This is a genomic window from Paenibacillus sp. FSL M7-0802, assembly GCF_038004945.1.
GTDB classification, from domain to species: Bacteria; Bacillota; Bacilli; order Paenibacillales; family Paenibacillaceae; genus Paenibacillus; species Paenibacillus polymyxa_B.
In genome coordinates this window covers 1,903,157-2,133,842 of sequence record NZ_JBBOSD010000001.1, presented here as the reverse complement: position 1 = coordinate 2,133,842, position 230,686 = coordinate 1,903,157, and the positions used below count along the sequence as shown (strand labels likewise).

Genomic DNA, 230,686 nt, shown 5'->3' with positions numbered 1-230,686 from the left:
AAATAACACTGCAGTTTGTAAGAGAGCGTCCAGCCGCTCTGGGTCTATGTTCTGCAGCGACGCCCCAATCTCATGCATGTGGCGCCTTGCTTCCTCCAGCTTGGCGACAAGCTGCTTCTTGCTCTCTGGCTGAGGAGGCGTATATTGTAGGTCGGGGTAGTACCAGCGAAGCTGTCACAGCCCGTAAAGTAAACCAGTGAAAAGTCCGGTTTTTGTTGGTATCGTAACCATAGTTCTGCTGTGCACTCGTTATTCTGGTTCAACGTGGTTTCCAAGGCGCAAATTGAATTACTTTCATCATATGAGAGGGCTCAAGAAAAAAGATTATTCGAAGTTTATATCTTTAATGCTTTATTTTCCAGTGAATCAGGATTATTAACAATTTTAGTGCGAGGTAATGACCCGTCTGTACTTCTGAAAAAACTGTTAGCGAGGGTGCACCTTCAGTGATTCCGACCTGGATCAGTTCTGGTTACCTGACTTGCGGAAACAGAATCTTTTTCAACACAACATAGGTATGCTCGTTTTGCTTAATGTTGTGTTATGGCGACTTTTGTTGTTATCAAAAAATCCCTTTGGCCACAAGCAAATGAATTTCATCACTTTGTAGTTCAAGGGGGACAGCGTATGGTTCGTCTAGTTTATCTATTCATTCGATTGGCAACCCTCTATATCTCCAAAGCGTAGGCAAGCGCTTGAGCTTGGGTCATCTCTTTCCCTTTGTTCCACCATCTATACCATTCCTGTTCCTGCAAACCCTGCTGAATGGCGCTTACACTCTTACGATGTTCGTCAGGAAAATTGGGTATGCTACCCTCATCATAGGCTTGACGACCTTTCTCGGCTGCTCCAAGAAGGATCGCTGCATCGGTCAGCGCTCCCTGAGCGCATAAGGTAATCCCTAACCCCTCAATTCCTCGGGAGAGAACCCAGGACCCTCGATATATTTGGCTTGCGGCAATGCATTTCTTGAAATATTCGATTGATTGATCCAGCTTCCCGAGTTTCAAAGCGGTATACCCAAGACATTCATAGGGACCGGACACTTCCCACTGATCCTGTACCGTTTCAAAGAGATGTACACTTTCTCTCAGCAATACGGAAGCATCATTGTATCGGTGCTGTTCCAGCCGTATTTTGCCGTATGCATGCAGAGAAGAGGCAAGATTCCATGAGTCATGAGCGCTTCTCGCCAAGTCTGCACTCTGCTGTACAACCGTTTCCGCTTCCTCGATACAATTCTGCTTAATGTGGAGAAAAGCGAGCAAACGCAGGGATGAGGCTAACAGGGAAATCTCTTGTTGTTCACGGGCAATTTCCACACTTCGTGTCGCTGCTTCCATAGCTGTTTTTGTATGGCCCTGTATAAATTGAATAATACTCAATCCATGCCACGCTTTGGCTGAATCCGTACGAAAGGCATGGCTTTCTTCTTCCGTGTACAGAAATCTCTCCAACCAAAACAACCCATCTTTCAACCTGCCTTCGTGAAGCCAGAACCAATACAGATGCGCCGCCATATGAAGACCACTAGGACGGACCTGAACACTTGAATAAGACCATTGAAGTGCAGAACGCAGATTGGCATATTCCCGTCTTACCGCCTCGATGCAGGACTCACGTTCAATGCTCCGAAATTGGGATTCAGCCTGTAGAAGGTACTTCATGTAATACCTCACATGACGCTCATAGAGAGCATCTCGCTTGCGATCATCGGATTCTTCACGGAACTTGTCACTCGCATATTCCTTGATGGCCTCCAGCAGAAAATAGCGAATGGAGCCATAGTGCGAGCTGATTTGTGTGGAGACTAGAGACTTGTTAACTAGGCTCGACAAGAGATCAACCACGTCTACCACAGTTATGCGGTCTTCCCGATCGGGTATGTCTGGTTCACAGATGCAGATTCCTTCCACCGCCTCCAGTGTGAAACCTCCTTCGAATACACTAAGCCGTCTTAATAAAAGACGTTCCCTGCCCGTAAGTAGATTATAGCTCCAGTCAATTGTTGAACGTAACGTTTGGTGCCGGGGCGTGGCTGTTCGTTTGCCTACGGTCAGCAGGGTCAGCTGATTCGTCAGACGTTCTTCAATCTGTTCCAGGGTCAGCATATTCATTCGTGCCACAGCAAGCTCAATCGCTAACGGGATGCCCCCAATTTTCTTGCATATCGAAGCAATCCGTTTCAGATGGGGAAGGGAGACCGCAAAATGGGGAGCCTGAATGCTGGCTCGTTCCAGGAACAGTTGTACGGATTCATAGTTTATCAATTCCGTTTCGGAAAGTTCATCCAGTGTGACTTCATCCACGGGAAAAGAAAGCGGAGGGATTCGGTAAACATACTCTTCTGCAATGTTAAGTGGCTCTCGACTGGTCGCCAAAATGGATAACTCTGGTGCCTCTGCCAGAAGAGACTCGGCCACCGTGGCGATGACATCAATGAGATGCTCACAATTATCGAAAATAAATAGCATATTACGGTTGATTGCCGTTTCCAGTACAACTTGTACATCGGGCTGGCTCCCTTGGTTTGACAGCCCCAGCGTGGATAAAAGAAACGGACCCACGTCATGCGCTTCACTGATTGCACCAAATTCAAACATCCAGATGCCTTGCGGAAAACGTTCCGTAAGCGTCGAAGCCAGTTCGACAGCAAGGGACGTTTTGCCGATTCCACCAGATCCAATGATGGAAACTAGCGCGTGGTGAGTTAACTGCTCCGCCAAGGCATCTCTGGATTGATGTCGTCCAACAAAGGTGGATGGCATCTTCCGTAATCGGGCTGGTGCCGTGACCGCGGTACCTCGCTTTTCTTTGCCTGTATCCGGCTGTATAGCTTTGGTTGTCATCAGCGTATCAAACCAGGCCTTATCAAAATCCTCAAACTCGCGTCTCGTGGCTGAACGCGCTTCCGATAAACGCTTTACAGCCATCCAAAGCTGTTCAGCTTCCTGGCGAGGATCTCCCTTCAGAAACAACCCTTCTTCCCAAAAAACCTGAATAATCTGCTTGAGGTTTCCGATGCTGGGTAGACGATCTCCACTTTCCCATTGCTGTACCGTCCTTGGATCAACACCAACCCGCTTCGCCAGATCCACTTGCCGCATCTTTTTTGACGTCTCTTGTCTGGAAGGTCTCGTACGAATTTTTTTGATCCATTCATGGGGCCAATCTTTTGCGTATTTACTGTCATCCATTCAATCACCTGAATTTCATAGTTTGAGCAACTTGAACACACGAACAAACACGAACTTATGTACATTCGTGCTCTGGATTGTAGCAGATAAAATAATCCATATCAACATAAACAAAACAAGGAGGTAACACTGATGCCTTTAACTCGCATTGTTACACTGAAGGGTCGTCCGAGTAAAGAGAAAACGCAGATCGGGGAAGTTGTCTTGCAAACTGTCGTGGATAAACTGCATGTACCTGCAAACGATCGGTTTTTGATTATTGAAGAACTGGATCGCGAAAATTTGAGTTTTGATCCAACGTGTCTCGACATTGAAAGAAGTGATGGATTTCTTATCATTCAAATCACTTTGAACATCGGTCGTTCTGATGAAGTGAAAAAAGATTTTTACGCGGCACTTGCCGAGCAGTTGCATCAGAAGATTGGTATTCGTAAAGAGGATGTATTCATCAATCTTATTGAGGTTACGAAAGAAAACTGGTCGTATGGCAATGGTCTTGGTCCATTCCTCGCCTAACTCATTACCCATCATAAATTTCGTTTATATAAGAAAGGAAGTCATAACCATGTCAACATTATTATATATTACTGCTCACCCTGGTAACCCGGAAGCATCCTACAGCCTTGCTGCCGGCGAACAATTTGTACAAGCTTATCGCGAAAGCCACCCACAGGATGAGGTTATTCATGTGGATCTGTATCGACGCAACATTCCGTACATTGATGCTGACGTATTGGAAGCGTGGGGCAAGCTGCAAACGGGCGGTACGTTCAATCAACTGACAGTGGAACAGCAGCAAAAAGTAACTCAGTTAAATGAACTTCTGGAGGAGTTCGTGACCGCAGACAAATATGTGTTCGTGACACCGATGTGGAATTTCTCATATCCTCCGGTGATGAAAGCATACATTGATTCCTTCTGTGTCAGAGCTAAAACATTCAAATACACCGAAAACGGCCCGGTCGGCCTGCTCAAAAACAAAAAAGCGTTCCACATCCAAGCTAGTGGCGGCGTGTACTCCGCAGGTCCTGTCGCTGATCGGGAGAACGGCAGCCGTCACCTGAAAACCGTACTGAATTTTGTGGGAATTACTGACGTGGATCATCTATACATCGAGGGTATATCTTCAGCAGGAGAGCGTGCGCCTCAGATCAAAGCCGAAGCCATTGGACAAGCACGTACAGCAGCGCAAAACTTCTAAGCAATGATGAAGCATGTATCGTAAAACATGTTTGCATACATCTCCGGCTCACGTTTGTCATTCAAAATCTGTTCGGTACGTCTCCGCAGCTATTCAGCATACTGTTTGCCCTGAACGGACTGGGACTAATCATTCCAGGTCAGATTACAGGGCGACTGTCAGTGAGCATTAGCGGGCAAACTCTGTTTATAAGCGGAATTACGCTGGCAACTGTGAGCGGTTTAATCTTATTCATTGTGCTGATCAGTGGTGGGGGATTGTATGCCGTTTGCATACCTCTATTTTTCACCGTTTCCAGCGTCGGTATCGTAACCACAACCGGTTCCTCCCTTGCGATGCAAAACTATGGACAAGCGGCCGGCAGCGCATCAGCACTGCTGGTCTGATCTCATTCGTACTGGGCGGACTGGCGGCACCTTTGACCGGCCTCGGTGGGGGTAAATTGGCCATACCCATGGGCCTAATTATTGTGTTATCTAACATGGTTGCAGTTGCGTTTTATATGATCTTCACCCGCAGAAAACCCGGCAACAATCAATGAATTCAAGGAGGAAGCATAATGAAGGTGACCTATCATGGACATTCTGTTGTAAAAATTGAGACCCTCGGGAAAATCATTCTGATCGATCCGTTTATTACAGGGAACGCCAATACGGACCTGGATGCATCCACGGTAAAGACGGATGTGATTCTGTTAACCCATGGGCACGGCGATCATGTGGGAGATACCGTAGAGATTGCCAAACGTAACAACGCGCTGGTTATTGCTTCGGCAGAACTAGCGGACCTGCTCGGATGGGAAGGCGTACGTACACATGCAATGAGCATCGGCGGAGCGTATACATTTGACTTTGGGAAAGTGAAATTGACACAAGCTTTTCATAGTTCAAGTCATGTATACAAAGAAACAAAAACAATTATCTATACGGGGATGCCCACGGGAATACTGTTTTCCGCCGAAGGCAAAACGCTGTTTCATGCCGGGGACACAGGCCTGTTTTACGATATGAAGGTGATTGGAGAACGCAATGCAATTGACCTGGCTTTTCTACCCATCGGGGACAATCACACTATGGGTCCAGAAGACGCCGCAGTGGCTACAGAATGGCTTCAGGCCAAACAGGTTGTACCGATCCATTTCGACACGTTTCCGTTCATTAAGCAAGACCCCCATTTCTTTGTTTCGTTACTGCCGACCGGGGTAGGGGTAGTTCTTGAAGCTGGTGAGGGAATTGAACTTTAACGCTGATCATTTTGACTTTATCACGAAATAATCGGCCGAAAACAAGAAAACAAAGAAGTCCATCTTATACGATTATCAAGAGATATTTTTGAATAGCCCAGTAAGGTAGGGGGGGGATTTCAATTATCCGCTCTTTCGAACAGATTGAAGACGCGTTGCGTCATAGCACACAGCAGGATGAATATATATTGGATGGTACGCTGGTGATTGAGGAGTATATAGACGACGGGGAAGAATACAGCGTTGAGGTGCTGACGACTAATGGAAGGCACGAAGTGCTTGCAATCACAACCAAAGAGGTGGTAATGCCTTATTTCATAGAGGCTGGTCACCTGTTACCCGCACCTTTGAAAATGGAAGATCGAGAGGCTATTCAAGAAACGGTATGCAGTTTACTCACTTCCATTGGACATCTTGAAGGCCCCTCACATACAGAAATCAAGCTACGGCGAGGCATACCGTACATTATCGAGTCTCACACACGATACGGTGGCAATCAAATTTGGGATATGGTTCGGCTAACCACAGGCGTCAACATGCAGCGTGCTACCGTGTGTCATTTGCTCGACATTCCTTATGTGAAAGAGAAGGTGAAATATCCGTTCTGCTGCATAAAATTGTTGCTGCCACAAGTGGAAGGAAAGGTCGTCATTATGAGCGTCAATGGAGTAAACGAGGCGGAGCATATGGATGGAATCCATCGAATCAGTTTAGATGTAGGAGAACACTCGGAGCTCGTCCCGGCGACTAGCAACAAAAACTATATAGGATATTTTTTGGGAGGGGGGAGTACCCCCGAAGAAGCAGCGGCATCGGTAGAGCATGCGCTTTCATTAATCCGAATTGAAACAGCCTCCATCCAGCAGGTTCAATCTATCTGAGCACAACTTGCACGAGACTGTTCATTTGTATCGGGTCTGCCCAAGGGCAGACTCTTTTTTTGTACAAGAAAAAAAGTCCATCTTATAATCGTCAGCTTGGTTTTTTTTGTGAAAATATGGTCCAAAGGTCCTTTGTTCTGAACCAATTAATAAAAATATATAAAAAAGATAGAGAATTCCTTATCAAAGATATTGGATTTTGGTACTCAATTTTATTGTTTATCGCACAAATTTTAGTTGACTCGCTAGTACACAACTTTATTGTCTGAAGAGAGGTGTCATATTTAATGAAAAAATTTTCAGATTATACGAGAAAAATCATCATAATTGACAAAGAAGAAGTTATACAAATTATTGATTGTATAAATACTCATTTTTAGAGTTGTGGATATTCTCATGAAATATGAAAATTAGGGCAGATCTAATAACTTCGAGTCAATGAGTTCTCATTAATTATGAAAATGATCCTCAAATAATGCATGTATTCTGCTGTTGTTTTCTCATTAATTATGACACCACACATGTGAGTAACTATTAGAAGAGGAATTACTGAATAAAAATTATCTGCAATTATAATTAAGATTAATTGTAGTATGCACCGAGTCTAAACGGGAGAAATAGTTTGTTTAATAATTACTAGTTTGTAAGATGTCATACTTGTTGGAAACATGTGATTATATTTTCCTTGAATTTATTGGATCGCTAAAGCAGCCTCCTTTTGTTTCCGAATATTTCATAGCTCTCTATGCTGTAATCAAAACCATGCGCAGTCATTTGCGCGTGGTTTTTTACGTAAAAACATTTACAATATACATTTGATTGTTTTCCCCTGAATGATTAATATAATGGACAATGTCATAAACCTGCCGTATTAAAAATAGAGATGAGGATTGCTATGAATAAAGCAAAGATTCTTATTATTGAAGATGATGCCCCGATTGCCGACTTGCTTTCGTATGGGCTTTCTATGGAGGGGTTCCAGACACGCACAGCGGCCAGCGGAGCAGCGGGAATGCATGAGTTGCAGTCGTTTCAGCCCGATTTGCTGCTGCTGGATTGGATGCTGCCTGACCAGAGCGGTCTAGATATTTGCAAAAAGGTGACTATGGACTATAACATACCGATTTGCATGATTACGGCCAAATCGGATATTACCGATAAGATTCTCGGCCTTGAATTCGGTGCCGATGATTATATTACCAAGCCTTTTGATCTGCGCGAAGTTGTTGCACGCATTCGAACCATTTTGCGCAGAGTGGAGCAGGCGAGCAGCCCGGACAGGGAAGAAGCCGCGAAAGCCGTCATTAGGTTTGAAAATATTGAAGTGATCGAAGAAGAACGGCTTGTCCAAAAAGAGGGCCGTCCCGTTGAATTGACCCCCAAGGAATTTGACCTGCTTATGATGCTGGTTAAACATCCGGGCAGAAACTTTACACGTTCCGAACTGCTTGATCTGGTATGGGGTTATCATTTTGCCGGAGATACCCGTACGGTTGATACGCATATCCAAAGACTCCGCAAAAAGCTGGATGCCACTGGATACATTACTACCGTCTTCGGAATCGGGTACAAATTTAAAAAAATGGGTGGATAAGCATGATACGTAAAATCAGCATCAAATTTCTGATCGGTTTTTTTCTGATTTTTTCGTTTTCTTTTGTCGTGCTTAATCAGACAGTCAAGGAATTTATCCGGACAAGCAATCAGAATTTGGTTACCTCCGAACTGGTCGGACTGAAAAACAATAGCAATGTGTATGTGCGCCAGGCTTTCCTGATTAACCATTTCAGCAGCAATGAGCTGTATTTTGGAGAGATTGCCAGGGAGATAGCAACTGATCTGAACCATACCACGGACAGCAGTGTTGGCGTATATACGGTGAAAGGCAAATTGCTTTATGCCCCGGACAGCTCCTTATTTCAGCAGCAAATGCAAAGCGATCTACAGCAGGCGATTGATGGCAATACAGCGTACAGCATTACTTATGATCGTAATAAGACGACTGTCCTTTTCTCCTATCCGGTTGTTATAGACGGTTCAAAGGTGGGCATACTGCGTTTTTACAAAGATTTCAGCTCACTCTACGAACAAACCGGACAGATTCGGCAGATTACTCTCTATATTGCCTTGGCGATTTTTGCGGCAGCCTTTCTGTTTTCCTATATTCTTTCCAGGCATATTACCATCCCGCTGACCAGACTGACGCAAGCATCCACCGAGGTGAAAAACGGGAATCTGGATATCCGCCTTCATTTTAAACGCAGAGATGAAATTGGCCGACTGGCTGAAAATTTTAACGATATGATTGATCAAATTAGTAGACAGATTCATATTATTGAGAAGGACCGGGACCATTTAAAGCAACTTCACCAGCAGGAAAAGCGCTTTTTTGACAATATCACTCATGAACTGAAAACGCCGTTAACCTCCATTCTGGGATATGCAGAGCTGATCAGGCTGAACGGTGAGAAAGATCGTGTTTTTTTTGATAAAGGAATGAATCATATTATCGAGGAGAGCAGGCGCCTGCATGCGATGGTGCTAAAACTGCTGGAAGTTTCACGCAAAAATATCATGATCAATGAGCTTGATCGGGTGGATATCGGGCTGATCCTGCGGGATGTGTGTGAATCGATGACGATCCGGGCACAGCGCTATAAAAAGACCATCGAATATGAGATTAGTGAGGAATTGATCATGTTGGCCGATGGGGACAGAATCAGACAGCTGTTCATCAATTTGATAGATAATGCGATAAAATACAGTTTGCCGTTTTCGGCAGTATCGGTAAAAGCGGTGCGGTCAGAAGAAAAGATCCGGTTGATCTTCAGCAATCCAAGCGATCCGATTGAGGCAGAACATCTGTCACGCTTGTTACAACCATTTTATCCGGCTTATTCCGACAGCGCGGAAGAAGGCAGTGTAGGCTTGGGTCTCAGTATTGTGAAATCCATCGTTGAAGAATCTGCAGGTTCCATCATGATTACAAACGAGCATAATGAAACAATCGTAACGGTGGAATTTAAAGCTCTGGAAACCGCGGGGAACGGAGAATGAATAATGGGCAATAAATATAAATATTTTGTAATGCTGCTGGTCGTATCTCTTGTGGTATTGCTGCTGTCAGGATGCAGTTCAGAACCAAAAACAGAGACCGTCGTCATCACCGACAGCAATGAAGTTTCCAGTGCTGATCAAAGCTCTCGGCCGTTTCAGGTCCAAAAAATATATCGGCTTCCGGATCGTTTTGCGAATACGGGTCAGCTGCTGGGCTGGTCGTCTGCAGATGCTGTCATCGCTTCGTTCGGAGCCATGACCATACTGAAGCGAGGCACGCTGGAACGTTTAACTTATCCGTATGAGCAGAGCAAGGCCATACCCGGAATCGGCAATGTAACTTCCAATACTATACTTTCTCCCGATGGTAAATATATTTGCGAATTTTCTCGTTCTTCCTCGGAGACAACCTTAAAGCTTATTTCCTTGCAGGATGGCAAGGAAAAGGAAATAGACAGGATCAGCACCAGAAACGATTCTTATGTACAATATGTTTCCTGGTCTGCCAACAGTTCGTATATCGGCTACCTGGTAGAAAACCCGGTTGATAATGGAGCTGATAGCCTGTACATCTACGATATAGGGGCTCAAACTTCCGGCAAATATCAGTTAAAAGGTATCCTAAAGGGGGACACGCTTTTGAGTGTTAACCTTGCAAATGATGGTCGCAGCGTACTGCTGCAGTTATTTCGTGCAAAACAAGGTCAGAAAAAGGTGCTAACCATGGGGAAGGTTTCCGGGAAGAATATTGAGTTTCAATACGAGCGTCAGTTTGGTGGAGATTCAGTAGCCTGGATGAATAACGACCAGTTTGTGTTTCTCGGAACGGATAGTTCATTGTACGAATATGATCAGCGAAACGGCGAGCTCTCCGTCATTCTGGAAAAAGTGCTTGATTTTGAATTCTCGCCTGACAGGAAAAATATCGCATACACCGTGTATGATCAAAATATCACTTACGTAGGCAAGGTGCAAGGAAGAAATATACTGTACAACGAACCGGTGTATCGCGGAATTTTGCCGACGCATATGTACTGGAATCCGAACAATAAAAGTGTACTGCTTCAAGGACAAAAGCAATTGGATTCCTCGCAGACTGCGCCAACGGATTCTCCTAGCAAGGAGTCATTGATCATTGAATTGAAATAGTGGTTAGGATCGCCATATTTGTATATGTCAAAAACCTTATTTCGGTTGTTCAGCCGGAATAAGGTTTTTCTTTTTGCAACCGTTGTGACAATTTGTTTACATGTTGATCAAACTTTAGCGACATCTTTTTTCTATAGTAAGTAAATGAAGCAAGACTATTAGCCTATAAGGACAAGGAATGGACCATAGTGAATGGAAACCGGAATCTGCACCTGAATCAACCCATAAAACGTTATATGACCGGTCTGGATGGGCTAAGGGCCATCTCCGTGCTTGCTGTTATTGCTTATCATCTTCATTTCAGATGGGCAGAGGGTGGGCTGCTGGGAGTGGAGATTTTCTTCGTCCTGTCAGGATATCTAATTACGGATCAGATCCTTTTTGAATGGAGGACGCGCAGCGGTTTTTCTATTGTGCAATTCTGGATAAGACGAATGCGCAGACTACTGCCAGCAATGATCTTTATGATGACTGCAGTGGCATTGTGTTTTTTAATTACCGATTTCTCCAGACTGCAGGAATTAAGAGGGAATTTTGTATCCTCGCTTTTTTACGTAAACAACTGGTATCTCATTTTTCATCATGTTTCCTATTTTGAGAGCTTTGGCCCGCCTTCTCCAATCGGGCACCTCTGGTCGCTTTCCATTGAGGAACAGTTTTACGTAATCTGGCCGCTTGTTCTACTGATCGGTCTGTGCCTTGCACCGCGACGAGGCAGACTGATGTTATACATTCTGGGTTGCGCCGCCGTATCTGCCATAGCAATGGCCGTTATATACGAACCCGGAACAGATCCAAGTAGGGTGTATTACGGGACGGACACGCGGGCGTTTGCCATTTTAATCGGAGCGGCTCTGGCGGTAATCTGGCCCAGCTGGAGACTGAGCGACAATGTATCTTCTTCGTCCCGGACCATGCTGGATATGACTGGCGTGCTGGGCATTGTAATGCTGTTTATCCTGATCGGTCAGACCAACCAGTTTGATGATTCGCTGTATCGCGGCGGTTTTCTTTATTTATCACTCATTACTGCAGTTGTTATTGCTGTACTTGTTCATCCGGCCAATCGACTGGAACGATTGCTCGGCTGCCGGCCTCTAAGCTGGATCGGTAAGCGATCTTACAGTCTGTATATATGGCATTATCCGGTCATTATTTTATCAAGTCCCGCGGTAAGTACCGAAGATGCCAGCTATATGCGCATTGCTCTGCAGGTAATGGTCAGTTTCATAATGGCGGGTCTTTCCTACAGATACATCGAAGAGCCCATCCGCCGCGGGACCTTTGGGACCAGCCTAAAATCACTCCGCAGATCAGGCGCTGGCAGCCAACTAGGTCTTGTCGTAATTGTTATCGCCATCATTCTGGTCCTGACATCATGGAAGACGGATTCACCAGATCCTGTACCCGATGCGCCAGCAACTGTAAGCCGGGAATCCGTCCAGACAGAAAAGCTGCAATCCGGCTGTTCCGCTGAAAATACAGGCCATTCCGCAGAAGGAGAGGGGGTCACGGCGATTGGAGATTCTGTCATTCTGGATGCCGCCCCGTTTCTGGAAAAACAGCTTCCCGGTATCATCATAGATGGCAAGGTGGGACGGCAAATGTCACAGGCCGAGGATGTGCTTGATGGCCTGCGGGCACAGGGCAAACTTGGCCATAAAATTATTATTGAACTCGGCACCAACGGCGTTTTTAACCAGAGTCAACTGAAGTCCTTGCTGGCTTCACTGCAGGATTCCCGGCACATTTATCTGATAACGACCAGAGTACCGAGAGGGTGGCAGAATACCGTAAATGACAATCTACGTGAAATTGCTGGTGAATTTCAAAATGTCCGGCTTATCGACTGGTATTCGGCCAGCGAAAACCGCAACGATCTGTTTTATGACGATGGTGTTCATCTGAAACCAGAAGGCGCTCAGTATTATGCCTCGTTTTTGATTGATGCTATCAAACAAGATAAAACCTACTAGCATGTTAAAGGGAAGGATGAACTAGGTATGAACAAAAAAAATGGATGGATGGTAAAAACATTAGGGGGTTTTATGGTTATCCTTATCGCTTTAGGAGCCATCGGCCTCCATATGCACGCAAAGCAAAATTCGGATGATAACGAATCACGCAGCAAGGATTCTTCTCTATACAATCTTGATGCGATGCAGCCCGCTGCACAAAAGCGTGCGGCTTCCAGCACCAGCGGAGAACAAGCTCAACCATCCGCTTCCTTAAACGGCGAGGGCGTCACGATGATTGGAGATTCGGTTACGGTCGGAATTGAGCCTTATTTAAAAGAGCAGCTTCCGAATATGACGGTTGACGGCAAGGTTGGCCGGCAGATGTCTCAAGCTATAAAAGTCATTAATGAATTGTCCGCCCAAGGCAAACTGGGAGACCAGGTCATTATCGAACTCGGCACCAACGGTCCGTTTAGCAAAGACCAACTGCGCGACGTACTGCAATCCCTTTCTGGAGCCAGACAGGTAATCTTGGTTACCACCCGGGTGCCGAAAGGCTGGCAAGACACGGCGAATGACACGATTGCACAGGTCGCTGGTGAATACAGTAACGTCAGCGTGGTGGACTGGTATTCGGCTAGTGTAGGCAAAGATGAATATTTTTATAGAGATGGCGTCCATTTAAAACCAGATGGTAGCCGATACTACACTTCACTTCTCGTAGCAGCCTTGCAAAAATCTTAAATACAGAAAGGGGCAGGGGCGTTCATCATCCAGAAAGGAAGAATGACATGACACAGAGGAAAAAGAGGATATTGACTGTAACATTGTTACTTGTGGTCGCTGCTGTAATCTTTGTCTTTTACTATTTCTTGTCCATTTACAAAGGATTAGAAGGACTTAACAAAACACCGGCAAACTCCTCGTTCATTAAAGTAAGCACCGATAATGCCGAAGCTCTGGAAGCTCCGGAGTGGGAGGGAACCGAGCCTGTCAACATTCTGCTGATGGGTGTGGATGCCCGTGGAAGTGACAAGGGCGAGGTACCCAGATCCGACAGCATGTTGGTCGTTTCATTGAATCCTGCCAATAAGCATATTCATGTATTTTCGATTCTTCGAGACACTTATACGGATATTCCCGGGTACGGCAAAAATCGAATTAATACCGCTGTTACGCATGGGCCAGATACGGCGATGAAAGCAGTCAGCGAATTGCTGGGGGTGCCTGTTCATTTTTATGTATATACGGATTTCCAGGGGTTTATTAAACTCGTGGATGCTGTAGGCGGACTCGATTTTTATGTCGAAAAGGATATGTACTATGAGAGCAAAGCCGATCAGCATGAGTATGATATTAATTTAAAGCAGGGACAGCAGCATTTCGACGGCAAAACGGCGCTTCAATATGTCCGTTTTCGTCATGATGCCATGTCCGATTATTCCAGAACAAAAAGACAGCGGCAATTGATTACGGCATTAGCCGAGAAGGTAAAAACAACGACTTCCATTATGAAGTTTCCTTCCATTCTAGAGGAAATCAGTCCGTATATCGATACCAATTTGTCAGTCTCTGATATGTGGAATTTGGCTTCGGTAGGGTATCAAAGTACATTACAGGGAAATGAACAAATACCGCCAATGAAGCTGTTAAAAGAAACCTATGTTGGCAGAGCGGCTGTTCTGGACGTAAAAAGTCGAACGGATTTGAAGCAATTTGTGCAAAGTATCATAAACTCCGACGCTTCTAACTCGATTACAGACAATCCTTCCGAACAAAAGTAGAAAACAGATTTTGAATAGGATTGGACAATATATAAAATCATCATTTGCCGGACAATAGTCTGTTAAATGCTCTTTGTGAATAAAGAAGAGTACAACATGGTCTTTCGGTTATAAATAGGGGGAAAAAGAATGGGTACAAAACCGATAGTAAAGTTCTGCTTGGCGTTAACCATATCCGCCGCCATGCTTCTGCAGATCACTGCTCCGCACATGGCTATGGCTGATGCTGCACAGCGTGCAAAAAGCACGTTATTGAACGATAAACAGAGTCAACCAACAAAAACAATTTCAACGCAAGGTGAAAATACCCGGACACTGAAATTGGATAACAATGTAGCATCCATGACGAAGAAAAGAACAATTAAAGCTAGATTTAAACTTCCGAAGGGGACCAATATAAAGAAAATACGCTGGACATATGGTGGAAAGCCATTATCGGAATGGAAATCGTACAAGAATGGCGATTATAATGGCGCCCCCTTTATCACAGTTACTCAGATAAAAGCAGAAAACGGAGAAGTCACTGCAAATATCAATTTCGGTCTTGCTTACGGTACGGAGAATCTTGCCGAACCGAGTCTGCAGCGTCCGCTATACGCTTCCCTGATGGGGACCTATGAACTGGCTGCAGTAGTCAACGGAAAAACTGTTGCCCGTGCTCCCATGAAACTGGTCCCGTACGACAGCTTCCGCACGTATGACGAACTGAAGCCGGAGATTGATGCGATTACGGCACAGGCAGCTCAAAAAAACAACAGATACATTAAAACGATGTCGATCGGCAAATCCGTGGAAGGCCGCGATATTTATATGACTGTGCTTGCCAAAGATAAAGCAACGATTGACAAATATCAGAATGTAACTCATCCTGACATGCTGAATCATCCTGCAAAGCTGGAGAACGATATTAAATCCGGTGCATTCGGAGATTATCAAGTGCCCATCTGGATCAACAATATTCATCCAAATGAAGCGCCGGGCTTTGATGCGATTATCAATTATTTTAAGACAATGGCCCTCGATAAAAATGTTACGTACAAGACCACCCCGTCCAATGGAAAATCGAGTACGGTAACTCTGAATTTGGATGATGCGCTTGATCATGTATTTTTCCTGTTCCTGTATACGGAGAATCCGGATGGAAGGGTTCATACCGAACGTTCTAATGCTGAATATTTTGACTTGAATCGGGATAATTCATATCAAACTCAGCCTGAAACACGCAGTATAACAGAGCAAATCGCCAGATGGTCGCCGATTTCTTTCCTAGATCTGCATGGGTTTGATAAGAATTTTCTGATTGAGCCTACCACACCGCCTCACAATCCGAATATTGAATACGATTTGCTTATGGATAACATGGTAGAACAGGCAAAAGTGATGGGTGAAGCAGGTATTGCAAACACGAAGTATGATTACTACCATATTCCTTATGAAGAACATCGTAAAACGGCCGAAAATCCTAAATATGTTTCCAAAGGAACTGCTTCGGGATGGGACGATGCGTCTCCAGCCTATACAGCTGTCTTCGCCATGCACCATGGTGCAATGGGACATACGCTGGAAACACCTGAATCGAATGAGGAGTCGACCAAAGCATTGTACTATAGTGTCGCTGCAGCAACCGATTATGTTATGGAAAAGAAAGAAAAGTTATTTTTGAACCAGCTGAAAATATATGAACGTGGAATTAATAATATGGATGATCATGCCGTAGATCGGTATCTAGTCAATGCAAAAAATCAAGTCATTGGCCGCCCGCGTCACGGTAATAAGAATTTTTTCCCTGAATATTACGTTTTGCCGACTGATAAAAGTCTTCAAAAAAATCCGCTGGAAGCCTACCGGATGATTGAATATTTTATCCGCAATGGAGTAAAGGTTGAACGCTCGACAAAAGCTGTAAGTGCTGCTGGCAAGACCTACCCTGCAGGTTCATTTATCATAAATATGCATCAGGCCACACACGGCATTGCAAACATGGTTTTATATGATGGTATTGATGTCTCAGATTATGCTTCCGTAGCTGGCGAGATTGTACAGGACTTTCCAGTCCTACGAGGATTTGAATGTGATGCGATTAGAGAAGCCGGAGTGTTTGCGGGCAAAACTTCTCCGGTGACTTCCGTATCGATTCCGGCAACACAAATGCCGAATCATTCTGCCTATGTTTTAATCCGAAACACCAATAACGATGTCATCAAAACGGTTAATGAATTGCTTAAATCCGGCAAAGTGGTTACAATGCTATCCAAAAGCGGAACAGGATATGAAGCGGGCGACTTTGCAGTGGCTTATGATGATCTGCACCCGCTGGCCTCGAAGTATTATCTTGATGTAACGGCATTCGGCAATAATAGACCTGTTGGCAAAGTTCTTAAACCTTCTACGGTAGCCGCTCTCGGTGAACCAGCTTATGTGCTCAAAAATCTCGGTTTTAAAGTGACCGATGATCAGCAACATGCCGATGTGCTGGTGAATACATTCGATTCCGATAAACTTGTCGAGAAAGGAAAGCCTTACATTGCTTATGGAAATATGGGAATGGATAACGTGAAAAACTCAATTCCTCAATTTGCATTTGCTGGACCGACATGGGAAAGATACGAAGGGGTGTTCCTAGCGAATGTCAAACAGGATAATGTAATTACAGCCCCTTACGCTAACGAAGAATACTTCTATACCGTTACAGGTTCTTACATTACAAAACTACCTAAAGCAGCAAAAGTTCTTGCGACCATAAGTAATAAAGAAAACTTCTTCAAAGCGGGCTGGTGGCCAGGTCACGATGCTGCAAGAGGAAAGATCATGGCCTTCACCTATAAGGAAAACAAAAAGAATCTTACTGTTTTCTCCAATGATCTAACCAATGGCGCTCATTCACAGCAGCAATTCCGACTACTGGCCAATTCAATTTTTAATGCCGTCGCCGGAAAATACTGAGTGACTTTTAATGATATTGCAAACAACCTTATTCCAGTGATCAATTGCGAATAAGGTTGTTTTTGCGATAAAACGGTTTCGCCTACTGTGACATTTTGTTTACAACTTGATCAAACTTTAGCGACATCTGCAGGATATATTGGACTATAGCGTGACATCAATCCTCTGCATAACCAGGTTGATAAAAATGTGAATTCAGTATTTTCAGGGAGGAATGCAAGTTGCTAAGTAGTATAAAACTGATGAGCAGATTCGTCAGAGAGTATGAGGGAGAGGAAAATATTAAAAAACGAGCTTCTTCCGTAAACAGCCAGTTGAATGAAAATCAAGTAGATGAAAAGACGGTTGCTAATAAATTGGATGAAAAAGCAGTAGATACAGCAGGTATATCCAATACATCCTACGACGGTACACAAAGCGATATTCCTTCTCGAAGCTCTGTAGAAGAGTCGAGGAGAAGGCGGGGCACCGGGCGTCTTGTAGCACTTGATGCAGTACGAGGACTGGCGGTGCTGGGAATGTACTTGCAGCACTTCGGATCGAACCCAAACGTTTCTGCGATTGTTTCTGGAAACACGACACTATTATTCGTATTGTGCGGGGGTATATCTTATTCCATTATGGCACAGCGCATGATGGATCGGGGAGCGGATACGGCCGCTTTCCGTGCGCGAATGCTGGCACGCGCCGTATTTGTTGATATTATCGGATATTTGCTTATTATGCTGAACACTCCATATGGTGTCATTTTGCCTGCCTATGCAGCTATGTTTGTGTTGGCACTAATGTTATTTCGCCGTTCGACCCGCACAATTGTTACAACAGCAGCAGTTTTGCTCGTGACGGCCCCGCCACTAATGATTCTTGGATCAAGCATTTTCTCGAAAGCTTATCTTCTTAGTGATATCGCGGGAGGTCCGATGTCAGCTCTCGCCTTGACTCCTGCATTTGTTGCCGGCATGGCCATTGGCCGCTTTGACCTCACCAGGATACGCACAGCTCTCATACTCGCAGGCAGCGGTATTGTTATGCTTGTGATAGGCAAAACGCTGGCCACTTTTGTGCTTCCAGGTTGGAGCCTTCGTTTTGAACAATGGCTGATCAGCGCACAGGGAATTGCTCCTATGCAGCCGGATGAATACGCAATTTGGCCGCTTAACACGGAACCACCGATGTGGCATATGCTTTTGCAGTCGGCTCCGCACACCGCTTCGTCATTCCAGACGATTATAGGCCTGGGAATCTCGTTTCTGGTATTGGGACTAGCATGCTTCGTGGCGAAGAAATTTTCCGCTGTATTAATGCCTTTTGCGGCAGTCGGGCGCGTGGCGCTGACCATGTATGCCATTCAGTTTGTGGTGGTCTGGATTCTTGATCTGATAGGAATCGGGCATAGTCTCGAAGGCGTTCCGTTCGGCGACCTGATTATCGGAGTGGCGGCACTACTGCTGGGCTGGCTGATTGCGCGGCTTCCTGTCGGCCCGCTTGAAGGACTGATGCGCCGTTTTGACCGAGTATTCAGTCCTACCCAACCAGTCTCACAAACAGTAAAGTAGATAGCCTTCTTGATACTCTATATTTATAGTCATAGAAAGTGCCGGGTTATAATTAAAACGGACTGATCAAACAGGATACCAGATAAAGAGAATACAGTCCGATTTTCGGTATTCATCGGCTCTGATCATGGTGCCTAAATAAACTGAGCTATAAGATGATCAATGAACAGAATTGAAAAAGAGAAACTAATCATGAAAATAATAGAAAATATTAATATTTAATTTCTCGGAAGGGGTGGGTTCAATTGTGAACCCACCCCTTTTTCATTGAGTACAGTTATGGTTCTTTCTGTAAACAAAATCACTAATTTGTCCGATACATACATAAGGATGATTTACTGTTAAATATACCCTTGAAAATTATGATTTCACATATCATTAAAATTAGACTTCGGTTTAAGATAACCAACTACTTGAGGCGTGCAGCCTATGTAAATGTGACGACTAGAAAGGAGATTGAGCGTGAATCGTGAAGAGGTTTTTCGACATTTTAAAAATGAAATCTATGAACCCCTAAAACATCGAATGTTATTCGCGTTGGAAGCCTCTTTTCAAAATCGTAAGCATGCTTTAGCCAAGACATTTTGCAATTCACTGGAGCAGATATTTGAGAAAGTCAAGTTGATGCAGCAAGAAGGTGATAAACACGCCTTGGGATATATATCTTATTCCATGCTTCGTACCGAATTAGCAAACGGAAGGACGACCTATTTAGTGGAGGCGATGGATAAAAGATGGTTTATGGATCTCCATACTTGTCGAGATACCTATAATGCAGATTGGGCATTTCGCTATTTGAACGAGTGGGAGATGGAATTAAGTAAGCACGCTAAGAAATATGGTGGAAGAATCGGACCAGATGATATTCAGAGGATGAAATTACAAGGGGCAGTATATATTCATCAATATATCATTGCCTTGGCGCGTTTTAGTATCACAGAAGAATGGTTCGATGATATTCAGTTTGCTCATGAAATAGAGTTGGAAGATGTATTCGAACTGAGAGTCGGAGAATATTTAGATCGAAGTGAAGTCATTTATAAACGAGATGTGCGTGTCAAAGATTCCATTGTGATTAAAGACTGGCTAGAGGAAAAAAAGCCCTACGACTACATACATGAAGTTTTCCGCAAGATCGATGGGTCTCAAGGAAATTATGAGAGAATACGTCTGCAATATGCCGATTTGAGTGAAAGTTCTTTTATCAATAGTGTTTTTACAGGAGGAAATTTGATTGGCTCCTGTTGGAATAAAGCATGTTTAATAGAAGCTGACTTTAGCGATTGTTTGATTCAAGAAGCACGTTTTGAAAAAGCCAACTTAAGAGGAACGTCTTTTCGAGATGCAGTAGCTGTACCTGGAATATACCAGTCTGAACGATGGGAAAGACCTGGTTTTCAACCCGTAAGTTTTGCAGGAGCAGATCTTACAGGAGCCAAATTTCAGGGGGCCAACTTCATTGGTGCAGCAGTTGAGGGAGCCTGTTTCAAAGGAGCGGTGCTGGATGGAACCCGATTTAGTTTAGGCATGCATCTTTAACCATAATAACAACCTATTTTGTGCTTTGTTAGGCTTGATAAAACATGTAGATTCTTCTTTAGTGTAAGAATATTATAAATAACTCAATTTTGGAGGAGTCTGTATGCCATATTGTAAAGTCAAGAATGCCAATATATATTACGAGGAAATTGGTAAAGGCAAACCAATTGTAATGATCCATGGTTTTACACCAGACCATCGGTTAATGAGTGGGTGCATGGAACCGATATTTGAAGATAATCCCGATTGGCGTCGTATCTATCTTGACCTGCCTGGAATGGGACAAACAAAGGACTACAATCAAATATGTAATTCAGATGATATGCTAGAAGCAGTTATAAATTTTATTGAAACTCTTGTCCCAAACCAAGATTATCTCATAGCAGGCGAATCGTACGGTGGATATATTACAAGGGGAATAATTAATAGACATAAAGATCGTATTGGTGGAGCTGCTCTGATTTGTCCATTAATTATTCCTGAACACAAAAGAAGAATACTGCCCGAGCATTTTGTTGTTCATTGTGATCGCGAGTTTATGGGCACCTTAAGTGAAGAGCAAATAAGTGATTTTAGCGCAAATCAAGTCGTTCTCAATGAATATAATTGGAAAAGGTATTCTGAAGAGATAGTGGCAGGTTGTAAGATCGCTGACTACGATTTTCTTAGCAAGATTCAAAGAAACTATGGATTTTCTACCAATATAGATAAATTAGTTTTCGATAAACCAACAGTTTTTACTCTTGGGCGACAAGATGCAGTCGTTGGTTACATAGATGCTTTTAGAATTTTAGACAATTATCCTAGAGCAACCTTTGCTGTTCTAGATCGAGCAGGCCATAATCTTCAGATTGAACAGGCTCTATTATTTGAGTCACTTATGCGTGAGTGGCTTGAAAGAGTAACAGAGTTTGGATTTTAGTTGTATATTAATCCATTGAACTAATGCTTGGCTCGTCTGCAAAGCTTATGTCCAAAGGTTGGGATAGCTGCTAGTAGTGTGTCATTCGCATCTGTCTGCATATAAATGAAATAAGAGAACAGATGTTTTATTCGGGACGATCATTGACATTTATCCAAATAAACCTTTGCGTTTTTTTCATTGTTTCCCCTTTTCACACTACCTATAATAATGCCGTAAATGATAATCATTTTCAATTAATAGAGAGAAGGAAAGGGGTAACAAGTGTGAAGAAACAACGTGGAAAGCAAATTATACTCTGGGTAGGGAGTTTCCTCCTGTTGTTGATAATATCGGCATGCAGTACTTCTAATGCTAATAGCAGCGTGTCTGATGAACAGAAAGAGGAAAGTGAGAAAACTGTTCAATATACAACGATAACAGGTAAACAGGTTGAAATACCTGCAGATCCAAAACGAGTTGTTTATATTGGCCAGACAATTGGTGATTTCTTGGCGATGGGTATTCCAGTTGTTGGTAATAACCTTCCCCAAGATACTCCTAGTTACTATGAAGGTAGATTTGAAGGAATCGTTGATGTTGGAAATCCTGGTGACTTAGAGACGATTCTGAGTTTAAAACCCGATCTGATTATTAATGGTTATTACAAGGCAGAAGTAGATCATAATGAGGCATTGTCGAAAATTGCTACTACTATCCCCTTTAACCCAGCTCTTCCTTATACAGAACGTGTAAAGGAGATGGGAAATATCTTTGGCAAACAGGAAGAGGCAGCTCAATTGATTGCTAAGTTTAAAGCACAGTCGAAAGAAATGTTTGATAAGTTTCAATTAGCAGAAGGGGAGACAGCGACAATTTTCTACCAGTTGGGTAAAACACTTTATGTTATGGGCGATCGTAGCCTGGGTGCTATTATTTATGGGGAGAACGGTTTCGCCGTCCCATCAGCTGTACAGAAGAATATTCTTGATCAAGAAGGCGTGTCTTTCGTTAATATTTCAGAAGAAGTGCTTTCAGAATTTGCTGGTGATCATTTGTTTGTAATTGTACAAGATGATGATGAAAGTAAAACAGTAGCTGACCGACTGCTACAAAGACCGATATGGGCAACTTTGCCTGCAGTCCAAAAAGGAAATGTTTATGTTGTTCCCAGTGAATGGAATACAGATAATTTGTTAGCTTTGGAGCAATTGTTTGAACAGATGCCACAATGGATGGACCAACAGTAAGAACTTATTTTTGCACATTCAGTTCTTTATATCGCTAGTTTTCTAAAATAGCACATACTCCAACTATTAAAAGCTGAACTATAGTTGAAAGCAGGTCATTATATGTTACAATAACGATAATGATTCTCATTTTCAATTGTTGGAGAGTTGCTTATGAATCTAGCACCCCTGTATATTAGGCTGCAACACTATGATAGGTTTCAAGTTGACCAGATAATTCCAGCGAATGGCCACAATGAGGGAATGAATGACAATGAAACAAATTTATGCACATTATTGATAGCACTCAGTCACGGCATACGGCTGTATGTAGACAATATTGCAATCGATCTACGACAAGGAAGCTGCATTCTGGTTTTGCCTGTACAACGCTACACTATGGAATCAAGTAACAAAGAGGCACAGCTTGCACGCTTTACCTTTGAAACCTTTAAAGTAGAAGGAATGACTTTGAATCCGGTTGCTCATCCACCTTTGCTTTGTGGTTACCCCTATAATCTGTTGATTTCTCAAATCAATCGAGTATTAGGGAATGAAGCATGGATAAGTAACCAATGTTGTTCCTCTCTATCCACATCAGAAATGGCTATGATGCAAGGTAGACTTCAGCTCATTCTGGGGTTGATGGCTCAGTTCGATGAGCAAGTTTCCCAGTTGCAGAACAATGAAAAGATAAACTTGGTTCAACAAACCGTACAGTATATGGAACAGCATTATGATGAAGACTTAACAGTTGAAAAACTTGCTAACATGGCTGGAATGGTCAGATGGCAATATAGTCAAAAGTTTAAAATAATGACCGGCAAAAAGCCAAATGATTATTTGGTCCAATTACGTATAAACCACGCAAAAGAACTTCTGTGTAATTCCACCGAGACATTGGGCAAAATATCTCGACAAATTGGGTTTAAGGATGAATACTATTTCAGCCGGTGCTTTCATAAATTAACTGGACACACCCCGCGTGAGTATGAGAATATTCATCTTCGTACTGGGCAAAGAACAGTTATCGATTCATTTGGCAAAAAGATTCATGTTCCCAAAGATACAACACGTATCGTGACTGATGGCAAATTTACGCTTGGAGAATTGCTCGTTTTAGCCATGCCCCCTATAGGAGCGGCCATCTCTATAATGAAAGATAACGTGATTTATCACAATAAGTTGCGAAATATTCATAATATCGGGCATTGGGCAGATCCAGATAAAATTGCACAACTGCAGCCGGAGTTATTATTGCTTAGCTATGTTCATCCCGAACAAGATTTGCAGAAACTAGATGCGATCGCTCCTACTGTTATATTGAACAGTAAGTTTAGACTATTTGAGCGGTTACGGTATATTGCTAAACTAGTTGAACGTAGTAAAGCGGCGGAGAAGTGGATTACTAGATATGAGAACAAAGTAAGATTGGTACGTAGGCAATTAGCAGATGCTTATGTTGCTGGAGAGACAGCTGCTGTTTATCTCAAGTTTGGTACAAAACTTTATATTATGGGCCAGAGCGGATTGGCTGCCACCTTGTATGAATCTCTTGGCTTTCGTCCTTCTGCCAATGTGATGCACCTAATCGAGCAAGGGCAAGCATGGATAGAAATTCAGCAGCATCAAATGAATCACTATGCGGGAGATCGTAATTTCGTCTTGGCTTCTCGCCAGGAATTGCAAACTGTTGCTCACTGTCCACATATTGCGGCTTTAGCCGATCTAAGTAACAGTAAGACTCATTTTGTGGATAATATATGGAATTATGATGATCCCATTACACGCGGACAGTTGCTAGAGGTGCTACCGTATATTTTTAATAAGAAAATTAAGTGATCAGGGGAGGCTAAACCCTAATCACTTTTTTTGAGCGTGGACAGCGCTTAACCAGCATAACTCGATTAACGAGGAATGTACTCTCCATCTATGGCCAGATTTTCATTCCGCTCGGACAGTGGAACAAGGATTTAGGCCTCTCGCATCTGAATCTACAGCATACTGGGAGAACAAAACATTAATATTTGATGATGAAAAAAAGGGCACGGCCGTGACTATAGCGCCAAGAATTCCTGGTTTCAAGCGAGTGCCCCTCAACTTGATCGGGAAGGTAATGCATGGACTTGGATAAATACGAGAACTTTGATTCTAATCCAGCTTGTGAAACATATGGAAAATTATCTGAGAATATAGAAAAATATCATCATTTTACAATTTTAGAGGGAGAAACAACTATTGGTGCTCTGGATATAGGAGGAAATGATGATCGTATGCACATTGATAACGTGTGTGTTTCTCCTTTAAATCAGAATAAAGGAGCAGGTACTGGGCGACGGACTTTTGCTTCGCTGACCCGACCCTGACTGGCCAAGCACCGCTCGATTTTTCGAGTGATGTCGGAGTAAAGAAATATTTATTTGGTGCATTGAGGTGATTTTCATAAGCTTTTGTCGACATATGGAATGCACCTCCTAAATTAAAGTTTTTAGCATTGCTTTTGCCTTATTATAAGATGGAGCTTCACATAAAACAAAGTAAATAAATATGAATAGTAAAAGAATTCGCATTTGGATAAAGCGGAAATCACTTTTGGACATTCAATTTCCGAATCATGGCTGTTATAGTTTTAAAAAAGTTCAATCAACGCATATAAGGGGGTGCAACCCTATGCCGTCAGTTCGGCACGGATTGGTAACAACGGATAGACAGCAGGAATGGCTTGCTCGATTAACGTAATCTTGATGCAAAACGCAGCAGAGACCGAGAAGGCGGATACGGAAAACGACTTGAATTATATGTTGATAACCGATTTGAGGAAAATCGGTTACCTTAAATTGGCGGTTCCATCAGACCTTGGGGGCGGGGAATTTCCTTGACTGACTTTCTCGTGTTCCAGGAGCACATCGCGCAAGTCGATGCGGCTAGCGCTCTGGCGATCGGTTGGCATATGAGCACTGTGCTTCATTTGGGAACCGTTCGCCCATGGATGACAACGGAATTTGAATTTTTGTGCAAGGAGATCCTCGGCCGGAACACATTGATAAATCGGGCCGTAAAGCAATGCCGTTCATTCAATAGGTTGATTATGGTCAGATACCACCATAATTGACCTATCTTCGCTTTCTCGCATTTTTAAGATTAATTGCAGCAATGTACATGCATAGGACGATAGTTAAGGTGGATTACTGTCAATAAGTGGACGCTCTGAAACGAGAATCATTATGCTGCATTTGCATACTGGTTCGGTGACGACGGATTGTAATATTTAAAATATTGTATGGATTTTGACCATTCCATTTAAGCTTGATACAATAGGATAAACTAAGTGGAGATACTTTAACATAGAATGGTGTGGTCTAAACTTGCAACATGAAAACGAACTCTTGGATGTATGGTTGTCTTTGTCTCACATCCATTCCACTTTAAATGATAAGTTAGAACAAGCTCTACTACAAAATTATGATTTATCCTTGAAGGAGTTTTATGTTTTGGGTTTTATATCCAATTCCGAGGAAAAAAAATTACGACTGCAGCAACTTCAAGAATTGGTGGGATTAAGTCAAAGTGCGACATCGAGACTCGTAGTGAGAATGGAAGCCAAAAACTGCGGGGCTTTACAAAGATATACATGCGAGGATGATCGACGAGGTGTGTATACTCGGATTACGGAATTAGGTGAAAATAAATTCCAGCGTGCACTTCAAACCTTTAATCAGGTGTTACAATCAGAACTTCAGAAAGATGGAGTGAAGTCACAATTTCAAAATCTTACGCAAAAGCTATTTTAGACTTTGCAACCTGTGTATATCGTTCTTAGTTTCCTTAGGGTAATATGTGGCTTGAACGTTGTGCCACGAAAGGCTCTTTACAGGGGCTTAGTTTATTACCCTAGACGATTCAATAGAAATGTTATGATTGGAAAGTGAACATTTACATGATTGTGCATGCATGTTTTAATTAAGCTCCCAACCATGTGCGCATAGAAACGCCCTTCCGAAACTCCTCCTCATAAGGAGGAGTTTTATCGTCTGGAACCGCCGCCAGCCTCCCTTTGCTTAAGAAACTGAGGCCGTATTGCGCTTTTCCTTGGCGTTGCCGCGGTCGCGACGACTTAGCAGAAATCCGACCAGAGATGCCGTGGATTGCTGGAAAATCATCCCGAGTACAACAGGCAGTGCTACCGGGGCCGGGAAATAGGTGATGGCCAGCACAGCTCCCGCGCTAATATTACGCATGCCGCCGTTAAAGACAAGCGCCGTACGGTCTGCATTATTCCACCGCATCAGCCCTGATATCAGATAACCGATCGCATATCCAGTGGAAGCAAGGACGACTATTGATAGGCATACTCCAACAAGCTTGAGATTAAAATCGACCAGATAAGGCGCGATGACAGATCCGTTAATCATGACGACAAGAGCCATAGCCAGCTTGGAGAACGGGCCTAGCCGAGGTCCCCATACCTGCTTGATCTTCCCTTTAGTCCATTCGTTCAATACCATGCCGATTAGCGAAGGAACGACAATCATCCAGAACAGACTCTGCATCATCGCCCAGGTATCGAGATGCACATCCGCTCCGATCAGCAGGGACATGATGCCCGGCACGGCGAATGGGGCCAAAATCGTATCAATTAGAATGATCGCCAATGTCAGCGCCGTGTTGCCTTTATAGATGTTGACCCACACGAAGCTGGAAATACCTGTAGGGATAGCTGCACCAAGAATAAGTCCAGTGATCGTATAAGGATCATTACTGAAAGCCAGATGCCCCAGCATCATGGCGAGAAGCGGCATGGCCAGGTGAAGAATAAACAGACAGGCGATCAGCGGACCAGGATGCTTTATCACATGGACAAAATCCTTAAACCCCATACTGATACTGCCCGCGAAGGTCATGAATGCAAACAGCCAGGGAGAGAGTTCGGTATATTGTGACAACGGCGTACCGATCAGGACGCCAATTAGAATACTGATTGGTGTAATTAGCGGCATAGCTGCATTTAGTCTTCGATTCAACGTGAGGAGCATACAAAACTTCCTTTTTTAACCTTAAGTATAGACCTTGCACCCCTGATTCGTAAATGATCTGTGACCTTGCGGTAGCCCGATAGAAGCAAATTTGAACGCTCCTGATGAACATAGATCAACCCTTCAAATTATTTCGATACTCCAAAGGAGAGCAACCCATTATTTTTTTGAATAGCCTGGAGAAGTAGTAAGGGTCCCTAAAACCGAGTTGTATGCTAATTTCTTTAATAGAAGCATTCGTCAAATCCAAAAGCTGACTGGCCCTCTGTATCTTCATTCTTAAATAGTAATCGACAGGAGAGTAGCCGGTGGATTGTTTGAATATCAAGTTCAGATGCTGCTTGGATACCTGAACATGCCGACTAAGCTCCTCAAGCGAAAGGGTGGATTCCAATTGTTCACTCATATAGCGTGTTGCCTTATCCACATGACTCTGGTACGTACTGTCTTCCTTGCGAAATGCAACGGAAACAACAAAACTCAGCAGATAACGGACAGTTTGCGATACTTGAACTAAATGTATGATGGAGTATGATTTGTTCAGTAAAAGGTCGTAACACTGATGAAATAGCTCCAGTAGTTTGACTTCATCACTGGCGGCCATCGAAATATACGTTTTAAAAGGCTCGAATAATGCCATAAAATCATCAGCTTGGTCCCCTTTAAGATGAAACCAGTAAATCGTCCAAGGATCTCCATCGTCAGCCCCATAAGCATGTGGCATGTCCCTGGGAATGTACGCAAAGCTTCGCTCCGTCATGTCAATCGTTAGGCCATCCTTTGTTCGTATCCAACCTTTTCCGCTGGCACAGTAGATGAATATATGAGAGTCACATCCGTGCATTCTTTCACGAAAATGATGGCGGGCATGGCTGAAGCAGCCTATATCCGTAATATATAGATTTTTTGTAAGCAGATTCATATTTAATTTATCCAGCATATAGGGTGGAAGGACATATAACTTTTCACCCTCAAATCCATCAGCTTTCTTATTCATAATCTATCCATCTCCTAGCCTTAGGCGGCTCTAATGATGAAATACGTATATAGTCCATCATAAACAGTGGATTGTCAATTGTCTGTACTGTCGCTTACTTGTAAGCTCTGAATATAAGAGCGACTATGAGGGAGTGATGGAATTGAGCATCTTCGACGCTAAGGCACGCGTGTGGGAGGAAACCGTGCAGATCCCCACGTATGGAATTGGCAAACCCGACAAAAATCCAATGTTTCTGGAGAAACGTGTCTACCAGGGAAGTTCCGGTCGAGTGTACCCGCATCCGGTAATTGATAAAATTGAGGATGAGAAGAAACTTGAAAATTACCAAATGGTTTTTCTGGAAAATAAATACTTGCGCATTGAGATCATGCCAGAGCTGGGAGGCCGCATTTATCGTGCGGTCGACAAGACCAACGGTTACGATTTTGTTTATTATAACAGGGTCATCAAACCAGCGCTTGTGGGCTTATTGGGGCCGTGGATATCTGGAGGCATTGAGTTCAACTGGCCTCAGCATCACCGTCCCAACACTTACGGACCCGTTGAATACAAGTTGGAAGAACATGAGGACGGAAGCGCAACGGTATGGGTGAGAGAAATTGATCGTATGTTCGGCACGAAAGTAACAGCTGGATTTACACTCCAACCGGATAAAGCATACCTTAAAGTTGGGGCCCAGCTATACAACCGGACTGCCGAGCCTCAAACGTTTCTATGGTGGGCCAATCCAGCCGTAGCGGTACATGAGCACACACAATCTGTTTTTCCTCCAGACGTATCAGCCGTGTTCGACCATGGAAAGCGAGATGTATCCCGTTTCCCGATCGCTACAGGCACTTATTATAAAATGGATTATTCTGAAGGCGTAGATATCTCCCGATACAAAAATATTCCTGTCCCCACTTCATATATGGCCTATAAATCGGATTACAATTTCATAGGTGGTTACGACCATATGAAACAAGCCGGGCTTTTGCATGTGGCTAACCATCACATCTCTCCCGGAAAAAAGCAATGGACATGGGGAAATGGCGAATTCGGCCAAGCATGGGACCGGAATCTAACAGACGAAGACGGCCCCTACATCGAGTTGATGACGGGGGTATATACCGATAACCAACCAGATTTCACTTGGCTTCAGCCGTATGAAGAAAAATCGTTCTCGCAGTATTTTATGCCTTACAAACATATTGGTATTGTCAAAAACGCTTCAATTGACGCAGCCGTTAATTTGGAATTAAATCGCAGCGAAGGGACAGCACAGATTGGAGTCTATGTAACTTCGTCATTTCGTGACGCTGTTGTGGAATTAAGTAGTCAGCGGAAAGTTTATATCCAAGAAACCTTAGATCTGACACCTAATAAGGCCTTTATGCAGAAGACAGTTATTTTGGCTGAGGATGAGGATTATGAACTATGCTTAACCGTCAAAGACGCGACCGGAAGGGAGTTGATTAGCTATCAGCCGAAGAAAAAGGAAGTTGAACAGATGCCGGCTGCTGCCGCCCCCCTGCCAGAACCGGAGGAATTAAGAACGAACGAAGAATTATATTTAGCAGGACAACACTTGGAGCAATACCGTCATGCTACCTTTGAACCCGAGGCGTATTATCTTGAGGGCCTGAAAAGAGATAAAAATGACAGCCGCATAAATGTGGCATATGGTACGTTGCTTCTTCGTAGAGGGTTGTATTCAGAAAGTGAAGAGTGCTTTCGTAAAGCTATCTCGCGGGTAACCTGGCGTAACTCTAATCCCTATGACGGTGAGGCCTACTACCAGCTTGGCTTGTCGCTAAAATACCAAGAGCGGATGGATGAGGCGTTCGCTGCATTTTATAAATCAGTATGGAGTGCAGCATGGCAAGACAGCGGGTATTTCTCACTGGCACAGATTGCGACAGAAAAAGGGAACTATGAAGAAGCGTTGGAGCTGGTGGAGCGTTCGATAATCCGAAATGCTCGCAACTACAAAGCACGCAACCTGAAGTCGGCTATTCTTCGTAAGCTTGGCAGCTACGAAGCGGCAATAGCCTATTCCAAGGAAACAATTAAGCTCGATATCGCCGATTTTGGAGCTTACCGTGAGCAAGCATTATCATTAGAGGCTCTCGGGTTACGAGATGATGCTAAAACGGTCTTCGAAGAGCTGGAAAAATGGATGCGTGGAGATGTGCATAATTATATAGCAGTAGCATCGGACTATGCAGCGGCGGGACTCTATGAGGATGCAGTATGTGTGTTGGAAGAAGCTCCAGAGCAGGCGAAAACATACCCTATGCTGTATTACGTTCAGGCCTTCTGCTATGCTAAAATCGGCAAGTATGAGCAGGCGAATAATGCTCTCGCGCAGGCCGCAGTTGCAGTTCCCGACTACTGCTTTCCTAACAGTCTGTTGGAGTTGGATGTGTTACAATTTGCAATTCGAACGAGACCGGGGGATGGAAAGGCGCATTATTACTTAGGTAATTTACTCTATGACAAGAAACGGCATTGGGATGCCATTTCCAGCTGGGAAACGTCTCGTTCCATTGACGATACTTACCCCGTTGTTCACCGTAATCTTGCTCTTGGATATTTTAACAAACAAGGCCAAGTAAAGAAGGCTCGCCATTCGTTAGAGCAGGCCTTTGCGTGCAATACTTCAGACGCGCGTGTTCTTTATGAGCTTGACCAGCTGTATAAGAAGCTGAACATCAAGCCCAACGACAGATTGAACCTAATGGAGAGTTATCCGGGAATCATAAAGCTTCGCGATGATCTGTTTTTGGAATATGTAACCGTTCACAATACGATGAAGCAGCATAAAATAGCGTTGTCCTTGCTGACAGGGAGAATATTTCATCCATGGGAAGGCGGAGAGGGGAAGGTAACTGGACAGTATAGGCTTGCCAAGGTAGAGCTTGCGAAGTCCGACCTGAGGTCTGGGCAGATTGAGCAGGCTGTAAAAGGGCTGCGGGAGGCTTTAGTGTATCCAGAGAATCTTGGCGAAGGTAAGCTAGAGGGTTCCCGAGATAACGATATCTACTATTATTTGGGCTGCGCGTATGAGCTATTGAAATTAACAGATGAGGCAAGGCAGGCTTTTTCCACGGCCTCTCAAGGACAGGGGGAACCCATTAACGCCATGTATTATAACGATCAACAGCCGGATATGATATTTTACCAAGGATTGGCCTGGCAGAAACTTGGTTATGCGAAGGAAGGCAATCGTCGATTCAACAAGCTCATTGATTACGCCGAAAGGCACTTGTTTGAACCCGTGAAAATGGATTATTTTGCGGTTTCGTTACCCGACTTTCTCATCTTTGAAGATGACCTGAATAATCGTAATCAGGTTCATTGTACTTATATGAAAGCACTTGGTTTGCTTGGATTAGGACGACAGGACGAAGCTATCTTGCATTTTGAATCGGTGCTTAAGCTGGAAGCTAACCATCAAGGAGCATTGAACCATATGGACTGGAGCTGGGAGGGGAAATCAAATGAGTAATCTCATGAGAAATGTACCGCGCAAATTGACGATCACCATGTGGGACTTTTCTTGGTATACAATGACGCAAGAAGGTGAGCCCTACAGCGATCTTGAAGCCCGTTTTAAAGAAGCGGTCGAAAGAGGGTACAATACGATCCGAATATGTGCTATGCCATTCATGTTGTTTACAGCGGATGGCAAACGTCCTGGACCCTTGGAGTTTGCTAACCTTGGGGAAGTAGGTCAGCGTACGCGTTGGTATAACTGTCGTGGCGGCGCAGTGCTGGACGGGCATGCTCATTTACTTGAACTGTTTAAACAAGCAAAGGCTCATAACTGTTACATTATGTTATCCTCTTGGGAATATCAGCAGAGTCCCAGCTTTCTGGCTCATGCTGAGCTTAGAGATGAATTAGCTGCAATACCTCCTAAGGAGAGATTCATGGCCATTGCAAAATCAATGGATCAGTTGATCCGTTTCGTCACAGCAGAAGGCTATAGGAACCAGATCATCTATACAGAGTTGCATAACGAAGTGGAATTTGGGCAGTTAAACGCTGTTGGGACGTCTGAAGGCATAGCCGAAACGAATGTACCAGCGCTTATTGAAGCCATGCAGCCCTATGTAGAAGAAGCGATTGAATATCTTCGCCAATGTCATCCCGATATTATGATGACGGCAAGCTATACGTTAAATGAAGCCTACCCTAAAGCTTACGTCGCGCGCAATATGCAGGTTGCCCATTTTCATCTTTATATTAAAGGGGTGCTCAATGAGCTTATGGAAGCGGCAGGGCTTTATGATGAGTTGGCGCCGTTCCCCAATCCATTCGTACAATCCCTATTAAGAGAAGATGCTCCTCCATTTGCAAAGTGGACCCTGCCTCCGGAGCAGAATTGGCGGATGGAAGGCAATCCAGTCGGCATGAGGCTTATTTATTTACACGACTGGGTAGATCCCGACCAATGGGATTTATTTTTGTACGATCGGTATGGAGACCATAAAATTGCCATGTTGCAGAAGGCCGACACCCGTTTAGAAGAAATTCATGAATGGACTCGTCATTCCGGTATTCCAATAGTCATAGGAGAAGGTTATGTAGGCTACACGCCGCTGTATGCCCAATTTGAAGAAGGCCCAGTCGGCAAATTTATCGCTGAATATGTGTTGCGAAAAGGAATGGCACTTGGGTTCTGGGGAATGACCCTCTGCTCTAACTGTGCTCCCCATCATCCATTCTGGAATGATATCGCTTGGCAGCGCAAATGGAATCAATTTATCTTGAATTCAGATTAACGAGTGAGGGGAGTGAACTCCATGAGAAACTATCGGGTTACAGTCAAAGACGATCAAAAGCATATTGTTAAAGGACATATCAAACTTGGCGGCACCAATCCCAAAGGAGAGGAAATCGGATTCACCAACTATTTTATGGAGAAGGACGGAGAGCCCTTTTTCGGTATTTGTGGTGAATTCCATTATGCCCGTTATGATGAACGCTATTGGGAAGACGAAATTATTAAAATAAAAATGGGCGGCGTAAACATCATTGCCACTTATATTTTTTGGAACCTACATGAAGAAGTTGAAGGTATTTTTGATTGGAGTGGGAACAAAAATCTTCGTCGTTTCATCGAGTTGTGCGGCAAGCATCAGGTATACTCCATGATTCGGATCGGCCCCTTTGATCATGGGGAAATTCGAAACGGCGGTATGCCAGATTGGTTATTTGGTCGACCATTTGAGGTTCGTTCTAATGATGAGGGGTATCTGTTCTATACAAGAAGAATGTATAACGAAATCGGTACCCAGGTTAAAGGGTTGTTATATAAGGAGGGGGGGCCAATTATCGGCACCCAAATCGAAAACGAGCATAATCATTCATCTGCCCAGTGGGCCTTGACTGTAGGAATTAATGATATGTGGTTAAACAGTGGAAGTGACGGTAACTCGCATATGTTAAAACTTAAAGAAATAGCTCTGGAAGCAGGGATTGATACTCCGATCTATACGTGCACAGGATGGGGAGGAGCGACAACTCCTGTACCTGATATGCTGCCATTATGGGGCGGGTATGCCTATTGGCCATGGATCTACTACGAAGAGGGACGGTTGGAGGGGATGAACGAGCATCCTGCGACACCGGAATACATTTTCCGAGACAAGCATAATAACAAGATTCCAAAGAGCTACAATTTTGAGCCTCAATACGCGCCTGAGGACTATCCGTACGCTTGCTGTGAAATGGGTGGCGGCATGGTTCAGTTTTATAAATACCGGTTCGCATTTCCCTACCGCAGTGTTCCAGCGATGACTGTCATGAAGGTTGCAGAAGGCTGTAACCTGATCGGATACTACATGTATCATGGGGGTTCCAATCCTCGAGGTAAGGTTAACCCGTTCACAAATGATCTAGCCACTCCTAAAATATCCTATGATTTCAACGCTATGATCGGCGAATTCGGCCAAGTAAGGGAATCATACCAAAGAACAAAGCTGCAGCATTACTTTTTTTCAACGTTCCAAAAGCAATTCTCACTAACAAAGACAATTCTGCCAGGGGATACGTCCCAGATGGACCCTTATGATGTGGATACGTTACGATATGCAGTGCGATCTAGTGCCGGATCGGGTTACCTGTTTCTAAATAATTTTCAAGACCATGTCGAAAATTACGACCTGTGCGATTTTAATGTGAGTATTGAGCTACCCGAGGAAACAATTGTAATCCCTAGCCAAGGTGAACTGACGTTAGGACGTGATAGTTTTGCCATATTGCCATTTAACTTCAATTTAGATGGAATGAAACTCAAATATGCTACGGCACAGCTGATAACAAGGATAGAAGAGGATGGAGAAGCATATTATTTTTTCTTTGTACCAGAGGGTATGAAAGGAACGTATGTAATGGAGTCAAAAGATATAATTAGTGCCACAATCGACAAAGGTTCGATAGAGCAATTGGATGGGAACACGATCATTAAGGTTGCTGAAGAGGAGGATAGTCTCATCCATCTGGTATCTGAAAGTGGTCAAAAAGTTGCCATCTATACGATGACTGATGAGCAAAGTCTTACATTTTGGAAGGTAAACATGCAAGGCCGGGACAGAGTCATTTTGACAAATGCCAATGTACTTGTATCTGAGGGCGATCTAAGGCTGGAATCAACGGACCAAGAAATGGTAACCCTGAGTGTATTCCCGGATTTTGACGCCTCATTCACATCGATTTCCGGTGGAGAACTGCTTGAAATAACAGAAAACAATGTATTCAAAACATATCGTTTAAAGGCTCCTAAGAAAGAAATTCATTTCAATTTGAAAAGGATAAATAACGATAAATGTACCCTTGATTTCGAATTAGATGCCTTTCACGGAATCAAGGAAGCTCTGCTGCGTATCCATTATACTGGAGATATCGGTTATGCTTTTATTGATGGCGAACTGATCAACGATAATTTCTGCAACCATACGACCTGGGAAATAGGTTTGAAAGCATTTGAGCATCGGCTCATCGAGCAAGGGTTGTACGTATATGTTTCTTCCATTCGAAAAGGTAAGGTTCTCAATAGCAATACGACCATGGCTGGCTGGAAAGAGACGACAAAGGAAAGTATTGTAGATATCGGTTCGGTTAGCCTTGTGCCTGTATATGAAATCAAAATCACCATATAACCCAGAAGGTTACATGGTGATTCCTTTCCAGACTAATTTCACATAAAGTAAGGGGCCAGTGAATACATGAGTATTTTTTATTTTCTTAATGTGTTTTTAGTAGATACCGGCTTTTTTCGATGTTTGTTTGATCCCGTTGCTTCCGTTAACTACAGTTTTTCCCCAATCCGTCAGATTGCCATTAGGTCCTGTTACAAGATCAAGATAGGAAAGGTTGGAACTATTACCATACCAGGACCAAGCTAACCATCCTATCCCTTTGGATTGGCCATATCTCATGATTTCTGTCTCGTCGACGTCTGCTCCCTGGTGGTAACCGCCAAATTCACCAATAATCAGAGGAAGTCCTTGATTCAGAACGTTATCAATATTGGTTCGAACAGTTTGAACATCTTTACCCGCGAACTCATACATATGGATGGAGAATACCGTATTCTTCAAAGAATCAGCTGCAAATACAGATTTACCAAAGTCATTGATAGACTGAGGATATTGTCCCCATCCGGCACAATCGACGATGAGCGTATTTTTGATACCTGCGTTTCTCAACTTGGGAATCGCTTGCTTGTATCCATCAGCCCAACCACTTCCATTCCAAGAACCATACCATTCGTTCGCAATGTTTACGATAACCCGGTCTTCCTTGCCGATCAGAGCATCCTTTATGCTAATCCAGTAGTTCACAGCTGCATCCAAAGACGCATAGTCGTCTTTGCCTGTAGCGTCATGAACTTCAAGCACAGCAATCATTTTGTAACTCGTGACTAGAGAGATAATATTTTTCACGGAATTAATGTCATCCTTGGTGTACTGGTTTCCGTTAGAAAGGACAATTCGGACGGTATTAGCACCTGTCTGGGCAATTGCCGGGATAGCTGTATAAAGATCATTTTTGTACCATGTGTGAGCATGATTGACGCCTCTCATAACAAATGGCTTGCCTGTAGAATCATACAATTTGGTACCGCTTACATAAAATCCTGAAGCAGCTTCTACCTTTGAGAAAACTCCTCCTAAACCAATCATGATGAGCAAGCCGACCAGTCCAGACAATAATGCTTTTCTTAACAATACCTTCATTTTTATTCCTCCCTAAATATATTATTCAACTTCCTGCTATACAGAGATGAGGTAGGTATGTAAGTGTGTAAATAGCAGTAAGCTAAACACAAATTAATCGTTTTCAATTTGGAGAAAAGTTATTTTTGTTATTCTATCATTTGAATTTTTGTTATTCAATTAATTTTTTTAGTTATTTTTTGTGTTTTCTAATCATAAACACATAGATTTATTATTTAAGCGAGATTTTCTATGGTATCATTGTATTTATTGCTTATATTTGTTTGAAATTTAGTTTGTTTCAATAAAACTAACCTAACTTTTTTGCTTTAATATATCTGATTTATGTAGATAAACCTAACGTTATACTTGGCTAATTATCTTGAACAAAGGCGAGATCTAATCGGACAGCAATACCTAAGCTTCACCGCGATATTAAATTATAGTATGATATTCTTGTGAAAAATTTTACCAGAGTGAATAGGGGCAAGCTGATGAGAAAACCAATCATTGCAGTCGATATGGACGATACCATCTGTCATCTCGTCAAACGAGCCATATACCATAACAATAGTGAATTTCCCACTCATACGCTTCGGTATGAAGAAATGTTAGATTGGAACACCGATCATCTACGTCATCCCAAGAGCACGCATGATGTATTTTATGGGCGACCGGGTTTGTTTGAGGAACTTGAACTGTATGACGAGTATGTTGTAGAAGAGATGGAGAAGCTTTGCAATGATTTTGATGTCATTATTGTGACAGCGGCAGAACCCAAGACCGTCGTAGAGAAATGGAACTGGCTTCAAAGACATATGCCATTCATTCCGATTGAGAACTTTTTCCCATGTAAACGAAAGAACCTGATTAACTATGATCTCCTGATTGATGATGGTCCTCATAATTTAGTGCCTGCGCTAGAGGAGGGGAAAAAGGTGCTTTGCATTCCTCATCCATGGAATCTGAGAGTAAGAGAGCAATATGAGTTCCCCGTCATGACATCCTGGCAAGGAGCAAAAGAACGAATCGACTCCATTTTAGGAGTTCTGTATAAATAATAGAACCATTCGTAAAACAGCTGGCTCCTTTGGAACTGGCTATTTTGCTAGAAAGAATAGCACTTATGATTGAAATAAAATGGTACAATTGATATGCATTATCCATGAGGAGGGAACGTGTATGACCATGACTATGGGTCAGATTGTGAATCATCTGACCAAGGGAATAAGCATACCCAACACCACCGTAGATCTACTGGACCCAGGATATATAGATACTGAGGTGCAAGGAATTGTAACCGCTTTCTCCGCTTCGCAGTATGTGATAGAACAAGCTATTTCTCTAGGTGCAAATTTTATCATTACGCATGAAGGCATCTTTTATAGTCATCAGAGAATGCATGAATGTTTACTACATGATCCTGTTTTTTTGCAAAAATCTCGCCTCATTGCCGATGCAGGTATAGGCATTTATCGGTTTCATGACGCCATACATCGTTATCAACCGGATGGAGTGATGGTTGGGCTTCTTCAGGCGCTTGGCTGGCACAACTACATTGTGAAACAACAGCCGACGGCCGCCATTTTGACTATTCCGGCTATGGAGGTTAAGGAGATCGCTGAATATATCAAAGCCAAACTACATATTCGTTATGTACGGGTGGCTGGTGAGGTTTCCATGCCATGTGAACGAGTGGGAATCTCAGTAGGATACAGGGGAGGTGGTGAACTAGCCATTCCATTATTTCTAAATGAAAATGTGGATTTAGTCATTGCCGGTGAGGGCCCAGAATGGGAAACACCAGAATATGTTAAAGATGCTGTCTATCAAGGGCAAAGTAAAGCACTTATCATGCTGGGACATGCTGAAAGTGAAGCACCTGGGATGAAGTATCTCGCAGATGTACTTTCCGCCCAATTTCCAATGCTCCCCGTACACTTTATAGAAGATCGCCCGGTGTTTCAAATATTGTAATGAGAACACGTCTTTTGTGATGGTCATCCCGCACTGTTGTTATATCCGTTCATCCACTTTATGAAATGGAGGCAAGATGATGGGAAGCAGAGTGATTATGCCATTCAAAATAGATTGGAAATTTATAGAAGGTAATTATGCAGGTGCTGAGAAAATGGACTACAACGATGAGCATTGGCGACTCCTTCAAGTCCCTCATGATTGGAGCATTGAAAAGTCCTTTGATCCGCATATGCTGTATGGTGGCAATCAAGCTTATTTGCCGAGATGGTCTGTCGGGTGGTACAGAAAGCATTTTAATGTGAAGCCCTCCTCTCCAAAACAGCGCGTATACATACAATTTGATGGCATTCACAGTAACAGTGAGGTTTGGATCAATGGGCATTTTGTGGGCAAGCGACCCTATGGATATGTTAGCTTTCAATATGATTTGACTCCATATATTCGGTGGGATGAGGAGAATGTGATTGCCGTCAAAGTGGACAATACGATTCTTTCACCTGATAGATGGTATTCGGGGGCCGGTATTTATCGTAATGTTTGGCTGATTTGTACGGATTATATTCATATAACCGAATGGGGGACTTACATTACCACACCTGAAATTTCGCCAGATGAAGCCAAGGTGACTGCCAGAATCCAGGTCACTAATCATCACGCGCATGCCGTAGAGTGTACGATTATGACTGAAATGCTGGACCCACAGGGACAGATCAAAGGAAAAGTGGAAAACCGAGTAACTCTTTCGGGCTGTGAAACGGGGGAAATAGAGCAAAAAGCGCGAGTTTTAGAGCCAGAACTATGGTCACCGGACAACCCACTGCTCTACGAAGCTCAGACGACGATCTATTGCGACAATACAGAGGTGGATCGTTATTGCACCCCTTTTGGTATAAGAGAAATGAAGCTGGATACACAAAAAGGTTTATTGCTGAACGGAAGCAACTTAAAGCTAAAGGGAGTGTGCATTCACCATGATTTAGGCTGTCTGGGGGCTGCTTACCATGATACAGCCATGAAGAGAAGGCTGCAGAGGCTGAAAGAAATGGGCTGTAACTCAATTCGTTTTGCTCATAACCCGATGGCGCCCGAATTATTAGATTTATGTGATCAGATGGGGTTCTTGGTGGTTGATGAAGCTTTTGACAAATGGAAGTCTCTTTTCTATGAGCATTTGTATGATGAGTGGTGGGAAAAAGATCTGGAAGCAATGTTGCTCAGGGACAGGAACCATCCCAGTGTTTTCATGTGGAGCGTTGGGAATGAAGTGGAAAACCAAGGTCAGCCATCCATGCTCAAAATGTTGGAGCAGCTCGTGGGTTTCTGCCATGAAAAAGACCCAACCCGACCGGTTACATGTGCGCTTGAGCCGCATAATACACCGATCAGCTTGCGTGAGGGTTCGATTGAGGCCAAAGTGGAGCATACCAAACAGCTGGCACAACGAGTGGATGTTCTGGGGGTAAACTATCAGGAGCAGTGGTATGAGCACTATAGAGCGGCCATGCCGGATACGCTTATCTTTGGAACAGAAACATTCCCATACTATCGGGGTAAGGATAACCGGGTTAAAGGTTATTTGCCTATGAATCCCTGGTTTGATGTCGCTAATCATGATTATGTGATCGGTCAATTTGTTTGGAGTGGAATTGACTATTTGGGAGAAACGAGCTATCCCTCCAAAGGGTGGTCTTCGGGTCTGATTGATACTTGCGGATTCCGCAAACCAGTATCTTATCTCCAACAAAGTTTATGGTCTGATCAGCCTATTGTGCACATAGCCGCATTTAACGAACATATGAAATCGGAATTTAATCCGACATGGACGATGCACTGGAAATCTCCGGCTATGGAAGATCACTGGACATTTCCTGAATACGGTGGAAAATTGATACGGTTGGTTACTTTCACTAATTGTGAGAGTGTGGAATTGATCGTGAATGATGAATCATACGGTGAGAGGAAGCTAGTGGATTACCCTAATCATCTAATCCTATGGGAGCTTCCCTATACACCGGGCAAAATCCGGGCTGTGGGTCGTAATGGAAACGAGAAGGTTTGTGAGCATGAACTGACCACTGCCGGGGCTCCTTATGCTCTAAAGTTGGAGGCCGATCGGACGGTTCTACCTGCTGATGGGCATGAGATATCTCATGTGGAAGTAACCGTCATAGACCCAAACGGGACCATTGTACCTAACCAGGATTTTGATGTAACCTTTAAACTGCATGGTGATGGTCGTATCCTTGGAATAGACAATGGTGATCTCACCAGCGATGAATCCTTCAAGGGGAATGAGAGACGAACACACAGGGGAAGGTGTCTCGTTGTTATACAATCCGGTTATGTGGCTGGTGAGTTGTTGCTTCAGGCGTCAGCAGATGGAGGGTTGCTGGGAGAAACCAGACTGAAAATAGAAGAAGAATCCAAAAGACAATTCAAGGCTGATTCAGTATAGAGCTTGTATGGTTTAACTAATAAGGTCTGAACAGGTGGTGAATGCTTATGCCCTACCTGCTCAGGCCCTTTTTAATATGTTTACAACTGACAGTCAATAGCCATCTATGACTATAATTCTCTTTTTGACAAATAGTTTGGATACGAATAGAATGACTAATTATAATATAACTTATTAAAAGATTAATAAAAAGTGGTGATAAGGAGATAAGTAAATGCCAGTAGAACCCTCCATGAATCCCAGGGTAATTCGTAACATTTTATTTTTGTTATTCGCTTTACCGGGTGTAGCTTTTGCTTCCTGGGTGTCTCGAACGCCTATTATCCGGGATATTTTACATGTCTCGACTGCCGAAATGGGAATTATAATTTTTGGCTTAGCCGCAGGTTCTTTAGTGGGACTACTTAGTGCAGGCAATATGATTTCTCGTATAGGTGGACGGGCGGTCATTTTGGTAAGTGCGATTTTGATTGTGATCGGTTTTGTCATTGTAGGGTTGGGAACTGCATTTTCGCTCACGAGCATCGTGTTTGCTGGTTTAGTCATCTTTGGAGGTGGCTATGGGACAGCAGAAGTAGCTCTTAATGTCGAAGGTTCTGCGGTAGAAAATCAATTGCAAAAAACGCTTTTGCCCGCTTTTCACGGTTCATTTAGTATGGGTACACTTGTAGGTGCGATCATTGGCTCTGGAGCAGCGGCGCTACATATACCTGTTGTGGTCCATTTTGGAGCTATGGCTATCATGATTGCAGCGGTAACCTTCTATTTTTATCGTTTTCTGCCCCACGATACAGGTATAGAGAAAGAAGTTTCTACTCAAAAGGTCGGATCTAATCTCAAGGCGCAGCTTGCTGTATGGAAAGAAAGACGGATTTTATTAATCGGTATCATCGTGTTAGGTATGGCGTTTGCAGAAGGGTCTGCGAATGACTGGTTGCCACTAGCGATGGTAGATGGTTATGGCGTGGATTCTTTAACAGGCTCTTATATGTATGGACTATTTGTGGCAGCGATGACCATTGGACGTTTTACTGGCGGATTCATACTGGATAAATACGGCCGTGTCCCTGTGTTGAAAGGGAGTGCTGTCCTGGCTGCTATCGGTATCATTCTAGTGATCTGGGGACAGCATTACCTCATGGCCGGACTGGGCGTCGTATTATGGGGGTTTGGAGCCTCACTTGGTTTTCCTGTGGGCTTATCTGCTGCCGGAGACGATCCTCGTGGTGCAGCTATCCGGGTTGGAGCCGTAGCCACGATCGGTTACATTGCCTTTTTAGTAGGCCCTCCAAGCTTAGGGTTTTTAGGTAAACATGTTGGACTTCTACATGCCTTGATTGTAGTGCTTGTTGGCGTTATTGTTGCTGGCTTGATATCGGGCGCAGCCCAACCTATTGGGATGAAAGAAAAAAATCAGATTAAAATATAAAGGGGATTGTCCCATGACTATGAAAACGGAAAAACAAAAGATGATGAATGGAGAACTTTATGTAGCTGCTGATCCTCAATTAACAAATGAAAGAGAGTATGCGAGAAGCTGTGTACGTCTCTTTAATCAGACGGCAGAGACGGATCGTAAGTACCGTGAAAAGTTACTTAAGGAGCTTTTCGGATCAACTGGTGAAAATATAGGTATGGAACCCAACATACGCTGTGACTACGGATACAATATCCATGTTGGGGAAAATTTCTACGCCAACTTTGACTGTACCATTTTGGATGTTTGCGAAGTGCGCATTGGAGATAATTGTTTCATGGCTCCAGGAGTCCATATTTACACAGCGACTCATCCCATAGATCCGTTTGAACGAATCGCTGGCCCAGAGTATGGAAAACCTGTAACGATTGGCAACAATGTATGGATCGGCGGTAGAGCAGTTATTAATCCCGGTGTTACGATAGGTAATAATGTCGTAGTGGCATCAGGAGCAGTAGTAACCAAGGATGTTCCAGATCATGTGGTTGTAGCTGGAAATCCAGCACGAGTGATAAAGCAAATTAAAATCTCCTAAACAGCATACAGGCAAATCATTTAATATTTGTACCGATGATCCTATTAAAAGCGCTCCTTATTTTAATAGGATCATTTAATTTAAAGACTTGTATACTTATGGTCTTCAAGATTGAACTATACAGAGTAATAAATAATCATATTCACCCGAACCAGGGTTTCTCCTAGATTATAGTAAATGTGTGGGCGGTCTGCTTTAAAGCGGATCGAATCTCCAGCTTTAACCGTGTATATTTCCTCACTGACTTTTACCACCATCTCACCCACAAATACCGTAATAAATTCTTCTGTACCTTCACGATGCGGCGCTGAACTCAGTTCTCCGCCTGCTTCAATCTCTACGGTGTAAACCTCAAAATTTCTACTGCCTTCATAGGGGAAAAATGGATACAACCGATATTGATTATTTTCTTCAAGCACTTGTACTTTGCTTTTAGGAACGACTACTGCATCTGAAGGTGGTTCATTAATCAGAGCAGTGAAAGAGATTTTCAAGCCGTTCGCAATTTTCCATACGGTTGTAATCGAGGGATTAGATTCTCCGCGCTCAATCTGACCGAGCATCGTTTTACTGATCCCCGTCAGATCAGCTAATTTATCTAAACTTAATTTTCTTTCATTTCTTAGATGTTTCAAATTTTTACTTAAAATCAGATTAATATTCTCCATAATTCTTCGCTCCTATTGTGCTTTATAAAGAACATATTGTACAATCATAAAGTACAAATGTACGTCTCAACGTACATTTCATTCAATTATAACATACGGGAGTTGATTGTTGCATGCCGTTTATTCCGTTCCTTTCTTATGCACTTGTTAGCAGCTTTACGCCAGGTCCCAACAATATTATGTCTTTAGACAGTGCCAGGCGGTTGGGTTTGAAAAAAGCATTCCCATTCTTGCTGGGAGTAACAGCAGGTTGTTTCGCCATTATGCTGTTAGCCTGCTATTTTAATCTTGCTTTGTATCATTTTTTGCCACGGGTTAAGATCTGGATGAATGTTCTCGGCAGTCTGTATATGCTTTATCTGGCGGTGAAAATTGCAAAGAGCAAATCCTCTACGGAGGATAATGATCACAATGAGGGATATTCCTTCAAATCAGGACTGTTGCTACAATTTATCAATTTAAAAATCATTTTGTATGGTATTACGGTCATTTCAACGTTTGTAATGCCTTATGATGTATCGTATATAGAGCTTATTACGATTTCATTACTCCTGACCTGTATTGGTTTTGTAGCTGTAGTGAGCTGGGCGATTTTTGGCGCAGTGTTTCAACGTTTCTTGAATAAGCATGAGCGTTCCTTCAATATCATAATGTCCTTATTGCTCCTTTATAGTGCACTATCGATATGGATGTAAATGAGTACCTTATTCATCATAGAAAAGAAAGGTTCCTGACTATAGGCAGGAGCCTTTTTTCGTGTGAATTGAGCTTATTCTACGAGTCATAACATACAATCGGACAGAATGGATGAGTCTCCTGATCATTTAGCTGTAAAACGGGTATTACCTTAATAGATAAAGCTGTTGACAACTTGTATATACATGACTTAATCTTGTATATACAAGATGTTGAAAGCGTTATATTATTTTTTACGCTACTTCATTTCGCAAGAAAGGAATGAGCATGAATGGAAGCAATGAACAAGACTTTAATTCCTCAAGATAAGGACTGGTGGCGCAAATCAGTGGTCTATCAGGTTTATCCCAAAAGTTTTAACGATACAACGGGCAAAGGAACCGGTGATATAAGAGGACTGACGCAAAAGCTGGATTATTTGAAAAAACTGGGTGTCGATATTGTCTGGTTGCAGCCTGTATATGTCTCACCACAACGTGATAACGGGTATGATGTAGCCGATTATTGCCAGATTAATCCCGATTATGGAACAATGCAGGATTTTGAAGAATTAAGCGAGGGAATCCGGGCACGTGGGATGTACTTAATGATCGACATCGTGGTTAACCATTCTTCCACAGAACATACCTGGTTTCAGGAGGCACGGCTTTCTAAGGATAGTGAGTATAGGGACTATTATATCTGGCGTGATCCAGCACCCGATGGTGGACCTCCAAACAATTGGGTTTCCAAATTTGGTGGACCAGCTTGGCAATATGACGAGGCAACAGGCCAATATTTCCTGACACTATTTGATAAGACTCAGGCGGATCTAAACTGGGAAAATCCCAAAGTCCGTCAAGAAGTTGTCAATCTGCTGGAATTTTGGGCTGAGAAGGGAGTTAGTGGTTTCCGACTGGATGTCATTAATTTGATTTCCAAGGATCAGCAATTCTCGGACGATGATAGAAGCACGGCTCCTGGCGACGGACGTAAGTATTATACGGACGGTCCACATGTGCATGAATACATCCATGAGTTACATGAGAAAGTATTTGCCAAACAGAATAGCGTCACTGTGGGTGAGATGTCCTCCACCTCACTGGATCACTGTATCCGTTATTCCAATCCAGAGAGAAAAGAATTGTCCATGACCTTTAATTTTCATCATTTGAAGGTGGATTATCCAAATGGACAAAAGTGGGAATTGATGCCATATGATTTTGAAATGCTGAAAAAGCTATTCTCGGATTGGCAAACGGGCATGCAACAGGGTGGTGGCTGGAGTGCATTGTTTTTTAATAATCATGATCAGCCAAGGGCAATCTCTCGCTTTTTGGATGATGGCGAATACCAAGCGGAAAGCGCTAAGCTGCTGGCAACCACGCTACATGGTCTTCAAGGAACGCCTTATATATTTCAGGGTGAAGAGATTGGGATGGCCAACCCGCAGTGGGCAGACATTGAAGAGTTTCGGGATGTCGAATCTCTGAATATGTATCGTATCTTACAGGAGCAAGGCAAAAGTGCAGAAGAAGCATTGAATATCATTCGAGAGCGGTCTCGTGATAATTCGAGAACACCGATGCAGTGGGATGGCACTCGCAATGCGGGCTTCACTTCAGGTACTCCCTGGATTAAGGTAGATGAACGATATCCACAGATTAATGTTCAGGCTCAGTTAGAGGACCCGAACTCTATCTATCACCATTACCGTAAGCTAATTCATCTGCGTAAGACGGTGCAAGTCATTACCGATGGGAATTATCTACGCCTGGACGAAGCTCATCCTCAGGTCTATGCCTATCAACGCAGCAATGAAGAGGAGACTTTGATCGTCATCTCCAATTTTAGCGGACAGAATACGCAATTCCGTATACCGGATTCATTTTATTCATCATTAGAAAATCAAGCGTTGGCTGGGGCTGAGCTTTTAATAGGTAATACCCAGCACGCCCCGGAGCTAAAAGAAGTAATCTCTTTGACCCCATATGCTTCCTATATGTGGATTGTTCGTAGCCTTAGTGAATAGTATGGAGACATCAGGTAGCACCCCGGGTACGCTACTTTTTACAACCGGGGTTGCTGCTTTAAAATGAGCGAACGTTAAGGGAGTGGGCTAAATGGCGATTGAAAGATCACAGGTAGAAGACATTATAAAAGCCGTTGGTGGCAAAGACAACATAGAGGCCTCTACGCATTGCGTAACTCGTCTGCGATTTGCCCTTTATGATGATAAGCTGGTTGATAAAGATGCACTTGAACAAAATGATCTGGTCAAAGGCCAATTCTCTTCACAAGGACAGTATCAGGTCGTGATTGGCCCAGGTCTGGTGGATAAGGTATATGACGAAATGATCTCCATTACAGGAGGTAGTCGGGCTTCTAAAGACGATGTCAAAAATGCGGCAAGCAAAAAACAAAATCCAATTCAGCGTGCCATCAAGACGCTGGCAGATATTTTTATCCCCATCTTGCCCGCAATCGTGACTGCAGGCTTATTGCTTGGAATAAATAATATTTTGACAGGTAAGGGAATCTTCTTCGAAGGAATGGCTCTGGTTCAGGTCTATCCTCAATGGACCGACTTTGCTGCTATCATTAACACCATTGCCAGCACCGCATTTACATTTCTACCTGCCTTAATTGGATGGTCGGCCGTTGTCCGGTTTGGCGGCAGTCCTTTACTCGGGATCGTACTGGGTCTGATTCTGGTTCATCCGGATCTGCTAAGTGCATACGGTTATGCGGATGCGGTTACAAAGGGCACCGTTCCGGTTTGGAATTTGTTTGGGTGGGAAGTGAACAAGATTGGTTATCAAGGACAGGTTTTACCCGTTTTAGTATCCGCTTACGTGCTCGCGCACATTGAGAAATTCCTAAATAAAAAGATAGCGGATTCATTTAAGCTGTTACTCGTAGCACCGATTACATTATTAATAACGGGATTTCTGGCTTTTACAGTGATCGGTCCGGTTACTTTTATGATTGGTAATGCCATTACGTCTGGTCTTGTATACGTTTTCGATTTGGCTCCTGCGCTGGGAGGCTTGATTTATGGAGGCTTGTACTCCTTGCTCGTGATTACGGGAATGCACCATACTTTCCTGGCGGTGGACGTGCAATTAATTGGTACGCAGGGTGGGACATTCCTCTGGCCGATGCTGGCGCTGTCCAATATCGCTCAGGGTGCCGGAGCACTGGCAATGATGCTAGTATTGAAGGAGCAAAAGGGAAAAGGATTGGCTCTTACCTCTTCAGTGTCTGCATTTCTGGGTGTAACCGAGCCTGCCATATTCGGAGTGAATATCCGATATAAATATCCGTTTGTATTCGCAATGATCGGTTCCGGTATTGCAGGTATATTGCTCACCGTAAATCATGTGATGGCTTCTTCCATTGGTGTGGGCGGGATTCCAGGCTTCTTGTCTATTTTCCCAAACAACTGGGGTGTATTCTTCATCGGGATGGCGATCGTGTTAATTGTGCCGTTTGCTTTAACTTTAATGTATGGCAAATTGTTAACTAAGCGCCGTCAGGCTGCACCAGCCGATGATTCCGTACGGAAAGATTCGCTTCCGCGAAATACCGCACTAGATGTGCTTGAAGTGAGGACTCCCGTACGGGGACGTGTTGTACCGTTGGAACAAGTTCCTGACCCGGCTTTTGCCGAACGGCAGATGGGGCAAGGAATTGCAGTGGAACCGAAGGATGGCAAGATTCTTGCCCCTTTCAGCGGAAAAGTTATTCATATCATGATGAAAAGCAAGCATGCCTTGATTTTAGAGCATTCGACAGGTGTACAGATTCTGGTACATGTGGGGATCAATACGGTGTCACTGAAGGGTGAGGGATTCACCATGCATGTGGAGACCAATCAAACCGTGGAGCAAGGGCAACTATTGATGGAATTTGACCGTGATCTGATTCAGAAATCCGGATATCCCGTCATTACACCAGTCATTGTCCCGGATGGTCAGAGTATGATTGAATCGGTTGAGGAACTGCCGGGTGAGGCAGACGATTTGCAGTATACCTTAATGAGAATTCATTTGAATTCTTCATCAGACAATACCAATTAAGTCAGATTCATCGTACAGCCTATTTTAGTGAATAGGAAGTGAAAGGATGCTACAATGAACGTGGTGATGAAAATTGACAAAGAATATATTTTTGCAAATTTATCAGGAGTACTCGGGACGAATCCAGACAGGCGAATTGGCTCCAGGCACGAAAATGCCATCTGAAAATGAACTGGCCCGAGAGTATAACACTTCTCGCGAAACCGTACGTAAGGCACTTCACATGCTTGCACAAAATGGGTATATCCATAAAATAAAAGCTAAAGGATCTTTTGTTCTGGATATGGGACGGATGGATTTCCCTATAGGGGGATTGGTCAGTTTCAAGGAAATGTCTGAACGGATTGGGCGTACATCACGAACAATTGTACATGAAAATCATTTAATTCCAGTTCCAGATGACATAGCCAATCATCTTGAGATTAACAAAGACAAGTATTTGGTCTGGAAAGTTATTCGTGCGCGTGAGATTGAGGGTGAATGCGTCATACTGGATAAAGATTACTTTCGATCAGACATTGTACCTGTGCTTACCGAGGAAATTAGTCGTGGGTCCATCTACGAATATTTGGAGGGAGAGCTCCATCTTCAAATCAGTTATGCCAAAAAAGTGGTTTCCGTAGAAAATGCAGATGAAGAAGATCATAGGCTGATGGACCTTCAGAACTACACTCATGTGGTCGTAGTACGTAACTATGTTTATCTGGAGGACACCACCTTGTTCCAGTATACCGAGTCAAGGCATCGGTTGGACAAATTCCAATTTGTCGACTTTGCCAGACGTTCCCACGGTGAAGAGAAAAGAACTGATTTTTTTAAATAACGATCAATAAAACAGTTAAGAAACCCCGTCTTTTGAAGACGAGGGTTTCTTTTTTACCTTGGATGCAGCTGCTGAGCAGCTTGTATACTGGCATTTGAGGGATTTGAATTTGCGTTTTATCCAAAAGCTGTTTATAGAATATTAAAAGGTTATATACTGTTTAGAATACAATTCCATGATCAGTGCAATGGGAATGAGGTGTATGTTATTTATGTATAGAGTGGCTATCTGCGATGATGAGCACAAGCACAGAGAACTTGTTAAAAATATGCTGATTACTTTGTCGTTAAAGACCAATATAGAATTTAAAGTTGAATTATTCGACTCAGGAGAACAGCTGGTATCTCATTATCAAAACCATGAATCTCCATTCCATATCTTAATATTGGATGTTGAAATGAATGGCATAAACGGAATTCAAACCGCCCAAAAAATAAGGAATTTAAATCACCTGGATGAACAGATTGTTTTTTTAACGAGCTACCCTGAATATATGGTGGAAAGTTTTGACGTAGTTACATTTCAATATTTAATAAAACCGATTGCTCCCCATATCTTTGAAGAAAAAATGATAAAGCTGTGTAAATACTTTCAATCTCTCGATAAAAAATTCGTTATTATCAAGTCAGATTATGAGGAAGTGCTTTTAAAATATGATGATATCATTAGTATTGAAGTGGTCAAAAGCTTAACCATAAAAAACAAACTGCATTTTGTAACCTCTACTCAAACCTATGATAGCAAAGGGATTCTTTCGGACTATGCTTCAGCATTAAAAGAACATAATTTTCTACAAATTCATCGTTCGATTATTATAAACTTAATTCATGTGAAAAAATTTGCTGGCGGTGATGTTTTGATGTCAAATGATGTGAAGTTACCTATTGGGCGTTCTAAAATAAAAGAAGTTAAAGATCTATATACCAAATTTATGATCATGAAGATGCATTAATATGATGGAATATAGCTACCTGCTTCTTAACCTATGTGTTGTACTGGTGATGTGCTTTCAAGTGAATTTTTACTTTAACTCCGTTTTTGATAAGTCCAATCGAAAGCCAAATAGATTCATATATTTCATTATTTTCGGGTTGCTGAACATCTTATATTTAAGTGTTTATCTGTCTCCTACGCTATCCTCGATTTTGGCATTACTTGTCATATTTAGTTTAGCGCACTCGTATACAGTGGAAATAAAGACAAAGATCATTTTTTCTATCCTTTATGCTGTATTGATAACCATCGTTAATTTTATATCTCTTTATATTTTATATGCTGTAGGCTCTGTTAAAATTAGCAACTTTAGCCATTTGGGTGGGCAAGATCACTTGATATCCTCTAAGGTTATGTTACTCAGCTGCATTATCATGTTTGCTGTCATTCAGATTATACGGCTATTTGCCAAACGCAGAACCTTCCCTTTGCAGCATCGTTACTATATTTTATTTTTAATCGTTCCCATCATAAGTTTATACCAGGTCAATGTTTTATCTGTTTATAGTGAAAAGAATATGTATTATTTTGGTTCTATTATTAGCTTTATTTTTTTAAATGTTTTTATCATATATATTTTCGATAATATCATTGAAAAATTTCAATTAATGCATGAAAATGCTCAATTACAACATCAGATGGACTACCAAGATGCTAACTACGAAAAAACGGTTTACAGCTTCAAAAATATGAAAAGAATCATTCATGATACACACCAACAGTTTTTGTATATTGAAGAATGTATCAAGAGAAATGAATTGGCTGAGGCGAGTGAACATATTAAGGTTACATTAAATAAAATCGAAGGAGCCTATCAAAGGGTTAATACCGGTAATCTGGTTATAGATGCTCTTGTCACAAATAGTCTTAATATTGCTCAGGCCAATGGCATCAAGGTGGATACTCAGCTTAACTTGTATTCACAAAAAGTAAATATTGAACGTTATGACTTGTGTGTCGCTCTGGGCAATATGCTGGATAATGCCATAGAAGCATCTAAAAAGATCAAGATTGCGGATGATAGGTACATTCTTATTAAAATACATTCCAATGAGTCCGCGCTTTTCATTCACATCCTTAATCATGTGGAGAATGAAGTGGCTCATTTGCATAGTCAAAAATCAAACCCGGATGTACATGGCATTGGCTTGACCAATATATCCAGAATATGTGACAAATACGGTGGGAATATGACCATTGAAACAAAAAATAAAGTATTCGATAATATGGTTTTATTGCCATTTTATAAGGACAATTCTTAGACATCTTGCTGTTTAGGGATTGTTTTTTTCGTTTCAGGGTGACTTTTCTATATAGAATCCTCGTTCATAGTATGATCAGTCCAGTAATAATCTGGGAACCCATAAGAGGAGGAAATATGGAATGAAGAAAATAATAGCTGTGTTCATTTCGGCTATGCTTTTTGTACTGCCGATGACGAATGCTTTTGCTCAAGACAACCCTGAACCCATTAAGGAAAAGGCTCGCAATCTGGCCTCGGAGCTGGTATCCAAATACGGTGCTAGCGGTGTGCAGTATGCCATTAGGGACCATGGAAACATCGTATTATCGGATAGCGTGGGTGTAAAGAATAAAGCAACCAACGAGCCAATCACCAAGGATACGATGTTCGGTATAGGCTCTACAAGCAAAATGTATGTATCTGCTGCAACGATGATGCTGGTGGATGCCCATAAGGTAGATATTGATCAGCCGCTAACAACATACATTAAGGACTTTACAATGGCTGATGAAAGGTACAAACAAATTACACCACGTATGCTGTTAAATCATTCGTCGGGTCTTTACGGTGCCCACTATAAAAATAGTATGTTATTTAATGACAATGATACAGAAAATCATGATGAGCTATTGCTGAGATTACGATCAGAAACTTTAAAATCCAACCCCGGCGAATATTCTGTATATAGTAATGATAGTTTTCAATTGCTTGAAATATTGGTTGAACGGGTGAGTGGTCTAAGTTATACCGAATTTCTGGCAAAGCATATTAGTGCCCCTTTGGGTTTGAACTCTACGAAAACACCACTCGATCAGTTTGACAGACAAAAGCTGTCCAAAACTTATTTTCCTGCGATTGAGGGGGCCTTACCCGTTGAAAATGCCAATGTCATCGGGACAGGGGGCTTATACTCTACCGCAGAAGAGGTGGCTATGTTTTCAGAAGTATTAATGGGGAACAGACCCGATATTTTATCTGCACAATCGGCGAAGTCCATGCAAAGTCATGAATATCGAAAAGGAATATGGGTACCTGAAGAGACAAACAGCTTTAATTATGGGCTTGGCTGGGATGCGGTTCAGTTGGCACCGTTTAGTGATTACGGAATAACTGCGCTATCCAAGGGTGGGGATACTGTTTTGTATCACTCTACTTTGATCACCATACCAGAGCATCAAATTTCTATGGCTGTGCTTTCATCTGGAGGGTCTTCCATCTTAGATAGTATTTTTGCTTCTAACGTTTTATTGGAAGTTTTAAAAGATAAGGGCATCATTAAAGACATCATACCGGATAAAACATTTGAGGCTCCTGTAAAAGTGGAAATGCCATCTGATTTACTTTCTTATTCGGGATTATACGGTTCTGTGGGTACAACCATCAATGTAGAGATTAAAAACGGTGAGTTTGATTTACCTGCTTTTTTGGATGGATTCGTCCCGGCGCAAAAATATGTGTATACAGGTGATGGACAATTCAAAAGCAGTGATGGCAGTGTAGCCGTAAGCTTTGACAAACAAAAAAACGGGAAAACGTATATTAAGGCTAACATTTATTTAAACTTTCCGGGATTAGGCCAAATGGTTATGGTGATTTATGAATATCAAAAGCTTGATGCCAATCCTCTAAATACTACAGTTAAAAAGGCATGGGAAAATAGAAACGGGAAAAATTATTATGCTTTGGATGAAAAGATATCTTCCATATTTTATCTGGCGCCCTCATTTATAACAAAAAAAATATCCGTTGATCATGATGGATACGCAAGTGGTACTAAAATTGTGGATGAGAATAAAGCAGTAAATGCCGTTGAGATTCCTGTTATGAGTGGAAGAGATGCATTTGATCTGAATTTTTATATCAAGGATGGTTCGGAGTATTTAACCATAGATGGACAATCCTATATCAGTGAAGATGCTGTTAAACCTATCTTGGGAGGAAAATCTGTGTACACCATACCATCTAATGGCCAAGCCACATGGTATAAAATAGATCAAAACTCAGCCAATAAAACGATGACCGTTGATTTTCCAAAAAGCGGAGGCTTCGCTGTCTATGATGAAAACGGAGCGGTTGTACAATTTTCAACTGCTAGCAATAACAATTCGGTTGTACTGCCCAAAGGTGGCTTGATCGTTTTAGGTGGCCATGCAGGGGATGTATTTAAAATCAATTTGAATTAAGCGTGTAGCCGCTTCTGGAAATTCAGGAGCGACCGTTGCAGTGTTGGATGGTTATGAAGACAACCGCGAATCTTAAGTCGAATTGGCTTTTATATAAGGCCAATTCGACTCTTTCATTCGGCAGATGAGCCTAAATCCGTAATAGATAATTTTATATCGAAGGTTACGGGTATTTTGCTGAATTTGTAATCCCAATCATCCTTTACTTTTTTCCACACTTGAGGCTGCTCAATATTTAAACGTTCACCAAAACTGGCGACATCGACTTTATATTCTGATTGTAATTTGTGCATAAGAGACTTAATCCTTCTAGTCACTTCTTTTTCAAATTCTTTCTCAGCCTCTTTCATGTTTCGTGTCTCTGTCGGGTTCACTTTCTCATCCCAGTTTTCGATTAAACGTCCTTTGGATTCAATTTTTACGTGAAACGAGATATCGTTACCCTCGGTCACCTTCGCTGTTATTTTGCTTTTTACCGATTTGATCTCATAAGTTATAGCTTCATTCCGCTTGTCATACGTTTTGACAGCTCCGCCCTCAACATCACCTTTAATCCATGCAATGCTCTCTACGTCTTGTTGTCCCAAACTACCGATCCAGTGACCGGTGTCTCCTTTAATAACACCAGCACCCGAAAATTCTAATTCCCCATCGGATTCAGAAATGTTTTGCAATATATAGCTTTTTTTGGAGTGCATCAACCCATCCAATTCAGACAAATTGACTCCCCTCATCACCTTGCTGGTTCTGAAATGATTACGAAGCATATACAGAATATGAATGGATGGGACCTCGTCCTTATATTTGGTAACTAAGGTATCAGCTGCACGTTCCTTACTTAAGAAAACAAAACAACTCGGACGAATATCATTATCACGAAGCACAAAATCCATCAATTGCTGCATCGTCTGTTGTTCTGCCAATTTGGTGGAAACCACCATGACCTTTAGATGGTGACCAATAATCGGGCGATCCAGACGGAGGGATAATTGCCGGAAGATTTCAAGTAAAGAATCCCCGGTGGCAGCTATATTAATATAGTTTGGCCCTTGTCCACCACCTTGTTTTGCCGTGTTTCCAAAAGTCTTTTTGGGGACGATTTGCACAGTGGCAGTAATTTTATTTTTCTTGAAGTAACGGCTGCCTTCCTTTTCCAGGTCCTTTTCCACTGTGCTGGGCTCACCCTTATCCAGAGCCAGTCCTGTATACATGCTTAGTTCTTCTATTTCTCTGCTGCTCCAGCAACCGGCTTGAGTTACCAGGAGAATGAAGGCAAGCAGCAAAGATAGGATTTGTTGCCTATACATTTTGCTTCATTCCCTTCTTCCTGATCATGAAAACGATGGAGAGAAGTACCGGGACCAGAAAAAATAAAATGATTCCCATGTATCCGATCGCATCGCCTAGGCTAAACACTTCCATCATACGAACAGGAGTCATTGTGGAGATAAAGATAATTGGGATTAAGCCGAAAATCGCATAACGATATTTAAGGCCAAATACCTGTGAGACACCTAAGGATGCATTGAAGAAAAAACTGCAGAAATTACAAAACATTTGCATCATCCAGATTACCAGCAACGGAAACTCAAGACGTTCAAAAAGAAATCCGGAGATTTCAAAGCTGCGCATTAAATTAATGGTGGGCCAGGTACTTGTCATAGTAGAGTCCACCGATAACCCGCCGACTACCATAACTACTGTCAAAAAGTATAATACCCAAGGGATGCTGATTCCCACTACCATGGCCTTTATGGCTTTTTCAGGGTACTGTAAGAAAGCGACCAGTGTCATGATGACTTCACATCCAGTGAAAACAAGGACAGTCGACTTTAGCCCCTTAACTACTGGAAGAATACCGCTACTCAATACAGGACGAAGATGGTCAATTTCAAAGATCCTTAGGCTAAGGACAAAACAGATGAGTAAAAAGAAGAGACTGATCGGGAGTACAATCTGGTATAACCGCGCAATGGGATTAATACCTCCAAAAACCAGATAACTTCCCACCCAGATGAATGGAATCACAATCGCCCATATGGGTGTCCCTTCAAGCAAAAAATAAATCGTCACTTCAGCTAAAACACGAATCTCAAAGCCAGCGATGATGATAAAGTATATGATTAATAATAGACTTAAAAATCCTCCTGGAATGATACCGACGATTCTCCTGGAGTATTGATACACAGTGTTACCGGGAAATTGTTGGCTTAATTTTACCATGAGCAACACCACTAATATGACAATACATCCGCCAAGCAGGACAGAGAGCCATGCATCCGGAGTCTTTACCGTTTCAGTTACACCTCTCGGCAGTGTCAAAATCCCTGCGCCTAATACCGTATTGGTCAGGAATACTGCCGCCTGTTTGGATGTAATCTTATCATCAGAACGTCTAAACACAATCCTTCCTCCTTCCTCCGGGTGCTATGATTTGCGCTTGCTTTGCTGAGTTTTCATCATAACGGGTCTTCGTTTCATCAGAGATATAGGGGCTCGAATGTACACATCCTTCCAGTCGCTTGGACGCATAGGGGAGAAGGGAGTCACATACGGTACGCCAAAGCTTTTTAATTTCGTCAGATGGATACAAATTAACAGAAAGAACAATACGGTTCCAAACATGCCCAGGATTGCTGCAAATAGCATGCCAACGAAACGCAAAAGACGCAAGGTAATGCCCGCACTATATGTCGGTATCGAAAACGAAGAGATGGCAGTAACCGAAACCACAATCACCAGGAACGGGCTAACAATGCCCGCATTGACAGCAGCATCGCCGATGACTAAGCCTCCCACAATGCCCATGGCAGGACCGATAGGTTTGGGCAATCGTATGCCGGCTTCCCGCAGGATTTCGATAGAGATTTCCAGAATCATAACTTCTATGACAGATGGAAAAGGAACGCCTTGACGGGTCTCGATGATGCTAATAATCAGCTTGGTTGGAATCAAACCGGGATGAAACGATATGAAAGAGATATATAAAGCAGGACCCATAAGCGCTATAAAAGCTCCGCAAAATCGTAACACGCGTAAAAGTGTCCCTGGAATCCAGCGCTCATAATAGTCCTCGGGAGATTGGAGTAGCATACTGAAGGTCACCGGAACAATAAGTGCAAAGGGAGTACCATCCAGCAGAATCGCTACTCTTCCTTCCAACAAAGCACTTATGACACGGTCGGGGCGCTCAGTGTTGTGAGCCTGCTGGAACGGACTTAAATAATTGTCTTCAATAAGTTGCTCCACATAACCGGATTCAGCTAAAAAGTCCATGTCTATTTTTGAAATTCTGCTGTTTACTTCTTCGAGGAGATCCGGATTCACAATATCCTTGATGTACGCGACAACCAGATCTTTTTTGATTCGGCTTCCCACTTGGAATTTCTTCATTTCCAGACTTTTGTTTATGCCTTGGCGTCGAAGCATCGAAGTATTTTCACTTAATACCTCCGTAAAACCGATCCTGGGACCCCGAAGTAATGCTTCAGAGGTTGGTTCATTGACGGAGCGAATGGCGCCATTAGGCGAGCCTACCAGCAGTGCTCCCTTCATTCCTTCAATTAATAAGGCAGTATGCCCTAAAAGTATAGACTCTTGCAGGTCCTCCATATCAGCAACTTCACTAATTTGCGTAAGCGGCATCAAGCTTTCTTTTATAAAAGAGCTATTTATACTTTCCTGCTGTTCCTGTGGGGCCTGCTGGCCGTCAAACATCAAGACCTCCAATACCTGCTTGCTCATTAGCTTTTCATCCTGCATACCATCTATGAAGACTAAAACGGACCGTGCATGATATTTCTTTACTACAAACTCACGAAAATGCACATCACTATTTTCGCCTATAGCTTCTTGGATCGACTTTAAGTCGGAATCATAATTCCCTGTAATTTTGGAGCTTGGTTCATGCTGCTGATCAGCGTGGCCTTCGTTATGTTCGTCGGAAAGCGGATGATCAGAAGAATGCTTGGATTTCGCTCCCTTACTGCCAACAAACGAATAAATCGAGGTGTTTATATAATAAATCCCTAAAGGAATAATCAACGCGAGGCCTGCTTGAAAGAGTGTACTCCAGCTTGGAATATAAGAAATTATTTTAGACCACATGATGATCACCTCCATACGATTAATTCATTTTTCCTTAAGATACAAGTTGTTCCTAAAGTATTCCTTATAAAGGTTGTATTTACTCATTAAATGGTATGTTGACTTGTGGTCTCTTCGTATTTTGGCGGAAAACTCTTTCTATGCTAGTGTGTCAGTTGACACCCATATTAGGATTATGTTAATCTCCAATCAGGAAAACGTTTACTCAATATAATTATTTGAGGGAAATAATATGAAAAAAAATCAAGTGTCCATAAAGGATATTGCCAGGTTAAGTGGAGTTTCTGTAGCTACGGTTTCCCGTGTGATTAACGAGAATGGTCGCTTCTCTGAGGAAACACGGCAGAAGGTTGTTGAAGTAATCCAAAAGTACCAATATGAGACTAACAGCATCGCCAAAAGCCTGCGGATGAGTAAATCACAGACGATTGGCGTTTTGGTGCCGGATATTAATAATGAATTTTTTTCAGTCATTGTACAAAAAGTGGAAAGCTTCTTTTTTAAACAAGGATATTCTACCATTATATGTAATACTGCTAAAGATGCGGAGAAGGAACGAGAATATTTGAAAACCTTGGATGGAAAAATGGTAGATGGTCTGATCTGCATTTCGGGTCAGGAGGAGCTTTCTGCGGAATTGCTTAAACGTCCCATTCCAATTGTATGTATTGACCGACGACCAAAGATTAATACGAACGTAGCTTTTATTGAGTCCAATCATTATGAGGGTGGATTTTTGGCGACAGAGGAGCTGATTAACAAAGGCTGCAAGGAAATTTTGCTGTTGACCAAGCAAAACAATCTATCCTCTGTTAATGAGCGTCTGTACGGGTATAAAGATGCTCTGCAAAAGCATGGACTGCATCCATCCGAGGACCACTTGGTTGCAGTTCGCAATGATGGGCCTACTCTGGAGACCGCACAGGCTGCTATTAAACATGTCTTGGAAAAAGGACTGCGGTTTGACGGTATTTTTGCAACTAATGACTGGTTGGCTTTGGGCGGATTACTGGCGTTACAGAAATTCGGAGTACAGGTCCCCGGTGAAGTCAAGATAGTGGGTTTTGATAATGACACAATTTCCCAATATTGTAATCCACCATTGACCACAATTGAACAGGATAAAGAAACACTTGCAGATAAAGCTTCCAGTATGCTGCTTCGTATGCTGAGTGGAGACAAGATGGAACAAGAGCAGCATTATTCCATCCCAGTACGATTGATACAACGCAGTACCACCTAGTTTCGTGGTCAGATATCATCTTGCATTAGCCAAGGGAGAGGTGAGCATAGGTACTGTTTTACCTCTCCAGAGTAAGATGGTCGAGCTGTGCTCTATTATGCTGTAAACTTTCCCGTTTAATATCCAACAAAAAAATGGTTTGACAACAATATCAGAAAATGATAACTTTAATTATGTTAAATGTAATCGTTTACCCAAGAGAGTCAGAATCCATATGATGTGTGAGAAACCAACAAGTGATGGAGTTCGAGCCATGAACTGTTGTTATTTTTTTCAATGGGTAAACGTTTTCTCTACTGATTTATTCAATACCAAAGGGCATAAAGATCAACTGCTGCTTTTTGGAAAATGTTAAACAGATTATGTCGTTTGAGTAATCGTTTACTCTATTTTAGAAGAAGGGTGATTATGAATGAGTATGTTATTATGTCCTTCCATGATGTGCGCTAATTTCAGCTCCTTGGAACATGAAGTAAACGCGCTGGAAGAAGCCAATGTGGATATTTATCATATTGATATTATGGATGGTAGATTTGTCCCTAATTTCGGAATGGGGCTTCAGGATTTGGAGTTTATCCGTAAACAAACCCAAAAAACAATGGATGTACATCTGATGATAGACAACCCTTCCGCCTATATTGATTTATTTGCCGATAAGGGTGCAGACATCATTTATTTTCACCCGGAGGCCGATATGCACCCGACGCGCACCATTGACCGAATTGTTGGAAGCGGGGTAAAAGCGGGAATCGCTCTTAATCCGGGGACAGCCATTGCTGCAGTAGAACCTTTACTTGGCATGGTTGACTATGTGTTGGTCATGACCGTAAATCCGGGTTTTGCAGGGCAAAAATATTTACCCTTCGTGAACGACAAGATTAAAGCGCTGCAAGCTTTTAAACGCGAAAAGGGATTGAATTATACAATCGTGGTTGATGGGGCTATCTCCGAAGAGAAGATCAACGAATTGGCACACTACGGGGTTGAAGGATTCGTACTGGGGACATCCACTTTGTTTGGTAAAGAAGAATCTTACAAAACCATCATTAACAGATTAAAAAATATCTAATTCGGGGAGGAATAAAGCCATGAAAATTGCCATCGGTAGCGACCATGTGGCTGTAGAGCTTAAAACGACGATTTCAACTTATCTTAATGAACTGGGTCATGAGGTCATGGACTATGGACCGCAAACTTCAGAAAGAACCGACTATCCGAAGTATGGAAAGCTCGTTGCAGAGGCTGTGGTCGGAAAGCAGGCTGACGCAGGCATTCTGATTTGCGGCACAGGCGTGGGAATATCCATCTCGGCCAACAAAGTCAAGGGAATTCGGGCTGTAGTATGCAGCGAGCCTTATTCTGCACAGTTGTCCAAGCAGCACAACAATACAAATGTTCTTGCATTCGGTGCACGTGTCGTCGGAAGCGAATTGGCGAAAATGATAGTGAAATCATGGCTGGAGGCTGAGTTTGAAGGAGGACGCCATGGCGACCGCATCAAGATGATATCCGACATCGAGGAACAGCATTTGTGCTGACGAACGACCACTTAAAACATAAATGACTTGGAGGAGATTACATTGGCAAAAAGATTAATCGCAAGCACGAAAACGGATATTTTGAAATTTAGCGCAGCAGATCTAAAAGAATCCATTCTGGCTTCTGAAGGGCGCGTCATTATGGGACAGCATCATGTGATGCTGAATTCCGGCCTGGTCGATGGCGTTACCAATGCGGAGATCCAAGCAGCTTACGGCGCAGATATGGTTATGCTGAATGGCTTTGATATGATCAAGGAAGAATCCAATATCGGATTGCGTGAAATGAAGCATGGCAAGCTGGCTGATAAGCCGTATAGCCTGAAGCAAATCAAGGAATGGGCCGGTGTTCCGCTCGGTATTTATTTTGAGTGTCCAAGCCCGGATGCTCAGGTTGCGGGAGAACAATATGTGGAGGCCAAAGAAGGAAGAATCGCTTCCAGAGAGAACTTCCTGCGTGCCTTAGAGATTGGAGCTGACTTTATCGTATTGGGAGGAAATCCTTCCGCAGGTACAACCTTTGAACGGATCATTGAGGCTACCAAGCTGGCAAAAGAAACACTGGGAGACAAAATCCTGATCTGCGCCGGAAAATGGGAAGACGGAACCATTGAGAAAGTATTGGGTGATCCACTGAGCGAGAGACCTTCCAATGAAATTATTAAGGACTTGATCGATTCTGGTGCTGACGTTATTACGTTGCCTGCACCTGGCTCCAGACATGGTATTACAGTGGAGCACGTCAGACAATGTGTAGAATTTGTCCATTCATATAAACCCGGAACGCTTGCTCTTTCTTTCCTGAACAGCTCAGTTGAAGGGGCAGATGTTCAAACGATTGCCTGGATCGCACTCATGATGAAACAGACGGGCGCGGATATTCATGCCATTGGAGATGGTGGTTATGCAGGAACACCTCTTCCTGAGAACGTATACCAGCTTGCGCTGTCCATTAAAGGACGCAGACATACAATCAAGAGAATGGTAGGAAGAAGCCGGTAACGATTGACCCCGTGTAATTCAGAGACTCTATATTCTTTTCGTACTCCTTGGAGTGCGCGTAGAGTCTTTGAATTACCACCATCAATGTAAACGTTTACTTTCATAGATGCCAAATGAGGATTAAAGGAGCGAGCAGTATGTCCGATGAAAAACTGGCAAAAGACATTTTAGCGTCCGTTGGCGGAGAAGGAAATGTCTCTAGCTTGGTGCATTGTGCCACTCGGTTAAGATTTAAATTAAATAGCAGGGATCAGGCCGACAAGAACCAAACACAAAATATTCCCGGGGTTATTACAGTTGTTGAAAACGGTGGACAATATCAAGTGGTCATTGGAAATACGGTAGGGGACGTATATAAAGACATTTTAAAGATCAGTAGCCTTGGAGATGACGACAAATCGAATGCATCCGCTGCTTCTGATGGCAACTGGTTTAACAAAACGGTGGATATTATTTCCGGTATTTTCACACCATTTTTGGGGGCGCTGGCAGCTTCGGGGATTTTGAAAGGGCTTTTATTAATGCTCGTCTCGTTAGGATGGCTCACCAAAACAGGTGGTGTCTATTCGATCTGGTTCGCTGCCGCAGACAGTATCTTTTATTTCCTGCCGATCGCGATTGCTGTGACCTCTTCGAAGAAATTTGGAGCCAATACCTTTGTTGCGCTTGCGGTAGCAGGGGCTCTGGTGTATCCGAATATTATTACTTTGTATAACGATAAAACGGATATTTCGTTCTTCAATATTCCTGTTGTTCTTATGAGTTATACTTCTTCGGTTATTCCAGTGATTATCGCGGTTTGGTTGCTATCCATTCTGGAGAAATTCCTGAATAGAGTAATTCATGATAGCGTGAAAAATTTTATAACGCCACTTATCTGTCTGATGGTCATTGTTCCCTTGACTCTGATTGCGGTTGGACCAATTGGAATATATGCGAGCTTGGGGCTGGCTAAGGGTTACACTTTCTTATACAATTTGAGTCCGATTGTAGCGGGAGTCATTGTAGGTGCCGGGTGGCAGATGTTAGTTGTTATGGGGCTCCACTGGGCGTTTATTCCTATCATGTACAATAACATTGCGGTATACGGTCATGATACTTTGAAACCATTATTTGCGCCTTCTAACTTTGCACAAGCAGGTGCGGCACTGGGTGTATTCCTTAAAACCAGAAATCCAAAAGTGAGAGCGATTGCCGGGCCTGCAGCGATAACAGGTTTGTTTGGCATCACGGAACCGATCATCTACGGGATTAGTATCCGCTACAAAAAACCGTTCGTATGGGCTATTATCGGGGGCGCTATCGCCGGGGCAATCACAGGTGCGGCGGGTTCCGTGGCAATTGCTCCAGGTATACCGGGCTTGGCATCCCTGCCGATATTCTTCGGCACAGGATTTGCCGGATTCGTAATTGCCATTATCGTAGCTTATATATTCACAGCCATTACCACGTATTTCTTTGGATTTAATGATTCCATGGAAACAGAAATGATTGCAGTCCATGAAGAGAAGAAAGAAGCTGCAACCCCAGCTCCTGCGCTAACGAACGAGAATATTTCCAGCCCGCTGACGGGTACTGTCAAACCGTTATCCGAGATATCTGATGAAGTGTTCTCTACTGGAGCCATGGGTAAAGGCGTTGCTATTGTGCCTGAGGATGGCAAACTGCTCTCTCCATTCAACGGAACTATAGCTAATGCCTTCCGTACAGGCCATGCGATTGGTATTGTATCGGATGGAGGAACGGAGATCTTGGTTCACATCGGTATGGACACCGTCAAGTTGAAAGGACAGCATTTTAAAACGCATATCTCAGAAGGGGATCGGGTTACCAAAGGTCAACTGCTGGTCGAGTTTGATATTGGAGCAATTAAAGCTCTGGGCTATGACATGACTACACCGATTATTGTGACGAATACAGCCGAATACTCTGACGTTAAGGTGCTGGGAAATAACCGAGTGTACACAGGAGATTCATTGCTGGAGGTCAAGCTATGAAGACTACGGAAAGACTAAATCAAATCAATGCACCTTTGGTTATTTATGAGGTAATGAGCGAAGCATTCCGCCCGTATGGAAGGCTGCTGCCTCATTTTAATACCACAGAGCTTATCAAGTATGCAAAAGAAACGACCAGCGTACCCGATCAGGGAAACCATTATGTACCTTCGGTCGCAGAACTCGAAGACTTCGGTGTAATTCACCGGATTCAAGATGAGGTGTACGGCCAACTTCCAATTCAGGCTGGTTTTTGCGCAGGTCAGAATACGGGTCTGACCGGGCTGGAATATCATCAGGGCAGCGAGGTGGTGATTGCCGCTACAGACTGTATTCATCTTGTCGGCAGAGTACAGGACATTGAGGACAATTCCTATGACAGTGCAAATGTTCAGGTGTTTTTTCAGCCTAAAAACACGGTTGTCGAGATATATTCAACGACACTTCATTATGCTCCCTGTAAAGTTGACAGTGAAGGATATTTGACGATTGTGATCCTTCCGGCAGGAACGAATATGCCACTTGAAGCGGGAGAAGGTAGCCGGGGGAACCTACTGCTGACTAAGAAAAATAAATTTCTTATGGTTCATAGTACACAGATGGAAAAAATCGCGGCTGGCGTCCATCCCGGGCTGCACGGGAAGTTGCTGAATATTTCACCCATTTGAGTCAAAGTCCATCATTCATAAATTAAACTAAGGGACCAGCTAGCTGGTCCTTTTTTTTAACTCAATTTCAGCTGCTTACCTTTATCCCTTGAAGCAGAATAGGGAAATCCCTAAATATTTTTAATTTGAACTACATTGTGATTCTAATCACATATAGCTCTATCTGCTGCATTAAAATAGAAGCATAAGCAATATTCATAGGAACGTAGGAGATGTCGTCGGATAGGAAGCATCGTCGAATGAATGGAGGAACCGGTATATGATAAACAGTAAACAAAAACTTGTGGTTATAGGGAACGGGATGGCTGGTATCAATACGGTCGAACAAATTTTGAAATTAACGGATAAGTATGAAATTACGGTCCTGGGAAATGAGCCGCATCCGAACTATAACAGGATCATGCTCTCTTATGTGTTGGAAGGTAGTAAAACGATTGATGATATCATACTGAACGATTTGCAATGGTACGCGGATCAAGGGATTACTTTATATACAGGAAAAATGGTGAAAAGCATTGACGGTGAGAACAAGAAGATTCGCACCGAAGACGGACTGGAAATTGATTATGATGTAGCTTTGGTAGCTACTGGTTCACAATCATTTATTCTGCCTATTCCGGGTAAAGAATTACCGGGTGTCATCGGTTTCCGAGATATCGCCGATTGCTCGGCAATGCTTGAGGCAGCAAAGACCTTTAAAAAGGCAGCTGTCATTGGTGGAGGCCTATTGGGGCTGGAAGCAGCTAAAGGCTTGGTCAACCTGGGTATGGATGTTACGGTCGTTCATTTAATGGAGGATTTGATGGAACGCCAGCTGGACCGGGAAGCCTCTGCGATGCTGAAAACAGAACTAGAACGCCAGGGAATCAAGTTTGCTATGCAAATGCAAACTGCGGAGGTGTACGGTCAAGATCGGGTACAAGGACTGCGGTTTTCAGACGGAAGCGAGCTGGAAGCGGATTTGGTCGTTATGGCCGTCGGGATCAAACCTAATATTCAGGTGGCTGTGCAAAGTGGTATGGAAACGAACCGTGGTATTGTAGTCGATGATTTGATGAGAACCTCCGTGCCGGATGTATATGCTGTAGGGGAATGTGTTGAACACCGCGGAACCTGTTACGGCTTGGTAGCTCCGCTATTTGAACAGGGGAGTGTAATTGCCAAACATTTGGCAGGTGCGGATACTGAAGGTTATATGGGATCGGTGGTTTCCACCAAGCTCAAAATTTCAGGGGTGGATGTTTTCTCAGCTGGCGAATTCATAACCCAGCCTGAACATACGGTGATTGTGGCAAAGGATGAGTGGAAGCGCACATACAAAAAAGTGCTGCTTCGTGAAAATAAGATTGTTGGAACTGTACTGTTTGGCGATGTGAGCGAATCTGCTAGCCTTCAAAAATATGTGCGTCAGCAAACATTGATGACAGATGAGATATATGGACAGATCATGGGTACTGGATGCAGCAAGGACGGGGCGAAATCATTATCCGCTGAAACGATGGCTGATGACGAAATTGTCTGTGGCTGTAACGGTGTAACCAAAAAGACGATTGTGGATGCGATTAATGATAATGGACTGACCACAGTCGATGAAATTAAGGCATGTACCGGAGCAACGCGTTCCTGTGGAGGGTGTAAGCCGGTTGTAGAGCAAATTCTGCAGTACGTTCTTGGAGACAGCTTCAAGACGTCAGCCAAGCAAGGAATATGTGGCTGCACAACTTTGAGTCGGGACGAGATTGTGGAAGCGATCAAAACCAAAGGACTGACAACAACGCGTGAAGTTATGAATGTACTGGGTTGGCATAATGATGAAGGATGCTCCAAATGTCGGCCAGCGCTGAATTACTATCTGGGAATGATTAACCCGGATACCTATGAAAATGAGGGAGATTCCCGTTTTGTAAATGAGCGATTGCACGCGAACATTCAAAAGGATGGAACGTTTACAGTTGTTCCTAGAATGTACGGTGGTGTAACGACCCCAGAAGATTTGAAGAAGATAGCAGATGTTTCTCTTAAATACAACGTTAAGGTCGTTAAAGTAACAGGAGGACAGCGGCTGGATTTGATCGGTGTCCGTAAAGAGGATCTGCCTAAAGTATGGGAAGAACTCGATATGCCGTCGGGATATGCCTACGCGAAGTCACTTCGTACAGTTAAAACCTGTGTTGGATCACAATTTTGCCGGTTTGGCACACAGGACTCGATGGGAATGGGAGAAGTGTTGGAACGGAAATTCGAACGACTGGATTTCCCGGCAAAATTCAAATTAGCGGTTAATGGATGTCCACGCAACTGTGCGGAATCATGTACCAAAGATATCGGAATCGTAGGTAATGATGGGGGCTGGGAGATCTTTATCGGTGGTAATGGCGGTATTAAAGCGCGGTTGGCTGATTCACTCTGTAAAGTAAAAACCGACGCCGAGTTGATTGATATTGTAGGAAGCGTAATGCAACTCTACCGGGAAACAGGACAATACCTGGAACGTACTTCGGAGTGGGTGGAACGGATCGGTCTGGAGGAGATTCAGAAGGCTGTCGTTCATGATACAGATCATCGACAAGCTTTAGTAGAACGCATCGAATTTGCATTACAACAGGTCGAAGACCCTTGGAAAAAGATCATCAATGATGAGGATTCACGCAAAAATTTATTCGAGGTTGTCACCCCGTCTATTGTGTAATTGTATCTAAAATGCCTGAGGAAGGGAGCGATCAAGCAAATGATCAAAAATGCCGAATGGCTTGTCGTCGGTCATAGTAAGGATTTTCCGATCAGAATAGGGCGTACCATCCATATCAAAGGTACTGAAATTGCTGTTTTCCGCACTTCGGAGAATGAGCTTTATGCCGTTGAAAATAGCAGTCCTCATCCCAAAGGAGGTCCTCTTACAGAGGCTATAGTATCTGGTCATTATATCTATGATCCTTTATATGACTGGAAAATTGATCTGCAGACGGGCATCGTTCAAGAGCCTGATCACGGACAAATTAAAACGTTCGCCGTTTGTGAAGAGGGAGAAGAAGTAAAAATATCGTTCGAAACGGTTTAGTTCGTCTGTTGGAATACAAATAAAAAGGGCTCGACAGGAACAATCCTGTGGGGCCCTTTTTTCGTCTTGGATCAGGTAATGGTAACGCCTGCGCTTGCATAACCTACGATAGTGTTTACGAGGGAAAGTCCCGTAGCTGTTGCAGAGAAGACAAGGAGCAGACGAGTCTGTGCGGTTACGGGGATAGCCAAACCAGTAGTAATGCCGCTAGAGGTCGTTCCCAAAGCAACAATGCCATTCAGTGGAGGGGCCAATGTAACGATAGCTCCCGGAACTGCTGTGAAAGTGTTATTAGGTGTTGGGGAACTAAACAGCTGGGCAGTAATTGTCGCAGTTGAACCCACGAGAGTTAATGCAGCTGTTGTACTGAAGTAACCAGTAATAGATGTAATTACGCCATCCCGTGGTACGGAAAAAGCAAAGTTAATCAGAGGTCCTACAAGTGTACCTGTCAGGTCTATGACCCCGCCTACGAGGCTAATACCTGTTGCTGAGCTCCCAAAGCCGATCAAACTTGTGGTTCCTACCACTCCGCCAAGAACAGTTGTCAGTATAGCAGGTCCTCCTGAAGCAAACGGGATGATGGCTCCCGAGCCGGTGGCTCCGGTAATCCCTGTAACGCCCGTAACACCCGTGGCTCCAGCAGGCCCTATGGCCCCGGCTGGCCCGACCAATCCATCCGCGCCCGTAGCGCCCGTGGCGCCTGTCACACCCCCGGCAGGGCCCGCAGAACCTGTAGCGCCGACAGGTCCGGCCGGGCCTTCCGGTCCAGCGGCCCCGATAGGCCCGGCGGCGCCAACAGGTCCAGCCGCTCCAATGGGCCCCGCAGGCCCCACGGGCCCGGCAGGGCCAACAGGTCCGGGTGCTCCGATAGGTCCAGCGGCGCCGATAGGTCCGGGAGGCCCTTGTGGCCCTGGTCCACCTGCGGGTCCAGGCGCACCGCCGGGTCCCACAGGTCCAGGAGGTCCTTGTGCACCGGACTCCCCTGACAAGTATGTTTCACCTAATACGTTGCTAACCGTCGTTCCAGCGATTCTGATCGCGCTGATTAAGCTGTCTTTAAGAGCAGGATCAAGGGATTCTTGTAAAACGATGGACAATAGGGCATCCAGCAATTGTTGCAGTGCAGTACCTACGCCGATCGGAGAGAAAGGTGTAGCTTCTAACGCAACAATAGCAAGCTCCAGCGCTGCCAGCAAGTCTGCCTTAACCCCGCCTCTAAGTCTTAAGCTTTTCGCCAGAGACAACAAACGTCTTAAAATCTGTTGCAAGGAAGATACATTAGCCGCAGAGGGGTTTGCGAATACGACGGGGATGATCGCGGTCAATTCATTAATCAGTCTGAGAAGAGCTTCGATACTTTTATTTACTCTTGTTGGTTTACAGTCTTCGTCTTTTTTTGAAGCACCACTGAACCTGAACGGTTTTTTATGTTTCATGCTCAAATATCTCCTCCTTATCATTCTTCCTACTGTAGAGGTGATAGGTGGTTCATCGCCCCGCTTCGCAGATATTCATAATATATTTACTGAAGCGAAAAGGGTGAATAAACAAGCAAAAATGATTGTTGGAGGCTTGTACATAAAATATACATAAAAAAATACGGCCCCCGAAAAGCTTGGAGGCCGCGTTGTATTTGCTTATACTCATCTGATGTATGAAGCTTGAAAAGTCTTATTTAAGAATACGTACCAGCAGTTCAGCCATCTCACCTCTGCTGATGGCTGCTTTTGGCTTGAGTGTTCCATCTGGATAACCGCTGATCCAACCGGAGGATACTGCATTTTGAAATGCTGCGGAGGCCCATGCTGAAATCTGCTGCTCATCCTTGTAGGATTGTAGTGCAGTAGTGCTGGAAATGGATATCTGATTCTGCATCGCGTGTGACAGGATCACCATCGCCTGCTCACGGGTAAGACTCTCATCAGGTCCGAAAGTTTGAGCGGCTAGCCCTTGAATCCATCCCTGACGATGAGCAGAATCCACGGCTGATCCAGCCCAGTGTCCCTGCATATCTGTAAATGAGGTAGAAGGGCTCTCTCCAGCAGTTCCCAATGCTCTGGTCAGTATGGCTACAAATTCTGCACGGCTTACAGCGCGCTCAGGGCGTATGTTGCCGTCTTTATAGCCTTGTATCCAGCCTTTGTCTGCAAGAGATTGCAGGGACTTCGCTGCCCAATGGCCTTGTACATCCGGCCATACCTGAGCTAGCTCTTGCGAATCTGACGAATTGATTTGGTCATTTTGCACACTGGCATTATTGGTTTGAGACTTTGCGTCTGTGGCGACGACAAAGGTACCTAACCCGGTCGTATTGACACTCACACCCGACAAAATCCCTTTTGAATCCATTACAGCAGTCCCTTTTAGAATCTCACGCTCGCCATTCTCATGAATAACAAGAATGGAGAACTGGGGCTCTGCATTGTGTAACTCACCTAAGGATTCGTTATCCAGCGGTAGAATGATCGACGAGGTTCCTGTCACATTGGCTTTGATGTCTGTAACCGGACCCATCAGCGTCAGGCTGGATTGTTGCTCAGCCCAATCACGGATCTGCTGTGCACGTTGTACATCCACCTGCTGGAATGACAATGTAACGTCTTGCTGGCCTGAGGCCATGCGGGTTAAGGTGTCACCGGATATCATCAGTGTACCATATCGGGATATTACCGATGCACCAATCTTATCCCATTTATTCAGTAAAGAATGAGAAAGGATAACACGACTCAGTTGCTTCTCCTGCTCCAAACGAATGTCTGCGTATGCTTTGCCTTCGCGAAGTGCTTGCTGTATCTGCTCATCCAGGAATGCCGGCGAAGGAACAAAGAGGGAGAACTCTTTCCCTTGTTCGGAAATTCCGATCTGTGGTACGAAAGCAGATAGATCCTCATTCTTATCTTTGTTAGATTTGCCTGTGTTTGCAATTACCTTGGCAGGGACGGTGACTTCTATGGCTTGCGTCAACGCACGAGAACCATCGCTTACCCTCATAACATCCAGCATGATAGTTACAACGGAAGGAGTATCTGCTTGAACAATAGTTCCGTCTGTACGCACGATGTCTGGCTGGCTACTGCTGCTGATGGTCACACGGAAACCATCAGGTACAACAGGCAACCTGAGCAGTGTGTCACTTGTTGTAGGAGCTGGTATGCTTGTGATGGAATCCGCAACGCGCTGCGCGGTTAACCCTTGCGGATATACTAGCCCTGACGGGGCACTCTTCATACCATTTACGTTCTGTAGCACATAGTAGCTGGCTCCTTCAGGCACAGGTGTAAATGTATATTTTCCCTCTCCCGAACCGATTCCTTCCGCTATAAGCTCCTGCTGGGCATTGTACAGTTCAAGCCGTGCGCCTGGTAAGGCACCTGTAACGACCACAGAGGCTATATCCCCATTGCCTGCTGCGGCTCTAACAGCACGGGGCAGCACGTTTATATGGCGCTCTGCTGGCTCCGCTGTCCAACCTCCATTGTCGCTATAAGCATAGTTCAATACATATACACCGGGTACATTTATATCGACATTCCCGTTACCTGAAAGCTCAGGGATCAGGATATTGCCGTATACGCTGTCCAGTACACTGGCTCCCGGATCAGTGAAGCTGTCACCGGCTTCCAGAACAATTGGATTACTGCCGTTCAATCGTACGTAAGGTGTATTCGGTAATGCCTTCAGCACTGTGATTGTGAATGTTCTTTGTACAGAAGCGGTACCTTTAGAAATAATGGCAATTAACTGTACATTCATATCACCGTCTGTATATTTAGGCCGATTCACCTGACCGCTATTGCTGAGAATATCTGGTTGATCCGAAGACCAGTCGATCTGGGTGTCAAATGCTCCTGTACGAGGCAGAGCGATGGAATCCTTAATCCCTTGCGGATAATCCAAATTCAGTGTATTAGCTGCCAAATTTACGGCTTCATCAGCGCTTACGGGCAATGCTGGCACGAGCAGGCTGAATGTTTTTCGTAGCTCAACCCCGCCTCGTGACACAACTGCTTCCAGCGTGATGGTCTGATCGCCCTGCACATAGCTTGGGAATGTTACATGCCCAGTATGATCCAAGAACTGGGGCTGAGTCGATGACCATGACACCTGAACACCATGCAGAGCGTCTTTTGGCAAATATACGTCTCCGGTTACTGTAGTCATTGGCAGCTCAAGCGCCCTGTATGCTGCGTCAACGGCTTCTGTATCGCTCATGGGCAGACTGAGTACATGCGCAGTAAAGTTCTTTGTTTTCGTTAAGCCTGCAAGTTGCAGGGTAGCCGTTAGGGTAACATCCGTATCTCCACTGTTATAAGAGGGTCTGGTGAGTGTTCCATCTGCTGCAATGACAAGAGGTTTGGACGAGGACCATTCGATCTGCGCTCCACCATAACCGGATAAAGGGAGAGAAATACTCTCTGTTACCGCAGACAAATTGCCAAGCGAGAGGGTGTCTGCTGCTTGATCCAATGTATCTTGTGCAGTTATCTTCGGTACGGTAACTTCGAAAGTTTGAGTATCCGAGGCGCTTCCCTTCGCAATCGTAGCTGTCAGTTTTACTTTTCGGTCACCCAGATCGTACCGCGGGCGTGTGACAGCCCCCTCGTTCGTAATGACGTCAGGAGTATCCGAACTCCAGCTCACCGTCGTATCATTCAATCCAGCGAGTGGCAGTGTCAGCTTTTGGGATACGGAATCAACTGTATCTCCAGATGCGAAGCCTAATGCAAGAGCAGCTTTGGCCTGTGCAACTCTCTCGGCATCGGTAAGTATGTTCACTTTAACTTCTGAGGGAGTGCTCTCCCCCTTAGCATTCACGGCCTGAACCGTGTAAAGGGCTTCACCTGGCGGCAATGCTGAAGTGTCTATGAATTGGGTTAAGTTACCTGAATAGAGCGTTACACTATCTCGTATGACTTTGTATGAAGTTGCATAAGGAACAGCATCCCAGCTTAACTCCACTGTATTTCCATTTTTGGTTCCTGTAAAATGCCCCGGAGCCTGTGGAACGGGCAATCGCTCCCCATAAGCTGCGAATTCCATGATGGAAGCCCACTGATTGTTTCTTGTATTTCCTTGATCAATATATAATCGCAAGTATCGTGTAGTTACAGGGGCAATGTTCTTTTCAACATTAGAGCTCTCATTATTCTGGACGGTATCAACAGTCACCCAATTACTTCCGTTGCTGCTTGTTTGCAATCGGAAACTGTATGGATCACGTTGATCCTGCCACCCGTTATGGATTCCCATACCTGTAACAACGTATCGATCTACGATATACCAGTCTCTCAGATCTACCTGAATCCATTTTTCACCGTTGCTGGCTTGATACCAGCGGCTTGTTGGTTCGATTGACCCATCCACAGCTCTGGAGGGATCATAGGGCTGGCTGTAGCCACTGGATGTGGCTGGCTTGTTAAGCACCACATTTTCCCAACCGGCAGCGTGAACCTCATTCGTCCCTATGAGCAGGAACGTACCGCCGATAAATGGCAGCAATGGAACCAGCAAGCGATAGGGTTTCAATTTGTTGCGTGTGAAGTTATTGCCTTCGAGCACGCCATCACCTCTTCTTCATTAATTAGCCCACCGATGAACACATTCATTAAGGGCGGGATGGGTAAACCCCTTCGGTTGCGATATAGTAGTTTACATTCGGCAACGGGGAAGCCCCGCGCAAGTCGGGTAATGCAAATGTGCTCATTCCATCGCCGCCAAAATTAGTGCCCAGCAGACTGAACAGTGCTGTATTTTGCGAAATAGATAAGAGCTGACCCTCGCATTTTAGCCAACCTTTAGGAGCGAACATGTACGGGTACACCGTAATTTCCCCAATATAAGGCTCATAACCTGCATGTGCCTGTTTGGGACTGATCGCCGTTCCCCCTAACAAAATGACCGCTAACAAACTCAACACAGCGGCTTTCTTCCAAAAATGATTCTTCATACCTACAACTCCTTTTTAGTTTCGAATAATGGCCCACGAATTCAACAAATTTGTGACATTAGTCATAGAATGAATAGATATTATCATGTAATTCCACTTTTGGCACTACAGTTCATCTATCAAATTCACCTTTTTATTCCTTTTGTGAGTAAAGAAATTTATTCCATTGCCCATGCATCTTTTTTCTAATCCAGGTAAATCTATATACAAATCCTATGGAAGTGAAGGAGGAAAGAGTGTGTGGCAGGTCATCGGAACTCATATGCCTAAATGGAACGTATGGATGGAAGCTTTCTTTTTGTTCCTCATCCCTTTGATTATTTTTCTGACGGTACGACAAATTAGAGCGATGGATGGTCGAGAGAGCAGACGTATGGAACGATTAAAGCTTTTAGAAGAAGAAGACCGTTCGCAGCATGCAGATCGTAATCCGTCTGTAAGTGAGGCTGAGAAGGTAAAAGGGACCTTTACCGAAGATTATGAAGCCAATGTAGCAAAAATCAGACAAGCAGTTACGGATATGTCAGACGTGAACGAACGATCTGTTTTTCTGGAAAAATTGAACGCTGTAGGCACACTTTTTTTTGTGGATGGATTAACGGACAAGGTTGGCATGGATCAGAATATTTTAAAGCCGTTGATGGATTGGGGCAGCTCCGGGCAAGAGGGGGAAGATCTCCCGAGAGGAGAAGAGCTTCGGGATATGTTTATTCGTCAGGTTATGCTGGTATCGGAGACAGAGCATACATTAGAGGTGCAGTTCTCCTTGCAAAAGGTGCTGTTCGGTTCAGTCATACTCTTGATTCAGGGCATACCGGGTGCTTTCGTGCTGGGTACACCCAAAGGGAATACACGAGGGGTGGAAGACCCCATATCGGAATCGGTGCTGCGGGGACCGCGAGTCGGTTTTACAGAGATACTCAGCGATAATACAGCGATGCTGCGCAGGCATGGAGAAAGTACGGAACTAGCCATGTCGTCCTTTAAAGTCGGCAAAAGAGTGGAAAAGCAGCTGATGGTGGTGTATTTCAGAGACATTGCCGACCCGGAGCTTGTAGATGAGGTAAAACGGCGGGTCAAAACCATTGATATGGATGAGGTGCTGGAGTCGGGCTATGTGGAGCAACTTATTGAGGATAATTTTCTTAGCCCCTTTCTGCAAATTCAAAATACGGAGAGACCGGATCGGGTCATGGCTGCATTGCTGGAGGGACGTGTGGCGATTCTGCTGGACGGTACACCTTTTGCGCTCCTTATGCCTGTGACGTACGGGATGATGCTCCAGTCTCCCGAAGATTACTATGAACGATGGATACCGGGGTCGCTTATTCGATTTCTTCGTTTTATGGCAACTACGATATCTCTGTTCGCCCCGGCGCTCTATATTTCCTTTATCTCGTTTCATCCCGGACTGATTCCAACCAAGTTGGTCATTTCCATTATCAGTGCGAGACAGGGAGTTCCGTTTTCGACGCTGATTGAGGCCCTGATTATGGAAATTTCCATCGAAATTTTACGCGAGGCAGGACTTCGGCTCCCCAAACCCATCGGTCCAGCGATGGGCATCGTCGGCGGTTTGATTATTGGACAGGCCGCTGTTGACGCCGGGATTGTGAGTCCGATTCTCGTTATTGTGGTAGCGGTCACGGCGATTTCTTCCTTTGCCTCACCTGTATACAGCGCCGGGATCTCTATGCGTGTTCTTCGTTTTGGGGCCATGTTCACGGCTGCTATCTTCGGTTTGTATGGAGTGATCATGTTTTTCCTGATGCTGAGCATTCATATGGCTAAATTACACAGCTTCGGCGTGCCATATCTTAGCTTAACGGCCCCCCGTTCATTGAAGGACTGGAAAGATTACTTTTTGCGAGCACCGTTACAATTTATGAAAAATAGACCCATTCTATTGAAGCATAAAGATCCTAAGCGACAAGGATGAGTTCAACAACACAGGAGGGAGCAAGATGGCCCGTGGGAAAAAAACGGATAAAATTACAACGTTACAGACGACGGAAATCGTGCTTTGCTTTATGCTGGCTGCCGGGTTGCTTACTCTTCCCAGAGTAGCCGTTGAAACTGCAAAAACACCGGATGTGTGGATGTCCGTCATTTTAGCAGGGGCTGCCACTTTCCTGTTCGGATGGATTATAGTCAAACTAAGTTCACGGTTTCCAGAAAGCACCTTTTACCAGTATGTTCAGCGGATAACTGGCAAAGCCATCGGCAAAGTGTTGGGCATCTTGTTCGTCATCTATTTTATTTGTATAGCTGCATACGAAATCCGAGCTGTGGAGGAAGTAACGTCGTTCTTTTTGCTTGAAGGAACTCCAGTGTGGGCTATTTCAGCCCCCTTTATGTGGATCTCTCTGTATCTCTGCTTGGGGGGGATAGGTACATTGGGTAAAATATGTCAAGTTATATTCCCGATTACGGCAGCTATCTTTTTATTGATATGTTTGCTGAGTTTGAATATTTTCGAATTGAATAATTTGCGTCCTGTTTTGTCCGAGGGTGTGATGCCAGTGATTAAAGCGCTCAAGACTACAACCCTGACCCTAACGGGGACAGAGTGCCTGCTGTTTATTCTTTGTCGGATGGAAAAACCGGAGAAAGCAACTAAGGCGGTCGGACTGGCAATCGGGATCTCGACCATTTTTTATACAGCTACGCTGATCTTATGCATTGGCGCCTTTTCGGTGGAAGGAGTTATGACCAGAACCTGGCCTTTTTTAGACTTGGCCCGCTCCTTTGAAGTGGAGTATCTGTTATTGGAACGGTTCGAATCCCTATTGTTGTCCATTTGGATCATGCAAATTTTTGCTACATTCAGTATTGCTTTTTATTGCGCTTCGCTCGGAGTTTCTCAAATTTTGAATAGCTCTTATTCCAAGGCGCTGTTTATTTTGCTCCCGTTCATCTACGTCCTGTCCCAAATTCCCAAAAATCTGAATGAGTTATTTTCTTTTGGAACGATGATCGGGAATGCAGCTTTCGTTCTATTCGCTCTGCTTCCACTCCCTCTGCTGCTTATTTCTCATTGGAGAGGGGTGCGGTCATGAAGAGAGTCCAGTCAGGATTACTCGGAATGGTGGCTCTCCTGACATGCTGTACACTTTCAGGCTGCTGGAGCAGCTCTCCGGTGGAGGATCTAAATCTGGAGACGGGCATTGCTATGGATGTAGTGTCACAATCTTCACAAGAAGAACAAATTAAACGGAAAGGAGGAGACTATCCGAAAAAAGAGTTAATCACCGGAACCTTTCAATTTATCATCCCAGAGGAAAGCGGCGGCTCCAACAGCTCCTCCCCACAAGCTAAAAAGTTTTTTAATATTACGGAAACGGGGGATTCCGTTTTTGAAATGTTAAGAGAAATTTCATTGCGAACCAATCGACCGCCCATCGGACAACATTTGAAAACGATTATTATCAGCTCCAGTCTGCTTCGCAAAATTCCATTGTATGAGCTGCTGGACTTTTTCTTGGGGGATAATGACATTCGGCCCAGCGTCCAGCTGCTGATTAGTACAGACAAGGCGGGCAATGCGCTTCAGGAGAAAATTCCTGGTCAAATTCCTGCCTATATCTTAAAGGATATTTTCGAAAATCGTAAACGGAATGCCCGGTTGATAAAACCCGTGGCTTTGGTTAAAGTGGTCGGGCCCATGAAGGGTAAAAGAAGCTTTATATTGCCCAATGTCATTACGGCTGAGAATGAAATCAAGCTCGCAGGTGCGGGAATCATCAAGGGAAAGACACAAACCTACGGTGGCTTTCTGAATGAGTCAGAGGTCGAGGGTCTCATGTGGATCAAAGGCCAATTGGTTGGAGGCGTGCTGAAAAGTAGTGATCCCCAAACCGGTAAAAATATAGCCTATGAGATCAAAGCGGTGAAAAGCAGGATCAAGGCCATCGTTCAGGGAGACGACATTTCCTTCCAAGTAAAAATGACCTCAGAGGGGCGCGTTTCCGAGGTTTTTAACAAGAAAGAAAATTTGCGTAGCAATGATGTGCTCGGACAAGAAGAGAGTATCTTTCAGGAGAGAGTTAATTCATTAGCTGAACAAACTGTAGCCAAAATGCAAAAGCTGCAGGCTGATGTTGGAGGTTTCGGAGAAGCGTTGAGGATTCAGCATCCTAAAGTTTGGCGTAAGGTTAAAGAGGATTGGGATAACATTTTTAGTACCATTCCTGTACGTTTTAGCACAGATATCCATATTGAAGATTACGGCTCTTCGATTACGACGGCAGACTAGTTTGCACCTATTTAGAAAAACCTTCAATACCACGAATCTACGTGGCGTTGAAGGTTTTTTAGGCTATTCAAACAGGGACAGTGTTTCTTCCAGCCACGTAATATAGCTTTCTTCCCGATTAATGGCACGGCTCAGCACCAGATAATGCCCAAATTGATTAGAACCGGGGGCTTGAAGGTTCTCGTCCAGCCGTTGGAGGGATTTTTTACTTTCGTACAGATACTCCAGCTTCTCTTTACGTTTGATTATCTGGTCCTCGAACAATCGCTTGTTCTCTTCCTTGGGGATGGCTGCTGAGAAATACAGCATGAGCATAAACTCATCCTTTTCCGTTTCCGGTAACTCTTTGGCGCTCAACAGCCATTCGGTCAGCTCTTGGGTTCCTTTGGGGGTGATGCAGTACAGCTTCTTTTCCAGCTTGGCTCCTGTAATGGAGGTGCGATATTCAATAAGCTCCTCTTCGGTCAGCCTTTTTAACTCAGGATAAATCTGACTGTGTTTGGCGCTCCAAAATTGTCCGATTTCCTTCTTGAATTGACTCGTAATATCGTAGCCGCTCATTTCCTCTTTATGAACCAGGCCCAAAATGGCGTATTTTAATGTGCGCTTCAACGTAGTTCTCCTTGTCAAACATTATTTGACACTAGTATACCATAGTGCTACAATTTATATGTACTTAAAAACATGTTTAACATTACATGTTTTGAATTGAATATTTTTATTTTTGGTCTCCTATTCAATTCATGAAAACTTATAATTTAGGAAAGAAGGATGCAAGATGGACAAGTTTATCGGCAGCCACATGATCTACACTTATGAGAATGGTTGGGAGTACGAAATATATATTAAAAATGAAGATACGATCGATTATCGCATTCATAGTGGTATGGTAGGCGGTCGCTGGGTACGTGATCAGAAGGTCAATCTGGTGAAGCTGGTGGAAAATGTGTATAAAGTATCGTGGACCGAACCGACAGGCACTGACGTGTCTCTGAACTTTATGCCTGAGGAAAAACGTATGCACGGCATTATTTTCTTCCCTAAATGGGTTCATGAGCATCCGGAAATCACTGTGCGCTATCAAAACGATTTTATTCCGCTGATGGAGGAATCGCGCGAAAAGTATGAAACGTATCCGAAGTATGTGGTTCCTGAATTTGCAGATATTACATTCATCGAAAATGCGGGTGTGAACAACGAACAATTAATTTCCCAAGCACCTTATGCAGGAATGACAGACGATATTCGTGCAGGTAAACTGCAAGTGTAATCAACTCTGTGCTGAAAGTGTAAAAGCCTGGCCTGTGATAAACAGTCTCAGGCTTTTTTACGTGAACTGGAAAGTGGATTGCTAATGGAGTTGTGGACGATATTTAGAATGAATAGTAGACCAGACCATGCTCGATAAGATATGAACGACTAATCCGAGGGGGGAGTATGGTCGCTGATGGGGAGAGAATGTGCAGGTTCGCATGGGTAGTCAGATCGGATAAGGCAGATAGAGCTAGCTCTGTTTTATCAGGCCCCCAGTGATCAGCGTGGTGCTGAATATATTGCTCAGCCTCGGTTAAGGACAGACCCTTGAGCGAGGTAAACACGGAAGCCCAGCGGACGAGGTCAAAGGCACCTTTAATTTCAGGCAGCTCATATTCCGCCAAACCTTGAGCGCCGTTACACGACATAGTAAGCAAGCCACAGCAATGGTGTTGATAAGGTTTTGAGTCAGAAAATTGACGATAGTCGTATTGAATCATTTCCATGGAACCAATACTTAATTGGGTCGCTTGGGATGTTGTGGGCTGGGCAAGCGTCATGCTCATGCTAGAACGGCCTCCTTCTCGGATTCACTGTAAATAGGGATGGAAGAATCATACGTCACAGCGGATGTAATGTAAATCACGAATACAAGCGTAAAATGAGGATATGTAGCGGAAAACGAGCTTTAATGCCAATGGAAACGGATACTTGCATCCATTTCTTTTATTATCTTGGGGAACGTCTTTATATCACAAAAAAAACAACCCCAGATCTCCCCAGGGTCGTCTCTACAAAAATATAGTTCAGCATTTTACAAAATGCTTGTTTTGCTGGTCACACGGGTGTGACGTCCTGAATCGCTTCTTCTTCTTTCCAAATCACGTTCTCGCGATAGTTTGATCCCCAATCGTACATTGCTCTCAGTACCGGAATCAGGCTTTCGCCATGCTCCGTCAGTGAATATTCCACATGTGGAGGGACGACGGGATAGACTTTACGAAGAATGAGTTTATCTTCCTCCAGCTCGCGCAATTGGTTGGTCAGCATTTTTTGCGTAATATGGGGGATCAGCTTCTTCAATTCACCAAACCGCTTGGTGCCTTCCATACCGAGATGCCACAAAATAATCAGCTTCCATTTTCCACCGATGACCGCGAGAGTCAATTCCTTATCACAATTAATCAGCTTCAAATCAATCCGGTCTTTTACAGTAGTGATATTCATCGACCTCCTGTCCGTAGTTATTCCAAGTATACTATTTATAGCTACTATACGCAAAAGGATATACATCCATTTTGGAAACTATACATATGCTTGGACACTTATAGACCGGACAGGGGTACCTAATGATGTGTGCAAGCTGGAAGAGTCCAGAAATCTGTGGCGTTAAGAAGGAATCACGATAGTATTAAAGGACTCCGGCTCCAGCTCCAAGCGGTGTGTTGTTTCACCGAGAGACAGATTCAGCACACGCGATTCCTTGAACGGATTGGCGATGACCACCACCCTTTGCCCGTCTGTATTTTGAAAAGCAACTGCATTTCCAGTCCATGAGCCACGAAGTCCGATGCGTCGGGCACCTGGTAATACAAAATGAGAAAAATGCTTCATGACATAATACTCTGGATTCAGGACAGGTTTTCGATCCGCGGGATCAACGGTAATCATCGAATTTTGCTCCCAGCCCCATGTGCTCTTGCCTTTCGGTTCCAAAACCATATTCCAGTAAATATAAGCATTCACACCATTGCTGAAGTAGTGCTGGTACAGATTATATACATATTTGGCGTAGTCCCATGAGTTTTCTCCGTTGCCGCATTCATTTTCTGTTTGCATGTAACGAAGCTCAGGATAACTGGCAACGGTGCGCTGAATGGCATTTTTGCCTGCCCACTGGTAGCCTACGCCTTTAATATATTTGTAGGCCTCGGGGTCACTCAATACGGTATGGGCATACTCATCGAATCCGGTCGAAGTCTTTTTTATTAATTCCTCCCACGGATCGGGTGCGTTAATGGTACCCAGCCAAATTTCCGTATCCAGTCCGTGTTCCTCAAAAGCAGGACCCAAATAGTCGCGAATAAATTCACGCAGTTGCTCTCCGGTCCATACACAGGAAGGGAACTTCTGATCGGCAATGACTTCATTTTGAACATGAATCTGGTGGATCGTAATACCTGCCTCGCGGTAAGCCTGAACAAATCTGACAAAGTACAATGCATACGCTTTCAAAATATCCTTTTCCCAGCGCAGAGTGCCGTAATTGTAGGCTTTCGGTGATTTCATCCATGTCGGCGGGCTCCAGGGTGAAGCGAACAACTTCAGGTTAGGATTGAGTTGTAACGCTTCCCGAATAAAAGGAATGAGATATTGGTGATCACGCTCAATGGAAAAGTGCTTCATCTCCACGTCGCCGTCTGTTTCATTGTGGCTGTACCACTCCAGCGCGTAGTCACTCGCTCCAATAGGAAGTCGGCATATTGCAAATTTGTGCTCGCCCTCTGGATGAAAGAGAGAATGAAGCACCCGATCTCGTTCGTCCTTTTCCAAATGATTCAGGGCTACATAACCCAATTCATTAAAACAGCCACCAAAACCTTCGACAAGCTGATGTGTTTCTCCCGTAAGGGTTAGGTTGGCACTATCTTGGGTATCGGTAAGATGATGAGCTTGGGATTGCCAAGCTTTAGCTTTAGAAGTGGAAAACCACTGAATGGTTTGATTACTCATGTATTACCCTCCTGTTCAGGCTTTTTGTATCTCTTCTTATTATAGGGTAGGATCACAGGAGATGAGATGGTCTGAGCCAAGACAAATTTGCCCTAATCCAAGGTCGAATTTGCTGATGAGAAGTTCTGCTGATAAGAGGTATCAAGAACACATAAAGTACACATAAAGTACACATGTCTTTGATATGCTGGTGTCCTAGAATGACGAAAGAGGGAAGTCGATTGAAGAAAAGGGTTCTTCTCGTGGAGGATGAAATACGTATTCGTGAAGTTATTGCTGATTATTTTAAACAAAATAATTGGGAAGTCTATGAAGCAGGTAATGGAAAAGATGCACTAATCTGGTTTGATTCGGTGCAGCCGGACCTGATTATACTCGATATTATGATGCCGGAGCTGGATGGTTGGGAGGTGTGCCGCCAGGTACGCAGCCGTTCAGGTGTGCCGATCATTTTGTTGACAGCCAAATCCGGTGATGATGATAAAATATTAGGCTTTGAACTGGGAGCCGATGATTATGTTACCAAACCTTTCAGCCCCAAGGTGTTGATCGCCCGCGCAAACGCGCTGATGAAGCGAGTGGAAGGACATGTGCAGCCGGAGTTGCATATTTTGCGATTCGGCACTGCCATTCTCAATACGATGGCTCATCGACTTGAGGTGGATCAGGCGGAAGTCGAGCTGACGCCCAAGGAGTATGAGTTGCTGCGGCTGCTTATACATAATAAAGGCATAGTCATTTCACGGGATGTGATACTGAACCGGGTGTGGGGCATCGACTTTGAAGGAGACACACGGGTTGTCGATACTCATATCAAAAAGCTGAGAAGTAAGCTAGGCCGTGAATCACGCCATATCCGCACGGTTTTTGGTACAGGCTACAGGTTTGAGGAGGAAGAATGAACAAACGGGGAGTTACCTTTAAGTTGTTCATTATGACGGTTGTGTTTTTCCTGTGTTTTTACGGTATGGTGATTTTAAGTCAATTTCTGTTTTTTGAAAATTTTTATCAGCAACAGAAGATTGGTCGTGTGGAAAGCCGTTTGAAAAGCTTCGGTCAAAGTTATGTCCAGGAGGCTTGGGGATCGGGCAGGGTTTCGCGAGAGGCAGCTCGCTTTATGCTTCAAAATAAGAACCAGTTGGCGATTGTTACGCTGGACGGCAAAGTAAAGCTGGATGATGCGTTTCATATCAGTCTCAGAACAGCAGATGGTAAAGTTGTTAAGATATCGCTGTCTCTGTTTATGAGCGAGTACGGAGATGAGTTGAGAGCTGCCCGGATTCAGCCCGGTGATACGGTAACGGTTGAAGGTGAGGTATTGGGGACTGACGGCATCACTTCCCCCAACTTAATTTATCCATTAGGCATTCAGAAGCCTGGTTTCAAAAATATAGGAACGACATCGCAAGCGGCTGGCACAGATGACAGTGTAAGGTTATCCGGTACGGTGACAGAGATTGCACTACCAGATCTGAAAACATGGAGTCAGCGACAAGGATTACTGTTTGGTGCGCTGGAGGAATGGTTCCCTTTATCACAGGCGCATCTGGAGAAACTTAAGAATTTCGAAGTGTTGGAGGAAGATTGGACGGAACCTTGGACAGGGGTACGTAATGCAGTCATAGTCCATCCTGTTCGTCAGGACACAGGCGAGATCGACCTCCTGTTCACAGTGACATCGTTGCAGGAAATTAGTGAGACGAATGAAGCTCTGCGCTGGTTTTATCTGTACCTAGGGATCGGGGGATTTGCACTCATTCTGATTTTGTCCCTGTTCTATTCCCGGATGGTGACCCGTCCGCTCATTGCTTTGAATAATACCGCCAAGCGAATGGCTAAGCTCGATTTTACTGCCCATACACCAATCCGGCAGAATGATGAACTAGGCAGCCTGTCCTACAGCATGTATACCCTGTCCCAGAACCTGGACACGGCTTTGCGCGAGCTTCAGGAGGTCAATCAACAATTGGTCGAGGACATGGAACAGAAACAGAGGATGGAGGCTGTGCAACAAGACTTTTTTGCCAACGCTTCTCATGAACTGAAAACCCCGCTGAGTATCATTAAAGGCTTCGCAGAAGGATTACAAGATGGGGTTAGCGCCGGGAAGCAGGATCATTATATGAAAGTCATTGTAGAGGAAGCGGACAAAATGGAGCGATTGGTCAAAGATATGCTGGACCTCGCTAAATTGGAATCTGGAACCCTCAAGCTCCGCAAGACGACCTTTATCTTGAGTGAGCTGGTGGAGGAAGTCGTGGACAAGCTATTCCATCTGTTGAAGGAGAAAAAGCTGGAAGTGGTCATTATCCCCGCCAATGAGATGCCGATTCATGCCGATGTAGGATGGATGGAACAGGTGATTATCAACTTTGTTGTCAACGCCATACGGCATGCTGAGGAAGAAAGCTCGATCACGATTCGTATCGAAGGTGCCGGGGAAATCAGTTTTTTTTCCATTGAAAATAAAGGTGAGACCATTCCTGACGATCAACTGGAGCAGATATGGGATCGCTTTTACCGGGCCGAGCTGTCCCGAAGCCGTCAGACAGGTGGGACAGGACTGGGGTTGTCGATCGTCAAACGAATTTTAGATTTGCACGAATTCCGCTATAAGGTGGAGAATACCAAGGACGGCGTCCGTTTTGTTGTTATATTCGGAGGCTAAGCTACGGCAAAGGAGTTAAGGAGTATGAAATGGAATTGGTTGCCCTCACTATTCACGATTGCAAACCTGGGGGCAGGGGTCTTATCCCTGTATTTTACGATTCATGAGCAATACATGACCGCTTTTATTCTCGTGGTGGTGGCTGCTTTATGGGATGTATTAGACGGTTTGCTGGCAAGGCTGTTGCATTGCTCCAGTGATTTTGGCAAACAGCTCGACTCGCTGGCGGATGTTGTCTCATTTGGGGTTGCCCCTGCTTTCTTGATCTTGTTATACAAACTGGGAGATACCCATTGGATAGGACCGCTTGTGGCTGTTTTGTTTGTCATATGCGGTGCGGTAAGATTGGCAAGATTCAACCTAATGGCTTTTAGCAAAGGCTTTGTAGGTATGCCGATTACGGCGGCGGGTGTGATTTTGTCCTTTATGTTTTTATGGAGTGAGCATTTGAAGCCGGGGTTGTTGCTTGCATTAATGGTAGTGCTGTCGTTCCTGATGGTTAGCCGTATTCCCTTTCCGTCCTTCAAAAAATAATCGGTCAGGAGGTGGCTCTCCTATGGAATGGGTCATCAGCATGATTACACAATACGGATATATCGCTATTTTTGCTCTTCTTGCTCTTGGGATTATCGGTCTACCGGTTCCGGATGAAATTATTATGGTTTTTGTCGGCTATTTATCCTCTATCATGGTACTGAATTATTCGGTGTCTATATTAGTCAGCTTCATCGGTGCAATGACAGGGATGATGATCAGCTACACGCTAGGCAAAAAGCTGGGTCAGCCCTTGGTGGATAAGCACGGCAAGTGGGTTGGATTGACACCGAAGCGATTTGCAAGAGTTAAGGGGTGGTTTGCGCGTTTTGGGTTATGGACCATTTTGTTTGGTTATTTTATCCCAGGAGTCAGACATGCGACAAGCTATTTGTCGGGCATTAGTGCGATGCCTGTCCGAAAATATATGCTGGTGGCAAGCGCAGGTTCTCTGATATGGACGCTTATCTTTATCTCCATTGGTTATATTGCAGGGGCGAATATAAACTTTCATTAAGGTGACCTCAAAAGTAATGTAGCATTTTTCACGTATACCACCGATAATATAAATAAAGATACTGTACAACCAGTGAGGGGATCTGTATTGAATGCATTAATGAAGTATATTGAGAAGTTACCTAGTTTTCTGCAAATGATCTTGAATATCTCGCTGTTTCTGGTCGGGCTGATTTTAAGCTTCTTACTTCTAAAAGAAACATGGTCCATTTTTTCTTATGTTTTTTTGTACACAGAGGCCGACAAAAATTACTATGAATTCACGGAAGAGTTGCTTGTGTTTTTCTTGTATTTTGAATTCATAGCATTAATAGTTAAGTACTTTAAAACCAATTTTCATTTTCCATTACGTTATTTTATCTATATTGGGATCACGGCTGTCATCAGGCTCATTATTGTAGATCATGATGATGCTAAAAATACATTCTGGTGGTCTATTGCTATCTTAGTCATGGTAGGTTCTCTATTGATCGCTAACAGTAAATTGATAAAAAGAGAAAATTGATGCTCAGGAAGATTGCAAAGTTGACAGTCAAGTGGAAAGAGGGAATAAAGACGAATGGTAAGAAACTGGATGAATCATGCGGGCGTCAGGCGGGTAGCCGTCCTTGCGATAATCGTTTTGCTGTTGTTTATGTTAAGAAGCATGATGAATATTATGTTGTTAACACTGCTGCTTACGATCTTGATTGGTAGTATATATAACGGAGTGAATAAGCTGGTCAAGCGGTTCGTCAATGTGCCGTCAATGATCGTGCTACTACTGGTGTATGGGTTGCTAATTCTGATTATGGTGTGGGGCGTTTACCGAATGGTGCCGCTAATCGTTGTACAGGTCAAGCAGGTGTATCTCATGATTCAGCAAGCGTATATGTATCCTGATCGTAATCAATGGAACGAAACGATTATCGAATTTATGGACACGCTGAATGTTCAGCGGCTATTTGAGCCTGGCCTGAGTGCAGTGATGAAGGTCAGTCAATTGGGAACACAGCTTCTGGTGTCGATTATTTTGAGCTTGTTCTTCCTGATGGAAAAATCATATATTACACGTTTTACAGCTACGTTTGTAGATAGCAAGCTGGGTTGGTTTTTCAAGGAAGTGGGTCATTTTGGCCGTATGTTTCTGGATACGTTCGGGAAGGTATTGGAGGCTCAACTACTGATTTCACTTATTAACTGTATATTGACCACGATTGCACTCTGGATTATGGGCTTCCCTAATCTGCTTGGTCTTGCGCTCATCATTTTCGTACTTGGATTGGTTCCAGTGGCAGGTGTGTTTATCTCACTGGCACCGCTCGGCCTGATCGCTTTCAGTGTCGGCGGCATTCAATATGTGATTTATCTAGTTATTCTGATTGTGGTGATTCATGCGATTGAGGCCTATTTCTTAAATCCGAAGCTGATGTCATCCAAAACGAATTTACCGATCTTCTTTACCTTTGTCGTACTTATTTTCTCTGAGCATCTGATTGGAATTTGGGGCTTGATTGTAGGTATTCCGTTGTTTGTTTTCTTCCTTGATCTGATTGGGATAAAACGCAAGCAAGAGAAGGATACTTGATTCAGCACTACAGATTCCACCCTTGTATAGTGACTATTGATTCATCACGAATGCCTGCGAAGCCGCAGGCATTTTTTTATTGCCCTTTTGTTCATAGGAAAAAAATCGCTGACGCTCATCATCATGCAGAAGGTGTCCAACGGCATTATCAATGCATTCTCACTTACTTTTTAATTCTCTTGTTAGCTATAGTACACTGAATATGCAAGATTAGATCAAGTTAAAAGAAATGAGATGATCGGATGGAACAGAAAATTAAGGTATTGGCTATATCGGGTAGCCTTCGTCAAAAGTCCTCCAATACAGCGCTTATGAAGGCTACTATTGGGCTGGCTCCTGAAAATATGATATTCACAGTCTATGATGGATTGGGGGATCTCCCGCATTTTAACCCTGACTTGGATGTAGATGAGGGGTCAGCTTCCGTAAAAGAGCTACGGGAGCAATTGAAACAAGTGGATGGAGTACTGATCTGTACACCGGAATATGGGAATGGTGTGCCGGGTGCTTTGAAAAATGCCTTGGATTGGCTCGTATCTTCAGGTGAATTTGTAAATAAACCTACAGCGGTCATTAGCGCGTCACCGTCTCCTATGGGCGGCCATCTTGCGCATGCCTCGCTGCTGCTCACATTGCAAATGATCAATGCACAGATTGTGGAGAATGGAAAGGTCATTATTCCGCATATCACCTTGAAGCTAAATCAGGAAGGTGAAATTACAAACGCTGAAACTAGGCAGGAGCTAGAAGCATTACTTCAAGGGCTTGAGCAAGCATGCTCAAGCACAGGAACTCTTTAGATTTTTGAAGTTTAATAAAGGAAAAGCAGCGGCAGTCTAAGATTTCATTTTCACCTTCGAAGCTGCCGCTTCCTCTTTTAATTGATTTTAAAGTTTGAATTTTAGACAGTGTCCAATAAGCTCTCGTATACCTTTAATCGGGCATATACCGTTTCGAGTATGGGGTAAACAGTATTACTGGTTGCAGCCAATGCAAGCAGTGAACCATGTAGATGACTGGCTTCAACCGGAAGCTTTTTAAGCATATCGCGTTGCATGGATGACATCATCTCTGGTCGTAAGGATTCCATCGTTTTCAGTGTATGAGCTTCCATCTCTGAATCAATCGGCATCCCCGCGTTGCGAGCAAGTGTGACAATCTCATGCAGCAGCTTTTCGTAAATAGCACGTGACTCTGCCGTGGCAAGTATAGTTCCGACCGAGGCATCCATCAGTGTTGTAATTGCACTCAAGCTGGCAACGAATATATATTTCTGCCAAACTTCACGCTGGATATCGTGGCTTCGTGCCACTGTGAAGCCTGCATGATCAAGATGATTCAGCAGCAATTGTGTACGCTCTGAGTGCACTCCGTTCCATTCACCGAAGACGATACGGTGGAACGGACTTGTCTGAACAACAGAACCATCATGATCCAGCGTAGTTTCAATATAACAAAGTCCGCCCAGCACTTTTTCAGAACCGAATTGCTTGCGCAAAAAGTCAAAATGTTCGTAACCATTAAGTAACGGAAGAATCATGGTATGATCACCGATATAAGGCTCAAGATCGAACTGCAATTGGGGAAGATGATACGCTTTGACCGAAATGATAATACAGTCGAACGGATCGGCGGCTTCACCATTTGTAATAGCACGGATTGGCGTCTGGAAATCTCCATGAACACTTCTAACAATCAGACCGACTTCTGCCAACTGAGATTTTTTTGAAGGGCGTACGAAGAAGGTCACGTCTTCTCCTTTTTGAACAAGAAGTCCCCCGAAATAGCCTCCAATCGCCCCTGCACCTACAATCAGAAATCGCATTATAGGGTCCCTGCCTTTACTTTTGCATTTCCGTATAATCCTTCTACTACGTTCTCATCTGCCTTAAAAACATGCTCCTCGCCTGGAAAAGAATGATTCTTCACGTCTTCGACATATTGCCCGATGCTGTTGCGAATCAAAGCACCTATATCCGAATAGGTTTTTACGAACTTTTTCTCCCGGTAAGGAGCTGAGTATTGTAACATGTCATGATACACCAAAACCTGGCCATCACAGTATCTCCCTGCACCGATGCCTATGACCGGAATAGATATTTCTCGGGTGATGCTCTTCGCCACTTCCTCTGTCACCAGCTCCAACACGATGGCAAAAGCTCCCGCTTGCTCCAGGGCCCGGGCATCATTTAGAAGGCGCTCAGCGGCCTGTGAGTTTTTACCTTGAATGAAGTATCCGCCGATTTGATGCACAGACTGTGGTGTAAGTCCGATATGCCCCAGTAGTGGGACGCCGGATTGAACAATTCGCTTCACGGTGTCGCAAATTTCCATGCCCCCTTCTAATTTCACGGCATGGGCATGTCCCTCTTGCATGAGCCTGCGCACATTAGTAAGGGCTTCTTCACTACTCCCGTGGTACGTCATAAATGGCATATCCGCAACAATAAAAGTATGTTCCGCACCGCGCACGACAGACCGTGTATGATAGACCATATCATCCATAGTGACGGGCAGTGTGGAGTTATAATTAGATAACACATTACCTACGGAATCACCGACAAGGATGATATCGATCCCGGCTTCCTCAGCCAAACGAGCAGATGGATAGTCATACGCCGTAATCATACTTATAGGTGAACCTTCTCGTTTCATTTTCTTCAATTGCAAAATATTAAGTGCTTTCGAGGTTGCCATGGTTGCATTCAAATCCTTTCCTACCTTTATTTTAGATCACAAAAAAAACCTTTCAGCACATGGCTGAAAAGGTCCGAAAGGCAAAAAAAGAGTCAATTTGCGACCGTTCTTTTGTCTCGGTCCTTGCGGATCAGAGCAAAATCCAACGAGTTCACCTCCATAGGCTCACACATCTACATATTGAATTACAGTAACTAGAGTACCGTTCGAATGTATCGATACAGCCTCTCACGGAAGTATACCAAAATATAGGGCTGTTGCATAACATTCTCTACTATATGAACAAAACAAGCCCCTCCAACTTCCTATTCGGAAGTGAAGGGCTGTCAGCTTGCAGATACAGTATGTGAAATATCGCTAAATCTTTAGGACGTGTATGAGGTCACGGACGGTCGATAAATTCATATAGAAAGGATTGACCCTCCCGATAGAATTCTAATTGTAACATGGGACTATTGTATGTGGAGAGCGTGATATAATAGGGCACAAATCGTTTTATAGATGATGACTCAAGCAGAGGAGTGAAGGCTGGTGTATGAACAAATTGTAGCGTATGGTCTGAGCCAAAAAGAGGCTGTTAAGGATTATCCATTCGGTGCTGAAACGCTAGTACTGAAAGTTGGAGGCAAGATGTTTGCTCTATTATCTGAAAAGGACGGCATTAGCCATCTATCCTTGAAATGTGATCCGATCATTGCGGTAAATCTGCGTGAACAAAACAAGGCAATTAAGCCAGGCTATCATTTAAATAAAAAGCATTGGAATACGATTGAGGTTGATGCTACCTTCCCACTGGAGGATTTGTACAGCATGATCGACCATTCGTATGAGCTAGTCTTCAAGAGCTTAACCAAAGCGCAACGCGAAGCGATTACGATGAGAATACGGGCAACGGATTTGTAAAGGGCTGGTGAAGCCCTTAGGTTGTATCCAAAAATACTTACTAACATTATTATAGTTTTACTTGACAGAAAACACGAATAGATATATTCTTAATTTAAAGATAATTCATTTGAAAATAATATCAAGGAGTGGAACTTAACATGAGCGAACTGGTGAATATTATTCAAGAGAGAAGATCAGCTTCTAAATTTATTCCTGATGTTACTATAGATGCAAAAGAACTAGAAGAAATATTTCAGTTGGTGAAGTTTGCTCCATCGGCTTTTAATTTACAGCATACGCGCTATATCGTAGTGCAGGATGCTGATACCAAACAAAGACTGCATGATGAGGCAAGTAAGCAGTATAAAATATTAACGGCTTCGGCGACCATTGTAGTGCTGGGGGATACAGAAGCTTATACCAAGGTAGCTGACCTCAACGAAGGATTCCTGAATTTAGGTGTCCTAAGCAAGCAGGAATATGATAGTACGGTGGAATCGGTAACTCAGTTTTATCGCGAGCGGGGACCTGTCTTCCAGAGAGAAGAAGCGATCCGTAATGCCAGTCTGTCGGCTATGCAATTGATGTTGATTGCCAAGGACAAAGGCTGGGATACTTGCCCGATGATCGGTTTTGATCCGGCGAAGGTGCAGGAAGTACTGAATATTCCAGAGCAATTTGTACCCGTGATGATGATTACCTTGGGTAAAGAGGACGAATCGGGTCAGCGGGCACGGGGATACCGCAAGCCGGTTGGACAATTTGTCAGCTACAATGGATTTTGAAATTTGTAAATCATTTGTGTAAATAAATCATCATGTTAATGAAGGAGTGATAAAGATGTCATTGAAAACCGCTGGAATTCACCATATCACGTCCTTTGCAGGAGACCCGCAGGGCAACGTTGATTTTTACGCAGGCGTACTTGGTTTGCGATTGATTAAAAAGACGATCAACTTTGATGCTCCAGAAGTATACCATTTGTACTTTGGTAATGAAGAGGGCAGCCCGGGAACGATCATTACCTTTTTTCCAGCTCCGGGTACACGCAAGGGTAAGATTGGAGGTGGACAGGTCGGGATTACGACGTATGTCGTGCCGTCCGGTGCTTTGGAATACTGGGAAAACCGTCTGCACAGCTTGAAGGTGTCTTTCACGAAGGCCTCTCGTTTTGGCGAGTCATTCATCCAGTTCCGAGACAACGAGGGCTTGCATCTGGAGCTGGTGGAGCGGGAAGATGGCCCGGTGAACACGTGGACAGCTGGCGGCGTGCCTACGGATAAAGCTATCAAGGGCTTTGGCGGGGCGGTACTGTACAGTGCGGATTCCAAGCATACGCAAGAGGTGTTGGAGAACGTCCTGGGGATGACTCCCATCGGAGAAGACGCAAATGCAGGCTACATCCGCTATCAGGCGACAGGTGATTTGGGCAACCTGATCGACATTCCGGTCAAAGATGTCCCGTGGGGGAATGGCGGCGCCGGTACGGTTCACCATATTGCCTGGCGCGCGCAGGACGATACGGAGCATCAGGCGTGGAACGAATGGGTTCATCAGCATGGTTTTGGGACCAGTGGTATTGTAGATCGCCAATACTTTAATGCCGTATACTTCCGCGAGCGGGGCGGTATTTTATTCGAGATCGCAACCGATCCACCCGGATTTACCGTGGATGAGGAATTGAATGAGTTAGGGCACAAGCTGATGCTGCCTGAATGGTATGAGCCTCAGCGCACCCAGATTGAGTCTAACCTGGTTCCCATTGAACCTAGAGTATTAAAACAGGATTAATCTGCTCGATCCAAACAATCATATTTAGAAGCAAAAAGGTCCAATGCGGGAAGATTTCTACCGTGATTGGACCTTTTTTTGCATGTGGAATTGTCATACTAACGTATAAATAAGCGTGGAAGAGTTGGCTAGATCATGAGCAGTTCACGAATCTCCAGCTCGGTCAGTGCCGAAAGGGTTTCTTGCCCCGGTTGAATGACCTGGTCGATCATGTTTTTCTTTTTTTGTTGCAGCTCATACATTTTATCCTCTACCGTGCCTTGGGCGACGAGACGAATAACCTGTACGACTTTTTTCTGACCCATTCGGTGTGCGCGGTTGGTAGCCTGCTCCTCTACAGCGGGATTCCACCATAGGTCATACAGAATGACTGTATCTGCGCCGGTGAGGTTCAGGCCAGTGCCTCCTGCCTTTAGGGAAATCAGGAACAGCTCGCGTTCTCCTTCGTTGAAGCGACTGCACAGCTCGACTCGTTCCGGAGCGGGAGTCTGCCCATCCAGGTAAAAGTAGGACACCCCTTCTCGAGCAAGCTCGCGTCCGATCATTTGAAGCATCGTAGTGAACTGTGAAAAAATGAGCATCCGTTTCCCGGAGCTGAGACATTCCGTAATGATCTCCAACAGCTGTTCAAATTTGGCGGAGCTTCCCGTATACCCTTCGATGAACAAGCCCGGATGACAGCAGAGCTGACGAAGTCGGGTCAGACCTGCGAGAATTTTGATTCGATTTTTCTGAAATCCTTCCTCGTTGAGATGCTTCAACGTTTCATGCTGGAGCTTGGCCAGATAGGCTGTATACAACTTTTTTTGATCTGGCAGAAGCCGGGATACCTGCACGGATTCGATTTTCTCCGGCAGCTCCTTGAGGACATCGCTCTTAAGACGGCGCAACAGAAACGGACGAACCCGCTTGGCAATCACATTTCGAGGCAGGTTGTGAAACACTCTTTTCCCACCGGGAAATAGCGCAGGAAATACAACGTCGAATATGGACCATAACTCTTCCAATGTATTTTCTATAGGCGTTCCTGTCAGGGCAAAACGGTAACGGGCTTTTACATCCTTAACAGCTTGTGCCGTCTGGGTGGCATGGTTCTTGAAAGCCTGCGCCTCGTCCAGTATGAGCGTATGAAACGATGGCTTGCTGTACACATCTGCATCGCGCCGTAGCAACGGGTAGGACGTAATGACGACGTCATAACTGGCGGCATCCCGTATGATCCGGCCGCGTTCTTCTGGGCTGCCATCTGCGATAGTGACGCGGACGTGTGGAGCAAATTTCTCCAGCTCATTCCGCCAGTTGTACACCAGTGATGCAGGGGACACGATCATGGCTGGAAGCTGCTGGCTGCGAATCTCCGGCAATACTGAGACGAGAAAGGCGATACTTTGCAGCGTTTTACCCAGCCCCATATCATCTGCCAAAATGCCCCCAAAACGGTAATGCGCCAATGTCTTAAGCCATTGAAAGCCGTAAACCTGATAATCTCTCAAGATTGGAGCAAGCACGTCTGGAACTGGAAAGTCGAGATGGTCTGGGTTACGTATATTTTCCAGCAGCTGGCGAAAGGTTTTACCCAAAGTCAGGTTTTTCCCATGATCGTGAGGATCAATTAAATACAGTCCTTGTGTGACGGGAACACGAATTTGCGCTGCATCCAGATCACTTTTACGGATACCTGTTTCATTCATGAACCGAATCAATTCCTTGTACTCCTCTGTTTCCAGCGGCAGCAAGGCACCATTAGGCAGACGGTGATATCTCTGTTTTTCCTCTAACGATTTGAGCAGTTTGCGAATTTCTGGTTCCGGAATGCCCTCCATATCAAATTTAAATTCAAGCCAATCCGTACGTTCATCCCATTCCGCCCGTATCCTTGGGGTAGGCAGAGTATTGTTTATTTTCGCTTTGACTGCACCTGTAGCATAGACGTCCAGCAGCTTTTCCAGTTGAGGAACAGTATGGTACAAAAAATCATACTCTGCATCTTCATCTTCCATAAAATATCCGCTGTCTGTTCTGGCAAAGGAGCTATGCTCCATCAGTTCCAAAATACGCTGCTCCTGTTCCCCATCACGTATCAGAATTCGGTCGTTACCAGGCGTTCGTGCATCTGTTTCCAGCGGGTTGATGATGATATCCCCATATTGGAACTCCAGCCCTGCCAGTAGCTTGTCTCTTACCCGGTCCAGATATAGCTTTGCCTTCAATGGCTGCTGTGTGACCCGATCTGAGACGGACCGAGTCATATGAACACGTCCGAGCTTCATTAACCCGGGTACAACCTTGTCCATAAAAGATTCCATCTGCTCTGGCGCAATCAGAACTTTTCGCCTGTGGTGTACCTCTACCATCCGTTTTAGCTCGGACAAACGCCGTAAGGGATCGGCCTTCTGTTTGACAAGCTTGCCATCGGCAATGACGACACCATAGTCCTCCATGATGGTCAAGTCATCCAATCCTTGTATGCTTAGCTGGTAGCCTTCGGTTATGGCCCCGGCCTCATCAAATTCAAATTGCAGTGGAAGCATCAGGTCGGACTGGGGAATACCCTCACTCATGTTTCCGTGAATTTCAAAGTAGACGCCCTGTGCTGTTGTCAGCAAGGGGAGCAGCTTTTCCCAAGCCGCAGGCGGAATGAGGAGCATTCGCTCGCCGCTCATATGGCTACTGGAAGATGAATACGTGCCTGAGGTTTCCCGAATCATACGCTCATGGTGGCACACCTGGGATAATTGCTGGAGAATAGCGTCATGTTCAGGTCGGAAGCGGTACAACTCAGGCTCGTACGAGAAGCTTTTCGTGAACATGTAGCTACCCCCACGGTCAATACTATCCAGAAACGGACGAATTTTCTGGACGATATATAATCGTTTGGGGCCAGCCTTCATTTCTACACCAAACATATATTTTTGGTAACCGTAGGCAAAAGGCCGGATGACGAATTGAAAATCCAAGACCGCACGAGTATCCAGCAGGGTAGGCGTGCTGCGAAGCGGTCGCTTGCGGTCAAATAGTTTTAACATACTGTCGGTCAGCTGGAGATCCCCTTGTGTGATGTCAGAGGATCGTGCCGTTTTAGCAGTGTAATCATACGGAGCATCTGTAGATGTGTACATCCCGTCTGAATCCATGCTTCCTGCTGTATCTGGGGTAGTACCGGGATGAAGTCTGGAGGCGTAGGAGCGTACAGACAGACTTTTTCCACGGCGTATATCATGGGCGTTAAGGAGAACAGCAGCGATATGTTTGCAATATCGTCCGGTGTTCTGAAATGTGCTACAGGTGCACTCTGCTCGGATACTTCCATTGGATCGGATCATCGCCGCAACAGCATAAAAGCTGCTTCCTTTGACCGTAGCTTCGTATACCCCTTCATCATGATCTATTTGTGTAAAGGCCACTCTTTTGGCCCGGTAATAGGCATCCCCGTCGTCATAAGCAGCTTGACTGCATAGTTGTCTGATGGCTCGCCGGGTAAGTTCAAAACTCATGATTCGTAATCCTTTCCTGAGTTATTCCGTTTTCTTACATGATAACAGAACAGACAGGAGGATGGACACTTGGGCGCGAAACGTAACTTTACAAAAAAAGGAGAGCAGAAAAAAACAGGCCTTGGTCCGTCATTGAACCAAAGCCTGCCAGGTGGCTACAGCTATATTATATGTCGGGCAGTCCTTCTTCTTGCTCATGGACACCCAGCGCGTTACGTGCCATCTCCATATATTCATCTAGCCCGGATTTGAGGGCGAATTCGGCGATAAGCACAGGGTAAGCCGCGGTCAGTTCAACGATATGTTCGATCATACGCGGCCATACACGTCCGCCTGCTGCCTCGTAAAGCTTCAATAAACGAGTAAGCTCTACTTCTCCGAACAAAGTATAGTAACTCGTAAAATCAATCGCCGGATCAGCTACTTCGGCCTCGGTCCAGTCCAGCATTCCAGTAACCTCTGTATTCGAAGAGACTAAAATATGGCCTGGGTGCAAATCGCCGTGTACAAGTGCGGAATATTCCGGCCAGTAGCTATCGTCTGCCAGCCAGGTTTGCCATCGTTGCCATAGCTCGCCAGATACACCAAAGACGCTCCTTATTTCCTTCATCCGCTGGGCCATCAATTGCCGAACTTCGTCGTGCTGCTTTACGCGGACATCGAAATCTGCTGCCTGTTGGTGATCCATCCGGTGCAACGCGGCTAAGGCTTTAGCGAGCGAAGCAACGAATCTTTCCGTCAGAGCCTCAGGATTGATGAACCATACGTAGCTTTTTGTTTCCATATCAATGGTAGCGGCAGGAGTGCCCTCCAGTTGAGGGTAGGCGATGAACTCTGGACGATACACTTGCCAATCCGGTACCGCTACAGGAAGAGTATTCCGAATCAACTGAAGCACTTTGTGCTCGTAAGCGGCTGATTGGACCACATCTGTTCGTCGCGGTGTACGTAGAACCCAAGGGGTACCCTGAATGTCTTTGGCGAATAGTGCCCGAAAATCTAGCCCGGACTCGTTGATCTCTAATCCTTCATGTAGTATGTGAAGCCCGTTGCTTTTGGCAAGGGCCAATATATCACTAACGTCTTTTGAGTTAGTCAAGGAACGCTTTTCAGTCATATGAAACACACCTCATTGTTCAGATTTAGTTTAAAAAAAGGTAACTTAAACAAGCCTCAACCTTCCATATAAAAAAACGGGTTGAGCTTCATTGAAAAGCCTATCCTTTTATCTGAGACGCATGTAGTGAGTACACATGAAAGAGCAAACCTCCTTTACAAAATAGGGCATCTAACCCAGCACCAATATAACATCCTACATTGGAGGATGTCTACAATACGAAGAATAATATAAATGGCTACCCCAGTTCGCTTATCTGTGGGTTAGAGAAGTTTTTACAAGCTGCACATAGCAGGATACAATGGAAGTGTTAAAGAAAGGAGGCGGATACTTTTGCAAAATGAAGAGAAAAAGAACGATTCCAAATCCGGCTCATCCAAATGGTACCTTGGTAGTGCAGCAGCATTGCTTCTTCTGAAAGGTAAGTCGTTACTTGCCCTTTTAAAATTCAGTAAATTTGGCGGTGCGCTGATATCTATGGCGATAACGATTGGCACATATGCGATCATTTACCCGTGGGGATTTGCGGTCGGATTCGTGTTGCTGTTGTTTGTGCATGAGCTGGGGCATGTATTGGCCGCCAAGCGCAAGGGGCTTCCCGTATCAGCACCGTTATTTATTCCTTTTCTCGGTGCGCTGATCACAATGAAACGGCAACCTTTGGATGCGCAGACAGAGGCTTATGTAGCCATGGGCGGCCCGTTACTGGGGACGGTTGGGGCTATGGCGGTATACGCAGGAGCCTATGCAACAGACAGTCCCCTGTTGTATGCGCTCTCGTATGTCGGATTTTTCCTGAACCTGATCAACCTGCTGCCGATTCATCCGCTCGACGGAGGACGGATTTCCACGGCAGTGACGCGTTGGCTGTGGCTGGTGGGCCTATTGGGTGGAATTGTAGTCGTAGTATATTTAAAATCCTTTTTATTTTTCTTGATATGGGCGTTCTTTGCCTACGATTTGTACAAAAAATATGTTAAACGCAATAAAGAGGAGGTTAAGGTCCAATCCTTTTTGCAAAAGCCGCTGGTGAACGTACAGCATCTGTATGAGCAAGGATATCCGCTGCCCGGACCGGAGCACACGCGCAGATTATCTTTTAATACCTACTCGGATTTGGAGGGGCAGCAATATGTGACGGTGTATATGGAAAGTCTGGATGTGGAACAGACGCTTCTGCTGCCACAGCAGTGTCTTGTCCAGCATGTATGGCTGAACGGTGTGGAACATATACCGACGCCGGATGCGTACCAGCTCAGATTGCTGTGTGGGATTGATTACATTCCGTTTGAAAATGATAAATATTACGAAGTACCCGCATCATCGCGCTGGAAATTCGGCATCGGTTACTTGGCTTTGGCCGTATTCCTGATGGGGATGATGTATGTGGTGCACCAGCATATAGGGGATATTAGGCTGTGATTCGAGTAATGAGAGCTTAGTCAAGATTTTAGATCATTAAGGCAACGGTAGAGCTTATAGAAAATAGAGTCAAAAGAGCGCGACAACCGCAATATTCGGTGTCACGCTCTTTTTTTTGTATGAATAGCAGGGTGGAGCCCTTGCTATCCGTCCTTATATCTTAAATCCTTTGTGCATCAGTAATCGGCTTTAACGTCTGACGGTATTTAAGTGGGCTGGTACCTGTCCAGCGCTTGAACTGTCTGCTGAAATGAGCCAGACTGGAGTATCCGAGCAGGGAAGCTACCTTGTTGAGTGGCAGATTGGGCTGCTGGATCAGCACCTTAGCCTCATGCAGCTTGGTCTCCGATAGATAGTGACGTGGAGAATAGCCGTATACCTTGCGGAACACTTCCTGGGCATAGCCAGGACTGATCCCGAGGGAAGCCGCCACATCTTCAAGGCGGAACGCTTGCTCGCCAGATTCATCTTCCCGATAAGGCTTAAACCTTGATTGAATGGCTTCCATGATGGCCTTGGCATATTGAACGGATGAAGGCGCAATTCTGGGCTCCAAACCGGTAGATATCATTTGCGAGAATATCCCTAATAGCTCAAATAAGGCAATTTGCATACGAAAACGGTCTGCTGTCGTATATTCTCCGCTTTCTTGCACCATGCCAATCCAGCTATGGACGACCTTTTGCAGCTTGGTATTCGTTTCAGTACCCGCTGGGAAAAAGAGCTGATTGCTCTTAATCATTTCCTGACGGAACAATGGATCATCGACATTAAAATGAGAGCTAAAATAGTACATGCCGTTTGGGGAAACACACTGACTCGCATGTTTGAAACCCGGCGGAATGATTAAAATATCACCCTCCCCAACCGAATATACGTTATTTTCCATAATCGTTTCCTGACGACCTTCTAAAATGAGTGCAATTTCAAAACCGATATGAGATTCCTCAGGCATGCACCAATCCGCTTTGACTCGGTGAATATGGGCGCCAAAAAATTTCACATTCCAGTCAATAATGGGCAGCCATCGGCAATCGTGGAATAGAGCTGGATCAACATCAGGATTTAATATCATCAGATCACCTTCGATTAGGGCAAATTTTACACCGCTTAGACAATCTCATTGTATCTAACATTTAACTATAATAAAAGAGCGTTTACAAATGCTATAGTATAAGCTTTTACATAAAAGAAAGCGCTTATATGTAGATTTTTTGAAAGCGATGCCATATTGTAATCAGGAGGAGCTATGGAAACAACATCGAAAGAACGTGTATCGTATTACGTTTACTTTTGGGGAGCAACGCAATTCTCTGTCTGGTCGCCTCTTTTGCGATGCTATTTTATACGGATTATGTTGGCATATCTGTTTCTATTATCGGTACTTTATTCGTACTAGCCCGTATATGGGATGCACTTAGTGCTCCGATCTTCGGCGTGATCATTGACCGGGCCAATCTGAAGGGCGGCTTGTTCAAACCGTGGACGAATCTGGCTTCCATCATTTTGCCGATCCTTACTGTACTTATTTTTCTCGTTCCTAATGGTGCGTCGCTTACCGCCAAGGTGATTTATATCGCCGTCACGTATCTGGCATGGGAAATGTGTTATACGATCAGTGATGCGCCTGGCTTTGGGTTGGCTACACTGATGACGAAAAATACGCATGAACGTGATCTGTTAATGTCCAGAGGCCGGACGATGGTCTTCTTGGGTTTTATGGTCATCTCCTCATCTTCGGTAGCTGTGGCCAATCAGATATCATGGCCAATTTTGGCACTGATTGTTGCCATAGCGGGTTTGATACTCATGAACTTTACTCGCTTTAATGTCAAAGAACGGTATTCCAACAAGGCGGAGAAGGTTACGCTCAAGCAAATTATGACGTATCCATTGCAAAACAAGCAGCTTTTATTTTACCTGATGTCGTTTATGATGCTGTCTATGACCAATCTGCAAGGGATTGTCGTCAGTTACTTTGCCTTATACAACTTGAAAAATCCTATTTATATTTCCATTCTCATGTTCATTTCCTTGGGTGTGCAGCTGCTCACCGCGTTGATTTTACCACCAATTATTAAAAGATTCGGCAAGTGGAAAGTGAATGTCGTCAGCTTGATTGGATTGTTTACTACGGGCTTATCTTTATTTGTAATCGGTTACAGTAATCCCGTTGTCGTATGTGTATTCGCGGTTCTTTTCGGTTTATTCAGCTCTGCACCACAGCTCATGGTACCGATGTTTACGGCCGATTGTGTGGAATATGGCGCATTCAAAAAAGGCGTACGTGCCAGTGGTACCGCTTTTGCTACCCAAACGTTTGCAGGAAAACTGGGGGGAGCGGCAGCCAGTGGAATCGTCGCTTATGCGCTTGCCTTTGCAGGCTATGTCCCGAATGTACCGCAGACCGGACAGGTTCTCACATGGATATTCGCGCTCTATGCAGTAGTACCTGGAGTGGGGTCCTTAATTACGGCAGGTCTGTTTGCATGGCTGTACAAGATTAAAGAAAAAGACGTAGAAGGCTGGCTGGCAAGTGCGAAAAAAAATCTACAACAGGCAGATTCTGCGAAGCAGGGTGTAGCCGACAAGACGATATCCGTTCCATCCCTGAAAAAACCGCAAAACAGCCACGGTGTTTGAAAATAACCTTATATAGCTCCACATATCCTAACGAACCTAATTGGAGGACGACTTGATGAAAAAACTACTGTACGGTGTTGCCTATTATGATGAGTATATGCCATATGACCGTTTGGACCAGGATATCCAAATGATGAAGGATGCGGGCATCAACGTGGTGCGGATTGCCGAATCCACTTGGAGTACGCATGAACCGCAAAACGGCGTGTTTGATTTTACCTCTGTGGATCGGGTGCTGGACGCCATGCATAAGGCGGGCATCGAAGTCATTGTGGGGACGCCCACCTATGCCGTACCCACATGGCTGGTGAAGGAGCATCCTGATGTATTGGCAACAACGCCTCAAGGTCCGGGCAAATATGGAGCTCGCCAGATTATGGACATAACGAACCCGGTGTACCTGTTCCATGCCGAGCGAATCATACGCAAGCTGATCGGACGGGTGAGTCAGCATCCGGCGGTCATTGGCTTTCAGACGGATAATGAGACCAAGCATTACAACACAAGCGGGCCCAATGTGCAATTGCAATTTGTGAAGTATTTGCGGGAGCGGTTCGAATCGCTGGAGGAGCTAAACCGCAAATTTGGTCTGGACTACTGGAGTAATCGCATCAATAGCTGGGAGGACTTTCCTTCGGTGGTCGGAACGATTAATGGAAGTTTGGGCGCAGCCTTTTCCCAATTCCAGCGCAAGCTGGTGACGGATTTCCTGGCATGGCAGGTCGCGCTGGTGAATGAATATAAGCGGGAAGACCAATTTGTTACGCAAAACTTTGATTTTGAATGGAGAGGTCATTCCTTTGGTGTTCAGCCAGACGTGGATCACTTTGCGGCATCGCAAGCCTTTGATGTGACTGGGGTGGATATTTACCATCCATCACAGGATGATCTGACCGGAATTGAAATTTCCTTCGGTGGCGATGTAGCGCGTTCGACGAAAAATAACAACTATCTGGTGCTGGAAACGGAAGCGCAGGCTTTTACCCACTGGGTTCCCTATCCGGGGCAATTGCGTCTGCAAGCGTTCAGCCATCTGGCTTCTGGAGCCAATATGGTGGCATACTGGCACTGGCATTCCATCCATAATTCCTTCGAAACCTACTGGAAGGGTCTGCTCAGCCATGATTTTGAACCGAATCCTGTGTATGAGGAAGCACAGACCATAGGGAAGGATTTTGCAAGATTGTCTCCGCATTTGGTCAACCTGAAAAAGAAAAATAAAACGGCGATTCTGGTCAGCAACGAAGCATTGACGTCGATTGACTGGTTTAAATTTAATATGAGCAGCCCGTTGAATTACAATGACATCGTACGCCGTTTGTATGACGAGTTGTATAAACTGAATATCGGGACGGATATTGTTCATCCAGGTACAGAATCGTTTGACGACTATGATCTCTTGATCGTCCCGGTCCTCTATTCTGCCCCAGACGCACTACTGGAGAAGCTGAACCGATATGTGGAGAAAGGTGGTCATGTAGTATACACATTCCGAAGCGGATTTACTGACGAGCATGTGCAGGTGAGAACGTCCCGGCAGCCGGGCGTGATTAGCGAAGCCTGCGGCATTCATTACAGCTTGTTCGTGGAGCCGAAGAAGGTGACGCTCAAAAATAATCCTTTTGAGGTGGCACCAGAGGACAATCAGGTAGATACGTGGATGGAGCTGATTACCCCGACGACCGCCGAAGTGTTGGCCTATTACGATCACCCGCATTGGGGAAAATATGCCGCGATTACGCAAAACCGCTATGGTCAGGGAACAGCGACCTACATCGGCTGTATCGTCAGCCCGGCGGTCATCCGCGAACTATTCAGCTCTGTAGCCAAAAAGGCGGGAGTATGGGGAGTGGATCAGGAAACGTCTTATCCGATCATTGTTAAATCCGGCACAAATGAGCTGGGACGGACAATCCGGTACTATTTTAACTATTCCGAACAAGCAGGCTCGGTGGTATATCCACATGGAGACGGCAAGGAGTTAATCGGGGGGCGTACAGTTATCCAAGGACAAACGCTTCCATTAGAGCCTTGGGGTGTTATAATTATCGAAGAAGCGTAAATGATGAATAATGAGCTGAAACCAACTTACGAATAATATCATATAGGTATTCTCCGGGAGTATCCGGTAAATGAAGCGCCCCTGCGAATTGCGGGGCGTTTTCGCATATGGCTGAGTAGAGGAGTGCATCGCTATGCCAACCCGAGCAGTCCGCTGGTTCCGGGCGCTGACGGCCCCGTATCGACGCAGCATTCAGCTTAAGCTGATCTTGACGATGATTGTTCTATCTGTGCTGCCGGTCATTGCTGTCACGGTGCTGGCTGCGGAAAAAAGTAGAGCTTCCATGGAAACTGAAGTGGCAGAGACGAACATGTCCAATATGAAATGGACGGGGATCTATATCAGCGACCAGCTAGATCGTCTGAATCATCTGATTTACAGCATTCAGATCAGCCCTGATCTGAGCGATTATTTGAATGAGCGCGAGCCTGACAATCTTTCGAGCCAATTTAATGCCCAGCGAAAAATGCTGAATACGATGGCGAATGTGTATTATTCGGCCGGAAGTCATGTGATCGGCATCCAGCTTTATTTGAAGCAATCGCAAACCCTGTTTACCTTTAATAGCATGCAAAATGAAATTACGACAGTGAGCGGTATTCCCCCACAGTATGCCGAGATGTGGCAAGCGAATAAGGATTATTCGATTCGTCCAAGCTCTGCTGACCCGGAACGCTTTACTTTGACGCGCAGTATTCGGCGTTTCGAAGATCAGAAGCAGACGGGAGCTATTTCATTGGATGTATTGTGGTCGCAATTCGATCAGACGCTGGGCCTGCTGGGACGAGGGGATCAGCATCAGGTGCTTATTACAGATGCGGATGGCAGGGTCATGTATCCAGCACAGGCTCGGCAGTCGCCTCCACCTGCAGGTGTGCTGACAGCTCTTCGTGACGTTAAGCCGGGCCCTGGAGTGATTCAAACTGCTGAACATTATGTGTTCTATAATGATCTGGATGTAGTTGGGCTAAAGCTGGTCAAAATCGTACCCACTTCCTCCATTAACCACAGTGCCTTTTCAACCATGCTGTATGGTATTATCGTAGGCGTGATTTCAATTCTGGTTTCCATCTGCATTGCCGTTTTCATCGCATGGCGGACTGCACGTCCGATTGTTCATTTGGCGCGTTCCGTACAGGAGCTGGATATGATCAAAGGACCGATTGGACAGCCAAGTACACGCCCGGATGAGATTGGGCTGCTGGAAAGAAGTCTGCATGGGATGGCAGGCCGAATTCGCGAGCATATTCAGGCGGAATACAGTATAAATTTGCAAAAAAAGACGGCTGAATTGAAAGCGCTCCAAGCGCAGATTCATCCACATTTTCTGCAAAATACGCTGCAAATGATCGGAAGTATGGTATTTTCTCAAAAGCCGGAGGACACCTATGAAGTCATTCGGTCGCTGAGTGAGATGTTCCGTTACGTGGTACGGGAACCTCAGAATTTGGCCTCTTTACGCGCAGAGCTTGACCATGTGGGACACTATATGCGCATCCAGCAACGGAGATTTCCACAAAGATTGGTATTTCAGGTGGAGTCGGAAGAACAGGCGATGGATATTCGACTGCCTAAGCTATCGCTTCAGCCATTGTTGGAAAACGCGTTTCAGCACGGTCTTGATCGAAAGGCGGGAGCATGGCAAATGGGGATTCGGGTGGAGATTATGAAACAAGATGTGTGTATTACGGTTTGCGATAATGGAAACGGCATGGCCCCGGACAAGCTGGAAAAACTACGGGCAAAGCTGGAAAACGCGTCGGAGGAACCGATCTGGGCGCAGGGTAGCCATATCGGATTGAGCAATGTGTCTTCACGCATACGGATGAATTTTGGAGTGCACTATGGAGTGACGATAGATAGTGAGCAGGGAGTCGGTACACGTGTCACCATCTGCATTCCATTCACCTCAGCAGAGGAGGGAAAAGTATGATCAGAGTATTAATTGTGGACGATGAGCCGTGGAACCGTGATATTCTGAAGACATTTGGCACATGGGAAAAACTTGGAATGTTGGTAGTGGGTGAGGCTGAAGACGGGGACGAGGCGTTCAGGCTGGTCGGAGAGTTAGCCCCCCATATTGTGATTACTGATATGCGCATGCCGGGTGCGGACGGAGTGGAGCTGCTGCAAGCACTAAATAACCATTGTCCTGATGTGAAAATCATTGTCGTGAGTGGATATGATGACTTTGCGTATGCCAAACATGCCATCCGTTATAAGGCCGTCGATTATTTGTTAAAGCCAGTCAATCCTGCAGAGCTGAATGCAGTGCTACTCAAATGCAAAAACGATCTGGAGGTCAAGGTGGCTGAACAGCAGCAAGAAGCGACAGAGCTGGATTATGAGTTTTTTCACAGGTTGACCCGGTATAAGCAACTGCTGCGTCTTTATTTTAATGAGCTGAACTGTGACGGGGTGAACTTAACCTGCAGGCAGGTTATGCAGGAGCTAGAGAGTTATGGAGCACCAAGTCCACATATGCTGGGCAGGCTGGTGCAGGAGCTTCTTTCCCTGCTGAAAGAGCTCGCAGCGGATAACGGGCTGGATACTTCTACGGCAAAGGCAGGATTTCCACTGCCCCAGGATGCCGTGTCCTCTGTAGAACATGCGCTGGAATTCGTATCGTCGTGCTATGTTCAGGAACTGGATCAGCTCATTCGGCAGCGGAAATACAAAAACAAACTGAATTTAGAAGAGGTACGGCGATATATCGACAGTCACTTTGCTGGGCCGATTACACTGGAGCAGTTGGCGAAAAACTTTTTTGTGAGCAAAGAGTATATGAGCAAGGTATTTAAGCAGGAGTATGGTCAAAATGTAACGGACTACATCGTAGAGCGAAGAATGGAAAAGGCGCGGGAATGGCTGGCCAATAAACAGATTTCAATTAAAGCAGTTGCGGAGATGGCAGGATATGAGGATGTGTCTTATTTCTATCGGGTATTTAAAAAGCATTTTGGCATGGCACCCGGTGAAATGAGGAAGGAAGTTTAAAAAAGTCCAATTCAATAAGCTAAGGGTGTCCAATGGCAGAAGTGACCTCCCATCCTATAATGAAAGCGTATACAAAACAAGCAGTACAAAGGAATTTGGCCTTTATGAAGTCCGCACAGAGCTGAATAGAGGTTGAAGACCGGCGGCATAGCTGCTTTGAATAACAGCTGATTTGCCGATGGGTAACAGTTATTTTCAAAATAGGGGAGGTCATTTTTCATGAAAGTGTGGAAAGGTGTATTGAGCACGATGCTGGTTGGCACGTTATTGGCCGGGTGTGGAGCGAATTCTTCAGGCAGTGACAGCAGCGGTTCCGGTGGAGACGGCAAAACGGTGAATCTCAAAATGTTTATTGCTCAGCCCCGTTTGAAGGAGCACTACGATAAATACATTAATGCGTTCGTAGCGAAAGAGAAGAAAGATAAAAATATCGACGTTACGGTCCAACTGGAGATGCCGCCTGCTGACAACGCCGCACAAATTTTGAAGACAAGACTCGCATCCAACGATGCGCCGGACGTATTTGCATTGCACGCGGTGAATGAAATTCCTCCGTTTTATAAAGCGGGCTATTTGGAGGATTTGTCCGGTCAGCCTTTTGTTAACAAATTGATGGATAGTGTGAAGCCTTCGGTGACAACCAAAGACGGAAAGGTCGTAGCGGTTCCCTTGGAAACGATCTCATGGGGCTACTTGTACAATAAAAAGATATTTAAGGATTTGGATTTGCAGCCGCCGGGAACGTTGACCGAAATGAAGGCTGTGGTCGAGAAGCTGAAAGCGAATAATGTGAAACCGTTCCTGTTGTCCTACAAGGAATCCTGGATTCCACAGCTGTTTGTGCCACTTACGGCAGGTGCAATGATGAACACACAGAATAAGGATTTTATCGACCGGATGAATCAGGATAAAGGCTCTTTTTCCGAAATGAAGAGCATGTTCGATATTATTGATCTGGTGAATAGCAACGGTACTGACAAGGCGCTGGAAATCGGCGGGGATGATGGATCGGCTGCGTTTGCCTCGGGTAAAGCGGCGATGTGGATTCAAGGACCGTGGTTTGCGGAAACGATTTTAAAATCGGATCCGAAGATGGATTTTGGGGTAGCACCGCTGCCGATCAATGACGATTCCAATGCGACATTGATTAATTTGTCCACTTCGACTTCGCTGGCTGTATCCTCTACAAGCAAGAATAAGGAGGTTGCGCTCGATTTTGTTAACTATGTGCTGGATGACAAGGATTCTAGCGCATTCTATGAAGCATTGAAATTTAACCCGATCTCCAAAGTGCATACGTTTAAAAGCTATCCTTGGGTTAATGACGCTACCGAATACGTGAAAGCAGGCAAGTCGTACCAAGATCCATCTATCCCGCAAGCGGTTAAGGACGAGGCAGGCAAATCGCTACAATCCTATTATGCTGGTCAGCTCTCGCAGGATGACGTAATTAAGGCGCTGGATAAGGCATGGAAATCGTATAACAAAGTGAACAAGTAACGGTAACCTACAGAATTACACCGGGAGGGAGAGACTCCATGCCTTTTAAAATCTATAAAAAATACGTCATGTTACTGGCGTTTACAGCCCCGGCGCTGATCTTTTATGCTATCTTCCTGCTCATTCCAACGATCAGCGGCATGTACTACAGCTTTACAGACTGGAACGGATTGAATCCTAATTACAGCTTTATCGGCTTGGGGAACTTTGTGGAATCGTTGAAGGAAGACCCCGATTTTCTCAATTCCCTATGGTTTACCCTTAAATACGTATTGGTCATGATTGTGCTGCAAAATGTACTGGCACTGGCACTGGCAGTGTTGATTGAGTCGCGTACACGTACCAAAGGATTTTTCCGGACGATATTTTTCATGCCCAATATGATCAGTACCATTATTAGCGCATTTATGTGGACCTTCGTTTTTTCTTCCGTGCTGCCACAGATCGCCGAAAAGACGGCTATCGCATTTTTGGGCCAATCGTGGCTGGGCGATCCGAAAGTATCTTTCTTCTCAATTATTATCGTGTCGCTCTGGAATGGTGTAGGTTATATGATGATCATCTATCTGGCTGCGCTTCAAGGTGTACCACAAAGCTTGAAGGAGGCTGCTATTATTGACGGGGCGAACGCATTTCAGACATTGCGAAGCGTAACGATGCCAATGATTACTCATGCGATTACGATCTGTTTCTTCCTGACGCTGAATGGTGCCTTCAAAGTGTATGAGGTCGTATACGGACTGACTGGCGGGGGGCCGGGGCGCAGTACACAGGTGATTACGATGAACATTTATGAGGAGGCGTTCTCCAACAACTTCCGTTATGGTTATGCGAGCGCCAAATCCGTTATTTTGTTCGCAATCGTTCTCATTTTCACCCTGATTCAGCTGCGTGTCATGAAGAAGAGGGAGGTGGAGGCATGAGGCTGAAGAAAGCCAATTCCTTGTTGATTACGCTGATTCTGTGCGTGGGCGCAGTCGTGTCCTTCTTCCCAATCTACATGGCGGTAATTAACTCGTTTAAAACACAGGGTGAGATGTTTGCATCCTTTACGGCGCTGCCCACGAAGCTTCACTTTGAAAATTACAGTCAGGCTTTTCATCAGACTCATTTGCTGAACAGCGCCCTTAATTCCACGATTATTTCTTTTATCGGCATTGGTGGCATTGTGATCTGTTCGGCACTGGCAGGCTACAAGCTGTCTCGTACACAGGGGAAACTGAGCAGTGCGATTTTCTTCCTGTTTGTCGCATCGATGCTAGTACCGTTTCACTCTATTATGATACCGCTTACGCGAATGGCAAAAGATTTGTCCGTTCAGGGCAGTACGTACGGCTTGGCCCTGATCTATATCGGCTTGGGTGTGAATATGGCGATCTTTTTGTATCATGGATTCGTCAAATCCATCCCACGTGAGCTAGAAGAATCCGCGCAAATGGACGGCTGTAATGAGTTTCAAACATTCTTTCGCATTATATTTCCATTGCTGCTACCAATCACAGTTACCATTGCGATTTTGGATTTTCTGTGGATTTGGAATGACTTTTTGCTTCCATTGTTAATGCTGACGGATGTGAACCATTACACCCTGATTCTCTCGACCAATATGCTGTTTGGAGAGTACAACAAGGATTGGTCGCTTATTCTGGCCGCACTTGTGCTGACCTCCATCCCGGTTATCCTGATCTACGCCTTCTTTCAGAAATTCATCATGGAGGGCATTGCGGAGGGAGCGGTTAAGGGATAAGGTGGAAAGCCTTCCTATCAACAAGGAAGGCTTTTTCTCTGATTCAGCTTTTTTCGCGCCAACGTTTCAATAAAAAGATAGGAAGGGTTACAAACAAAATTGCAAAGGCTACAATGATCCACCACTGAGGGTCAATGATATACAACACGACTCCGATCAGCAGAACTGTTGTTATTATGGAAATTCTCACTTTCAACATTATTCTCTTACTCACCCTAGCTTCTAATTTTGGCAGCGTTATGAGGGTGATTGCAGTTAACGCAGCAAAAAATATGGAGGTAAATGAATTATAGATAATATCAGCTCCCTTGATTATTATGCATACCTCATATTCCACTGGGCTTAAAATGTTGAGAGTTTACTTGTAATAAGATATGCTTCTCATTTGAAGTTAGCCACAATTCCTTTACTTTTGAGTATATTGCAAACGCAACTCTTTATGGAAAGGAACGTTTATGTGAATTGTAAATGAACATCAAACAAAATCGATATAACTTGTTTAATCTATTGAGAGGGCACATGGAGATTGTTTGCCGCCCATAAAGTTAACAAGTAAAAGAAGAACAGGATGCCTATTATAACTCCAATTACGATAAAAAATTTCTTTTTCATCACTCTCTCCTCTTCATTACAATGAATAGGTCTTCCATTTGCAACAAGGGCTTTAATTTACGAATACCGTGACATAGTTTGTCTCATATACTATCTTTTCCTTTATCCAACTATAAAGGATGTGACCAATAACAAGCGCAGAACCAAGTACAAGGACTGTAGTGTGCCAAGTCCACTCTTGTATTCCACTAAGAAAGACAGGAGCGATACCTATGAGAACTCCGATCACTAAACCAACAATTATCACTACATCAGGTGTTTTGCTACCTTCACCTTTATTTTTTTGGAAAAATTAAATAAAGCGCCTTGGATTTAACTCCAAGACGCTCCCCTGCTTGTAATAACGGTTAGTTAATGTCTGATGGGTACTGACCAGTAGTAGCCCAAGCCTCGCCATCAACTTTGTTTCCGTCGGCTCTGAATTGAATTACGTATTTCCCTGAAGGCATCCCATTAGGGAATGAATTAAGACTATTCCACGTTAATGAGCCTCCTTTGCCAACAGTTTTATAGACATATTCTTTCCCGTTACCCTGCAAGCTCCAAGAGATAGTTGATGTTCCTTGATTCCGAACTTTAATCTTTACATGTCCATAACCTTTATCAACAGTTAAGTCCATCGTCGGACTTGTCCCACCAAGAACCTCATGTACCTCTTGACCAGTTTGTTGGATAACTATACCTCCATGATCCTTCGATACTTTAATCCCCGTAACTGGTGCGGCAGTAGCAGCCAGCGGAGCTACTGCCGTAAGAGCCAATACACCTGTAAGAATGATTACTGTGTTTTTAAACTTCATCAAAAATCGCCCTCTCGATTGGTATAATTTGTACTACTGACCAAGTATATCATTAAAAAAGGAATATAGTGTATATTTTTGTTAACAAAATGGTAAAAAGCATTAATATTCGAAAATATATATTTTATTCGAATATTGCATGACATATATTTCAAAGCTTATTGACAACTGTTAAATTATGGACAAAAATAGAATGCAATAATAAAAAGTTTTGGAATTTCTGTGTGGAAGGTGGATATGACATGAAGCATACACCTACGATTAGAGCAGAATTAGATAGTTACCTACAACAAAAGGGTTTGAGCTTAGCGCAATTCGGACAACTTGCAGGCATGAATAGGGGAATAGTAAGTGCTATTGTGACAGGGAATAAGTCAATGTCTGTTAACCAGCTTGACCTAATCACTGAGGCTATGGATTTACCAGAAGGGTATTTTTACGATCTGTTTATAGAAAACTACATCATCGACACCCCCCCGAATATGAGGCGAATCGAGCCATTTCTATTTCGTTGTGCGGAGTTGGACAAGTTGGATGCGATTAGTCGAGTGGTGGGAGCCATCATGGACAATCTACTGTATTCGCCCAAGCTATTTGAAATTGCAGAAGAATTGTTGAAGCAGGGAAGACATGCGGCTGCACTACTGCTCTATGAGGGTGTGGCTGAAGCGGAGAAGTATCAACATTCTGAACGATTGGCAGTCTGCCAATATCGTATATTCACGATTCAAGTTGGAAACGATCAAAGCCGGAATCTCAAGGCAGCAACGCTATTTGAATCCTTCGTGGAACGTCTGGATGAAATAGAACAGCTTGACGCGCTGAAGGATTTAGCAAACGTGTACAGGTCTTTGCGTAAATGGGACAAGGTTGAGGAAGTAGCTAGAACAATGAGAGCTAAAGCTGAAATCCAATATACTTTGGAACATCAACAGCAGAGTCGAATGCGTGATGAGTCTTCCAAGAAACTAAGTCGTCCACTGTTTGTGTACATCGCTTATGCTGATTTGTTGTGTTCAGGTTCTTGCGAAGCTAAAGGCGATTACCACCAAGCCCTACAGTATACATACGCCTACACTAATTTAGATTGGGTTTTGGAGAAGGACGAGGACACCCAATACTGGATGGGCTTGTTCCAAAACTGGGCAGAAGGTAACACGTACGTATATAAGCTTTTATCTGGAGATGTAAGCGTGCTAAACGATTATGTTCAATATATTATTGCATCAAGTGATAAAGTCGATAAGGAAATGATCGTAAAGCTTTTGAACGTAATGTTTGCAGCTAACCGATTTCAGTTAGACGTGAATGATATACTTAAACGGTTTGAAATGATTATTGATTCTTTTGTACAACAGCCATCATCGGATATGTATACCTATCAGGTAGTACCAGAGCAAACAACACGTTTTAAATATGAACTTGCTAAATACTACTTGAACAGAGGCAATTACTCTTATGGCTTCAGATACCTGCTAGACGTTTTATCTAAATCATTAGCCAATAACAAAGAATCCTTCTTCATTAGATGCATAAGATTATTTGAGCAGTTTAAACAATTTGCTGACGTTAGAACTTTTATAAAGTATGAAAGTTTAGTTAGTGTAGGGCAAAGAGAAAGATTATTTTACTATTAATATTTATGCCCTCTATTTTAGAATGAATGGTTAGACAATGTTAAAAAAATGGTACTGCTAATGATTGCAGCTAGTTTTTTGTTTATTGTTACTGTACCTGCCCAGACGCATGATATACAGCCTCATGTACAGCATGGAGGTGCTTAAGCGTAAGCAAACAAATCACCGCCATCCAGTGGTTGGCGGTGATTTGTTATTTTGGAGGAATTAACACATCAATCACCGAATACCTATCTTGAGGTGATCAGCATGAACCATACATATTGTATTTACAAATTTATCCAAACCAATCGTATTGATAAAACGAATACGGAAGTACTGTTGTGCAATCCGAAAGCATCGGTGACACCCTACTGGCTAAGCTGGTGGGGTGTTTTTATATTCATTTTTCAATCGATATCAAAATAAACAGTTGAAAAGCCGATATCAAAATAAACAGTTGAAAAGCCGATATCATAATTACCAACTAATGAATACTTAGGAGGATTATAGATGGTCTTTTGGATTCTTTTACTTATAGTCGTGGGACTTATTCTTTCAGCGTTTATAGGCGGTTCTCGGATTGCGAGCAATAATCGTAAACAACCGAGAATAGAACGTATAGGTGAGGTGGTTGATAAGCGGGTAGATTGGACTGAAGGATCGTCTTCAAAAACATTTTATATAACTTGCGAGTTCGAAAGCAATGAGCGCAAAGAAATTTCAGTTAGTAACGATAAATATGGCCTTTTTGTCGTAGGGGATAAAATCAAAGTAACAAGCCAAGGTACTTGGAACTGGGTAGAACGTGTCATAATATGAGGGGATCAGCTTAATCTATATATTTATTTACATAATCACCCAAACGTTATATACTTCCCATATAAATCCGAAAGCATCGGTAGCACCCTGCTGGCATACGCTGGTGGGGTGTTTTAATAAGTTGGGAATTTAAATATGCTACGTAATATAAAAAGCCTTCCATTAATGGAGGGCTTTTGTTAGACGCTGAGTATGAGAATCATAAATCAATGTGGCTTATTACGCCTTTTCAAAAGTTTTATAACAAGTAGTATGCAGAAAAATACTGCAAAAGCAATCACAATCCACCACTGAGTATCAATTATATACAACACGACTCCGATAAGCAGGACTGTTATTATTGTAATTCTCACTTTCAACATCGTACCTTTGTCCACTCTTGTTTCCAATATTGGCATCTTTATAAGGATGATTGCAGTCAGTGCCGGAAAGAATATGGAGGTAAATGAATTATAGATAATACCAACTCCTTGATCTAATTACTCACCCCGGATTGTTCGGATTTAATGTATAAAACAACAACCTCCGCTAAGACAACTTTCACTTCAAGAAAATGCTGATAATAAAAAATAAAAGCGAAATGATGATCAAAAATAGATATATACTAGAAATCCGTTTTCCAATTGTAGCTCCAAACTCCTTAGGATTTTTATATCCAATGACTAAACTGGGAATAAAAAAAATACTGGATAGAAAAATGGTGTAGTGAAACCTAGTATTATCAACACTGTTAGACCAGGCGGGCAATCCTAAAAAGGAAAGCAACTGGTCTCCCAATATGTAATTGCCGAATTCGAAAGAAACAGCCATACCAAGAAGAGATAAAAGCAGTGAAAGTGATCCCCAGCCTATTTTTTTTCTGTTATTTCTCAACAATTCAAAGATAATCAGTAAAATTACAATTGCTTGTATGCTATATGTCAACATGATTGAAAACATAAAGTACCTCCTTGAACACCAGAATCAAATGATAAGATGTCAATTTCGGAAATGAGTATACCATTTTTTGGAATGTTTTCATATGCCTTTCAATACAGCGATCGTATGATCAAATGGAACGCGAAGCGGCCTTAGCCATACAATATTTCATCTGAATGTAAAAGGAGATGATTATGTTGGCTACCTTCTCGGCCGCGCTTCAAGTGAAAAAGCGGATGGCCAAGCGAGTTTTAAAAATGTCCGGTGTCCACGGCATTGGCGTAGGGTACAGGGACCCTGCTCATCCCAAAAGAGGAGCCGCTGTCATTGTGTACACGGACCGTTTAGCGTCGGCCTCTACTGGACTCCTGTCGGCCACCGCATTAGGAAAGAAAACGAACGTTCCAGTCCGAATTGTAAAGACTGGAAAGATCAGAGCCAATGCCACGGACTACAAAGTGCGCATACGCCCGGTCATCGCCGGCTACAGTGTCGGGACGATTGAAGGCTCCGGTTCAACCGGACTCATCGTTGCCCCAACTGGAGCGCCGGCGACACGTTATCTTTTTAGCAATAACCATGTCCTCAATCCCTCCAATACAGACAATCGAGAGGCTACAATTCAGCCAGGCGGAGCCGATGGGGGGACGGTTGCCCAGGATCGTATAGGACGGCTTTATCGTTACGTACGCTTGAATCCCACCGGAACGAACCTGATTGATGCGGCGCTTTCGCTTCCGACCCGTAACAACTTGCTCAATCCGCGTTATGCTACAGTAGGAGCGATTCCGGGTCATGTGACCGCTTATCGCATAGGGGAAAGATTGAAGAAGGTAGGGCGTACGACCGGGCGGGTCAATGGCACGGTAGAGTCCGTCTATACGGACTTGCAAATCAATTATGGTGGAGAGTTGGGCTTACTGACCTTCGAAGATCAGACGGTTATTAGAGGTACGACTCCCGTATCACTACCTGGGGATTCCGGCTCTGTATGGCTCAGACAGTCAGATAATTATGCAGCTGCGGTCAACTATGCAGGCACGGCAGATGGTCGCTTATCCATAGCCTTTCCGGTGCAGTGGGCCATGCAGGTATTCAACACACGGGTAGCCCGCCCCAACGGGGCAGGCAGGGTGCTCAGGGTAGATACAGGATCTTCCCCTCGCTCTTATACTAGGCAGCTCACCAGTGAGGAACTGGTTCGCCTAAGACCAAGGACGACACGCATTAGACGGAGCTAAACGCCCTCCAGATGGAAAAGTTGCCGCTGATCGTCCCGGTAAGGCGGTCGCTTTAAATGCTTTCCATAGGGTGGCTCGCTCGGAAGCATCATCTCCCCGGATTTCTTCCCTGATTACAGACTTAACTTAAGAAATCCGGGGGTAGAGCTAATATAAGCAAGAATCATTCACGATACCAATCATTTACGACGCAAATGATTCACGACACAAATGATTCACAGTACAAATCATTCACAATCTAAAACGTTAACGGCATGAATGAATGCGTAAATGTATTCTAATCTGCTCCTTCGGCATATGAACGGGCTCCCTCATCATGGGCTGTGATGGTGCTGCTTGCCGAGGCCAAGCCCCGGATTTCCTGAGCGGTCAGGGCTCTGTTGTAAATGATCAGTTCATCCACTGCACCGTTCAGATAGGGATCATCAAACTGGGATTTCCCAATATAGTTCCGGTCTGTCAGTCCAAGGCTGGAAGGCTTCAGCGTCATGTTGGTGTTACGCGTCGCCTCTACACCGTCCACATACATCATTCCAGTATTGCCTGACAAAGTCACGGCGACATGCTTCCAAACCCCAGTTGCCAGCTCTGGCGCATTCAACTGTTGTTCCTCTCCGTTCCCCGAGACGGTGATAGCAAAGCGCATGCCAGTTCCCTCGGCCTTGGGTGTCAAAAACATATACCGATCCGTGCCTGCTCCAAAATCAAACAGGCGTGCCCAGCCGTTATGCGTGTTCACCCGTACCCACGCGGCAATCGTAAAGTCATTTATGCTGCTAACGATACCACCGGGCAGGCTAGCATAGGCGTCTGTACCGTTAAAGTGCAGGGCATTACCTTTTCGTCCGGCGCCCCACGCGCCTCCACTTACACTGGCCTGCTGTCCATAACCTGACGAATCGGCTGCGGTAGATCCGGCCGTTTCGTCAAATTCATAACGGGCTACAATGTCTCCGGCGGGAGACGGGTTGTCTGTACTCGACTGGATACGGATATCATAGTTGGCTGCCGTACCAATATTCAGTCTGACCGTGGTCGCAGAGCTGTTAGCAGCCGTGACGGACCCGGTTTTTGTGCCATCTACAAGCACGTCATACGTACCTGCCGCGAGTCCGGTCAAGCTCATAACGGTGGTATGAGTCGTGCCTGGAGTCATATTTTTCAGTGTCAGACGGATGTTGTTCTTGGACTTGGACACGATGGCCAAGCTATATTGATCCCGATTCAGCTCCAAACTCAGCTTTTGGGTGATCAGATGCAGACGTTGGAATACACCGTCCTTTGGAGTAATCGCGTAGCTGTTACTGCTTTCTGTAACGTCACAGCCATAGCCGAACAAGCCGAATATTGGATCTACAGCAACATCCGAGCTTAGGATTTTGATGGCTCCAAACAGTCCCAGATCGGCTTCCCCGGACATGCCGCGCCATCCGTTAAAGAGAGGGCCACCGTCCAGACCGAGTGCGCCGTAATTGCCCTTGCCCGCCTGATATGTCCACGATACCGCCCCGATGTTGGCAGGATCAGAGCTGATCTGTCCCGAGTTAATCGCTCCGATGTTCGCCAGCTTGGCGGCATAGGATAGACGCTGATCCAATTCGGGCTTGGACGAATGCCGACGTGTCCAGTCATCCATCGCATAGCCGGCCAGTGAGGTGGTGTACTGGAAGTTCCACCAATTCTCTCCGGTGATGGTGACCGGATCGGCGTAATAGTACCAGACAGGCATATGACCGCGTGCAGCACGCGTTTTGGCGTTGATTTTGCTCATCATCGTCGTGTTGTTGTTCATTTTGGCGAGTGTATATACGGCTTCTTCGCCTGTATTGTCATAGTTATACTCAGAGCCATAAGGATAGGTGGTGTTTTTGAAATTGTTGTACTTGGTAGCCATTTTGCCAATCAGGTCGTTAGCCTCGGTGGTCAAGCCTTCTTCCTGAAGCGCTTTAATCATATCAGGTGTAGTTAGCTCACCCATGAGTCCCGTGTTCCAGTTATAAGCAACAGGGCCTTCATACAACGCTTTAAAAATACGATAAGCACGTAGCAAATATGTGTTTTTGCTATTGCGATAGCTGATCAGGTTGGGATACAGCTTGGCAAGTTTATACATGCTAAAAAACGTATTATAAATGTGCGGATAGGCATAGCCACGGTACGTTGGTGTCGTGTTAGGCTGCGGCATCAGGAAATCAGGGACCAGATAATCGGTATGATGGCCTTCCATCAAATTCGTCCAGATGGCTACTTCCAAATAATCATCGACTGCCTTGATCTCAGATGCCACGGGCTTCTGAACGTTTTTCTCCGCCAGAAACTGGCCGTGAGTTAGTCCCCAATCATCACCCCAGCCCCAGTAACCAGCAAAGCTGTTGCGTCTAGCCTTGTACTGCATCATCCAGTCATCAAAGACCTTGTCCCTCAGGTCGCCCGGCACGTTCCATTGGGTGCTGTTGACCATGAAGGTAGAGTGACGCTGAAGTGCAGCTTCGACTGGCTCGATGGCATAGAACTGGAGAACGGTTTTTTCGCCGTTACCATAGTTTACAGTAATATTGTTATGTCCCAGTCGTCCCAGTGTAAGTTCATATATTTTATGGTTTGTAGGGGCTGTTTCCAGATAGCTGATGGTCGTTTCAGACGGATATTGCGCTGTGACAGAGGTAATGGATTTGCTGGTATGCAGATCGAATTTGGCCTTGAGATTCGTCGGGAAAATCATACCCGGAACCACGGTCACATCCACATGTCCCTCACTGTACAGCCTGTCCTTTACAGCCTGCTCGTCCGCTACCTTGTAAAATTTAAAGGCATACGTTTTGCTTTCACCAGGAGCCAGCGACAGACTGGTGCTTCCAAGATAGCCACGGTTGGTGCTCTTGATGACATTGGAATGGATATAGAACACATTCAGTCCTTCGGACCAGCCACCTTGCTCCATAGCCCATGTGCTGCCGGGATGCTCCTCAGTTCTCCAATGGTCCTGATATTCGAGACCAGCACCCGTTGAGGCATCAGGGATCAGCAGTACATACGGTCCGATGCCGCTAGGTCGTCCAGCGGTAATAAAGGAGCTGTTATGGCCTACAAAGGAGTGTGAGAGTACTCTGGTTTCATAAATTTGTTCATTATTGCCGCCGGACCAGTACTCGTTAAACGGAAGCGGCAGTCCCCAATCTCCGATCTCCAGTGTTTGATTAGAGGTGTTCGTTACTTTCATTTGCCAATGCAAATAATCGTTAACCAACGAATAAGTTTCATGTAAAATGAAATTACGTATTCCCTGATTGTTTGATGAATTCTGATAGGATACCTGGACACTGTTTCCAGAAGAGGTGATCTGGCGCGCATCAGCAGAATTACTTGTCCATGCCCGAGTCCACGCTCCGTTGCCGAGACGATAGGTGAACATCAGTTCACCCAGCCACTGATGATCCGACGTATTCTGTTTAGGTGCGTTAGAGCTGTTCATGACATAGTTGGTATTAAAAGTGTCCCCTACCAGCCGCAAGGAAGAGAGATCGCCGTAATCTCCGACAGAGATGGAGAACACTTGATTAGATAGTTGTACTGCCATGCTATCAACCTCCTAACAAAGGTTCGTGAGCGTGCTCACTACGTTAATATATGTGTGAGAAATACTTTTGCTACCCTATGTATGAGAATTGATAGAAAATAGATTCATATAGATGTCCTAGAGGGCTCTCAATCGTGGAGGTAGAGTTATTATGAAAATTAAAATGGAGTTGCCGAAAATTCCTGCGGACTTGCCCGTACTAAACGAAGAAATGTATTCCTTACGGTCCAAAGGCGAATATAGTATGGGGTCTGTAGAAGATATGATTTTGGATAATGTGGAAGCGGTTAAGGTTTCATTAGAGAAGATGACTTTTAAAAATGTAACGATCATGGAATCGTCATTACCGGAAAGTGAATGGACAGACGTCATTTTTGATAAATGCGATCTGTCTAATGTTCATTTTTCCGGTTCCTTTATCCATCGGGTAGAGTTCAAAAACTGCAAATTGCTTGGAACAGACTTTTCCAGAAGCAGGCTCCAAAACGTTCGTTTTTCGGATTGCTTAGCGGATTATTCGATGTTCCGTTTTGCTAATTTTAAGCAAGTTGGTTTTGAGGATTGTTCTTTAATAAGTGCCGATCTGTATCATTTAACACTACAAAAAACCTTTTTTAACCGTTGCAATCTGGATCAAGCGATGCTATCGGGGTCCAAGCTCAACGGGATTGATCTGAGCGATTGTGAATTTGATGGGTTACAGGTGGATATAGAAGATTTGAATGGCTGCATCATCTCACCGCATCAAGCTTCATCATTTGTAGGGCTGTTGGGGCTAGTGATTAAATAAGGGAACTCCTCATTGATTTTTAATATGGTCCCAAGCCTGGCGCAGACGGTTAAACCCTTCAACAATTTGTTGCTCCGTTAAATGGGCAAAGATAAAGCAGGCTGATGGAGGTCCCGGTGTCAGTTGGTAATCGGCGGCATCACGCCATGTGACTCCGTAAAATTGTGCTGTCTGCATCAAATGATGGTACTGGGCAGACTCCTGCTTCCAGATGGCATAGGCATGTAGTCCACAATCGTTCTGATGCCAGTGAAACAGTTCACTTAACTGCTGTATTTCACGTTGGAACACGTCGTAGCGTGATCTGTATATTCGAGTCATCCGTCGCACATGGCGAACGTAGTCGCCGCGCATCATAAAACGTGCCAGTGCGCGCTGTTCCAAGCGGGCAGGCGGCAGGGGATCGTATAGTCGTTTGGCAGCTGTCAGCGCTTGGGCTAATTCAACGGGCAAGATTGCAAACCCGAGTCGAAGGCTGCTGAACATGCTTTTGGAAAAGGAGCCGACATAGATGACACATTCTGTACGATCCAGTGCTTTTAATGGTTCAATGGGTCGTCCTGCCCAACGGAATTCACTGTCATAATCGTCCTCAATGATCCACGCTCCCTTGGATGCTGCCCATTGCAAAATATGTTGACGGCGTGTTAATGGCAACACTGCACCGGTTGGAAACTGTCGTCCAGGTGTAACAAATAGGAGTTTGGAATCCCAATCCTGTGGGACAATTCCATGTTGATCCATCTCAGCAGCATGTATCTGTCCGCCTGAGGCAGTAACTGCACGGTAGATGCCGGAATAACAGGGGTTTTCTAATACAATTCGATCTTGTTCATGAATAAGCAACTGACTTAATAACGTGATCACTTCCATGGAACCACTGCATAATACGACTTGATCCGGCGTGGCTGTAATTCCGCGTGTTCTGCCAACATGATGGCAAATCGCTTCACGCAGCCATTCATCACCGCTCACTGGTGCAGTCGTCGCGTCAGCCGAGGGCTTTTGCAGATCCTTTCCAGCGGCAGTCATTGCGCTTTTCCATGCGATCTGTGAGTTGCCCTCCAATACAACTTCTCCTGCCTGAAAAGAAATCAAAGGCTGTTGCGCACTGTCTCTATTTGTAGCAGAAGCAGGAGACCGCTGTAAGTTTCGTTCCCTTTCGATCTGCATGATTCGTTGTCCCCAAGCTGATAGAGCAGGGGCTTTTTGTTTTACAACAGGTGAATTCTGGTTCTGCTGGTTGATTAAAGATTTGTCGGGCAGCACCGCTGTCTGTTCCATAACAAAGGTTCCTCTGCCTACTGCCGAATCTATATATCCTTCTGCCAACAACATATCATATGCCTCTTTAACGCTCCCTCGCGAAATTCCATACATCACAGCCAGATCACGAGTGGAAGGCAGACGCGTACCACTGGCAAGGGAGCCATTGAGGATTCCCTCACGAAGAGCATGATACAATGCCAAATATTTTAAATGATACTTTTGAAGCGCACGCTGATAAGCAATCGTAATATCCATACTCTTCTCCTTCGATTGGGCCACTCATTTTCGTTCATATTGGATCTTTTTATGAATCCATTTTCAACATAATCTGAAATGTATCATTGGTCAATAGATGGAAGGAGAGTTCCCTATGAGAAGAAAAGAATTTACGGTAGCAGAACTAGAGGAAATAGAGCAGTTTCTAAGCGAGGTCAGTTTCGGATTTTTAGGCATGAACAGCGAGGATGGTTTTCCGCGTGTGGTTCCCTTGAATTTCGCTTATGGAAATGGCGTTTTTTATATTCATGGCAGCCGTGCTGGAGAAAAGATGGAACGGATGAAAGAAGATAATCGAGTTACTTTTTCAGCCGCCAAAGAATATGCGCTCATTCCGTCTTATTTTACGGATGAACATATGGCATGTCCGGCGACTTCATTTTTTAAAAGTATTACCGTGCGTGGTCATGCGGAGCATGTAGTGGATCTGGAAGAAAAAGCATCGGCCTTTTCCATTTTTATGAGCAAGCTGCAACCGGAAGGCGGGTATGACACGATTGATGCCAGCGATTCTCGGTATGCTTCACGTTTAAAAGGGGTCGCTCTGATCAAAATTGTACCGGAGGAATGGACTGCCAAGTTTAAATTCGGTCAAAATGTTAAAGATCAGGAACGTCAGCAAATTATCGACGGCTTGCAACAACGGGGGTTGGATGATGATCTGACAACGATTGAGATGATGCGCAAATATTGTCCTCATCACTGATATATATCGAAAGTCAGGATTTTGCAAAATCCTCAAGTATAAATATTTGAATTCCACGTAATAATTCCTGCTCGCTCACCGTCAGATTGGTTAATTATACCTTGTAGGGAGATGCCCTTGATTTTCCAAAACGTTCAGTCCTTCTGTATTAGGACTTTTGAAGGACAGGTATATATCATCCTCAAGCCCGTTGTTCTTACTGCAAAGGAACTTTATAATACGATAGATTTGTGGCGTAAGGGGGCAAGACCGTGATGAGAGCAGGAGTCAGAAGTCGGGAGAGTCGACGGTTGTTACTGGAAGCGGGGGCTGAAGAGTTTGCTCAGACGGGGTTTTATCAGACAAAGGTAAGTTCGATCGCGGCACGTGCAGGATTGACGCAGCCGGATTTTTATATTCATTTTGAAAGCAAGGAACAGTTGTACGAGGAGCTTGTGGAGAGCTTCGGTACTTTGGTGAATGATACGGTACAAAGCATGAAGATAGGCCCAGACCTAAGCGAGGCTGAAATTTTGAGACGGGGACAGGTGTTTCTGGAAGCTATTTTTCGCGTGTTGTCTAATAATCCGGCGATCACTCGTGTCGGATTTTACCAGGCGACAGATTCGGTGCGTATTAAGGCGGAAATGGCTGAGCATATCAAAAAGCATCTGCTGGCGGCGCAACGATGGGGCTCCTGCCGTGAGGAACTGGACCCTGAACTGACAGCAGAATGCGTGATCGGCTTGATTGAACGGCTGACGTTAACTAAATTGCTGCCTGGACGTGAAAGTCCGTCTGTGCTTGCCAAGCAGGCACGAAACCTCCTGTATCACGGCATGCTCGGGTCCGAAGAATAACAGGACAGTACAACCCCAACCTAGATTTGGGCGGCAGGCGCGGCATTTGTCCCTATCATGGATGATGGCATAAGCATAAGATGCTCTTGTAAACCATGAAGGGAGGAATCACCATGTCTGGAGTAGGCGCTGGTTATGGAGCTTTTACATCTACAGGAGCGATTCTGGTACTTTTCATTCTGCTCGTTATTATTTCCAAAGCATTTATCATCTAATTCGTAGCTCAAGGATTTAAAATTCGGAAGATTTGCTGGAATCAGTAGGGAGGAGGAATACGAAATGGGTGAAGTAGATAGAGGTTGTGGCGGTTGTAACATGTTCACCTCCACTGGTGTTATTCTGGTTCTCTTCATTTTACTGGTTATCATCACTCGTACTTGTTTCATCTAAAGCTATATTCATGGGCTTGAGCACCGATGCTCGGGTCTATGACCGTACTAGTCAAAATAGGAACCGTCTCCAATTAGAGGCGGTTTTTTTTATATTGAAGTTTACGTTGACGTTAACGTTATAGAGGCGTAGTATTTATATATAATCTTTTTCATAAGGTGGGTGTCATGGTTACGTATAAAATTGATGAGGTCGCCAAACAAAGCGGATTAACCAAGCGAACCATTCGTTATTATGAGGAAATCGGCTTATTGCCCTCTCCGCAGCGCAGTGAAGGAAATATGCGCCTGTATACGCAGGAGGATGTGGACTTACTAAAAAAAATAGTGAGTGCCAAGGAAGTACTTGGATTCTCCTTGCAAGAGCTTCAGCGTTACATGTCCGCAGCGGAAATGCTTAAGGGTCAGCGGGAGGAATATCGCGAGCGAACGGAGCATTTGCAACCGAACGAGCGACGGGCCATGTTGGAGGATATGGAAAGTACATTGAACGAGCAGTTGGAATTAATGGAGGGAAAAATCAACAGCATCCGTATGCTCCAGACTGAGTTGGAGGAGTTACGGGTTAGGGTGCGTGAACGCAAGGTTCTTCTGGATGATGAACTTGATCACGACCCGTCATAACAAGAACATTTACATTCAGATGTGGAGGTAACATCATAATATGAGTTCACAACATGCATTACCTGAAGAGTTAAAAGAACGCTCAGGCTTGCTGTCTCAACCTAAAGCGGTCTGGGCAGTCGCCTTTGCTTGTGTTATTTCATTTATGGGTCTGGGATTGGTCGATCCGATTCTTCCGGCCATTGCTGATCAGCTTCATGCTACGAAAAGCCAAGTGTCATTGCTGTTCACCAGCTATAATCTGGTAACAGGCGTTGCGATGCTGATTACAGGCGTTGTATCTAGTCGATTGGGTGTCAAATGGACACTACTAACCGGGATTTTATTTATTATTGTGTTTGCTGGACTGGGCGGCACAGCCAGTACAGTTAGCGGAATTGTGGGCTACCGGGCAGGCTGGGGTTTGGGGAACGCTTTGTTTATCGCAACAGCGTTGTCTGCGATTGTAGGTCTGTCCACTTCTGGAACAGCTAAAGCAATTATTTTGTATGAAGCGGCATTGGGCCTCGGGATTTCAGTGGGTCCGTTGCTGGGCGGTGAGTTAGGTTCCATTTCCTGGCGCGGTCCGTTTTTCGGTGTAGCCGGACTGATGGTAGTGGGATTTTTGTTCATTACGTTTATGCTGCCTTCCATTCCAAAGCCCAAAAAACGCGGTTCCATTGCCGATCCGTTCAAAGCGCTCAGTTATCCGGCTTTGCTCACGCTCGGTATTGTAGCGTTGTTATATAACTTTGGATTTTTTACGTTGATGGCGTATTCTCCATATGTAATGAATCTGGACGAGCATGGTTTGGGTTATGTGTTTTTTGGCTGGGGAATTATGCTGGCCTTTACCTCGGTGTTTGTAGCACCGAAGATTCAAGCACGCTTGAGCGTGGTATCTTCCATTAGTATCATGCTGACGCTGTTTGCCATTGATTTAGGTGTTATGGCGATCGGGACGGTAGCTGGTTCACCAACGACTGTCATTGTCGCCGTCATTGTGGCTGGTATTTTTCTGGGGATTAACAATACATTGATTACAACTGCTGTTATGCAGGCTGCTCCAGTGGAGCGCTCGACAGCATCTGCGGCCTACAGCTTCATGCGGTTTTTGGGCGGGGCAATTTCGCCGTGGCTTGCAGGGAAGCTGTCAGAGTGGTACTCCGCAGAAACCCCATTTTATTTTGGAGCATTGATGGTACTGATTGGCGTAGCTGTGCTGATCGTACGTCGTCGACATATGCAGGATATTCAGGTGGATGCACACTAAGATCGAACTTCTGAGGAGGAAAAGAGTATGAGCGAATACAAACATATTCTGGTCGCGATTGATGGTTCGGAACATGCTATGAATGCGTTGCAGACAGCCAAAACGTTGTCTAAGCAGCTTCAGGGGAATCCACATCTGACTGTATTACATGTAAACCCGGCTTTATCCATGAATGAGCCCCCGGTTGGGGTTGATGTGGATGAGCGAATCGAAGAGGAAGGTCGTCATATCTTGGAACCAGCATCCGACTATTTGAAGGACGAGGGTATTTCTTACCGTATGCTGGCGGGTCACGGTGATCCGGCGAGTGTCATTTGCGAAAGTGCAAAGCAGGAAAAGACGGATTTGATCATTATGGGAACGCGGGGCAAAGGACTTGTTTCTGAAATGATACTGGGTAGCGTGAGCCATCAGGTGATTCAGCATGCACCTTGTCCGGTGTTGACGGTAAAATAGATGGTAAAAGGAACGTGATATCAAGAGAAGGAGGAAAAAGCATGCAGCAGCATTTATTTATCGGTGGAGAATGGAAAGCAGCTTCATCGTACACGACGTTGAAATCACCGTATTCCGGGGAAATCATTGCTGAGGTGGCAGAGGCCACAGCAGAGGATGCCAAGGCTGCTATTCAGGCGGCCTCTGATGCACGCTCGGAGATGCGGACCATGCCAGCGCACCAGCGGTCAGCCATTTTGGAGAAGCTGGCTGACCTGCTGGAAGAGCGGCGTGAGGATGCAGCGCGCATCATTGCACGTGAAGCATCCAAACCATGGAAGGCTGCGCTGGCGGAGGTTGACCGGACGGTGCAAACCTACAAGTTCGCAGCTGAAGAAGCCAAACGGATTCACGGGGAAACCATTCCGCTGGATGCCGCACCGGGCGGCGAGGGTCGTATGGCCTACACGCTCAAAGAACCTGTAGGGGTAGTCGGAGCTATTACACCATTTAACTTCCCGTTGAACCTGGTCGCTCATAAAGTGGGTCCCGCGCTGGCAGCAGGCAATACGGTCGTATTAAAGCCTGCGGAGCAGACACCGTTGTCGGCTTACTTGATTGCGGAGCTGCTGGAGCAGGCTGGATTGCCTGCGGGCGCTCTTAACGTGATCAGCGGCGATGGTAAAACCATTGGCGACATACTTGTCACTGATCCGCGCGTCAGCTATATCACTTTTACCGGTAGCCCGGCGGTCGGTACAGAAATTCGCTCCAAGGCTGGCTTGAAGCGGGTCACGCTGGAGCTGGGTTCCAACGCGGCCGTTATTATCGACCGTGATATGGATGTAGACGCGGTCATCGACCGTTGTGTGAGTGGAGCCTTTGCCAATCAGGGGCAGGTATGTATCTCAGTTCAACGTATTTACGTTGTCGATGAACTGTATGATACCTTTGTATCCCGATTTATAGAAGCAACTCAACGTTTAAAAATTGGAGATCCGCTAGAGCCGGACACGGATGTATCCGCGCTTATTTCAGCCAAGGATGTCGAACGTGTCCGTGAATGGCTGGAAGAAGCGGTTCAAGCAGGCGCAAGGATCGCTCTGGGGGGCCAAGCCAAGGGAGGTATTCTGGAGCCGACGGTTTTGCTTAATGTGGACCCTACTTCCAAGGTGTCCTGTCGTGAAGTGTTTGCCCCGCTTGTGCTGATTCATTCTGTTAGCTCTATAGATGAAGCCGTAAACCATGTAAATGATTCGATCTATGGCCTGCAGGCGGGAATTTACACTCGTAATATCACGACCGCGTTGGATGCAGCGGACAAGCTTGAGGTTGGCGGCGTGATGATCAATGACATTCCAAGCTTCCGTGTTGATCATATGCCGTATGGTGGTGTGAAGCAAAGTGGTACCGGACGCGAAGGCATAAAGTATGCCATGGAAGAAATGCTGGAAACAAAGCTGATCGTTATTAAACGGTAGTGGTTATTTAAAAGCCTATCTGATGAACATAGATAATACGTTTTGCGTATGTCTGCTCATTAGATAGGCTTTTTTGGCACCTTCTGCGTGATTGTCAGATGAAAATAAAGTTTTAAACCGTTGGAACTGTTCCACCGTCAATATTATATTCACTTCCTGTAATTGAAGCGGCCCGGTCGGATACCAGAAAAGCAACAAGCTCAGCGACTTCTTCTGGTAGTCCTGGACGACCAATTGGAATTCCTCCCAACGAGTCCATCAGTTGCTTTAATGCACTTTCTCGGTCACCTGTCGTCTCAGCAATCCGATCAATCAAACTTTGTGCTGCCTTCGTTTCGATAAAGCCTGGCGCAACTGTATTAATACGAATGCCTTGAGGTGAAAACTGCTTGGATAACCCTTTGCTGTAAGTAGTTAAAGCTGCTTTGGCTGCAGCATAAGCCAATGTTGCATCATATAGCGGCAAGCGACGTTGAATGGATGAAATATGAATAATAACACCGGAACCCTTTTCCACCATAGCCGGCAGCAGTCCACGGTCTAAACGGACGGCAGCAAACAGATTGGCGTTAAAAGTTTGCTGCCAATGCTCGTCTGTCAAGATAAGAGCTCCCCCGGATGGGGCTGACGAGCCTCCAACATTGTTGACAAGAATATCTACACCGCCTAGGCGCTCAAGAACACTGTTTACTACTTGATCTACACCTTTAGGCGTACTAATATCGGCTGGAATAAACAGGTCTGGATTTTCTAAATTAACTGGAGTCGTTCGAGCCGTAGTTATTACGGTAGCACCTGCAGCCGTAAGTCTCTTAGCAATAGCCTCTCCCATTCCTTTGGTACCGCCTGTGACCAAGGCCCTTTTGCCTTTAAACTCACTTAATATGCTTTCTAATTGAAAACTCATGCGAATAATTCCTCCTAAATTTTACAATGTGGTTGAGGAATACCTCTAGGTATCTCCACTCCGAGAATAGAGTTGGAGTTCAGTTTGATCGGTACTCTGTTCACGTATAAAAACAACATAAGCAGGCATATTCGTTTTCCCTTTCTTATTTTTTAAATTCCTTTATGGAAGTGTAATAATCAGTTCTTTAATTTTATTGTTGTTTACTAGAAATTGATGTTTAAGGAGGAGTGGGTCGGGAAGATTCGATTTATCAAAGTCTCCGTCTACTTTCGCAATTACGACGATGGTATTATTACTGTCATCCATATCCACGATCTCGAAGGTGACATTCGGCTCCAATATTTCTGCTTCACACCATGATTTTATGGCTTCCATACCTTTGATTTCGCGATGATTATCCAAGATCAACGCATCTTTATCGAAAGCGGAAGTAAATACTTCAAGCTGGGATTTGTTCGCTGATGTAAAGTAAGTTTCTACTGCCGGTGGCATGGTTTTATGTGGATTCATTAATCCTTCAACCTCCTATGGTGAGTATGTTGTGAGCGATAACTTCAAACTCATCATAGCAGTGATAATATGACTACATGGTGTCATATTATAGAGGATCATTTAAATTTCTTTTCATCGTTTCTAAATGAGACAATATTCTTGTACGTACTTGTTCGGGACTAACCTCTATAAGGAGGGGACCAAAGGACAGCAGATAACTGTCCAGCCAATTGCCTACAGGAAATTGTGCCGTGACGGTATAAGAGCCGTCTTCCTTCTGAGTAATTGTTTTCTCGGCAAATTCATCGTATACGCGGTAAGCTCCTTGAGCAGAAATGTGAAGAGTTACTTCAATGGTATGAAGCAAGTCGTTCATCTTTGTATATGTAGATGCTACGACCGTTCTTGGCTCATAACTAATTTCGGTAACTGCAATCTCTTTCATTCGGCTAATCTTAAATACACGATGACTTTCGGTATTTAAACAGTAACCTTCCACATACCAGGATTTATCTTTAAACAAGAGCTTGGCAGGTTCGACGCTACGATAACTCTGTTCCCCGGCGACGTTATAATAGCGGAACTTTATAACACGGCTTGTGATTATTGCGTTGCGTATAAGAGTGAATAGCTGTCTCTGGCTGTTTTGGCTTCCCCATGGCGAAAAATCTACTTCGATCCAGTTTCCCATGTCTTTTTTAAAAAGCCTACTCAACTTGTTTAGCAATTCTTCTACCTGTGGGATGGTAGCTGTAGCCACACTCTGAAGGGCCATTAACATATCATCTTGTTCCTGCTCGGACAGTAAAGAGGTGTTAAAGACATAACCCTCCATCAATGATATTCCGCCACCCTTGCCTCTACTGCTGTAGATGGGAATCCCAGCTGCGCTTAAGGCATCTATGTCCCGATAAATCGTTCGTGTGGAAACCTCAAAATGCTCTGCCAATTCATCAGCAGTCACTTTTTTCTTATGGAGTAACATATAAACGATTTCAAAATGTCTGCTTAACGGCATACGCTTCACCTCTCTCAGTAGCATACACCTTATAATATGACATTATAAAGTCATATTAAGTGATTCTTGACATCACACCCTAATGGACATCAACTGGGGGACTTTATTTTCTTTGAACAGCGATAATAACACTGTTTTGGGATCAGATCTTTTTACAATCTTTTATATAAAGTTGAACAAAGAGCACTTGCAAAGTAAAAAGGAATATACTATACTGAGGCCAATCATTAGTGATTGATCAATCACTAACTGGATTAATAAGCAACGGAGGTGATATTCATGAGCAGGATACCGCTAAAGTTTACTCAAACGTATCTTTATCCGAACTATGGATTGAGCATATTCAGTTGATTGAAGGAGTACGAAGTTAAGTAATTGATCAATCACTTATTTTAAAGTAAATGGAGGAGAGAACATGAAGCATCTTATTATTTACGCACATCCATCCGAGGGAAGCTTTAATCATGCAATTTTGACCACAGCAGTCGAGGGGCTAAAGCAAAAAGGACATGATGTGGTTGTTCGTGATCTATATGCAATCAACTTTCAACCTGTGATTAGCAGCAGCGAGGTCATTGAAGGAATCGGAGAAGATGTTGTACGGGAACAGGAATTTTTGCAATGGGCAGAGGTAATCACTTTTATTTATCCTATTTGGTGGACGGGGATGCCAGCTATTATGAAGGGGTATATTGACCGTGTATTCTCTTATGGATTTGCTTATAAATATGTAAATGGAGTGCAGATGGGACTGCTCAAAGGAAAGAAAGCCATTATCCTCAATACGCAAGGAAAATCACATGCGGAATATGCTAGTAATGGCATGGATCAGGCACTTCGCTTGACGTCCGACAAAGGTATATTTGAATACTGTGGGCTTGACGTCATGTATCATCTGTTCTTCGAGTCGGTACCCCAATCCGATGAGGATACACGTAAAGTGTGGCTTCGCCAGATTGCAGACATGGCCAGCAAAGCCTAATGGAAATATGTTTAGGAGCAGAGGATTAAGAATTAGGGGAATCGAAGTAGCCAGTGGCTAATCCAAAAGGCATCGAATGCATTTGCAGGCGACGCCTTTTTGTTTGGTCCAATATTGAATGTGTTCCAATCGACACTCGCTCATGGCAAACGGCAATTGCTACAATAAGGGTTGGGTATTAGTTTTTCCGATTTTTCCGATTGGCGCTACGAGATCCACCGGAAGGCCACTGTGATCCACCACCTTGACCATGTTGAGGCCACCACTGTGATCCACCACCCTGACCATGTTGAGGCCACCACTGCGACCCACCGCCCTGACCGCCGCCTTGACCATGTTGAGGCCACCACTGCGACCCACCGCCCTGACCACCGCCTTGACCGTGAGGAGGCCAAGGCGATCCACCGCCTTGATGACCGCCCTGACCACTGCTTTGTCCTGGAATAGAAGGCATACTTGGATAAGGGCCTTGTGCCTGACTGATTTGAGTTACATCAATATATGATTGTGTACCATTAGGATATAGCACTAACATTGATTTGTTAGCGGGATCTACGCTTTTTACAAAAGCAACGATCTGTTGACCATTCACAGTAAATATTCCCCATAAATTAACAAAATTGCTCACTTCAGTAGTGGTCGCGAAATGTGGTTGTAACGGCCCCATCGAACGATGAGAAGAATGTTTAGACAAGGTGTGTATCTCTCCTTTAGATTGAATTTTGTGACATCATATGTGCAAACGTACTTGTTGGAATGGGCAATGTTGCTACAAGATATTTTTTTGGAAAAATTCATTGTCCCAAAAAAGTGTGCTTTTAGCGACTACTAAAAACATACCTTTACGAATGAAAAGCATTTGGTTTATAGCATCATGGATGAAATCGAGATAAATGCATCTTAGAGAATTTAGTTAATCAATTGAAACAATTTGCCATGCACCATCTTTATCTTTTTCAAAATAAAAGATATATCGTATATCGGGTGAATATCCTTCTTCATTATTCAGCCGTTCCCCTACAATGGGTATCAATATCCGATTATTTTCTTTCATAGCTTCAGCAATACCAGTAAACTTCACCGGATGATCGAAGAGGTAATCGTGACCTGTTCCAACGTCTGGACCGAGCGCAGCATGGAATTGATCCAAATCTTTTGACACGAAGGCAGCTATTGCTGCTTTGAGTTTTGCTATCATGGCATCCTCAATTAGAGGGTCTTTAACATCATTCCATTTGATCTCGTCCAAGTTTTGCAGGGCGGCTGGTTGATCTGTTCCTTCTTTTACTACCGTTTCTGAGGTTGTTGGTATTGTTCCATTGGTAGATGTATCCGTTGTTTCCTGCTTTCCACAACCAGCAAACACACTTACACTTACGGAAAATATAAGAATAGAAATAATTTGAGCAGTTCTGTTCATATTAGATTCACCCATCCTTATTTACAACCATATGTAAAAACAGTTTTACTTTTTTGTGATAAATCATAGTTGTAAAATATTTTTTACATTATTGGGGTTAAAGTGGATTAATTGAAAAATAACATTAGAAGTGTGCGGTGGTTTACTATAGAAAAATGAATAAATAAATGAAATGACCTTCTCTAATTAAAGAAGGTCATTTTTTAATTCAGGAACCATTATTAAATGTAGCACAGCTTCTGCTTATAGGCGTTCTCGCTTGCAAGTCATTCACTAGTTCTTTATACCTAGTGTGGAATTTTCGTATGGACGTTCATGCGTTTTGTCGGTTAGCTATGATGCTGCGTATCACGGTTCAAAAGTAGCTGCACATGATGAAATCTCTGGTGTATATCTATGTAGGGTATCAAGCTGTAGTTAGAGCATTTTTTTGAGCTGGGATATACGGGCTTGGGAAACCTCAAGTATTTTGGCATATTCGTGCTGTGCTGCATTGGGGTGTTTTTGCATTAATTCTTTTAGACTTTCGATCATCTGTTGTGTCGATCGCCGCAGACGTTTGGACTCTTTATTAGATCGTTGTGAGTTGGATAAAGCTGACTTGGCTGGTCTTAGGATAGGGCTAAAATGTATTCCCTTTTTTAAACTTTCAATACATTCCCCGCAAATAAAGCTGTCTCTAAAATAAGTTAATTGTTCTGTTGAACCACACATTTTACACGTCACCCCAGTATATTTTCGAAAGGCGAGAATACCAGTTTCCTCATCTGCAAAAATCTCAACAGGATCACCCACATTATAATCCATGGAAATTCGCATTTCTTTGGGGATAACGATACGGCCTAACGCATCTAGGGGACGTGTCATACCTGTACTTTTCAAATGATAACCTCCTTTTTTATATCCTTATAATACTAAATAGTTATGATAAAAAAGAATAGGCTTAGAGAAGCAATCGCATATATTTAGTAAACTGTTGAAAAGTATACAAGTAATTTCCAAAATATGTTTTATTATTGGAGAAAACGTGTTGAGGAGATTATAAAGAATTTCCGATATATATTCATAAAGAATATTCTAGTTGGCAATGAAATTGTTAGTAACACGGGATAAGGAGCTGTGAATTACATATGAGAATATTTCAGTTTTGGAAGAAGAATAAGAAAGCTGTAGTGGCAATCGATTTGGATACTGCTATTCGGTGTGTACGATTGGACCCAATATAAGGCGGTACGGGTACTAACTCGATTAGCACGTGAAGGTCTTCAGACCGACCAGATTGTGGACGATATTATCAGCCATGTCGACGATTTTCGTTATGAGGCACAGATGCCCACGTTCTATTTTCTGTCTGGACTGACGGGCAATAAGAAGGTTGCTTCGCTGCTGCAAAGGCATTTCCTTGAGAATCTGGAATACGATCCGATCGATGCCTTTGATATTTTCGAGAATTTGTACCGTTGTTCGCCGGATGTTGCCATGAGGCATGCCGATTTTCTCAAAGCAATTGCCCGCGGTGAAGGCCTAGAAGGCCGTTCTCCCTTGCAGGATGGAGCTATAGGGACTACCGATGAGAATGGCAAGCAAGAGTACCACTGGCCCGACGATGAACCTGTCGAGGAGCATCACCAATTACGAGCTGCCATATTTTATTATCGGCTGCACCCTCTGGATGAGGAGGTTAATCGGCTGTTGGATCATTGGGAAGTGAACCATCCGGAGGAGAATGTTAGGAGTTGTATTGGGAAATTGAGAGAAGAAGGACAGGGAGAGGGCTAGCTTTTCTGCTAGACGAATATCGGAATCTTAATTTTGCACTCTTTACTATGAAAACTTATACTTATCGTTAAAGCTGACTTGAAGAGAAAATAAAAGAACGAGGAGGGGAATAACCATGTACTCCATTAAAGAAGTTCAAATCAAGAGCGGATTGCCCGCATCCACCCTTCGTTATTATGAAAAAGAAGGCATATTACCTGATGTCGGTCGGGATGAAGGTGGAAGAAGGGTATATACCGAAAAACAAATCGATTGGATTAGGTTCCTTATGGCTATGAAAGATACAGGGATGACTATTGAAGAAATTAAGGCATACCTTGAGCTAAATGTAAAAGGAGAAGCCACAATCCAAGAGAGAAGAGATTTCCTTGTAGCCCACAAAAAGAAAGTGGAAGCACATGTGGCACAAACGCAGCACAATTTGGAGAAAATTATTCAAAAGATAGCTTTTTATGATCATGTGGTTATGGGGAAAAGCCTCTCTTGACTAAGCAATTGCTGCAAAGGTAAAAAAGCCAAAGCCGCCTGCTTACATAGTAAACGGCTTTGGAGGTAGCGGGGTACTATATATTTCTAGTAACCTCATAGGCGTCCCAGACAGCATACATAATATTTTGTACTTGCTTGGCATCGCCGATTAAGTAGGACTCGGAAACCTCATTTTGGATGTCTTCATAAAGCGATTGCTGAGGAGTATATCCTACAGCCAGAATCGCTGAATCTGCGTTTAGAATCGTTTCTTCACCATCTTTATTTTGAAGAACGAATTCTTGATCGTTGGCATCGACAATTTTGGCGTTGGTCAGGAGATGGATATCCTTGTATGCAACAAGGTCACGCAGCATATCTTCATTTGCATGGCACAGCGGGCCGCCGACGGTTAAAATATCTTCTTGCATTTCCACCAGCGTTACTTTTTTACCTTGATCAGCAAGCCAAAGTGCAGTTTCGCATCCCACAAGCCCACCTCCGACAATTACGGTGGAAGCACCGGGATCTTTTTTCCCAAGCAAAACTTCTTCTGCGGAATACACCTTAGTAGATGTACCAATGGAGAAGGTTTTGGGAGAGGAGCCGGTAGCAAAAATAACAACATCTGCTGCATATTCATTTACGGTAGTCCGGTTAACCTCGGTATTCAATTGAACGTCAACTTTTAAATCCTTTAGCTCCCCTTCATACCAGGTCGCAAGTAAATGATCGTCTTCTTTGAAGTCTGGAATTCCACCCGGGATCAGATTACCTCCCAATCGGTTATTTTTATCGAATAAGGTAACGTGGTGTCCGCGAATAGCAGCTACACGGGCAGCTTCACATCCTGCGGGTCCTCCACCGATCACCAAGACTTTTTTGGACTGATCTGCTTTTCCGAGTGCATAGTCTTTTTCTCTGCCGCAAGCCGGATTAACGGCACATGAAATCGTTGCAAAAGATGCCAATCGACCCATGCAGCCCTCCTGGCAGGAGAGGCAAGGACGAATCTTTTCTATTTTCCCGGCCTTGATTTTGTTGGGGATGTCAGCATCAGCCAACAATGGCCGACCCAGTGCAATCATATCGGTTTTTCCTTCACGTATAGCCTTGCTGGCCAAGTCTGGATTATCCAATCTGCCAGCAGTAATGACAGGTACCTTTAGAATGGTTTTTAAAATTTTGTTATAAGGAAGATAGAGTCCTTTTTCCTGATACATTGGTGGATGTGCCCAATACCATGAATCGTACGAACCAACATCACCATTAAAAGCATCATATCCAGCTTCCTCTAATATTTTGGCCGCTTCAATTCCTTCTTCAATATCCCGTCCCTGTTCTTGAAACTCTTCGCCTGGCAATCCGCCCTGACGCCAATCTTTAATAAAGCTTTTGATGCTGTATCGAAGAGATACCGGGAAATCCTGTCCACATTCGGCTTTGATGGCTTGGACGATCTCTATGGCAAATCTTAAGCGGTTTCTCAGATTTCCGCCGTATTGGTCTTTTCGATGGTTAAAGAAAGAAATCGCAAATTGATCCAGTAAATAGCCTTCATGAACCGCATGGATTTCAATACCGTCAAAGCCTGCCTTTTTGGCAATAGCCGCAGATTCCGCAAATTTTCTGACATAGGTGTGAATTTCATCGATAGTTAGCTCACGACAGATTACATCGGGAAGCCAGCGATGAGGGATAGGAGAGGGAGCGACAGCCGTTTTACCTACAATTGAAGGGATGCTTACCCGTCCAAAGCCTGCGGATAATTGTAGAAATATTTTTGTGCCGTATGCATGAATCCGCTCCGTCATCATTTTACCCGTTTTAACAAAATTTAAGGGGTTTAGAGTAGGGCAGGGCATTGATGGCAGGGCACATTTCTCAATTTCATTCTCAACCATCGTTACACCTGTAATGAGCAGTCCTGTCCCGCCTTTTGCCCGTTCAACATAATATTCGACGCCTCGCTCATTAAAGGTGCCATCGGCATCACAAAGCCCACCAGGGCCCATGGGAGCCATGACAAACCGATTTTTAATTTCTAGTTTTCCAATTTTCATAGGCTCAAATAAAATTCGATGCTCTTCTTTCATAACAATGCCTCCTAATTATGAATCGACCATTTCAATGAATCCATTCAGTGAATGAATTCATTGAATGGATTCAGTATAGGACGGTAGCGGACATTATTATGTGATTGTTTTCACAAATAAACAAAATAGCATTTCTTATTATAATTAAGTAACATGGACAAGGCATCGAGGATAGGAATGTTTAGAATAGAAAGGAAGAGTAGGTAAATGCCAAACCAACAATTGAGTGGACGAAAGCTGCAAAGCCTGCAGACTAAAAAAAATATATATAACAGTACATTAGAGCTAATGCATGAAAAGAGTTTGGAAAAAATTAGAATTGAGGATATCTGCCGGAGGGCCGGAGTGTCTGTGGGCTCATTTTATAATCATTTCAAGACTAAAAGTGATATTTTGGTGGAGATGTATGCACAGGCGGATGACTACTTTGAATTGAAATTTAAGAATGAACCACCTTCAGAAAGTATTGTGCAGGATATTATTCAATATTTTGAAGTTTATGCGGAATATAATCAGAATATTGGTTTAGAGACGGTGAAACAGTTATATACAACTAATAACAAGCTTTTCATTACTAAGGGTCGTGATATGCAAAATATACTTCAACAGATTATAGAGAGAGGACAAGCTGCAGGAGAGTTGGATCAAAGCATGACATCCGAAGAGATGACAGACTACTTATTTATTGCAGCTCGTGGGGTCATGTACAACTGGTGTCTTCATGATGGCGACTCGAATTTAATTGTAAATATGCGTGAATATATGAGTCGTCTGATCACGATCTTTAAACAAAAGAATTGATTGTATCCTTGTCACAGGGACGGTTCATCACACGCTTAACGGGTAAAAGTGTAGTACCAAGGTGGGCAAGTGGGGGTGTTGACTCTCACGCCACGTGAGACACTAGACTGTCAAGCAAGGGAGGTGAAGCGGAATGGCCTATACGGTAAAGGAAGTATCTAATCTGTCGGGAATCAGCGTACGAACTTTGCATTATTATGATGAAATCGGATTGCTGAAACCGCATCATATTGGAAATAATGGATATCGCTATTACGAACAGGAACAACTTTTGAGGCTTCAGCAAATCATGGTGTACAGGGAACTGGATTTGCCTTTATCTGAAATTGGAAAGGTGCTGGAGCAAACCAAGGAACAAAAAGCCGAGGTTTTACAGGAGCATCGAGCCAAGGTCGAGGCCAAAGTCTTCCGCTTGCATACTCTCCTACAGACCATCGACGAAACGGTGGCTCATTTGAAAGGGGAACAAGCAATGAAACCAGAGCACATGTACCAAGGGTTTAACCCGGAAAAGCAGGAAATGTACGAACGTGATTTGACAGACCGTTATGGTCAAGAGGCTCAGGAAACAATTCAGGAAAGCAAGACGGCGACAAAGAACTGGAGCAAAGAGGATTATTTGGATTCACAGGCAGAGGCTGATCAGATTCATCGGCAGCTGGCTGAAGCCATGAATAAAGGATTGAAGCATAATAGTGAAGAAGTACAGGCGCTGATCCGCCGTCATCTTCAATGGGTAAGCCGATTCTATACTCCTACAGCAGAAATTTATAGCGGGCTGGGAGACTTGTATGTGGAACATGAGGATTTCAGTAAAATGTATGAAGGCTATCGCCCCGGACTAGCTGAGTATTTGCGAGACGGGATGAAAGTTCTAGCCGAACGGGAATTAAATTAACAAAGCGGGGAAGAAGGGCTGTAAAAGGTCTGAAAAAGAGGTGAACAACAAGCCAATTCCGATGGCCTGCTGTTCACCCTTTTTGTGTGTAGAGCAGTTTACATGCTGCTTTGTGTCGCTCTCATGCCTTGCTGGCTGTTGTTTCCGTACTGCTGCATGCCACTACCGCTTACATAATGCTGTCCAGTCGTCCCCATGTGTTGCGGGAAGCTGTGATTCATGTGGCTTCCTGCATTATAGGAGGATGGTTGCATACTGCGTGAGGCGTAGCTATCGCCAAATCCGGGCTGAGTCATTTGACTGCTGGAACGGATGGAGTTTTCCAACTGACTACACAGTTGAATAACTTGCTGGTACTGCTGCATAGCCTGCTGGTGATGCTGAATTGCAGTTTGGATCATTTGAGCTGCACTTCGTTCACGTTGCACTAGGCTTTCAAGACTGGATGCATTTTGTTGTTCCTGTTGCAGCAACTGCTGATACATGGCAGTTCCTTGCTGTGTTTGTTGTACCAATTGCTGCATGATTTGTTCACATTGATGAAGTTGTTGTTGTGGAGCCATGTTGTTGTACATGAATTATCAATCTCCTTCGCCGCATAGTTTTGGGTTTCAGACCCTCATATATTGTGGCGAAGGGAGACCATATATATGCACAATTTTGGTTACAAGCTAGACACCAGAATAGCCGTAAATTCCTCTAGGAATACACGATCTTCGTGATCAAAGCGGCCTTTTAGCGGGCTGTCAATGTCCAGCACTCCAATCAGTTCCCCATTCTTGACAAGGGGAATAACAATTTCACTATTGGAAGCAGCGTCACAGGCAATATGTCCTGGAAACGCATGCACATCATCTACAACAAGTGTTCGTTGTTCAGCTGCTGCGGTACCGCATACGCCACGTCCCAATGGAATCCGTATACATGCAGGTAAGCCCTGGAAAGGACCAAGTACAAGCTCAGTGCCATCATAAAGATAGAAACCGCTCCAATTAATATCTGGAAGGAAATGACCAAGTAGTGCTGAAGCATTCGCCAGATTGGCAATGGTATTGGATTCATCATGAATAAGTGCCCGGAGTTGTCCGAGAACCGATTCGAATTGTTCATGACGTGTGCCCTCGTAAGGTATGGTTTGAAACATGTAGAGTTCACGCTCCTAACATTAAATTTTTACATTAACTGTTGTATATATCGTCAAAAATAGGTAATTATGCAATTCGCTTTTACCATTGGTTAATTAATTTAAGATATAACGATTGTATATATTCAGTCAAGTGAAAAATCACTCTGTAACCTTTTGGTATCTCCGTACTCTAACCTCTGTACAGAATCATTTTGGGAAGGGGATAAGCTATACGTTTTAGCGGGGCAAACAGTATAGAAAGTAATCCAGCAAGGGTTGCCCTCATCTGTTTCCAGCTTATCCTCTATGGGTAAAAACAGTGTAACATGGTTGGCCTAGGCCAGGGAGGAGTTGCAATTATGCATGCAGATGTTCAGAACTTGTTTATCCGTATACAGATGCTTTCTTATGCACATCAGAACGATCTCACGGTAAGAGATATTCAACCTGTGTTGGAAGAACGCGGTTACCGTGTAGGAGAACGTGAGGTCAAGCAGGAGCTTGAAAACTTGACGCAGGAAAACTTTCTGACACCGCATGATGATATGTTTAGCATTACCGGTGCAGGGATCGATGAATTACAGGAAATTCAGTCGATGCTAGGCGTACTGTACAAGGATGTTGTGAAGAAACCGACTCGCACCACTACCCGAGTCTCTTCTTAAAGGCTTAGAGGCTCGATAATTTTGATTCGGAAGACAAGCTCGCACAGTTTAATCTCTTATAATATAGAAGATGCCCTTCTAATTCCTAATCCTAGGAACAGGAGGGCTATTTATATATTTAAGCTTCTCAGCTTTAAATAAGGTTGTGTTTGTTAAAGGTGTATGCTTAAATGTAGCGTATATTTATTGTCATTTTAATGTTGGAAGGATGATTGAACATGTGTGCATATGCATGTAAGGGGCATATACCACCGCTGGAAAGTCCGCGTCTTCGGCTGCGAAGGATGGAAAGCGGGGATGCGGCTACGATGTTCGCTTGCTGGTCTGACCCGGAGGTTCACCGTTATATGAACCTTTCTGGTATGTCAGGACGTGAGGATGCAGAGGATATGATTGAGTTGTTGAATGAGCTGGCGAAGACGGAGGATGCGCTGCGCTGGGGAATAGAACTGAAGGAGAATGGGAAGTTGATTGGAAGCTGTGGGTTTAATTATTGGCAGACGGAGGGAGCTTATAAAGCCGAGATTGGTTATGAGATAGCCAAGCCTTATTGGCGACAGGGTTACATGACCGAGGCGCTACGCTTGGTGCTGTCATTCGGGTATAACACGATTCGGTTGAATCGGATCGAAGCGCTGGTGGACCCGCGTAATACAGGCTCGCAAGCCCTGCTGTCCTCGATGGGCTGGACACAGGAAGGACTGTTGCGGCAGGTACAGCATACATCTACAGGCTTTAAGGATATGCTGATGTATTCTTTACTGCATGAAGAATGGCTCAGACTGGAGGCACAACGAAATGCTGTTTCAGTATAACGGCGGTTCGTCGCCGCTGCACAGGCTAGGGCCGTTAAGTAAGCTAATATGGGTGGGGTGCTTTAGCCTCCTGTCAATGGCTTGGGATTCGACGCTGCGGGAAGCAGCACTCTTGGCTGTACTGATTGCTGTGGCTGGCTTGGGCGCACGTTTGACCTTAGCACGCCAACTTCGGGCTATGTCGTTCCTGATTGGTTTAGGTATCCCGTATTTTATACTGTCTATCCTAGCGATTCGAGAAGGACATACCGTGGCTTCATGGGGACCCATTGTCATTACAGCAGAGGGACTGGATATCGCAGGGGCGTTAACGTTGCGGATTTTTGTGTTGTTTTTGGCATCTTATATCTATCTCTCGACGACGGATCCCCGAGATTTTGTGCAGGCATTGAATCTGCGCTTGCGTGTCCCTTATCGGTTTGCGTTCGGTATTTCAGTGGCACTGACGTTTCTCCCCTTATTGGAAGAAGAAGGGCGAACAATTATGGCAGCACGGCGTGTTCGTGGACAGGAACCACCACGAGGGTGGGGCAATCGGTTATCATGGTGGAGCGGGTATGCGGCTGCCGTGTTGGTGAATGCTGTAAGACGGGTTCAGCAGACGGCGCTGGCTATGGAGGGCAAAGGTTTCGGCGCTTATGCAGAACGGACATATCTTCGTACACTGAACAATGGGCGTGTAGGCAACTTATGTGCTGTGACTGCTGTATTAACTACGGCTGTTTTATGGTGGAGCTTATAAAGTGAAGCCTCTTATTTTTGTTCTTATTGTCAACCTGTAAAATATAATTAGGTTGACAATAAGGCTGCAAATGAATACATTTATACAGTAGCAGCTTGTACAAGGATCAGAGCTGTAATCTTATAGATTAGATAGGGAGAGGAGTCAAGAAATACATATGAAGGAATCTCGTATGTTTGCAAAGTTTACAACGCTGGATATCGTACTCATGGCGATGCTGGCCACGTTGAACGGCGTCATGACCGTGTATTTGTCGCTCATTAACAAAACATTAAACAGTCTGGGAGGGCCTATCGCAACTTCCGCTATTGTCGGGCTGTACATGATATACGGCTTGTTGGCCTATTATATTATTCGTAAGCCGGGTACGGCGGTTATTGCTTATGCATTTGGCGCGGTAGTGCAGTCTTTTATGGGCTCCGCCTATGGAATTGCTTCTATTATCGCGGCGGCTGTCTGCTATATGATTGCGGCTGAGTTGGTATTTGCCTTGTTGCGGTATCGGCGCTGGAACGCAGTTTCGCTGATGCTAGTGGGTGGGGCTATGGTTCCGCTGTGGTTTATTGTCGCAGCCAATATGTTTGGCTATATGCATTGGGGGTGGAAGGTGCTGACGATTGCACTGGTCGTTCGTATCCTGAGCGGCATTGTCCTGTGCGGTCTGCTGACGAAAGTGCTGGGCGATGCCTTAAATCGTACGGGACTGTTAAAACGGTTTGAACTGGGACGCGCTTCACGTGCATAGCCGTGGCTATGCATGTGGTTATATCTTCAACAATGGGGATCGAGGATATTTCAGTTATGATTGAACATAGCGATTATAATTCTAGCCGTAAAATAGCCGTATCCTTGAAGAATTTTGGCTATCGGTATGATGATCAGGTAGAGCCAGCGTTACATGGTCTGACACTGGACATTGCGGTGGGTGAGCATGTAGCCATTGTCGGAGCTAGTGGAAGTGGAAAGTCTACGCTATGTCAGCTGCTTCATGGTGGATTGTCCCGTTCCGGTGAGGGCGAACGGACAGGGGAGCTGACCGTGTACGGGATGGACCCCGATATCGCTGATCTGGCTACTGTCGCCACCACTGTTGGCGTCGTGCTTCAGGACCCGGATGCCCAGCTGGTGCAGGGAATCGTCGAAGATGAGATTGCTTTTGGGCCGGAGAACCTGCGCGTGCCTCCGGCAGAAATAGCGCAGCGCATTGCTGCTGCGCTGGAGGCCGTCGGCCTAGCTCCCGAGCGCGACTCCTTCGTGCGGCGCCTCTCGGGAGGCCAGCGCCAACGCACCGCGATTGCTGCGGTACTGGCGTTGGAAGCGCCGCTGGTCGTGTTCGACGACGCAGCTGCGCAGTTGGACCCGCCGGCTGTATGCGACTTCGTAGAGTTATGTCGGCGGCTCCATGCGGCAGGCCGGACGGTGGTTACCGCGTCCGGCCGCATAGACGATGGCGTGCGGGCAGCGCAGCGCGTCATCGTCTTGAAGGGCGGGACCGTACAACTACAGGGTCCGCCCGAAACGCTGCTGCGCGAGCATGGTGCGCAGCTGGTCGCCTTGGGGCTGCTCCCCTCTCCCGCAGGGAGGGGAGACATGCCGGGTGAGCCGGAGGTGAATCCCGGCTCAGCGGCAGACCGCGCTGGGCAGCCATTGTTGGAGGTGAAGGGATTGACCTTCACCTATCCCGGTAGCCAGCGGACAGCGCTAAAGGGCGTGAGCCTAGCTCTTGCGCCCGGTGAACGAGCCGTGCTGCTGGGTGAGAACGGCTCGGGTAAAACCACGCTCGGCAAGCTGCTCATGGGCCTACTCCCTGCACCGGAGGGGTGCATGCGGTGGGAGGGGCAGGATATGGCGAAGCTGCCAATTCACCAGCTGGCTGCCGGAATCGGCTATGTGTTCCAGCAGCCAGAGCACCAGTTTGCAGCTGCAACGGTGTGGGAGGAGTGTTTATACAGCGTGCGCGCCAAGCTTGGTTTACGGACCGGGGAGCCGGTTCCCGCCGCATATGTGGAACGGGCGCAGCGCTTACTGGCCGCCGCCAGGCTGGAGCACAGACTGGATGCCTCCCCGTACCTACTAAGTGGAGGCGAAAAAAGACTGTTGAGCGTTGCGGCACAGTTCATCTTGCCCAAAAAGCTATACATTCTGGATGAGCCTACCGCAGGAACGGATTACGAAGGGGCGAGAATTCTGCTCCGTATGTGCACAGAGCAGTCTGCCGAAGGTGCGGCTTTTCTGGTCATCACCCACGATATGCAGGTGGCTGAAAGCTTTGCCAGCGATGTTCTGTGCATGGAAGAGGGTCATCTCTATAAAGTGGAAAATAGTGAGATTTATCATACGATTACAGTTGACAAAAATTAACGACATGTAGACAATAATATATATACATCGTACAAAACAGGCGGCCTATATAGGCCGCCTGTTTACGATTATGCAGTGCGGGTAATAATCCAATCTGGAAAGGCAAACCGCGCACAGATACAACACAGTTTTTATAAGGGAAGGATTTGTGATTTGCTTGGCAAACGATAAACCCATGAAGCGCGGACTCGTGCTGACAGGTGTTCTATTGGCCACTTTTCTGGCCGCAATTGAAGGAACGGTTATCGGTCCGGCGGGACCGACGATTGTTAGCGAGCTGGGCAGCGTGAATTTGCTCAGTTGGATTTTTACGGCATATTTGCTGACTATGGCTGTGACCACACCCATTTTTGGCAAGCTTAGCGATTTGTTTGGCCGAAAACCCATATTTTTAATCGGCTGTTCGTTGTTTGTACTTGGCTCTTTGCTTTGTATGCTGGCTGGTAGTATGGAGCAACTTATTATCTACCGGGCCATTCAGGGTATTGGTGCGGGTGGTGTCATTCCCGTTACTTTTACCATCATCGGTGATATATACAAAATGGAGGAACGCGGCAAAGTCCAAGGCATGATTAGCTCCGTATGGGGGATTTCTTCCCTGATCGGGCCTCTCTTGGGTGGTTATGTGGTTACCTATTTTGGCTGGGAGTGGATTTTCGGTTTTAACGTTCCCTTTGGATTGCTGGCTATGTTCTTCATCGCCCGTTACTTGCGGGAACAGGTAAGCAAGCGTACTGCGCGTATCGACGTGCCGGGAGCGGTTACCTTTACCATCGGGATGACAGCCCTCTTGCTCGTATTGGCACTGGGCGGGCAGTATATCGGCTGGGCTTCTCCTGAATTGTTGGCCTTGGCTGCCGTAGCCATTTTGTTCCTGATTCTGTTTTTGGTTATCGAAAAACGCGCTCAGGAACCGATGGTGCCACTAAAGCTATTTCGGATACGGGATATCGCTTTTTCCTGTGCCGCAGCACTGCTAGTCAGCACCCTGCTGATCGGACTGACTAGCTATCTTCCACTATGGATTCAAGGTGTACACGGTGGAGATGCCGCTTCATCTGGTCTCGCGCTGGCTCCAATGTCCGTAGGCTGGCTATTTGGCTCCATGATCGGAGGACGCATTTTGCTGACCCTGGGCTCACGTCGAACCTCTTTGATTGGGCTGACCCTGATTGTTTTGGGGGCTTTCGTCATGACCTTGATGGGCCAAACGGCTCCGATCTGGCTGCTGTTCCTGTCTACATTGTTGTATGGACTGGGGTTTGGCTTCTCGATGACTGTGTTTACGATTATTGCCCAGTCCTCGGTCGGGTTCCAGTTGCGTGGCGCGTCTACAGCTTTGAATACATTCCTGCGCACGTTGGGGCAAACGATCGGGGTTGCAGCCTTCGGTTCATGGCTGAATTATCGCATTGCTGCCCAGACAGCAGACGGACAGCTTACACAGCAAGGGGTAACGCAGGAGGATATTAACGGTCTGCTTGCACCTCATGCTTCACAGAGTCTAAGTGACAAGGTTGCTGGATTACTTCGTTCTGTATTGGAAAACAGTCTGCATTCTCTGTTCGTTATCATGGTCGTTATTGCGGTTATTAGCTGGTTTGTCGTCCTCGGACTGCGGAACCGTCCGCCGGGCACTGAAGAAGAGGCAGATCAGCGCGTAAAGACACCACAAAGAGAACATGCATAAAAAATAATATTAATCTTTCATGATAAAGAGACAGTCCGGTACACCAAATAAGGGTCCGGGCTGTCTCTTTATGCAATGGTCTCTCCTCCTACTGATTCAGCAAAATAGCCACCTCGTATAGGACCGATAAATTCCCCAGCATACAAAAAGGAGATGAAAACCCCCTAGAGTTGCTATATATTCATAGGGTATAGGTAACAAAATGGTAAAAAAGTCTTAAGAAATTGTAACAAAAAATATGTTTCTGAATTGAGCTGTAGGGTACTAAGGAACCATTTTTTTGAACCCGCTTACAAATCGGGCTTTGTATGATTTATTTTAGAACGATTTTGCATGTGAATGAAGCAACCAACCTAGCAAAATGGGACACGGAAAAAAATCAAGTAGCAAATTTTTCTGAATGTAATAAAAATGAAAAATATAGGAATTTTCAGAAAATTACTAGGAAAATATGAGGATGAAATTCAAGAGGCACCTGTTTGCTTACCTCACATAATAGGGCTTTTCAGTCTATATCAATCGTTTGACATACCATATAAAATGGCCCTACCAACCAAAAAGTTGGGTTTCAAATCTAGAAGCATAATTAGATTAAGGGAGATGGAGTACTTGAAGTTTAACAAATGGTTCAGTAAAGCAGCCACTGCAACAGTAGCAACTACCTTGCTGTTAGGAGGCGGCGTTCAGGCTTTTGCCGAGGAAAATGATGCATCTGATCTCAAAACAGACAATGCATTTACCCAAATTACGCGTAATGACATGCTGAATATTTTCAAACAGCAAGGCAAAGAAAAATATGAGGTTCCGTCCTTCGATGCGTCTACAATTAAGAATATTCCTTCTGCTATTGGTCGCGACAGCTCAGGCAAGCTAATTGATTTCGATGTCTGGGACTCTTGGCCGTTACAAAATGCCGATGGCACAGTAGCCAATTACAAAGGGTATAATATCGTTTTTGGATTGGCAGGCGATCCTAAAAGAGGCGAGGATACATTCATATACCTGTTCTATCAAAAAGCGGGCAATACTTCACTGAGCGGCTGGAAAAATGCCGGCAGAGTATTTAAAGACAATGATAAATTGCTTGCCAACGATCCGATTCTAAAAAATCAGTCAGAAGAATGGTCAGGTTCAGCTACCTTAACCTCTGATGGACAAGTACGTTTATTTTATACCAGCAGACAGCCCTATGATCCGAATAACAAATTATACGGCAAGCAAACCTTGAGCACGGCTCAAATTAATGTCTCTCAGCCTGACGATAAGACACTGAAAGTAGATGGAGTCGAGGATTTGAAATCGATCTATGACGGTGGAGATGGGAAAACCTATCAAAATGTGCAGCAAAGCGTCGGAGTGGATATGGATAACCATACGTTTAGAGACCCTCACTATGTCGAGGATCAAGGCCACAAATATATTATATTTGAAGCCAATACAGGGACAGAGACAGGCTACCAAGGCGAAGATTCGCTTCAAAACTCAGCTTATTATGGCGGCAATAAGAAATTCTTCAGGGAAGAGCTTTCTAATCTGCAGCAAAGTCCTAAGAAAAAAGGAGCTGAGCTGGCGAACGGCGCACTGGGCATCGTTGAATTGAATGATGATTATACGTTGAAAAATGTAATGCCTCCTTTGATTGCTTCCAATCTGGTAACAGATGAAATTGAACGGGCGAATGTGTTCAAAATGAACGGTTTGTGGTATTTATTTACGAGTACGAGAGGTTCCAAGGTGACTGTAGATGCGATCGGAGACGATGATATTTACATGCTGGGTTATGTTTCTACTTCCTTGACAGGGCCTTATAAACCGTTGAATGGAACCGGTCTCGTTCTTCATCAGGATCTGGATCGTGATGATATTACCTGGACGTATGCCCATTTTGCTATCCCGCAAGGCAAAGGCAATAACGTAGTCGTTTCGAGTTATATGACTAATCGAGGGCTTTTCCCGGATCACAAATCTACTTTCGCGCCAAGCTTCCTGTTGAATATTAAAGGCTCGAAAACGTCTGTTGTGAAAAACGGTATTTTGGAGCAAGGGCAAATCACGGTTGATCCAACGAATGACAAAAAAGAATCTCCAAATGAGTATGGGAAGAAATAAGTAGGTATATGCAGTATGTCCGAAGGCGGCGGTTTGGTAGCTTACCGATCTGCCGTCCGTCGGACGATACATAACAATGCAATGAGAGGTAAGGAGGATCGTCATAATGAGAAAAAAAGCTCCCAAGAGCATTTGGATACGATCCGTTGTAATCATCACAGGCTTAACTATATTTATAGCTATGGGATGGAGTATGTACCAACAGGATGCAGCCAAACCCCAAAAACCTGCTGCAATTCCCAAAAATCAAGCTAATCAAAGTAAGCATACAACACCGACCTATCGGGCATCCTATCATTTTACTGTTCCGGATAAGTGGAAGAATGATCCTCAACGGCCCATTTATTTTGATGGAAAATATCATTATTACTATTTATATAATCGTGACTATCCCAAAAAGAACGGTACAGAATGGCGACATGCCACATCAACCGACCTGGTACATTGGAAAGATGAAGGGGTGGCGATTCCCAAATATACGAACCCGAATGGAGATCCTTGGTCCGGTTCGGTCGTGATCGATGTTAATAATACCGCGGGTTTTGGAAAAGGCACGCTAGTAGCCATTGTGACGCAGCCCTCCGCAGATGGCGGAAAGCAGGAACAATTTTTGTGGTACAGTAAGGACAAAGGCAAGACGTTTACTTCTTACCGCAACAAGCCTGTGATGTCCAACCCCGGTACAAAGGACTTCAGAGATCCCAAAATCATCCGAGATCCTCAACGTAATCAATGGGTGATGGTCATGGCAGAGGGAACAAAGATTGGCTTTTATGAGTCTGATAATTTAAAGAATTGGCGGTATACGAGCGGCTTTCAAACGGAAAATATCGGGCTTGTGGAATGTCCTGACCTTTACCGGATGCGTGCGGATGATGGAACCTATCAATGGATTCTAGGCGTGAGCGCCAATAGCAAATCAACAGGCGGGCCCAACACGTATGCCTATTGGACGGGAGATTTTAATGGAGAAGCATTTCTCCCTGATCACAGTGAACCTGAGTGGCTGGATTATGGGTTTGACTGGTATGGTGCAGTTACGTTCGAGGAAGGAAAAGACAAAGATAAATATAGTCACCGTTATGCTCTGGCCTGGATGAACAATTGGGATTATGCCAATAACACGCCTACCCTAAAGGAAGGCTTTAATGGAATGGATTCGATTGTTCGCCAAATTCGACTGAAACATACGGCAGATGCTGGATATCGTTTGGTTTCACAGCCGGTGCCCAATTTGGAGCGATTCCAAACATCCAAAAAATCATTAGGAACGATTAAAGTAGAGGGTACTCACCGGCTTCCGGTAGCAGGCGATGCCTATCAGCTAGAGGCGGATGTCTCTTGGTCCACGATTAAAAATGTAGGATTGAGGCTTCGAGAGTCGACGGATGGCAAGCGTCATGTCGATGTGGGTGTCTCAGTGGAAGGTCAATACTCTTACGTAAACAGAGCGAACACTGGGCAGCCGGATCAGAGTGGAAAATATGTAGAGAGCAAGGCGCCATTTGATCCCGATAAGAAAAAGGTACACCTGAACATTCTCGTCGATAAAACCAGTATTGAAGTGTTTGTCGATGGTGGAGAAGTAGCTTATTCCTCTTTAATATTTCCACGGTTAGAGGATCAGAAAATCACTCTGTTTTCCGATGGCGGTCCAGCAATTTTTAATAATGTAGTGGTCAAACACTTTAGTCGATAGTAGGTACTTATGCTGCTCGTAAGCTTGGGCATATTTCGCTCTATTCAGGTATATGAAAAGTCCACCCATGAATATAAGGGTGGACTTTTCTGTGTAAATCTAAATTTTTGTTTAGCACAGCTATAAGATTGTTCGTTTATTCACAAACGATCAGTTGCTAAAATTACTATTCGTTCTATTTGTGATAAGGTGACAGGTTATCAGCGCTACGGCCCAATTTTTTGAGCAAGCCGATGAGTTGATCTCTTTCGGTTTCACTGATTCCGCTAAAGGCACGTTCAATCTGACGTGTATAATCAGGATAAATTTCGTCCATGACACGTTGTCCTTCGTCCGTCAATTCTGCATATATAATCCGACGATCTTGGTCGCACGGGTGACGGTGCAAATAACCGCGGCTTTCCAGCTTGTCAATAACATAAGTGACATTTCCGCTTTGCAGAAGCAGCTTTGCTCCAATTTGTTGGATTGGCTGCGCGCCCTTGTGATATAAAACTTCCATCACGGCGAAGGCCGTTGGGTTGAAGCCCACCGTTTTGATGCCAGCAACCGCATGTTCGTTTACACTTTTGAATGACTTGGCAAACACGCTATACAAATGCATAGATTGCTGTGTCACCAATGTTCGGTAATCTATCATCTTCATTCCGCCTTTATGTATGGATTTGGGCATCCTTTGACCGCTCGGCTCGGATGACCGGGCAACCATACCCTTGTTACTAGCATAAAGGGATTTACGTAGCGAAAACATGCGATTTGTCACAGTAGCTGCTTTTTTAACTATTTAATTTCAAAGCTTTAAAGTAAATTTTTGAAAAATAAAGGTTTTGAATGTAAAAATACTGTTCCGGTTGGTTATATTAAAAATAACATACCTAACCTAATGAACCCCAATTAACAAAATAAGCTACTTCAGAGGAGATGAAACACATGGATACGGGTTCTTTCCGTTTTCAATTTCGTGATCCGCAGCAAGCCACCCAAGCCTGTGAAACATTAAAGGAAATTGGATACTCCGCCAGCACAAATGGTGACACAGGTCTCAGTGTTCATATTGAGAACCAGGATGTGTTGTCTGCATTGGAGATTTGCCAAGCCTATGAAGGAAGTATGATTGAGGTAGGAACTCTTTTCTCTAGACCGGATGCAATTCCCGATCTGCAAGGAAATGTCGGTGTACAAAATCCAGGTTATAGCCCGGAGGACTGGATTATCCCGGCGCACACGATCAACGAGGATTGGAGTGAAGCGTATAAAAACGGTTCCTCTCGAACGTACAGCAACACAACTGGGGAGCACAACGTCAGCTCTGATCAACAACCGGAAGACGAAGTGGATGGATTTTCTGGAAGCATCCATATTTGACCCAAATGATGACGCTATGTCGATTAGGCGGTTGTTTATGTTCCAAATGTTTTGTGAAGTAAAAAGCACCAGTAAACCTTGAGCGGGTTAGCTGGTGCTTTTTTATTGATAAAGAAGAGTCATTCATTCACATGAAATATATTGGAGAGGGCAATCTAAAGAATGGAGAGATCTGTCCCAAAATCTAGGAGTAGGGTGATTTTTTAATGGACAAACCGTCTGATATGCAAAAAGAACAAAAACTAAAATGGTGGCAACTTAGCTTGTTAGGAGTTGCAGGTACTATCGGTACAGGATATTTTCTGGGGTCCGGCTTAGCGATTTCTATTGGCGGTCCAGCCGTACTGATTGCATACTTTTTGGCAGCGGTTGGAACATATGTAGTGTTTGATGCTCTTTCGCGAATGACGGCAGATCATCCTGAACAGGGTTCCTTCCGTTCCTATGCCCAAAAAGCATTTGGAAGTTGGGCAGGATTCGGCAGTGGCTGGGTATATTGGTTTTCGGAACTCCTTATTAATGGGAGCCAGTTAACTGCGTTGTCTATATTCTCACGTTTTTGGTTTCCTCAGGTACCGATGTGGATCTTTGCGGCAGGCTTCGGGATTTTAGGGCTTGTGATTGTTTTTTTTGGCAATAAGGGTTTTGATCGAGTTGAAAATGTATTGGCCATCATTAAGATGGCAGCTATTGTTATGTTTCTGGTCTTGGCCGTTGCTCTTTTGGCAGGCTGGATCGGAGGAGGAAAATATAATCCAAAGTTCCCCATCAGTTACAAAGAGTTTTTCCCTACCGGCGGTATAGGATTGTGGTCATCTTTTATTTTTGCCTTTTATGCATACGGAGGTATTGAAGTGCTCGGAATTATGTCAAATCGGCTTCAAAAACCGGAGGATGCACCTAAAGCAGGAAAAGTAATGCTGGTTACACTGGTTGCAGTGTATGTGCTTTCGATTGGTCTGGCTGTGTCTATGGTGCCATTAAGTGCCTTTAACCCGAAAGAAAGTCCTTTTGTGCTTGCGCTCAGCAGCGATCATCTGGTTTTTATGCCTCATTTATTTAATGGAGTGCTTATTATTGCAGGGTTCTCAACAATGACAGCATCTCTATATGCAGAGACATCTATGATGATTACACTCGCACAGGAAGGAGATGCACCCACATTATTTTCACGGAAGTGGAAGGGTAAATATCCTCTATATGCACTTAGTTTGATCTCCGTTGGATTAATCTCAGCCATCGTAATGTCGTTGCTACTACCGGGAAAAGTATATGAATATATCACTACTGCAGCGGGTTTAATGCTGTTGTATAATTGGTGCTTTATTTTGCTGTCTTCAGGTAAGCTACTGGAATCGAGTAGATCAAACCATATTAAACGTTGGATTGGATTATTGTTGATAGCTATGGCTGTGGTCGGATCATTTTTTCATAAGCTTAGCCGCCCGGGAGTTTACATCAGCTTATTGCTTGTCTTGTTAATTGCAATATGTGACCTTATCGTACAATGGGTTCGCCGAAAACACACGAAGGTATCTCGGTAATTTTGCCAAGAAGCCAAGAGTTAGCGTAAAAAAAGTAATTGAAATGCTTGTACACCAAAATAAAAGCCAAAACCGATAAGAGATAATCCAGACATCCAAGAGATGGTTTTAAGCAATCCGGTTTTTAGAAACCTACGGAAAATACTTGAAGCGGCTGCCATAGTCACATCCCAGAGTAACACACCTAATACAATCGCTCCGCTAAAGATCATTAGCTGTTGTACTGGATATGAATTAGCGACGTTTGCGAGTATGGACCCGTAAATCCCAAGCCAGAACAGGATGGAGAGGGGATTGAATAATGACATCAGGAAACCCGCTAGAAATGAGTTGGTTAGGGTATTACCATTTCCCCTTAATTCAGATTCTGAAATCACGCCAGCATTTTTAATACTTTCAAGACCTGTATACACAAGCACGAAAAAACCAAACATCCATAAAAAAGCTTTGACAAACGGGGCATTAAGAAGGTGGATCATTCCCAAATAGACAAGCAACATATAGATTATATCTGCGGTTATTGCACCAAGCCCAATAAACCAGGCGTGCCAAAACCCATTCTTAATACCTCGATCCAACTGTGCGGCATTAATCGGTCCAATGGGAGCGGAAAGTGACAAACCAAGAAAAATATAACTGATAAACGTATTAATGTCCTTTTTCCTCCTTGAGTATTATTGGATGTTATGTATTTGTCTATATTAGTTTATTCGGACAAACCCATCTGTAAGACCATTATTTTGTACGTATATTGCAGGAGTAGCCTCGATATTGCCAACCACTATCAATGAATTAAAACTAAAAAAGGAGCTCTAATCCCTTACATAAAAGGATTAGAGCTTTTTTAATGACAGGTTATAAAAAAAGTCTATTTGATCGAATAATTGGGCTTGACACTTTTATTGAAAGCGCTTATATTTATCTCGTAAACAATACGTTATATAACGTTATATAAAAGGGAGAGATAACAATGAATGTACATCAGACGGTTCAAACGATTTATGAACAAGCGAGTGGGAAGATTTCAGAGGTTTATTTAGTAGCCTGCGGGGGCTCATTAGTCGATATGTATCCCTCAAAATATTTTCTGGATAGTGAAGCAAAGAAGCTGGTAGCAGGCATGTATACGGCGAATGAGTTTGTGCACGCGCTGCCAAAACGTTTAGGTAAAAACGCAGTAGTCATCGTTTGCTCCCATGGTGGAAACACGCCGGAATCGGTTGCGGCTGCTAAATCAGCCAAAGAGAAAGGCGCTTACACCATCGGCTTAACCCACAATAGTGAAGCGACACTGCTCAATTATTCCGATTATTCATTCCTCTACGAATGGGGAGATGAGAGCGATGTTAAAAATAATCCTATGGCCATTATTTTAGAGCTTACTGTTGAGCTGCTTCAGATCGCTGAAGGCTATGTGCATTATCAAGCTTTCCAGAACGGCTTGGGAGCAATCAATGGAATTATTAACCGGGCAAAAATACAAGTTGAACCCCGTGCCAGTGTATTTGCTGACAAATATCGCAATGAAGACCTTTTCTATATCCTGACCAGCGGAGCTTCTTATGGACATGCCTACGGATTTGCTATCTGTTCTCTGATGGAAATGCAATGGCTCCATGCGGCTTCAATCCATTCCGGTGAATTTTTCCACGGTCCGTTTGAAGTAACGGATAAAGAAACTCCATTTATTCTGATGATCAACGAAGGACGCACACGGGCACTGGATGAGCGGGCACGGACTTTCCTAAGTCAATATGCCGAGAAAGTGGAAGTGATCGATGCGAAGGAGCTTGGAATCGGAACCATTGCCGACGAGGTCGTCGAGTTTTTTAACCCGGTTTTATTTTACAGCATTGTATGTGTTTATCGTGAAGCACTCGCAAATGTACGCAATCACCCACTGGAAACTCGCCGTTATATGGGCAAAGTAGCTTACTAAGCGCTCTTACCAACAGGAGGAAACCATCATGAAAGTTCTAGGCATTGGCGATAATGTGGTAGATAAATATGTTCATCTGCGCATGATGTATCCTGGCGGCAATGCGCTTAATTTCAGTGTATTTGCCAAAAAAGCGGGAGTAGATGCAGCCTTTATAGGAGTATTCGGAGATGATAACGAAGCGCAGCATGTAGAACACATTCTCCGTGAGCTGGAAATTGACATTTCACGGTGCAGATATCACAGCGGTGAGAACGGCTGCGCACGTGTAACCCTGGAAGACGGAGACAGAGTATTTCTGGGCAGCAATGAGGGAGGAGTTACACGTCTCCATCCGCTGGAGCTGAGTGAAGAAGACAAGGCCTATGTTGGCGGGTTCGACCTTATACACACCGGCTTGTACAGTCATACAGGGCACTTGCTGCCTGAATTGGAGACGCTGGGAATCCCTCTTTCTTTTGACTTTTCGGATGATTTCGTAGATGCACAGGTGGAGAAATATATTGCGTATGCCGATTTCGCTTTCTTCTCTTGCAGCCATATGACGGATGAAGAGACACAGAACTATATCCGCTCCAATCGAAAAAAAGAGGGGCAAATCCTGGTAGCCACACGCGGCGGAGATAGATCTATTGCCTATGATGGTACTAAGTTCTATTTTCAAATGCCTGATTCCGTTGACGCTGTGGATACGATGGGGGCAGGAGACTCTTATATAACCGCCTTTTTACTGAGTTTTTTAAAAAATAGCAACATTCAGGACGCTATGGCAGAAGGCTCGAGGGTTGCCGCCCAGAGCTGTCTGGTAGAAGGTTCTTTCGGATACGGCGTCCGCTACTAATAAAATATTTTCAAATATCTTCACTTGTAAGAATATGTAACATTTGATACTCTAAGTGGGAGTAATATAACGTTATATGACAAGTGAGGGCACATTATGTTGAATTCAGACCAAGCAGAGCCATTATATATTCAATTACAAAAAGCAGTCAAAACCGCTATTCATAATGGAACATTTACGCAGGGAAGTCGTATACCTACCGAAACTGAGCTAAGCGAGACCTACAATGTAAGTCGAATTACCGTAAGAAAAGCAATTGCCGAATTGGTTCATGAAGGTTATCTGACCAAACGTCAAGGAAAAGGTACCTTTGTCAATGTACCCAAAATTGGGCGGAAGATTGAACATATTATCAGCTTTACAGCTGCCTGCAAATCCAACGGCCTCTCTTCACACAGTGTGGTCACAGAACGTGAAATCATAGAAGCAGATGAGAAAATTGCACATCAGTTGCAGCTGCCACAAGGAGAAAAAGTGTTATTTATTCAGCGCAAGAGATACGCCGGTGATCGACCGCTAATGCTGGAGAATAATTTTTATCCTTATGACCGATTTTCTTTTCTAATGGAAGAACAGTTGGAGGGCTCTGTATACGAACTGCTGCGTCATAAATACAGCATCGATCCTAACCAACCGGGAGAGACGATATTACAAATCGCTTTGGCGGATGAATACCAAGCAAAGCTGCTGGAGACGGCCATCGGACAGGCGTTGTTCTACATGCACACGATTATTTATGATCAGCATGGAAGCCCCGTTCATGTAGGTAAGCAGTACATCATTGGAGACCGTTATCAATTCTCAATATAAATCCGTTGCCTGTTAGGTAATGTTATTCAGGTACGGCGCAGCTTCTGCTTCCACTTCATAAGAGAAGCAGAAGCAATATTATAACGTTATATTACGTTATGTTATAGGACGGATAAATAATGAGGGGGTGAAATTGTGCAAGGGAAGAATGACACATTAGCGGACAAAGTTTTACTGTCAAATGCTATTTTTAATGGCTTAGAAAATGAAGCCTCGCCTGGGTTTATTGCACTGCGAGGAGAATGTATTGCAGCAGTGGGGCGTCCCGAGGAAGCACAAGCTTGGATAGGAGCGGGAACGGTTGTCTGTGATTTGGGTGATGCTTTTATCATGCCAGGAGTTCATGACAACCATGTATTTTTTACCGGATATATGTCGATGCATCGGGGCGTGGATTTGACTCATGCAGCCTCGATTGAAGAAGCAGTGGAATCAATGCTACAAGCGGCAAACAATCTTCTGCCAGGGAAAGATGTAACCGCTTACGGTTGGAGCGAGGAAGGATGGGGCAAGCTGCCTGAGCAAAGCTTGTTGGACGAGCTGTTCCCTGATCGGGCGGTAATTGCCATTAACCTAAATAAAAGCTACTGCTGGATGAACCGACTGGCTCAGGAGAAATATCAATTTTTGCCGGATCAATGCAGTGCTGAGGCACGCGCTTTGCTGCTCCAAGCTATGATGCAGGACCACAGTCTTGTCAAACAAGAGTTTATGGAGTTTTGCCGCATACTAGCTGCACGAGGAGTTACTTCCATAAAAGATATTGGCTTTGACCGGCATAGCGAGTTGCTGCCGATTCTAGAAGAATTGAAAGAAACAGGGGAACTGCCACTCCGATTTCATTTCTCGCTTGAACCCGTTGTTGAATCGCTTGATATTGCCACCGGTATGAAGTATAAAGCACTTTATAATGGAGACCTTATTCGTTTCCAAGGATACAAGCTGATGCTTGACGGTGTCGTAGCAGATCATACGGGGGACATGCTGGAACCTTACGCAGATATGCCCGGAGTAACGACTTTGAGGACGGTTGACTACAAAAAGATTGAAGCCTCTGTGCTGGAAGCAGACAGCCAAGGTATCAAATGCTGCCTAACTGCAGAAGGTGATGCTGCGATTCGCCAAGCGGTATCCATGATTGAAAAATGCCGCGAACAACAAGGTAATAACCTTATCAGACATTCTATCAGTGATCTAGAGTATCCTCATCCAGATGATCTGATCAGAATGGGCGAAAACGAAATTTTTGCCGAAGTCTACGCTCAAATCCTGCTACTGAATCCAACCTATGAAGAGGCCTATATGCCTGTTGTGGTAGGCAAAGGTAATGAAAATCGGTTTTATAATTATAAATCTATGCTGGAGGCTAATGTGCCAATAACCATTGGGACTGATCTGCCCTTATTTATCACGAGTGTTCCCGATTCACTGTACTCAGCTTCTCATCGGTTATTTCCGGACGGATCACCTGCTGGAGGCTGGTATCCCGATCGGGGGATGCCGCCATCCGAAGTTTTAAAGGCATGGACCATTAATGGAGCCAAACATTGTTATATGGAAGAGGTTACAGGCACGCTAGAGGCTGGAAAATATGCTGACATCGCCGTTTTTGATCGCGACCTCCTTAACGCATCCGCTGGTGACATCAGGGACGCCCAAGTGATATTGACCATTATGGGAGGGAAGGTTACGTATAACCATTCTTGGAATGAGGGATAAACATGAACATCAAGAATATGAAATGGAAATTATCCTTGCCCCATAGCTATACTTTAATATTTTTGATTATTATTACAGTCGCCGCATTGACATGGATTGTGCCCAGCGGACAATTTGAGCGTCATGAAGTGACAGTAAACGGCGTGACCAAAACGGCGATCGTTTCGGGAACCTATCACACTGTACCCAAAACTGGTGAGAACGGTGATTTAAGACAAGGCCTCCCTCAAATCCTAAGCGCTCCTATTGAGGGGATTATCAATGCCGCGGATGTCGTCTCTTTTGTCCTTATTGTGGGCGGCTCCTTCGGGATTATATTGCAGACGGGAGCCATCGATCGTGCCCTGACAGCTCTTGCCAGACGGCTGAAGAATAAGGGGATTCTGCTTATTCCAATTGCCATGGTTATATTCAGTCTCGGAGGCTCTACCTTTGGGATGAGCGAAGAAATTATTCCGCTTTATGCGATTTTCATTCCGTTAATGTTTGCCCTAGGCTTCGATTCTATGACTGCTATTCTCATTCTATTTCTGGGAACGCAAATTGGCTATGTTGGTTCGACTGTTAATCCATTTTCAGTATTGATTGCCCAGGGGATCGCAGGAGTGGAGGGGAATCCTCAGCTCTGGCTGAGATTTATTGAATGGCTTGTATTTACTATGATTTCTATTGCCTTTACGATGTGGTATGCGCATCGGGTTAAGAGAAATCCGGAGAAATCCATTGTTTTTCAGAGTGATATTATAAATCGTGAGCAATTTATAAAAGAAAATACAGGTGAGGACGTCGTCTTCACGTTTCGGGACAAATTAATAATAGGTGGATTTATTGTAACGCTTGGAGCAATTGTCTGGGGAATTTTGTCCAAAGGCTGGTATATGACTGAAATTGGTGCCCTTTTCTTCGCACTGGGTCTTTTTGTCGGGGTAGTTACTAAAATGAGCCAGAAGGAAATAGCTGAGAATTTTGTAAAAGGGTGTGGAGAATTCATCTACGCTGCAGTGATCATAGGTCTTGCCCGCGGAATTCTGATCATCGCCGAGCAGGGTATGATCATCGATACCGTATTGAATGCACTCGCAAGCATTCTGGAAGGATTGCCAAGTTACTTGTTCACTACCATTATGTTGGTTGCACATAATATTATTACTTTCCTAGTCCCATCTTCTTCGGGGGAAGCAGCACTAACCATGCCTGTACTTGCACCGCTTGGCGATCTTGTAGGTATCAATCGTGAAGCAGTAGTCACAGCGTACCAATTCGGTAACGGGTTAACCAATCTAATTTCACCGACAGGCGGAGTACTGCTGGCGGGATTGGCCATTGCCCGGATCAGCTTTGGACAGTGGCTGAAGGTAATCTTCAAGCTATTCCCGATCCTGTGGTTAGTTGCTGCTATTTTTGCTGCTATTTCGGCTGCGGTGGGTATCTAATAAATCAAGTGAGAGCCCCTGTCTTTTAGAGACAAGGGTTTCTTTTTGTGCATAAGTTTACGTGGAAAATGAATAATATGGATAGCATTTTCCTAAGGAGGAAATAAAATTGATGCATGCTGATAATAGATTACTCATTGCTGCTCTAGGCGGTGTTAATGAAATCGGGAAAAACATGTATTTTATCCAATACGATCAGGATATTGTCGTTATCGATTGTGGTTCCAAGTTTCCTGATGAGAACTTGCCTGGTATTGACCTCATTGTGCCGGATGTCACCTATCTGCTGGAAAATCAGGATAAAGTCAGAGCGCTCATTGTGACTCATGGGCATGAGGATCACATCGGAGGTATTCCCTATCTGCTGAAGCAGATTAATATGCCCGTTTATGGAACAAAGCTCACCATCGAATTAATTAAGATTAAGTTAAGGGAGCACAACCTTTTACGTGATGCTGAGCTTCATCTTATAGATGCGGATTCAACCGTTCAAGCGGGAACGATTCAGGCATCCTTTTTCACTACCGTCCACAGTATCCCGGATTGCCTGGGTGTCTTTTTTCAGACACCGGAAGGAAATGTGGTCCATACCGGGGATTTCAAATTCGATATGTCTCCCGTCAGTGGACCTTTCCCCGATCTTCATCGCATGGCTGAAATAGGAAAGAAGGGGGTAAAAGTGCTGCTCTCCGAAAGTACAAATGCCGAAAGGCCAGGATTTACTCCTTCAGAACGTTTGGTTGGCGGACATATTTTGGATGCTTTTGCCAGAGCCAAACAGCAAGTATTTATTTCTACGTTTGCATCCAATGTGAACCGTGTCCAACAAGTCATTGACGCGGCTGTAGAAACAGGCAGAAAACTCGTTCTACTGGGTCGCAGCATGATAAATGTGGTGTCAGTGGCTAAGGAGCTGGGTTTCTTGCACATGCCTGAGGACTTGTTGATTGAGGCGGGAGAAACAGAACGGTTTCCTGCAGAAGAAATTGCTATTTTATGTACAGGAAGTCAGGGTGAGCCAATGGCTGCACTGTCCCGTCTAGCCAATTCCCTGCATCCCAGAATCGAAATTTTGCCTGGTGATACTGTAATCATTGCTGCAGGAGCCATACCCGGGAATGAACGGAATCTTTCCCAGGTCATTGATAACCTGTACGTACTGGGCGCCAACGTTATTTATGGATCAGGCAGCACCACAGGGATGCACGTGTCCGGTCATGGCAGCCAGGAAGAATTAAAATTAATGATGACCCTGATGAAACCCGAGTTTTTAATTCCCATACACGGCGAATTCAGGATGTTGTATCAGCATCGTCAGCTAGCGGAGTCTGTGGGAATTCCGATGGAGAATGTATTTATCGTCCATAACGGTGACACTGTTCAAATCGAAGAGGGAAGGGCATCCCTAGGCCCCAAAGTAGCAGCAGGCAATAGCTTGGTAGACGGGTTGGTCACAGGGGACGTAGGTAATATTGTACTGCGAGACCGTAAAAAGCTTTCATCAGACGGAATGCTGATTATTGTGATGACGTTGAGCAAAAACGAGAAGCAAATGCTCGCAACACCAGAGGTCATATCAAGAGGGTTTGTATATGTTAAGGATTCCGAAGAGCTCATGAGCCAGATCCACGACACGATTATGTCCACAGTGAACGAGTTAACCGAAATCGAAATGAGTCAGTGGGGACTGATTAAGCAGATGTTAAAAGATGATGTTGGCCGGTTTATTTACAGTCAGACGAAGAGAAGACCCATGATTTTACCTATCATTATTGAGGTTTAAATAGCGGCAAATGTCAAAACAAGATGGAGCTTGTTCTTTACGCCATTTTAAAAAAAAGGCTTAAATCAGTAACATGACTGATTTAAGTCTTTTTGATTTCCTTCCTACTTTTCCTATAAGAATGCGGATGTAATGGCGGTTTGCAGCGCAGCGGAGGATTTGAATCTGGAGAAGCAACAGCGATCGTAAGATCAAATCCTACGCGCAGCGTCTTAATCGCTTACGGCCGCTTGGGTTCCTGCTGTATGCCCTGTCGTAAACGCCGCTGTAATATTATAACCTCCAGTGTAACCGTGAATATCGAGAATCTCACCGCAGAAGAACAATCCAGGCATCAGCTTGGACTCCATTGTTTTCGGATTAATTTCCTTCAAATTCACACCGCCCCCGGTAACAAATGCTTCCTTCAGAGAGAGCGTACCGTTCACACGGATTGGAAAGGCCTTAATGCGATGAGCAAGTTCTTGCCACTGCTGCTTAGGAATATGATCATAGGTCAAGTCCTCACGCAGTTCGGCTTGCTGGAGCAACAATGGAATTAAGCGTTCCGGTAAATAAGGCTTAAGCACGTTTTTGATCGCTTTTTTAGCATCGACCGATGCCAATTCCAGTGTCTCACGGTAGACTTCATCGGCATGTTTGTGAGGCTGCAAATCGAGAGTCAACAACACCGTGTTCACCTTATCCTTTTTTATTCCCTTGACGACAAACTGACTGCACCGCAAAGCAGTCGGGCCAGATAGACCAAAATGTGTAAAAATCATATCTCCTTCATGGACGACAACTTTCTTTTGCTTCGCATTCCATACGGTCAGACTGATGTCGCGTAAGGATAGTCCCTGAAGCTCTTTCGTCTGGATAAACGTCTCGCCTGAGGTCAACGGCACCTCTGTTGGATACAGCTCCGTAATGGTATGCCCTGCTTGTTCTGCCCATGCATAGCCGTCACCTTCCGAGCCTGTATGCGGGACGGATTTGCCACCAACGGCTACAATGACATTACGGCTATGTAGGATTTCACCGGAACGCAGTCGCACCCCAGCTGTATGACCTTCAGTGTAAATAACCTCTTGAACAGGACTGCTTGTCCGAATCTCGACTCCTTGAGAGCGTACCTTGTTGATCAAAGCATCGACAACTGTTTTGGCTTTGTCCGTCACTGGAAACATACGCCCGTTGTCTTCTTCCTTTAAGGCTATACCCAACTGTTCAAAAAAGGCGATGATATCCCGATTGCCGAAAGCCGCCAGTGCACTGTGCAGAAATCGGCCATTGCCGGGAATGTGCCGTATGAGTTCGTCCAGCTCTTTGGCATTCGTGACATTGCAACGGCCTCCACCAGAGATCCCCAGCTTACGCCCGAGTTTATTTCCCTTTTCCAGCAAAATCACCTTGGCACCTTCACCGCTGGCAGCAGCAGCAGCCATTAATCCGGCTGAGCCGCCTCCGATCACAATAACGTCGTAAGTCATTAACCTCTTCCTTTTCGTCGACAAATTTTCAAAATCATTCAGAACGGTGTAACCGATTGTTCATCATAACGTAATACCGTCACTTTAGATAGTTTTCGAGTACAGTAACGCGTATATTTTTCAATTGTAGGGATTTGGATTGCGTAAAAACGCTCCTCTTATAAACATCTAGTATTTAGCAAATTTTGTCGTTCTACACCGGGATTTTAACACATATATTGTAATATATTGTAGCCTGTGCTTTAATTCAACTAACGGCGTCAAGGAAAGATGATGAGGGGGAGAAGTCCTTGTTAATTGCGTTGAAGGAAAGTGTGCTCCAAGTTCTCCTTGCCGTTATATCGGCGGGTTTTTTCTCTATATTAACGGATTATGGGGATAAGAAAAAGGTTTGGGGTGGCAAACTGCTTCCTGGACCCAATCAAGGAATACTGTACTTGTGTTGCTTGCCAGCCATATTGTTATGTACACTCTTTCAATATCAGTCTCCATATGGTCTACCTTCCAATCTCGGTATTATTCCCCTTGCAGTTGGCATCATGTACGGTAGACGTCGCACTGCCTTCGTGCTCGCCGCTTCCGCACTGATGGGAGTCCTAATTATAGCCCAGTCAACAGAAATGTCCCCGATGTACGTGGGCACGGGTTTTATCCTTTTTCCTTTTATGCTCCTGCATGTCAAGTTTTTTCAAAGAGGAACAATGTTGGACAAAAAGCTCCTGATCTCCGCATATGTTGTGGCTGATATGCTGTTTAAGGCGATATTTCCGCTACTGTGGGGCAAACAGGATATTGCGGTATACATTCCTGACTTACTTACAACGTTTTGGAATATTGGTGCAGGGGTACTGGCAAGTTTTACGGTCGTGAGCCTGATGCATAATGCCTTTGAGAAGCTGACGTTACGGCGTGATGTGACTGAGTTTACGAGCAAATATTTAATTGAAGTGGATAAGCTGCGTCAAGTTATGGATTTGATGCCGTTATCTCTTGTTACTTTGGACAGCGAAGAACGAGTTATACATATGAACAAAACGATGCTGGAACTCTATCGGGACTACGATCCCTACATTACGCTGCCTGAGGTAGTAGGTCGTCCATTCACCTCGTTATATGGTTTTAGCGCTTTGCCTGCGGTTAACGAACGAGTTGCGAAAGCGTTGGAAGGAGAGGCGGGGGCTGATTTTATAAATGTTACCCCCAAAGTATTCTTCTCAAGTTTCCTTCCTATTCGGGATAAACATGCAAACCAAACGACAGGTGTCATTATCGCCTTGCAAGATATTACAGAGCTGGAGACGCTGCGCAGTGAGCTGGGTAATTTTGAAAGGCTCAGTCTGGTTGGACAGATGGCAGCAGGCATTACTCATGAAATACGTAATCCGATGGCGGTTGTGCGTGGTTTTTTACAGCTTATGCGTGAGAAAAGCCCAGAATCCCTCAACCATTATTACCGCATTGTGATGGAGGAACTTGACCGGGCGAACGGGATTATTAACGATTTTCTTTCACTGGCCCAGAATCGAATTGTCGAGAAGGAGCAATGTCATCTGCATGATATTATTCGCGAACTGACGCCTTTATTGTGGGCAGATGCGAATCTGAGGGGACAGACGATTGAGCTAAAGTTAGAGGATCATGTGACGATGCTGCATTTGAACCCTAAGGAAATGAAGCAATTGCTGCTTAATTTATCGCGTAATGCGATGGAAGCTATGGGGGAAAAGGGAGTGCTGACCATTTCGACTCATGAGGAAGGGGATTTCGTGGAAATGGAAGTAAAGGATACAGGTCCGGGAATTCCGCAAAAGCAGCTTGAAAAGCTGTTCCAACCTTTTTACACGACCAAAACGAAAGGTACAGGTCTGGGTCTGGCCTTATGTCAAAGTATAGTGGAGCGTCATCACGGTACAATTGCCGTAGATTCGGTGGAGGGAATGGGCACGCAGTTTAAAGTTCGATTGCGCAGAACCGTTCCGACTTACCGGGATCATTCTGAGTTTCCTGTCATGAATTCGATACAGAAATAATCGTGCAAATATATAGCCGGATTTTTGCAAATTACGTGAAAAAGATTGTATAATGAAGTTTAGATGTCCATGCCTTTACTACGGCAAAGGATGAAATTAGAAACGTAGTATACATGATTTTTGGAAAAGGAGTGAAAGAATATGTCTATGTCTTTCGATCAATATATGAGAGATTCAGTTCAGCCAATGCGCGATGAACTGACGAATCTTGGGATTCAGGAACTGCGTACTTCTGAAGATGTGGAGGCCAAGCTGCCTAATGCTAAAGGTACAGTGCTGGTTGTTGTGAACTCGGTATGTGGTTGTGCCGCAGGCCAATGCCGCCCAGGTGTGGCTGAAGCACTGAAGCATGATCTTACGCCAGATCATCTGTATTCGGTTTTTGCCGGACAGGACAAGGAAGCAACAGCAAAGGCTCGCGAATTTTTCGCACCTTATCCACCGTCTTCCCCTTCTATCGCGCTGTTGAAAGACGGCGAGCTGGTTCACTTCATCGAGCGTCATCAGGTGGAGGATCGTTCGGCAGATCAGATCGCTGCTGATTTGACCAGTGCATTTGATCGTTTTTGCCGGTAAGACTGCTCAAGCTATGCCCCGCATTTTTCGCCTGCGAAACTTGCCGGGGCTTTTGCATGTTGGCTTGTGAAGGAAATTCCTAAAAAAGAGGTGCTTATCTGATGAGTTTGCAGGAACAGATTATTGCTGAATTGGGAGTACAGCCTACGATTAACGTAGAAGCGGAGGTCCGCAAGCGTGTGGATTTCCTCAAGTCGTATGTAACGAAAACGGGAAGCAAAGGGCTGTTGATCGCCATCAGTGGCGGGATTGACAGTGCCGTAGCAGCCGCTTTGTGCAAGCGGGCTACAGATGAATTGACGCAGGAGCAAGGGGACGAATACAAAACGCTGGGTGTATTCCAGCCATATGGCCAACAGGAAGATATCGAGCATAGCTACGCGGTAGCCAAAGCGTTCGACCTGAAATATGCTGGGGAAACGAACATTAAGGAAGCCGTGGACAAGGTTGCCGTGGAAGTGGAGCATACGTTAAAGGATATCGGTCTGGAGCGTTCCATTACTCCGCAAGTGAGAGGGAATGTAAAGGCAAGAACACGTATGGTGGTTCAGTACGCACTCGCGAATGAGCTGAATCTGCTCGTCGTTGGCACAGATCACGCTTCAGAAGCCATCACAGGCTTTTATACCAAATGGGGCGATGGAGCGGTCGATATTACGCCACTTAGCACGCTTAACAAACGTCAGGTACGCTTGCTGGCCAGCTATCTCGGAGTTCCGCAGGCCATTTTGGACAAAGCGCCTACAGCAGGATTGTGGGAAGGCCAGACGGATGAAAAAGAACTGGGGATCTCCTACGAAGCAAACAGCGACTACCTAGAAGGCAAGGAAATTGACCCGGCGGCACGCGAAAAGCTGGAAAGCTTCTTTACACGTACAGCGCATAAGCGGACAAGCATCCCAGGAGTGTAAGCATTAATCATTATGGAATTGTAAAAATGCTCAAGTGAGGATTTTGCAAAAATCCAATAAGCGATTTTCAATAAACAATATATAGATCGAAATGGTCTAGTTCGTCTATATATTGCACTTGGAGCGACTGGAATCGAATTTTGCAAAATCCTGAAGTAAATAAATGCGGCGATCCGCCCGGCGGATCGCCGTTTGTATTGAAGGGGCAATAATTAATTGGCGATCCACTCAATGAAGCGGCGGGTTTCGGTAATCGCCTGATCGAGTGGAAGACTGCCTCCCTGGAATGGATGAACGGTATTAAAGGTATGAGTGCCGCCTTGAATTTGTACCCATTCGATGTCGGGACGAACGGAAGTGAGCAGGGCAGAGCCTTCCCGTAGACGTTTGGAATCTTCGGTTCCCTGGATCAGTACAGCTGGGAGCTGGCTGTTGGCAAGTCTGTCTACAATGGCAAAACGCTGGCGATTTTGTTCCAGGTCTTCCAGAATGACAGCATCCAGCGGAAGCTGTTGTCCGGTTCTGGCGTTTTCCACATAGCTGCGCCCCTTGGCGCGCATTTCTTCTTTTTGCGGTAAAGTAAACAGATCAAGATCTGTCACGCCATTCCATGAAATGACGCCAGCAATCTCACCGGGATGATCTAGAGCATATACAAAGCAGCTCCCCGCGCCTCGGCTATGTCCTAACAGAAACAACGGCAATTCTCTGAACTCATGACGTGCTCTCAGATTGGATAGCAATAGTTCCAAATCCTCTTGTTCGCGGCTATAGGTGTTGCGTGCGAACTTTTCCAGCTCGGTAAAATTCTCTAGATCCTCACCTATGCCATTATGTGAAAAGTTGAAGGTCACAACATGGTTATCCATACTCAATGCTTCTGCTATATAGGGGAACATGCCCCAATCCTTAAATCCTTTGTAGCCGTGAGCGATGATGAGCAGGCTTTTGGCTGTATTTTTAGCGGGAAACCAGGAAGCCCGGATCACCGCATCTGTTCCTGCTTCAACAATAATGGTTTCTGACATCCTATCCTTCCTTTCTACGGGAATTTTTTTTAATGGGCATATCAGCTGAATTTCAAAACATTCACCTATAGCCTTTCTTATTTTAACATATTTTGGTGCCGTTTTTACGCTTTTGTGACTCGCCAGGGTGTGGACGCACTGTTACAATAGATCCAGTAAAGTAAAAAGGACGGGGAATACCCAAATGATCTACGGAATTGGACATGATGTGCTGGAAATAAGCCGTATGGCTGATATTTTGGCAGGTAAATATGCAGACGCGTTTTTGAATCGGGTGCTGACCCCGGCAGAACGTGAGCTTGCTGTGGAACGCAAGGGTAGACTAGCGGAGTTCGTAGCAGGGCGCTTTGCCGCAAAGGAAGCGATAACGAAAGCCTTCGGTTGCGGAATTGGGCAAATCATCGGGTTCGGCGATATGGATATTTTACCGGAACCTGGGGGGAAGCCAGTAGTTTATTTGTCTTCATCCGCGTGGGATAGACTGAGGTTGCCGTCTACAGGTGACTCGAATTACAGCATTCACTTGAGTATTACACATCAGCCTAACATTGCCTCTGCTTTTGTGATTGTCGAATATAAGGAGATGTGATGTGATGACTACAAATACATTGGAACAAAAGCGTTATTTCAGCTTTGAACTGTTGAATTGGTATACACGTAACAAACGCGATTTGCCGTGGCGCCGCCATCGGAATCCTTTTTATATCTGGATCTCGGAAATTATGCTTCAGCAGACGCGTGTGGATACGGTCATTCCGTATTTTAACCGCTTTATTGCACGTTTTCCTACAATTGAAGCGCTGGCGGAAGCACCCGAAGAGGATGTGCTTAAGCTGTGGGAAGGGCTGGGTTATTATTCGCGGGCCCGGAATTTGCAAACTGCGGCAAAACAAGTAGTTGAGCTTCACGGCGGGCAGGTGCCGGATGATACACAAGCTGTCGCTGCACTGAAAGGAGTAGGCCCGTATACGACGGGGGCGATTATGAGTATCGCCTTCAACCGACCAGAGCCTGCTGTGGACGGGAATGTGATGCGTGTGCTGTCGCGTTATTTTCTCATTGAAGAGGATATTATGAAGGGCAGCACGCGGGCGCATATGGAAAGTCTGGTACGGGAGCTGATTCCCGAAGGAAGAGCCTCTGATTTTAATCAGGCTCTGATGGAGCTGGGGGCGCTGGTCTGCACGCCGAAGTCGCCTCATTGTCTGACCTGCCCGGTCATGGAGCATTGCTCGGGCAGATTGGCAGGTCGCGAGGAGACACTGCCGGTCAAGACCAAGGCGAAGCCGCCTCGGCTGGAGCCGCGCTCCGTCGCTCTCATCGAGGGCAGCGGAGCGAACGCCGGCCGCTTGCTCGTACGGCAGCGCCCGGCCAAGGGCCTGTTGGCCCGCATGTGGGAGCTGCCGCATGAGCTTGCCGGGCCGGAGGGCTACAACGGCCCGGTGCCGGATGAGCCCGCCATGGACCATTTGGCGGCTCATTTGCTGGCAGAGGGCGTGCTTGCGCGCCCGGTGCGGTTTGTACGTGAGGCGGAGCACACGTTCAGCCACATTCACTGGAACCTACGTGTGTTCCAGTGTGAAGAGGTCGCCGCCCCTGCCGGGGAGGCGGGAGGACAACCGCTGGCTGCCGAGCAGCGGGCCAGCTACAGTACCGGAGCGAAGCCGGGGGCGTTGATTACGCTGGCAGAGCAGGCGGAGTACACGCGCAATGTGCTGCCAGCGGGGTACCGCTGGATCAGCGAGGCGGATATGGCCACCTTGGCATTTCCCAAGGTGTTCCTTGATCTGATCACCGAGTATTATGCGAAGCAAAAAGAGAACTAATTATCAAACTAAAGGTTTTGCCCATAAAAGATGGTAGTTAAAAAAATAGCGGCAGTATGGACATGAGGTTGATCCATACTGCCGCTATTTTTCTGTTTTTGGAATGAATATGCCTAATTTAATTGCGAACGAAGCGTGTTATTATTGGGGATTTTTTCGGTATTCGGATGGAGTCACCTTGTTGACCGTTTTGAACATTTTGGAGAATAGGAGTACATCTTTATACCCTACAGACCGCGCAATATCTCCGATTTTAAGGGAAGTATTTCTTAATAGGGAGCACGATTTTTCAATCCTCAAATGTAATAAAAATTCCTGCGGTGACTTATTTAGTTGCTGTTTAAATAAACGATGCAAATACGAACGGTCAATTGAAATGTACTTGGCAATGTCACTTACGGTAATGAAGTGTGAATAGTTTTGCTGAATGAAGAGAAGCGCTTCTTTAATATACCGCTGCTGTCTTACTTCATGGTTGACTTCCTGATTAGGGTAATGTTCAAACATCAAATACAGAAATTCATATAGCTTGGATGCAAGCAGCAGGTCTTTGTTGGATTTCAGTGTAGAAGAAACGACGATGCTCTCCATACAGCGGGCAAGGCTACCCTCCGCTTCAAACCGGAAAATGGGATTGTCCCTATTGATACAGGTTCGGCTTAGATATTCTTTTGCTTGCACCCCATTAAAACCAATCCAGGCATATTCCCATGGGTCCATTTCATCTGCTTCATAATAAATTAAAACCTTCGGCTCAATGAAGAAAGCATCGTTTTTCTCCAAATGATAGATTTTATCGTTGACTTTAAAGATCCCTTTTCCTTTTAAAATATAATGCACCATATACCCGCTTCGAATGGCTGGACCATAAGAGTGCTTGCTGGTACAGCTTTCTTTGCCACATGTGTATAAATTGAGATCCAGGTTGTTATAGGAATGATTGGAAAAGTGCGAACTCATTTGTTTTCACCCCTTAATTCATCTCTGTATATTATCACACCGTTTCATATAGAGTCTACATTATTCCATATAATTATTAAAACTATTCAATTATTATTAGGATGTAAACAATAAGAAAACAACATAATTTATAATTTTGAAAAAACGTACTATTGGCGCTATAAGGGGGTTGCTATGACTATACACATCGATAAAGAGAATCTTTTATTCCATTTACAAGGCAGCAATACGAGTTATGTCATGCAGGTTATACGAGATGGTTATTTAGCCCATCTGTATTGGGGAAAGAAAATTCAGAACTATCGGGGAAGCAATAAAATCATCTTTATGGATAGAGGATTTTCACCCAATCCGGATGGCTCGGATCGAGCCTTTTCACTGGATACCATCCCACAAGAATATCCGTCATTTGGAAATAGTGATTTCAGGATTCCTGCGTATCAGCTTCAATTGGAGAATGGTTCTACCGTGACAGACTTTCGGTATAAAGAACATCAGGTTTACCAATGCAAGCCAAAATTGAAAGGGCTTCCTTCTACTTATGCAGAGGATGATGGCGAAGTAGAAACTCTGGAAATCGTCCTTGAAGACCCATTAATTGATGTAAAGATTGTACTATCCTATAGCCTATATCAAAAGTGGGATGTCATCACCCGTTCAGTCCGGTTCGATAATGAAGGTCGGCAGCAGCTAAAACTGCTTAAAGCGTTAAGTGCTAGTGTGGATTTTCGTGATGATGAATACGAACTAATTACCTTGTACGGTGCGCATAATAATGAAAAAAATATAGCAAGGCGAAAAATTTTACCCGGAATTCAAATGGTAGACAGCTGCCGTGGAGCCAGCAGCCCTCAACAGGCACCCTTTATGGCACTTGTAAGAGAAGGAACAGATGAAGAACAGGGTGAAGTGTACGCCTTTAATCTGGTGTACAGCGGGAACTTTACGGCACAGGCTCAGGTAGATTCCTATCGGAACACAAGAGTCGCGATGGGGATTAATCCTTTTGATTTTACATGGCTGCTTGAACCGGAGGAATCCTTCCAAACGCCAGAAGTGGTCATGGTATACACCGAAAATGGATTGGGCGGCATGTCGAGAATTTATCATGAATTATACAGGAGCAGATTATGTCGTGGGCCTTTTCGTGACAAGGAGCGGCCGATCCTGATTAATAACTGGGAAGCCACCTACTTTAACTTTGATGCCGACAAGATTGAGCAGTTGGCGAAGGAGGCTCAAAGTGTAGGAGTGGAGCTGTTTGTACTGGATGATGGGTGGTTTGGAAAACGGGATGATGACAATACTTCATTAGGCGATTGGGTGGTGGATCGTCGCAAACTTCCAGATGGATTGCCGGATCTTGCAAACCGCATACGAAATCTGGGTATGGAGTTTGGTTTGTGGTTTGAACCTGAAATGGTATCCATAGACAGCGATTTATACAGAAAGCATTCAGATTGGTGTATCCATGTCCCTGATCGTCCGTATACGTTGGGAAGAAATCAACTGATGTTGGATTTATCGAGGAAGGAAGTGTGTGAGTACATTATTAAGTCGGTTTCCGATATTTTATCGGACGTTCCAATTACTTATGTAAAATGGGACATGAATCGTCACATGACGGATGTGGGTTCGGCAGCCTTGCCGCCTGAGAGACAAAGGGAGACGGCGCATCGTTATATCCTGGGACTCTATAATATTATGGAAGAGCTTACATCAAAGTTTCCCCATGTCTTATTCGAGAGCTGTTCTAGTGGAGGAGGCCGTTTTGATGCCGGCATGCTCTATTACATGCCTCAGACCTGGACGAGTGACAATACGGATGCCATTTGCCGACTGAAAATTCAATGGGGAACAAGTCTTGTCTACCCTCCAATTACCATGGGGGCACACGTCTCCACAGTACCCAACCATCAAGTGGGCAGAATAACTCCCTTGGAGACAAGAGGTTATGTCGCCATGGCCGGGAATTTTGGATATGAGCTAGATTTGACGACATTAACCGTTGAGGAAAAAGAAATAGTAAAAAAACAGATAGCTCTATATAAAGAAATGAGATCGCTCATTCAATTTGGGAAGTTTTACAGAATAATTAATCCGTTTGATGAAAATGAAGCCGCATGGAGCTTTGTATCAGAGGATCAAACGGAAATGGCGGCCAGCTATTTCAAGATTTTATCCCAACCTGCTGCCGCGATTAAAACATTAAAATTCAAAGGTCTGAATCCAGACTACGTTTATAGAAATGTAGAAACCGGTGAGCTGTTCGGCGGTGATGAATTAATGCATGTCGGCATAACGCTTGCCAGGGTAAAGCAGGACTTTTTAGGCATGTTCTGGAGATTTGTTAAAGAAGACATCTGACTCAGCTAGAGGAGGTTTTACTAGATGGAAGCAAAAGAAAAGCAGTATAAGCAAATTTCTCAAGAAATTTTAAAATATATCGGTGGTGAAGAGAACATTATCGGTGTGGCCCATTGTGCCACAAGATTAAGAATTGTACTTGAGGACAATGAAAAAGCGGAATTAAAAAAGATTGAAGATATTGATCTGGTTAAAGGCGTTTTCATAGCGGGGGACCAACTGCAGATCATTTTTGGAGCAGGGTTGGTCAATAACATCTATGCCGTGTTCTCCAAACTGACCGGAACAGAAGATATGTCATTAAGTGATGTCAAATCGAAGTCCGCACTAAAGCAAAATCCTTTTCAAAAAGCCATTAAATCGCTGTCAGATGTCTTCATTGAGATCATGCCGGGAATTCTTGCCGCCGCATTGTTAATGGGGATAACCGGGCTGTTAGGTCAGAAGGGGTTATTTGGTCCTAAGTCGATTGTGGAGATGTATCCAATTTTTCAAGGGATCAATCGCTTTGTTCAAATCGTTTCCACGGGTATTTTTACAATCCTGCCGCTGCTTGTTGTTTATTCCGCAACCAAGAGATACGGCGGTCGTCCTATTCTGGGGCTTGTGCTGGGTGCGATTATGCTTCATCCGGCACTGGCAGATGCTTTTGAGGTAGCTAAAGGAAGTCAAAATCCGGAATCGATCAGTCTTTTCGGCCTTCCCGTACAGTTGGTTGGATTTCAGGGCGGTATTATTATTGCTCTAATGATGGGATATGTGGTAGCCAAGTTGGATCAGTTTTTTAACAAAAAGGTTCCAGACATGATTAAACTATTTTTGGCTCCGTTGCTGACGGTCTTTATTTCTTCCCTGCTATTGTTTACGATTATCGGCCCTCTTGGGCGAGAGCTAGCCAGTCTGGTCACCGTTTCGCTGCTTTGGATGACGCAAAACCTTGGGATATTCGGTTTTATGTTTTTTGCAGGCATTCAGCAGATCATTGTTATTACAGGCTTACATCATGTTATGGGTGCGGTAGAAGCGCAGCTGTTAACCGATACAGGCAGAAATTTTATCAACCCATTGGCATCAGTAGCTTTGATGGCTCAAGGGGGCGCCGTTTTGGGGTATATTCTTTTGAATCGCAAAGACACCAAGGTTAAAGAAATGGGTTACTCTGCATTCGGGTCTGTACTTTTTGGAATCTCCGAACCAGCGATCTTCGGGGTCACTTTAAAGTATAAGTTCCCCCTGATTGCTGGATGCCTTGGAGGAATGATTGCGGGAGCATATGTATATTTAAGCAAGCTGACAGCCATAGGATTCGGAACCACGGCTCTTCCTGGCTTTGCAATTGCAGCGTCAGAGAACCATGGTCATATGAATTATCTCATCGCTCATCTTATTGCCCTGTTATGTGGAGCATTATTTACATTGGCTTACGGTGCTATCAAGAGCAAGAGGTCAACACTCTGAACCAAGAGAGTATTGATAAGTTGAATAACTTAATCAGTTACAATCAGGCTTTATGAAAACGGTTAAAAGAAGAGAATATGCGTGGAATGGACAAGAGAGTATAGATGAAAAAGTAAAAGAGCCGTCCTCAGTCGTTAAAAAAGACCGAGGACGGCTCTGAGTCACATGAATATACTTGTATGTTCGTTAAAGCTAATCGATGCCACCATCGCTTTCAATTAGCCCTTTGCCGATTACATTGGCCGAAACCGGAGGCTTGCCTAGCTCCCGAGACCATATGGACAACTGCCCAATATGGTGGATTTGGTGGGCGATGACATGACGCATCACCTCGCCCCAGGCATCAATTACAATCCTGCCGTCCGGGAGGTGATCTTCAAACCTTTTCCGTTCCAGACCATCATGCCAGGCGAGCACGAACGGCTCGACATCGAGTCGAAACTTTGCATCCAGCTCACGGACTTTGTCGAGCGTATCATACAGAGAGAAGTCCTCCTGAAAGTCGGGTTTGCCCTGAATCGTTTGAATCCAGCTCCACTCCACATCAACGATATGAAAGAGTGTCTTTAGAATGCTGCCGACTCCGCCGACGCGTTGTTTCAGTAATTCCTCCTGCGACACCTCTTCACACCAGCGGTACCATTGTTCCCGAATCATCCAGTTGTAACGAAAAAAAGTCTGCATCCATCAACCTCCAGAGCTGTATTTGAGAATCATCTCCACCAGTTTACCATGGAATGCCAAAAGGGCTGTCTCATTCGTAGAAAATCTACTTTTGAGACAGCCCTTTATTATAGGATAGAGATGTTGTTACTGGCTTATTTCTTTGCAGCCGCGTAACGTTTGTTTACTTCATCCCAGTTGATTACATTGTAGAATGCTGCAATGTAGTCTGGGCGTTTGTTTTGATATTTCAGGTAGTAAGCATGCTCCCAAACGTCCAGTCCAAGTACCGGAGTCAGACCTTCGGACAGCGGGCTATCCTGGTTTGGAGTGCTAGTGATCGCCAGTTTGCCATCTTTGCCGACAACCAACCAAGCCCAGCCGCTACCAAAACGTGTTGTAGCTGCTTTAGTGAAGTCTTCTTTAAATTTGTCGTAGCCGCCCAGCTCGTTGCTGATTGCTTCAGCAATAGCACCTGTCGGTTGTCCACCGCCGTTAGGACCGATAACTTCCCAGAACAGGCTGTGGTTGTGGTGTCCACCACCGTTGTTGCGAACCGCAGTGCGGATGCTTTCAGGAACGCTGTCCAGATTGGAGATCAGATCCTCCAGACTTTTGCTTTGCAGTTCAGGAGCGCTCTCCAGAGCTGCGTTTAAGTTCGTTACATATGTGTTATGGTGACGATCATGGTGAATTTCTACTGTCAGTGCATCAATGTGCGGTTCCAGTGCGTCTTTTGCGTAAGGAAGTTCTGGTAATTGAAATGCCATAGTAAAATCCCTCCTGGTTATATGGTTGGGTAAGTGTTCCTATGTAATAATACCCTCGACAGTTATATTAAACCGCATTCAGCCTATTTAATCAACATTTTTGTTTGTAAAATAGCAAACTGGGCAATACGGCCTGGTAGCTAGCATGTCCAAAAACCCGATTGGAATACATAATACCTAGGTAATAAGAGGTAAATTGTGAACTTTAAAATGTAAACGCTTTATATACAGCGCTTACATGAGAAAAAGGGATGTATTCCATCAAAAAGTATGGTTTAATGGTCAAGGAAGCAGAAATTTCGGCTTTTTTGTCGTCTGCTATAATCTGTCATGTCTATGACATGACGAACTTGAGGGCATACACCCTTTTCCTGTTCTTCATTTCATATATAGCAGATCGTATGCATTTTTATCATAATGCCTTGTGATTAACACCATGATAAGAAATTTAAGGATTTATGTAAAAATGACGGTGCTGTCTCAATTTTTTTATTATGCTTACGAAAAGGGAGATATTACTTATGCACGTTCGTTCCTTTCAATTAAGTGATGTGAACTCAGTAACGGAACTCATGCAAATTGCCTTGTCAGAGGAGTGCTACAAAGAGACGGTGAGTGCGTTTGCCCGTCAGCTTTCGTGGGATTCCGGTTTGATCATCGTTGCAGAAGAAGAGGGTGAGATCGTTGGTGCTTTGATCGGCACGATCGATCAGAATGATGGTTGTTACTATCGTATCGCTATTCATCCGGATCGTCGTCGGATGGGAATCGGCAAATCGCTTGTGGAATCCATGGAGCAGCGTTTTCAGCAACGTAAGGTTAGCCGTATTTGGGTAGCAGGGGACAAGCATAACAGTGCGGCCATGCCTTTGTACGAAGCGATGGGCTATGGAGCAAGCCAGATTTTACAGGCTTTTCAGAAGCTGAGTATTTTGGCGCCTCATTAATCGGGAATCGAAATAAAGAGAATTGAATAACATTAAGTATAATATTTACATTTAGAGCATATCTGAGTAACCGTTGCAATCGGGTACGGGATATGCTTTTCTATTTATAACAGGGTTGAGGAGGTTTAATTATGGACGCTTTGGCTCCTTCGTCAGGCCCACTTCCCTCGCCGGAAACGTCCAAACCAGCAGGTCGCTCTGGTTACATACGCGATTGGTTAGTCACCCTTCTGATTGCCATGGTCGTCTTGCTGCTTCTGAACCTGTTTGTATTTAACTTGTCCACGGTCAGAGGACATTCGATGCAGCCGACGTTAATGGAAAGTCAGCATTTGTTCGTCAACAAGCTGGTTTATAATTTTCATGATCCGGGCAGGGGGGACATTGTGATTTTAAAAGATCCCGATTCCAAGCTGTCGAGTCCAAGATTTTTAGTGAAAAGAGTCATAGGTATTCCCGGAGATGTAATCCGAGTTGAACATAATCATTTGTATGTGAACGGTGAACTGCTAAATGAACCTTACACCAACTCTGACGTGGAGGATGGTGATTATGGTCCTTTTACGGTGGAGCCGGAGCACTTTTTTGTCATGGGAGATAATCGCCATATTGCAGCGAGCAAGGATAGCCGCTATTTTGGAAGCATTAAATCTCAAGATTTACTGGGACGTGCAGAATTTATATTTTGGCCGATATCTGAGTGGAAATGGCTATAGAGCAACTAAAGTCTGAAATTAATGCGGAACACGTCCGAACCGATCAGGACCATGACGGAGCAGGCGGTTACCGATGAGGAAAGGAAGAGGATGATGAAAGAAGTGATGGTATATACCGACGGTGCTTGTTCGGGAAATCCCGGTCCTGGGGGCTGGGGGATTGTTTTGCTGTATGGGGAACATCGTAAGGAGCTGTCGGGTGCCGAGAAAATGACGACAAACAACCGTATGGAGATCAAGTCCGTGATTGAAGCACTGAAGCTGCTCAAGGAGCCTTGCCATGTGAAAGTACATAGTGACTCTGCCTATGTCGTCAATTGCTTCAAACAGGGCTGGATTAAGAACTGGCTTCGTAATGGCTGGCGCAACAGTAAAAATCAGCCAGTGGAGAACAAGGAACTATGGGAAGAACTGTGGGAACTGATGGGTAAGCATGAGGTTGAATATGTGAAGGTTAAGGGGCACAGTGACAATGAACTGAATAATCGCTGTGATTTTCTGGCGACCAGTGCTGTTAAAAATTTACGGTAGCATCTGCTGCTGTTTTCTGTTGAAATTTGAGATATGAGAATTTTGCAAATCCTCATATCTGTAATGATAAAAAGTGGAAGAGAGGTGAGTATCGGATGCAACGCGGATTGACTCAGGCGGCTGCCGGAACCGCTTCGACTTGGGCTTCGCTCAAGCAGGAAATTATTGAGGCAGCTCCAGGGCTGGGTATCGACTCCATCGGGTTCGCATCCGCCGACCCCTTTCTGTCTCTGAAAGCTATATTGGAAGAGCATCGTGCGAAAGGCTATGAATCCGGCTTTGAAGAGCCAGATATTGATAAGCGGATCTACCCGGAGCTGTATGGCTCACAGCCTGCATCTCTGATTGCTATTGCGGTGGCGTACCCTTCCAAAATGAAGGACCCGCCGAAGTCGGACAAGGGGAAGTACCGTGGTATTTTGGCACGTTCAGCCTGGGGGAAAGATTATCATCTGGTACTACGCGAAGCGATGGAAAAGCTTGAGGCTTTTATAAGTGAGCGGGTACCTGATGCCATATTGAAAAACATGGTGGATACCGGAGAATTGTCGGATCGAGCCGTTGCGGAACGCGCAGGGATTGGCTTTAGCGGCAAAAATACGATGATGATTTCACCGACGCTGGGATCATGGATTTATCTAGGTGAGCTGTTGACGAACATTCCTTTCCAGCCAGATGAACCGGTAACGGATGGTTGCGGCGAGTGTACCAAATGTTTGGATGCCTGTCCTACGGGCGCGCTTGTGGGTCCTGGACAGCTGAATGCCCAGCGGTGTGTGTCCTTTTTGACGCAAACGAAGGGCTTTCTGGATGAGGAGTTTATGCGGAAGATAGGGAATCGGCTATACGGATGTGATACCTGCCAAATGGTATGCCCCAAAAATCGGGGTCTCAACTGGGATCACCATCCCGAGCTTACACCCGATCCTGAAATTGTGAAGCCGTTGCTGCTGCCGTTATTGGATTTGAGCAACCGTGAATTCAAAGACCAATTTGGACAAAGTGCGGCGGCTTGGCGGGGGAAGAAGCCCATTCAACGCAATGCAGTCATTGGACTGGGCAATTTCAAGGATATCAGCGCGGTGCCCAAGTTAACGGAGGTTTTATTGGATGATCCGCGTCCCGAGCTACGAGGCACGGCGGCGTGGGCTTTGAGTCGAATAGGAGGGGAGAACGCTATGACAGCGATCAAGCAAGCATCAGAGAAGGAACAACATGAGCAAGTACGCGAAATGATCGCGCAAGCGCATTCCAAACTAGAGGAACAAGAGCAGGCAGAACAGCAAAAGGCGTCTGAATTACCAAAATCAGAAGTAACGGCCGGAGATTCACAGGGTCCAACCACCATTTATTATGATGAGATGGAGACACCTGTGGGCACGTTGACGCTGTGCGCTACGGATCGGGGGCTGTGCCGAATAGACTATGGCGTTTTTCATGCAAAGGAAGCACTGCTTCAGCAATGGGCCCGAACATGGATTGGGGAATATGTCTATGTGCAGGAGCCGGAAAAACTGCGCGAAGCCGCGGACCAACTGCGTGAATATTTTGCGGGAGAACGACGGGAATTCAGTATAGCCTATGATTTGAGAGGCACTCCTTTTCAAGAGCAGGTATGGCGTGCATTACAAAATATTCCGTACGGACAAAGTGTGTCCTACAAAGATATTGCAGAATCGATCGGACGAGCCAAGGCGGTACGTGCTGTGGGTGGAGCCAATAACAAAAATCCGTTACCCATTCTGTTTCCATGTCACCGGGTATCGGGTGCAAACGGAAGTTTGGTCGGTTATGCTGGAGGCTTACCAGTCAAGACGAAGCTGCTGGATTTGGAGAAACAATAAGGACATATGTTTGCAAAAAGTGATTTGCTAGCTGTCCCATGTTTTGCTATGATAGGTTCGTGCAATTCAAGATGTTTCATATAAATATACAGAGGTGACGACTTCGTGGTGTGGAATATTGTCATTCCGATTATTACCCTGATTGCTGGTTTGGTTGGAGGATTTTTCATCGGTGCTTATTATCTTCGTAAACAGCTTGAAAAGATGCAAAACGACCCTGAAACGCTGCAAAAAATGGCCAAACAGATGGGTTACAACCTGAATGGGAAACAAATGCAAAAAGCCCAGCAGATGATGAAGAACCAACAGTTCTCCAAAAATCAGCCTGGTCCGCGTAAAAATCAGGGCCGTCGGAAATAATGAGCAACGTGAGCACGGATGCCGCATGAGGTTGCTGCATAGAGGAGGATTACTGTGGCTGGCGTAAAAGATTATATTAACCGCAAAGCTGCGGATAACCGGGATAAAATCGAGTACCATGTGGAGCAGATTTTACAACTGATCGGTGAGGACCCCAAGCGTGAAGGGTTGTTGGAAACACCGGCACGCGTTGCGCGCATGTATGAGGAAATATTTGCGGGTTATGAGGTTGATCCCCGGGATGCGTTGGGTGTGACATTTGACGAGAATCACGAGGAGCTTGTGATCGTGAAGGACATCGTCTATTACAGCCAGTGTGAGCACCATATGGCTCCTTTCTTCGGAAAAGTGCATATCGGCTATGTACCCAGCGGCAAAATTGTAGGACTGAGCAAGCTTGCACGCCTGGTAGAGGCAGTGACCCGCCGATTGCAGGTACAGGAGCGTATTACATCACAGATCGCTGATATTTTAAATGAAGCGGTCTCCGCTCACGGGGTTATGGTGGTCGTGGAAGGTGAGCACCTGTGCATGTGTGCAAGAGGTGTCAAAAAGCCTGGTAGCAAAACGGTAACGTCTGCGGTACGCGGTACGTTTCGTGATGATGCAGCACAGCGCGCAGAGTTTTTGTCGCTGCTCAAGGATTGATCGAACATCGCAAGACGTTTATGTGATGAACAAAAAAAGGGTGGTTTACGCATAGGCGTAGCCACCTTTTTTTGTTAACATCAGAAATAGAGACGACGGGATAGCTGCCTTAAAATTACGATTTGCTATGGATAACAGTTATTTTTATAGATAGGGGATAACGTATGGAGAATGTACATAGATCAACGGAAAAAACAACAGCTTTGCCTGAGTTACAGTGGTTTGAAACGCCACTCGCGGCCACTCAGGAGAATGTTTTGTCTCCGCTGGCTTGGGAGGAGCTGGCTTGTCGGCAAGTAGGGAAAGGAGCTACACCCATTTTGCATCTATGGCGGCATCCGTCAGCGCTTGTGATCGGTCACCGGGACCGCAGGCTTCCCTACGCCCCACAGGCGATGGAACGAGTGCGCAACGCGGGAACCTCGGTATGCGTACGCCCTTCGGGTGGAGCAGCCGTCATGCTGGACAGAGGGGTACTGAACCTGTCCTTGATCCTGCCGAATCCACAGCGGGCCATCAGCCTACATGAGGATTTTCGGCTCATGGCAGCGCTAATTGCCGATGCGCTGGTTCCGTGGTCTGGCGAGGCGCAGACCGGAGAAATCCTCGGGTCCTTCTGTCCCGGGGATTACGATGTCAGCGTCCGGGGCCGCAAGTTTTGCGGCATTGCACAGCGGCGCCAAGCCAAGGCGTATATCATCACAGCCTTCGTGATGATTGAGGGCAGCGGTGCAGAGCGTGCACAGGCGGTGCAGCATTTCTATACAGAGGCAGCCGGGGACACATCGGCAGGCGTGCAGCAGCAGGATTACCCCCGGGTGAATCCAGCAACGATGGGTAGCCTGGCAGAGCTGGCTGGAGTGCCGTCTGTTGAGGCGTACACGGCATCTCTGCGCCGTGTCGTTGAGAGCCGGACAGCCATTTTACCTGCCGATGGCTGGTTGGTACAACCGGAAGGATTGACCGAACAAATGGCAGCGCTCAGAGAGCGATACGATTTGCAGGTGTAGTTTTTCTTTAGCTTAGAAGCTTAGAAGGGTTGCCATCTCAGTTTGGAGGCTTGATCGTAGCGCGCTTCCACTTCAGGCCAGTTAACGACATGCCACCAATCCTCAATGTATTTGTTACGCTCATTTTGATGCTTTAAGTAATATGCATGTTCCCATACATCTATCGCCAGCAGCGGAATGGACTCCCATTGAGTCAGATTCTGGTGCTTTTCGGCCTGCAAAATTTCAAGCCGTCCCGCGCGTGGACTCCATACCAGGATAGCCCAGCCGCCACCCTCGACCTTTTCGGCTGCCGAACTGAATTGCTTTTTGAATGCATCGTAGCTGCCAAAATCCTTTTTAATCTGTTCAGCCAGCGGTCCGCTTGGGTTTCCGCCACCTTTAGGACTCATGATCGTCCAAAAAAGAGTATGCAGATAATGGCCTGCGCCGTTGAATGCCAGTTCGCGTTCCCAATGTTTTACGAGGTCAAAGTCACCTGTTTTTCGGGCTTCTTCGAGCTTCTTTTCCGCTTTATTCAGGTCATTCACATAGCTCAAATGATGCTTATCATGGTGAATACGCATCGTTTTCTCATCAATATACGGTTCAAGCGCATTATAGGGGTAAGGGAGCGGCGGTAGGCGATGTCCCCCAATAGGAACCGAGCGGCCGATTGAGGTTTTTTCCGTTGCCGAAGGTTGCGCTTGGCTGGATTTGACGCTTTTAGTCGTCCATGCGCCTTCTCCCCTTATGCCTGCCTGCCGTTCTCGAAACGCTTCCTCTGGGTAAATCTCACCCTCTGCCGCTACATGATACAACCTAGCAGCCCTTGCGATGGAGCCAGGTTCTTGAAAGGGGGTTGTCGAGATTAGGAAATATTGGCTTTCATGTGCCGCGTGTAATACAACTCCGGCAGATTTTGGCTGCTGACGCAATGCATGACTGTGCTCGCTCAGCAGACCGAGCTGTCGTACATACTCCTGTGACTGACGGTTTGCGGTTTGCAGCAAATCGTCCAGTCGACGATTTAATTCTTGTGAGTCAGGCTGAGAGTTTAAGGCTGACTCTGACAATGGCATCTTTACAGATGATGATGCGTCTAATCCCCTTGACTGTTTTGAATGTCCAGTGAATTCGTGTGTATGTGCTTGTGGAGCAGCCGACATCTGTTTCCATTCCTGATGCCACGCCTGATCTGCCGGATCGAGTACGCTCCGTTGCTCTTCTAGCAACTCTATGGCGGTGCGTTCCGTCTGTTCGAATACAGTCCGCCAATCATCCAGCAACCGTACATAAGTTGGCTCCAATCCCTCGGTAGCGGATTTAATCACTTCCACATGCCAACTTTCCTGCTGCTTCCAATGCCGAATTTCCTCCAGCACACGTAAGGGCAGGAAAGACCCATAAGTACTCAGCATCGTTTTTTTACCTCCCGTATCCTACTATGGCTATCCGGCGGATCTGGCAGATCTGCCCTGGATGCATACGTACCCAGTATATTCGCTGTCTCATCAGGAATATGTCTATGAACTCCCTTAATCCGGTCACATCTGTTACGTAAAACAATGAATACCCATGGAAAACGAAAAAGAAGCCCAGCTACGGCACGGGTTAAGTGTCCATAGGCAGGCTTCTTCCAGGCGAAGAATAGAATACAGTTCTTCGAAAAATTTACTTCGTAGTCGTTTGTTTGTGGGCATCAGCGATGGTTTTCTTGTCCTCCAGCTCCTGTACACTGCTTAGAAACGTCGATACCCGTCGCAAATATTCACGAGGGTGCTCTCTGAAAATAAGCTCATGTATCCCGTTTTTAACAATCCATACACTGGAAAGCGGGTTGGTTTGATTGGCAGCGAGCTTTTCCGCAATAGGATAAGGAGCTTTTTCATCCTGTGTACCATGCACAAACATGATCGGGAACGGATAGTTTTCCTTTTTAACTTCCTGATATGGAATTTGATGCAAGCTGGTTCCGTTCAAGACTGGAAACAGCAACTCCAGAATTTCCAAAGACGGATGTCTTGGCAGATTAATTTGATTGTGAATGTTATGGTACAGCGTATCTGGCTCCAGCAGGAAGGTGCTGTCTAAAATCATTGCGTCCACATCCTTGGTTTGCAAGCCCGCCTGAAGAGCGGTTCCTGCCCCCATGGAGAAGCCCCATACGATAATCTCCGACGAGCCGCGTTGCTTCGCAAGCTGAATTGCTCCGAGGAGCTGTTGGGATTCTGCTTTGCCTCCGGTTGCGACTGCTTTGCTGTTTTGTGACGCGAATCCATAATCGAACATGACCACATTAAAGTTCAAACTGTGGGCATAATGCGCCAGATCATACATGGGAATCCAGCTTTCTTCGCGGTTAGCCCCATAGCCATGACTGAAAATAATCGTTTTCCGCGATTGATCCGCCGGGATATACCAGCCTTGTACCATGCGGCTACCATCCTTGGCAGGGAAGCTGACTTCCTCATAAGGCATGCTTTTGGCCTGCATCGGATTAGAGTACAGTGGTGCAACGGTGGGATTCGTAAGTACCCATGCGATGTAAGCATGCAAGGCAATAAAACAAAACAACAGAAAAAAGACGACCGACAGCAGCAGAGCAATCACAACGTGCTTGAACCGCAGCAGACGGGGATTAAAGAGTGGGGTGGACGGCTCCTGAACAGCGGTCTGTAGCTGAGCGTTGCGCTGGGATGTCGAAATCATGTAAGAGCCTCCTTATATAAAATTGATCTTCGTTTCATAGAATTTAGGTATAATTCCACTTGAAAATAGTAGTGTAGATCCGTATAGATACCTATTATCGTATGATGGGGATTATCCAAAGTCAACGCCTGAACCGGAAAAGTAAAAATGATGCAAAGAATTGTCGATGTTTGTTCTCGTTCTGTAATATGGTTGTCACAAAAACATCGGTTTACAGTAGCCGCGACTATTCTATATAATTTATGTAACCATGTTTCATAGTGTGAAACGAATATGGATACAAGAGGAGCGGTTCACGATGGAAGACCGTAAATTAACCGTTCGCGCTGTAGAGCGTGCACTTGATATACTGCTGTGTTTTACCGCAGATTCGGATCTTGGCCTGACGGAGATTGCCTCCAAAATTGGTCTACATAAAAGCACGGTTCATCGGCTGCTGACTACTTTGGAGGATCGGGGCTTTGTCGTTCGGAATGCCGAAACGGAAAAATATCGACTTGGCTTCCGCATTTGGGAGCTATCCACGCATTTGTCCCAAAGCGACGAGCCGGCGGTGTTGTTACAGCCTGCAATGGAAGGACTACGTGATCGTCTGGGCGAGACGGTCAGCTTATACTTACGGGACGGCAGCATGCGTATTCGCATACAAGCCGTGCAGAGCAATCAGGCGATCCGCAGGGTTGCGCCTGTAGGTGCGCGTATGCCGCTGGCTGTAGGGGCCTCCAGCAAAGTGCTGGCAGCCTTTATGCCGCCGCAAGAGCTGGAAGCCCTGCTAAGCGGGGATGAATGGCCGCCCTCGGTAGACCCGGAGGTCTATAAAGCCCAGCTGCAGGACATTCGCGAGAAGGGCTATGCGACCAGCTATGAAGAACGGGAGCCAGGGGCTGCTGCTGTGGCTGCGCCAATTGTAAACCGGAAGGGACAGGTCACTGCGGCTTTATCTGTATCCGGTCCGGTCAGTCGGCTTGCACCCGAGACGCTGCATGACTTTGCTCCGATTTTGATTGAAGCGGCGAAGGAAATGGGACTTATGCTTCCGTAACAAGAATGAACACAGTTGAAGCAAGCAAAGTGATTTGATGGGGAGCGTCTCCTTAGTAAAGGGAACCTAGAAGGGTTGCCAAAGCCATAAATTTAAAGTAGTCTGGTAAGGATGGCGGGATGTCTGTTATAGCCGCCTCATGTGAATAGAAGTATCACAGTTACTGGGGGAGCCTGTAATGCCGGGCTGAGATGGAATCGTGCAAGATTCTGGACCCTTTGCACCTGATCTGGATCATACCAGCGTAGGGAAGTAATCGGCCATTGAAATGTATACGCGGCTGCTGTCTACAGTGGCGCAGTGGAGTAGGATTATTCCACATGCGTACTGTCTGGATAGCTGCCTCGTTAGATTAGCCGGTTCCCTGGGGAACCGGCTTTTTTGCATAGATCAGCGCCACCCTGGGAATGGTTCCGGATCGGTGTGTCATTTCATCGAAACGGGAGGAATGGACAATGAAGCCGACAGAAGTGGAAGGAACAAAAGGAACAGAATTGAAATCAACAGAAGTAAGGGTAGGAACAAAAGAAGTTGAGGTAGAGAAGACAAACGGGGAGCAAGCCAGTGGGGTAACGCCCTTTCCAGGGAGCCGTAAGGTATATATTCAAGGCTCGCGGCCGGACATTGCCGTGCCAGAGCGCGAAATTGCTCTTCATCCTACACATACGCCGCAGGGCACGGAGCATCATGAGCCATTGCGTGTGTACGATACGAGCGGTCCCATGACCGACGAAGCCTATCAGGTCGATATCCGTCAGGGCCTGCCTCCATTACGGCGAGCTTGGGCCCTGGAACGGGGCGATGTGGAGGCTTACGAGGGACGCGCCGTCCAGCCGGAGGATAATGGACTGAAACCTGGCTCCAAACGGGAGACAGTGGAATTTCCCGGCGTGACCAACCGTCCGCTTCGTGCTTTGCAAGGTCGTACAGTGACACAAATGCATTATGCGCGGCAAGGGATCATTACGCCCGAAATGGAATTTGCGGCGATCCGCGAAGGGGTGGAGCCTGAGTTTGTACGGCAGGAGTTGGCTGCTGGACGAGCCATTTTGCCTTCGAATATCAATCACCCGGAAAGTGAGCCAATGGTCATTGGGCGTCATTTTCACGTGAAGATCAATGCGAACATTGGTAATTCTGCGGTTACCTCCTCCATCGAGGAGGAAGTGGAAAAAATGACCTGGGCTGTGCGTTGGGGCTCGGATACAGTTATGGACCTGTCCACAGGCCGTAATATCCATACAACACGTGAATGGATCATTCGGAATTCTCCTGTACCGATTGGGACTGTACCGCTGTATCAGGCACTTGAAAAGGTGAACGGCGAAGCAGAAGCGCTGACGTGGGAGCTGTATCGCGATACGCTGATTGAGCAAGCGGAGCAGGGAGTGGACTATTTTACAATTCATGCGGGTGTATTGCTGCGGTATATACCGATGACGGCGAATAGAATGACGGGAATCGTATCCCGTGGTGGGTCGATCATGGCAGCCTGGTGCCTTGCGCACCATCAGGAGAATTTTTTGTATACGCATTTTGAAGAAATCTGCGAAATTATGAAAGCCTATGATGTGGCCTTTTCTCTCGGGGATGGTCTACGTCCGGGTAGCATCTATGATGCGAATGATGAAGCACAGTTTGCAGAGCTGGAAACGTTGGGCGAGCTAACGCAGATCGCCTGGAAGCATGATGTTCAGGTCATGATTGAAGGGCCAGGACATGTCCCTATGCATAAAATCAAAGAGAATGTGGATTTACAAATGGAGATTTGTAAGGAAGCTCCTTTCTATACCTTGGGGCCGCTCACGACGGATATTGCCCCCGGATATGATCATATTACCTCAGCCATCGGGGCGGCGATGATCGGTTGGTTTGGGACGTCCATGCTGTGTTATGTTACGCCTAAGGAGCATTTGGGTCTGCCGAATAAGGATGATGTCCGCGAGGGTGTCATTACCTACAAAATTGCGGCACATGCTGCCGATCTGGCGAAGGGTCATCCACGGGCACAGCAGCGGGATGATGCTTTGTCCAAGGCACGCTTTGAGTTCCGGTGGCGGGACCAGTTCAATCTGTCGCTTGATCCCGAGCGGGCCTTGTCCTACCATGATGAAACGCTACCGGCAGAGGGCGCCAAGGAAGCACATTTCTGCTCGATGTGTGGTCCCAAATTTTGTAGTATGCGCATTACGCAGGACATTCGCGCTTATGCAGCGGATAAGGGGCTGAACACTCAAGAAGCAGTAGCTGCCGGGATGCGTGAGAAGGCAGAGCAGTATCGGGATGGAGGTCAGTAAAACGAACGTGTGAGTTTAGGAAAAATGAATTAAAAAAGCCGTGGTTCTCTACAGTCGATGTAGGGAACTACGGCTTTTTAGCTTATGTAAAGCGGGATCTTGCAACCGGATAAACGGCGCCTTATTTTTTACCCATTTTTTCATTCAAAATGTCCTGAAAGCTGAGCTTCTTCTCCGAGCTATCTTCTTTCTTCTGCATACTCACCGCGTTGGCACGTTGGTATTGGTGGTGAAAGGGCATCAGGGTGTGGACGGTTAAGTTCATTGTATTCATGTAGGTCATTCCTCCAATTCCATATTGTCAAATTCAGATTGAGTTGCTTAGGACGTCTGTATAGGACTATTTGTATGTACTTGATGTCGTGATGCTATGTAGGTTGCTTGGTAATGTTTCAATCATTATACCCACATTTTTTCAAAGTAAAACGCTTTTGACATAAAACAGGAAGATGGTCATATGTGTCCAAAATGTCGATTAGGAGGATGGTCGTTTTAGAGGAAAATGTGCCTAGGTCTAAAACAAGGGCTAGAGGCCCGTTTTCTTAGTTTAGTAGTCGGGATTGTGTTATTTTGTCGAATAACCTTGTAAAAGGAGAATTTTGCGGAATCCAAGTCAGGATTGAGGCAGTCTGGTGGCGAATTAAAGTGTCAAAGTTGTATTGACTTTATGTTTGGTAGTAGATACCATGAACTGGTTGTCAGCGTATTTTGGCAACAAGAGTCAGCCAATCCATCTGGCGATTCATCCTTTGAAATGTTAGAGAAAGGATTAGAGCATATATGAAAAAAAGTATTGCAGATATCGCATTTATTATTCTGGGTGCGTTTTTTTTCGCGCTAGCTGTTAATCTGTTTGTGATCCCGAATGAGTTTGGTGAGGGGGGCGTTACAGGGGTTACGATCATTTTGTACTACCTGTTTCAGTGGTCTCCCTCGATCGTCAATCTGGTGATCAATGGCTTGCTGTTGATTGTCGGATATAAATTTTTGGACAAGAGAACGACCCTGTACACTATAATTGCGGTCGCTTTTAACTCGCTGTTTCTACATTTAACGGTCAACTGGCGGATTGATTCGCATGAGCCGACGATTAATGCTGTATTTGCCGGAGTTTTGGTGGGGGTCGGCATTGGCTTAATTGTACGTGTAGGTGGCACTACGGCGGGAACGGTCATTTTAGCCCGAATTGCCAACAAGTATCTGGATTGGAATATCAGCTATGGCCTGCTGTTTTTTGATTTGATTGTCGCGTTCTCTTCCTATTTTATTATTGGTCCAGAAAAATTGATGCTAACTATCGTTATTTTGTACGTTGGTACGAAGGTGATGGACTTCATGATCGAAGGACTAAACCCTAAAAAAGCGGTCATGATCATTTCGGAGCACCAAGATAAAATTGCCGAGATGGTCATCACGAAAATGGATCGTGGAGTTACCGTCCTGTCAGGCCACGGATATTACACTAAAAATCCAAAAGAAGTGCTGTATATCGTCATTAGTAAACAAGAGGTGTCAGCGCTTAAAAAGATAGTGAAAGCCATCGACACAGCAGCATTTATCACCATTCATGACGTGCGGGACGTGTTCGGAGAGGGCTTTTTGGATATTTCGAAGTAACTCGCGTGCGAAGGTAGGGTTATAAGAGAACGTGGCTAGAAGTCGGTCCTGAGGGATCGACTTTTTTTGTTTTATATAAATAAGATGAACTTGAAAAATGAACATCAAAACGGAGTAAGCGGAATGGTGCTGTACAAGCGAAGCACCATCCGTCTGCGCAGTGGCGCTATAGGTAACTCTTAAGTTCGGTTTATATAAATAAAAAAATACCCCCGATTGCAGCTTTATCTGCAAAACGGGGGTTCTTCACATATGAAGTTCATAAACTTAGCTTTCGATCATTTGACGCAATACGGTTTGCAGAATACCACCGTTGTGGTAGTAGTCGATATCGACAGTGCTGTCCAAACGGGCAATTACTGGGAATTCGAACTTCGTGCCATCCTCGCGTTTAGCCACAACCGTAAGCTCTTGACCAGGCTTCACGTCATTGTCGATGCCAAGAATGTCAAACGTTTCACGACCGTTCAGACCCAGGCTGGACCAGCCATAGCCTTCCTGGAATTGCAGAGGCAGCACACCCATGCCGACCAGGTTACTGCGGTGAATCCGCTCGAAGCTTTCGGCAATGACAGCCTTAACGCCCAGCAAAAGCGTACCTTTGGCCGCCCAGTCACGGGAGCTGCCTGTGCCGTATTCCTTACCAGCAATGACGATCAGGTTCTGATCGGCTGCCTGATATTTCATGGATGCATCATAGATGGACATTTCCTCATCCGTTGGCAAGTATTTGGTCACGCCGCCTTCAGTACCTGGAGCCACATTGTTGCGGATACGGATGTTGGCGAATGTACCGCGCATCATGACCTCGTGGTTACCGCGACGGGAGCCGTAGGAGTTGAAGTCCTTGCGTTCCACGCCATGCTCCTTCAAGTACAGTCCTGCCGGGCTGGAAGGGGCAATGTTGCCTGCTGGTGAGATATGGTCCGTTGTGACCGAATCATTCAACAGGGCAAGCACACGGGCATTACGGATTTCCTTGATATCCTGCACGCCATCCTGAAGTTTTTCAAAGAATGGTGGATTTTGAATATAAGTTGATTTTTCATCCCATTCATACAGTTCGCCTTCAGGAACCGGAATGGAGTTCCACTTTTCGTTAGCAGTAAATACATTCTCATATTTACGACGGAACATATCTGGGCTGAGAGACAGGCTGATGGCTTCCTTGATCTCCTCGGAGGTTGGCCAGATATCTTTCAGGTAGACAGGCTGATTGTCCTGATCGTAACCGAGCGGATCATTCACCAAATCAATGTTTACTGTGCCTGCCAGCGCATAAGCGACAACCAGTGGCGGTGAGCCGAGATAGTTGGCTTTTACTTGCGCATGCACACGACCTTCAAAGTTCCGGTTGCCGGAAATAACTGCGCCAACCGTCAAATCATTGTCAGTGATGGCTTGACTCACTTCGTCAGGAAGTGGGCCGGAGTTACCGATACAGGTTGCGCAGCCGTAGCCTGCTACATGGAAGCCGAGGGCTTCGAGCGGTCCGATTAATCCGGCTTTTTGCAGGTATTCCGTCACGACGAGGGAGCCTGGTGTCAAGCTGGTTTTAACATAGCCTGGAGTTTTGAGCCCGCGCTGCACTGCTTTTTTGGCCAGCAAGCCCGCACCGAGCATAACGCTTGGATTGGAGGTATTCGTGCAGCTTGTGATAGCTGCAATAACGACTGCTCCTGTACCCAACTCGCTGGTGGAGCCGTCCGGATGGGTCAGCGGAATCTTCTGTGCGATTTTTTCATCGCTCAGTCCATAGCCGCCTTTGTCCACCGGGGTACGGATAATGCCTTCAAAGGTTTCTTTCATGCGGCTAAGCTCAACACGGTCCTGCGGACGTTTGGGTCCGGCGAGACTCGGTACAACCGAAGCCAGATCCAGCTCAATCGTATCGCTGAACACAGGGTCCGGTGTATCGGATGTGCGGAACATGCCTTGGGCTTTGTAATATTCCTCTACGAGGCTTACTTGCTCATCGGAACGTCCGGTGCTGCGCAGGTAGGCCAGCGTTTCTGCATCGACCGGGAAGAAGCCAATCGTTGCGCCGTATTCCGGTGCCATGTTGGCAACGGTCGCACGGTCAGCCAAGCTGATGTTAGCCAGACCAGGCCCGTAAAATTCTACGAATTTGCCGACTACGCCTTTTTTACGCAGCATTTGCGTTACAGTGAGCGCGAGATCGGTGGCGGTAGAGCCTTCCGTCAGACTGCCTGTCAGCTTGAAGCCAATCACATCGGGAGTGACAAAATACAGCGGTTGCCCCAGCATACCCGCCTCTGCCTCAATCCCGCCGACACCCCAGCCAACAACACCAAGGCCGTTAATCATTGTGGTATGGGAGTCTGTTCCCACGAGGGAATCCGGGAAGACGACCGTTTCGCCGTCAATGGTTTTGGTGGCGGCCACGGAGGCGAGATACTCCAGATTGACCTGATGGACGATACCGGTGGATGGCGGAACGGCGCGGAAGTTGTTGAACGCCGTTTGCGCCCAACGCAGAAAACGGTACCGCTCCTCGTTGCGTTCAAACTCTACATTAATATTGTAATCCAGCGCGTCACTGGTACCGAAAGCATCGACCATGACCGAATGGTCGATAACGAGATCGACAGGGACGAGCGGATTGATTTGTTTCGGATCACCGCCCGCTTTTTTCACCGTATCACGCATAGCTGCCAAATCGACAACCACCGGGACACCGGTAAAATCCTGAAGCACGATGCGTGCAGGAATGAACGGAATCTCCTTGTTGGTGTCACGATCCTCAGCCCATCCTGTCAGCTGTTGCACATGTTCTTCTGTAATGGCGCGTCCGTCAAATTGGCGAACCGCGGCTTCCAGCAACACTTTAATGGAGAAAGGCAGCTTGGCAATACCGCTCTTTCCTTGTTCCTCCAGTGCCTTAAGACTATAGTAGCGATAAGGCTTACCGTTAACTTCGAGACTACGGGCAATGGAGAATTGATCTTTTCCTGACATAAGTATTACCTCCTTGAAGTGGATGCTTGGGGGAAAATAGGGATGTCGTTTTTTCGACGTCTTGCACAGTTGGTTTAAATTGGTTGCGTTCTCAATTACATCTTCAGTGGTTCATTACGTGTTAGAGGTTGCGATCAATGTAATTTGTTTCATTAGATGAAACGTGATTTCAAAATGATTGCTTTTGGATTAAGTATACCGTTTTCAGACGGTTCCGTAAAGTTTTTTTGGCCTAAATGATGCGTTGCAGATTGGAAAATAAAACGTTCCGCTCCCTCGCGTTTCGATGTTCATACCAAGCTTTAGAGATTCATACTTATAGATAGAGAGCATATCAGACCAGAGAGGGAAGAAAGGAAGTTATACATCATTCCGGTTATCCCCGGAAAAGGATAGCGGGACGAATATGGAGGGATTGGGATGGGGGAGCGGGAATGGAAACAGGCCCTTTTTGCTTACGTGAATCAATACAATCGCAGTGAAGTGAATGGTGTACCGCAGCCGGATGAGTATCTGGAGGTGGGTCAGCGGATGGAACGAGCAGCACGTGCTGCCAGATTGGAGCAGTGGTACAACGAACGGGATGCTGTTCCCCTACGCAGCGAGACACGCGCCAAGCCGCTACGAATGGTGCAGGATACCCCGGATGAGGCTGTGGTAGATGTACAACTGCATGTCCGACTCTTTTATGAAAAGGGCGGGATGACTCACCGGGAGGATCGGATTGAACGGGAGCGTCTGACGTTCACACGCGAGGGTGAAGCCTGGCAGGTAGCGAGAATTGAGCGCGATCCGGCAGAAAGGAAGCCAGCGGGGGGAGAGGTTCCTTTTGAACAGGCTTCGTTTAATCAAGGAGGAAATCTGCCGCTGCTGAATCGCGGTGTGCTGGGCTTCGGCTCATCAGCACGTCCCAGCCGATATCGCCGCGAAGAAGCAGCGGCCTATGCAGATCAGTGGTGGGATAGCTTCAATCCGGAGTTTGAAGGTTTTGATGTGGATTGCACCAATTATATCTCGCAATGCCTCTTTGCAGGGGGAGCACCGATCCACTATACTGGTAAAAGAGAATCGGGCTGGTGGTATAAAGGACGGGTTGCCGGACGTGAGCTGTGGAGCTACAGTTGGGCAGTTTCCAACAGTCTGGAGCGGTATTTGGGCTCCAGTTCATGGGGGTTGACTGCTGAGCAAGTGAGTCGCCCAGAGCAGCTCATGCTGGGGGACGTCATTTTTTACGATTGGGATGGTGACGGAACCTTCCAGCACAGCACGGTGGTCACGGCCTTTGATGCGGGCGGCATGCCGCTAGTCAATGCACATACGGTAAGCTCCAGACATCGTTATTGGGACTATAAAAATTCGTATGCGTGGACCGACAACACGGTATATCGCTTTTATCACATCGCCGACTATTTTTAAATGAGATGATGGATAACAGGTACAGTGATGCAAATCAGTCACAATGACGAAAGCAGGAAAGCGGAGGATAGGCATGGCAAATCAAAAATTGACCGTAGGGCTGGTGTACGGTGGCAAATCGGGCGAACATGAGGTTTCGTTGCAAACAGCGTATGCGGTAATGAACGCTTTTAACTATGAGAAATACGAGATTATTCCTTTTTATATTACGAAGGCTGGCGATTGGCGTAGAGGGGCGCTATTAAGCGCTCCTCTGGCTTCTGTAGAGCAATTGAAGCTGGAACGCGCAGAGGGTGGCACCAAGGCGGCATTAGATACATTGTTCGGCAAGCTGTACGGAGAGCAGACGCTGGATGTGCTGTTTCCGTTGCTGCACGGTACCTTTGGCGAGGACGGAACGATTCAGGGTCTGTTCGAAATGGCGGATATGCCTTATGTCGGTGCGGGAGTGCTGGCTTCGGCAGCAGGTATGGATAAAGGCGTCATGAAGAAGCTGTTTGAGCATGCAGGATTGCCGCAAGTGAAATACTGTTATTTTAATAGTACACAGTGGGCCCAAACCAGTCATGATCTGGTACGTAACATGGAAACCGAGCTAGGTTATCCTTGCTTTGTCAAACCAGCCAATCTGGGATCAAGTGTCGGTATTTCCAAAGCCAGCAACCGAGAAGAGCTGGAAAAGGCTGTAGATCTGGCTTTGCAATTTGACCTAAAGGTGATTGTTGAGGAGTACGTCGATGCCCGTGAGATTGAGGTCAGTGTACTGGGCAATGATGAGCCGATTGCCTCGGTACCGGGTGAAATTGTATCGGCGAGTGATTATTACGATTACGCTGCCAAATATACGGATGGCCAATCGGAAATGCTTATTCCGGCACCGTTGGATGAGGAAGTGGCAGATCGTATTCGTGAAGCCGCATTGCAAGCATTCCGCGCTCTAGAAGGCTGCGGGATTTCCCGTGCCGATTTCTTCGTCAGACGCTCGGACGGACATATCCTTATTAATGAAGTGAATACAATGCCTGGTTTTACACCATTCAGTATGTATCCATTACTGTGGAGAGAAACAGGCGTATCCTATGCAAGTCTGCTGGACCGCATGATTGCCCTTGCACTGGAGCGTTATGAGCGCAGGTCGGCACTGCACTACGAGAACTCATAAACGAAACAAAGGGGAGCTGATCACTCTCCTTTTTGTTCATATAAATGGCATATCTTTGAGCAGAACACTAAACCCTTAATCATGAAAGGTGGCGGCTACACATGGGCTTTCAAACTGAATTTAACTCAGTGTGCAAATTCAAGAGCGAACAAGAACTTTACGAACTCCTGGAATACGGACGTGGCAAAATGGTTAAATCCGGGCTGCGCGTGTTTCCGACAGGCCAGAAGGTCATCGCTTACAGCGTGGATAACGTGGCAGTAGCCATCGTGCAGATTGTGGGCTGTATCGCCGAAATTAATTTCCAGGGCGATGAAGTGACCGAAGTTGAAATGATTCTCATTCGTAAGCTGAATGAAGAGGAAGCAAGAATTCAGACCGCATTGGCGGATGAAATGTTTTTTGGAGCACAGCAGCAATCCTAGCTGTTTCCTTCTTGCAATTTGTGCGATAACACCGAATCAGCAGGTGCTTTTCCGGGTATGATCAGTAGAAAAGGGTTTTAGGTCACAGAACGAAAGCGGCCTTACCATCTACTGCGACTGCTGAAAGGAAGACACCCTATGATCGTAAGGTTCGGTTATGTAGCCATGTCGGTTACCGTGCAAAATGCATCCCCCTCTAAAACCATGACAATGAGCAGCTTTACCAAGATTGGAGACCGAGAAGCTGCGATCCGCAAGCTAGAACGGATAGCAGCCGAAAATCTCCATAATACTTTGAGGCTGTTGCGCCATAATCGCGCGAGTGATATCCAGGTCTATCGTTTCTCATCTAAGCTGATTCCGCTCGCGACCCATCAGGATCTGCGGGATTGGGACCCTTTTCAGGCGCTTGCTGCTGACTTTGCAGAGGTTGGGAACTATGTCAAGGCGAATAGGATGAGGGTATCGTTTCACCCTGACCATTTTACAGTGTTAAGCACTCCCCGTCCTGAGGTGTTGGAGAGCTCCATTAATGATCTGAAGTACCACAAAGCGATGCTGGAGGCCATGGGGCTCGGTGCCGAAGCCAAGAACAACATTCATATTGGTGGTGCATACGGAGATAAGGTGACCTCAGGCCAGCGTTTTGTAGAGCAGGTTAGTGCGCTGGATCTTTCGTTAAGAGAACGGTTAACGCTGGAAAATGATGATAAAACGTTCAATGCGGTGGAAACGCTGGAGGCTTGCAAATTGACGGGGTTGCCGATGGTTCTCGATATTCATCATCAATGGGTGAATAATGAGGGGGAAAAGCCGTGGGAGCTATGGCCGGATATTTTGGATACCTGGAAAGGGGAATTGGCCCAAGCCGGATCTTCTGTTGATCATCCATTGCCGCCCAAAATCCATGCGTCCAGTCCCAAAAGTGAAAAAGATCCCCGGGGCCATGCGGACGGTGTTCTAGTGGAGCCGTTGCTTACCTTTTTGCGCAATATTGCCGGATATACGGATCGGATTGATGTCATGCTTGAAGCCAAGCTTAAGGATGAAGCGTTATTCGGATTGATGAATGAACTGCGCCTTCAGGAAGACAATGGGGTTAAAGTGCTGGATGGGGCTTCCGTAGAAATTATGCCTTAGAAAGTGGCATTTCGCGGATAAAGCTCCCATTTAGAGAAACTTTATGCAGTTTATTGTGTATACTAGAATGTATAAACTAGCAAACTTGTAATGAAACAGAGATGGTTAAGAGACTGTGCTGTAGGGCAGCTTCGTAAACCACGTAACAATGATATAGAAAGTAGAGTGAACACGTTGAACGAACATGAAAACGAAAAGGTTCCCTATATCGTATCAGGAAAAAGCTATACTGCCGTGGCTATTAACGCGGCATCCAAAGCCGGGGAATGGATTAAGAGCAGACTGGGAACTGTTGAACATTTGAATACCAAACAGTCTCCTACGGATCTGGTGACCGAGGTAGATAAAGGTGCAGAGCAGATGATTCGCAGACTGATTCTGACCCATTTTCCCGATCATGCTATTTTGGGTGAAGAGAGTGTAGAGCCGGGAGCCGAAGCTTCGGCCCGCGCATTAGAGGCTGCCCGTGAAGAGGAATATTTATGGATTATTGATCCGGTAGATGGCACTACCAATTTTGTACACAGTCTGCCGTATTACAGTGTGTCTATTGCCTTGGCCCATCGTGGCGAGGTAATTGTCGGGGTCATTTATGATCCGTCCCGTGATGAAATGTTTGTAGCGGAAAAAGGAAAAGGCGCGTATGTGCATGGCAATCGCATGCAAGCATCGAGAGAAGAAACACTGGGAGATAGTCTGGTCTGCATCGGCTTCCCACCGGACCGTACGTATGCACAACCGCTAAATATGAAAATTACGCAGGTTCTTACACCTCAAGTACGTGGCATTCGGGCGCTGGGATCGGCAGCATTGCATCTGGCTTATGTAGCGTCAGGACGGCTGTCGGCTTATTGCGAAATTGGTTTGAATGCGTGGGATGTAGCAGCGGGCGCTTTGCTGGTACAGGAATCAGGCGGTACCATCACCGATACATTGGGCAGACCTTATGACCTGAGTGTACGGCATATTGCAGCTACGAATACAGCTATTCATTCTCAACTTATTCAAGTGCTGAAAGAAGCAGACGCAACCGGGTTATAATTCTACGTAGACCATCATCCTGAAGGAGGAAATCGCGATGAGCCAATCCGAAGAATTGGAACGCCAGCTCAGTGAACTGCTGACGGAAGGCGAAATTCGTGAGAATGAGGCCAAAAAGCGGGAACGGCTCAGCCCTAAATATGAGGTGCGGGTTCAGACTCATATCGATCCCATTGTTGAGGAGACGCGTAAATACCGGAGTATGGCACGTGAACTTGATGACCGATACGACGAATATATGAGCAAGGCGGACAAATCGAAACCATCCGATCAACGCTAAGCAAATACAAATACCTCTTGCCGAATGACCAAGGCATGGGGTATTTTGTATGTTATAAAGGAGGCGACATTCACTGATTACCTACTTTAAAAGCGCTTACAAAAATGCTGGAATCCATCATAAAATGGTACTACTGATTACGGTGCTTATGCTGGTTAATTTTGCAGTAGTTGCAGTCATACTTAAGTACGTATTTCATATTTATGATAATCAAATGTACAAAAAAACATCCGAAGTACTCAATATTTCTTCAATCGGTATAGAAAATGAGTTGAAGGATGTGGAAAAAGTTACTTTCAAGGTAACAACGGACGAGCAGCTTCAACGTTATTTGCTGCAATTGGAAAAGGAAACGTCACCTTATGCCAAAATGGTGCTGCGTAAAAAAATAACGAATAGGCTCGTCGCCTTTGCCGGCTCTGAGACCTATGTCTATTCTATGATAGTGATCGATAAAGAGGGACAGGTCATGAGTGCGGGCAACCGCGAAGGTATTCCCCAAGAACTTCGATCCACCCTGTCGGAGCTGGCAGACGAACATGACGGTTCCAATGCATGGTATGCGGCAGGCCATTCCTCCTTGCTGGCAGCTCGGCAGTTCAAATCCTTTACCGATTCCAATTTTACGCTGAATGGGCTCGGAACGCTTGCGATTCGTGTGCGAATTGACCGGATTGTAGCGGACCGCGTGCAAACCTCCGGCCGTGACGGACAACTGATGATTACAGATGGAAGGCGGATGATTTATCCCGAAACACCACTATTGAGTGAGAGTGATATTCAGGCCGAGCTTGGTCGGAAGCAGCCTTACGGGATTGCGACCTACTCAGGAGGAACCTTTTTCGCTGCTCAAATCAAATCCTCTTATACGGGTTGGACGTATTTGCATATGACCCCCTTCGATGATATGTTTCGCAGCATTACGATCATTAAAGAAGTTGTAAGCGCTATTTTTGTCATTATGCTTCTTATTGCATTGGCACTGGGAGCTAGGTTGTCAGGCAGCATTACCAAACCGATCGTTCAACTAATCCAGAACATGCGTAAAATAGAAAAAGGCGATCTCGACCGTTTGGAAGAAGAAGCACTTGGCGCGGTCCCCCTTTCCACACAGGACGAGGTAGGCTTGCTACATCGGACATATAAGAAAATGATTCGCCGCATTCGTGAGCTCATTAATGAAAATGTTGCCAAGCAGCTATTACTGAGGGAAACAGAGCTAAAGGCACTACAAGCACAGATTAATCCACATTTTTTATACAACACGCTGGAATCCGTGAACTGGCTCGCCAAGGCCAACAAGCAGGATCGGATTTCAGAGATGGTGGAAGCACTTGCTTTTCTATTGCGTAGTGCGGTCAGTTTTGAAGAGCAACTGATTCCGCTTCGAAAAGAACTGGATATTGTAAGGAGCTACGTAACGATCCAAACAACACGTTTTGATGAGCGTCTCGTTTTCCATCTGGATGTCCCGGAAGAACTGATGGATGCGCAAATTCCGAAGCTAACGCTTCAGCCTTTGGTGGAGAATGCCATCCATTATGCGTTGGAGCCGCGAATTGAACCCTGTCGGATTGCTATTATTGCGAGAGAAAGCGAGGGGGCTCTATTTCTGCGAGTTGAAGATGACGGACCGGGAATGACGCCGGATTTCTTGGAAAAACTGCGGAGCGGGCAGGTCACGACTCGTGGGCAGGGCATTGGACTTACGAATATTCAAGAACGGATTAACCTGACATTTGGTACACCTTGGGGGATAGAACTGCATAGCGAGTCAGGAACAGGAACGTCGATTCATGTCTGTATTCCATATGTGAAAGGGGATCAGGGTCGTGTACAAGGTGCTACTGGTTGATGATGAGCGTATGATTTTGGAAGGCATATCGCAGGTGGTTGATTGGGGTAAAGCGGGAACGAAATTGGTGGGTACGGCACGTAACGGGATTGAGGCTTATGATCAGATTCAGGCCAGCCCGCCTGACTTTGTGATTAGCGACATCTCTATGCCTGGATTGGACGGCATCGGACTGGTTGCCAAAACGACGGAGCATTTTCCAGACGTCCGTTTCATTCTGTTGTCTGGTTACAAAGATTTCGACTATGCCTGTCGGGCCATGCAATACGGGGTGAAGCACTACTTGTTAAAGCCATGCAATGAGCGGCAAATTCATGAGGCTCTGACCGAGTTGGGGCAGGAGCGGGAAGAGCAGGAAGAACGCAAGCAGTTTGTAAACCGGATGAAGCTAGATTTTCAGCGTATGCTGCCTCATGTGAAGGAACACTTTTTGAAGGAGTTTATTTCCTATAAAACTTACGGTAGCCGCGATATCGCTTTTTATGAGCGGTTATTCGGACTTGAATTGCAAGATAAGCAGGTTCGAATGCTGCTGCTGCGGGTGGAGGAATCCCATGAGCCGGAGCATTTGTTTGCATTGCAAAATATAGCAGCAGATTTAATGGATGATGTCTTGCTCAGTACGACCATGCAGGGGCAATTGCTCATTGTGCTGGAAAGCGAGGATGACACGTCACGGTTTATGAAACAGATTGAAGCGGTACGTGCGACATTTCATCGCTTTTACAAGCTGGAGGTAACGGTCGCAGTTAGTGAGTCGGATAGTATGCAGCATTCACGGGGGATGTATCGGGAGACACTGCATTGTATGAATCACCGGTTTTACACCGGGGAAGGCAGTCTGATTACGAAGGAGGATTTAGCGGCTGAGGATACCCGGGAGATGGCAGATTTGGAGCTGGACGAGGAGAAGTTCGGTCTGCTGATCAAGGCTGGAAATACGGTGGAGGTTGCACAGGAAGTGGATCGGTTGTTCGGTATTCTGTCCCGTATGAAGCTGGAAATTTCCGTGACCCGCTCCTATGTGCTTCAGCTCTATGCCGCTATGATCCGTATATGCCCCGAAGAAGAGCGTGCGGCGTTTACGAGCCGAATGGTGGTGCTGGCAGAGCAAAAAACGCTGGCATGTCTCAAATCTTTTGTACAAGAAGCTGCCGAACGAATGACCGCAATCTATTATAAAAGTAATGTGTATCGCCAATCTTCCACCGTTGATAAAATGATCACTATTATTGAGCAAAACTACAGAAAATCGGATCTGTCGCTGAACGGAGTGGCAGGTCAAATGCTGTATATGAATTCCGACTACTTAGGGAAGATATTCAAAAAGGTGACGGGGGAAAACTTCTCACACTACGTCAATCGTTATCGGATCGAACGTGCGGCTGAGCATATTCGGGAGACGGGAGACGTGAAGGTGTTTGAGCTGGCGGAATGGTTCGGCTTCGGTGGGAACGCACAATATTTTAGCCAGGTGTTCAAAAAGTGGGCGGGTATGACGCCTTCCGAGTACATTAAATCACATGAACGGGGATGAGCGTATGGAGTCCCACTGTTTTTTAAACCTAGGAAACCTGATTTGTGTATTCCAATGTTTCTCGGCTTTTGGGAAAATAACAACAGGAGCTAATGTAAACGCTATCAAAATTGCGAAAGTGCGTTGTCACTCGTAATTTGGCTCCTTTCTAGAACAGCGAAAAGGGGAGAGATAGGTGGGCAAAAAGGGATGGTTTCTGATCATAGCTATGCTGCTCGTTTTGACGACGGCATGTAGCGGAGCGGGCGGCGGCAATTCGGGCACAAGTGCAGACGGGAAAGTAAAGTTACGTATCGCTTGGTGGGGATCGGATACGCGTCATGAATACACGCAAAAGGTCGTTGATTTGTATAAGCAGAAAAATCCAAATGTAACGATTGATGTGGAATATGCCTCTTTCGATGACTATTGGAAAAAACTCGCTCCGCAGGCTGCGGCTAATCAGTTGCCGGATATCGTGCAAATGGACATTTCGTACATTAGCCAATATGCGAAAAATGGTCAGCTGGAGGATCTCGCGCCTTACTTGAATCAAAAAATTCAGGTCGCTGATGTGACCGAAAATGTACTCAAAACCGGCGTAATTGCTGGAAAGCAATATGGTATCCCAACCGGTGTTAATGTTCTGGGTTTCCAGTATGACCCGGCGTTGCTCAAAAAAGCGGGTATAGACAAAATTCCTGACAACTGGACATGGGATCAATACAAAGAAATGGCTTTAAAGGCTGGTTCCAATAAAGTATACTTTGACAGCTCGATGGCTGCCGATATTTTCTTCCACTACTATTTGCGTACGCAAGGAAAAACTCTCTACAATGCGGAAGGAACAGGATTGGGGTATGACGACGATAAGCTGTTTGTTGACTTCTTCAGCGGATTGGCTGATCTGATTAAGAAGGGAGCGACCCCGCCTCCTGAAATCATGAACCAGACCAAGGGGATTCTTGAGGAATCCGATATCGTAAAAGGAACAGGTATCGGTATTTGGCAGTGGTCCAATCAGTATGTGGGCTTACAGCAGGTCGTTAACCGCCCAATGGCACTGGCTCCGATGTTTGGGCCGAATATGGAAAAAGGCGTATATATGCAGCCTACGATGTACTGGACGGTTGCTTCCCGTTCACAGGTGAAGGATGAAGCCGCTAAGTTTATTGATTTCTGGATGAACGATGTAGAAGCGAATAAATTGATTAAAGGCGAACGGGGCGTGCCGATTTCCGCCAAAATCAAGGAAGCTGTTGCACCAGAGTTGAGCGAGCCTACGAAGCAGGTGTTTGAATTTGTAGCTTCCATGGAGCCGAAGGCTTCTCCAATGAGCCCGCCGCCACCAGTCGGATCGCCGGAAGTGATTGCGACTCTGACCGATTATATTGAGCAGGTCAATTTCGGACAGATGACGGCTGAAGACGCAGCGGCCAAATTCCGGGCTGATGCGAATACCATCCTTGCGAATAACAAGCAATAATAAGCGCAATAAGGCCTCTGGATATCTGACAACGTTTTAGCATAAGAATCGATAGGATCGAAGGAACATTTCGTTAAGTTAACCGTGCGTAGTCCAAAGCATGATTGCGCACGGTTGATTCGACGAACCAACTGCATAAGCACCCTTTGCAGACATCACTATATTATTCTCATAACAACGAATTATTGACATCATAAAGTTTTACTAATTCTTTAAATGCAACAGAAGGGAGGCTTGATGAGCTTGCGAAATCATCAGAGCTTGAAAGCCAATATGACCGGATATGCGTTTATCAGCCCTTTTATTGTGGGCTTTCTGGCGTTTACGTTAATTCCAATGTTTATTTCGCTGTATCTGTCCTTTACCACCTACAACCTGTTCACCCCGCCCAAATGGATTGGTCTGGGTAACTTCGAAAAGATGTTCACAGGAGACCCGAAATACTGGAATTCGATCAGGGTCACGTTTACGTATGTATTGGTCGGTGTACCGTTGCGACTGATTTTCGCGCTGTTTGTGGCTATGATTTTGAATACCAAATCGCGCATGGTCGGCACCTATCGGACGATGTACTATCTGCCATCCATTATCGGAGGTAGCGTTGCGGTATCGATTATGTGGCGGAACATTTTCAGTAATAACGGCATAGTGAACAGCCTGCTTTCGACTCTAGGGGCGACCCCGGTGAAATGGTTTGGTGATCCGGATGCTTCGCTTACGATGCTGATCACCCTGTCCGTATGGCAATTTGGCTCCTCTATGCTGATTTTTCTGGCAGGTTTGAAGAACATTCCTGTTGAATTGTACGAGGCGTCCAGTGTAGATGGTGCTAAGCCAGTACGAAAATTTTTCAGTATTACGCTGCCGTTACTTAGCCCCATTATTCTATTTAATCTGATTATGCAGACGATCAGCGCCTTTATGACCTTCGTCCCGGCTTATGTTATTTCTAAGGGCGAAGGAGGCCCGATGGATGGAACGATGCTGCATTCACTGTATCTGTTCCGGCAGGCGTTTATGTTCAGCAACATGGGATATGCGGCAGCCATGGCTTGGGTCATGCTCATTATGATTGGGATACTGACAGCGATTTTATTTATAACCTCCAGATACTGGGTATTTTATGAAACGGAAAAGGGGCGCTGATACTGATGGCATGGAAAACGGTCAAATGGCCAATTTATCACATACTGGTTGCTGCACTGGCGCTCCTGATGCTTTATCCCGTTTTTTGGATGCTGTTCAGCTCGTTTAAAGAAAGTCGGACGATATTCGTCACGGCATCCTCGCTTTTCCCTACAGAATGGATCTGGCAAAACTATGTAACAGGTTGGAAAGGGACGACTGGCTACAACTTTGGCACGTACATTCTGAACTCGCTCACGATCGTGGTGATTTCAACGATTGGAGCTGTGCTTTCCTCCTCATTGATCGCATTTGGCTTCGCACGCTTGAAATTCAAAGGGCGTAACTTGTGGTTTGCTTTGATGATGGTGACGCTTATGCTACCAGGGGATGTGGTACTGGTACCGCAATATATTATTTTCACCAAGCTCGGTTGGATCAATACGATCTTACCGTTAGTGGTACCCTCCTTCTTCGGGATGCCGTTCTTCATCTTTCTGATGGTGCAGTTTATACGGACGATTCCAGCAGAGTTGGATGAGGCGGCGACGATTGACGGATGCGGCAAGTTCCGGCTGTATTTCAGAATTATTTTACCCTTACTTAAATCGTCGTTGGCTACAGCGGCAATCTTCTCTTTCTACTGGAAGTGGGAGGATTTGCTTGGTCCGGTACTGTATCTGAATTCGCCAGAGAAATATACCGTATCTATTGCACTCAAGATGTTCCTCGACAGCGAGTCGGCTTCCAACTGGGGAGGAATGTTCGCGATGTCTATCCTAAGCCTGCTTCCAGTTATCGCTGTATTCTTCGCATTCCAGAAACAAATTGTAGAAGGAATGAGTACGAGTGGTTTGAAGGGGTAAGATCCAAAATCCATAGCGTGAGGACATGAAGCTTACGAGTGGAAATGGAAGGCATCCGGGATTGTATGATTGAATGGACGGGATTTGAGGGCGATGGCTGAGAGGTGAGTAAATTGTGGAAGTTTGATTTTGGTCCGGGGGAGCCTGCAGATGGCTACAAGGGAGTGTCCCCGGATTGCTTATATACAACTGAACAGGGCTATGGCTTTGAGACTACGGAGCATGTGTATGGTCGAAAAAGGCAGAGTGCAGCCAAGGATGCACGCACGCGGCTGCGAAGCAGCTTTTGTATTCCACTGAACGCTGCATTTGTTGCAGATGTGCCGGACGGGATGTATCTCGTCACTATACTGGTCGGCGATTCGCAGGCGGAAACGCTCACACGACTCAAGGCTGGTGAAGGCAAGCACATGCTTCCCCCAGTGCACACGCTGCCGGGCCAGTTCACCGAAGCACTGTTTGCGGTGCCTGTCCGGGGTGGCAAACTGCGCCTCACCGTGTCAGGCACCGCGCCACGGCTCAATGCGCTGGAGATTGCGCCAGCGCCACAGAATCTCCGGCTATTCCTAGCCGGAGATTCCACGGTTACGGATCAGGACGCATCCGGCTATCCGTATACAGGCTGGGGTCAGGCTTTGCCCGCCTTGTTCAAGCATGATGTCTGCGTGGATAATCATGCCGTATCGGGGCGAAGCTCCAAAAGCTTCATGGACGAAGGACGGCTGGGTGTCATTTTGGGCGAAATAAAGGCAGGAGATTTCCTGTTCATCCAGTTCGGTCATAATGATCAGAAGCCTGATCCGGAGCGGGCTACAGAGCCTTTTACAACCTACAAGGAGCATCTTCGCCTCTATATCGACGGCGCAAGAAGCCATGGGGCAACACCGGTACTGGTCACGCCCGTACATCGTCGCTATTTTAACGAGGATGGTACGCTATCTGACACACATGGTGACTATGTAACAGCGGTTCGTGAGCTGGCGGAAGAAGCGAATGTACCGCTGATTGATTTGTCTGCCCGCACGCAGGAGTTATATGAGCAGCTGGGTCCCGAAGAGAGTAAAGAGCTTTTTATGTGGTTGCTGCCTGGTGAATACATGAACTTTTCCGGCGGCTTAGAGGATAACACGCATTTTCATGAGAATGGCGCGGTTCGTATTGCAGACATGGTGGTGGATGCTGTGAAGGAACTGGATTTGCAACCGCTGCGCATGTATTTACGTTGAAGGACGACCTTTTCATGTACGGGCGTCAAGGAGGTAACTCACGTGAAACTTACCAAAGGGGGAGACGTGGAAATGCCTGCATTGATTTTTGATGAAGAACAAGTTAAGCAGGTGATCGACCGGGTAGTAGAACGCACCTTTCAAATGCACTACAGCTGGGATTGGCCGGGCGGAGTAGCCTTTTACGGAGTATGCGAAGCGTATGAAGCGACAGGGAACGAAAAGTATCTGACCAAGCTAAAAGAATGGGTAGACGAAAATATCGAGGATGGGCTTCCGTCTCTCTCGGTGAACGGCGTTTCTGTCGGGCACTGTTTGTTGACGCTTTATCAGGCCACAGGTGAGCAAAAATACCTTGATATTGCCATCGAGATGGCAGAATTTTTGGCCAAAAAAGCGGAGCGGTTTGCCGACGGCATTTTCCAGCATACGGTGAATTCACTTCATGATGTATTTCCGCAGCAAGCATGGGTGGATACGATGTTTATGGCCGGTTATTATTTGCTGCGTATTGGTCATCTGTTAGGCAACAAGGAGTATTGGGAGGATGGAATTCGTCAATATCACGGGCATGAAGAATTTTTGCAGGACCCGGATACGAATCTGTATTATCACGGATGGGATCATGCGAATCAAAGCCGGATGTCAGGAATATATTGGGCGCGCGGCAATTCATGGGCAGCCCTCACGATGGCAAAAGCGCTGAAACTTGTGGAGGTGCAGCATCCATCTTATATGATCATCGACGGCTCGCTGCGTGACCAGCTCAATGCACTGGTGCGGCTGCAATCCCCAGAAGGGCTGTGGCATACGGTGCTGAACGATGATACCTCTTATCTGGAAACCTCGGGCTCGGCAGGAATTGCGACCGCCTTGCTTATGCAAGGAAGATTGTTTAACAAATACACCCAAAAGGCGATCGAAGGTATTCTTTCCCGCATTAAGGACGACGGCACAGTAACGGGTGTATCCGCGGGAACTGCTGTGATGAACGATATTGACGGCTATCGAAACGTTCCATACAAACGCATTCAGGGATGGGGTCAGGGATTGGCGCTTGCTTTTCTGGCTCAACTGTTGCGTACCAAGGAGAATCCGTACGGCTAGAAGAAGGGGGATAAGCGCCAAAAAGTATTATGAGTAAAGGAGGCCAATAGTATGGGAAATGCTGAACTTTCTCAGAATAAGGTGGCTAATCAGCCGCGAGGTAGCCTATTCTGGGTCATCCCCGATGGGTATATTCCACCGGAAAGCCGGGGAGGGCTGCTCAGTCATGAGAGTATATGCGTGCTGAATTGTGGGAGCCGTGTGGCAAATCTGAGTATAGACATCTATTTTGAAGACCGCGAGCCATTGGAGGGATTGATCGAGGTGGTGGAAGGAAGACGAACCCGTCATATCCGAACAGCCTCGTTGGAGAAAACCGACGAACGGATTCCGGTAGGTATTCCTTACGCAATTACGGTCACTAGCGATGTGCCCATAATCGTACAATATAGCAGATTGGACACGACACAGCCGGAATTGGCGTTAATGAGTGTCATGGCGTACCCTATCTAATGCGACGAAGACTAAGAAATGAAAAAAGAAATCTCTCGGCTGGAATTGCGCAGCCTGGAGATTTCTTTTTTTGCAGGCAAATGAGTGTCTATTTTTAGCCCGTTTTTTGTGATTTTGCCAAAGTTGTTTTGATTGGCGTGAAGTTTTTTCGTCCTCCGAAATTGGTACCCAACACGCCGATAATGATCATCACAGCCCCAATAATGTGATAGTAGGCGAGCTGCTCCTTCAAAATGTAAGCACCGGCAATCATGGAAATGAGGGTGGATAAATTGCCGATCACACTCATTTTGGAGGCTTCGATCCACTTCAAGGCAAAGCTCGATAACAGCGAGGTGACGAGGGTAGACAGAATGCCTAGATAAATCAGTGCCATCCAATAACCAGGCTTCACCAGTGGAGCGGTATAGGCGCTCATGGAGCCGTCTATGGCATGATATCCCAGTGCCACCACGTTAAAAACGATACATCCCAAAATAGAGGTAACGTAGGTCAATTCCATTGGGTTGTACTTTTGTGTTAATGGTCGTGCCAGCACATTATAGCCAGATAGGCATATCGCAGAAAGCACGAGCAGAAGAATACCGCCATAGCTATTGGATGCTAGCGGTGCTCCGCTTTTCATCACAAATATAAAAACCACGCCAAAGACAGAGAGCAGTAAGGAAATCTTCTGGACTACCGTTGTACGCTCTTTAATAAAATAGGAAGCTAACAGCAGCGTAAAGATGGGAACGGTTGCTTGGATAATTCCACCTTCCGATGAAGAAGTGCTCATCAGCCCGAAGGCTTGCAGTGGAAAATACACTAATGGCGAGAGCAGCGCCAGTGGTAAAATGCGCAGAATGTCACGCATCTTGATGTTGATCTTGATCCAACCGAGCAACACGGGAATGGTCAAAGCGATAAAAGACAGCGCAAAGCGGTGGGCGATCACATCCAGCGGGCTCGCCTCTGTGACTGTCAATTTTACAAATAAAAATGAAAATCCAAGTATAGCTGCATAGCTGAGAGCTGCCAGATAGGCGGCTCCATTTCTGGAACGACTGTTCATAATAAACCTCCGTAATAATGACCTTAACCTGTGGTTCTCTCAATATACCCGGATGGCATAACTTGATACAATCCATAAAATCTGCAACTGTACGGGTACAGTTGTGAAATGAAAAAAAGCCGGAACGAAGTCCCAGAGGTCGGATACCCATCCCTAAGACTACTTCCAGCTCTTATCCTATTCATATTTTATCAACTTACTGTTTAGTTTACTTACCTTGTGACATCGCCCGGAACGAATCGTCCGCCGCTTCCAGCGTAGTATCCACGTCTTCATCCGTATGCGCTGTTGTGAGAAACCAGGCTTCGTACTTGGATGGTGCCAGATGAATACCGCGATCCAGCATGTGACGGAAGAAGGATGCAAACGCTTCGCTATCCGTATTCTGCGCCTGCGCGTAATTCGTGATCGGATGATCACAGAAATGCGTCGAGAACGCTCCACGAATTCGGTTGATCGTCAATGGCACGCCGTAGCGTTCGGCAGAGGACTGGATACCGTCCGTCAGCCTCACAGCCAGACGTTCCATCTCTTCATACACGCCTTCCCCTTGAAGGACTTCAAGGCAGGCGATGCCTGACGAGATGGACGCAGGGTTGCCCGCCATCGTACCCGCCTGATAAGCTGGGCCGAGTGGGGCAACCTGCTCCATGATGTGCTTGCTGCCGCCGTAGGCACCAATCGGCAGACCACCGCCCATGATTTTGCCCAGCGCGGTCAAATCTGGCTGAATCGCATCATGGTTGTCCAAACCTGCATACGTTTGGGTGGAACCGAAGTGGAATCGGAATGCGGTAATGACCTCGTCATAAATGACGAGTGAGCCGTTCGCACGCGCCATGGAGCACAACCCTTCCAAATAACCGGGTTGCGGCATGACCATGCCAAAATTACCGACAATGGGCTCGACCATGACTGCCGCCACATCGTCGCTCCAACGCTCCAAGGCTTGGCGTAACGCGTCGAGATCATTGAATGGTACGGTAATAACCTCGCTCGCAATGTTGGTCGTAATGCCTGCACTGTCAGGTATGCCTAGCGTGGAAGGGCCGGAGCCTGCGGCAACAAGTACCAGATCCGAGTGACCGTGGTAGCAGCCGGCAAATTTGATGATCTTGTTCCGTTTCGTATAGGCCCGTGCAACACGAATCGTTGTCATAACCGCTTCTGTGCCAGAATTCACAAACCGGACCTTGTCCATAGAAGGAATTGCTTCCTTCAGCATCTTGGCCAGTTTGATTTCCAATACCGTTGAGGTTCCGTACAATACGCCGTTCGCGGCCGCTTCGCTGATAGCCTTAGTAATATGGGGATGGGCATGTCCAGTAATAATAGGGCCATAAGCCGCCAAATAGTCGATATACCGATTATCATCCTCATCCCAGAAATGAGCACCTTTAGCGCGTTTCATGAATACTGGAGCGCCGCCGCCCACAGCTTTAAAGGAGCGTGAAGGGCTGTTAACGCCCCCGACAATATGCTCCAGGGCTTCTTTATATAGTGCTTCGGAGTTTTCCCGTTTCATCATCAAAAACTTCCTTTCCGTTCATTAAAATAGGGTATACACACGCCAAAGGGCAGCGTTCACGGCTGCCCCTGCATACATCATTATAGCTCTTTTTGTCCTGTCTTTGTTGTTGATTGTGTGGAAGCATCCTCATTACTGGTTTTACTGCCCCCTGTAAAAGAAGCTTTATCCTTCTTGGTAGACGATGCACTGTCTGGCTGTTTCGTTTCATTCTGATCCTTATTTTGTTCCTGTGTTTGTGCGGGTGGATTATTAAATATATCCTGCACATACGTTTTCAGTTCTTCCGGATCGCGGACAGTAAGAACTGCCGCGCCGCCCACATTCTCTTCTCCGAGCATCTTCATCGGTGGAACCTGTTCGCTGCCTGCAAAGTTGCTTTGGTACCCCACATTTGCCAGCTTCCACATATCGTTAACACTGAGATTCGTGTCAATGAACGGGTTAACCTGCTCTAAAATATTTGGCAAGTTAGCGATGGAAGTCGTGGTCTGCATTTTCTGGGCTATTGCCTCCAAAAATGCGCGTTGCCGTCCTGATCGGGAGAAGTCGGACATTGCATCGTGGCGGAACCGCACATATTGAAGCGCCGTGTTGCCATCTAGATGCTGCATGCCCTTTTTCAAATCAATATCGTACTGATGTTTATCCGCATTACTTGTATAATGCATATCCTTTTCCACTTCAAAATCAATCCCGCCTACGGCATCCACCAGTTTGATAAAGCCCTGGAAATCCGTGTACACATAATATTGCACCGGGATGCCTAACAGATCGCCAGCCGTCTTCATGGCTGTGTTGGGTCCGTGAGTAATGGCGGTGTTAATTCGATTTTTTCCATAGCCGGGAATATCCACGTACGTATCACGCAAAATAGAGAACAGGTGGATTTTTTTCTTAACGGGGTCCAGCGATACGACCATCATACTGTCTGATCGGGGAACTTCCCCTTTCTGGATACCGCGCCCATCGACACCCATCAGCAAAATGTTAACCATATCGGTACCTTCCCACTTGGGCGGTTCTGGCGTACGAACCTGATCGACCTGCTTTACATTTTTGAAGGGGGAGTTAGCGCCTTCTTTATGCAGATTATCCAGCTGATTATAAATGGATGTAAAATAGTACACGGCAAAGCCGACAATCGCGACGATTACCACGGCTAGAACCGACCATATCGTCCTTTTGGTTCTGCTTGTCATGGATGCTCTCCCTTTCGCTTTTCAGTTCATTACATTATAATTTCTTTTTGGAGCACAATCAATTTAACTATGGATTTTACAAATCCTGATTGAGAGGTATAACATGCTGGCAATTGATGTGCAGGATCTGCGCAAAACATTTAAGGTTCAAAAAAATCGCGAGGGCTTAAAAGGTGCCTTCCTTGATTTATTCGCCCGCGAATACAACGAGGTAGCCGCGGTCAAAGATATATCCTTCCGTATTCCGCAAGGAGAAATATGCGGTTATATCGGTGAGAACGGCGCCGGAAAGTCCACCACGATTAAGATGCTGACAGGCATTCTCGTGCCGACATCGGGACATCTCAAGGTAGGCGGTTATGTTCCCTATGAGGAACGCGAGAAATTTGTAGGCAACATTGGTGTTGTTTTCGGTCAGCGCAGCCAGCTTTGGTGGGACATCGGTGTGATCGAGTCTTTTCAACTCCTGCGGAAAGTATATCAGGTTCCGGCTATGGACTTCAAACGCAGGCTGGATGAGCTGGTAGAGAGACTGCAATTGCAGGATCTGCTAAGCCGCCCGGTACGCAAGCTTAGTCTCGGGCAACGGATGCGCTGTGAGTTGGTAGCAGCCTTGCTGCACAATCCGTCCATTGTTTTTCTGGACGAGCCGACCATTGGGCTCGATATTATGGTAAAGTCCGAAATCCGCGAGTTTCTAAAGGACATGAATCGGGATTATGGTACGACTATTTTGCTGACAACCCATGATTTGCAGGATATTGAAGCGCTGTGCTCGCGCGTCATTATGCTGGATGATGGAAATATCATTTATGATGGTGGTCTGGAGGATCTGAAGGCGCGTTGGGGGACAGGTCGAGAAGTGCGGTTCCAGTTCGGCACATCGACCCAGTTGGAACAATTACAGGCATGGACTGCTGATATGCCACTGGCTTGGACGATGGATAATGATTTGGCTGCCAAAGTATGGATTCCTCTTCATATTAATGTATCGGATGTTCTCGCTTGCGTAGTCGGTCGCACGGATATTACGGATATCAAAATCATTGAAACCAACACGGATGATATCGTCCGCAGTATCTATCAGTCTGGTTCGGCTGAACGCCAGGGCAATCCGATAGTGGAGGCCAAAGTTCATGCTTAGCGTATACACCGATTTTATTCGTATCCGATTTCTCACGATGCTTGCGTATCGTGTGAACTATTATTCAGGAATCCTTATTTATTGCATGAATATTGGCGTATATTATTTCACATACAAAGCGATATATGGCGATGCGGGTAGCATTGGAGGTTTTACCGCTGCTCAGATGACGACGTATGTAGCAGTATCGTGGATGGCGAGAGCCTTTTATTTTAACAATCTGGATCGTGAAATCTCGACGGATATACGTGATGGAAGCATTGCAATTCAGATGATCCGACCTTATAACTATGTACTTGTTAAATTTATGCAAGGACTCGGCGAGGGAATGTTCCGTTTTCTGCTGTTTATGATTCCAGGCATGGCGATTGCGATGCTGCTCTTTCCAGTGACACTCCCCAGTGACCCGGTAGCCTGGGTTGGTTTTCTGGTCATGCTGTTTTTCAGCTTTCTGATCAACACTCAGATCAATATTATTACGGGGTTAACGGCCTTTTTTATCGAAAATAATGAGGGCATGATGCGTATGAAGCGCGTAGTTGTAGATCTGTTTTCTGGGTTGATTTTGCCAATCAGTTTGTTTCCAGGCTGGCTGGCGACGATCGCCCAATGGATGCCGTTTCAGGCGATTACCTATTTGCCGGGCTCTGTATTTACGGGACGTGTAAAAGGCGTTGGCATCTGGAATGTACTGGGTATCCAAATCATTTGGCTGGTCGTTCTGCTCGTGCCGATGATCATCATTTGGCGACTGGCGCGCAGACGTCTGTTCGTGCAGGGAGGGTAAGCCGATGATGTACTATTTGGGTCTCATTAGCGAATATTTAAAAAATTACATGAAGTCACGGCTCACCTATCGGGCCGACTTTTGGGTAGAAGTGATTTCAGACCTGCTGTTTCAGGCCACAAATCTTATTTTTATCCTGGTTATTTTTATGCATACAGACAGTTTGGGCGGCTGGAGTGAAAATGAAGTCGTGTTCGTTTATGGATTTTTCATGGTTCCATACGGACTATTCAGTTGTTTTGTCAACCTTTGGAACTTTAGCGAGCGTTACATTGTGAAAGGTGAACTCGACCGGGTAATGACCCGTCCCGCGTATAATCTGTTCCAGATTTTCCTTGAAAATGTGGATCCGCCTGCACTGGTGGGCTCAGTGATCGGTCTGATTATTATGGGAATCAGCGGGGCACAGATGGATTTGGCTATGGAGTGGTGGTTCGTACCAGCGCTGATCGTTTTGAGCCTAAGTGCCGTGGCGATCTATACGGGCATATACACCATATTGACATCTCTTTCATTCTTTTCGGATGCGCCTACAGGAATTATCCCGCTCATGTACAATATTCAGGGCTACGGACGTTATCCAGTAACGATCTATAACCGAGCCATTCAGGTTGTGCTGACTTGGATACTACCGTTTGCTTTTGTTGGTGTATATCCAGCCTCCCTATTCCTTCACCGAGAGGACATGCGCCATATGGCGCTCTTAACTCCTGTGATGGGGATTGTCTTTCTGACCTTGGGCTTACTGGCATGGAACTGGGGGATTCGCCGTTACAGGGGCGCAGGCTCATAGGGCGGATCACATAAGAACCCCCACAAGAAAGGAGATGATGAGATGTCCACGACATTTACCGTTATTGGACAACCGGCACCGGATTTTGAATTGCCTGGGAGTGAGGGAAAGCGTGTCAAGCTGTCTGATTATCGAGGCAGTAGGGTATTGTTGTATTTCTATCCCAAGGATTTGACCTCTAGTTGCTCGACCCAGGCTTGTGATTTTCGGGATAAACATACGGAGTTTGAAGGCTTGAACACGGTGATTCTGGGGATAAGCCCTGATCCACTCAAACAGCATGACAAGTTTATTGCAAAGTACGGACTCCCTTTTCAGTTGTTATCTGATGAAGAGCATCAGGTGGCTGAGACGTATGGTGTATGGCAGCAAAAACAGATGTACGGCAAGCAGTACATGGGCATAGTTCGGTCTACGTTCCTTATTGATGAAAATGGTATCCTAATTCATGAATGGCGTGGTTTAAGAGTGAAAGGACATATTGATGCTGCGCTGGCATACATTCAGGATATGGCGTAAGTGAAGAACCAAAGAAAACCTTTTGAAACCGGATCGTGCTTTCAGGCGTGTCGGTTTCAAAAGGTTTTTTTTAATTTTTAGATATATTTTGCCGCTGCTTCCACTTTTGCTTGCAGAGATAAACACCCCATAATAGAAGCGGAATGATCAAGCCGTTACCACAGAAAATGAATACATATACAGATAACAGCATCTCACTAACGCGACTAAAAGCCTCTATTCCCGATAGTACAGTAAACACCAGTAATATCCATTTCCTCCAAACTACCTGAGTTACCAGCAATCAATACTTGATCCTTTAAATAGTCGAATGGTTCCGCGCCCTCTGGTACATGATGTTCGTTTTCCCGCATTAATGAACGCAGAACGGAATCATGGAGTAATTGAGTGTTAATCAGACCATTGATATAAAACAAAGCCGCTGGCCATTTTTGCATCCATAATAGCTCTTTAATGATTAAATCTCCGCTGTTTCCAAAGGAGCTTTCAATATGGTTTACATTATCCCTCAAGTTAGAGGACACATGAGTAACTGGACAACTTTTATTCTGATTTGGCATACGTAAAATCCTCCGATATTGGAGTTTCTTGGCTTAGTATGCTCTGAATATATGGATTTATCCCTTGACGGTTGTATAGTAAACTTATAAATTAGACAAATAACTAATTAGATTTATATATAATAAAAGAATTCTATCGATATGGAGCTGTTTAAAATGTTAGACAGGCAATACAGGAAGTTATTTGCCGCAGGCATCATTAACGGAATTGGAGACCGTTTCTGTCAGATCGCTTTGTTGGCTTTGATTTATCGGCTTACTAGTTCAGGATTCAGCGTAGGTATCATGCTGGGATTGCGAGTGATTCCTTTTTTAGTCCTGTCACCTGCGGCGGGTGTGCTTATTACCCGCATATCCCGGCGTACACTTATGATGACCACGGATCTATTCAGAGGCTTGGTAGCCCTTGGTTTTTTAAGTGTTCATAGTCCTGAGGATATATGGATCATTTATGGGGTTAGTACCCTTCTAGCTTGCGGAGAAGCGGTGTATGCTCCTGCTCGTAAATCATCCATCCCGCTGCTTGTTCGTCCGTCGGAGTTATTGAAAGTGAACAGTCTTGAGCAAGTGATGAGTGGGCTGGTGCTGGTCGTTGGTGCTGCTGCCGGAGGCATCATATCTGCTCTCTTTGGACCACAAGCCGCATTTATACTGAACGCAGCAAGTTTTTTTGCCGCAGGTCTGATCGTTCGCAATATTGCATTCCCACCTGTCATGAAGGAGAAAATAAACAGGGAGGATTCCTGTGTTAAACCACATAAAAGCCCTTCGTTGTTAGATCATCCAAACCGGAGCAGATCGCGAATGTTGGACTGTATTCGTGCATCCGTTCCTCTCCAAGTCGTTGTTGCATTTGAGTTGCTGGTTCCCATGCTCAATGGCATTGATAATGTTCTGATCAGTGTATATGCAGTGCAGGAATTCAGGCTGGGCGATGCCGGGATCGGATTGTTTTACGCCGCTTTGGGCGCGGGTCTGGTTGCCAGCTATGCAATAGGGCGTTTATTCAGTCGTTCTTTGTTGAAGGGAGGACTGGTGTGCCTTTTGTTGGAAGGGATTTTACTTATGGGATTAAGCGGTATTTATCACGTATGGGCGGCGGTTGCCATTTACTTCTTAATTTCGTTGGCTGGCGGGGTGGGGGCGATTTGTCTGGATACATTATTAATGCAGGAGACCCCATTGTATTTACAGGGTCCATTGTTGGGCATGCTGACGGCGTGGAGCCAAGGTATCATCGGACTGTCTATGTTTGGAGCAGGGGTGGCGATTGAAATGATGGAGCCGCGTATGTTGGGCTTGGGTGGAGGCGCGGGGTTTGTTGTGATATCTATCGTGATTTCAATGTATTATGCAAGGACTCGTAACCGTAAGGCAGCAGGAGTTTGACTACTTCAAGTCATCCTTGTTGCTGGTTTTCACTGATTTTTCGGATTTGCGTAGCGAGCTAAACAGGAAGCTTCTCCACCGGTAAATAATATACAGCAGGATCATGAACCCAACGGCTCCCGCAATTCGCAGTGCATACAGCTCTACCAAATGGAAAATGACATCCCATTGGGGACCAAACAGCTTGCCGATGCTTAGAAAGAGGATGACCCAGAATAAAGCGCCGCTGTAAGCATACAAGACAAATTTACGGAAAGAAAGAGCAATAATCCCGGCAAAATAACCGGTAAAATGCCTGACACCGGGGATGAAATATCCAAGGAAAATAAGCCAGTATCCATATCGTTGAAACCATTTTTGTGTTTTCTGAAGCTTGTCCGGCGATAACAAAACCCATTTACCATATTTCTGAATAAAGGGGAGACCGGCCCACTTTCCGATAAAGTAGGTAATAGTCATACCGATGGTTGTGCCCAAGAAAGCTAGTAGCACCAGTTTACCGTAATCCAGGGTGCCGGCATAGGAAAGATATCCCGCATAAGCCATTGTGGTTTCCCCGGGAAAAGGTAAAGCAATAAACTCAAGCAGCAAGCCGAAAAAAAGGACGCCGTAGCCGTATTCTTCGAACAATTGCGCGATCCACTTCAGCACATCCATCGTTTACACTCCTACGAACAGATTGAGTATTTTAGAATCAATTCATTTTAACAATCTTTTCATGCCCACTCAACTCCGGTTGATTTCTTGACGTCTTGTTTTATCGTTGCGTATAATGAAACGAACAATTGAGGGAGGCACGGTAATGAATAAGCCTAATGAAATCGTTGTAGTTCTCGATTTTGGAGGACAATACAACCAGTTAATCGCAAGAAGAATTCGGGATCTCGGTGTATATAGCGAGCTCCTTCCATACAATACGCCTGCGGAGAAGCTGAGAGAGCTGGCGCCAAAAGGGATTGTTTTCTCAGGCGGACCTTCCAGCGTATATACAGACAATGCTCCTCAGGTGGATCGGGCAATTTATGATCTTGGCATCCCTATCTTTGGTATTTGCTATGGCATGCAACTGATGGCTCACCAACTGGATGGTAAGGTAGAACGTGCGGGCAAACGTGAGTATGGCAAAGCAGACGTGCAATTCAATCAGGATGCTCGCTTGGCTAAAGGATTGGATTCTCGTCAAACCGTATGGATGAGCCATGGGGATCACGTTACAGATCTGCCAACCGGATTTACACTAGATGCAGGAACAGAGAGTGCGCCGATTGCCGCGATGAGTAACCTGGAGCGGAATCTGTATGCGGTGCAATTCCATCCAGAGGTACGTCATTCCGTTCAAGGTAACGAGATGATCAGCAACTTCCTTTATGAAGTGTGTGGTTGTGAAGGCAACTGGACCATGGAATCGTTCATTGAAGATCAAATTCGTGAGATTCGTCAACAGGTTGGCGACAAGAAAGTATTGTGTGCCTTAAGCGGTGGCGTGGATTCTTCCGTTGTAGCGATGCTCATTCACAAAGCGATCGGTGACCAACTGACGTGTATGTTCATTGACCATGGATTGCTGCGCAAAGGTGAAGCCGAAAGTGTAATGGAGACGTTCGTTGGTAAATTTGATATGAAAGTTGTCAAAATTGACGCACGTGAGCGCTTCTTGTCCAAGCTGGCAGGAGTTGATGATCCGGAACAAAAACGTAAAATCATCGGTAACGAGTTTATCTATGTGTTCGAGGAAGAATCTTCTCAATTCGACGATTTTACTTTCCTGGCACAAGGTACACTGTATACGGATATTGTAGAGAGCGGAACAGCAACGGCACAGACCATTAAATCCCATCATAATGTGGGTGGTTTGCCGGAGAACATGAAGTTCAAGCTGATCGAGCCGTTGAATGCCCTGTTCAAGGACGAAGTGCGTAAAGTCGGCGAAGAATGCGGACTGCCACCTGAGATTGTATGGCGTCAGCCGTTCCCAGGTCCGGGTCTTGCCATTCGTGTGCTGGGTGAAGTGACAGAGGACAAGCTAACCATTGTTCGTGAGTCGGATTACATTTTGCGCGAGGAGATTGCTAAAGCCGGTCTGGACCGGGAAATCTGGCAATACTTCACCGCTTTGCCGAATATGAAGAGTGTTGGCGTTATGGGCGATGCTCGTACGTATTCTTACACTGTAGGTATTCGTGCAGTAACCTCCATCGACGGTATGACCGCCGACTGGGCACGTATCCCTTGGGATGTGCTGGAGAAAATTTCGGTACGTATCGTAAACGAAGTGGATAACGTGAATCGCATCGTGTATGATATCACCTCCAAACCACCAGCAACGATTGAGTGGGAATAAACGCGGAGACTCCCGCGCCGTAACCATCAATCCTTTAAGATTTACCAATACAACATCAGGACTCCTCCGTATCGGCGAAATATCGCTATGCGGTTGGAGTCTTTTTTACGGGTGCCAGGTCGAACCTTTGCTCGGGAAAGTTTACTGTACGGCAACCTCAATCGACGGGGGTTAGCTAAAGGCGAACAGCATTGCCTCATGCGGCGGAGATATGAAGTCATTTATTGTTGCAAAACGGAATATGAAGCTGAAAAAAGGAGATATTATTCAATGGTAATGTCTCCTTTTTTTATATGGTTTTATTAGATTCAAGCTATAAATAGCTTAAATCAAGTATGAAATTAAACGTTCACTTCTTTTTCATGTCATGCTCTAATGGTGTCATGTTTTGATACTAATATATTTTATAATGTACCTAGATTAAAGTGTTGCATATCTGTTTTATTAAACGCTGTTCTAAGGAGAATAAAGAGATGAAAAAATTATTTCTGTCGTCCTCATTTAAGGATGTTGCACCATGCTTAGTCCATTTCGCTGGTGAAAACTTAGAAGGAAAAAAAGTCACCTTCATCCCAACCGCAAGTATTCCAGAGAAAGTTAAGTTTTATGTGGATTCAGGGAAAAAAGCATTAGAGAATTTAGGATTAGTCGTGGATGAAATCGAAATCGCCACAGCAACATTGAATGAAATAGAGAGTAAAATTAGAGAAAATGACTATATTTATATTACCGGAGGCAACACATTTTATTTACTTCAAGAGTTGAGAAGAACCGGGGCTGACAAAATCATTGCTGATGAAGTTAATGCAGGGAAGTTATATATAGGCGAATCTGCAGGTTCGATGATTTTATCACCGAATATCGAATATGCCCGACTTATGGACAATGTGGAGGAGGCGTCTGCTTTGGATTCCTTTGTTGCGCTCGGGATAATTGAATTCTATCCAGTCCCCCACCATACGAACATCCCGTTTAAAAAAGCGGTGGAGAACATCATTGAGGAATATGGCAGCCAATTAAATTTATATCCAATCAGCAACGCGGAAGTTATTTTGGTTGAAAATGACAGTATAAAGGTCGAGAATGCATGATTTTAAAAGATCAAGAACCTTTAACTCCACATCTATCGTGGTGTTAAAGGTTCTTTTTTATAATTCTACCTTACCATACGATCCTTTTCCCAGTTGCAGCTGATTCCTCAATGCGGTCCAGTAGCTGATGCAGCTTTAAGGCATGGTTGAACTCGGGAGCGAGACGGGTGTGTGTCAAAATATCCTCGGCAAAAACATAATGAGCCTTGGCTACATTCAGGGTTACCCCTTCTTTTGGGAAATCTAGGCTTATATTAGGCTCTCTAGTTATACTTATTTGTTCAAAAGCGCCATTAGGACCATGACTCTGCGTACTGCTTGGATCGTACACAAGTTTTTCGAGCGTTAGATTCCCGAATTGAACATGCCCAAGCGAAGGATTCTGTGACAAACGCAAAATACCCTTTTTCCCTTGAATCTCTATCTCAAACTTAGAATTCACTCCACCTTGAATGTGAACGGATACCGGTGCTCCTTTTTCCAATATTCCGTGAATCAGAATCTGATCGGCTGTATCCTTGGAAATGACTTCACCCGTTTCCTGAATAGTGGCTTCGTGATAACGGGATGATGTGATGGCCGATAGCTCGCGGAATTCGCCAACGATGTATTGCAGCGCATCCAAGGAATGCCCGCCATTAATCGTGAGCAGATTAGCCCCATTGGCTCTATTCAGCAGATAAGCAGTGTCCTGATTTACTTGTCCTCCTTTGCCGGGAGTAGCTACTTGCATATGACAGGATATAATTTCACCAATCTCTCCGCCCTCCACGAGCTTTTTCATCGTTTGCACTTCAAGATCCTGCCGTGCCTGCAAGCCGACGGTATGATGAATGCCTGCCAGTTCCGCCGCTTTGGCCATTTCAGCAGCTTCCGCAGTGTTTGCCCCCAAGGGCCATTCACAAAAAATATGTTTTCTCTCTTGAATTGCCGCCATCACCGCCTCGTAATGATGGGGAACTTTTACGCTCACCACGACCATGTCCACATCCTCGGAAGCTGCGAGCTTTTTGGAATCATCAAAAGCTAGTGCCGCACCTACTTCTTCTGCGCTTTGTCGCGCACTCTCCATACGAGAGGTACCGACGGCAGTGATATCCAGGTTCGAGTGCTTGAGCAAAGCCGGAATATGCGTTTGACTGGCCCATTTATTATTCATCGAACCTCCTACGATACCTACACGAATCTTCTTTTTGATCATGTTGCCATACCTCCTGATTTTTAAAATGAGGGTGGAAAATAGCATCCAAGGCCAATATAATACACTTAACTCATAAATAATAATGCTTGTTTATGATACAGGTATCATTTTATTTGATGGGAGGTGAAGGGATGGATATTGAAAATATGCAGGCATTTGTTTCGGTGGCAGAGCTGAGAAGCCTGACAGAAGCAGCACAAAAGTTGAATCACCTGCAATCGAATATGACGGCCAAAATAAAGAAGCTGGAGGCCCATTACGGCACAGCGTTATTTTACCGAAAGCCCCGTGGTATGGAGCTGACACCCGCAGGAGAAACCTTGTATGCTCAGTTCAAGCAAATGTTGTTGCTATGGCAAGACACGGAGATGAAAATGAGACCTCAGGAGGAAAAGCTGCGCATCGGTACCATGCAGTCCATCGTGGCGGGCGAAACAACGAGGGCGCTCACGAAGGTATATGAGCTGTATCCGCAGGCTTCGGTTACATTAAAAACCGGAACCACGACGGAAATGGAGCGATTGATCCTTGACGGCGAACTCGATATTGCTTTTGTTACAGGGTATCCCGCCAACCCGTATATTCATTATCAAAAAATATGCCGTGAAGAACTGGTGCTGGTGGGGAAAGGCATACATGAAGGCTCGGATCTCAAACAGGTACTCCAAGGAGCGTCTATTATCATATTGTCGGATGGTTGCCTGTATCTCACGTATTTAGAGAAGATGTATCAGGACATGCAATTGACCCATGGCGAGGTGGTAGAGGTCGGTGTGTTTGATACGATGGTGCAATTTTCCTTGATGGGAATGGGAATCACCCTCATGTCCAAAAAGCTGGCGCGGCAATTTAAAGTAACATCCTATTTGCCCGCTCCCCCAACCTTCGGCTACATGGATACATATTTAATAACCCGGCCAAATCACGAAATGACAGCGATTGAACATAAATTTATCGAAATCAACAATACGATCTAATAGATAGGAGAGATATCGAATGACAATCAATCAAGGCAAATACCAAGGCAGCCATGCTGTATTTCTGGGCGATAGCATTACGTTTGGATATGAATTGCGTGATGGAGAAAAGCCTTACCCCCACCTTGTGAGCGACGCACTGGGATTCCTAACCTTTGAGAATCACGGCATATCCGGCAGCAGTGTAGCCAGCGGCGGTTTTGAACCGATGTGTGAGCGTTATGAGAAAATGAACCCTCATGCAGACGTGATCTTTTTTATGGGGGGAAGAAACGATTTTTCGATGGGAGAAATACCGTTCGGTAGCTTGGATACGCCATCGACAGAAACGCGTACGTTTTATGGTGCGCTCAAGCATATTGCCGAAGGACTAATTAACCGTTACCCGGACAAGCTGATCGTCTTTTTGACTCCGCCTCACGGATCAAGTGATACGGTTCCTGAGCATCTGCCTAATGCCATTACTGGTCAAGTCTATAGCGCGTATGCACAGGCCGTGAGAGAAGTGGCCTCACTTTATTCTTTCCCGTGCTGCGATCTGTGGAATATCGCCGGAATTCAACCACTATTGCCTGTACATAAACAGATGTACTTTACAGGGGAAAATGGTGTTCCTGACGGCCTGCACCCGAATCAGGCAGGCCACGAGCGGATGGCGGCCCGTATTATCGGATTTATGAATACACTGTAATTTGGACCATTTCATCGTTTTATCGAATGACCCTACTAACTACAAATTCTAGATTGCTCAGGCTTATTCGTTTAGCTTGAGCATTTTTTTGTGATTGTAGGATTTGTATATATAGACTTGTCTCAGGGCTTGTTTATTTTTAGAGGGGGTGTATAATACTTGATATATCAATTGATAGGTCAAGTATTAGGAGGAGGGTTTGTCATCGAACATTGCTCTGAAAAAAGCCAGTTGTTTTATCGCATGCATCTTTTGTGTAAAGAAATGAATAACGCCTTTGAAGCACAGTTAAAAACCAGCTTTACCAAGGTTGAAATTTTGTATCATATTGATCATCGTCAGGAACTAAGTCAGCTGGAACTCCAACACCTGCTCGTTCTGGATGGTGCAGCAGTAACCCGACATCTGAGAAGGCTGGAAGAGGAAGGTCTGATTTTACGTAGTAAAAAAGAGCAGGATAAGCGTGTGACCTATATATGTTTGACCGAATTAGGGGTTCAAGAGCTGCAAGTTTTGTCAGAGCAAAGACAAGCCTTTCAGGAAAAGCTGCTATGTAAGTTTACAGATGAGGAAATTGTGGCTTTGACAGATGTGCTACAGCGTATGTCTAGCAATGTAAAGAATATGTAAATGTGCGAGGAGGAAATGAATATGAAAGCCATCGTTATAGATCAGTATGGAAGCAAGGATGAATTGAAAGAAAGAGAAGTGGCTACTCCTACACCACAGGCTCATCAGGTTGTAGTCAAAGTGGCGGCTACCTCCATCAATCCAATTGACTGGAAGCTGCGTGAAGGTTACTTAAAACAAATGATGGATTGGGAGTTCCCGATTATTTTAGGCTGGGATGTAGCCGGCACTATTTCGGAAGTAGGCAGCGAGGTCACCGATTGGAAAGTGGGAGATGAAGTGTTTGCACGCCCGGACACCACACGGTTCGGTACTTATGCCGAGTATACCTTGGTGGATGATCACTTGCTGGCACGTAAACCTGCCTCAACTTCTTGGGAAGAAGCCGCTTCTGTACCTTTGGCGGGGTTGACTGCTTGGCAGGCGCTCTTTACACATGGTCAACTGACCAAAGGGGAGAAAGTATTAATCCACGCAGGTGCAGGTGGCGTAGGCATGTTTGCTATCCAGTTTGCCAAACAAGCCGGAGCCTATGTCATTACTACAGCCAGTGAGCGTAATCATGAATTGCTTGCTTCATTGGGAGCCGACCAAATCATTGACTATCGTACAACTCGTTTTGAGGAAGTTTTATCTGATGTGGACGTGGTGTTCGATACGATGGGTGGGGATGTTCAGAAGAACAGCTTTAAGGTAATGAAAAGGGATACCGGACGGATCATATCCATTGTCAGCAATTTTGACGAAGAGCTGGTGAAGGAGTACAACGTAACGGCCAAAAATATATGGCTGGAGCCCAACGGACAGCAACTACAGGAAATTGCCGATCTGTTGGAGCAAAAGAAAGTAAGATCGGTAGTAGGAGCTACGTTTCCTTTTTCACAAAAAGGTTTGTATGACGCACACGCTTTAAGCGAAACTCACCACGCTGTCGGTAAAATTGCAATAACCTTCTCATAAGGACGCATACACATATACAGCACGAAAGGAATTGCACACGATGAAGATTTTAGAAGAATATTTTCACTACTATGATTTAGCAAAAGATGACGAGAAGAGTAGAGAACGATTAATTAGCCTTTTTTCTGAGAAGATTGAGTTTGTATTGAATGGTGATCGAAAACAAGGTATGAGCAGTTGGAAAAGCTTCTTGAATATGTTCTTTGAGGGATCGCTCGAAATCAAGCATATGTATGAAGGTTGGAAACCTGTACCCAGTGAACCTGATACCTATCAAACCAAATGGGCAGTGTGTGGTAAAAAAGCAACAGGCGAAGTTTATACACTTACTGGAGTGGACAAGGCCCGGCTGGATGCGGAAGGTAAGATCGTTTATCTGGAAAATATACCAGACACAGCGAATGCCTTTGATAAGTACAAAAATCTCTGATTCCTCTAAATCATAACCCGTCAGCTGAATAATAGCTTGCGGGTTTTCTGTTTTCCGAACAATACATATGTGTTCAATTTGTAACATTCGCTTTTTCTGTTGACAAGCAGTAGGTGAGAGCCTAAAATAACGAATGTAATAATATAGCGCATATGAATGCGAATATTACTTCAAACGAACGATAACAATACGAGTATGCTTTGCGTAGGAGGAATTACGACTCATGGAGCGTTTCTTTAAATTAAAGGAACATGGCACGAACGTCCGCACAGAGATTATTGCGGGGATTACTACTTTTATGACCATGGCTTATATTCTGGTGGTCAACAATACTTTTTTAGGTCCGACTGGAGCAGGTATGCCCAGTGAAGCTGTCTTTTTTGCTACGGCGGTAGGTGCAGGTTTGGTTACCATACTGATGGGTTTATTCGTTAATGTGCCGATCGGCATGGCGCCGGGTATGGGCTTGAATGCTTATTTTATGACTGTAGTCCTGAGTTCGAATGGCATGATTACTTGGCAAGCGGCACTTGGCGCTGTATTTATATCCGGTATCGTCTTTCTGATTTTAACCGTGACACGAGTAAGACAGATGCTGCTTGTTGCGGTTCCGGAAAATTTAAAGACAGCCATTACAGTGGGTATCGGCTTGTTTATTACGATTGTCGGCTTCAAGCTTTGTAATCTGGTTATGGTGAGCATCGTTCCAGGGACAGATGTTGGTCAGCCGGTTCCGGGTCATGCTTTTAATTTGATTCTGGGAAGTCTGGTACATCAAAAGGATGCACTGCTGGCGCTAATCGGATTGCTTATTATCGCAGCACTGATGGTCGTTCGGGTCAAAGGTGCATTGCTGATTGGGATCGTAGCTACTACATTAATCGGTATTCCGATGGGAGTAACAAATCTGAGTAGCTTGACAACAGGCAACTGGATTCCTGATTTCAGTAATTTGGCTGTAGGTCAGTTAGACTTGAAAGCAGCTTTGCATATTGGTCTGTTTGATATCATTTTCATTTTCACATTTGTAGAGTTGTTTGATACGTTCGGTACCTTGGTAGGTACAGCTACACGCGCGGGTATAATGAAAGATAAGAAAAAAGGCGAGAAAATTATCGGTAAAGCGATGCTGGTGGATGCTGTTGGCGTAAGTACCGGCGCAGTATTGGGTACAAGTACGATTACAGCATTCGTAGAAAGCTCCGCAGGGGTAGAAGAAGGCGGACGTACCGGACTGACTGCTGTAACGACAGGTGTTCTGTTCTTGTTGGCCCTGTTTATTGCACCATTGGCTCTGGTTGTGCCTTCTGCCGCTACTGCTCCAGCTCTGATTATCGTTGGGGTCCTAATGATGAGTCAGGTTCGCAACATCGACTGGGATAACTTCCTGTTGGCATTTCCTGCATTTTTGACCATCGTGCTAATGCCTTTCACAGGTGGAATCGCGAATGGTATCTCTGCTGGTATTCTGTCTTACGTTGTGCTGGCTGTGTTCAGTAATCTGTTTACCAGCAATAAAGTTAAAATTCACTGGCTCATGTGGGTGCTTGCTATTATTGTAGTGATCCGCTTTGCCTTTATGGGCTCCGAATAATCAGTAGATATAGAACACAGAACCTCTTTCCTGTTGCTTAAGGGAAGAGGTTCTTTTTTTGTAGTTAGACGCAGATAGATACAAAGAAGCTATTATATAGAAGGAAAACGAATAATAAATAAAGCATTGTGAAATCTTATCTAATAAATGCTTGCAATAGGGATATGCATATGGTATATTCTAATTCCGGCCAAGAAATACAATGTTGCGAGCGAGTGTTACAAAAAAAGATTTCAAAAAAATGCTTGCAAAGTTGGTTCGGACATGATATGATATAAGAGTTGATGAAGCGACAAGCTAAATCAACGAAAAGGAATGTTTGATCTTTGAAAACTGAACAACGAGTGAGTAAAACGATTTTGTTCGCAAAATCAAACAAGAGATATTTTTATCTCGTCAGTTTCAAAATGAGCTTATCGCTCTTTCTATAAACCAGCTTCGGTTGGTCTTTAATGGAGAGTTTGATCCTGGCTCAGGACGAACGCTGGCGGCGTGCCTAATACATGCAAGTCGAGCGGGGTTGTTTAGAAGCTTGCTTCTAAACAACCTAGCGGCGGACGGGTGAGTAACACGTAGGCAACCTGCCCACAAGACAGGGATAACTACCGGAAACGGTAGCTAATACCCGATACATCCTTTTCCTGCATGGGAGAAGGAGGAAAGACGGAGCAATCTGTCACTTGTGGATGGGCCTGCGGCGCATTAGCTAGTTGGTGGGGTAAAGGCCTACCAAGGCGACGATGCGTAGCCGACCTGAGAGGGTGATCGGCCACACTGGGACTGAGACACGGCCCAGACTCCTACGGGAGGCAGCAGTAGGGAATCTTCCGCAATGGGCGAAAGCCTGACGGAGCAACGCCGCGTGAGTGATGAAGGTTTTCGGATCGTAAAGCTCTGTTGCCAGGGAAGAACGTCTTGTAGAGTAACTGCTACAAGAGTGACGGTACCTGAGAAGAAAGCCCCGGCTAACTACGTGCCAGCAGCCGCGGTAATACGTAGGGGGCAAGCGTTGTCCGGAATTATTGGGCGTAAAGCGCGCGCAGGCGGCTCTTTAAGTCTGGTGTTTAATCCCGAGGCTCAACTTCGGGTCGCACTGGAAACTGGGGAGCTTGAGTGCAGAAGAGGAGAGTGGAATTCCACGTGTAGCGGTGAAATGCGTAGATATGTGGAGGAACACCAGTGGCGAAGGCGACTCTCTGGGCTGTAACTGACGCTGAGGCGCGAAAGCGTGGGGAGCAAACAGGATTAGATACCCTGGTAGTCCACGCCGTAAACGATGAATGCTAGGTGTTAGGGGTTTCGATACCCTTGGTGCCGAAGTTAACACATTAAGCATTCCGCCTGGGGAGTACGGTCGCAAGACTGAAACTCAAAGGAATTGACGGGGACCCGCACAAGCAGTGGAGTATGTGGTTTAATTCGAAGCAACGCGAAGAACCTTACCAGGTCTTGACATCCCTCTGACCGGTCTAGAGATAGACCTTTCCTTCGGGACAGAGGAGACAGGTGGTGCATGGTTGTCGTCAGCTCGTGTCGTGAGATGTTGGGTTAAGTCCCGCAACGAGCGCAACCCTTATGCTTAGTTGCCAGCAGGTCAAGCTGGGCACTCTAAGCAGACTGCCGGTGACAAACCGGAGGAAGGTGGGGATGACGTCAAATCATCATGCCCCTTATGACCTGGGCTACACACGTACTACAATGGCCGGTACAACGGGAAGCGAAATCGCGAGGTGGAGCCAATCCTAGAAAAGCCGGTCTCAGTTCGGATTGTAGGCTGCAACTCGCCTACATGAAGTCGGAATTGCTAGTAATCGCGGATCAGCATGCCGCGGTGAATACGTTCCCGGGTCTTGTACACACCGCCCGTCACACCACGAGAGTTTACAACACCCGAAGTCGGTGGGGTAACCCGCAAGGGAGCCAGCCGCCGAAGGTGGGGTAGATGATTGGGGTGAAGTCGTAACAAGGTAGCCGTATCGGAAGGTGCGGCTGGATCACCTCCTTTCTATGGAGAATCGTTTCCTGCAACGGAAACATTCAAATATGAAGCGTAAGCTTCAAAACTCAGGTTTAGGCCTGTTACTCACTCGTTGCTCAGTTTTGAGAGCTCAAACTCTCAAGCTTCGACGAATGTTTCATTCACACATCTGTGTGGAACCGAAATATTCATCGGGTTTCGCTTCAATGAAGCGAATTGCACCTTGAAAACTGGATACCGAAACGAAATTGCGTTTTAGAATATTCCTTTAAGCTGATCTTGTGTAAACAAGTGAAATAAAGGTAGCTGCCTTGAATTTCATTCACACATTTGTGTTGAACCGAAATTCAAAGCGAATCGTATTTACGATGTAAATACTAGGTTAAGCTACAAAGAGCACACGGAGGATGCCTAGGCGCCAGGAGCCGACGAAGGACGTGGCGAACAACGATAAAGCCTCGGGGAGCTGTAAGCAAGCTTTGATCCGGGGATGTCCGAATGGGGAAACCCGGCTGTCTTCATCGACAGTCACTTTCTGCTGAATACATAGGCAGAATAGAGGCAGACCAGGGGAACTGAAACATCTAAGTACCCTGAGGAAGAGAAAACAATAGTGATTCCGTCAGTAGCGGCGAGCGAACGCGGATTAGCCCAAACCAAGGAGCTTGCTCCTTGGGGTTGTGGGACGTCTCACATGGAGTTACAAAGGAACCGGTTAGATGAAGAGGTCTGGAAAGGCCCGCCAGAGAAGGTAAAAGCCCTGTAGTTCAAAACTTGTTCTCTCCGAGACGGATCCCGAGTAGTGCGGGGCACGTGAAACCCCGTATGAATCCGGCAGGACCATCTGCCAAGGCTAAATACTCCCTGGCGACCGATAGTGAAGCAGTACCGTGAGGGAAAGGTGAAAAGCACCCCGGAAGGGGAGTGAAATAGATCCTGAAACCGTGTGCTTACAAGAAGTCAGAGCCCGATCTATGGGTGATGGCGTGCCTTTTGTAGAATGAACCGGCGAGTTACGTTCCCGTGCAAGGTTAAGGTGAAGAGCTGAAGCCGCAGCGAAAGCGAGTCTGAATAGGGCGAATGAGTACGTGGACGTAGACCCGAAACCGGGTGATCTACCCCTGTCCAGGGTGAAGGTGCGGTAACACGCACTGGAGGCCCGAACCCACGCATGTTGAAAAATGCGGGGATGAGGTGGGGGTAGCGGAGAAATTCCAATCGAACCCGGAGATAGCTGGTTCTCCCCGAAATAGCTTTAGGGCTAGCCTCGGAAAAAAGAATCGTGGAGGTAGAGCACTGATTGGGTGCGGGGCCCGCAAGGGTTACCAAGCTCAGTCAAACTCCGAATGCCATAGATTTAGTTCCGGGAGTCAGACAGTGAGTGCTAAGATCCATTGTCGAAAGGGAAACAGCCCAGACCATCAGCTAAGGTCCCCAAGTGTGTGTTAAGTGGGAAAGGATGTGGAGTTGCACAGACAACCAGGATGTTGGCTTAGAAGCAGCCACCATTGAAAGAGTGCGTAATAGCTCACTGGTCGAGTGACTCTGCGCCGAAAATGTAACGGGGCTAAACACACCACCGAAGCTATGGCTTGATGCTTGCATCAGGGGTAGGGGAGCGTTGAATGCGGGTTGAAGGTGTACCGTAAGGAGCGCTGGACTGCATTCAAGTGAGAATGCCGGTATGAGTAACGAAAAGATCTGTGAGAATCAGATCCGCCGAAAGCCTAAGGGTTCCTGAGGAAGGTTCGTCCGCTCAGGGTAAGTCGGGACCTAAGGCGAGGCCGATAGGCGTAGTCGAAGGACAACAGGTCGAAATTCCTGTACCACCGTAATCCGTTATGAGCGATGGGGTGACGCAGTAGGGTAGTGACGCGGACTGATGGATGTCCGTCTAAGCAGTGAGGCTGGTGTGTAGGCAAATCCGCACATCGTTAAGGCTGGGCTGTGATGGGGAGCGAAAATTATAGTAGCGAAGGTCATGATCTCAGACTGCCAAGAAAAGCCTCTAGCCAGGAGAAGGTGCCCGTACCGCAAACCGACACAGGTAGGCGAGAAGAGAATTCTAAGGCGCGCGGAAGAACTCTCGTTAAGGAACTCGGCAAAATGACCCCGTAACTTCGGGAGAAGGGGTGCCTCGGTAGGGTGAATAGCCCGAGGGGGCCGCAGTGAAAAGGCCCAAGCGACTGTTTAGCAAAAACACAGGTCTGTGCGAAGCCGCAAGGCGAAGTATACGGGCTGACGCCTGCCCGGTGCTGGAAGGTTAAGGGGAGTGGTAAGCCTTCGGGCGAAGCTATGAACCGAAGCCCCAGTAAACGGCGGCCGTAACTATAACGGTCCTAAGGTAGCGAAATTCCTTGTCAGGTAAATTCTGACCCGCACGAATGGCGTAACGACTTGGGCGCTGTCTCAACGAGAGATCCGGTGAAATTTTAATACCTGTGAAGATGCAGGTTACCCGCGACAAGACGGAAAGACCCCATGGAGCTTTACTGCAGCTTGATATTGAATTTGGGTACGATCTGTACAGGATAGGTGGGAGCCGTAGAACTTTGAGCGCCAGCTTGAAGGGAGGCATCCTTGGGATACCACCCTGATCGTATCTAGGTTCTAACTTGGTACCGTGATCCGGTGCGAGGACAGTGTCAGGTGGGCAGTTTGACTGGGGCGGTCGCCTCCTAAAGAGTAACGGAGGCGCCCCAAGGTTCCCTCAGAATGGTTGGAAATCATTCGAAGAGTGCAAAGGCAGAAGGGAGCTTGACTGCGAGACCTACAAGTCGAGCAGGGACGAAAGTCGGGCTTAGTGATCCGGTGGTACCGCATGGAAGGGCCATCGCTCAACGGATAAAAGCTACCCTGGGGATAACAGGCTTATCTCCCCCAAGAGTCCACATCGACGGGGAGGTTTGGCACCTCGATGTCGGCTCATCGCATCCTGGGGCTGAAGTAGGTCCCAAGGGTTGGGCTGTTCGCCCATTAAAGCGGTACGCGAGCTGGGTTCAGAACGTCGTGAGACAGTTCGGTCCCTATCTGTCGTGGGCGTAGGAAATTTGAGAGGAGCTGTCCTTAGTACGAGAGGACCGGGATGGACGTACCGCTGGTGTACCAGTTGTTCCGCCAGGAGCACCGCTGGGTAGCTATGTACGGAAGGGATAAGCGCTGAAAGCATCTAAGCGTGAAGCCCCCCTCAAGATGAGATTTCCCAATTAGTAAGACCCCTTGAAGACGACGAGGTAGATAGGTTGGGGGTGGAAGTGCAGTAATGCATGGAGCTGACCAATACTAATCGGTCGAGGGCTTATCCTAAGAATAAAACGCAATGAGTTTCGGATCCAGTTTTCAGGGTGTAACCTTGAAAGTATGTACAAGTGACATACAATAAGCGCA

Annotated in this window: 190 protein-coding genes, 2 rRNA genes and 1 riboswitch; of the genes, 142 read left to right on the top strand and 50 right to left on the bottom strand. The window is 45.3% G+C overall.

Annotated features, from left to right (window positions below):
* Positions 1-668: 668 nt before the first annotated feature.
* Positions 669-3,197, bottom strand: a complete 2,529-nt coding sequence (locus tag MHB54_RS09980) for a helix-turn-helix domain-containing protein (RefSeq protein ID WP_340981582.1) — start codon at positions 3,195-3,197, stop codon at positions 669-671.
* Between the two features lie 132 nt (positions 3,198-3,329).
* On the opposite strand from MHB54_RS09980, the gene MHB54_RS09975 reads away from it, so the two are divergent.
* The 19 genes from MHB54_RS09975 to MHB54_RS09885 all read left to right on the top strand — a co-directional run bounded on the left by MHB54_RS09975 (position 3,330) and on the right by MHB54_RS09885 (position 26,429).
* Positions 3,330-3,713 carry a tautomerase family protein gene (locus MHB54_RS09975; RefSeq protein WP_023986848.1) on the top strand — a complete coding sequence of 128 codons (384 nt, stop codon included), beginning with the start codon at positions 3,330-3,332 and terminating at the stop codon, positions 3,711-3,713.
* Positions 3,714-3,762: 49 nt separating this feature from the next.
* Positions 3,763-4,398 carry an FMN-dependent NADH-azoreductase gene (locus tag MHB54_RS09970; protein ID WP_023986849.1) on the top strand — a complete coding sequence of 212 codons (636 nt, stop codon included), beginning with the start codon at positions 3,763-3,765 and terminating at the stop codon, positions 4,396-4,398.
* A gap of 161 nt (positions 4,399-4,559) precedes the next feature.
* Positions 4,560-4,784: a hypothetical protein gene (locus MHB54_RS09965; RefSeq protein WP_264454223.1), complete on the top strand. Its 225-nt coding sequence runs from the start codon at positions 4,560-4,562 to the stop codon at positions 4,782-4,784.
* A 173-nt stretch (positions 4,785-4,957) separates the two neighbouring features.
* Positions 4,958-5,641, top strand: a complete 684-nt coding sequence (locus tag MHB54_RS09960; protein WP_053324557.1) for a metal-dependent hydrolase — start codon at positions 4,958-4,960, stop codon at positions 5,639-5,641.
* A 116-nt stretch (positions 5,642-5,757) separates the two neighbouring features.
* Positions 5,758-6,522: an ATP-grasp domain-containing protein gene (locus MHB54_RS09955; protein ID WP_081326408.1), complete on the top strand. Its 765-nt coding sequence runs from the start codon at positions 5,758-5,760 to the stop codon at positions 6,520-6,522.
* An 895-nt stretch (positions 6,523-7,417) separates the two neighbouring features.
* Positions 7,418-8,116 (top strand): response regulator transcription factor, encoded by a 699-nt coding sequence (locus tag MHB54_RS09950; protein WP_023986855.1) that lies wholly within the window; start codon positions 7,418-7,420, stop codon positions 8,114-8,116.
* 2 nt (positions 8,117-8,118) lie between these two features.
* Entirely contained in the window at positions 8,119-9,579 is a 1,461-nt protein-coding gene (locus MHB54_RS09945) for a sensor histidine kinase (protein ID WP_068941287.1), read from the top strand.
* A gap of 3 nt (positions 9,580-9,582) precedes the next feature.
* Positions 9,583-10,728: a hypothetical protein gene (locus tag MHB54_RS09940; RefSeq protein ID WP_264454222.1), complete on the top strand. Its 1,146-nt coding sequence runs from the start codon at positions 9,583-9,585 to the stop codon at positions 10,726-10,728.
* A 188-nt stretch (positions 10,729-10,916) separates the two neighbouring features.
* Complete coding sequence (locus MHB54_RS09935; protein ID WP_264454221.1) at positions 10,917-12,704, top strand: acyltransferase family protein; 1,788 nt, start codon at positions 10,917-10,919, stop codon at positions 12,702-12,704.
* A gap of 27 nt (positions 12,705-12,731) precedes the next feature.
* On the top strand, positions 12,732-13,430 hold the full coding sequence (locus MHB54_RS09930; RefSeq protein ID WP_028541104.1) for an SGNH/GDSL hydrolase family protein: 699 nt from the start codon (positions 12,732-12,734) through the stop codon (positions 13,428-13,430).
* A 47-nt stretch (positions 13,431-13,477) separates the two neighbouring features.
* Positions 13,478-14,470 (top strand): LCP family protein, encoded by a 993-nt coding sequence (locus MHB54_RS09925; RefSeq protein ID WP_028541103.1) that lies wholly within the window; start codon positions 13,478-13,480, stop codon positions 14,468-14,470.
* Between the two features lie 129 nt (positions 14,471-14,599).
* The gene (locus MHB54_RS09920; RefSeq protein ID WP_340981581.1) at positions 14,600-17,413 is read left to right on the top strand and encodes a M14 family metallopeptidase; all 2,814 of its coding nucleotides are present in this window, start codon (positions 14,600-14,602) and stop codon (positions 17,411-17,413) included.
* A gap of 221 nt (positions 17,414-17,634) precedes the next feature.
* Entirely contained in the window at positions 17,635-18,969 is a 1,335-nt protein-coding gene (locus MHB54_RS09915) for a DUF418 domain-containing protein (protein ID WP_264454216.1), read from the top strand.
* A gap of 462 nt (positions 18,970-19,431) precedes the next feature.
* Complete coding sequence (locus tag MHB54_RS09910; RefSeq protein WP_264454215.1) at positions 19,432-20,508, top strand: pentapeptide repeat-containing protein; 1,077 nt, start codon at positions 19,432-19,434, stop codon at positions 20,506-20,508.
* A gap of 103 nt (positions 20,509-20,611) precedes the next feature.
* Positions 20,612-21,430, top strand: coding sequence for an alpha/beta fold hydrolase (locus tag MHB54_RS09905; protein ID WP_264454214.1), 819 nt, complete (start codon positions 20,612-20,614; stop codon positions 21,428-21,430).
* Positions 21,431-21,696: 266 nt separating this feature from the next.
* Positions 21,697-22,659, top strand: coding sequence for an ABC transporter substrate-binding protein (locus MHB54_RS09900; protein WP_080751592.1), 963 nt, complete (start codon positions 21,697-21,699; stop codon positions 22,657-22,659).
* Between the two features lie 153 nt (positions 22,660-22,812).
* On the top strand, positions 22,813-24,480 hold the full coding sequence (locus tag MHB54_RS09895; protein WP_023986865.1) for an AraC family transcriptional regulator: 1,668 nt from the start codon (positions 22,813-22,815) through the stop codon (positions 24,478-24,480).
* Between the two features lie 278 nt (positions 24,481-24,758).
* Complete coding sequence (locus MHB54_RS09890) at positions 24,759-25,004, top strand: hypothetical protein (protein ID WP_340981578.1); 246 nt, start codon at positions 24,759-24,761, stop codon at positions 25,002-25,004.
* A 999-nt stretch (positions 25,005-26,003) separates the two neighbouring features.
* The gene (locus MHB54_RS09885) at positions 26,004-26,429 is read left to right on the top strand and encodes a MarR family winged helix-turn-helix transcriptional regulator (RefSeq protein WP_023986869.1); all 426 of its coding nucleotides are present in this window, start codon (positions 26,004-26,006) and stop codon (positions 26,427-26,429) included.
* A gap of 267 nt (positions 26,430-26,696) precedes the next feature.
* Here MHB54_RS09885 and MHB54_RS09880 read toward each other — a convergent pair whose 3' ends face one another.
* Entirely contained in the window at positions 26,697-27,671 is a 975-nt protein-coding gene (locus MHB54_RS09880; RefSeq protein ID WP_023986870.1) for a bile acid:sodium symporter family protein, read from the bottom strand.
* Positions 27,672-27,786: 115 nt separating this feature from the next.
* Positions 27,787-28,668: an AraC family transcriptional regulator gene (locus MHB54_RS09875; RefSeq protein ID WP_023986871.1), complete on the bottom strand. Its 882-nt coding sequence runs from the start codon at positions 28,666-28,668 to the stop codon at positions 27,787-27,789.
* 136 nt (positions 28,669-28,804) lie between these two features.
* On the opposite strand from MHB54_RS09875, the gene MHB54_RS09870 reads away from it, so the two are divergent.
* Genes MHB54_RS09870 through MHB54_RS09860 form a run of 3 tightly spaced genes read left to right on the top strand, consistent with a single transcriptional unit; the run spans position 28,805 to position 35,819 of the window.
* On the top strand, positions 28,805-32,161 hold the full coding sequence (locus MHB54_RS09870; RefSeq protein ID WP_340981577.1) for a DUF5107 domain-containing protein: 3,357 nt from the start codon (positions 28,805-28,807) through the stop codon (positions 32,159-32,161).
* Positions 32,154-33,440, top strand: coding sequence for a cellulase-like family protein (locus MHB54_RS09865; RefSeq protein ID WP_028541090.1), 1,287 nt, complete (start codon positions 32,154-32,156; stop codon positions 33,438-33,440). The genes MHB54_RS09870 and MHB54_RS09865 overlap by 8 nt, the downstream gene beginning before the upstream one ends.
* A 21-nt stretch (positions 33,441-33,461) precedes the next feature.
* Entirely contained in the window at positions 33,462-35,819 is a 2,358-nt protein-coding gene (locus MHB54_RS09860; RefSeq protein WP_264454212.1) for a beta-galactosidase, read from the top strand.
* A 96-nt stretch (positions 35,820-35,915) separates the two neighbouring features.
* Here the strand turns inward: MHB54_RS09860 and MHB54_RS09855 are convergent, their stop codons facing one another.
* Positions 35,916-36,899, bottom strand: a complete 984-nt coding sequence (locus MHB54_RS09855) for a glycoside hydrolase family 5 protein (RefSeq protein WP_071559348.1) — start codon at positions 36,897-36,899, stop codon at positions 35,916-35,918.
* A 473-nt stretch (positions 36,900-37,372) separates the two neighbouring features.
* On the opposite strand from MHB54_RS09855, the gene MHB54_RS09850 reads away from it, so the two are divergent.
* From MHB54_RS09850 to MHB54_RS09830, 5 genes are all read left to right on the top strand, one after another.
* Entirely contained in the window at positions 37,373-37,939 is a 567-nt protein-coding gene (locus tag MHB54_RS09850; RefSeq protein ID WP_028541087.1) for a 5' nucleotidase, NT5C type, read from the top strand.
* A gap of 121 nt (positions 37,940-38,060) precedes the next feature.
* A complete protein-coding gene (locus MHB54_RS09845) occupies positions 38,061-38,855 on the top strand; it encodes a Nif3-like dinuclear metal center hexameric protein (RefSeq protein ID WP_028541086.1) in 795 nt (264 codons plus the stop codon).
* 79 nt (positions 38,856-38,934) lie between these two features.
* Entirely contained in the window at positions 38,935-41,313 is a 2,379-nt protein-coding gene (locus MHB54_RS09840; RefSeq protein WP_319640940.1) for a glycoside hydrolase family 2 TIM barrel-domain containing protein, read from the top strand.
* A 214-nt stretch (positions 41,314-41,527) separates the two neighbouring features.
* Entirely contained in the window at positions 41,528-42,742 is a 1,215-nt protein-coding gene (locus MHB54_RS09835; protein ID WP_413630608.1) for an MFS transporter, read from the top strand.
* 13 nt (positions 42,743-42,755) lie between these two features.
* Entirely contained in the window at positions 42,756-43,325 is a 570-nt protein-coding gene (locus tag MHB54_RS09830; RefSeq protein ID WP_319640914.1) for a sugar O-acetyltransferase, read from the top strand.
* A 116-nt stretch (positions 43,326-43,441) separates the two neighbouring features.
* Here MHB54_RS09830 and MHB54_RS09825 read toward each other — a convergent pair whose 3' ends face one another.
* Positions 43,442-43,993: a helix-turn-helix domain-containing protein gene (locus tag MHB54_RS09825; protein WP_075153705.1), complete on the bottom strand. Its 552-nt coding sequence runs from the start codon at positions 43,991-43,993 to the stop codon at positions 43,442-43,444.
* Between the two features lie 113 nt (positions 43,994-44,106).
* Here MHB54_RS09825 and MHB54_RS09820 point away from each other — a divergent pair, with 113 nt between their 5' ends.
* The 7 genes from MHB54_RS09820 to MHB54_RS09790 all read left to right on the top strand — a co-directional run bounded on the left by MHB54_RS09820 (position 44,107) and on the right by MHB54_RS09790 (position 53,992).
* Positions 44,107-44,688, top strand: coding sequence for a LysE family transporter (locus MHB54_RS09820; RefSeq protein ID WP_023986882.1), 582 nt, complete (start codon positions 44,107-44,109; stop codon positions 44,686-44,688).
* Positions 44,689-44,960: 272 nt separating this feature from the next.
* Positions 44,961-46,700 (top strand): alpha,alpha-phosphotrehalase, encoded by a 1,740-nt coding sequence (gene treC, locus MHB54_RS09815; RefSeq protein ID WP_264454210.1) that lies wholly within the window; start codon positions 44,961-44,963, stop codon positions 46,698-46,700.
* A 91-nt stretch (positions 46,701-46,791) separates the two neighbouring features.
* Positions 46,792-48,750, top strand: a complete 1,959-nt coding sequence (gene treP, locus MHB54_RS09810) for a PTS system trehalose-specific EIIBC component (RefSeq protein ID WP_264454209.1) — start codon at positions 46,792-46,794, stop codon at positions 48,748-48,750.
* Positions 48,751-48,823: 73 nt separating this feature from the next.
* Positions 48,824-49,573 (top strand): trehalose operon repressor, encoded by a 750-nt coding sequence (gene treR, locus MHB54_RS09805; RefSeq protein WP_264454208.1) that lies wholly within the window; start codon positions 48,824-48,826, stop codon positions 49,571-49,573.
* Between the two features lie 211 nt (positions 49,574-49,784).
* On the top strand, positions 49,785-50,525 hold the full coding sequence (locus tag MHB54_RS09800; protein ID WP_264454207.1) for a LytR/AlgR family response regulator transcription factor: 741 nt from the start codon (positions 49,785-49,787) through the stop codon (positions 50,523-50,525).
* Between the two features lies 1 nt (position 50,526).
* Positions 50,527-51,828, top strand: a complete 1,302-nt coding sequence (locus MHB54_RS09795) for an ATP-binding protein (protein ID WP_053324586.1) — start codon at positions 50,527-50,529, stop codon at positions 51,826-51,828.
* Between the two features lie 121 nt (positions 51,829-51,949).
* Entirely contained in the window at positions 51,950-53,992 is a 2,043-nt protein-coding gene (locus tag MHB54_RS09790) for a serine hydrolase domain-containing protein (protein ID WP_264454206.1), read from the top strand.
* A gap of 113 nt (positions 53,993-54,105) precedes the next feature.
* Here the strand turns inward: MHB54_RS09790 and MHB54_RS09785 are convergent, their stop codons facing one another.
* Genes MHB54_RS09785 through MHB54_RS09775 form a run of 3 tightly spaced genes read right to left on the bottom strand, consistent with a single transcriptional unit; the run spans position 54,106 to position 58,099 of the window.
* Positions 54,106-55,299, bottom strand: coding sequence for a Ger(x)C family spore germination protein (locus MHB54_RS09785; protein ID WP_023986889.1), 1,194 nt, complete (start codon positions 55,297-55,299; stop codon positions 54,106-54,108).
* Entirely contained in the window at positions 55,292-56,395 is a 1,104-nt protein-coding gene (locus MHB54_RS09780; protein ID WP_068941337.1) for a GerAB/ArcD/ProY family transporter, read from the bottom strand. Before MHB54_RS09780 ends, MHB54_RS09785 begins: the two co-directional genes overlap by 8 nt.
* A gap of 24 nt (positions 56,396-56,419) precedes the next feature.
* Entirely contained in the window at positions 56,420-58,099 is a 1,680-nt protein-coding gene (locus MHB54_RS09775; RefSeq protein WP_264454205.1) for a spore germination protein, read from the bottom strand.
* 232 nt (positions 58,100-58,331) lie between these two features.
* Here MHB54_RS09775 and MHB54_RS09770 point away from each other — a divergent pair, with 232 nt between their 5' ends.
* From MHB54_RS09770 to nirD, 8 genes are all read left to right on the top strand, one after another.
* A complete protein-coding gene (locus MHB54_RS09770; protein ID WP_028541072.1) occupies positions 58,332-59,342 on the top strand; it encodes a LacI family DNA-binding transcriptional regulator in 1,011 nt (336 codons plus the stop codon).
* A gap of 412 nt (positions 59,343-59,754) precedes the next feature.
* Positions 59,755-60,411, top strand: a complete 657-nt coding sequence (gene rpe, locus MHB54_RS09765; RefSeq protein ID WP_069079782.1) for a ribulose-phosphate 3-epimerase — start codon at positions 59,755-59,757, stop codon at positions 60,409-60,411.
* 19 nt (positions 60,412-60,430) lie between these two features.
* Positions 60,431-60,880, top strand: a complete 450-nt coding sequence (rpiB, locus tag MHB54_RS09760; protein WP_023986894.1) for a ribose 5-phosphate isomerase B — start codon at positions 60,431-60,433, stop codon at positions 60,878-60,880.
* 42 nt (positions 60,881-60,922) lie between these two features.
* Positions 60,923-61,882 carry a DUF7916 family protein gene (locus MHB54_RS09755; protein WP_023986895.1) on the top strand — a complete coding sequence of 320 codons (960 nt, stop codon included), beginning with the start codon at positions 60,923-60,925 and terminating at the stop codon, positions 61,880-61,882.
* A 137-nt stretch (positions 61,883-62,019) separates the two neighbouring features.
* On the top strand, positions 62,020-63,879 hold the full coding sequence (locus MHB54_RS09750) for a beta-glucoside-specific PTS transporter subunit IIABC (RefSeq protein ID WP_264454204.1): 1,860 nt from the start codon (positions 62,020-62,022) through the stop codon (positions 63,877-63,879).
* Positions 63,876-64,547 carry a DUF4867 family protein gene (locus MHB54_RS09745; protein ID WP_023986897.1) on the top strand — a complete coding sequence of 224 codons (672 nt, stop codon included), beginning with the start codon at positions 63,876-63,878 and terminating at the stop codon, positions 64,545-64,547. Before MHB54_RS09750 ends, MHB54_RS09745 begins: the two co-directional genes overlap by 4 nt.
* A 259-nt stretch (positions 64,548-64,806) precedes the next feature.
* Entirely contained in the window at positions 64,807-67,236 is a 2,430-nt protein-coding gene (gene nirB / locus MHB54_RS09740; RefSeq protein ID WP_023986898.1) for a nitrite reductase large subunit NirB, read from the top strand.
* A gap of 39 nt (positions 67,237-67,275) precedes the next feature.
* Complete coding sequence (gene nirD, locus MHB54_RS09735; RefSeq protein WP_023986899.1) at positions 67,276-67,605, top strand: nitrite reductase small subunit NirD; 330 nt, start codon at positions 67,276-67,278, stop codon at positions 67,603-67,605.
* Between the two features lie 71 nt (positions 67,606-67,676).
* Here the strand turns inward: nirD and MHB54_RS09730 are convergent, their stop codons facing one another.
* The 3 genes from MHB54_RS09730 to MHB54_RS09720 form a co-directional block, all read right to left on the bottom strand.
* Positions 67,677-69,044 (bottom strand): exosporium glycoprotein BclB-related protein, encoded by a 1,368-nt coding sequence (locus MHB54_RS09730; protein WP_264454203.1) that lies wholly within the window; start codon positions 69,042-69,044, stop codon positions 67,677-67,679.
* Between the two features lie 235 nt (positions 69,045-69,279).
* Complete coding sequence (locus tag MHB54_RS09725) at positions 69,280-73,167, bottom strand: immunoglobulin-like domain-containing protein (RefSeq protein ID WP_264454202.1); 3,888 nt, start codon at positions 73,165-73,167, stop codon at positions 69,280-69,282.
* 46 nt (positions 73,168-73,213) lie between these two features.
* Entirely contained in the window at positions 73,214-73,555 is a 342-nt protein-coding gene (locus tag MHB54_RS09720) for a phage tail protein (RefSeq protein WP_023986902.1), read from the bottom strand.
* 238 nt (positions 73,556-73,793) lie between these two features.
* Here MHB54_RS09720 and MHB54_RS09715 point away from each other — a divergent pair, with 238 nt between their 5' ends.
* From MHB54_RS09715 to MHB54_RS09705, 3 genes are read left to right on the top strand one after another with little or no spacing between them, the layout of a single operon-like run.
* Complete coding sequence (locus tag MHB54_RS09715; protein WP_264454201.1) at positions 73,794-75,494, top strand: spore germination protein; 1,701 nt, start codon at positions 73,794-73,796, stop codon at positions 75,492-75,494.
* 25 nt (positions 75,495-75,519) lie between these two features.
* Complete coding sequence (locus MHB54_RS09710; protein ID WP_028541065.1) at positions 75,520-76,614, top strand: GerAB/ArcD/ProY family transporter; 1,095 nt, start codon at positions 75,520-75,522, stop codon at positions 76,612-76,614.
* Positions 76,611-77,810, top strand: a complete 1,200-nt coding sequence (locus tag MHB54_RS09705) for a Ger(x)C family spore germination protein (protein ID WP_023986905.1) — start codon at positions 76,611-76,613, stop codon at positions 77,808-77,810. The genes MHB54_RS09710 and MHB54_RS09705 overlap by 4 nt, the downstream gene beginning before the upstream one ends.
* A 63-nt stretch (positions 77,811-77,873) precedes the next feature.
* Here MHB54_RS09705 and MHB54_RS09700 read toward each other — a convergent pair whose 3' ends face one another.
* Complete coding sequence (locus tag MHB54_RS09700) at positions 77,874-78,422, bottom strand: PadR family transcriptional regulator (protein WP_023986906.1); 549 nt, start codon at positions 78,420-78,422, stop codon at positions 77,874-77,876.
* Between the two features lie 166 nt (positions 78,423-78,588).
* On the opposite strand from MHB54_RS09700, the gene MHB54_RS09695 reads away from it, so the two are divergent.
* On the top strand, positions 78,589-79,080 hold the full coding sequence (locus MHB54_RS09695; RefSeq protein WP_013308656.1) for a phenolic acid decarboxylase: 492 nt from the start codon (positions 78,589-78,591) through the stop codon (positions 79,078-79,080).
* Between the two features lie 103 nt (positions 79,081-79,183).
* Here MHB54_RS09695 and MHB54_RS09690 read toward each other — a convergent pair whose 3' ends face one another.
* The 3 genes from MHB54_RS09690 to MHB54_RS09680 form a co-directional block, all read right to left on the bottom strand.
* A complete protein-coding gene (locus tag MHB54_RS09690) occupies positions 79,184-79,630 on the bottom strand; it encodes a hypothetical protein (protein ID WP_023986907.1) in 447 nt (148 codons plus the stop codon).
* Positions 79,631-79,901: 271 nt separating this feature from the next.
* A complete protein-coding gene (locus MHB54_RS09685) occupies positions 79,902-80,291 on the bottom strand; it encodes a winged helix-turn-helix transcriptional regulator (RefSeq protein WP_023986908.1) in 390 nt (129 codons plus the stop codon).
* Positions 80,292-80,453: 162 nt separating this feature from the next.
* A complete protein-coding gene (locus MHB54_RS09680; protein WP_023986909.1) occupies positions 80,454-81,797 on the bottom strand; it encodes a glycoside hydrolase family 30 protein in 1,344 nt (447 codons plus the stop codon).
* 221 nt (positions 81,798-82,018) lie between these two features.
* Between MHB54_RS09680 and MHB54_RS09675 the strand changes: the two genes are divergently transcribed.
* The 7 genes from MHB54_RS09675 to MHB54_RS09645 all read left to right on the top strand — a co-directional run bounded on the left by MHB54_RS09675 (position 82,019) and on the right by MHB54_RS09645 (position 87,882).
* Positions 82,019-82,699 carry a response regulator transcription factor gene (locus tag MHB54_RS09675; protein WP_028541060.1) on the top strand — a complete coding sequence of 227 codons (681 nt, stop codon included), beginning with the start codon at positions 82,019-82,021 and terminating at the stop codon, positions 82,697-82,699.
* Complete coding sequence (locus MHB54_RS09670; RefSeq protein ID WP_264454200.1) at positions 82,696-84,465, top strand: sensor histidine kinase; 1,770 nt, start codon at positions 82,696-82,698, stop codon at positions 84,463-84,465. Before MHB54_RS09675 ends, MHB54_RS09670 begins: the two co-directional genes overlap by 4 nt.
* Before the next feature lie 24 nt (positions 84,466-84,489).
* A complete protein-coding gene (gene pssA, locus MHB54_RS09665; protein WP_023986912.1) occupies positions 84,490-84,999 on the top strand; it encodes a CDP-diacylglycerol--serine O-phosphatidyltransferase in 510 nt (169 codons plus the stop codon).
* Between the two features lie 22 nt (positions 85,000-85,021).
* Positions 85,022-85,516 carry a DedA family protein gene (locus MHB54_RS09660; protein WP_013308662.1) on the top strand — a complete coding sequence of 165 codons (495 nt, stop codon included), beginning with the start codon at positions 85,022-85,024 and terminating at the stop codon, positions 85,514-85,516.
* 87 nt (positions 85,517-85,603) lie between these two features.
* The gene (psiE, locus tag MHB54_RS09655) at positions 85,604-86,020 is read left to right on the top strand and encodes a phosphate-starvation-inducible protein PsiE (RefSeq protein ID WP_025723919.1); all 417 of its coding nucleotides are present in this window, start codon (positions 85,604-85,606) and stop codon (positions 86,018-86,020) included.
* A gap of 54 nt (positions 86,021-86,074) precedes the next feature.
* A complete protein-coding gene (locus tag MHB54_RS09650; protein WP_023986914.1) occupies positions 86,075-87,082 on the top strand; it encodes an AI-2E family transporter in 1,008 nt (335 codons plus the stop codon).
* Between the two features lie 242 nt (positions 87,083-87,324).
* The gene (locus MHB54_RS09645) at positions 87,325-87,882 is read left to right on the top strand and encodes an NADPH-dependent FMN reductase (protein ID WP_264454199.1); all 558 of its coding nucleotides are present in this window, start codon (positions 87,325-87,327) and stop codon (positions 87,880-87,882) included.
* Positions 87,883-87,983: 101 nt separating this feature from the next.
* On the opposite strand, the gene MHB54_RS09640 is transcribed toward MHB54_RS09645, so the two are convergent.
* A complete protein-coding gene (locus tag MHB54_RS09640; protein WP_028541057.1) occupies positions 87,984-88,907 on the bottom strand; it encodes a ketopantoate reductase family protein in 924 nt (307 codons plus the stop codon).
* Positions 88,907-89,779 carry a 3-methyl-2-oxobutanoate hydroxymethyltransferase gene (gene panB / locus MHB54_RS09635; protein WP_028541056.1) on the bottom strand — a complete coding sequence of 291 codons (873 nt, stop codon included), beginning with the start codon at positions 89,777-89,779 and terminating at the stop codon, positions 88,907-88,909. Before panB ends, MHB54_RS09640 begins: the two co-directional genes overlap by 1 nt.
* Positions 89,780-90,310: 531 nt before the next feature.
* On the opposite strand from panB, the gene MHB54_RS09630 reads away from it, so the two are divergent.
* From MHB54_RS09630 to MHB54_RS09620, 3 genes are all read left to right on the top strand, one after another.
* Positions 90,311-90,682: an MmcQ/YjbR family DNA-binding protein gene (locus tag MHB54_RS09630; RefSeq protein ID WP_023986918.1), complete on the top strand. Its 372-nt coding sequence runs from the start codon at positions 90,311-90,313 to the stop codon at positions 90,680-90,682.
* A gap of 140 nt (positions 90,683-90,822) precedes the next feature.
* Complete coding sequence (locus tag MHB54_RS09625) at positions 90,823-91,449, top strand: nitroreductase family protein (protein WP_023986919.1); 627 nt, start codon at positions 90,823-90,825, stop codon at positions 91,447-91,449.
* 55 nt (positions 91,450-91,504) lie between these two features.
* Positions 91,505-92,455, top strand: a complete 951-nt coding sequence (locus MHB54_RS09620; protein ID WP_023986920.1) for a ring-cleaving dioxygenase — start codon at positions 91,505-91,507, stop codon at positions 92,453-92,455.
* A gap of 128 nt (positions 92,456-92,583) precedes the next feature.
* Here MHB54_RS09620 and MHB54_RS09615 read toward each other — a convergent pair whose 3' ends face one another.
* A complete protein-coding gene (locus MHB54_RS09615; protein WP_028541055.1) occupies positions 92,584-95,949 on the bottom strand; it encodes a DEAD/DEAH box helicase in 3,366 nt (1,121 codons plus the stop codon).
* Positions 95,950-96,115: 166 nt separating this feature from the next.
* Positions 96,116-97,066 carry a macrolide 2'-phosphotransferase gene (locus tag MHB54_RS09610; RefSeq protein WP_049828370.1) on the bottom strand — a complete coding sequence of 317 codons (951 nt, stop codon included), beginning with the start codon at positions 97,064-97,066 and terminating at the stop codon, positions 96,116-96,118.
* 333 nt (positions 97,067-97,399) lie between these two features.
* Between MHB54_RS09610 and MHB54_RS09605 the strand changes: the two genes are divergently transcribed.
* Positions 97,400-98,488 carry a site-2 protease family protein gene (locus tag MHB54_RS09605; RefSeq protein WP_028541053.1) on the top strand — a complete coding sequence of 363 codons (1,089 nt, stop codon included), beginning with the start codon at positions 97,400-97,402 and terminating at the stop codon, positions 98,486-98,488.
* Positions 98,489-98,648: 160 nt separating this feature from the next.
* On the opposite strand, the gene MHB54_RS09600 is transcribed toward MHB54_RS09605, so the two are convergent.
* A complete protein-coding gene (locus MHB54_RS09600) occupies positions 98,649-99,563 on the bottom strand; it encodes an AraC family transcriptional regulator (RefSeq protein ID WP_264454197.1) in 915 nt (304 codons plus the stop codon).
* 260 nt (positions 99,564-99,823) lie between these two features.
* Between MHB54_RS09600 and MHB54_RS09595 the strand changes: the two genes are divergently transcribed.
* The 7 genes from MHB54_RS09595 to MHB54_RS09565 all read left to right on the top strand — a co-directional run bounded on the left by MHB54_RS09595 (position 99,824) and on the right by MHB54_RS09565 (position 109,437).
* The gene (locus MHB54_RS09595; RefSeq protein WP_264454196.1) at positions 99,824-101,131 is read left to right on the top strand and encodes a glycoside-pentoside-hexuronide (GPH):cation symporter; all 1,308 of its coding nucleotides are present in this window, start codon (positions 99,824-99,826) and stop codon (positions 101,129-101,131) included.
* A gap of 55 nt (positions 101,132-101,186) precedes the next feature.
* Positions 101,187-103,193: a beta-galactosidase gene (locus tag MHB54_RS09590; protein ID WP_068941364.1), complete on the top strand. Its 2,007-nt coding sequence runs from the start codon at positions 101,187-101,189 to the stop codon at positions 103,191-103,193.
* Between the two features lie 133 nt (positions 103,194-103,326).
* Positions 103,327-105,126 carry a sensor histidine kinase gene (locus MHB54_RS09585; RefSeq protein WP_068941366.1) on the top strand — a complete coding sequence of 600 codons (1,800 nt, stop codon included), beginning with the start codon at positions 103,327-103,329 and terminating at the stop codon, positions 105,124-105,126.
* A complete protein-coding gene (locus MHB54_RS09580) occupies positions 105,123-106,190 on the top strand; it encodes a response regulator transcription factor (protein ID WP_264454195.1) in 1,068 nt (355 codons plus the stop codon). Before MHB54_RS09585 ends, MHB54_RS09580 begins: the two co-directional genes overlap by 4 nt.
* A 219-nt stretch (positions 106,191-106,409) precedes the next feature.
* Positions 106,410-107,690, top strand: a complete 1,281-nt coding sequence (locus MHB54_RS09575) for an ABC transporter substrate-binding protein (protein WP_023986929.1) — start codon at positions 106,410-106,412, stop codon at positions 107,688-107,690.
* A 38-nt stretch (positions 107,691-107,728) separates the two neighbouring features.
* Entirely contained in the window at positions 107,729-108,613 is an 885-nt protein-coding gene (locus MHB54_RS09570) for a carbohydrate ABC transporter permease (protein ID WP_023986930.1), read from the top strand.
* A complete protein-coding gene (locus MHB54_RS09565) occupies positions 108,610-109,437 on the top strand; it encodes a carbohydrate ABC transporter permease (protein ID WP_013308681.1) in 828 nt (275 codons plus the stop codon). The genes MHB54_RS09570 and MHB54_RS09565 overlap by 4 nt, the downstream gene beginning before the upstream one ends.
* Positions 109,438-110,396: 959 nt before the next feature.
* On the opposite strand, the gene MHB54_RS09560 is transcribed toward MHB54_RS09565, so the two are convergent.
* Positions 110,397-110,849, bottom strand: a complete 453-nt coding sequence (locus tag MHB54_RS09560) for a hypothetical protein (RefSeq protein ID WP_028541046.1) — start codon at positions 110,847-110,849, stop codon at positions 110,397-110,399.
* A gap of 242 nt (positions 110,850-111,091) precedes the next feature.
* Here MHB54_RS09560 and MHB54_RS09555 point away from each other — a divergent pair, with 242 nt between their 5' ends.
* Both MHB54_RS09555 and MHB54_RS09550 read left to right on the top strand, forming a co-directional pair.
* Positions 111,092-112,486 carry a helix-turn-helix domain-containing protein gene (locus MHB54_RS09555; protein WP_049828369.1) on the top strand — a complete coding sequence of 465 codons (1,395 nt, stop codon included), beginning with the start codon at positions 111,092-111,094 and terminating at the stop codon, positions 112,484-112,486.
* Between the two features lie 492 nt (positions 112,487-112,978).
* The gene (locus MHB54_RS09550; protein ID WP_028541043.1) at positions 112,979-113,287 is read left to right on the top strand and encodes a DUF2500 family protein; all 309 of its coding nucleotides are present in this window, start codon (positions 112,979-112,981) and stop codon (positions 113,285-113,287) included.
* Positions 113,288-113,827: 540 nt separating this feature from the next.
* Here MHB54_RS09550 and MHB54_RS09545 read toward each other — a convergent pair.
* Positions 113,828-114,226 (bottom strand): hypothetical protein, encoded by a 399-nt coding sequence (locus MHB54_RS09545; protein WP_264454194.1) that lies wholly within the window; start codon positions 114,224-114,226, stop codon positions 113,828-113,830.
* 173 nt (positions 114,227-114,399) lie between these two features.
* On the opposite strand from MHB54_RS09545, the gene MHB54_RS09540 reads away from it, so the two are divergent.
* Complete coding sequence (locus MHB54_RS09540) at positions 114,400-115,446, top strand: hypothetical protein (protein ID WP_028541041.1); 1,047 nt, start codon at positions 114,400-114,402, stop codon at positions 115,444-115,446.
* A gap of 277 nt (positions 115,447-115,723) precedes the next feature.
* On the opposite strand, the gene MHB54_RS09535 is transcribed toward MHB54_RS09540, so the two are convergent.
* Entirely contained in the window at positions 115,724-119,023 is a 3,300-nt protein-coding gene (locus tag MHB54_RS09535) for a DUF5695 domain-containing protein (RefSeq protein WP_075153718.1), read from the bottom strand.
* 151 nt (positions 119,024-119,174) lie between these two features.
* Between MHB54_RS09535 and MHB54_RS09530 the strand changes: the two genes are divergently transcribed.
* A complete protein-coding gene (locus MHB54_RS09530) occupies positions 119,175-119,813 on the top strand; it encodes a pentapeptide repeat-containing protein (protein WP_053324610.1) in 639 nt (212 codons plus the stop codon).
* Between the two features lie 9 nt (positions 119,814-119,822).
* Here the strand turns inward: MHB54_RS09530 and pdxR are convergent, their stop codons facing one another.
* Entirely contained in the window at positions 119,823-121,337 is a 1,515-nt protein-coding gene (gene pdxR, locus MHB54_RS09525) for a MocR-like pyridoxine biosynthesis transcription factor PdxR (protein ID WP_075153719.1), read from the bottom strand.
* Positions 121,338-121,452: 115 nt separating this feature from the next.
* Between pdxR and MHB54_RS09520 the strand changes: the two genes are divergently transcribed.
* The 7 genes from MHB54_RS09520 to MHB54_RS09490 all read left to right on the top strand — a co-directional run bounded on the left by MHB54_RS09520 (position 121,453) and on the right by MHB54_RS09490 (position 127,084).
* Complete coding sequence (locus MHB54_RS09520) at positions 121,453-122,064, top strand: pyridoxamine 5'-phosphate oxidase family protein (RefSeq protein ID WP_023986938.1); 612 nt, start codon at positions 121,453-121,455, stop codon at positions 122,062-122,064.
* Between the two features lie 254 nt (positions 122,065-122,318).
* Entirely contained in the window at positions 122,319-122,903 is a 585-nt protein-coding gene (locus MHB54_RS09515) for a TetR/AcrR family transcriptional regulator (protein WP_023986940.1), read from the top strand.
* A gap of 113 nt (positions 122,904-123,016) precedes the next feature.
* A complete protein-coding gene (locus MHB54_RS09510; RefSeq protein WP_023986941.1) occupies positions 123,017-123,118 on the top strand; it encodes a hypothetical protein in 102 nt (33 codons plus the stop codon).
* Between the two features lie 342 nt (positions 123,119-123,460).
* The gene (locus MHB54_RS09505; RefSeq protein ID WP_023986943.1) at positions 123,461-123,916 is read left to right on the top strand and encodes a MerR family transcriptional regulator; all 456 of its coding nucleotides are present in this window, start codon (positions 123,461-123,463) and stop codon (positions 123,914-123,916) included.
* A 40-nt stretch (positions 123,917-123,956) separates the two neighbouring features.
* Entirely contained in the window at positions 123,957-125,168 is a 1,212-nt protein-coding gene (locus tag MHB54_RS09500) for an MFS transporter (protein ID WP_264454193.1), read from the top strand.
* Positions 125,169-125,195: 27 nt separating this feature from the next.
* Positions 125,196-125,624 (top strand): universal stress protein, encoded by a 429-nt coding sequence (locus MHB54_RS09495; RefSeq protein WP_023986945.1) that lies wholly within the window; start codon positions 125,196-125,198, stop codon positions 125,622-125,624.
* A gap of 41 nt (positions 125,625-125,665) precedes the next feature.
* The gene (locus MHB54_RS09490; protein WP_103744616.1) at positions 125,666-127,084 is read left to right on the top strand and encodes an aldehyde dehydrogenase family protein; all 1,419 of its coding nucleotides are present in this window, start codon (positions 125,666-125,668) and stop codon (positions 127,082-127,084) included.
* Between the two features lie 112 nt (positions 127,085-127,196).
* On the opposite strand, the gene MHB54_RS09485 is transcribed toward MHB54_RS09490, so the two are convergent.
* The 3 genes from MHB54_RS09485 to MHB54_RS09475 all read right to left on the bottom strand — a co-directional run bounded on the left by MHB54_RS09485 (position 127,197) and on the right by MHB54_RS09475 (position 129,504).
* Complete coding sequence (locus MHB54_RS09485) at positions 127,197-127,991, bottom strand: SDR family oxidoreductase (protein WP_103744615.1); 795 nt, start codon at positions 127,989-127,991, stop codon at positions 127,197-127,199.
* 162 nt (positions 127,992-128,153) lie between these two features.
* Positions 128,154-128,504, bottom strand: a complete 351-nt coding sequence (locus MHB54_RS09480; protein WP_023986948.1) for a nuclear transport factor 2 family protein — start codon at positions 128,502-128,504, stop codon at positions 128,154-128,156.
* 88 nt (positions 128,505-128,592) lie between these two features.
* Entirely contained in the window at positions 128,593-129,504 is a 912-nt protein-coding gene (locus MHB54_RS09475; RefSeq protein ID WP_340981572.1) for a helix-turn-helix transcriptional regulator, read from the bottom strand.
* 415 nt (positions 129,505-129,919) lie between these two features.
* Between MHB54_RS09475 and MHB54_RS09470 the strand changes: the two genes are divergently transcribed.
* Positions 129,920-130,486 carry an NAD(P)H-dependent oxidoreductase gene (locus MHB54_RS09470; RefSeq protein ID WP_023986950.1) on the top strand — a complete coding sequence of 189 codons (567 nt, stop codon included), beginning with the start codon at positions 129,920-129,922 and terminating at the stop codon, positions 130,484-130,486.
* A 178-nt stretch (positions 130,487-130,664) separates the two neighbouring features.
* Here the strand turns inward: MHB54_RS09470 and MHB54_RS09465 are convergent, their stop codons facing one another.
* From MHB54_RS09465 to MHB54_RS09455, 3 genes are all read right to left on the bottom strand, one after another.
* Positions 130,665-131,180 (bottom strand): hypothetical protein, encoded by a 516-nt coding sequence (locus MHB54_RS09465; RefSeq protein WP_023986951.1) that lies wholly within the window; start codon positions 131,178-131,180, stop codon positions 130,665-130,667.
* Positions 131,181-131,399: 219 nt separating this feature from the next.
* Positions 131,400-131,906, bottom strand: a complete 507-nt coding sequence (locus MHB54_RS09460) for a hypothetical protein (RefSeq protein ID WP_264454190.1) — start codon at positions 131,904-131,906, stop codon at positions 131,400-131,402.
* Positions 131,907-132,323: 417 nt separating this feature from the next.
* Positions 132,324-132,788: an AbrB/MazE/SpoVT family DNA-binding domain-containing protein gene (locus MHB54_RS09455; protein WP_023986953.1), complete on the bottom strand. Its 465-nt coding sequence runs from the start codon at positions 132,786-132,788 to the stop codon at positions 132,324-132,326.
* Between the two features lie 321 nt (positions 132,789-133,109).
* Here MHB54_RS09455 and MHB54_RS09450 point away from each other — a divergent pair, with 321 nt between their 5' ends.
* Both MHB54_RS09450 and MHB54_RS09445 read left to right on the top strand, forming a co-directional pair.
* Complete coding sequence (locus MHB54_RS09450) at positions 133,110-133,685, top strand: hypothetical protein (protein ID WP_231517148.1); 576 nt, start codon at positions 133,110-133,112, stop codon at positions 133,683-133,685.
* Between the two features lie 115 nt (positions 133,686-133,800).
* The gene (locus MHB54_RS09445) at positions 133,801-134,172 is read left to right on the top strand and encodes a MerR family transcriptional regulator (protein ID WP_013308707.1); all 372 of its coding nucleotides are present in this window, start codon (positions 133,801-133,803) and stop codon (positions 134,170-134,172) included.
* A gap of 76 nt (positions 134,173-134,248) precedes the next feature.
* Here MHB54_RS09445 and MHB54_RS09440 read toward each other — a convergent pair whose 3' ends face one another.
* On the bottom strand, positions 134,249-136,249 hold the full coding sequence (locus MHB54_RS09440; protein ID WP_053324616.1) for an oxidoreductase: 2,001 nt from the start codon (positions 136,247-136,249) through the stop codon (positions 134,249-134,251).
* 207 nt (positions 136,250-136,456) lie between these two features.
* Between MHB54_RS09440 and MHB54_RS09435 the strand changes: the two genes are divergently transcribed.
* Together MHB54_RS09435 and MHB54_RS09430 are read left to right on the top strand one after the other, a co-directional pair.
* Complete coding sequence (locus MHB54_RS09435) at positions 136,457-137,050, top strand: TetR/AcrR family transcriptional regulator (protein ID WP_028541034.1); 594 nt, start codon at positions 136,457-136,459, stop codon at positions 137,048-137,050.
* Positions 137,051-137,183: 133 nt separating this feature from the next.
* Complete coding sequence (locus MHB54_RS09430) at positions 137,184-137,948, top strand: MerR family transcriptional regulator (RefSeq protein WP_053324617.1); 765 nt, start codon at positions 137,184-137,186, stop codon at positions 137,946-137,948.
* 98 nt (positions 137,949-138,046) lie between these two features.
* On the opposite strand, the gene MHB54_RS09425 is transcribed toward MHB54_RS09430, so the two are convergent.
* Positions 138,047-138,523 carry a hypothetical protein gene (locus MHB54_RS09425; protein WP_023986958.1) on the bottom strand — a complete coding sequence of 159 codons (477 nt, stop codon included), beginning with the start codon at positions 138,521-138,523 and terminating at the stop codon, positions 138,047-138,049.
* A gap of 89 nt (positions 138,524-138,612) precedes the next feature.
* The gene (locus MHB54_RS09420; RefSeq protein ID WP_023986959.1) at positions 138,613-139,092 is read right to left on the bottom strand and encodes a GAF domain-containing protein; all 480 of its coding nucleotides are present in this window, start codon (positions 139,090-139,092) and stop codon (positions 138,613-138,615) included.
* Positions 139,093-139,433: 341 nt separating this feature from the next.
* Between MHB54_RS09420 and MHB54_RS09415 the strand changes: the two genes are divergently transcribed.
* The 8 genes from MHB54_RS09415 (at position 139,434) to MHB54_RS09380 (ending at position 149,155) form a co-directional block, all read left to right on the top strand.
* Complete coding sequence (locus MHB54_RS09415) at positions 139,434-139,739, top strand: hypothetical protein (RefSeq protein WP_023986960.1); 306 nt, start codon at positions 139,434-139,436, stop codon at positions 139,737-139,739.
* 218 nt (positions 139,740-139,957) lie between these two features.
* On the top strand, positions 139,958-140,554 hold the full coding sequence (locus MHB54_RS09410; protein ID WP_023986961.1) for a GNAT family N-acetyltransferase: 597 nt from the start codon (positions 139,958-139,960) through the stop codon (positions 140,552-140,554).
* Entirely contained in the window at positions 140,538-141,296 is a 759-nt protein-coding gene (locus MHB54_RS09405) for an energy-coupling factor transporter transmembrane component T family protein (protein ID WP_023986962.1), read from the top strand. The genes MHB54_RS09410 and MHB54_RS09405 overlap by 17 nt, the downstream gene beginning before the upstream one ends.
* A gap of 157 nt (positions 141,297-141,453) precedes the next feature.
* A complete protein-coding gene (locus MHB54_RS09400) occupies positions 141,454-142,041 on the top strand; it encodes an ECF transporter S component (RefSeq protein WP_023986963.1) in 588 nt (195 codons plus the stop codon).
* A 56-nt stretch (positions 142,042-142,097) separates the two neighbouring features.
* Positions 142,098-143,657, top strand: coding sequence for an ABC transporter ATP-binding protein (locus tag MHB54_RS09395; protein WP_076265264.1), 1,560 nt, complete (start codon positions 142,098-142,100; stop codon positions 143,655-143,657).
* Positions 143,658-143,832: 175 nt separating this feature from the next.
* Positions 143,833-145,347, top strand: a complete 1,515-nt coding sequence (locus MHB54_RS09390) for an MDR family MFS transporter (protein ID WP_023986965.1) — start codon at positions 143,833-143,835, stop codon at positions 145,345-145,347.
* Between the two features lie 609 nt (positions 145,348-145,956).
* Entirely contained in the window at positions 145,957-147,456 is a 1,500-nt protein-coding gene (locus tag MHB54_RS09385) for a glycoside hydrolase family 68 protein (RefSeq protein WP_023986966.1), read from the top strand.
* A gap of 106 nt (positions 147,457-147,562) precedes the next feature.
* Positions 147,563-149,155, top strand: coding sequence for a glycoside hydrolase family 32 protein (locus MHB54_RS09380; RefSeq protein WP_209940959.1), 1,593 nt, complete (start codon positions 147,563-147,565; stop codon positions 149,153-149,155).
* Positions 149,156-149,330: 175 nt separating this feature from the next.
* Here the strand turns inward: MHB54_RS09380 and MHB54_RS09375 are convergent, their stop codons facing one another.
* The gene (locus MHB54_RS09375; protein ID WP_013369372.1) at positions 149,331-149,795 is read right to left on the bottom strand and encodes a MarR family winged helix-turn-helix transcriptional regulator; all 465 of its coding nucleotides are present in this window, start codon (positions 149,793-149,795) and stop codon (positions 149,331-149,333) included.
* Between the two features lie 290 nt (positions 149,796-150,085).
* Here MHB54_RS09375 and MHB54_RS09370 point away from each other — a divergent pair, with 290 nt between their 5' ends.
* Positions 150,086-150,520 (top strand): hypothetical protein, encoded by a 435-nt coding sequence (locus MHB54_RS09370; protein WP_023986968.1) that lies wholly within the window; start codon positions 150,086-150,088, stop codon positions 150,518-150,520.
* Positions 150,521-150,726: 206 nt separating this feature from the next.
* The gene (locus MHB54_RS09365) at positions 150,727-152,064 is read left to right on the top strand and encodes an amino acid permease (RefSeq protein ID WP_264454187.1); all 1,338 of its coding nucleotides are present in this window, start codon (positions 150,727-150,729) and stop codon (positions 152,062-152,064) included.
* A 20-nt stretch (positions 152,065-152,084) separates the two neighbouring features.
* Here MHB54_RS09365 and MHB54_RS09360 read toward each other — a convergent pair whose 3' ends face one another.
* On the bottom strand, positions 152,085-152,717 hold the full coding sequence (locus MHB54_RS09360) for a LysE family transporter (protein WP_023986970.1): 633 nt from the start codon (positions 152,715-152,717) through the stop codon (positions 152,085-152,087).
* 317 nt (positions 152,718-153,034) lie between these two features.
* On the opposite strand from MHB54_RS09360, the gene MHB54_RS09355 reads away from it, so the two are divergent.
* The 6 genes from MHB54_RS09355 (at position 153,035) to MHB54_RS09330 (ending at position 160,589) form a co-directional block, all read left to right on the top strand.
* Entirely contained in the window at positions 153,035-154,003 is a 969-nt protein-coding gene (locus MHB54_RS09355) for an SIS domain-containing protein (RefSeq protein ID WP_053324625.1), read from the top strand.
* Between the two features lie 28 nt (positions 154,004-154,031).
* Positions 154,032-154,844 (top strand): PfkB family carbohydrate kinase, encoded by an 813-nt coding sequence (locus MHB54_RS09350; RefSeq protein ID WP_069080921.1) that lies wholly within the window; start codon positions 154,032-154,034, stop codon positions 154,842-154,844.
* 96 nt (positions 154,845-154,940) lie between these two features.
* Positions 154,941-155,654 (top strand): GntR family transcriptional regulator, encoded by a 714-nt coding sequence (locus MHB54_RS09345; protein ID WP_023986973.1) that lies wholly within the window; start codon positions 154,941-154,943, stop codon positions 155,652-155,654.
* A gap of 135 nt (positions 155,655-155,789) precedes the next feature.
* Positions 155,790-157,373: an amidohydrolase gene (locus tag MHB54_RS09340; RefSeq protein WP_053324626.1), complete on the top strand. Its 1,584-nt coding sequence runs from the start codon at positions 155,790-155,792 to the stop codon at positions 157,371-157,373.
* Between the two features lie 2 nt (positions 157,374-157,375).
* The gene (locus tag MHB54_RS09335) at positions 157,376-158,806 is read left to right on the top strand and encodes a YfcC family protein (RefSeq protein ID WP_023986975.1); all 1,431 of its coding nucleotides are present in this window, start codon (positions 157,376-157,378) and stop codon (positions 158,804-158,806) included.
* 112 nt (positions 158,807-158,918) lie between these two features.
* Entirely contained in the window at positions 158,919-160,589 is a 1,671-nt protein-coding gene (locus MHB54_RS09330) for a ribonuclease J (RefSeq protein WP_028541023.1), read from the top strand.
* A 212-nt stretch (positions 160,590-160,801) separates the two neighbouring features.
* Here the strand turns inward: MHB54_RS09330 and MHB54_RS09325 are convergent, their stop codons facing one another.
* Complete coding sequence (locus tag MHB54_RS09325) at positions 160,802-162,061, bottom strand: BaiN/RdsA family NAD(P)/FAD-dependent oxidoreductase (protein ID WP_069080782.1); 1,260 nt, start codon at positions 162,059-162,061, stop codon at positions 160,802-160,804.
* Positions 162,062-162,351: 290 nt separating this feature from the next.
* On the opposite strand from MHB54_RS09325, the gene MHB54_RS09320 reads away from it, so the two are divergent.
* The 3 genes from MHB54_RS09320 (at position 162,352) to nadE (ending at position 165,578) form a co-directional block, all read left to right on the top strand.
* On the top strand, positions 162,352-164,091 hold the full coding sequence (locus MHB54_RS09320) for a two-component system sensor histidine kinase NtrB (protein WP_076295363.1): 1,740 nt from the start codon (positions 162,352-162,354) through the stop codon (positions 164,089-164,091).
* Between the two features lie 141 nt (positions 164,092-164,232).
* Positions 164,233-164,667: a BrxA/BrxB family bacilliredoxin gene (locus tag MHB54_RS09315; RefSeq protein ID WP_023986978.1), complete on the top strand. Its 435-nt coding sequence runs from the start codon at positions 164,233-164,235 to the stop codon at positions 164,665-164,667.
* 101 nt (positions 164,668-164,768) lie between these two features.
* Positions 164,769-165,578 carry an ammonia-dependent NAD(+) synthetase gene (nadE, locus tag MHB54_RS09310; RefSeq protein ID WP_025722646.1) on the top strand — a complete coding sequence of 270 codons (810 nt, stop codon included), beginning with the start codon at positions 164,769-164,771 and terminating at the stop codon, positions 165,576-165,578.
* 212 nt (positions 165,579-165,790) lie between these two features.
* Here the strand turns inward: nadE and MHB54_RS09305 are convergent, their stop codons facing one another.
* Positions 165,791-166,606 (bottom strand): alpha/beta hydrolase family protein, encoded by an 816-nt coding sequence (locus MHB54_RS09305; protein ID WP_071559313.1) that lies wholly within the window; start codon positions 166,604-166,606, stop codon positions 165,791-165,793.
* Positions 166,607-166,790: 184 nt separating this feature from the next.
* Between MHB54_RS09305 and acpS the strand changes: the two genes are divergently transcribed.
* Positions 166,791-167,195 carry a holo-ACP synthase gene (gene acpS / locus MHB54_RS09300; protein ID WP_071559312.1) on the top strand — a complete coding sequence of 135 codons (405 nt, stop codon included), beginning with the start codon at positions 166,791-166,793 and terminating at the stop codon, positions 167,193-167,195.
* A 4-nt stretch (positions 167,196-167,199) separates the two neighbouring features.
* Entirely contained in the window at positions 167,200-168,432 is a 1,233-nt protein-coding gene (mutY, locus tag MHB54_RS09295; protein WP_071559311.1) for an A/G-specific adenine glycosylase, read from the top strand.
* Between the two features lie 141 nt (positions 168,433-168,573).
* On the opposite strand, the gene MHB54_RS09290 is transcribed toward mutY, so the two are convergent.
* Positions 168,574-169,392 (bottom strand): AraC family transcriptional regulator, encoded by an 819-nt coding sequence (locus MHB54_RS09290; RefSeq protein ID WP_069080778.1) that lies wholly within the window; start codon positions 169,390-169,392, stop codon positions 168,574-168,576.
* 174 nt (positions 169,393-169,566) lie between these two features.
* Here MHB54_RS09290 and MHB54_RS09285 point away from each other — a divergent pair, with 174 nt between their 5' ends.
* Both MHB54_RS09285 and MHB54_RS09280 read left to right on the top strand, forming a co-directional pair.
* Positions 169,567-171,759, top strand: a complete 2,193-nt coding sequence (locus MHB54_RS09285) for an alpha-galactosidase (RefSeq protein ID WP_264454186.1) — start codon at positions 169,567-169,569, stop codon at positions 171,757-171,759.
* A 24-nt stretch (positions 171,760-171,783) separates the two neighbouring features.
* Positions 171,784-173,217, top strand: a complete 1,434-nt coding sequence (locus MHB54_RS09280) for a PTS transporter subunit EIIC (protein ID WP_028541013.1) — start codon at positions 171,784-171,786, stop codon at positions 173,215-173,217.
* Positions 173,218-173,409: 192 nt separating this feature from the next.
* Here the strand turns inward: MHB54_RS09280 and MHB54_RS09275 are convergent, their stop codons facing one another.
* A complete protein-coding gene (locus tag MHB54_RS09275) occupies positions 173,410-173,901 on the bottom strand; it encodes a DinB family protein (protein WP_028541012.1) in 492 nt (163 codons plus the stop codon).
* Between the two features lie 134 nt (positions 173,902-174,035).
* Entirely contained in the window at positions 174,036-174,650 is a 615-nt protein-coding gene (locus MHB54_RS09270) for a superoxide dismutase (RefSeq protein ID WP_023986992.1), read from the bottom strand.
* A gap of 521 nt (positions 174,651-175,171) precedes the next feature.
* Here MHB54_RS09270 and MHB54_RS09265 point away from each other — a divergent pair.
* The 7 genes from MHB54_RS09265 to MHB54_RS09235 all read left to right on the top strand — a co-directional run bounded on the left by MHB54_RS09265 (position 175,172) and on the right by MHB54_RS09235 (position 180,706).
* Positions 175,172-175,597, top strand: coding sequence for a GNAT family N-acetyltransferase (locus tag MHB54_RS09265; protein ID WP_023986994.1), 426 nt, complete (start codon positions 175,172-175,174; stop codon positions 175,595-175,597).
* Between the two features lie 131 nt (positions 175,598-175,728).
* Entirely contained in the window at positions 175,729-176,313 is a 585-nt protein-coding gene (gene lepB, locus MHB54_RS09260) for a signal peptidase I (RefSeq protein ID WP_264454185.1), read from the top strand.
* Positions 176,314-176,406: 93 nt separating this feature from the next.
* Positions 176,407-176,844: a ribonuclease HI gene (gene rnhA / locus MHB54_RS09255; protein ID WP_023986996.1), complete on the top strand. Its 438-nt coding sequence runs from the start codon at positions 176,407-176,409 to the stop codon at positions 176,842-176,844.
* 95 nt (positions 176,845-176,939) lie between these two features.
* Positions 176,940-178,688 (top strand): tRNA epoxyqueuosine(34) reductase QueG, encoded by a 1,749-nt coding sequence (queG, locus tag MHB54_RS09250; RefSeq protein WP_068939420.1) that lies wholly within the window; start codon positions 176,940-176,942, stop codon positions 178,686-178,688.
* 105 nt (positions 178,689-178,793) lie between these two features.
* The gene (locus MHB54_RS09245) at positions 178,794-179,048 is read left to right on the top strand and encodes a YneF family protein (RefSeq protein WP_013308742.1); all 255 of its coding nucleotides are present in this window, start codon (positions 178,794-178,796) and stop codon (positions 179,046-179,048) included.
* Positions 179,049-179,102: 54 nt separating this feature from the next.
* Positions 179,103-179,696: a GTP cyclohydrolase I FolE gene (gene folE, locus MHB54_RS09240; RefSeq protein WP_013308743.1), complete on the top strand. Its 594-nt coding sequence runs from the start codon at positions 179,103-179,105 to the stop codon at positions 179,694-179,696.
* A gap of 164 nt (positions 179,697-179,860) precedes the next feature.
* Positions 179,861-180,706: a lipoate--protein ligase family protein gene (locus tag MHB54_RS09235; RefSeq protein WP_264454184.1), complete on the top strand. Its 846-nt coding sequence runs from the start codon at positions 179,861-179,863 to the stop codon at positions 180,704-180,706.
* A gap of 20 nt (positions 180,707-180,726) precedes the next feature.
* Here the strand turns inward: MHB54_RS09235 and MHB54_RS09230 are convergent, their stop codons facing one another.
* Together MHB54_RS09230 and MHB54_RS09225 are read right to left on the bottom strand one after the other, a co-directional pair.
* On the bottom strand, positions 180,727-182,106 hold the full coding sequence (locus MHB54_RS09230; RefSeq protein ID WP_340981570.1) for a Fe-Mn family superoxide dismutase: 1,380 nt from the start codon (positions 182,104-182,106) through the stop codon (positions 180,727-180,729).
* Positions 182,107-182,359: 253 nt separating this feature from the next.
* Complete coding sequence (locus tag MHB54_RS09225) at positions 182,360-183,397, bottom strand: alpha/beta hydrolase (RefSeq protein WP_023987001.1); 1,038 nt, start codon at positions 183,395-183,397, stop codon at positions 182,360-182,362.
* A gap of 298 nt (positions 183,398-183,695) precedes the next feature.
* Here MHB54_RS09225 and MHB54_RS09220 point away from each other — a divergent pair, with 298 nt between their 5' ends.
* Positions 183,696-184,439 (top strand): IclR family transcriptional regulator, encoded by a 744-nt coding sequence (locus MHB54_RS09220; protein ID WP_071639527.1) that lies wholly within the window; start codon positions 183,696-183,698, stop codon positions 184,437-184,439.
* A gap of 155 nt (positions 184,440-184,594) precedes the next feature.
* Positions 184,595-184,707: riboswitch (TPP riboswitch) on the top strand.
* A gap of 187 nt (positions 184,708-184,894) precedes the next feature.
* Positions 184,895-186,736: a phosphomethylpyrimidine synthase ThiC gene (gene thiC, locus MHB54_RS09215; protein ID WP_340981569.1), complete on the top strand. Its 1,842-nt coding sequence runs from the start codon at positions 184,895-184,897 to the stop codon at positions 186,734-186,736.
* A gap of 121 nt (positions 186,737-186,857) precedes the next feature.
* On the opposite strand, the gene MHB54_RS09210 is transcribed toward thiC, so the two are convergent.
* Positions 186,858-187,010 carry a hypothetical protein gene (locus tag MHB54_RS09210; RefSeq protein ID WP_010348453.1) on the bottom strand — a complete coding sequence of 51 codons (153 nt, stop codon included), beginning with the start codon at positions 187,008-187,010 and terminating at the stop codon, positions 186,858-186,860.
* Between the two features lie 506 nt (positions 187,011-187,516).
* Here MHB54_RS09210 and MHB54_RS09205 point away from each other — a divergent pair.
* Positions 187,517-188,353 carry a YitT family protein gene (locus MHB54_RS09205; RefSeq protein WP_023987004.1) on the top strand — a complete coding sequence of 279 codons (837 nt, stop codon included), beginning with the start codon at positions 187,517-187,519 and terminating at the stop codon, positions 188,351-188,353.
* Positions 188,354-188,620: 267 nt separating this feature from the next.
* Here MHB54_RS09205 and acnA read toward each other — a convergent pair whose 3' ends face one another.
* A complete protein-coding gene (gene acnA, locus MHB54_RS09200; RefSeq protein ID WP_264454182.1) occupies positions 188,621-191,332 on the bottom strand; it encodes an aconitate hydratase AcnA in 2,712 nt (903 codons plus the stop codon).
* Positions 191,333-191,752: 420 nt separating this feature from the next.
* Between acnA and MHB54_RS09195 the strand changes: the two genes are divergently transcribed.
* From MHB54_RS09195 to MHB54_RS09130, 14 genes are all read left to right on the top strand, one after another.
* Positions 191,753-192,748 carry an amidase domain-containing protein gene (locus tag MHB54_RS09195; RefSeq protein ID WP_023987006.1) on the top strand — a complete coding sequence of 332 codons (996 nt, stop codon included), beginning with the start codon at positions 191,753-191,755 and terminating at the stop codon, positions 192,746-192,748.
* A gap of 73 nt (positions 192,749-192,821) precedes the next feature.
* The gene (locus MHB54_RS09190; protein ID WP_068939418.1) at positions 192,822-193,910 is read left to right on the top strand and encodes a D-alanine--D-alanine ligase; all 1,089 of its coding nucleotides are present in this window, start codon (positions 192,822-192,824) and stop codon (positions 193,908-193,910) included.
* 101 nt (positions 193,911-194,011) lie between these two features.
* Entirely contained in the window at positions 194,012-194,335 is a 324-nt protein-coding gene (locus MHB54_RS09185; RefSeq protein ID WP_023987008.1) for a hypothetical protein, read from the top strand.
* Between the two features lie 138 nt (positions 194,336-194,473).
* Entirely contained in the window at positions 194,474-195,475 is a 1,002-nt protein-coding gene (gene uvsE, locus MHB54_RS09180; protein WP_264454181.1) for a UV DNA damage repair endonuclease UvsE, read from the top strand.
* A 174-nt stretch (positions 195,476-195,649) separates the two neighbouring features.
* On the top strand, positions 195,650-196,516 hold the full coding sequence (locus MHB54_RS09175; protein WP_023987010.1) for an inositol monophosphatase family protein: 867 nt from the start codon (positions 195,650-195,652) through the stop codon (positions 196,514-196,516).
* A 37-nt stretch (positions 196,517-196,553) separates the two neighbouring features.
* Positions 196,554-196,796, top strand: a complete 243-nt coding sequence (locus MHB54_RS09170) for a hypothetical protein (protein WP_023987011.1) — start codon at positions 196,554-196,556, stop codon at positions 196,794-196,796.
* Between the two features lie 124 nt (positions 196,797-196,920).
* Complete coding sequence (locus MHB54_RS09165) at positions 196,921-198,651, top strand: sensor histidine kinase (protein WP_023987012.1); 1,731 nt, start codon at positions 196,921-196,923, stop codon at positions 198,649-198,651.
* Positions 198,629-200,188 (top strand): response regulator transcription factor, encoded by a 1,560-nt coding sequence (locus MHB54_RS09160; protein WP_076160626.1) that lies wholly within the window; start codon positions 198,629-198,631, stop codon positions 200,186-200,188. Before MHB54_RS09165 ends, MHB54_RS09160 begins: the two co-directional genes overlap by 23 nt.
* A 175-nt stretch (positions 200,189-200,363) precedes the next feature.
* Complete coding sequence (locus tag MHB54_RS09155) at positions 200,364-201,653, top strand: ABC transporter substrate-binding protein (protein ID WP_023987014.1); 1,290 nt, start codon at positions 200,364-200,366, stop codon at positions 201,651-201,653.
* Positions 201,654-201,890: 237 nt separating this feature from the next.
* On the top strand, positions 201,891-202,799 hold the full coding sequence (locus MHB54_RS09150; RefSeq protein ID WP_023987015.1) for a carbohydrate ABC transporter permease: 909 nt from the start codon (positions 201,891-201,893) through the stop codon (positions 202,797-202,799).
* Between the two features lie 5 nt (positions 202,800-202,804).
* Positions 202,805-203,644, top strand: a complete 840-nt coding sequence (locus MHB54_RS09145) for a carbohydrate ABC transporter permease (protein WP_023987016.1) — start codon at positions 202,805-202,807, stop codon at positions 203,642-203,644.
* A 113-nt stretch (positions 203,645-203,757) separates the two neighbouring features.
* On the top strand, positions 203,758-204,870 hold the full coding sequence (locus tag MHB54_RS09140; RefSeq protein WP_264454776.1) for a rhamnogalacturonan acetylesterase: 1,113 nt from the start codon (positions 203,758-203,760) through the stop codon (positions 204,868-204,870).
* A 72-nt stretch (positions 204,871-204,942) separates the two neighbouring features.
* Positions 204,943-205,977, top strand: coding sequence for a glycoside hydrolase family 88/105 protein (locus MHB54_RS09135; protein WP_023987018.1), 1,035 nt, complete (start codon positions 204,943-204,945; stop codon positions 205,975-205,977).
* Between the two features lie 51 nt (positions 205,978-206,028).
* Positions 206,029-206,430, top strand: a complete 402-nt coding sequence (locus tag MHB54_RS09130) for a sensory rhodopsin transducer (protein ID WP_053324639.1) — start codon at positions 206,029-206,031, stop codon at positions 206,428-206,430.
* Positions 206,431-206,524: 94 nt separating this feature from the next.
* Here the strand turns inward: MHB54_RS09130 and MHB54_RS09125 are convergent, their stop codons facing one another.
* From MHB54_RS09125 to MHB54_RS09115, 3 genes are all read right to left on the bottom strand, one after another.
* Complete coding sequence (locus tag MHB54_RS09125; RefSeq protein WP_053324640.1) at positions 206,525-207,484, bottom strand: DMT family transporter; 960 nt, start codon at positions 207,482-207,484, stop codon at positions 206,525-206,527.
* 208 nt (positions 207,485-207,692) lie between these two features.
* Positions 207,693-209,009, bottom strand: coding sequence for a glutamate-1-semialdehyde 2,1-aminomutase (locus MHB54_RS09120; RefSeq protein ID WP_319640939.1), 1,317 nt, complete (start codon positions 209,007-209,009; stop codon positions 207,693-207,695).
* 83 nt (positions 209,010-209,092) lie between these two features.
* Positions 209,093-210,214, bottom strand: coding sequence for an LCP family protein (locus MHB54_RS09115; RefSeq protein WP_023987022.1), 1,122 nt, complete (start codon positions 210,212-210,214; stop codon positions 209,093-209,095).
* 103 nt (positions 210,215-210,317) lie between these two features.
* Here MHB54_RS09115 and MHB54_RS09110 point away from each other — a divergent pair, with 103 nt between their 5' ends.
* From MHB54_RS09110 to bcp, 4 genes are read left to right on the top strand one after another with little or no spacing between them, the layout of a single operon-like run.
* Positions 210,318-211,358 carry an ABC transporter ATP-binding protein gene (locus tag MHB54_RS09110; RefSeq protein WP_264454179.1) on the top strand — a complete coding sequence of 347 codons (1,041 nt, stop codon included), beginning with the start codon at positions 210,318-210,320 and terminating at the stop codon, positions 211,356-211,358.
* Entirely contained in the window at positions 211,351-212,145 is a 795-nt protein-coding gene (locus MHB54_RS09105; RefSeq protein ID WP_023987024.1) for an ABC transporter permease, read from the top strand. The genes MHB54_RS09110 and MHB54_RS09105 overlap by 8 nt, the downstream gene beginning before the upstream one ends.
* Before the next feature lie 4 nt (positions 212,146-212,149).
* On the top strand, positions 212,150-212,938 hold the full coding sequence (locus MHB54_RS09100; RefSeq protein WP_080710685.1) for an ABC transporter permease: 789 nt from the start codon (positions 212,150-212,152) through the stop codon (positions 212,936-212,938).
* Positions 212,939-212,980: 42 nt separating this feature from the next.
* Complete coding sequence (gene bcp, locus MHB54_RS09095) at positions 212,981-213,457, top strand: thioredoxin-dependent thiol peroxidase (protein ID WP_076160646.1); 477 nt, start codon at positions 212,981-212,983, stop codon at positions 213,455-213,457.
* Between the two features lie 206 nt (positions 213,458-213,663).
* Here bcp and MHB54_RS09090 read toward each other — a convergent pair whose 3' ends face one another.
* Complete coding sequence (locus MHB54_RS09090; RefSeq protein WP_068939403.1) at positions 213,664-214,017, bottom strand: spore germination protein; 354 nt, start codon at positions 214,015-214,017, stop codon at positions 213,664-213,666.
* Positions 214,018-214,173: 156 nt separating this feature from the next.
* Here MHB54_RS09090 and MHB54_RS09085 point away from each other — a divergent pair, with 156 nt between their 5' ends.
* The gene (locus MHB54_RS09085; protein ID WP_264454178.1) at positions 214,174-215,406 is read left to right on the top strand and encodes an MFS transporter; all 1,233 of its coding nucleotides are present in this window, start codon (positions 214,174-214,176) and stop codon (positions 215,404-215,406) included.
* Here MHB54_RS09085 and MHB54_RS09080 read toward each other — a convergent pair whose 3' ends face one another.
* On the bottom strand, positions 215,407-216,063 hold the full coding sequence (locus MHB54_RS09080) for a DedA family protein (RefSeq protein ID WP_264454177.1): 657 nt from the start codon (positions 216,061-216,063) through the stop codon (positions 215,407-215,409).
* A 145-nt stretch (positions 216,064-216,208) separates the two neighbouring features.
* Here MHB54_RS09080 and guaA point away from each other — a divergent pair, with 145 nt between their 5' ends.
* A complete protein-coding gene (gene guaA, locus MHB54_RS09075; RefSeq protein WP_023987031.1) occupies positions 216,209-217,747 on the top strand; it encodes a glutamine-hydrolyzing GMP synthase in 1,539 nt (512 codons plus the stop codon).
* Positions 217,748-218,220: 473 nt separating this feature from the next.
* Positions 218,221-218,838: a Type 1 glutamine amidotransferase-like domain-containing protein gene (locus MHB54_RS09070; RefSeq protein WP_023987032.1), complete on the top strand. Its 618-nt coding sequence runs from the start codon at positions 218,221-218,223 to the stop codon at positions 218,836-218,838.
* A gap of 70 nt (positions 218,839-218,908) precedes the next feature.
* Here MHB54_RS09070 and MHB54_RS09065 read toward each other — a convergent pair whose 3' ends face one another.
* Positions 218,909-220,039, bottom strand: coding sequence for a Gfo/Idh/MocA family protein (locus MHB54_RS09065; RefSeq protein WP_023987033.1), 1,131 nt, complete (start codon positions 220,037-220,039; stop codon positions 218,909-218,911).
* 131 nt (positions 220,040-220,170) lie between these two features.
* Here MHB54_RS09065 and MHB54_RS09060 point away from each other — a divergent pair, with 131 nt between their 5' ends.
* From MHB54_RS09060 to MHB54_RS09025, 8 genes are all read left to right on the top strand, one after another.
* A complete protein-coding gene (locus MHB54_RS09060; RefSeq protein WP_023987034.1) occupies positions 220,171-221,016 on the top strand; it encodes a LysR family transcriptional regulator in 846 nt (281 codons plus the stop codon).
* Positions 221,017-221,035: 19 nt separating this feature from the next.
* Complete coding sequence (locus MHB54_RS09055; protein WP_023987035.1) at positions 221,036-221,707, top strand: SGNH/GDSL hydrolase family protein; 672 nt, start codon at positions 221,036-221,038, stop codon at positions 221,705-221,707.
* 159 nt (positions 221,708-221,866) lie between these two features.
* Complete coding sequence (locus MHB54_RS09050; protein ID WP_023987036.1) at positions 221,867-222,337, top strand: MarR family winged helix-turn-helix transcriptional regulator; 471 nt, start codon at positions 221,867-221,869, stop codon at positions 222,335-222,337.
* 21 nt (positions 222,338-222,358) lie between these two features.
* Entirely contained in the window at positions 222,359-223,297 is a 939-nt protein-coding gene (locus tag MHB54_RS09045; protein WP_023987037.1) for an NADP-dependent oxidoreductase, read from the top strand.
* A 40-nt stretch (positions 223,298-223,337) separates the two neighbouring features.
* A complete protein-coding gene (locus tag MHB54_RS09040) occupies positions 223,338-223,727 on the top strand; it encodes a nuclear transport factor 2 family protein (protein WP_264454176.1) in 390 nt (129 codons plus the stop codon).
* A gap of 223 nt (positions 223,728-223,950) precedes the next feature.
* Positions 223,951-225,321, top strand: a complete 1,371-nt coding sequence (locus MHB54_RS09035) for an NCS2 family permease (protein ID WP_023987039.1) — start codon at positions 223,951-223,953, stop codon at positions 225,319-225,321.
* 449 nt (positions 225,322-225,770) lie between these two features.
* A 16S ribosomal RNA gene (locus tag MHB54_RS09030) occupies positions 225,771-227,326 on the top strand.
* Between the two features lie 353 nt (positions 227,327-227,679).
* Positions 227,680-230,605, top strand: a 23S ribosomal RNA gene (locus MHB54_RS09025).
* The 16S and 23S rRNA genes sit together here, the layout of an rRNA operon.
* The last annotated feature ends 81 nt before the right edge of the window (positions 230,606-230,686 follow it).

Bases quoted from the DNA above. Each gene is read 5' to 3' on its own strand.
- MHB54_RS09890 (WP_340981578.1), top strand. From the start codon at position 24,759: ATGGACTTGGATAAATACGAGAACTTTGATTCTAATCCAGCTTGTGAA.
- MHB54_RS09905 (WP_264454214.1), top strand. From the start codon at position 20,612: ATGCCATATTGTAAAGTCAAGAATGCCAATATATATTACGAGGAAATT.
- MHB54_RS09475 (WP_340981572.1), bottom strand. From the start codon at position 129,504: ATGCCGTTAAGCAGACATTTTGAAATCGTTTATATGTTACTCCATAAG.
- MHB54_RS09335 (WP_023986975.1), top strand. From the start codon at position 157,376: ATGAACATCAAGAATATGAAATGGAAATTATCCTTGCCCCATAGCTAT.
- MHB54_RS09125 (WP_053324640.1), bottom strand. From the start codon at position 207,484: ATGAACAGTCGTTCCAGAAATGGAGCCGCCTATCTGGCAGCTCTCAGC.
- nadE (WP_025722646.1), top strand. From the start codon at position 164,769: ATGAGTTTGCAGGAACAGATTATTGCTGAATTGGGAGTACAGCCTACG.
- MHB54_RS09060 (WP_023987034.1), top strand. From the start codon at position 220,171: ATGGATATTGAAAATATGCAGGCATTTGTTTCGGTGGCAGAGCTGAGA.
- MHB54_RS09850 (WP_028541087.1), top strand. From the start codon at position 37,373: ATGAGAAAACCAATCATTGCAGTCGATATGGACGATACCATCTGTCAT.
- MHB54_RS09265 (WP_023986994.1), top strand. From the start codon at position 175,172: ATGCACGTTCGTTCCTTTCAATTAAGTGATGTGAACTCAGTAACGGAA.
- MHB54_RS09520 (WP_023986938.1), top strand. From the start codon at position 121,453: ATGAGAAGAAAAGAATTTACGGTAGCAGAACTAGAGGAAATAGAGCAG.
- MHB54_RS09235 (WP_264454184.1), top strand. From the start codon at position 179,861: ATGGAGAATGTACATAGATCAACGGAAAAAACAACAGCTTTGCCTGAG.
- MHB54_RS09575 (WP_023986929.1), top strand. From the start codon at position 106,410: ATGAAAGTGTGGAAAGGTGTATTGAGCACGATGCTGGTTGGCACGTTA.
- MHB54_RS09055 (WP_023987035.1), top strand. From the start codon at position 221,036: ATGACAATCAATCAAGGCAAATACCAAGGCAGCCATGCTGTATTTCTG.
- MHB54_RS09560 (WP_028541046.1), bottom strand. From the start codon at position 110,849: ATGAAGTTTAAAAACACAGTAATCATTCTTACAGGTGTATTGGCTCTT.
- MHB54_RS09555 (WP_049828369.1), top strand. From the start codon at position 111,092: ATGAAGCATACACCTACGATTAGAGCAGAATTAGATAGTTACCTACAA.
- MHB54_RS09825 (WP_075153705.1), bottom strand. From the start codon at position 43,993: ATGGAGAATATTAATCTGATTTTAAGTAAAAATTTGAAACATCTAAGA.
- mutY (WP_071559311.1), top strand. From the start codon at position 167,200: ATGACTACAAATACATTGGAACAAAAGCGTTATTTCAGCTTTGAACTG.
- MHB54_RS09515 (WP_023986940.1), top strand. From the start codon at position 122,319: ATGAGAGCAGGAGTCAGAAGTCGGGAGAGTCGACGGTTGTTACTGGAA.
- acpS (WP_071559312.1), top strand. From the start codon at position 166,791: ATGATCTACGGAATTGGACATGATGTGCTGGAAATAAGCCGTATGGCT.
- MHB54_RS09460 (WP_264454190.1), bottom strand. From the start codon at position 131,906: ATGAACAGAACTGCTCAAATTATTTCTATTCTTATATTTTCCGTAAGT.
- MHB54_RS09275 (WP_028541012.1), bottom strand. From the start codon at position 173,901: ATGCAGACTTTTTTTCGTTACAACTGGATGATTCGGGAACAATGGTAC.
- MHB54_RS09880 (WP_023986870.1), bottom strand. From the start codon at position 27,671: ATGCTCCTCACGTTGAATCGAAGACTAAATGCAGCTATGCCGCTAATT.
- MHB54_RS09860 (WP_264454212.1), top strand. From the start codon at position 33,462: ATGAGAAACTATCGGGTTACAGTCAAAGACGATCAAAAGCATATTGTT.
- MHB54_RS09530 (WP_053324610.1), top strand. From the start codon at position 119,175: ATGAAAATTAAAATGGAGTTGCCGAAAATTCCTGCGGACTTGCCCGTA.
- MHB54_RS09220 (WP_071639527.1), top strand. From the start codon at position 183,696: ATGGAAGACCGTAAATTAACCGTTCGCGCTGTAGAGCGTGCACTTGAT.
- MHB54_RS09145 (WP_023987016.1), top strand. From the start codon at position 202,805: ATGGCATGGAAAACGGTCAAATGGCCAATTTATCACATACTGGTTGCT.
- MHB54_RS09585 (WP_068941366.1), top strand. From the start codon at position 103,327: ATGCCAACCCGAGCAGTCCGCTGGTTCCGGGCGCTGACGGCCCCGTAT.
- MHB54_RS09225 (WP_023987001.1), bottom strand. From the start codon at position 183,397: ATGATTTCGACATCCCAGCGCAACGCTCAGCTACAGACCGCTGTTCAG.
- MHB54_RS09370 (WP_023986968.1), top strand. From the start codon at position 150,086: ATGGATACGGGTTCTTTCCGTTTTCAATTTCGTGATCCGCAGCAAGCC.
- MHB54_RS09120 (WP_319640939.1), bottom strand. From the start codon at position 209,009: ATGAAACGGGAAAACTCCGAAGCACTATATAAAGAAGCCCTGGAGCAT.
- MHB54_RS09745 (WP_023986897.1), top strand. From the start codon at position 63,876: ATGAAGACTACGGAAAGACTAAATCAAATCAATGCACCTTTGGTTATT.
- MHB54_RS09105 (WP_023987024.1), top strand. From the start codon at position 211,351: ATGCTTAGCGTATACACCGATTTTATTCGTATCCGATTTCTCACGATG.
- nirD (WP_023986899.1), top strand. From the start codon at position 67,276: ATGATCAAAAATGCCGAATGGCTTGTCGTCGGTCATAGTAAGGATTTT.
- MHB54_RS09875 (WP_023986871.1), bottom strand. From the start codon at position 28,668: ATGAATAAGAAAGCTGATGGATTTGAGGGTGAAAAGTTATATGTCCTT.
- thiC (WP_340981569.1), top strand. From the start codon at position 184,895: ATGAAGCCGACAGAAGTGGAAGGAACAAAAGGAACAGAATTGAAATCA.
- MHB54_RS09045 (WP_023987037.1), top strand. From the start codon at position 222,359: ATGAAAGCCATCGTTATAGATCAGTATGGAAGCAAGGATGAATTGAAA.
- MHB54_RS09480 (WP_023986948.1), bottom strand. From the start codon at position 128,504: ATGAATCCACATAAAACCATGCCACCGGCAGTAGAAACTTACTTTACA.
- MHB54_RS09280 (WP_028541013.1), top strand. From the start codon at position 171,784: ATGGAAGCAAAAGAAAAGCAGTATAAGCAAATTTCTCAAGAAATTTTA.
- MHB54_RS09730 (WP_264454203.1), bottom strand. From the start codon at position 69,044: ATGAAACATAAAAAACCGTTCAGGTTCAGTGGTGCTTCAAAAAAAGAC.
- MHB54_RS09365 (WP_264454187.1), top strand. From the start codon at position 150,727: ATGGACAAACCGTCTGATATGCAAAAAGAACAAAAACTAAAATGGTGG.
- MHB54_RS09865 (WP_028541090.1), top strand. From the start codon at position 32,154: ATGAGTAATCTCATGAGAAATGTACCGCGCAAATTGACGATCACCATG.
- MHB54_RS09640 (WP_028541057.1), bottom strand. From the start codon at position 88,907: ATGCGATTTCTGATTGTAGGTGCAGGGGCGATTGGAGGCTATTTCGGG.
- MHB54_RS09570 (WP_023986930.1), top strand. From the start codon at position 107,729: ATGCCTTTTAAAATCTATAAAAAATACGTCATGTTACTGGCGTTTACA.
- MHB54_RS09835 (WP_413630608.1), top strand. From the start codon at position 41,528: ATGCCAGTAGAACCCTCCATGAATCCCAGGGTAATTCGTAACATTTTA.
- rpiB (WP_023986894.1), top strand. From the start codon at position 60,431: ATGAAAATTGCCATCGGTAGCGACCATGTGGCTGTAGAGCTTAAAACG.
- MHB54_RS09550 (WP_028541043.1), top strand. From the start codon at position 112,979: ATGGTCTTTTGGATTCTTTTACTTATAGTCGTGGGACTTATTCTTTCA.
- MHB54_RS09405 (WP_023986962.1), top strand. From the start codon at position 140,538: ATGCTGTTTCAGTATAACGGCGGTTCGTCGCCGCTGCACAGGCTAGGG.
- treP (WP_264454209.1), top strand. From the start codon at position 46,792: ATGGCGATTGAAAGATCACAGGTAGAAGACATTATAAAAGCCGTTGGT.
- acnA (WP_264454182.1), bottom strand. From the start codon at position 191,332: ATGTCAGGAAAAGATCAATTCTCCATTGCCCGTAGTCTCGAAGTTAAC.
- MHB54_RS09660 (WP_013308662.1), top strand. From the start codon at position 85,022: ATGGAATGGGTCATCAGCATGATTACACAATACGGATATATCGCTATT.
- MHB54_RS09290 (WP_069080778.1), bottom strand. From the start codon at position 169,392: ATGAGTTCGCACTTTTCCAATCATTCCTATAACAACCTGGATCTCAAT.
- MHB54_RS09610 (WP_049828370.1), bottom strand. From the start codon at position 97,066: ATGACTGAAAAGCGTTCCTTGACTAACTCAAAAGACGTTAGTGATATA.
- MHB54_RS09790 (WP_264454206.1), top strand. From the start codon at position 51,950: ATGAAGAAAATAATAGCTGTGTTCATTTCGGCTATGCTTTTTGTACTG.
- MHB54_RS09895 (WP_023986865.1), top strand. From the start codon at position 22,813: ATGAATCTAGCACCCCTGTATATTAGGCTGCAACACTATGATAGGTTT.
- MHB54_RS09315 (WP_023986978.1), top strand. From the start codon at position 164,233: ATGTCTATGTCTTTCGATCAATATATGAGAGATTCAGTTCAGCCAATG.
- MHB54_RS09510 (WP_023986941.1), top strand. From the start codon at position 123,017: ATGTCTGGAGTAGGCGCTGGTTATGGAGCTTTTACATCTACAGGAGCG.
- MHB54_RS09845 (WP_028541086.1), top strand. From the start codon at position 38,061: ATGACCATGACTATGGGTCAGATTGTGAATCATCTGACCAAGGGAATA.
- MHB54_RS09600 (WP_264454197.1), bottom strand. From the start codon at position 99,563: ATGATATTAAATCCTGATGTTGATCCAGCTCTATTCCACGATTGCCGA.
- MHB54_RS09645 (WP_264454199.1), top strand. From the start codon at position 87,325: ATGGAACAGAAAATTAAGGTATTGGCTATATCGGGTAGCCTTCGTCAA.
- MHB54_RS09420 (WP_023986959.1), bottom strand. From the start codon at position 139,092: ATGTTTCAAACCATACCTTACGAGGGCACACGTCATGAACAATTCGAA.
- MHB54_RS09940 (WP_264454222.1), top strand. From the start codon at position 9,583: ATGGGCAATAAATATAAATATTTTGTAATGCTGCTGGTCGTATCTCTT.
- MHB54_RS09150 (WP_023987015.1), top strand. From the start codon at position 201,891: ATGAGCTTGCGAAATCATCAGAGCTTGAAAGCCAATATGACCGGATAT.
- MHB54_RS09270 (WP_023986992.1), bottom strand. From the start codon at position 174,650: ATGGCATTTCAATTACCAGAACTTCCTTACGCAAAAGACGCACTGGAA.
- MHB54_RS09355 (WP_053324625.1), top strand. From the start codon at position 153,035: ATGAATGTACATCAGACGGTTCAAACGATTTATGAACAAGCGAGTGGG.
- MHB54_RS09470 (WP_023986950.1), top strand. From the start codon at position 129,920: ATGAAGCATCTTATTATTTACGCACATCCATCCGAGGGAAGCTTTAAT.
- MHB54_RS09325 (WP_069080782.1), bottom strand. From the start codon at position 162,061: ATGACTTACGACGTTATTGTGATCGGAGGCGGCTCAGCCGGATTAATG.
- MHB54_RS09970 (WP_023986849.1), top strand. From the start codon at position 3,763: ATGTCAACATTATTATATATTACTGCTCACCCTGGTAACCCGGAAGCA.
- MHB54_RS09115 (WP_023987022.1), bottom strand. From the start codon at position 210,214: ATGACAAGCAGAACCAAAAGGACGATATGGTCGGTTCTAGCCGTGGTA.
- MHB54_RS09435 (WP_028541034.1), top strand. From the start codon at position 136,457: ATGCCAAACCAACAATTGAGTGGACGAAAGCTGCAAAGCCTGCAGACT.
- MHB54_RS09540 (WP_028541041.1), top strand. From the start codon at position 114,400: ATGTTGGCTACCTTCTCGGCCGCGCTTCAAGTGAAAAAGCGGATGGCC.
- MHB54_RS09535 (WP_075153718.1), bottom strand. From the start codon at position 119,023: ATGGCAGTACAACTATCTAATCAAGTGTTCTCCATCTCTGTCGGAGAT.
- MHB54_RS09785 (WP_023986889.1), bottom strand. From the start codon at position 55,299: ATGTATAGGCAACAAATCCTATCTTTGCTGCTTGCCTTCATTCTCCTG.
- MHB54_RS09695 (WP_013308656.1), top strand. From the start codon at position 78,589: ATGGACAAGTTTATCGGCAGCCACATGATCTACACTTATGAGAATGGT.
- MHB54_RS09195 (WP_023987006.1), top strand. From the start codon at position 191,753: ATGGGGGAGCGGGAATGGAAACAGGCCCTTTTTGCTTACGTGAATCAA.
- MHB54_RS09185 (WP_023987008.1), top strand. From the start codon at position 194,012: ATGGGCTTTCAAACTGAATTTAACTCAGTGTGCAAATTCAAGAGCGAA.
- MHB54_RS09330 (WP_028541023.1), top strand. From the start codon at position 158,919: ATGCATGCTGATAATAGATTACTCATTGCTGCTCTAGGCGGTGTTAAT.
- MHB54_RS09710 (WP_028541065.1), top strand. From the start codon at position 75,520: ATGGCCCGTGGGAAAAAAACGGATAAAATTACAACGTTACAGACGACG.
- MHB54_RS09065 (WP_023987033.1), bottom strand. From the start codon at position 220,039: ATGATCAAAAAGAAGATTCGTGTAGGTATCGTAGGAGGTTCGATGAAT.
- MHB54_RS09775 (WP_264454205.1), bottom strand. From the start codon at position 58,099: ATGTGGTCTAAAATAATTTCTTATATTCCAAGCTGGAGTACACTCTTT.
- MHB54_RS09230 (WP_340981570.1), bottom strand. From the start codon at position 182,106: ATGCTGAGTACTTATGGGTCTTTCCTGCCCTTACGTGTGCTGGAGGAA.
- MHB54_RS09690 (WP_023986907.1), bottom strand. From the start codon at position 79,630: ATGAGCATGACGCTTGCCCAGCCCACAACATCCCAAGCGACCCAATTA.
- MHB54_RS09620 (WP_023986920.1), top strand. From the start codon at position 91,505: ATGTCATTGAAAACCGCTGGAATTCACCATATCACGTCCTTTGCAGGA.
- uvsE (WP_264454181.1), top strand. From the start codon at position 194,474: ATGATCGTAAGGTTCGGTTATGTAGCCATGTCGGTTACCGTGCAAAAT.
- bcp (WP_076160646.1), top strand. From the start codon at position 212,981: ATGTCCACGACATTTACCGTTATTGGACAACCGGCACCGGATTTTGAA.
- MHB54_RS09705 (WP_023986905.1), top strand. From the start codon at position 76,611: ATGAAGAGAGTCCAGTCAGGATTACTCGGAATGGTGGCTCTCCTGACA.
- MHB54_RS09625 (WP_023986919.1), top strand. From the start codon at position 90,823: ATGAGCGAACTGGTGAATATTATTCAAGAGAGAAGATCAGCTTCTAAA.
- MHB54_RS09410 (WP_023986961.1), top strand. From the start codon at position 139,958: ATGTGTGCATATGCATGTAAGGGGCATATACCACCGCTGGAAAGTCCG.
- MHB54_RS09680 (WP_023986909.1), bottom strand. From the start codon at position 81,797: ATGAGTAATCAAACCATTCAGTGGTTTTCCACTTCTAAAGCTAAAGCT.
- MHB54_RS09110 (WP_264454179.1), top strand. From the start codon at position 210,318: ATGCTGGCAATTGATGTGCAGGATCTGCGCAAAACATTTAAGGTTCAA.
- MHB54_RS09545 (WP_264454194.1), bottom strand. From the start codon at position 114,226: ATGTTTTCAATCATGTTGACATATAGCATACAAGCAATTGTAATTTTA.
- MHB54_RS09505 (WP_023986943.1), top strand. From the start codon at position 123,461: ATGGTTACGTATAAAATTGATGAGGTCGCCAAACAAAGCGGATTAACC.
- MHB54_RS09950 (WP_023986855.1), top strand. From the start codon at position 7,418: ATGAATAAAGCAAAGATTCTTATTATTGAAGATGATGCCCCGATTGCC.
- rnhA (WP_023986996.1), top strand. From the start codon at position 176,407: ATGAAAGAAGTGATGGTATATACCGACGGTGCTTGTTCGGGAAATCCC.
- MHB54_RS09305 (WP_071559313.1), bottom strand. From the start codon at position 166,606: ATGTCAGAAACCATTATTGTTGAAGCAGGAACAGATGCGGTGATCCGG.
- MHB54_RS09820 (WP_023986882.1), top strand. From the start codon at position 44,107: ATGCCGTTTATTCCGTTCCTTTCTTATGCACTTGTTAGCAGCTTTACG.
- MHB54_RS09170 (WP_023987011.1), top strand. From the start codon at position 196,554: ATGAGCCAATCCGAAGAATTGGAACGCCAGCTCAGTGAACTGCTGACG.
- MHB54_RS09035 (WP_023987039.1), top strand. From the start codon at position 223,951: ATGGAGCGTTTCTTTAAATTAAAGGAACATGGCACGAACGTCCGCACA.
- MHB54_RS09670 (WP_264454200.1), top strand. From the start codon at position 82,696: ATGAACAAACGGGGAGTTACCTTTAAGTTGTTCATTATGACGGTTGTG.
- MHB54_RS09595 (WP_264454196.1), top strand. From the start codon at position 99,824: ATGCTATTTTATACGGATTATGTTGGCATATCTGTTTCTATTATCGGT.
- MHB54_RS09490 (WP_103744616.1), top strand. From the start codon at position 125,666: ATGCAGCAGCATTTATTTATCGGTGGAGAATGGAAAGCAGCTTCATCG.
- MHB54_RS09210 (WP_010348453.1), bottom strand. From the start codon at position 187,010: ATGAATACAATGAACTTAACCGTCCACACCCTGATGCCCTTTCACCAC.
- MHB54_RS09495 (WP_023986945.1), top strand. From the start codon at position 125,196: ATGAGCGAATACAAACATATTCTGGTCGCGATTGATGGTTCGGAACAT.
- MHB54_RS09425 (WP_023986958.1), bottom strand. From the start codon at position 138,523: ATGTACAACAACATGGCTCCACAACAACAACTTCATCAATGTGAACAA.
- guaA (WP_023987031.1), top strand. From the start codon at position 216,209: ATGAATAAGCCTAATGAAATCGTTGTAGTTCTCGATTTTGGAGGACAA.
- MHB54_RS09615 (WP_028541055.1), bottom strand. From the start codon at position 95,949: ATGAGTTTTGAACTTACCCGGCGAGCCATCAGACAACTATGCAGTCAA.
- MHB54_RS09395 (WP_076265264.1), top strand. From the start codon at position 142,098: ATGATTGAACATAGCGATTATAATTCTAGCCGTAAAATAGCCGTATCC.
- MHB54_RS09205 (WP_023987004.1), top strand. From the start codon at position 187,517: ATGAAAAAAAGTATTGCAGATATCGCATTTATTATTCTGGGTGCGTTT.
- MHB54_RS09485 (WP_103744615.1), bottom strand. From the start codon at position 127,991: ATGAGTTTTCAATTAGAAAGCATATTAAGTGAGTTTAAAGGCAAAAGG.
- MHB54_RS09090 (WP_068939403.1), bottom strand. From the start codon at position 214,017: ATGCCAAATCAGAATAAAAGTTGTCCAGTTACTCATGTGTCCTCTAAC.
- treC (WP_264454210.1), top strand. From the start codon at position 44,961: ATGGAAGCAATGAACAAGACTTTAATTCCTCAAGATAAGGACTGGTGG.
- MHB54_RS09925 (WP_028541103.1), top strand. From the start codon at position 13,478: ATGACACAGAGGAAAAAGAGGATATTGACTGTAACATTGTTACTTGTG.
- MHB54_RS09770 (WP_028541072.1), top strand. From the start codon at position 58,332: ATGAAAAAAAATCAAGTGTCCATAAAGGATATTGCCAGGTTAAGTGGA.
- MHB54_RS09870 (WP_340981577.1), top strand. From the start codon at position 28,805: ATGGAATTGAGCATCTTCGACGCTAAGGCACGCGTGTGGGAGGAAACC.
- MHB54_RS09685 (WP_023986908.1), bottom strand. From the start codon at position 80,291: ATGAATATCACTACTGTAAAAGACCGGATTGATTTGAAGCTGATTAAT.
- MHB54_RS09580 (WP_264454195.1), top strand. From the start codon at position 105,123: ATGATCAGAGTATTAATTGTGGACGATGAGCCGTGGAACCGTGATATT.
- queG (WP_068939420.1), top strand. From the start codon at position 176,940: ATGCAACGCGGATTGACTCAGGCGGCTGCCGGAACCGCTTCGACTTGG.
- MHB54_RS09960 (WP_053324557.1), top strand. From the start codon at position 4,958: ATGAAGGTGACCTATCATGGACATTCTGTTGTAAAAATTGAGACCCTC.
- MHB54_RS09040 (WP_264454176.1), top strand. From the start codon at position 223,338: ATGAAGATTTTAGAAGAATATTTTCACTACTATGATTTAGCAAAAGAT.
- nirB (WP_023986898.1), top strand. From the start codon at position 64,807: ATGATAAACAGTAAACAAAAACTTGTGGTTATAGGGAACGGGATGGCT.
- MHB54_RS09380 (WP_209940959.1), top strand. From the start codon at position 147,563: ATGAGAAAAAAAGCTCCCAAGAGCATTTGGATACGATCCGTTGTAATC.
- MHB54_RS09375 (WP_013369372.1), bottom strand. From the start codon at position 149,795: ATGATAGATTACCGAACATTGGTGACACAGCAATCTATGCATTTGTAT.
- MHB54_RS09285 (WP_264454186.1), top strand. From the start codon at position 169,567: ATGACTATACACATCGATAAAGAGAATCTTTTATTCCATTTACAAGGC.
- pssA (WP_023986912.1), top strand. From the start codon at position 84,490: ATGAAATGGAATTGGTTGCCCTCACTATTCACGATTGCAAACCTGGGG.
- MHB54_RS09920 (WP_340981581.1), top strand. From the start codon at position 14,600: ATGGGTACAAAACCGATAGTAAAGTTCTGCTTGGCGTTAACCATATCC.
- MHB54_RS09565 (WP_013308681.1), top strand. From the start codon at position 108,610: ATGAGGCTGAAGAAAGCCAATTCCTTGTTGATTACGCTGATTCTGTGC.
- MHB54_RS09750 (WP_264454204.1), top strand. From the start codon at position 62,020: ATGTCCGATGAAAAACTGGCAAAAGACATTTTAGCGTCCGTTGGCGGA.
- MHB54_RS09070 (WP_023987032.1), top strand. From the start codon at position 218,221: ATGAAAAAATTATTTCTGTCGTCCTCATTTAAGGATGTTGCACCATGC.
- panB (WP_028541056.1), bottom strand. From the start codon at position 89,779: ATGGCAACCTCGAAAGCACTTAATATTTTGCAATTGAAGAAAATGAAA.
- MHB54_RS09390 (WP_023986965.1), top strand. From the start codon at position 143,833: ATGAAGCGCGGACTCGTGCTGACAGGTGTTCTATTGGCCACTTTTCTG.
- MHB54_RS09720 (WP_023986902.1), bottom strand. From the start codon at position 73,555: ATGAAGAATCATTTTTGGAAGAAAGCCGCTGTGTTGAGTTTGTTAGCG.
- MHB54_RS09440 (WP_053324616.1), bottom strand. From the start codon at position 136,249: ATGAAAGAAGAGCATCGAATTTTATTTGAGCCTATGAAAATTGGAAAA.
- MHB54_RS09500 (WP_264454193.1), top strand. From the start codon at position 123,957: ATGAGTTCACAACATGCATTACCTGAAGAGTTAAAAGAACGCTCAGGC.
- MHB54_RS09190 (WP_068939418.1), top strand. From the start codon at position 192,822: ATGGCAAATCAAAAATTGACCGTAGGGCTGGTGTACGGTGGCAAATCG.
- MHB54_RS09345 (WP_023986973.1), top strand. From the start codon at position 154,941: ATGTTGAATTCAGACCAAGCAGAGCCATTATATATTCAATTACAAAAA.
- lepB (WP_264454185.1), top strand. From the start codon at position 175,729: ATGGACGCTTTGGCTCCTTCGTCAGGCCCACTTCCCTCGCCGGAAACG.
- MHB54_RS09800 (WP_264454207.1), top strand. From the start codon at position 49,785: ATGTATAGAGTGGCTATCTGCGATGATGAGCACAAGCACAGAGAACTT.
- MHB54_RS09855 (WP_071559348.1), bottom strand. From the start codon at position 36,899: ATGAAGGTATTGTTAAGAAAAGCATTATTGTCTGGACTGGTCGGCTTG.
- MHB54_RS09085 (WP_264454178.1), top strand. From the start codon at position 214,174: ATGTTAGACAGGCAATACAGGAAGTTATTTGCCGCAGGCATCATTAAC.
- MHB54_RS09080 (WP_264454177.1), bottom strand. From the start codon at position 216,063: ATGGATGTGCTGAAGTGGATCGCGCAATTGTTCGAAGAATACGGCTAC.
- MHB54_RS09415 (WP_023986960.1), top strand. From the start codon at position 139,434: ATGCATGCAGATGTTCAGAACTTGTTTATCCGTATACAGATGCTTTCT.
- MHB54_RS09430 (WP_053324617.1), top strand. From the start codon at position 137,184: ATGGCCTATACGGTAAAGGAAGTATCTAATCTGTCGGGAATCAGCGTA.
- MHB54_RS09590 (WP_068941364.1), top strand. From the start codon at position 101,187: ATGAAAAAACTACTGTACGGTGTTGCCTATTATGATGAGTATATGCCA.
- MHB54_RS09650 (WP_023986914.1), top strand. From the start codon at position 86,075: ATGGTAAGAAACTGGATGAATCATGCGGGCGTCAGGCGGGTAGCCGTC.
- MHB54_RS09165 (WP_023987012.1), top strand. From the start codon at position 196,921: ATGGTACTACTGATTACGGTGCTTATGCTGGTTAATTTTGCAGTAGTT.
- MHB54_RS09945 (WP_068941287.1), top strand. From the start codon at position 8,119: ATGATACGTAAAATCAGCATCAAATTTCTGATCGGTTTTTTTCTGATT.
- MHB54_RS09975 (WP_023986848.1), top strand. From the start codon at position 3,330: ATGCCTTTAACTCGCATTGTTACACTGAAGGGTCGTCCGAGTAAAGAG.
- MHB54_RS09445 (WP_013308707.1), top strand. From the start codon at position 133,801: ATGTACTCCATTAAAGAAGTTCAAATCAAGAGCGGATTGCCCGCATCC.
- MHB54_RS09400 (WP_023986963.1), top strand. From the start codon at position 141,454: ATGAAGGAATCTCGTATGTTTGCAAAGTTTACAACGCTGGATATCGTA.
- rpe (WP_069079782.1), top strand. From the start codon at position 59,755: ATGAGTATGTTATTATGTCCTTCCATGATGTGCGCTAATTTCAGCTCC.
- MHB54_RS09830 (WP_319640914.1), top strand. From the start codon at position 42,756: ATGACTATGAAAACGGAAAAACAAAAGATGATGAATGGAGAACTTTAT.
- MHB54_RS09350 (WP_069080921.1), top strand. From the start codon at position 154,032: ATGAAAGTTCTAGGCATTGGCGATAATGTGGTAGATAAATATGTTCAT.
- MHB54_RS09930 (WP_028541104.1), top strand. From the start codon at position 12,732: ATGAACAAAAAAAATGGATGGATGGTAAAAACATTAGGGGGTTTTATG.
- MHB54_RS09795 (WP_053324586.1), top strand. From the start codon at position 50,527: ATGATGGAATATAGCTACCTGCTTCTTAACCTATGTGTTGTACTGGTG.
- MHB54_RS09100 (WP_080710685.1), top strand. From the start codon at position 212,150: ATGATGTACTATTTGGGTCTCATTAGCGAATATTTAAAAAATTACATG.
- pdxR (WP_075153719.1), bottom strand. From the start codon at position 121,337: ATGGATATTACGATTGCTTATCAGCGTGCGCTTCAAAAGTATCATTTA.
- MHB54_RS09135 (WP_023987018.1), top strand. From the start codon at position 204,943: ATGCCTGCATTGATTTTTGATGAAGAACAAGTTAAGCAGGTGATCGAC.
- MHB54_RS09840 (WP_319640940.1), top strand. From the start codon at position 38,935: ATGGGAAGCAGAGTGATTATGCCATTCAAAATAGATTGGAAATTTATA.
- MHB54_RS09980 (WP_340981582.1), bottom strand. From the start codon at position 3,197: ATGGATGACAGTAAATACGCAAAAGATTGGCCCCATGAATGGATCAAA.
- MHB54_RS09130 (WP_053324639.1), top strand. From the start codon at position 206,029: ATGGGAAATGCTGAACTTTCTCAGAATAAGGTGGCTAATCAGCCGCGA.